Annotated in this window: 208 protein-coding genes and 4 pseudogenes (2 of these 212 cut by a window edge); 121 read left to right on the top strand and 91 right to left on the bottom strand. The window is 55.4% G+C overall.

Annotated elements, in window-relative coordinates:
• The 8 genes from AC2FIC_RS07475 to AC2FIC_RS07440 form a co-directional block, all read left to right on the top strand.
• Positions 1-2,939: the 3' portion of a hypothetical protein gene (locus tag AC2FIC_RS07475; RefSeq protein WP_496691404.1), read on the top strand. 358 nt of this gene lie to the left of the window's left edge; only the last 2,939 of its 3,297 coding nucleotides appear in the window; its start codon lies beyond the left edge, outside the window; its stop codon occupies positions 2,937-2,939.
• Complete coding sequence (locus AC2FIC_RS07470; protein WP_142640300.1) at positions 2,936-3,574, top strand: tail fiber protein; 639 nt, start codon at positions 2,936-2,938, stop codon at positions 3,572-3,574. The genes AC2FIC_RS07475 and AC2FIC_RS07470 overlap by 4 nt, the downstream gene beginning before the upstream one ends.
• 21 nt (positions 3,575-3,595) lie before the next feature.
• Positions 3,596-4,312, top strand: coding sequence for a glycoside hydrolase family 25 protein (locus tag AC2FIC_RS07465; RefSeq protein WP_496691405.1), 717 nt, complete (start codon positions 3,596-3,598; stop codon positions 4,310-4,312).
• Between the two features lie 371 nt (positions 4,313-4,683).
• Complete coding sequence (locus AC2FIC_RS07460; RefSeq protein ID WP_496691406.1) at positions 4,684-5,517, top strand: type IV pili methyl-accepting chemotaxis transducer N-terminal domain-containing protein; 834 nt, start codon at positions 4,684-4,686, stop codon at positions 5,515-5,517.
• Positions 5,518-5,733: 216 nt separating this feature from the next.
• Positions 5,734-7,347 carry a phosphate ABC transporter substrate-binding/OmpA family protein gene (locus AC2FIC_RS07455; protein WP_496697221.1) on the top strand — a complete coding sequence of 538 codons (1,614 nt, stop codon included), beginning with the start codon at positions 5,734-5,736 and terminating at the stop codon, positions 7,345-7,347.
• Positions 7,348-7,429: 82 nt separating this feature from the next.
• A complete protein-coding gene (locus AC2FIC_RS07450) occupies positions 7,430-9,067 on the top strand; it encodes an OmpA family protein (protein ID WP_496691408.1) in 1,638 nt (545 codons plus the stop codon).
• Positions 9,068-9,168: 101 nt separating this feature from the next.
• Complete coding sequence (locus AC2FIC_RS07445; RefSeq protein WP_496870097.1) at positions 9,169-10,989, top strand: serine/threonine protein kinase; 1,821 nt, start codon at positions 9,169-9,171, stop codon at positions 10,987-10,989.
• 175 nt (positions 10,990-11,164) lie between these two features.
• A complete protein-coding gene (locus tag AC2FIC_RS07440; protein ID WP_496691410.1) occupies positions 11,165-11,986 on the top strand; it encodes a PP2C family protein-serine/threonine phosphatase in 822 nt (273 codons plus the stop codon).
• Between the two features lie 100 nt (positions 11,987-12,086).
• On the opposite strand, the gene AC2FIC_RS07435 is transcribed toward AC2FIC_RS07440, so the two are convergent.
• Positions 12,087-12,599: a cold shock domain-containing protein gene (locus AC2FIC_RS07435; protein ID WP_496691411.1), complete on the bottom strand. Its 513-nt coding sequence runs from the start codon at positions 12,597-12,599 to the stop codon at positions 12,087-12,089.
• Positions 12,600-13,046: 447 nt separating this feature from the next.
• Between AC2FIC_RS07435 and AC2FIC_RS07430 the strand changes: the two genes are divergently transcribed.
• Entirely contained in the window at positions 13,047-13,343 is a 297-nt protein-coding gene (locus tag AC2FIC_RS07430) for a hypothetical protein (RefSeq protein WP_496691412.1), read from the top strand.
• A gap of 149 nt (positions 13,344-13,492) precedes the next feature.
• Here the strand turns inward: AC2FIC_RS07430 and AC2FIC_RS07425 are convergent, their stop codons facing one another.
• The 5 genes from AC2FIC_RS07425 to AC2FIC_RS07405 all read right to left on the bottom strand — a co-directional run bounded on the left by AC2FIC_RS07425 (position 13,493) and on the right by AC2FIC_RS07405 (position 19,020).
• A complete protein-coding gene (locus AC2FIC_RS07425) occupies positions 13,493-14,116 on the bottom strand; it encodes a class I SAM-dependent methyltransferase (protein WP_496691413.1) in 624 nt (207 codons plus the stop codon).
• Between the two features lie 9 nt (positions 14,117-14,125).
• A complete protein-coding gene (pssA, locus tag AC2FIC_RS07420) occupies positions 14,126-14,872 on the bottom strand; it encodes a CDP-diacylglycerol--serine O-phosphatidyltransferase (RefSeq protein ID WP_496691414.1) in 747 nt (248 codons plus the stop codon).
• Between the two features lie 12 nt (positions 14,873-14,884).
• Positions 14,885-15,559, bottom strand: a complete 675-nt coding sequence (locus AC2FIC_RS07415; protein ID WP_496691415.1) for a phosphatidylserine decarboxylase — start codon at positions 15,557-15,559, stop codon at positions 14,885-14,887.
• A 347-nt stretch (positions 15,560-15,906) separates the two neighbouring features.
• Positions 15,907-17,340 carry an NCS1 family nucleobase:cation symporter-1 gene (locus tag AC2FIC_RS07410; protein ID WP_496691416.1) on the bottom strand — a complete coding sequence of 478 codons (1,434 nt, stop codon included), beginning with the start codon at positions 17,338-17,340 and terminating at the stop codon, positions 15,907-15,909.
• Between the two features lie 222 nt (positions 17,341-17,562).
• Complete coding sequence (locus tag AC2FIC_RS07405; RefSeq protein WP_496691417.1) at positions 17,563-19,020, bottom strand: NCS1 family nucleobase:cation symporter-1; 1,458 nt, start codon at positions 19,018-19,020, stop codon at positions 17,563-17,565.
• A gap of 109 nt (positions 19,021-19,129) precedes the next feature.
• Between AC2FIC_RS07405 and AC2FIC_RS07400 the strand changes: the two genes are divergently transcribed.
• Entirely contained in the window at positions 19,130-19,696 is a 567-nt protein-coding gene (locus tag AC2FIC_RS07400) for a recombinase family protein (RefSeq protein ID WP_496691418.1), read from the top strand.
• A gap of 46 nt (positions 19,697-19,742) precedes the next feature.
• Here AC2FIC_RS07400 and AC2FIC_RS07395 read toward each other — a convergent pair whose 3' ends face one another.
• Entirely contained in the window at positions 19,743-20,696 is a 954-nt protein-coding gene (locus tag AC2FIC_RS07395; protein WP_496691419.1) for a helix-turn-helix transcriptional regulator, read from the bottom strand.
• A 454-nt stretch (positions 20,697-21,150) separates the two neighbouring features.
• Positions 21,151-21,628: pseudogene (locus AC2FIC_RS07390) on the bottom strand (IS6 family transposase); the annotation flags it as partial.
• Between the two features lie 178 nt (positions 21,629-21,806).
• Between AC2FIC_RS07390 and budA the strand changes: the two are divergent.
• Together budA and AC2FIC_RS07380 are read left to right on the top strand one after the other, a co-directional pair.
• Positions 21,807-22,601, top strand: coding sequence for an acetolactate decarboxylase (gene budA / locus AC2FIC_RS07385; RefSeq protein WP_496691420.1), 795 nt, complete (start codon positions 21,807-21,809; stop codon positions 22,599-22,601).
• A 123-nt stretch (positions 22,602-22,724) separates the two neighbouring features.
• Complete coding sequence (locus tag AC2FIC_RS07380; RefSeq protein WP_496691421.1) at positions 22,725-24,377, top strand: NAD-dependent malic enzyme; 1,653 nt, start codon at positions 22,725-22,727, stop codon at positions 24,375-24,377.
• Between the two features lie 97 nt (positions 24,378-24,474).
• On the opposite strand, the gene AC2FIC_RS07375 is transcribed toward AC2FIC_RS07380, so the two are convergent.
• Positions 24,475-25,662, bottom strand: a complete 1,188-nt coding sequence (locus AC2FIC_RS07375; protein ID WP_496870096.1) for a YbfB/YjiJ family MFS transporter — start codon at positions 25,660-25,662, stop codon at positions 24,475-24,477.
• A 181-nt stretch (positions 25,663-25,843) separates the two neighbouring features.
• On the opposite strand from AC2FIC_RS07375, the pseudogene AC2FIC_RS07370 reads away from it, so the two are divergent.
• A pseudogene (locus tag AC2FIC_RS07370) lies at positions 25,844-26,050 on the top strand (cysteine hydrolase family protein); the annotation flags it as partial.
• Between the two features lie 900 nt (positions 26,051-26,950).
• On the opposite strand, the gene AC2FIC_RS07365 reads toward AC2FIC_RS07370, so the two are convergent.
• On the bottom strand, positions 26,951-28,255 hold the full coding sequence (locus AC2FIC_RS07365; RefSeq protein WP_496691423.1) for a tetratricopeptide repeat protein: 1,305 nt from the start codon (positions 28,253-28,255) through the stop codon (positions 26,951-26,953).
• A 135-nt stretch (positions 28,256-28,390) separates the two neighbouring features.
• Here AC2FIC_RS07365 and AC2FIC_RS07360 point away from each other — a divergent pair, with 135 nt between their 5' ends.
• From AC2FIC_RS07360 to AC2FIC_RS07340, 5 genes are all read left to right on the top strand, one after another.
• On the top strand, positions 28,391-28,669 hold the full coding sequence (locus tag AC2FIC_RS07360) for a hypothetical protein (RefSeq protein WP_142639695.1): 279 nt from the start codon (positions 28,391-28,393) through the stop codon (positions 28,667-28,669).
• 1 nt (position 28,670) lies between these two features.
• Positions 28,671-30,308, top strand: coding sequence for a sulfatase-like hydrolase/transferase (locus AC2FIC_RS07355; RefSeq protein WP_142639693.1), 1,638 nt, complete (start codon positions 28,671-28,673; stop codon positions 30,306-30,308).
• A gap of 102 nt (positions 30,309-30,410) precedes the next feature.
• A complete protein-coding gene (locus AC2FIC_RS07350) occupies positions 30,411-32,078 on the top strand; it encodes a sulfatase-like hydrolase/transferase (RefSeq protein ID WP_496691424.1) in 1,668 nt (555 codons plus the stop codon).
• A 60-nt stretch (positions 32,079-32,138) separates the two neighbouring features.
• Positions 32,139-33,383 carry a DUF3179 domain-containing (seleno)protein gene (locus AC2FIC_RS07345; RefSeq protein WP_496691425.1) on the top strand — a complete coding sequence of 415 codons (1,245 nt, stop codon included), beginning with the start codon at positions 32,139-32,141 and terminating at the stop codon, positions 33,381-33,383.
• A gap of 70 nt (positions 33,384-33,453) precedes the next feature.
• Positions 33,454-34,206 carry an outer membrane protein gene (locus AC2FIC_RS07340; RefSeq protein WP_496870094.1) on the top strand — a complete coding sequence of 251 codons (753 nt, stop codon included), beginning with the start codon at positions 33,454-33,456 and terminating at the stop codon, positions 34,204-34,206.
• 510 nt (positions 34,207-34,716) lie between these two features.
• Here the strand turns inward: AC2FIC_RS07340 and AC2FIC_RS07335 are convergent.
• From AC2FIC_RS07335 to AC2FIC_RS07315, 5 genes are read right to left on the bottom strand one after another with little or no spacing between them, the layout of a single operon-like run.
• A complete protein-coding gene (locus AC2FIC_RS07335; RefSeq protein WP_496691427.1) occupies positions 34,717-35,286 on the bottom strand; it encodes a TetR/AcrR family transcriptional regulator in 570 nt (189 codons plus the stop codon).
• A gap of 3 nt (positions 35,287-35,289) precedes the next feature.
• Complete coding sequence (locus AC2FIC_RS07330) at positions 35,290-36,348, bottom strand: flavin monoamine oxidase family protein (protein WP_496691428.1); 1,059 nt, start codon at positions 36,346-36,348, stop codon at positions 35,290-35,292.
• A 3-nt stretch (positions 36,349-36,351) separates the two neighbouring features.
• Positions 36,352-37,035: an SDR family NAD(P)-dependent oxidoreductase gene (locus AC2FIC_RS07325; protein ID WP_496691429.1), complete on the bottom strand. Its 684-nt coding sequence runs from the start codon at positions 37,033-37,035 to the stop codon at positions 36,352-36,354.
• Complete coding sequence (locus AC2FIC_RS07320; protein WP_496691430.1) at positions 37,035-37,703, bottom strand: cupin domain-containing protein; 669 nt, start codon at positions 37,701-37,703, stop codon at positions 37,035-37,037. The genes AC2FIC_RS07325 and AC2FIC_RS07320 overlap by 1 nt, the downstream gene beginning before the upstream one ends.
• 33 nt (positions 37,704-37,736) lie before the next feature.
• Positions 37,737-38,357 (bottom strand): glutathione S-transferase family protein, encoded by a 621-nt coding sequence (locus AC2FIC_RS07315; RefSeq protein ID WP_085822351.1) that lies wholly within the window; start codon positions 38,355-38,357, stop codon positions 37,737-37,739.
• Between the two features lie 356 nt (positions 38,358-38,713).
• Between AC2FIC_RS07315 and AC2FIC_RS07310 the strand changes: the two genes are divergently transcribed.
• Positions 38,714-39,001 (top strand): DNA polymerase beta superfamily protein, encoded by a 288-nt coding sequence (locus tag AC2FIC_RS07310; RefSeq protein WP_496691431.1) that lies wholly within the window; start codon positions 38,714-38,716, stop codon positions 38,999-39,001.
• 188 nt (positions 39,002-39,189) lie between these two features.
• On the opposite strand, the gene AC2FIC_RS07305 is transcribed toward AC2FIC_RS07310, so the two are convergent.
• The 8 genes from AC2FIC_RS07305 to AC2FIC_RS07270 all read right to left on the bottom strand — a co-directional run bounded on the left by AC2FIC_RS07305 (position 39,190) and on the right by AC2FIC_RS07270 (position 46,931).
• On the bottom strand, positions 39,190-39,633 hold the full coding sequence (locus AC2FIC_RS07305; protein ID WP_496691432.1) for a YqfO family protein: 444 nt from the start codon (positions 39,631-39,633) through the stop codon (positions 39,190-39,192).
• A gap of 80 nt (positions 39,634-39,713) precedes the next feature.
• Positions 39,714-40,418 carry an ArsR/SmtB family transcription factor gene (locus AC2FIC_RS07300; protein WP_496691433.1) on the bottom strand — a complete coding sequence of 235 codons (705 nt, stop codon included), beginning with the start codon at positions 40,416-40,418 and terminating at the stop codon, positions 39,714-39,716.
• Positions 40,419-40,764: 346 nt separating this feature from the next.
• Positions 40,765-41,574 (bottom strand): NAD-dependent epimerase/dehydratase family protein, encoded by an 810-nt coding sequence (locus tag AC2FIC_RS07295; RefSeq protein ID WP_496691434.1) that lies wholly within the window; start codon positions 41,572-41,574, stop codon positions 40,765-40,767.
• Positions 41,562-42,464, bottom strand: a complete 903-nt coding sequence (locus AC2FIC_RS07290; protein WP_496691435.1) for a hypothetical protein — start codon at positions 42,462-42,464, stop codon at positions 41,562-41,564. Before AC2FIC_RS07290 ends, AC2FIC_RS07295 begins: the two co-directional genes overlap by 13 nt.
• A 52-nt stretch (positions 42,465-42,516) precedes the next feature.
• The gene (locus AC2FIC_RS07285) at positions 42,517-43,512 is read right to left on the bottom strand and encodes a substrate-binding domain-containing protein (RefSeq protein ID WP_496691436.1); all 996 of its coding nucleotides are present in this window, start codon (positions 43,510-43,512) and stop codon (positions 42,517-42,519) included.
• Between the two features lie 56 nt (positions 43,513-43,568).
• On the bottom strand, positions 43,569-44,531 hold the full coding sequence (locus AC2FIC_RS07280) for an ABC transporter permease (protein ID WP_496691437.1): 963 nt from the start codon (positions 44,529-44,531) through the stop codon (positions 43,569-43,571).
• Between the two features lie 26 nt (positions 44,532-44,557).
• The gene (locus AC2FIC_RS07275; RefSeq protein ID WP_496691438.1) at positions 44,558-46,123 is read right to left on the bottom strand and encodes a sugar ABC transporter ATP-binding protein; all 1,566 of its coding nucleotides are present in this window, start codon (positions 46,121-46,123) and stop codon (positions 44,558-44,560) included.
• A 136-nt stretch (positions 46,124-46,259) separates the two neighbouring features.
• Positions 46,260-46,931, bottom strand: a complete 672-nt coding sequence (locus tag AC2FIC_RS07270; protein ID WP_496691439.1) for a GntR family transcriptional regulator — start codon at positions 46,929-46,931, stop codon at positions 46,260-46,262.
• Between the two features lie 107 nt (positions 46,932-47,038).
• Here AC2FIC_RS07270 and AC2FIC_RS07265 point away from each other — a divergent pair, with 107 nt between their 5' ends.
• The 13 genes from AC2FIC_RS07265 (at position 47,039) to AC2FIC_RS07205 (ending at position 57,752) form a co-directional block, all read left to right on the top strand.
• On the top strand, positions 47,039-47,908 hold the full coding sequence (locus tag AC2FIC_RS07265; protein WP_496691440.1) for an SMP-30/gluconolactonase/LRE family protein: 870 nt from the start codon (positions 47,039-47,041) through the stop codon (positions 47,906-47,908).
• Between the two features lie 26 nt (positions 47,909-47,934).
• Entirely contained in the window at positions 47,935-48,969 is a 1,035-nt protein-coding gene (locus AC2FIC_RS07260) for a sugar ABC transporter substrate-binding protein (RefSeq protein WP_496691441.1), read from the top strand.
• An 84-nt stretch (positions 48,970-49,053) separates the two neighbouring features.
• Positions 49,054-50,577 (top strand): sugar ABC transporter ATP-binding protein, encoded by a 1,524-nt coding sequence (locus AC2FIC_RS07255; protein ID WP_496691442.1) that lies wholly within the window; start codon positions 49,054-49,056, stop codon positions 50,575-50,577.
• On the top strand, positions 50,574-51,575 hold the full coding sequence (locus tag AC2FIC_RS07250) for an ABC transporter permease (RefSeq protein WP_496691443.1): 1,002 nt from the start codon (positions 50,574-50,576) through the stop codon (positions 51,573-51,575). Before AC2FIC_RS07255 ends, AC2FIC_RS07250 begins: the two co-directional genes overlap by 4 nt.
• Position 51,576: 1 nt before the next feature.
• A complete protein-coding gene (locus AC2FIC_RS07245; RefSeq protein ID WP_496691444.1) occupies positions 51,577-52,365 on the top strand; it encodes an SDR family NAD(P)-dependent oxidoreductase in 789 nt (262 codons plus the stop codon).
• A gap of 22 nt (positions 52,366-52,387) precedes the next feature.
• Complete coding sequence (locus AC2FIC_RS07240; protein ID WP_058276296.1) at positions 52,388-52,882, top strand: lactoylglutathione lyase family protein; 495 nt, start codon at positions 52,388-52,390, stop codon at positions 52,880-52,882.
• A complete protein-coding gene (locus AC2FIC_RS07235; protein ID WP_496691445.1) occupies positions 52,875-53,906 on the top strand; it encodes a C-terminal binding protein in 1,032 nt (343 codons plus the stop codon). Before AC2FIC_RS07240 ends, AC2FIC_RS07235 begins: the two co-directional genes overlap by 8 nt.
• Before the next feature lie 12 nt (positions 53,907-53,918).
• Positions 53,919-54,608, top strand: a complete 690-nt coding sequence (locus AC2FIC_RS07230) for an RraA family protein (RefSeq protein WP_496691446.1) — start codon at positions 53,919-53,921, stop codon at positions 54,606-54,608.
• Positions 54,589-55,509, top strand: a complete 921-nt coding sequence (locus AC2FIC_RS07225) for a 2-dehydro-3-deoxygalactonokinase (RefSeq protein WP_496691447.1) — start codon at positions 54,589-54,591, stop codon at positions 55,507-55,509. Before AC2FIC_RS07230 ends, AC2FIC_RS07225 begins: the two co-directional genes overlap by 20 nt.
• Positions 55,506-56,132, top strand: coding sequence for a 2-dehydro-3-deoxy-6-phosphogalactonate aldolase (locus AC2FIC_RS07220; RefSeq protein ID WP_496691448.1), 627 nt, complete (start codon positions 55,506-55,508; stop codon positions 56,130-56,132). The genes AC2FIC_RS07225 and AC2FIC_RS07220 overlap by 4 nt, the downstream gene beginning before the upstream one ends.
• Complete coding sequence (locus tag AC2FIC_RS07215; RefSeq protein WP_496691449.1) at positions 56,129-56,830, top strand: SDR family NAD(P)-dependent oxidoreductase; 702 nt, start codon at positions 56,129-56,131, stop codon at positions 56,828-56,830. Before AC2FIC_RS07220 ends, AC2FIC_RS07215 begins: the two co-directional genes overlap by 4 nt.
• A gap of 9 nt (positions 56,831-56,839) precedes the next feature.
• On the top strand, positions 56,840-57,358 hold the full coding sequence (locus tag AC2FIC_RS07210) for a 2,4'-dihydroxyacetophenone dioxygenase family protein (RefSeq protein WP_496691450.1): 519 nt from the start codon (positions 56,840-56,842) through the stop codon (positions 57,356-57,358).
• Positions 57,339-57,752 carry a methylglyoxal synthase gene (locus tag AC2FIC_RS07205; protein WP_496691451.1) on the top strand — a complete coding sequence of 138 codons (414 nt, stop codon included), beginning with the start codon at positions 57,339-57,341 and terminating at the stop codon, positions 57,750-57,752. The genes AC2FIC_RS07210 and AC2FIC_RS07205 overlap by 20 nt, the downstream gene beginning before the upstream one ends.
• A 24-nt stretch (positions 57,753-57,776) precedes the next feature.
• Here AC2FIC_RS07205 and AC2FIC_RS07200 read toward each other — a convergent pair whose 3' ends face one another.
• The 4 genes from AC2FIC_RS07200 to AC2FIC_RS07185 all read right to left on the bottom strand — a co-directional run bounded on the left by AC2FIC_RS07200 (position 57,777) and on the right by AC2FIC_RS07185 (position 61,826).
• Positions 57,777-58,922 carry an alpha-hydroxy acid oxidase gene (locus tag AC2FIC_RS07200; RefSeq protein ID WP_496691452.1) on the bottom strand — a complete coding sequence of 382 codons (1,146 nt, stop codon included), beginning with the start codon at positions 58,920-58,922 and terminating at the stop codon, positions 57,777-57,779.
• A gap of 47 nt (positions 58,923-58,969) precedes the next feature.
• On the bottom strand, positions 58,970-60,253 hold the full coding sequence (locus AC2FIC_RS07195; RefSeq protein WP_496691453.1) for a TRAP transporter large permease: 1,284 nt from the start codon (positions 60,251-60,253) through the stop codon (positions 58,970-58,972).
• A gap of 10 nt (positions 60,254-60,263) precedes the next feature.
• Entirely contained in the window at positions 60,264-60,749 is a 486-nt protein-coding gene (locus AC2FIC_RS07190) for a TRAP transporter small permease (protein WP_496691454.1), read from the bottom strand.
• 78 nt (positions 60,750-60,827) lie between these two features.
• A complete protein-coding gene (locus tag AC2FIC_RS07185) occupies positions 60,828-61,826 on the bottom strand; it encodes a TRAP transporter substrate-binding protein (protein WP_496691455.1) in 999 nt (332 codons plus the stop codon).
• 117 nt (positions 61,827-61,943) lie between these two features.
• On the opposite strand from AC2FIC_RS07185, the gene AC2FIC_RS07180 reads away from it, so the two are divergent.
• A complete protein-coding gene (locus tag AC2FIC_RS07180) occupies positions 61,944-62,615 on the top strand; it encodes a GntR family transcriptional regulator (RefSeq protein WP_496691456.1) in 672 nt (223 codons plus the stop codon).
• 1,001 nt (positions 62,616-63,616) lie between these two features.
• On the opposite strand, the gene AC2FIC_RS07175 is transcribed toward AC2FIC_RS07180, so the two are convergent.
• From AC2FIC_RS07175 to napF, 8 genes are read right to left on the bottom strand one after another with little or no spacing between them, the layout of a single operon-like run.
• Positions 63,617-63,874 carry a hypothetical protein gene (locus tag AC2FIC_RS07175; RefSeq protein WP_496691457.1) on the bottom strand — a complete coding sequence of 86 codons (258 nt, stop codon included), beginning with the start codon at positions 63,872-63,874 and terminating at the stop codon, positions 63,617-63,619.
• A gap of 13 nt (positions 63,875-63,887) precedes the next feature.
• On the bottom strand, positions 63,888-64,589 hold the full coding sequence (locus tag AC2FIC_RS07170) for a NapC/NirT family cytochrome c (protein WP_496691458.1): 702 nt from the start codon (positions 64,587-64,589) through the stop codon (positions 63,888-63,890).
• Between the two features lie 29 nt (positions 64,590-64,618).
• Positions 64,619-65,056 carry a nitrate reductase cytochrome c-type subunit gene (locus AC2FIC_RS07165; protein ID WP_200818550.1) on the bottom strand — a complete coding sequence of 146 codons (438 nt, stop codon included), beginning with the start codon at positions 65,054-65,056 and terminating at the stop codon, positions 64,619-64,621.
• Between the two features lie 12 nt (positions 65,057-65,068).
• Positions 65,069-65,986: a quinol dehydrogenase ferredoxin subunit NapH gene (napH, locus tag AC2FIC_RS07160; RefSeq protein WP_281973974.1), complete on the bottom strand. Its 918-nt coding sequence runs from the start codon at positions 65,984-65,986 to the stop codon at positions 65,069-65,071.
• Positions 65,983-66,801 (bottom strand): ferredoxin-type protein NapG, encoded by an 819-nt coding sequence (gene napG / locus AC2FIC_RS07155; RefSeq protein WP_496691459.1) that lies wholly within the window; start codon positions 66,799-66,801, stop codon positions 65,983-65,985. The genes napH and napG overlap by 4 nt, the downstream gene beginning before the upstream one ends.
• A gap of 27 nt (positions 66,802-66,828) precedes the next feature.
• Complete coding sequence (gene napA, locus AC2FIC_RS07150) at positions 66,829-69,321, bottom strand: nitrate reductase catalytic subunit NapA (RefSeq protein ID WP_496691460.1); 2,493 nt, start codon at positions 69,319-69,321, stop codon at positions 66,829-66,831.
• Positions 69,318-69,611 carry a chaperone NapD gene (locus tag AC2FIC_RS07145; protein WP_496691461.1) on the bottom strand — a complete coding sequence of 98 codons (294 nt, stop codon included), beginning with the start codon at positions 69,609-69,611 and terminating at the stop codon, positions 69,318-69,320. Before AC2FIC_RS07145 ends, napA begins: the two co-directional genes overlap by 4 nt.
• Entirely contained in the window at positions 69,608-70,123 is a 516-nt protein-coding gene (gene napF, locus AC2FIC_RS07140) for a ferredoxin-type protein NapF (RefSeq protein ID WP_496691462.1), read from the bottom strand. The genes AC2FIC_RS07145 and napF overlap by 4 nt, the downstream gene beginning before the upstream one ends.
• A 407-nt stretch (positions 70,124-70,530) precedes the next feature.
• Here napF and AC2FIC_RS07135 point away from each other — a divergent pair.
• The 5 genes and pseudogenes from AC2FIC_RS07135 to AC2FIC_RS07115 form a co-directional block, all read left to right on the top strand.
• Positions 70,531-70,791: pseudogene (locus AC2FIC_RS07135) on the top strand (IS110 family transposase); the annotation flags it as partial.
• A gap of 476 nt (positions 70,792-71,267) precedes the next feature.
• Positions 71,268-73,190, top strand: a complete 1,923-nt coding sequence (locus AC2FIC_RS07130; RefSeq protein ID WP_142640387.1) for a DUF3604 domain-containing protein — start codon at positions 71,268-71,270, stop codon at positions 73,188-73,190.
• 160 nt (positions 73,191-73,350) lie between these two features.
• Positions 73,351-74,181 (top strand): peptidyl-prolyl cis-trans isomerase, encoded by an 831-nt coding sequence (locus tag AC2FIC_RS07125; protein ID WP_496691463.1) that lies wholly within the window; start codon positions 73,351-73,353, stop codon positions 74,179-74,181.
• A complete protein-coding gene (locus tag AC2FIC_RS07120) occupies positions 74,178-75,167 on the top strand; it encodes a HupE/UreJ family protein (protein ID WP_496691464.1) in 990 nt (329 codons plus the stop codon). Before AC2FIC_RS07125 ends, AC2FIC_RS07120 begins: the two co-directional genes overlap by 4 nt.
• A gap of 7 nt (positions 75,168-75,174) precedes the next feature.
• A pseudogene (locus tag AC2FIC_RS07115) lies at positions 75,175-75,282 on the top strand (IS6 family transposase); the annotation flags it as partial.
• Positions 75,283-75,401: 119 nt separating this feature from the next.
• Here AC2FIC_RS07115 and AC2FIC_RS07110 read toward each other — a convergent pair.
• A complete protein-coding gene (locus tag AC2FIC_RS07110; protein WP_496691465.1) occupies positions 75,402-78,164 on the bottom strand; it encodes an autotransporter family protein in 2,763 nt (920 codons plus the stop codon).
• Between the two features lie 346 nt (positions 78,165-78,510).
• Between AC2FIC_RS07110 and AC2FIC_RS07105 the strand changes: the two genes are divergently transcribed.
• Positions 78,511-80,610 (top strand): tetratricopeptide repeat-containing sulfotransferase family protein, encoded by a 2,100-nt coding sequence (locus tag AC2FIC_RS07105; protein ID WP_496691466.1) that lies wholly within the window; start codon positions 78,511-78,513, stop codon positions 80,608-80,610.
• Positions 80,611-81,055: 445 nt separating this feature from the next.
• On the opposite strand, the gene AC2FIC_RS07100 is transcribed toward AC2FIC_RS07105, so the two are convergent.
• Positions 81,056-81,790 (bottom strand): TetR/AcrR family transcriptional regulator, encoded by a 735-nt coding sequence (locus tag AC2FIC_RS07100; RefSeq protein WP_496691632.1) that lies wholly within the window; start codon positions 81,788-81,790, stop codon positions 81,056-81,058.
• Here AC2FIC_RS07100 and AC2FIC_RS07095 point away from each other — a divergent pair.
• The 3 genes from AC2FIC_RS07095 to AC2FIC_RS07085 are packed head-to-tail and all read left to right on the top strand — an operon-like array spanning position 81,744 to position 83,252.
• Entirely contained in the window at positions 81,744-82,280 is a 537-nt protein-coding gene (locus AC2FIC_RS07095; protein ID WP_496691467.1) for a redoxin domain-containing protein, read from the top strand. The genes AC2FIC_RS07100 and AC2FIC_RS07095 overlap by 47 nt on opposite strands.
• 55 nt (positions 82,281-82,335) lie before the next feature.
• Complete coding sequence (locus tag AC2FIC_RS07090; protein WP_496691468.1) at positions 82,336-82,803, top strand: YybH family protein; 468 nt, start codon at positions 82,336-82,338, stop codon at positions 82,801-82,803.
• 41 nt (positions 82,804-82,844) lie between these two features.
• Entirely contained in the window at positions 82,845-83,252 is a 408-nt protein-coding gene (locus tag AC2FIC_RS07085) for a hypothetical protein (protein WP_496691469.1), read from the top strand.
• 318 nt (positions 83,253-83,570) lie between these two features.
• On the opposite strand, the gene AC2FIC_RS07080 is transcribed toward AC2FIC_RS07085, so the two are convergent.
• Complete coding sequence (locus tag AC2FIC_RS07080) at positions 83,571-84,197, bottom strand: DUF2306 domain-containing protein (RefSeq protein WP_496691470.1); 627 nt, start codon at positions 84,195-84,197, stop codon at positions 83,571-83,573.
• Positions 84,190-84,900, bottom strand: coding sequence for a hypothetical protein (locus AC2FIC_RS07075; protein ID WP_496691471.1), 711 nt, complete (start codon positions 84,898-84,900; stop codon positions 84,190-84,192). The genes AC2FIC_RS07080 and AC2FIC_RS07075 overlap by 8 nt, the downstream gene beginning before the upstream one ends.
• Before the next feature lie 83 nt (positions 84,901-84,983).
• Between AC2FIC_RS07075 and AC2FIC_RS07070 the strand changes: the two genes are divergently transcribed.
• The 3 genes from AC2FIC_RS07070 to AC2FIC_RS07060 are packed head-to-tail and all read left to right on the top strand — an operon-like array spanning position 84,984 to position 86,291.
• Positions 84,984-85,436, top strand: a complete 453-nt coding sequence (locus tag AC2FIC_RS07070) for a MarR family winged helix-turn-helix transcriptional regulator (RefSeq protein ID WP_496691472.1) — start codon at positions 84,984-84,986, stop codon at positions 85,434-85,436.
• Between the two features lies 1 nt (position 85,437).
• Positions 85,438-85,662 (top strand): hypothetical protein, encoded by a 225-nt coding sequence (locus AC2FIC_RS07065; RefSeq protein WP_496691473.1) that lies wholly within the window; start codon positions 85,438-85,440, stop codon positions 85,660-85,662.
• A 5-nt stretch (positions 85,663-85,667) separates the two neighbouring features.
• On the top strand, positions 85,668-86,291 hold the full coding sequence (locus tag AC2FIC_RS07060) for an SAM-dependent methyltransferase (protein ID WP_496691474.1): 624 nt from the start codon (positions 85,668-85,670) through the stop codon (positions 86,289-86,291).
• A gap of 868 nt (positions 86,292-87,159) precedes the next feature.
• On the opposite strand, the gene AC2FIC_RS07055 is transcribed toward AC2FIC_RS07060, so the two are convergent.
• The 3 genes from AC2FIC_RS07055 to AC2FIC_RS07045 are packed head-to-tail and all read right to left on the bottom strand — an operon-like array spanning position 87,160 to position 89,726.
• On the bottom strand, positions 87,160-88,536 hold the full coding sequence (locus AC2FIC_RS07055; protein WP_496698212.1) for an MATE family efflux transporter: 1,377 nt from the start codon (positions 88,534-88,536) through the stop codon (positions 87,160-87,162).
• Between the two features lie 12 nt (positions 88,537-88,548).
• Positions 88,549-89,136, bottom strand: coding sequence for a helix-turn-helix domain-containing protein (locus AC2FIC_RS07050; protein ID WP_496691476.1), 588 nt, complete (start codon positions 89,134-89,136; stop codon positions 88,549-88,551).
• An 11-nt stretch (positions 89,137-89,147) separates the two neighbouring features.
• The gene (locus tag AC2FIC_RS07045; RefSeq protein ID WP_496691477.1) at positions 89,148-89,726 is read right to left on the bottom strand and encodes a carboxymuconolactone decarboxylase family protein; all 579 of its coding nucleotides are present in this window, start codon (positions 89,724-89,726) and stop codon (positions 89,148-89,150) included.
• A gap of 334 nt (positions 89,727-90,060) precedes the next feature.
• Here AC2FIC_RS07045 and AC2FIC_RS07040 point away from each other — a divergent pair, with 334 nt between their 5' ends.
• The 5 genes from AC2FIC_RS07040 to AC2FIC_RS07020 are packed head-to-tail and all read left to right on the top strand — an operon-like array spanning position 90,061 to position 94,063.
• Positions 90,061-90,789, top strand: coding sequence for an amino acid ABC transporter ATP-binding protein (locus tag AC2FIC_RS07040; RefSeq protein WP_496691478.1), 729 nt, complete (start codon positions 90,061-90,063; stop codon positions 90,787-90,789).
• Between the two features lies 1 nt (position 90,790).
• Complete coding sequence (locus AC2FIC_RS07035) at positions 90,791-91,633, top strand: amino acid ABC transporter permease (protein WP_496691479.1); 843 nt, start codon at positions 90,791-90,793, stop codon at positions 91,631-91,633.
• A gap of 36 nt (positions 91,634-91,669) precedes the next feature.
• Positions 91,670-92,503, top strand: coding sequence for a transporter substrate-binding domain-containing protein (locus AC2FIC_RS07030; RefSeq protein ID WP_496691480.1), 834 nt, complete (start codon positions 91,670-91,672; stop codon positions 92,501-92,503).
• 55 nt (positions 92,504-92,558) lie between these two features.
• A complete protein-coding gene (locus AC2FIC_RS07025; RefSeq protein WP_496691481.1) occupies positions 92,559-93,440 on the top strand; it encodes an amino acid ABC transporter permease in 882 nt (293 codons plus the stop codon).
• Between the two features lie 14 nt (positions 93,441-93,454).
• Positions 93,455-94,063, top strand: a complete 609-nt coding sequence (locus AC2FIC_RS07020) for a glutathione S-transferase family protein (protein ID WP_496691482.1) — start codon at positions 93,455-93,457, stop codon at positions 94,061-94,063.
• 30 nt (positions 94,064-94,093) lie between these two features.
• Here the strand turns inward: AC2FIC_RS07020 and AC2FIC_RS07015 are convergent, their stop codons facing one another.
• The 3 genes from AC2FIC_RS07015 to AC2FIC_RS07005 all read right to left on the bottom strand — a co-directional run bounded on the left by AC2FIC_RS07015 (position 94,094) and on the right by AC2FIC_RS07005 (position 96,613).
• Positions 94,094-94,411 carry a non-heme iron oxygenase ferredoxin subunit gene (locus AC2FIC_RS07015; protein ID WP_496691483.1) on the bottom strand — a complete coding sequence of 106 codons (318 nt, stop codon included), beginning with the start codon at positions 94,409-94,411 and terminating at the stop codon, positions 94,094-94,096.
• Between the two features lie 3 nt (positions 94,412-94,414).
• Positions 94,415-95,371 carry a fatty acid desaturase family protein gene (locus AC2FIC_RS07010; protein ID WP_496691484.1) on the bottom strand — a complete coding sequence of 319 codons (957 nt, stop codon included), beginning with the start codon at positions 95,369-95,371 and terminating at the stop codon, positions 94,415-94,417.
• Between the two features lie 156 nt (positions 95,372-95,527).
• Entirely contained in the window at positions 95,528-96,613 is a 1,086-nt protein-coding gene (locus AC2FIC_RS07005; protein ID WP_496691485.1) for a hypothetical protein, read from the bottom strand.
• 94 nt (positions 96,614-96,707) lie between these two features.
• On the opposite strand from AC2FIC_RS07005, the gene AC2FIC_RS07000 reads away from it, so the two are divergent.
• Positions 96,708-97,637, top strand: a complete 930-nt coding sequence (locus AC2FIC_RS07000) for a LysR substrate-binding domain-containing protein (RefSeq protein WP_496691486.1) — start codon at positions 96,708-96,710, stop codon at positions 97,635-97,637.
• A gap of 96 nt (positions 97,638-97,733) precedes the next feature.
• Positions 97,734-98,783 carry an aromatic ring-hydroxylating dioxygenase subunit alpha gene (locus AC2FIC_RS06995; protein WP_496691487.1) on the top strand — a complete coding sequence of 350 codons (1,050 nt, stop codon included), beginning with the start codon at positions 97,734-97,736 and terminating at the stop codon, positions 98,781-98,783.
• Between the two features lie 43 nt (positions 98,784-98,826).
• On the opposite strand, the gene AC2FIC_RS06990 is transcribed toward AC2FIC_RS06995, so the two are convergent.
• The gene (locus tag AC2FIC_RS06990; protein ID WP_496691488.1) at positions 98,827-99,615 is read right to left on the bottom strand and encodes a phytanoyl-CoA dioxygenase family protein; all 789 of its coding nucleotides are present in this window, start codon (positions 99,613-99,615) and stop codon (positions 98,827-98,829) included.
• Between the two features lie 356 nt (positions 99,616-99,971).
• Here AC2FIC_RS06990 and AC2FIC_RS06985 point away from each other — a divergent pair, with 356 nt between their 5' ends.
• From AC2FIC_RS06985 to AC2FIC_RS06960, 6 genes are all read left to right on the top strand, one after another.
• Positions 99,972-101,222, top strand: a complete 1,251-nt coding sequence (locus AC2FIC_RS06985; protein WP_496691489.1) for an FAD-dependent oxidoreductase — start codon at positions 99,972-99,974, stop codon at positions 101,220-101,222.
• Positions 101,223-101,235: 13 nt separating this feature from the next.
• On the top strand, positions 101,236-101,493 hold the full coding sequence (locus AC2FIC_RS06980; protein WP_496691490.1) for a sarcosine oxidase subunit delta: 258 nt from the start codon (positions 101,236-101,238) through the stop codon (positions 101,491-101,493).
• A complete protein-coding gene (locus AC2FIC_RS06975; RefSeq protein WP_496691491.1) occupies positions 101,480-104,350 on the top strand; it encodes a 2Fe-2S iron-sulfur cluster-binding protein in 2,871 nt (956 codons plus the stop codon). Before AC2FIC_RS06980 ends, AC2FIC_RS06975 begins: the two co-directional genes overlap by 14 nt.
• A 1-nt stretch (position 104,351) precedes the next feature.
• On the top strand, positions 104,352-104,849 hold the full coding sequence (locus AC2FIC_RS06970) for a sarcosine oxidase subunit gamma (RefSeq protein WP_496691492.1): 498 nt from the start codon (positions 104,352-104,354) through the stop codon (positions 104,847-104,849).
• Between the two features lie 13 nt (positions 104,850-104,862).
• Positions 104,863-105,273: a RidA family protein gene (locus AC2FIC_RS06965; RefSeq protein WP_496691493.1), complete on the top strand. Its 411-nt coding sequence runs from the start codon at positions 104,863-104,865 to the stop codon at positions 105,271-105,273.
• Positions 105,274-105,365: 92 nt separating this feature from the next.
• Positions 105,366-106,298 (top strand): AEC family transporter, encoded by a 933-nt coding sequence (locus tag AC2FIC_RS06960; protein WP_496691494.1) that lies wholly within the window; start codon positions 105,366-105,368, stop codon positions 106,296-106,298.
• A 22-nt stretch (positions 106,299-106,320) separates the two neighbouring features.
• Here AC2FIC_RS06960 and AC2FIC_RS06955 read toward each other — a convergent pair whose 3' ends face one another.
• From AC2FIC_RS06955 to AC2FIC_RS06925, 7 genes are read right to left on the bottom strand one after another with little or no spacing between them, the layout of a single operon-like run.
• The gene (locus AC2FIC_RS06955) at positions 106,321-107,619 is read right to left on the bottom strand and encodes an amidase (RefSeq protein ID WP_496691495.1); all 1,299 of its coding nucleotides are present in this window, start codon (positions 107,617-107,619) and stop codon (positions 106,321-106,323) included.
• Positions 107,616-108,833 carry a YlbE family protein gene (locus AC2FIC_RS06950; RefSeq protein WP_496691496.1) on the bottom strand — a complete coding sequence of 406 codons (1,218 nt, stop codon included), beginning with the start codon at positions 108,831-108,833 and terminating at the stop codon, positions 107,616-107,618. The genes AC2FIC_RS06955 and AC2FIC_RS06950 overlap by 4 nt, the downstream gene beginning before the upstream one ends.
• Complete coding sequence (locus tag AC2FIC_RS06945) at positions 108,806-109,432, bottom strand: hypothetical protein (RefSeq protein ID WP_496691497.1); 627 nt, start codon at positions 109,430-109,432, stop codon at positions 108,806-108,808. The genes AC2FIC_RS06950 and AC2FIC_RS06945 overlap by 28 nt, the downstream gene beginning before the upstream one ends.
• Positions 109,432-110,064 (bottom strand): hypothetical protein, encoded by a 633-nt coding sequence (locus AC2FIC_RS06940; RefSeq protein ID WP_496691498.1) that lies wholly within the window; start codon positions 110,062-110,064, stop codon positions 109,432-109,434. The genes AC2FIC_RS06945 and AC2FIC_RS06940 overlap by 1 nt, the downstream gene beginning before the upstream one ends.
• Entirely contained in the window at positions 110,061-111,431 is a 1,371-nt protein-coding gene (locus tag AC2FIC_RS06935) for a Rieske 2Fe-2S domain-containing protein (RefSeq protein ID WP_496691499.1), read from the bottom strand. Before AC2FIC_RS06935 ends, AC2FIC_RS06940 begins: the two co-directional genes overlap by 4 nt.
• Before the next feature lie 31 nt (positions 111,432-111,462).
• Positions 111,463-112,923 carry an aldehyde dehydrogenase family protein gene (locus AC2FIC_RS06930; protein ID WP_496691500.1) on the bottom strand — a complete coding sequence of 487 codons (1,461 nt, stop codon included), beginning with the start codon at positions 112,921-112,923 and terminating at the stop codon, positions 111,463-111,465.
• Positions 112,924-113,946: a succinylglutamate desuccinylase/aspartoacylase family protein gene (locus AC2FIC_RS06925; protein WP_496691501.1), complete on the bottom strand. Its 1,023-nt coding sequence runs from the start codon at positions 113,944-113,946 to the stop codon at positions 112,924-112,926.
• Positions 113,947-114,077: 131 nt separating this feature from the next.
• Between AC2FIC_RS06925 and AC2FIC_RS06920 the strand changes: the two genes are divergently transcribed.
• Genes AC2FIC_RS06920 through AC2FIC_RS06910 form a run of 3 tightly spaced genes read left to right on the top strand, consistent with a single transcriptional unit; the run spans position 114,078 to position 116,289 of the window.
• Positions 114,078-115,172, top strand: a complete 1,095-nt coding sequence (locus tag AC2FIC_RS06920; protein WP_496691502.1) for a pyridoxal phosphate-dependent aminotransferase — start codon at positions 114,078-114,080, stop codon at positions 115,170-115,172.
• On the top strand, positions 115,172-115,720 hold the full coding sequence (locus tag AC2FIC_RS06915; protein WP_496691503.1) for a decarboxylase: 549 nt from the start codon (positions 115,172-115,174) through the stop codon (positions 115,718-115,720). The genes AC2FIC_RS06920 and AC2FIC_RS06915 overlap by 1 nt, the downstream gene beginning before the upstream one ends.
• A complete protein-coding gene (locus tag AC2FIC_RS06910) occupies positions 115,717-116,289 on the top strand; it encodes a thiamine pyrophosphate-dependent enzyme (RefSeq protein WP_496691504.1) in 573 nt (190 codons plus the stop codon). Before AC2FIC_RS06915 ends, AC2FIC_RS06910 begins: the two co-directional genes overlap by 4 nt.
• Here AC2FIC_RS06910 and AC2FIC_RS06905 read toward each other — a convergent pair.
• Complete coding sequence (locus tag AC2FIC_RS06905; protein WP_496691505.1) at positions 116,276-117,166, bottom strand: LysR substrate-binding domain-containing protein; 891 nt, start codon at positions 117,164-117,166, stop codon at positions 116,276-116,278. The two genes, AC2FIC_RS06910 and AC2FIC_RS06905, sit on opposite strands and share 14 nt — an antisense overlap.
• 140 nt (positions 117,167-117,306) lie before the next feature.
• Positions 117,307-117,885 (bottom strand): helix-turn-helix domain-containing protein, encoded by a 579-nt coding sequence (locus AC2FIC_RS06900; protein WP_496691506.1) that lies wholly within the window; start codon positions 117,883-117,885, stop codon positions 117,307-117,309.
• Between the two features lie 421 nt (positions 117,886-118,306).
• Here AC2FIC_RS06900 and AC2FIC_RS06895 point away from each other — a divergent pair, with 421 nt between their 5' ends.
• Entirely contained in the window at positions 118,307-118,579 is a 273-nt protein-coding gene (locus AC2FIC_RS06895; RefSeq protein WP_496691507.1) for a hypothetical protein, read from the top strand.
• A gap of 96 nt (positions 118,580-118,675) precedes the next feature.
• On the opposite strand, the gene AC2FIC_RS06890 is transcribed toward AC2FIC_RS06895, so the two are convergent.
• Positions 118,676-119,677, bottom strand: a complete 1,002-nt coding sequence (locus tag AC2FIC_RS06890; protein WP_496691508.1) for a nuclear transport factor 2 family protein — start codon at positions 119,675-119,677, stop codon at positions 118,676-118,678.
• 158 nt (positions 119,678-119,835) lie between these two features.
• On the opposite strand from AC2FIC_RS06890, the gene AC2FIC_RS06885 reads away from it, so the two are divergent.
• The 15 genes from AC2FIC_RS06885 (at position 119,836) to AC2FIC_RS06815 (ending at position 134,938) form a co-directional block, all read left to right on the top strand.
• A complete protein-coding gene (locus tag AC2FIC_RS06885; protein ID WP_496691509.1) occupies positions 119,836-120,885 on the top strand; it encodes an ABC transporter ATP-binding protein in 1,050 nt (349 codons plus the stop codon).
• An 83-nt stretch (positions 120,886-120,968) separates the two neighbouring features.
• The gene (locus tag AC2FIC_RS06880) at positions 120,969-122,195 is read left to right on the top strand and encodes an ABC transporter substrate-binding protein (protein WP_496691510.1); all 1,227 of its coding nucleotides are present in this window, start codon (positions 120,969-120,971) and stop codon (positions 122,193-122,195) included.
• 65 nt (positions 122,196-122,260) lie between these two features.
• Complete coding sequence (locus tag AC2FIC_RS06875) at positions 122,261-123,289, top strand: carbohydrate ABC transporter permease (RefSeq protein ID WP_496691511.1); 1,029 nt, start codon at positions 122,261-122,263, stop codon at positions 123,287-123,289.
• A 1-nt stretch (position 123,290) separates the two neighbouring features.
• Complete coding sequence (locus AC2FIC_RS06870) at positions 123,291-124,172, top strand: carbohydrate ABC transporter permease (protein WP_496691512.1); 882 nt, start codon at positions 123,291-123,293, stop codon at positions 124,170-124,172.
• A 178-nt stretch (positions 124,173-124,350) separates the two neighbouring features.
• On the top strand, positions 124,351-125,340 hold the full coding sequence (locus AC2FIC_RS06865; protein ID WP_496691513.1) for a nuclear transport factor 2 family protein: 990 nt from the start codon (positions 124,351-124,353) through the stop codon (positions 125,338-125,340).
• 132 nt (positions 125,341-125,472) lie between these two features.
• Positions 125,473-126,003: an ester cyclase gene (locus AC2FIC_RS06860; protein ID WP_142639920.1), complete on the top strand. Its 531-nt coding sequence runs from the start codon at positions 125,473-125,475 to the stop codon at positions 126,001-126,003.
• Between the two features lie 11 nt (positions 126,004-126,014).
• Positions 126,015-127,355 carry a histidinol dehydrogenase gene (gene hisD, locus AC2FIC_RS06855; RefSeq protein ID WP_496691514.1) on the top strand — a complete coding sequence of 447 codons (1,341 nt, stop codon included), beginning with the start codon at positions 126,015-126,017 and terminating at the stop codon, positions 127,353-127,355.
• A gap of 79 nt (positions 127,356-127,434) precedes the next feature.
• Positions 127,435-128,499 (top strand): ester cyclase, encoded by a 1,065-nt coding sequence (locus AC2FIC_RS06850; protein WP_496870081.1) that lies wholly within the window; start codon positions 127,435-127,437, stop codon positions 128,497-128,499.
• A gap of 1 nt (position 128,500) precedes the next feature.
• Complete coding sequence (locus tag AC2FIC_RS06845) at positions 128,501-129,268, top strand: SDR family oxidoreductase (RefSeq protein ID WP_399169394.1); 768 nt, start codon at positions 128,501-128,503, stop codon at positions 129,266-129,268.
• Complete coding sequence (locus AC2FIC_RS06840; protein ID WP_142639914.1) at positions 129,268-130,287, top strand: LacI family DNA-binding transcriptional regulator; 1,020 nt, start codon at positions 129,268-129,270, stop codon at positions 130,285-130,287. Before AC2FIC_RS06845 ends, AC2FIC_RS06840 begins: the two co-directional genes overlap by 1 nt.
• The gene (locus AC2FIC_RS06835; protein ID WP_142639913.1) at positions 130,284-131,258 is read left to right on the top strand and encodes a nuclear transport factor 2 family protein; all 975 of its coding nucleotides are present in this window, start codon (positions 130,284-130,286) and stop codon (positions 131,256-131,258) included. The genes AC2FIC_RS06840 and AC2FIC_RS06835 overlap by 4 nt, the downstream gene beginning before the upstream one ends.
• Before the next feature lie 150 nt (positions 131,259-131,408).
• Positions 131,409-132,371, top strand: coding sequence for a cupin domain-containing protein (locus tag AC2FIC_RS06830; protein WP_496691516.1), 963 nt, complete (start codon positions 131,409-131,411; stop codon positions 132,369-132,371).
• 58 nt (positions 132,372-132,429) lie between these two features.
• Complete coding sequence (locus tag AC2FIC_RS06825) at positions 132,430-133,554, top strand: cobalamin-independent methionine synthase II family protein (RefSeq protein WP_496691517.1); 1,125 nt, start codon at positions 132,430-132,432, stop codon at positions 133,552-133,554.
• Positions 133,551-134,246, top strand: a complete 696-nt coding sequence (locus tag AC2FIC_RS06820; protein WP_496691518.1) for an alpha/beta fold hydrolase — start codon at positions 133,551-133,553, stop codon at positions 134,244-134,246. The genes AC2FIC_RS06825 and AC2FIC_RS06820 overlap by 4 nt, the downstream gene beginning before the upstream one ends.
• Positions 134,243-134,938, top strand: a complete 696-nt coding sequence (locus tag AC2FIC_RS06815; protein WP_496691519.1) for an RraA family protein — start codon at positions 134,243-134,245, stop codon at positions 134,936-134,938. The genes AC2FIC_RS06820 and AC2FIC_RS06815 overlap by 4 nt, the downstream gene beginning before the upstream one ends.
• A 111-nt stretch (positions 134,939-135,049) precedes the next feature.
• Here the strand turns inward: AC2FIC_RS06815 and AC2FIC_RS06810 are convergent, their stop codons facing one another.
• The 5 genes from AC2FIC_RS06810 to ugpB are packed head-to-tail and all read right to left on the bottom strand — an operon-like array spanning position 135,050 to position 140,150.
• Positions 135,050-135,985: a glycerophosphodiester phosphodiesterase family protein gene (locus AC2FIC_RS06810; RefSeq protein WP_496691520.1), complete on the bottom strand. Its 936-nt coding sequence runs from the start codon at positions 135,983-135,985 to the stop codon at positions 135,050-135,052.
• On the bottom strand, positions 135,985-137,040 hold the full coding sequence (gene ugpC / locus AC2FIC_RS06805; protein ID WP_496870077.1) for a sn-glycerol-3-phosphate ABC transporter ATP-binding protein UgpC: 1,056 nt from the start codon (positions 137,038-137,040) through the stop codon (positions 135,985-135,987). Before ugpC ends, AC2FIC_RS06810 begins: the two co-directional genes overlap by 1 nt.
• Before the next feature lie 3 nt (positions 137,041-137,043).
• Positions 137,044-137,880 carry a sn-glycerol-3-phosphate ABC transporter permease UgpE gene (gene ugpE, locus AC2FIC_RS06800; protein WP_271949133.1) on the bottom strand — a complete coding sequence of 279 codons (837 nt, stop codon included), beginning with the start codon at positions 137,878-137,880 and terminating at the stop codon, positions 137,044-137,046.
• 20 nt (positions 137,881-137,900) lie between these two features.
• Entirely contained in the window at positions 137,901-138,782 is an 882-nt protein-coding gene (ugpA, locus tag AC2FIC_RS06795) for a sn-glycerol-3-phosphate ABC transporter permease UgpA (protein ID WP_142639899.1), read from the bottom strand.
• Positions 138,783-138,839: 57 nt separating this feature from the next.
• The gene (gene ugpB, locus AC2FIC_RS06790; RefSeq protein WP_281972851.1) at positions 138,840-140,150 is read right to left on the bottom strand and encodes a sn-glycerol-3-phosphate ABC transporter substrate-binding protein UgpB; all 1,311 of its coding nucleotides are present in this window, start codon (positions 140,148-140,150) and stop codon (positions 138,840-138,842) included.
• A gap of 181 nt (positions 140,151-140,331) precedes the next feature.
• Here ugpB and AC2FIC_RS06785 point away from each other — a divergent pair, with 181 nt between their 5' ends.
• The gene (locus tag AC2FIC_RS06785) at positions 140,332-141,237 is read left to right on the top strand and encodes a LysR substrate-binding domain-containing protein (protein WP_496691522.1); all 906 of its coding nucleotides are present in this window, start codon (positions 140,332-140,334) and stop codon (positions 141,235-141,237) included.
• 239 nt (positions 141,238-141,476) lie between these two features.
• On the top strand, positions 141,477-143,456 hold the full coding sequence (locus AC2FIC_RS06780; RefSeq protein WP_496691523.1) for a bifunctional 2',3'-cyclic-nucleotide 2'-phosphodiesterase/3'-nucleotidase: 1,980 nt from the start codon (positions 141,477-141,479) through the stop codon (positions 143,454-143,456).
• Positions 143,457-143,573: 117 nt separating this feature from the next.
• Here the strand turns inward: AC2FIC_RS06780 and AC2FIC_RS06775 are convergent, their stop codons facing one another.
• The 4 genes from AC2FIC_RS06775 to paaG are packed head-to-tail and all read right to left on the bottom strand — an operon-like array spanning position 143,574 to position 146,722.
• On the bottom strand, positions 143,574-144,170 hold the full coding sequence (locus tag AC2FIC_RS06775; protein ID WP_496691524.1) for a TetR/AcrR family transcriptional regulator: 597 nt from the start codon (positions 144,168-144,170) through the stop codon (positions 143,574-143,576).
• A gap of 3 nt (positions 144,171-144,173) precedes the next feature.
• Positions 144,174-145,484: a phenylacetate--CoA ligase PaaK gene (gene paaK / locus AC2FIC_RS06770; RefSeq protein WP_142639891.1), complete on the bottom strand. Its 1,311-nt coding sequence runs from the start codon at positions 145,482-145,484 to the stop codon at positions 144,174-144,176.
• A gap of 24 nt (positions 145,485-145,508) precedes the next feature.
• Positions 145,509-145,934 (bottom strand): hydroxyphenylacetyl-CoA thioesterase PaaI, encoded by a 426-nt coding sequence (gene paaI, locus AC2FIC_RS06765; RefSeq protein ID WP_496691633.1) that lies wholly within the window; start codon positions 145,932-145,934, stop codon positions 145,509-145,511.
• Positions 145,935-145,936: 2 nt separating this feature from the next.
• Positions 145,937-146,722 (bottom strand): 2-(1,2-epoxy-1,2-dihydrophenyl)acetyl-CoA isomerase PaaG, encoded by a 786-nt coding sequence (gene paaG / locus AC2FIC_RS06760; protein ID WP_496691525.1) that lies wholly within the window; start codon positions 146,720-146,722, stop codon positions 145,937-145,939.
• 103 nt (positions 146,723-146,825) lie between these two features.
• On the opposite strand from paaG, the gene AC2FIC_RS06755 reads away from it, so the two are divergent.
• From AC2FIC_RS06755 to AC2FIC_RS06690, 14 genes are all read left to right on the top strand, one after another.
• Positions 146,826-148,859: an FAD-dependent oxidoreductase gene (locus AC2FIC_RS06755; protein ID WP_496691526.1), complete on the top strand. Its 2,034-nt coding sequence runs from the start codon at positions 146,826-146,828 to the stop codon at positions 148,857-148,859.
• 69 nt (positions 148,860-148,928) lie between these two features.
• Positions 148,929-149,948 carry a TRAP transporter substrate-binding protein gene (locus AC2FIC_RS06750; RefSeq protein ID WP_271949076.1) on the top strand — a complete coding sequence of 340 codons (1,020 nt, stop codon included), beginning with the start codon at positions 148,929-148,931 and terminating at the stop codon, positions 149,946-149,948.
• Between the two features lie 57 nt (positions 149,949-150,005).
• A complete protein-coding gene (locus AC2FIC_RS06745) occupies positions 150,006-150,512 on the top strand; it encodes a TRAP transporter small permease (RefSeq protein WP_496691527.1) in 507 nt (168 codons plus the stop codon).
• On the top strand, positions 150,509-151,861 hold the full coding sequence (locus AC2FIC_RS06740; RefSeq protein ID WP_496691528.1) for a TRAP transporter large permease: 1,353 nt from the start codon (positions 150,509-150,511) through the stop codon (positions 151,859-151,861). Before AC2FIC_RS06745 ends, AC2FIC_RS06740 begins: the two co-directional genes overlap by 4 nt.
• Positions 151,861-153,048 (top strand): cytochrome P450, encoded by a 1,188-nt coding sequence (locus AC2FIC_RS06735; RefSeq protein WP_496691529.1) that lies wholly within the window; start codon positions 151,861-151,863, stop codon positions 153,046-153,048. The genes AC2FIC_RS06740 and AC2FIC_RS06735 overlap by 1 nt, the downstream gene beginning before the upstream one ends.
• Positions 153,049-153,155: 107 nt before the next feature.
• Positions 153,156-155,186, top strand: coding sequence for a phenylacetic acid degradation bifunctional protein PaaZ (gene paaZ / locus AC2FIC_RS06730; RefSeq protein ID WP_496691530.1), 2,031 nt, complete (start codon positions 153,156-153,158; stop codon positions 155,184-155,186).
• 49 nt (positions 155,187-155,235) lie between these two features.
• Positions 155,236-156,051: a PaaX family transcriptional regulator C-terminal domain-containing protein gene (locus tag AC2FIC_RS06725; protein ID WP_496691531.1), complete on the top strand. Its 816-nt coding sequence runs from the start codon at positions 155,236-155,238 to the stop codon at positions 156,049-156,051.
• 202 nt (positions 156,052-156,253) lie between these two features.
• Entirely contained in the window at positions 156,254-157,456 is a 1,203-nt protein-coding gene (pcaF, locus tag AC2FIC_RS06720) for a 3-oxoadipyl-CoA thiolase (RefSeq protein WP_496691532.1), read from the top strand.
• A 15-nt stretch (positions 157,457-157,471) separates the two neighbouring features.
• Entirely contained in the window at positions 157,472-158,449 is a 978-nt protein-coding gene (gene paaA / locus AC2FIC_RS06715) for a 1,2-phenylacetyl-CoA epoxidase subunit PaaA (RefSeq protein WP_496691533.1), read from the top strand.
• Between the two features lie 23 nt (positions 158,450-158,472).
• Positions 158,473-158,757 carry a 1,2-phenylacetyl-CoA epoxidase subunit PaaB gene (gene paaB / locus AC2FIC_RS06710; RefSeq protein WP_142639870.1) on the top strand — a complete coding sequence of 95 codons (285 nt, stop codon included), beginning with the start codon at positions 158,473-158,475 and terminating at the stop codon, positions 158,755-158,757.
• Positions 158,757-159,515, top strand: coding sequence for a 1,2-phenylacetyl-CoA epoxidase subunit PaaC (gene paaC / locus AC2FIC_RS06705; protein WP_496691534.1), 759 nt, complete (start codon positions 158,757-158,759; stop codon positions 159,513-159,515). The genes paaB and paaC overlap by 1 nt, the downstream gene beginning before the upstream one ends.
• A gap of 5 nt (positions 159,516-159,520) precedes the next feature.
• Positions 159,521-159,982, top strand: coding sequence for a 1,2-phenylacetyl-CoA epoxidase subunit PaaD (gene paaD / locus AC2FIC_RS06700; protein ID WP_142639942.1), 462 nt, complete (start codon positions 159,521-159,523; stop codon positions 159,980-159,982).
• Between the two features lie 13 nt (positions 159,983-159,995).
• Complete coding sequence (locus AC2FIC_RS06695) at positions 159,996-161,069, top strand: 2Fe-2S iron-sulfur cluster-binding protein (RefSeq protein WP_496691535.1); 1,074 nt, start codon at positions 159,996-159,998, stop codon at positions 161,067-161,069.
• A 13-nt stretch (positions 161,070-161,082) separates the two neighbouring features.
• On the top strand, positions 161,083-161,844 hold the full coding sequence (locus AC2FIC_RS06690; protein WP_496691536.1) for a Phenylacetic acid catabolic protein: 762 nt from the start codon (positions 161,083-161,085) through the stop codon (positions 161,842-161,844).
• A 33-nt stretch (positions 161,845-161,877) separates the two neighbouring features.
• On the opposite strand, the gene AC2FIC_RS06685 is transcribed toward AC2FIC_RS06690, so the two are convergent.
• From AC2FIC_RS06685 to AC2FIC_RS06670, 4 genes are all read right to left on the bottom strand, one after another.
• Positions 161,878-162,618 carry a maleate cis-trans isomerase family protein gene (locus AC2FIC_RS06685; RefSeq protein ID WP_271949047.1) on the bottom strand — a complete coding sequence of 247 codons (741 nt, stop codon included), beginning with the start codon at positions 162,616-162,618 and terminating at the stop codon, positions 161,878-161,880.
• 8 nt (positions 162,619-162,626) lie between these two features.
• Entirely contained in the window at positions 162,627-163,790 is a 1,164-nt protein-coding gene (locus AC2FIC_RS06680) for a M24 family metallopeptidase (RefSeq protein ID WP_496691537.1), read from the bottom strand.
• Positions 163,787-164,941, bottom strand: a complete 1,155-nt coding sequence (locus AC2FIC_RS06675) for an amidohydrolase (protein ID WP_496691538.1) — start codon at positions 164,939-164,941, stop codon at positions 163,787-163,789. Before AC2FIC_RS06675 ends, AC2FIC_RS06680 begins: the two co-directional genes overlap by 4 nt.
• Positions 164,942-165,046: 105 nt before the next feature.
• Positions 165,047-165,511: an Lrp/AsnC family transcriptional regulator gene (locus AC2FIC_RS06670; RefSeq protein WP_271949042.1), complete on the bottom strand. Its 465-nt coding sequence runs from the start codon at positions 165,509-165,511 to the stop codon at positions 165,047-165,049.
• Positions 165,512-165,636: 125 nt separating this feature from the next.
• Here AC2FIC_RS06670 and AC2FIC_RS06665 point away from each other — a divergent pair, with 125 nt between their 5' ends.
• The 4 genes from AC2FIC_RS06665 (at position 165,637) to AC2FIC_RS06650 (ending at position 169,737) form a co-directional block, all read left to right on the top strand.
• Complete coding sequence (locus AC2FIC_RS06665; RefSeq protein WP_496691539.1) at positions 165,637-166,686, top strand: pyridoxal-phosphate dependent enzyme; 1,050 nt, start codon at positions 165,637-165,639, stop codon at positions 166,684-166,686.
• 23 nt (positions 166,687-166,709) lie between these two features.
• Positions 166,710-167,762 carry a TRAP transporter substrate-binding protein gene (locus AC2FIC_RS06660; protein ID WP_496691540.1) on the top strand — a complete coding sequence of 351 codons (1,053 nt, stop codon included), beginning with the start codon at positions 166,710-166,712 and terminating at the stop codon, positions 167,760-167,762.
• Positions 167,763-167,855: 93 nt separating this feature from the next.
• A complete protein-coding gene (locus AC2FIC_RS06655) occupies positions 167,856-168,392 on the top strand; it encodes a TRAP transporter small permease (RefSeq protein WP_496691541.1) in 537 nt (178 codons plus the stop codon).
• A gap of 61 nt (positions 168,393-168,453) precedes the next feature.
• Positions 168,454-169,737: a TRAP transporter large permease gene (locus AC2FIC_RS06650; RefSeq protein WP_416383921.1), complete on the top strand. Its 1,284-nt coding sequence runs from the start codon at positions 168,454-168,456 to the stop codon at positions 169,735-169,737.
• 59 nt (positions 169,738-169,796) lie between these two features.
• Here the strand turns inward: AC2FIC_RS06650 and AC2FIC_RS06645 are convergent, their stop codons facing one another.
• Positions 169,797-171,101 (bottom strand): UDP-glucose dehydrogenase family protein, encoded by a 1,305-nt coding sequence (locus AC2FIC_RS06645; RefSeq protein ID WP_142639848.1) that lies wholly within the window; start codon positions 171,099-171,101, stop codon positions 169,797-169,799.
• Positions 171,102-171,261: 160 nt separating this feature from the next.
• On the opposite strand from AC2FIC_RS06645, the gene gmd reads away from it, so the two are divergent.
• Both gmd and fcl read left to right on the top strand, forming a co-directional pair.
• Positions 171,262-172,386, top strand: coding sequence for a GDP-mannose 4,6-dehydratase (gene gmd, locus AC2FIC_RS06640; protein ID WP_142639846.1), 1,125 nt, complete (start codon positions 171,262-171,264; stop codon positions 172,384-172,386).
• Positions 172,387-172,396: 10 nt separating this feature from the next.
• The gene (gene fcl / locus AC2FIC_RS06635) at positions 172,397-173,374 is read left to right on the top strand and encodes a GDP-L-fucose synthase (RefSeq protein ID WP_496691542.1); all 978 of its coding nucleotides are present in this window, start codon (positions 172,397-172,399) and stop codon (positions 173,372-173,374) included.
• A 32-nt stretch (positions 173,375-173,406) separates the two neighbouring features.
• Here fcl and AC2FIC_RS06630 read toward each other — a convergent pair whose 3' ends face one another.
• The 8 genes from AC2FIC_RS06630 to AC2FIC_RS06595 form a co-directional block, all read right to left on the bottom strand.
• Positions 173,407-174,483 (bottom strand): DUF2793 domain-containing protein, encoded by a 1,077-nt coding sequence (locus tag AC2FIC_RS06630; protein ID WP_496691543.1) that lies wholly within the window; start codon positions 174,481-174,483, stop codon positions 173,407-173,409.
• 207 nt (positions 174,484-174,690) lie between these two features.
• Complete coding sequence (locus tag AC2FIC_RS06625; RefSeq protein ID WP_496691544.1) at positions 174,691-176,127, bottom strand: mannose-1-phosphate guanylyltransferase/mannose-6-phosphate isomerase; 1,437 nt, start codon at positions 176,125-176,127, stop codon at positions 174,691-174,693.
• Between the two features lie 66 nt (positions 176,128-176,193).
• Positions 176,194-177,087 (bottom strand): UTP--glucose-1-phosphate uridylyltransferase GalU, encoded by an 894-nt coding sequence (gene galU, locus AC2FIC_RS06620; protein ID WP_281995135.1) that lies wholly within the window; start codon positions 177,085-177,087, stop codon positions 176,194-176,196.
• Between the two features lie 311 nt (positions 177,088-177,398).
• The gene (locus AC2FIC_RS06615; protein ID WP_496691545.1) at positions 177,399-179,204 is read right to left on the bottom strand and encodes an ABC transporter ATP-binding protein; all 1,806 of its coding nucleotides are present in this window, start codon (positions 179,202-179,204) and stop codon (positions 177,399-177,401) included.
• 1 nt (position 179,205) lies between these two features.
• Complete coding sequence (locus AC2FIC_RS06610) at positions 179,206-180,135, bottom strand: ABC transporter permease subunit (RefSeq protein WP_142639834.1); 930 nt, start codon at positions 180,133-180,135, stop codon at positions 179,206-179,208.
• Positions 180,136-180,145: 10 nt separating this feature from the next.
• Complete coding sequence (oppB, locus tag AC2FIC_RS06605) at positions 180,146-181,069, bottom strand: oligopeptide ABC transporter permease OppB (RefSeq protein WP_142639832.1); 924 nt, start codon at positions 181,067-181,069, stop codon at positions 180,146-180,148.
• A 65-nt stretch (positions 181,070-181,134) separates the two neighbouring features.
• Positions 181,135-182,763, bottom strand: a complete 1,629-nt coding sequence (locus AC2FIC_RS06600) for a peptide ABC transporter substrate-binding protein (protein ID WP_496676879.1) — start codon at positions 182,761-182,763, stop codon at positions 181,135-181,137.
• Between the two features lie 401 nt (positions 182,764-183,164).
• The gene (locus AC2FIC_RS06595; protein WP_271949017.1) at positions 183,165-184,400 is read right to left on the bottom strand and encodes a lytic murein transglycosylase; all 1,236 of its coding nucleotides are present in this window, start codon (positions 184,398-184,400) and stop codon (positions 183,165-183,167) included.
• Positions 184,401-184,583: 183 nt separating this feature from the next.
• Here AC2FIC_RS06595 and AC2FIC_RS06590 point away from each other — a divergent pair, with 183 nt between their 5' ends.
• Genes AC2FIC_RS06590 through AC2FIC_RS06575 form a run of 4 tightly spaced genes read left to right on the top strand, consistent with a single transcriptional unit; the run spans position 184,584 to position 188,581 of the window.
• Positions 184,584-185,546 carry a cytochrome ubiquinol oxidase subunit II family protein gene (locus tag AC2FIC_RS06590; protein WP_496691546.1) on the top strand — a complete coding sequence of 321 codons (963 nt, stop codon included), beginning with the start codon at positions 184,584-184,586 and terminating at the stop codon, positions 185,544-185,546.
• The gene (locus AC2FIC_RS06585) at positions 185,543-187,633 is read left to right on the top strand and encodes a cbb3-type cytochrome c oxidase subunit I (RefSeq protein ID WP_496691547.1); all 2,091 of its coding nucleotides are present in this window, start codon (positions 185,543-185,545) and stop codon (positions 187,631-187,633) included. The genes AC2FIC_RS06590 and AC2FIC_RS06585 overlap by 4 nt, the downstream gene beginning before the upstream one ends.
• Positions 187,630-188,262 (top strand): cytochrome c oxidase subunit 3, encoded by a 633-nt coding sequence (locus tag AC2FIC_RS06580; protein ID WP_142639822.1) that lies wholly within the window; start codon positions 187,630-187,632, stop codon positions 188,260-188,262. Before AC2FIC_RS06585 ends, AC2FIC_RS06580 begins: the two co-directional genes overlap by 4 nt.
• 10 nt (positions 188,263-188,272) lie before the next feature.
• Positions 188,273-188,581, top strand: coding sequence for a cytochrome o ubiquinol oxidase subunit IV (locus tag AC2FIC_RS06575; RefSeq protein WP_496676890.1), 309 nt, complete (start codon positions 188,273-188,275; stop codon positions 188,579-188,581).
• Between the two features lie 16 nt (positions 188,582-188,597).
• On the opposite strand, the gene AC2FIC_RS06570 is transcribed toward AC2FIC_RS06575, so the two are convergent.
• Both AC2FIC_RS06570 and AC2FIC_RS06565 read right to left on the bottom strand, forming a co-directional pair.
• A complete protein-coding gene (locus tag AC2FIC_RS06570) occupies positions 188,598-188,960 on the bottom strand; it encodes a fluoride efflux transporter FluC (RefSeq protein WP_496691548.1) in 363 nt (120 codons plus the stop codon).
• Positions 188,957-189,454 (bottom strand): fluoride efflux transporter FluC, encoded by a 498-nt coding sequence (locus tag AC2FIC_RS06565; protein WP_496870064.1) that lies wholly within the window; start codon positions 189,452-189,454, stop codon positions 188,957-188,959. Before AC2FIC_RS06565 ends, AC2FIC_RS06570 begins: the two co-directional genes overlap by 4 nt.
• A gap of 87 nt (positions 189,455-189,541) precedes the next feature.
• Between AC2FIC_RS06565 and AC2FIC_RS06560 the strand changes: the two genes are divergently transcribed.
• From AC2FIC_RS06560 to AC2FIC_RS06550, 3 genes are all read left to right on the top strand, one after another.
• A complete protein-coding gene (locus AC2FIC_RS06560) occupies positions 189,542-191,122 on the top strand; it encodes an FMN-binding glutamate synthase family protein (protein ID WP_496870062.1) in 1,581 nt (526 codons plus the stop codon).
• A 61-nt stretch (positions 191,123-191,183) separates the two neighbouring features.
• Complete coding sequence (locus AC2FIC_RS06555; protein ID WP_496691551.1) at positions 191,184-191,723, top strand: RNA polymerase sigma factor; 540 nt, start codon at positions 191,184-191,186, stop codon at positions 191,721-191,723.
• Positions 191,720-193,657: a vWA domain-containing protein gene (locus tag AC2FIC_RS06550; RefSeq protein WP_496691552.1), complete on the top strand. Its 1,938-nt coding sequence runs from the start codon at positions 191,720-191,722 to the stop codon at positions 193,655-193,657. The genes AC2FIC_RS06555 and AC2FIC_RS06550 overlap by 4 nt, the downstream gene beginning before the upstream one ends.
• A gap of 19 nt (positions 193,658-193,676) precedes the next feature.
• Here AC2FIC_RS06550 and AC2FIC_RS06545 read toward each other — a convergent pair whose 3' ends face one another.
• The 4 genes from AC2FIC_RS06545 to AC2FIC_RS06530 are packed head-to-tail and all read right to left on the bottom strand — an operon-like array spanning position 193,677 to position 197,587.
• Positions 193,677-194,327 carry an ABC-type transport auxiliary lipoprotein family protein gene (locus tag AC2FIC_RS06545; protein WP_496676899.1) on the bottom strand — a complete coding sequence of 217 codons (651 nt, stop codon included), beginning with the start codon at positions 194,325-194,327 and terminating at the stop codon, positions 193,677-193,679.
• A complete protein-coding gene (locus tag AC2FIC_RS06540) occupies positions 194,324-195,640 on the bottom strand; it encodes an MlaD family protein (protein ID WP_496691554.1) in 1,317 nt (438 codons plus the stop codon). The genes AC2FIC_RS06545 and AC2FIC_RS06540 overlap by 4 nt, the downstream gene beginning before the upstream one ends.
• Positions 195,641-195,645: 5 nt before the next feature.
• A complete protein-coding gene (locus tag AC2FIC_RS06535) occupies positions 195,646-196,461 on the bottom strand; it encodes an ABC transporter ATP-binding protein (RefSeq protein ID WP_271949003.1) in 816 nt (271 codons plus the stop codon).
• 1 nt (position 196,462) lies between these two features.
• Positions 196,463-197,587 (bottom strand): MlaE family lipid ABC transporter permease subunit, encoded by a 1,125-nt coding sequence (locus AC2FIC_RS06530; protein WP_496691555.1) that lies wholly within the window; start codon positions 197,585-197,587, stop codon positions 196,463-196,465.
• 191 nt (positions 197,588-197,778) lie between these two features.
• Between AC2FIC_RS06530 and AC2FIC_RS06525 the strand changes: the two genes are divergently transcribed.
• From AC2FIC_RS06525 to AC2FIC_RS06495, 7 genes are all read left to right on the top strand, one after another.
• On the top strand, positions 197,779-198,183 hold the full coding sequence (locus AC2FIC_RS06525) for an SxtJ family membrane protein (protein WP_496689252.1): 405 nt from the start codon (positions 197,779-197,781) through the stop codon (positions 198,181-198,183).
• A gap of 16 nt (positions 198,184-198,199) precedes the next feature.
• Entirely contained in the window at positions 198,200-198,349 is a 150-nt protein-coding gene (locus tag AC2FIC_RS06520) for a DUF5989 family protein (protein WP_142636421.1), read from the top strand.
• Between the two features lie 4 nt (positions 198,350-198,353).
• Entirely contained in the window at positions 198,354-200,189 is a 1,836-nt protein-coding gene (locus tag AC2FIC_RS06515; protein ID WP_142636420.1) for a carbamoyltransferase family protein, read from the top strand.
• A gap of 72 nt (positions 200,190-200,261) precedes the next feature.
• Positions 200,262-201,794, top strand: a complete 1,533-nt coding sequence (locus AC2FIC_RS06510; RefSeq protein ID WP_496870059.1) for a sulfatase-like hydrolase/transferase — start codon at positions 200,262-200,264, stop codon at positions 201,792-201,794.
• A gap of 104 nt (positions 201,795-201,898) precedes the next feature.
• Positions 201,899-203,764, top strand: a complete 1,866-nt coding sequence (locus AC2FIC_RS06505; RefSeq protein WP_496691557.1) for a PAS-domain containing protein — start codon at positions 201,899-201,901, stop codon at positions 203,762-203,764.
• Positions 203,764-204,465 (top strand): response regulator transcription factor, encoded by a 702-nt coding sequence (locus AC2FIC_RS06500; RefSeq protein ID WP_142636417.1) that lies wholly within the window; start codon positions 203,764-203,766, stop codon positions 204,463-204,465. Before AC2FIC_RS06505 ends, AC2FIC_RS06500 begins: the two co-directional genes overlap by 1 nt.
• Positions 204,466-204,717: 252 nt before the next feature.
• The gene (locus AC2FIC_RS06495; RefSeq protein WP_496792074.1) at positions 204,718-206,484 is read left to right on the top strand and encodes an ABC transporter ATP-binding protein; all 1,767 of its coding nucleotides are present in this window, start codon (positions 204,718-204,720) and stop codon (positions 206,482-206,484) included.
• A 77-nt stretch (positions 206,485-206,561) separates the two neighbouring features.
• Here AC2FIC_RS06495 and AC2FIC_RS06490 read toward each other — a convergent pair whose 3' ends face one another.
• Genes AC2FIC_RS06490 through AC2FIC_RS06470 form a run of 5 tightly spaced genes read right to left on the bottom strand, consistent with a single transcriptional unit; the run spans position 206,562 to position 216,046 of the window.
• Positions 206,562-207,872, bottom strand: a complete 1,311-nt coding sequence (locus AC2FIC_RS06490; RefSeq protein ID WP_496691559.1) for an HlyD family type I secretion periplasmic adaptor subunit — start codon at positions 207,870-207,872, stop codon at positions 206,562-206,564.
• Complete coding sequence (locus tag AC2FIC_RS06485) at positions 207,856-210,003, bottom strand: type I secretion system permease/ATPase (protein WP_496691560.1); 2,148 nt, start codon at positions 210,001-210,003, stop codon at positions 207,856-207,858. The genes AC2FIC_RS06490 and AC2FIC_RS06485 overlap by 17 nt, the downstream gene beginning before the upstream one ends.
• Positions 210,000-211,322, bottom strand: coding sequence for a TolC family protein (locus AC2FIC_RS06480; protein WP_496691561.1), 1,323 nt, complete (start codon positions 211,320-211,322; stop codon positions 210,000-210,002). The genes AC2FIC_RS06485 and AC2FIC_RS06480 overlap by 4 nt, the downstream gene beginning before the upstream one ends.
• A 38-nt stretch (positions 211,323-211,360) precedes the next feature.
• Positions 211,361-212,155 (bottom strand): SapC family protein, encoded by a 795-nt coding sequence (locus AC2FIC_RS06475; RefSeq protein WP_496691562.1) that lies wholly within the window; start codon positions 212,153-212,155, stop codon positions 211,361-211,363.
• Between the two features lie 60 nt (positions 212,156-212,215).
• Positions 212,216-216,046 carry an Ig-like domain-containing protein gene (locus AC2FIC_RS06470; protein ID WP_496691563.1) on the bottom strand — a complete coding sequence of 1,277 codons (3,831 nt, stop codon included), beginning with the start codon at positions 216,044-216,046 and terminating at the stop codon, positions 212,216-212,218.
• Positions 216,047-216,258: 212 nt separating this feature from the next.
• On the opposite strand from AC2FIC_RS06470, the gene AC2FIC_RS06465 reads away from it, so the two are divergent.
• Positions 216,259-218,310, top strand: a complete 2,052-nt coding sequence (locus AC2FIC_RS06465) for a dockerin type I domain-containing protein (RefSeq protein WP_496691564.1) — start codon at positions 216,259-216,261, stop codon at positions 218,308-218,310.
• A gap of 12 nt (positions 218,311-218,322) precedes the next feature.
• On the opposite strand, the gene AC2FIC_RS06460 is transcribed toward AC2FIC_RS06465, so the two are convergent.
• Positions 218,323-219,639, bottom strand: a complete 1,317-nt coding sequence (locus AC2FIC_RS06460; protein WP_496691565.1) for an HlyD family type I secretion periplasmic adaptor subunit — start codon at positions 219,637-219,639, stop codon at positions 218,323-218,325.
• Positions 219,639-221,378 carry a type I secretion system permease/ATPase gene (locus tag AC2FIC_RS06455; protein WP_496691566.1) on the bottom strand — a complete coding sequence of 580 codons (1,740 nt, stop codon included), beginning with the start codon at positions 221,376-221,378 and terminating at the stop codon, positions 219,639-219,641. The genes AC2FIC_RS06460 and AC2FIC_RS06455 overlap by 1 nt, the downstream gene beginning before the upstream one ends.
• 426 nt (positions 221,379-221,804) lie before the next feature.
• On the opposite strand from AC2FIC_RS06455, the gene AC2FIC_RS06450 reads away from it, so the two are divergent.
• From AC2FIC_RS06450 to AC2FIC_RS06420, 7 genes are all read left to right on the top strand, one after another.
• Positions 221,805-223,211 carry a YfcC family protein gene (locus AC2FIC_RS06450; protein ID WP_282027201.1) on the top strand — a complete coding sequence of 469 codons (1,407 nt, stop codon included), beginning with the start codon at positions 221,805-221,807 and terminating at the stop codon, positions 223,209-223,211.
• A 9-nt stretch (positions 223,212-223,220) separates the two neighbouring features.
• Complete coding sequence (locus AC2FIC_RS06445) at positions 223,221-224,558, top strand: amino acid permease (RefSeq protein WP_496691567.1); 1,338 nt, start codon at positions 223,221-223,223, stop codon at positions 224,556-224,558.
• Positions 224,555-225,784, top strand: coding sequence for an arginine deiminase (locus AC2FIC_RS06440; protein ID WP_496691568.1), 1,230 nt, complete (start codon positions 224,555-224,557; stop codon positions 225,782-225,784). Before AC2FIC_RS06445 ends, AC2FIC_RS06440 begins: the two co-directional genes overlap by 4 nt.
• A gap of 29 nt (positions 225,785-225,813) precedes the next feature.
• Positions 225,814-226,815, top strand: a complete 1,002-nt coding sequence (argF, locus tag AC2FIC_RS06435) for an ornithine carbamoyltransferase (RefSeq protein ID WP_142636395.1) — start codon at positions 225,814-225,816, stop codon at positions 226,813-226,815.
• Between the two features lie 3 nt (positions 226,816-226,818).
• Positions 226,819-227,751, top strand: coding sequence for a carbamate kinase (arcC, locus tag AC2FIC_RS06430; RefSeq protein ID WP_496691569.1), 933 nt, complete (start codon positions 226,819-226,821; stop codon positions 227,749-227,751).
• 171 nt (positions 227,752-227,922) lie between these two features.
• Positions 227,923-228,537: a DUF4178 domain-containing protein gene (locus tag AC2FIC_RS06425; RefSeq protein ID WP_496727765.1), complete on the top strand. Its 615-nt coding sequence runs from the start codon at positions 227,923-227,925 to the stop codon at positions 228,535-228,537.
• Positions 228,534-228,563, top strand: partial view of a DUF4178 domain-containing protein gene (locus AC2FIC_RS06420; protein ID WP_496691571.1) — the beginning only. 1,272 nt of this gene lie beyond the right edge of the window; 30 of the gene's 1,302 nt are visible here — the first part of the coding sequence; it begins with the start codon at positions 228,534-228,536; the stop codon falls past the right edge of the window. The genes AC2FIC_RS06425 and AC2FIC_RS06420 overlap by 4 nt, the downstream gene beginning before the upstream one ends.

Raw genomic sequence — 228,563 nt, 5'->3', positions numbered from 1 at the left:
AGCCAAGCCATGTTCCATCGCCCGATTCCGGGGCAGGGGGTGGGGCCGATGATGGTGGGAACTCTGGCACCGGGCAAAACGGTTCAGGCGGACATGACGGGCATGACCCAGATCAGCCAAGCGACAATCACGCAGGAGATGGCAGTGATCCTTTCAGCGATGATCCAGATTCCGAAGGGCTGAGCCCGATCACCCAAGGGGCCAACCTGCACTGGGATGAGCTGTTCCCCTTCATCTATATGAAACACTGGCCGTCGATAGCGCCGGGCGCGCTGGATGCGGGTTTCATGGAGGTTCCGCAAAAGATCCTGGCGAACAGCGTGTTCCTGCAAAGCCTTGTTTCAAAATCCCGGGACAGGTCAGGGCAGGAGGCTTTGGCGGTTACTTACGTGGATCCAAGCTCGAACACCGACAAAACACCAGGTGGGGATAGTTCGCCCCATCCGGCATCGGATGCGGGGCAATCCGGCAAGGCTCAGCCTGCGGCTGAACCGAACAAACCCAAAGGGTACATCTCCTCGAATGAAACGCTTGGCCCGCCATTCAGTTCTTACCCTGAACTGTGGCCGGCTCTGCGAGAGCTGCCGGAATTGTCGCTGGCCCAGATCACAGATCTGATCAAGGCCCGTCTGGGCGGATGGGCCGCATTCAAGGTTCTGGCAAATGCACCGGATGCGCAAAAGGAACTGGCCCGCATCTGGGAAAGCACTATTGCGCTGAACCTTCTGGCTGGCTGGCAAAAAGACGAACTTGCAGTTCTGATTCAGGTGTTGACTACCCATCACGTTCTGACCCGTGCACTGGCTGCAACCGAAGGAGGGCAGGCCAGTTTGATGACCGATCCGGTCACCGGGCAACAGATCAAAGCTTGGATGCATGCGACGCTGGTTTTGCCTGGCTCCATATTCGAGCCGAAAAAGCCTGCGCCGGTTGCGGCAAAGGATACAGATCATCAGATCCCTTTGAAATTGACAAAGCCCGGCTGGGTGCGCGCCTATTCATACGGGCTTGCCCGTTCGATCCGGTATCAGCCACTTGGGTATGAATTGGGCGACGTGCAGCGTATCGAAAATGTCTTGCGCGGTGAAATGCGCGAGACGCGAAACCGGAGGTTGCAGCGCCGCGAAAGCCATGAGGCACATTCCGATGTGACCACCAAAATTGCACGGCGGGACGAGGATACCTCGGTCTCGGACCTAATCAACCAGGTGCAAAAGACGTTGGCCGACCATGTCTCGACCACGCATGTCAACTCCTACGACACCCAGTACGGAATGCCGACAGATGGCAATAAGATGAGTGTTACCGGGAATTGGTGGGTGCAAGAGCAGCCAGCCGGAGGCTTTGCGAAAAACGACCTGAAATTCGCTCGCGACATCGTCGAGAAAACGGTGCGAAACCTGTCACGCGAAATGCGCCATACGCGCGAGGTATCCGAAGTTGAAGAAACCGAATACTCGGATGTGACTCGCTTTGACAATCGGCGGAACGGCACGGATATCCGCGGCATCTATCGCTGGGTGAACAGAAGCTTCCGCCTGCGCACGAAAAGCCTGGGCGAGGTTCTGATTTTTGAGATCATGGTCCCCAGCCCAGGCGAGAATCTGGTCAGGCACATCCGCCGGTCCTGGCAGCTTGATCTGCGCCCACCGAAATCGCCAGCTGAGTTCGGGATTGCCGGGTTTCAGAATCTGACGGACACGGCAGGCTCGACTGACGATGGCAAGGTTTTTTACCTTGATGCCTTTCAGGAATTCGGGGTGGAGGCGACCCGCATGGCGCCGCCATCCCAGCTTGTGGTGAGCCAAACGGTGCAAAGCCACACGCCAGTGGCAGAAGGCGCCCTGTTGATCCCAGGCGGCTTTGAGCCGATCAGTGCAACAGCCTCGGTGATGAGTGTCGGAACCCCGGCGGAAACCCATGTCATCGTGGGGTCGGTCGCCCTGCAACCTCAGCAAGCGGGGGGCAAAACCGCTCCTTCTGGTGCAAATGGCCATGCGGACAAGTCACCGCAGCCACTGCGCCTGCCTGTCAGCCAAGCCTCGGGCGCGCAGGTGCTGAGCGCCCAGCTGGATAAAGGGTTCGGAACCGGAACCTCTCCGGCGGATGAAGGCCATCCGCTTGGGTTCACCATTCTGTGCAGCCCCAAGCAAACCGCAGCCACACAATCGTCCGAGCCCAACTCTCCGCCGGATATGCCGGTTCCCGATCCTGCACCAATGCATCTGCAATCCGAATTGACCGGTTTCTTTGCGGCAACTCTTGAAGTGACGTGCCAACGGTCGGCGCAGACTTATTCCGATTGGCAATTCGAAACCTATAGGCTGATCAAGGAAGCGTATGCGCGGCAGCTAGAGGGATACCGTCGCAAACTGGAACAACAGGTGGCTGCGATTGAGGCTCAGAACCCTGCGTTCCTGAACAAGGCGGTGACGACGGAAATCCTGTCCGCGGCTCAGGAGCAAATCTTGACCCTCAGCGGGTCCGAGAAAGATGCCGTGGCCCCGGATTATGCCAAGCCGCGTATCCGGCACTATCTGCAACAAACGGTCGGGTGGTCCGACATCGCCACATTCATGGATATCGAGGACGAAGTCAGCGATCTGACAGGCGACCCCGCGGATCTTGCCCTGCGTGAGACCGTACCCGACCTGCGGTTCCGGGATTTTCTGCGCGCTGACCGTGTGCGCATTCTGGCACCGGTCGACAGAAAGCACGCGCGCAGTTTCCTGTATTTCCTGCGCACCGGTCGGATCTGGCCGGATGCAGACCATCTTGCCCCTTGCTTGCCCGAAGACGCCGAGATTGTGGCCCGGATAAAATCGGAACATACACAAGACGATGAAGGCAATGCGCAATCCTGGACGGTTCAGGTGCCCACGCATATGTGCATGCTGAGTGCGGATAGTGATCTGCCAGGTCAGGCGGATTCAGAATGAGACCGCCAGGCTTTCCGACCCCGCCCCGACCAAATGCTCCTGGCGGACCGCTTGAGCCGCAACAAGGCTGGGGTCCGTCTCCGGGCCGGGTATTGGGGATGCCGGTTGGCGCGGTGATCGCTTTTTCCGGGGAGCTTCTGGGACAATCCAAAAAGCTGGCGGGCGGGACCACTGATCTGCAACATTATGGCTGGAAGGTTTGCGACGGCTCACCTCTGTTGATTTCCGCTTATCCGGAATTGTTTGCCGCCATCGGATATCTGTTTGGTAAAGGCAAGGACGGAGAGTTTCGACTGCCTGATTACCAGGGCTATTTTCTGCGCGGCGTCGACCCCGGCGGGAAAGTCGATAAGGATCAGGACCAGAGGTACCGGACCGACAAAAAGAACCAGAAATATGACGGGGTAGGGTCGCTGCAACTGTCTGCGCTCCAGCAACACCAACATGTGCTGGAACAAAGCGACAGCACGGTTTCAAACGGAGTGTTAGGCCCGGAACCGGTTATCGCCCCCACACCCCAATCCAATTCGGGCAACGTCGTTAAAGGGTCGGCCCTGACCAGCGAGACCGAGACCCGCGCAATCAACATCTCGGTCTATTGGCTGATCAAATGTCGGTTGGATGCGGTGTTATGACAGATAGAAAAGGCCGATCTGATGGCATGTAGGCTGGGCAAAATTGTAAGGTCGTTTCGCAAACCATCGGGTCATATTCCCAAAGCGGCGCCAGATAAGGCGCAGGCAAAAGGGATAGATGTCAGTGATCATCAGCGGGATATCAATTGGCCGCAAGTCGCAGCCTCGGGTGTTTCTTTTGCGCTGATAAAGGCGACCGAAAGCGTCAGCATCAAGGATGCGTATTTTCAGCCAAATGTACTGGGCGCGAATGAGGTGGGTATCCTGTGCGGCGCCTATCACCTGCTTCACATCAGCCACCCGGCCAAGCCACAGGTCACGAATTTTGTCGATGCAGTGCAGGCAGTTATTTCGAAAGGCCCGGTTGGAAAATCCGGCCTTCTGCACCTGCCATTTACACTCGATCTTGAAGGCGTCCCGACGGCACAGGGGGCGGCCTATCGAAGCCTCGCGCTGGAATGGCTTACCAGCGTTCAGAGGGCTTTCGGAACGGTTCCGATGGTATATGCCAATCTGAACACCTGGGAGACCGAGCTGACCTCGGGTTTCGGGAACTACCCGGTCTGGCTGGCAGAATACGCAGCCAGACCCGCACCGAATGCTCCGCAATGGGAGTTTTGGCAGCACTCTACGAACGAGCGAGTGTCCGGTATTGCCCCAGAGGTTGATTTGGACGTGTATTGCGGATCGGTTCAGCAACTGAAGGCGCAGTACGGGGTGCAAAGTCGAAACTTATAATTGTCACAGTTCGATTCACCAAAATGTTCAGTTGCTAACTTGGGCAAACCCAAAAAACCGTAGTGCAACTCTGCAAAGGATTTGTGTGATCCCGGTTGGTTAGGATTGTTTTTGACCTGTCGTATGCGTCGAACAAAATGGCCCATCTACCTTATGAATCACCAGTTCTGGCTCGGTTTGGGTGACGTGGCGTAAGTCCCGAAATCAACACAATTTGATCTTGGGCGTTCCACATTGCCACCCGAAAGAAGAGGTCACGTTCGAATGTGGTGGGTTAAATGTGAACAGGGGTAAGGTTAACTGCAATGAGAATGAATCGACGAGTCTTCGTTAACTGCGCATCAGTCGCGACAGTTGCGACATTATTGCCAGTGGGGGGAAATGCACTGGCAATGGCCGCAGGTCAGGTAGCACACCGTATACTGGCCGCGGATAAGCTGAGTTTCCTCACAGAGAAGGTCGCCAAAGCCGTTGTGCTTTTGAGCCTCGGTGAAGAGGTGGAAAAAGATCTTGCAGAGCTGCAACATGCTCATGATGAGTTCGACAACATCCTATTGGGGTTCCGCGAAGGCAAAGGGTCTTCGGGTGTTGATCGCGAAAGGTTTGTATCCGTCAACAATGCTCTGAAAGAGGTAGAGACGCTTTGGGCGCCCTATCGCACAGCGGTTGAAGAAATCATCGCGGCCGGGTCTGTCGATGACGAACATCTTCATATGATTGTCGACAATGACGAGGTTCTGGAAAAGGCCTGTCACCATGTTGTTCGCAAGCTGGAAGAAGCTTACGGGGACGTGGACATTGATCTGGCGCTTGCGATTGCGCTGGACTTTGCGGGTCGCCAACGAATGCTGACGCAGAAAATCTGCAAAGAGATCGCTCTGGCTGCCACAGGCAAAGACACTGTTGAGCACCACGAGAAGTTCAAAAAGAACGCCAAGAAGTTTGGCAAGATCGTGGATGTGCTGATCGAAGGTGGTAGCAGTTCGATAACAATCGCCAAACCGCCAAGCAAAGCTGCGCGTGAAGCATTGACCGAAGTGCAGACGCATTGGGTCAAGTTGCAGCCCGTCGTCGAACAGCTGGACGGTGTTGATGTTCCGAATGTCGCAGATGTAACCCATTTCTGCGCCGAGATGGACGTTCTTGAAATCGAAGCCGAAAGGGCCGCGCTTCTGTACGAAGAGGCAATCAAGCTCGATTCCTGATCACCATCAGGGGCTTGGGTAACGCCTGGGCCTGAGTTCGGGGATATTTGCAATCCATGGCATTGCAATCACCGAGAAACTGTAAATCGCGCGATTTGGCTCATTCACCTCTGCAACGCATATCCACAAACCGCAGTGCAGCCACATTCGCGTCTTTTGATGCACAAAAACATGCATCAAAAAAACACCAAATGAGTGCTAACTCGAGGAGTTAAGATGTTAAATTCGACATTCCAGCGGCTGTTCGCCGCCTCTGTAATCACAGGTTGTATCACCACAGGCTCACTCGCGCAAGAGGTGCGTCTGGTCGGGAAAGACAGCAATATCGATGTTATTGGCAATCTTTTGTCGTCGAAAGACGGGAAATATCTGGTCGAAACCGATATTGGCGAGTTTGTGATCAACCAGGATCTTGTGACCTGTGAGGGCGAAGCCTGTCCGACCGAACAGACATACGTCTATGATCTTGAGATTTCCGCACCGGACGAAATCGCCGAAGTTCTGGTTCCGATTATTGCCGAGGGCTATGCCGCGGTCGCGTTGGAAGCCGAAGCCCAGCTGTATGACGAAAACGGTGAACCGGTTGATACCGAGACTGTCGATGTGGGCGACCACAAGTTTGGCGAAGAACATGACTTTGCCTTGGTGCTGAACGATCTGGAAGGCGACGACGTTGCCACGTTCGGCATTCATACGGCGAATGGTGCGCGCTTGTTCGAGCGGATGGCCAAGAAAGACGCGTCGATCATCTTCTCGGAAACACCGGCCGGTAAAGCGGATCGTTCAATCGTATCCGAAGGCGGTGGTGGAAATCTGCGCGATTTCGATCAGGAACGCGTCATTGCCGTGGACGGATTTGCGATGATCGTGAACCCTTTGAACCAGATCCCTGATCTGAGCGTTAAGCAGGCGCGCGATATCATGTCCGGCGACATTACAAACTGGTCCGAGGTTGGCGGGTCCGATGCACCCATTCACGTGTATTCCTTCGACCCTGACACCGAGGCTTATCACCACATTGAAAAGCTTCTGTTCAAAAAGTCGGACAAATCTCTGACAACTGAATCCAGTATCGTCCATGACAGAACCGAATTGACGACCGCGATCATGGAAGATGTCGCTGGCTTTGGTATCGTGAACTATGCGGCCAAGCGCTCGGCGCGCGCTGTTCCGCTGCGCACAACCTGCGGGATCATTCAGGACCCGAGCACCTTTAACCTCAAGACCGAAGAATACTATCTGCAGGAACGGGTTGTGGTCTACAACCGCGCGGATATCGACGGCTATGCGCGTGAATTGGTTGATTTTCTGGACACTGACGGGCTGGATGGACTGGTTGCAAAGGCTGGATATATCGACCTGTCGATCACAGCGGACAGTCAGGAGCGAGCTTCTGAACGGCTGGCGGCCGAGCTTGAAGAAGGTGAAAATGAATACGAGGCCGAACTGGTCGAGAGCCTTCTGAAAAACATGAATACCCATGATCGTCTTTCGACAACGTTCCGTTTTGCGCCCGGCTCTAAGCGTTTTGACAACAAGGCCGAGCGGGATTTGGCACGGATGATCAAATACCTGGGTGAGAGCAAACCAACCGAGGTCGTTATCGTTGGGTTTACAGATAACAAAGGCCCCTTTGACTCGAACCTGCTGATTTCGCAGGAGCGCGCCGAAGCCGCATTGGATCATCTGATCGAAGTGGCAACGGGTGGCGAGCTTGAAGGCATAACTCTGAAGGCATCCGGATACGGCGAGCTGGAACCCGTGGCCTGCAATGACAGCCCGCGTGGCCGCGCAATCAACCGCCGTGTTGAAGTGTGGATCAAAGAATAATCACATGATTGGAAGCCGCGGCCATTGTGCTGCGGCTTCCGCGTCACGCGTTAAAATTTATCCGGGGTTTTAGACGAGTATGATGAGTTTGTCCAAATACGCAGCTGCAGCAGGCTTTGTGGTCATTGCTTCTTCGGGGCACGCGCAGGATGTCACGCTGACCGCGAAAAACGGGTCCAGGTCGGTGACAGGTGAGCTGGTAGATATCCAGCCAGGGAAATTCATTGTCCGTTCCAATGTTGGTGTGCTTTCTCTGAACGCGTCTGAATTTCTTTGTCAGGGTTCAGGCTGCCCGAAAAGTTTGCCTTCGGATACCGACATGGTGGTTTCTGGCGCAGGAGGTCTGGCGGATATCCTCCTTCCTCTTGTCGTAGATGGGTTTGCCTCCGAACGGGAACTGTTCTCGGACACCTTTGATCTGCAGGGTGTACCATTGGGAGAGCAGCACGGATTTGACACAGATGCCGGCAAGGTTTCGACGATCGAAGGACGAAAGGCCTTTGATATCCTGATCACCGATGACTCGGCTGAACCAGTTCACAATATCCTTGTCAAAGAAGCGACCGGGCAGGACTTGTTCGAGTCTCTCATTGCCGGTCAGAGCGATTTGATTATCAGCGAGGAGCCGGTTTCAGCTGAAATGTACCGAAAGGCCAGGAAGAGTGGTCTTGGCGATCTTACAGCTTTGCAGCAAGAGCATGTGCTGGCGGTTGATGGCTATACGGCTTCGGTCAATCCTGGAAATAGCACGAAGGCTCTGACGGTTGATCAGATTTCGCAGATATTGTCCGGTGAAATTACCAACTGGAAACAGCTCGGCGGCCCGGATCAAAATATCAACGTCTACTCGCTGCCCAAATCCTCTGGGGCGTTTCACCGAATTGAGGGTTTGATCCTGTCTCCATTTGGGCGTGAGTTGTCCCCCGGCGCCGAAATCGTAAATTCTGATCGCGCACTTTCCCGTGCAATCGAATCCGACCTGTATGGCTTTGGTGTCATGCGGTATTCTACGATCCGCGATGCGAGGGCGGTGCCTCTGCTCAGCGAATGTGGCATTGTCCATCTGCCAAACCAGTTTTCGATGAAAACCGAAGAATATGGGCTACAAAATCGGGTGACCGCCTATAACGGTCGCGATTCCGGAAGCTTTACCACAGCCTTGGTGTCCTTTTTGGATAGTCCTGAAATTGACGGGCTGGTTTCAAAGTCCGGGGTCACAAGCCTGTCTGTTGTTGAACAGGAAGAGGACGCAAAGTTCGAACAGCTGAAAGCGAGCATCGAAGCCATGGCGGTTTCAGCAAATTCGGCTGAGATACGGTCCTATGTTGCGGAAAAATTAGCGACCAGGCGCCTTTCAACGACGTTCCGTTTTGCGCCCAGCTCGTCCAGTCTGGACAACAAGGCGAAGCGGGATATCGCCCGAATTGCTGAATATATCCGGGATGTCGAACCCTATAAAATTGTTTTGGCCGGTTTTGCCGATGCCGGCGGCAGCTTTGGCAAGAACCGACAGCTTTCGTTGGCGCGCGCCAAAAAGGTGCTTCAAGAGCTGAACAAAACCATCGAACCAAATGGCACTTTGGTCGAGGTGCGTGGTTACGGGGAAATGGCCCCGGTCGCGTGCAACACCAACTCGATTGGCCGTGCCAAAAACCGCCGTGTCGAAGTTTGGAGCGAACTAGAAGGGCCCGATGCCGAAGTAACCGCATGGGGAGAGTAAAGCATCATCCCCAGGTTCCTGACACCACTTTTGTACAGATTTTGTGAGCAACAATCGGCCGGCACCGGAACCAGCTGACCAAGGTAGGGTAAATATTTCCAATGGTACAACCAGTCCACTCAAACGAACATTTCCCGGACGAACTCGCTCCGGGCACCCGGCTATTGGCCGGCCAATACACGATTATTCGATTTCTCAACAGCGGCGGTTTTGGCATCACCTACTTGGCCAAAGACAGCCTTGAGCGCACGGTCGTGATTAAAGAGTGCTTTCCCGAGGCAATCTGCAGACGGAGTCAAACGGCCGTTCGTCCCCGTTCACAGTCTCATACGTCTTCCTATGAGGCACTTGTCAGGTCGTTCGAAACAGAAGCGCGCAATCAGTCGAAGCTTGTGCATCCGAACATCGCGGGTGTGCACCAGGTGTTCCGGGACAACGAAACCGCCTATATGGCGATCGATTTCATCGAAGGCAAAGACCTTCTGGATACGATCGAAGAGCGCGGCATCCTACCTCCGGAAGAAGTGAAAAACCTGCTGCGCACCACGCTCAAGGCGATTGGATTCATACACAGTAAGGGCATGCTTCACCGGGATATCTCCCCGGATAATATCTTAATCGACAAGGATGGCGAGCCCGTGGTGATCGACTTTGGTGCCGCGCGCGAAAGTGCAGCTAAATCCGACCGGGCCATGTCGATGTTGCGTGTCGTCAAAGAAGGGTATTCACCACAGGAGTTCTATCTGCAGGGCGGTGAGCAGGATCAATCCAGCGATCTTTACGCTTTGGCCGCTACATTTTACCATGTCATCAAAGGGTCCGCTCCGCAGGATAGCCAAACCCGTCTTGCTGCCTTGGCCCAGAACGGAACGGATTGTTACGATCCACTAGAAGGCGCTGTAGAAGGTTATCGCCCCGCTTTCCTTAGGGCGATAGATCGCGCTCTCAGCATCCCGCCCGAAGACAGATTCAAGTCCGTGCAGGAATGGCAGGACGCGATGGAAGAAAAGATGCCGATCGAAGCAAAGCCCGTTTTGGAATCTGCTGTCGAATTCAACGATACGGTCTCAGTCAACAAGAAACCATCGCGTGGTCGGTCGGGTCCCATTGCCCTGGTCGCGCTTATCGCCATCGGACTGGTCGGAGGCGCCGGCTATTATTTCAGTCAGAGTGGAGAATCCGGGCAGGGTGAAACGATGGTTGCTGAAACCAATGTGCCAGTAGTCGCCGAACAGGCCAAAGAAACTGTGGTTGCGACGGCGGTCGAGGCCACGCCTGCCGCTGTCGAGCCCGTGGCAGAAGTTGAAACTCCTGCCCCGGCTTCGCCCGGCGTAAATTGGATCAGTTGGACCGGCCCCGCCGTTGATTTGCCTTTCACGACTGTCACAACTGCGCAGCCAGAGGGCAGCTTTTCCATGGTCACACTTGTGCGCTCTGATCTTGATCAAGCGGCAACGGAATGGCTGAAATCCGGAACAATCATTTATGTGGTAAATGGCAATCTGGTAGTGGATGACGCCTCAATTATTCGTGCGATCCAGTCCAGTCAGACCGCATCGGATAGCGGTCAAATATCTGTGGACTTGCGGATTAGAACCGACGCCGACAGTCCGGTTACCGAACAGACCTTAAACGTCCAGATCGGACATGTGGTCGAACTGGCCAATGGCACTCAGTTCATTACCGTCAGTCAGGGAAATGGGAAGTGGATCACCAAGGTTCTGCGCGCACCATCATCCGTCGTGCCTGTCCGCGTCGGCGACATTGTTGTGTCCGAAGCCGCTTCGCAAATCGCGGTTGAAGGTGAAAACGACATTGCGCGCGTATTTGAGGAACTGACCAAAAATGGTGTGGAACTTGCGCAGCTGACAATTGCCCGAGATGGAGAATTGCAGGCTGTGGATCTGCCGCTCAATCCCTGATGCCTTCATGACCTGTGGTATAGGGTGGCGCCTGAACCGCCAGTAGCGGTCGCACTGGAGCTTTGATTGTCGCCTTTCATGTTTTGGTCCAGATCATTGAGAAGCCCCAGCACTGCAGGAAAGTACAGAATTTATTTGGAAGGGTTTTCTTCTTTCACTTTCGGAGAGATTTCTTATGCAGATTGGAAATGCCTTAAAACATCTGGCACGGGAACGTGCTGTCGAATTGTTTGACGTTGCGATAGCGATCAACCAGGGCGCACGTGACTATCAGGAAGATGCCATTCTGACCGAAATCCCGGCCGGATCCGATTTCGGAATTATTGTTCTGTCCGACGGTATGGGGGGGCACGCAGCAGGTGATGTTGCATCGAACCTCATCGTCCATGCGGTGATGAACTGCTGGAGATCCGCCGGCCTGAGCTGTGAGTCATCGAATGCTGAGGTGACAGATTTCCTTCATCGCGCGACCCAAGAGGCAAATAGCCAAGTTCGCCTCGCCAGCATCAAAGAGCAAAAAACCAAAGGCATGGGGGCGACTTTGGTTGCGCTGGTCTGCATCCAAGATCGTGTGTTTTGGCTTTCGATTGGGGACTCGCCGCTCTATCTCTGGCGTGACCAAAAGCTGATGCAGCTGAATGAGGATCACTCGATGGCGCCTCAGATAGATATGATGGCGAAACTGGGAATGCTGGACCCCGAAGCCGCGCGCTGTCATCCCGACCGGAACACGCTTATATCTGTCGTTTATGGCGGGGATATTGCCAAATTGGATTGCCCCGCTGATCCGCTGATACTTTGTGCCGACGATATTCTGATCGTCGCCTCCGATGGCCTTCAATTTCTACGCAATGATGAAATTTTGGATGTTGTCACGCAAGATTGCGAAAAGCGCAGCGCTGCTATCGCGCAAAACCTGATGGGGGCTTTGACAAAGTTGAACCATCCTGATCAGGACAATGTGGTGTTTTCGGTGGTGAAGTTCGGCGCGCCGTAAGGCTCCGAAGCTTTGGCGATGAAGATGGGTCTGGGCAATTTTCGGGCGCTAAATCCGTGTTTGCGATGCACTTTGGCTGCTGACTATCCTCGGGACTATTTCATGTCCAGGCCTGAACCGAAACCACAACTCTGCCGCCGGGTTCATCGCTCACCTCAACGCCCAATGCCTCTCCGACGCTCACCAATCCAAGACCGGCTTCTGCTAGTGTGTTTGCGTGCAAAAAACAGTCCCTGCCGTCATTGAAAACATTGACGAACCCATAGTTCTTTTCCTGACAAAACCACTTGACCCTAGCCGGCAGAACCGAGGTCGAGGCTATCTGCCGGGAGGCATTGCCATTCTGCTTTGCCGCTGCGGGGGATGCTTCTGACTGAATGCGCAGGATTTCGACAATTTGAAACCCCTTTGGCGCTTCGCGTGTCAGTGCCTCTACCGTGCATCCAGTGGCGATTGAGGTCTGGCCGAAATCGTGCAGCGCACTTTGATGCAGCAAAGCATCCTTGCCGGTCACAGAGCAGGTTAAAAAGCCATAGCCTTTTTTAGCCGAAAACCACTTCAATGTTCCTGTGATGTGCCCCAGTGAAACATCACCTAGTCTTGATCCGTCCATAACCGTTTACCATTAAGCGTCACAACCTTCGCCTGCAAACCTGATCAGTAAATGTGGTATTTATTAGTCATGTTTAAAAATATCTGCCTGACGCAAAGTCAAATTTGCAGTTGCTATTCCCGGGCGCCGAGCCGCGTGTGATCTGAGCGACCGGGTCAGAGCAAGCGTGCAGATATACCGCTCTAATTGGCTCAATCCGATTCCTCGCGGGTTTCAAATGACTCTCTCGCTCCCGGGACACGCAAGGTCATAGAAACTTGCGGCGGTTTCTCTGAAAACCGCTGTGTATTGGTAATTGAGAACGACCCCATTGCTCGGGTTACAACGAAATTCTCCGGCGTCGAGGTGGCGTGAGGGTCTGGATTTCTGAAGGTGTTGTGCAGAACTGGGCGTCACCTCGACGCAAGTAAGCCGATCACCCTCATAGTGGACATCACGGGTCTGAAAATGCGTAGCGGCGACGGTTGGCATGAAGAAAAGCACGGCATCAGGAAAGCCCGCAAAGCCTGGCGCAAGCTGCATATCGGGCTTGATCCGGAAACCGGCGATATCCCCGCAGCGGAGGTGGCCACGGAACATGTGGGCGAGAAACTGCGGCCAGATCTGCTCACCGATGTTGATGCCGATGTGAGCCGGTTTCTGGCGGGTTGTGCCTACGACGGCCATGGAGATCCGAGGACAGTAGCAACCCCTGCATCGAAATTGGCGAAGAAATTGAGCAACAGCAATGAAAACACACCGTAAAAAGCTGAAGACACCGCAAAACGGTTTGGTAGCAAAGCGTTGTGGCTACACGAAGAAGCATCGTAAGCTAAATTTTGTTTAAATATCGAGGAAAGCTGGTGTTTCTCAGTTTCCTGTTTGCAGCCGTACCAAGTTCTTTCACCGAACCGTTACGTGAGAACTGATTTTTTCAGTACCAAAAATGTCATCATCCCCAGGGGTGGAAGGGTTCTTTGCTCCTCTACGGCAAGCGCATCCTCTTGCAGAACTGTTTCAATATCGAAATCAGAATGCCAGCCAATCGTATTTGCGACCGGAGCAATCGCGCGTTCCAAGGATGCGAGCAACCCCCGCTTTCGTTGGAAATGGTTGGTAATCACTACTTTTCCACCCGGTTTACAGACCCGTGCTATTTCCGCCATTACCCTTTCCGGTTCCGGTACGACGGATAGCACGTGCATTGCCGCAACCGTATCGAAATAGTTGTCGGGAAAACCAAGCGTGCGGGCATCCATTTGCCTCAGCTCGACAACATGGTCCAGCGATAGATCTTTTGCTTTGTCGCGCGCCTTTTGCAGCATGTCCTCACTGAAATCGATTCCGGTCACTTGCGTTTCGGGCCCGTAATGTTCCAGCGAAAGTCCGGTGCCGACGCCAACCTCCAGAACTTTGCCTGGACGTCTATTGATAAAATCAACCGCCTGCTGCCGCCCGACATTGGTAACTGCCCCAAACGTCTTGTCGTAGATGGGGGCCCAGCGAGCATAGGAAGTTTGAACGGCTTTGATGTCCATATCGAGTCCTTAACGGTTAGAAGGTATTCCCCTGTCGAGCCACGCCCAGGCGACCGTGCCCACATATCCGAAACAAAGCACAATCAACGTAGCCCAGGCGAAAGTCAGCAATGCGGCCCCCGCAACAGCGACACCGATGAGAAAAAACTTTGCGTTCTCGCGCGAGATTCGCGTCGTCTTGAATGACCAAGTCGGTATTTGGCTGATAAGCAGAAGACCTATGATCACCATATAAAGGCAAATCAATATACTGGGCAGCAAAGGGGCATCGGCGAAGGCGAAGGACAGATACATTGGCAACATGACAAGCAGCGCCCCTGCAGGGGCGGGTACTCCCTCGAAATAGGCCCCATCTTGATCGCAGGTTTCGGATTTGCCGCCCACATTGAACCGGGCAAGTCGCATGACGCAGCACACCGCAAAAAACAAAACCGCAATCCAAGCCGCACTGCGTATATCCTGCAAGGCCCAGAAATAAAGAACGAGCGGTGGGGCGACCCCGAAGTTCAAGAAATCTGCAAGCGAGTCCAGTTCGGCCCCCAGTTTGCTGTCACTGCTGAGAAGGCGCGCAATACGGCCATCCAGCCCATCCAGCACACAGGCGGCAATTATCAACTGGACAGCGAGCACGTAATTGCCCTGAACGCCAAATCTGATTGCTGACAGGCCCGCGCATATGGCCGTTATGGTCAATGCATTCGGCAACAAATGGATCAGCGCAAACTCGGTCTCTTCCTGTTTGGGTGGTTTTTCCACTGATCCAGTTACCTACTTTTCTTCAGGCATGGGCAAACTGGCAAGGACGGTTTCGCCCGCAATCATCGTTTGCCCTACACGCACTTGTAGGACCATGCCATCAGGAAGATAAACATCCAGCCGCGACCCGAAGCGGATCAATCCAAATCGTTCTCCAGTTTGCATAGCTGCGCCTGGCTTCACGAAGCAGACAATCCGTCTGGCCACCAGGCCGGCAATCTGGACAACAGCCAGATTCTGACCGTTTTTCATACGAATGCGCAGGCTGTTGCGCTCATTATCAGCACTGGCCTTGTCCAGGGATGCGTTGAAAAATTTGCCGGGGCGATATGCAACAGCGGTAATCTCACCTTCAATTGGCGTGCGGTTCACATGACAGTTGAAGACACTCATGAACACACTGACACGGGTGAGAGGCGTGTCAGGCATCCCAAGCTCGTTCGGCGGCACCGCCGCTTCGATCAGCGAAACCACCCCGTCCGCTGGGCTGACGATCAACCCTTCTCCTGTGGGTGGCACGCGTTCCGGGTCGCGAAAGAAATAGTAGCACCAGATCGTGAGGCCGACACCAATCCAGCCCAGAATGTTAGACAGGAGAAACAGACCGAACGTAATGGCGGCAAAGATCGCGACAAACCGAATACCTTCCGGGTGCATCGGTTTGATGAACGTATCGCGCATGCGCATTGCAATCTTTCCCCTAGGTCAACTGATTGAACTTCATAAGTGGATTGGTAGGGAAGGCAAGTGGGACTATTACGGTGGGCAACGATTGATGGCGGGGTGTTACAATTTGATGGGTTCTACTGACAGCTTTTTTGATGCCCAGGTATTGGGGGTTGGACCAGGCGCCAGATTTTCGCTGTGGCATTCCGCACCGTTATAGATCCCTGATCCATGCAAAAAGCTCCAAATGCTCCATATTGCGATCTCTTTAGCACTCCATTGCAGGCAGCTTTTGGTCAGAGCCACTGTCAACAACCTCAATACCTGATGGCAGGCGGCGCGCCGCCAGCCATCTATCTTCTGAAAGATTAAGTGTTCTTCTTGGCCATAGCGTTATAGATAACACCGCCAAGTATCGCACCGATGATCCAGGCATATCCTGACAGAATTCCCAGTGCTGGCACCCAAACAGTAGCGACCGAGAATACTGAAGCAAAACCAAAGGCAATTAGTGCCGAGTCATTCCAACCGTTACCATAATGGTAGGCACCGCCTTCCATGTTGTAGAGGTCGTCCACATTCAGCTCTTCCTTCCGAATCTTGTAGTAATCTACGATCATGATCCCAAAGATCGGAGCCAGAGTCGCACCGAGCGTGTTCACGAACCCGGCAATGCCGATATTCGAGATAATGGCCGTCCAAAGACCGCCAATTACCAAGGCAAAGACTGAAGTGGCCAGACCTGCCTGACGGAAGCTGATCTTACCAGGGGCCAGGTTGGCTATGCCATTCACCGCCGGAATGAAGTTCGCGACCAGATTGATGCCAACGGTTGCAGCGAAGAAGGTAATCGCTGCGATGATGGCCAGCAGAACGCTGTCGGTCTTCTCGACGATCTCGGTCGGGTTGATGATTTCTTCACCAAAGACCACGGCGGCACCGCCAGTCGTCAAAAGCGCCAATGCCGAAAAAAGGATCATGTTCAGCGGCAAACCGGCAAGATTACCGGCCTTCATGGATGCCTTGTCGCGGGAATAGCGCGAAAAGTCCGAGAAGTTGATCATCACGGCTGAGAAATAGGCAACCATAGTTCCGAATATGGCGATGAAGCCTTTAACTTCAGATCCAAAGGTTCCTTCTGGGTTGGCGAAGATGGTCGCGGTTGCGCTCAGAAGCTGCCCGTCCGCGCGCTGCCATAGCACGATGACCAAGCCTATCATCACCGCATAGACGAATGGTCCGGCAAAGTTCAGGAATGTCTCGACCCAACCCATGCCGCGCCAGAAAATGACGATATGGAACACCCAAACGAGGAGAAAGGCAAGCCAGTCGATGCCCGTCAACCCTAACATCTCTGCACCACCGCTGATGCCTGTTATCGAACGGATCAACAATGAAAGGGCGGTCGAAGCGAAATAGACCTGAACGCCATACCAGAAGACAGCGACTGTGGCCCGCAATACTGCCGGTAGCTTGGATCCGGTTGTGCCCATACTGGCGCGCGCCAGAACCGGATAGGGGATACCGTATTTTTCTCCGGGCGCGCCGGATAGGTTCACCATCCACATAACGAACAGCCCCGCGAAGATGAGTGCCAGGAAAGCTGTCCAACCCCCAACGCCGTAGGATATAAAGAGCGACGCAACTAGCGAATAGCCAAACAGTGATTGAACATCGTTGGCCCAGATGTTGAAAATTGCAAACGCGCCCCAGGTTTTTTCATTGGGCGTGACCGGATTTAGCGTGTCACCTTCCGGATCTGTAGTACTTGCATTTTTTGCAGTTGTTTCTGCGGTTACCATAATGGTCCTCCCATTTTGCTTTCGGGGGGAAAGCCCCCAAGATTTGCGGCAATAGCCGCCCTTCGATTCAGGGTTTGTGGCCTGAACCGTTTCCGTCGCAGGGTTGCGACGTTCGTTCCCGTGTCGGCTTGTTGTCAGAGACAAATCAATCCAGTCCGATTGCATGTATCTGCAATCGGTTGATTTGCCCGTAGGCATCAAACTGGTGGATGTCTCAGCCTATCAGCGCTTTGCAATTGCCCAGTAGAAAACACCTCCAAATCCTGCGCCAATCACCCATGCAAAGCCTGACAGCGTATTCAGCATGGGAACCCAGACTGTGAGTACCGAAAATGTAGCCGGAAGGATGAACGACACGATCGCGGCCATATTCCATCCGTTACTGTAGAAATAGGGGCCGTCGCGGGCCGCCGAAAAAAGCTGATCAACGTCCAGCTCACCGGATTTCACCAGATAAAAATCTGCGATGATGATCCCATAAACAGGTGCCAGAACGGCGCCTAATGTGTTCACAAACCCCAAGATACCGATCTGGCTGATCGTCGATACCCAAAGCCCGCCAATCACCAGCGCGTAGGCCGAGGTAATTATCCCGGCAACGCGGAAATTGATCCGACTGGGCATAAGGTTCGCCAGATCGTATGCGGGTGGTATGAAGTTGGCGACGAGGTTGATGCCGACCGTGGCGGCCAGAAATGTCGCCGCCGCCAGGAGTGTTAGTGGCAAGGAATCGACCCTTGCAATTATAGCGGTCGGGTTGGTTAACGCCTCGCCCCAGATTGCGACAGTACCTGCCGTTACAATCAAAGCAATCAGGGAAAAGAAGGCGATATTGATCGGTAGACCGATCAGGTTACCCTTTCGCATTTCATCTTCTGACCGTACGAACCTGGAAAAATCGCCGAAATTGATCACCACGGCCGAAAAATAGGCGGTCATTGTGCCCACGACTGCAGTGAATGCGCCAAGTGAGTTGCCCTTGTAGTCGCCGGTTCCGCGGAAAATAGTGCCGACCTCCAGCCAGAGATCGTTGCCGACTTGGACCCAGATCATGATGGCCAGCGCCACCATCACCGCATACACAAATGGGCCAGCAAAATTGAGAAAACCGACAATCGGATCAATACCGTTCCAGAAAAGTGCAATCTGAAAGGCCCAGACAGCCAGAAAGGCACCCCACTCGATGACGCTGAGGCCCAGAAAGATTGCAGGGCCATTTTCCCCGATCAGTGCGACCATGGCCAAGGCAAGTGCAGTCGATGCAAAATATGTTTGTACACCGTACCAGAAGATAGCCACGACAGCCCGGATGAGGGCAGGGAAATTCGCCCCGCGAACGCCCATGCTGGCTCGTGCCATTACAGCAAATGGAATTCCATATTTGACACTGGGTTTGCCGATCAGGTTGACGAGCCCCATGACAATGAATCCCGCCAACACGATACCCGCAAACACCGCCCAGCCATTCAGCCCGTAAGTCAGGAACAGCGACGCCGCCAATGTATACCCAAACAGCGATTGAACATCGTTGGCCCAGACATTGAAGAGCTCAAACCAACCCCAATCGCGCTTCTCGATAGGAACGGGGGCCAGGTCCTCGTTGTAGAGGCTGGAATCCTTTGTAGCTTCTGTAAGAGAATGCTGCATTTCGTCCCGGTCATTCGCTGCGGCGATTGTCATTGCACAGATTCAGCGCTATTGTCGTGCAGAACTGCGTGCAATAAAACGGTCATAAATGCGTGCAAAAGTCAAGAACTACTGTGATCCAATCCTACGAGACTGATTTAAAATGGTAAAAATCGGATATGCGCGGGTATCATCGAAATGGTACCGAAGTGAGGTTCAACTCAGCGAGCTCAAGCGTCAGGGTTGCGACCGCATATGGAGCGATACCGCGCAGGACGGGACCAACCGAGGCGAAACGCTGGAGGAATTTCTGGCGGATGTTTCGGCTGGTGACGTAATCGTCGTGTCTCGTCTGTCTGCGATTGCTGACTCGATCGCAGAGCTATTCAATCTGTTAGAACGGCTTCACGAAAAAGGAGCGGCATTTCGGTCAATGTCTGAACCCTGGATCAATACCGCAGACGGGCGCGCGAGTATGGTCTTGGAAGTACTAGGCGGAGTCATCGACTATGAGCTTGGGTTGGCTGACCTGGAAAGCCGTGCAGTGGAAGATCGGCCCAAATCCTTCGGCCTGAGTAAAGGACGACCGCAAAAACTGAGCGCAACGGAACGCGAAGAGGCGATTTCCCTGCTATCGATGGGCAAGACTGCGGCAGAGATCGGTCGTATGCTGGGTGTGAGCAGATCCACAATCTCTCGGCTCAAGACTGCGCAAGCCGAACCCGGGTAAGAGAAATTATGTGTAATTTGCGCCTCTGCGCTTTTTCAATGCGAATTCAAAGATACCTGACCCACAATCTTTGATCACGGTTATACCCAAGTTCTTCGACCATCTTTTTTGAACTCAAGTTGAACTCTCTTGCGAGGTCTGTGATTTGGGCGGACCGAAAACTATCAGTGTTTCGAGCGAGTCCGCCGTCGTCAAAGGCGATCAACTCATGGGACCTGCCGCCCCAACGGACGATCCCACCACACAGCCGCTGACGTTCTGGATTGACTATTTCTGCCACGGGGTCGGCAAAGAAATCGCTCCATTTGAGGATACCGGTACTGACAGCTCGGGCAACCGCCTGTTCGATCGTCCGACTCTTGAGCTTGGTAGTGATGGAGGCAGTCAGAACATCGATCGTTCTCGAAGCGTGCCCCGTTTTCCTGGCAATGACAGTCGGTTTCAAACCCGACGCGAACATCTTCAACACATCCAGCTCATCCGCAGACAGGGAATCCGATGGAAAGTTGAATACGGTTTCTATGACATCAAGGGCAAGCAGATGCAGGACCTGCGCTTCCTGGCGTAGGGCAGGGAGCTTTTTCGCGGTCAAGGCGCTCCACTCAGGACGAGCCATATTGGACGTGACGGTAAACACGCCGCGCTCGCCAAAAGGGTTGATCACCGGAATGGAAAGACCGTTTTGTCCCACTCCAAACCTTCTGGCCGCTTGAAAAAGCGCTGCATAGTCGGCTTGGTCGTCGAACACTGCCCAGTCGATTGGTGCGATCATTTGGGCGCCGAAACGAATGAGGGGATCGGCCAGAACGAGATTGTTGTCGACGTAATACTTGACCCATTCCTCTGGAAATGTAGTGCAGCCATGAACGACATTATGATGCTTGTCGATGTGGGCGTAGGAGGCGTTTTCAAATCCAAACTTTTGGCAAATTTCCTGAATAAGAGCTTCCCCAGATTGCCAGAGATCCAGTTCAGAATTGCCAATATCTGCAATTTTCATAGATCGTCTTTCTGTCCTGCGTTGCCGTCGGGGCGGAGTAGCAACCTAAAACTGAACTAACTATTCGGGAATTCCCGTAGGCAACCGCACATTTGAATACGGGTCTGTTATGGGGACGGTAACAGAGCGGAAACCCGCTGATGAGACACATGAAATTGACTAGCTGGCAGCGCAAAACTCGTCACGGCAATAACCGTTTTTGTGGTCTTGCGCGGTTCAGTTTCCGTAGGTCGTGGGCATCTTGAGCGTGTGATCTAAGCCCATCCGGCGTCATGTATTTCATCTTGTCAGCAAGCGGCCAGGAACGAAATTCAGCCTTCATTTCGTCGACATCTGCAGCAGGGCAGGGGAGCGCAAAAAGCGCCGCTAGGGCTATGTGTCAGATAGCGATAAAGCCGTGAGCGATCACCGCGCAGCAAAAAGGTTCCTGAGACGGAACGCAGATGGTGAGATCATGTCGATGGTGATCCGCGTGCGGCGCAAGATCGTAGATTGGCCTGAAATAGCTTCTCAACTTATCCGTGATCACGACACGGGGTTTGCCGAACTGCGAGATCAATCGCTTTTAAAACGCCTTGCCGCCTTGGCGTTTCGCTGTGGTTAGACAAGAATATCAAGGGTATTCCCATTCGCATCCACTGCCCGCCAGAGCCAGCATTTCCAACCGTTAATCGGTAAACAACTCCTTGTAAATGCCATTTGTCGGTCGCCTTTGGCCGGTCCCGCTTGATGCAGTCGGCGAAATGACGGCCAAAGCGGTAAACCCATTGCCGGGCAGTTTCCGGGCTGACGATTACACTGCGCTCAGCAAGCAAATACTCGACAGTGGCCGTGCTGTGGGCGAAACGGAGATAAGCCCATACGGCTTAGGCGATGATCTCGCAGGGAAAGTGAAAGCCCTTCCGGCGCGGCATTGTCCGTGGCGTTCTCATGATGATCGGTTATCCCGGCGCAATCCCACGATCATCTTTGTAATGCCCTATGAAGCTGTAAACTATCAAATAATCTCTTGTGTTGCCCGATCTCGAGAGGCACGCGATACTTGAAAGCAAGACAGTTTCGAATGGTCGAAAATGTATAGACGCCAGGCAGATAGATTGGTGAAACAGCATGCGACAAGATAAAGAGCTTACTTTTGCAACGGCTCTGGCTAGTCACTCCAGAGAACTGGGTTTCCAATCGGAAAGACATGCACATGAGTATTATCAGGCTTCGTTGCTGAGCGCAGTCATGCAGGGCGTTTACGACGGGACCGTTTCCATCGAACAGCTGCTGGAACATGGAAACTTCGGCCTGGGTACGTTCAATGCGCTCGACGGAGAAATGATCGTGTTGGATGGCGTTGCCTATCGCCTCGACGGGAATGGCAATGCTTCGGTCGCAAGCGATAAGGCTCTGACACCTTATGCTGCCGTCATCAATTTCGAACCAGCGGTTTATCGATCTTTGGACAGAGAAACACAAAAGGATGCTCTTGAGGCCCAGCTTGATGCTTTGGCAGAGGCAAGAAACCTGTTCTATGCCGTTCGATTTACCGGCAACATTAAACACATAAAATACAGAAACGTCCTACGGCAGGAGAAACCATACAAACCTCTGCTGGAGGTTGTAAATACGCAGGCTGAGTTTGAGCTGAACAACGTCGAGGGGACAATTCTGGGTTTTCGATGCCCGGATTATGCCGTCGGGATCGGCGTCCCGGGCTATCACTTACACTTTATTTCCAGCGATCTGAGCAAAGGAGGACACGTCCTGGATTACACTCTGACCAACGGTCGAATTGAAATTGATCATACGTCTTCTCTGCATCTTGAACTTCCAGAAACCAGATCATTTTCAGACGCTAATCTGTCTGCAGGCGCTTCGGCCGACAGCATCCTAAGTGCAGAGAGTAACAATACTTAGGCACTTCTATGCAAGATGGTTATATGCAACTGTGCTCTAAGTTCGTTGCAATTGTCGTCTTATAATGCTGACTTTACTGGACGTCGCGTGCAAACAGTGCGTGCCGATCCGAAAGCGTAACCTATGGTCGATTCCGGTCCTGTAAATTTACAATATTTGACAAACCCACTCCTGAACAAAGGTACTGCCTTTTCTCTACACGAACGAGAAAAGCTTGGATTGCTAGGTCTTCTTCCGCCACACATCGAAACGCTCGAAACCCAGGGAGATCGTGCCTATGCCGCCTTTGAGCGCGAAGAGACACCGCTGGACAAACATGTCTATCTGCGTGGCCTGCAGGATGACAACGAGGTTCTGTTCTACGCTCTGTTGGTGCGGCATCTGACCGAGATGATGCCGATAATTTACACACCCGTTGTGGGTGACGCCTGCAAGCAGTTCAGTGAAATCTATGATCACCCACGCGGATTTATCATTTCGTACCCTGAGCGTGACCGGATCGATGACATACTTGAGAACGCCATCCTGACCTCTGTCGAAGCCATTGTCGTTACCGACGGAGAGCGGATTTTGGGTTTGGGTGATCAGGGTGCGGGCGGTATGGGAATTCCGATCGGAAAGCTCTCGCTTTATACCGCTGCAGGCGGGATTAGCCCGTCTGTAACGCTCCCGGTGGTATTGGACGTCGGCACCAACAATCAGGAACGGCTGGAAGATCCCCTTTATATCGGCTGGCGTCATGAGCGCATGACCGGGGATGACTATTTCGAGTTCGTCGATCTTTTTGTGCAGGCGGTAATGCGCAAGTGGCCGGATGTGTTGCTGCAATTCGAGGATTTTGCACAGCAACATGCGGCACCCCTGCTTGCGCGGTATCGCGATCAGCTCTGTACATTCAATGATGATATCCAGGGCACGGCTGCGGTAACGGCGGGCACTTTGCTGGCTGCCTCAGATGTCACCGGCATTCCACTAAGGGACGCTACCATCGCGTTCCTCGGCGCCGGGTCAGCGGGAGTGGGTATCGCAGAACAATTAGTTCAACTCATGATCCGGCAAGGACTATCCGAAACCGAGGCGCGTGAGCGCGTCTACATGGTGGATCGGAATGGCCTGTTAACCGATGCGATGACAGATCTTCTGCCGTTCCAGAAGCAGGTTGTCCAACCCTTCAACAAAGTGAGGAACTGGTCCAATGGTGAAATTTCCCTGTTGGATGTGATTAATCAGGCCAAACCCAATATTTTGGTGGGTGTCAGCGGTCAGGCAGGCTTGTTCTCTGAAGAAATCATCCGTGCAATGGCGGCTCAGACTGATCATCCTGTCGTGTTGCCGCTTTCGAACCCGACATCGCGAATTGAGGCCGCGCCCGCAGATATTATCGACTGGTCAGGTGGCCTTGCAATAGTCGCCACCGGAAGCCCGTTTGATCCCGTTGTCTACAACGGCAAGACGCACTATGTCGCGCAATGCAATAATTCCTACATTTTCCCGGGTATGGGCTTGGGTGTGCTGGCGGCAGGAGCGCGCCGAGTCACTGATGGAATGTTCATGGCCGCCGCCGAGGCCTTGGCTGCATTATCGCCTGCGAAGTCCGATCGCACCGCAAGCCTGCTGCCCGATGTGGAGGACATTCGCCAGGTCAGCAAAGCTATTGCATTTGCCGTTGGTCAACAGGCGCAATCGGACGGGGTTGCGCATAAATCCTCAGAAAATGACCTGAAAGCGGCGATAGAGACGAAGTTCTGGATCCCGCACTATGAGGCAATGGCCTGAAGCAGACCCGCGCTGGAGTGACCAGAGCGCTATTCTTCGCGCAGTCAGAACCCACCTAGTCTGTTGTAGTGAATGAGCGCAGTTCGGAACAGGACGGTTACGCCACCGCACGCCCGAGTGGTTTTTGCATCGCAGCACAAAGGGCACCCACCAGCAGGACGGCAGAGGCCACTACAAGGCTATCTCCAATTTCTCCGGTTATGTCTCCGATGACGCCGGCTCCGATCGGTCCGAGTGTTTGTGAGATAGCGAAAACAACTGTAAAAAAGCTTACGGTTGCACCCCAATCCTGCTGATCCAGATTCTGGCGGACAAAGCTGGTGACAGCAGTGGGCGGCATAAAGACCGACAGCCCAAACACGAGCGCCGACATGATCAATCCATATCCGTTTGGAACAAGGATCGGCAGGGCTGAACCACAAGCGACGCCGGCTAAGATCAACGCCAATGGCGTCCCAGAAGCGAAGCGGGCTAATATCCCACGCCAAACAAATGGCGACGCCATAATGCTGAATCCAAGGATCATCCACGTTGCCGTGGTCAACAGGACACTGGAATGCTGCTCCTTCATCCAGACAGCGATGAAAGTTACGTAGACTATGTAACCCAACCCAAACAGCGCGTATCCGCCGAGTTCGCCTAACATCCTGCGCACCGGAGGAATGGAAGGAAGCGCTGCGTCGTGCTCGGCTTTGTTTAGCTTTGTGGACGCCCAAACGGAAAATGGACAAATGATCAGAGCTGCAATCCCAACTCCGATCCACGCCCAGTCCCAGTATTGCGGCCCGAAAACGTCCAGCATAGCCGGAAGGGTTGCACCACATAAGGCGATACCAAACCCACCGCCGCCGCCAAAGTACAAGGCGATAGCCAGTGCATTCCTTCGGGCGCAGTTCTGGAACAGAGATGCCGCCAGAACGCCGCCTGATACAAAGGAAAGAGCGCCGAACAACCCCACCAATGTACGACAAGCGGTTTGAAATACGAGGTCCTCATTTAACCCTGTCATTAACAGACACAGTGCGGTCGCCACAGTGCCGCCAGCAAACAACCGTGACGGCGAAATATGGCGGATCAGGAAAAGTGTTAGGATTGCACCCATTATGTAGCCAATCGAATTGGCGGTGTTTAGCCAACCAGATTGAGTGAGGTTCCAGCCGAGGCTACTTTTCATTGATGGTAGAATTAGGCCGTATGCAAAGCGGCCAAAGGCGTTGGATATGCTGACGCCAAGCGCAAGGCCCAGCAATATGAGCCAAGGGTTAGTAGTTTTTGCCGAAGTCATGAATATTCTTCCAGGTTGAACAACACCGTGCCCCATTGTGGGTGGCTGTGCAATCTCAACAGATCCTAGTCAGCCCCGTGCGGCTTAACCTGAGAAACAGCAGATTGAATATTCTCAACAAGCTGCCGCGCTGCTTTCGTCTACGCTATGTGAGTTCAACTGAGCAACGACCTGCCAGTTTGGATGGCCGGGTGTTGAGCTTGCTTCAGAGGTCGCTCGACTGCGAGACGACATTCTGCTTCGTCGCAATCGTCTGTCGGCTTTTCAGTCGACACCTCCGAGTTACCTGACTCCTGGTGAAACGCTGTACGTTTGTGGCATTTCGACGAGCATATGTGTGTCGTCGACGGCCATTGCGGGCGAATATATCGACAATATCTTACAATAGCACACCGCCATGACCGGGAACCGCTCGAGAAACGCAAACCTTGCGAATGCTGCGATCGGTCGTCAACGACCGCTTTGGGGAAGCTGCACTGCGGCGCTAACCAAGCTCACGAACGCCAGGTATGTGCCCGTCCGGGAATTCTGTTTGAGGTGGGGCAGGGGATAATGCTGCACCGGCTGTGACGGCCGCTCTGAGCCCAACGTCACGAATGCTGCGCTTTGCGCGAGCGTCCGCTTTTCACCGGTTGTCCAAGAAGCAGAACTACAGAAATACAAATCTTCCAACTGGCATCGCGATGTTGGATCGGCTACGGGACGGTTATGTGAGGATTCTCTTCCAAACTCTCTGTGGTGTATTGTGACTGCTTTGACAGTCGCACTCATAGCTGAGGGCTTTGCGCATCGGACAGCTCCCACGTCTACGCCCCCGGAACTCACCGCCTACATCGCAGCAGACGGGCAGTTGAGCGGCATCTGCAGAAATATAGATGGCGACAGCGCACCAGTGACCGTTGATTGCGAAGCTTGCCGCATCAGCAACACGTCCGTTCTGCTTCAAGACAGTTGTCCACGCTTCGTACAGACCACAGCAACGCGAACTTTCGAATTTATCGCCAAACGCGTTGCCGAGCGCAATGATCTCGATCCCGCGCGTTTGACCCGCGCCCTGCCTCACGCCTGATTTCATTACCTTTTATTGAAATCAAAGATGCCCGTATCCCGCTGGATGCGGCGCGATTGTGCTTGGAGGCCGCTAAATGACTATTACCGATACACCTGCGCAGTCCGGGGGCGGCGCAAACAAACTCTACTTCGCGGCATGGCGCTGGCATTTTTACGCTGGTCTTTATGTCATTCCAATCTGAGCAAATTGATTGTGACACATCCTACTGCTTGAGAATCAGGGTCTGATGGTTCCTGACCAACCCGCAGCCTTCATTGCACTGATCAGCTCTTGAACTGGCTGTGGGTCTACAAACACTCGAGCCTTCAGTGCTTCGAGAGGGAAGCTTGGCCAAGTGTCCGAAAATACTTTTGCAAGCCGCTGTGCCTCTGCTTGTTCTCCGTTCCTCCAGTGGGCTGCCATAAGGTAAGCTGCGGAAATTGGTCCGAACGGCCCACCACGCGATATTGTTTCATCAAACGTCCTGATTGCGGCAGCATAGTCTCCCGTATGGAACTGAGCCGCACCCAATGCATTGTCAAATACAAGTCCCCCTCCTTGTGGGGCCAGGACTCTATATCGCGCTGATTGAGACAAAACTCGTTCAAAATCAGATGTATAAAGGGAAATCAAGGCATCGAATTCAGCAACATGTGAATCATCGGGTGCCAAACCTACGGCCCGTTGGGATAATCGAACTGCGCTATCGTAATTGCCCACCCCAAATTCAAACCAGGCTCGCGCTGAAAGCGGCCATGCTGCATCCGGAGCCAATTCCAAAGCATAAGCACTATTCTTGTCGGCCGCGTGCAAAAACTCATCAGAACCTGGATCGCCAGATTTCATGATGGCGAACATGGTTTCGACCTGAGAAGCGCCAGCATACCCCCCGTAATAAAACGGATCTCGTTCAATTGCTGTTTGGAATATCAACAACGCAGGTTGAAGGCGTGCCAAATCTGTAACCGGAAAAATCAGATCCCGGCCAGCGTTGCTTAGGTTCATTGCTTCGACGCGGGCTGGCGACACGTCGTAGATCGCAGTTTTGCCAGTTATTGGAGCAACAGATTTCGAACCGCGGCCGATCAGAACACCGACTAGAATACCGGCTACTAGAAGTGAAAGCGAGATAACGACTGCGTAAGCCTGTCGCCTTCCGCGTAATGGTTGTCTGCTTCGATTGGAGCCCGGCAAAAACTCGGGTGCGTAACTTCCGACAGGCAATGAGATTACCAATTCGTCAGCGATCCCATTACTTTCATAATAAGCTTGGAGTTTTCGCCGAACACGTCCCGCATCCACGCGTACGACGCCTTCGCGTTTCAATAGCTCATCCGCGTCGTATCCATAAACATCCATCGCAATGGTTTTGGCGCGTATCTCGTTGGAACGACCCTCGAGCGATTCCATCACAACATAAGACAGAAAAGATCGCATGCGGGCGGACCCTTTGAATTCATCTGACTTCTGAACCCTATCCAACGCATCGCGCACCTGCTCGGCCGAGAACTGTTGAGTTTCATTCTGTTCCTGATCGTCCATGCTGACGGTCAAAGAACTATCCTTTCGCAATAAGGGTTTGTCGCCATGGTGCTACGGTAGCATGCGGCTTTATACGTTCAATACATATTCTGTTGGATGCATGCTTGGCAAACGAATGCCTGAAGGGCGCTGCCAATGACGGATGATGAGTTCTTTGAATCCCAATTTCCCGAAGCGGGTCGCCTGCTGCAGGACCTGCGGGCAAAAGACCAAGAGTTTGATCGAATTTGCCGCGACTACAAAGAGGTCTTCGCCGAACTGGCGGTGCCGCCAAGGTCGCAGTCTGTTCTTCAGATGCGCTATCTCGCCGATCTGGCAGAAAGCCTTTCGGACCTGCGCAGCAGTATTGACGGACGGTTGCAGGCGCATGGCCTTGATTCGGAATCGGTACGGAACAAAGATTTGGAGGTTTGACATGAGACTTAGATACATTTTGCCTGCGTTGTTGATTGGTGCCGGCTCCGCGCTTGCTCAGGAAACCCCGATTGTTCATGACGGCGAGTTCGAATTCCTTCGCGCGCAGTTTGGTGAGGCATGGGATGCGCAAGACGTTGAAGTCGACGCCAAGCTGACCGAAATTCGTGCGGCCAATGGCGGCAAGCCTCCTAATTTCCTCTACATCTTGATCGATGATGTAAGCTTTGGTCAGATGGGTGACCGCAAGATGAATTACGTCATGGGGATCGAGACACCCAGCATCAATCAGTTGGCTACCGAAGGCATGTCGCTGATGCGCATGTATACCGAACCCTCTTGTACTCCCACACGTACCGCCATGCTGACGGGGCGCCACCCAATACGCGCCGGTGTCGAAGAGGTCAAAGTGGCTTTGGTCGGAGAAGGTCTTCCGACCAGCGAAGTGACACTGCCGGAGATACTGAAACAAGTCGGCTACAATACGGCGCATATCGGCAAATGGCACCAAGGTGACATTGAGCAATCGTACCCACACAATCAGGGATTCGACTGGGCCGCATTTCCACTACACCAGCAAGTGCAGCTGAGCCTCATGATCCCCGAGGCAATGAGGTCCAACGCCATGCTCGGCTACGTGCCCGAGGGGCAGAACAATCAGTTCCTGCTGGATGAGCGCTTCAAGCCATATGGTCTTGTCACCGGTGTCGAGGCCGAAGCCGGTGGGCCCGCCCTGGAAGTAGACATGTCAGCCGGTGAGGTTTGGACGCAGGCCAAATATGAAGAGATGAACGAACGATATCAACGGCAGGCGCTGGAGCAACTCGAACGTGTAGCCTCCGAGGATGCGCCGTTCTTCTTACAATACTGGCCGCTGTACCCGTTGAACTTCGTCTACCCGGATCAGGCAATTTCACGAAATGGCGGGTTTCATGCCGACAAGCTGCAACTGCTTGATGGATGGATTGGAGATCTCTTGGCCAAGCTTGAAGAAACCGGCACGGCAGACAACACAATTGTTGTTCTGATGGCAGATAATGGTCTGATGTATCACTATGAAGGCTCATCCGGCCTGAACCAACTAATCTATCGCGGAGGCAAAACTCAGCATCTTGAAGGCGGAGTAAGAACCGATGCGTTCATTCGCTGGCCCGGTGTGATCGAACCCAACACTGCAGCTGGCGACATCGTTCATGTTTCAGATATCTTCACCACAATGGCGCGAATTGCCGGAGCCACCGCCTTTATCCCAAGGGACCGTGTGATAGACGGCATTGACCAGACGGCGTTACTGTTGAACGGCGAGGGGAACGGTCGGCGTGACTATGTCTATGTCTACGAAGGCCCTGTCTTGCGCTCGGTCGTTAAACAAGAATTCAAGATGCACCTTCCTGCCCCTGGTCAACCCGGCGCGGCTGCTCCAACCTATAACATCTATCGGGACCCTCGTGAGGAACACCCGTTGGTTGGCTACTCGCTTTGGGCCGGTGCATCTTTTCAGGATATGATAAAGCGCCACCAGAAGATGATCGCCAAATATCCACATTCAGAGATCGGCAAAGGTACCCCCTATGAGGGCATCGAAAACCTGCGTCCGGAAACTGAACTGACCCGTGATGTATTCATGAGCTGGCAGTGACGTCGCAAATTTAAATAAATATCTGAATATAACGATGTTACAATTGGTTAACGCATCAAAGATCAAACACCGAAGCTCGGCTTCAAACCTGGGGGAGACGGAATGAAACTACAATGGCTTCTGGTTTTTTGTGCAGGCGTTACGGCACCACCTTTGCAAGCGCAGGAAGACCCAATTCAACACGATGCCGAATTCTATATTCTGCAGGCACAACATGCAGAACAATGGGCACAGGATGATACCGCTGTTGATGATGCTCTGGCCGCTTTTCGTGACGGTAACAATGGGCAGCCCCCAAACATAGTCAGCGTTCTGATCGACGATATGGGCTTCGGCGACATGGGCATCCCCGAGCTAAACGCTGTGCGAGGTTATGAAACGCCGAATATCAACGACTTTTCCGATCAGGCGATGCGAATGGTGCGCATGTATACTGAACCTTCGTGCACGCCGACCCGCGTGGCACAAATGACCGGGCGGTTGCCCGTACGCATGGGTATGGGCGACACAACGGTGGACATTGCCGGGTTTGGCTTACCGGAAAACGAGGTCACCTTGGCCGAAATTCTGAAACAGGCGGGTTATGCGACCAGCCATGTCGGCAAATGGCACATGGGCGATATCGCCGAAAGCTGGGCGATGAATCAGGGTTTTGACTATGCCCAGCACGCCATCCACCAACAGGGCCAGCTGACGATCTTCAATGATGATGCGATCAAAGAACAGGTCTCGGTCGCGATCCGTGACTATGACGACAAATATACGCTGGACGGCTGGTTCCGGCCGGACTCTGCCGCGATGATGACAGTCATCGAAGGGGAAACCGGCGGGCCCATCCGCGAAATTCGCATGGAAACCGGCGAACGCTGGAACGCTGCGAAGTACGATGAGATGAACCAGGGGTTTCAGGACAAGACGATGGAAGAATTGGATCGCCTAGCAAGTGGTGAAGACCCGTTTTTCTTACAATACTGGCCGATGATCCCGCTGGACAACACCCGTGCCGGGCGGTCGGGGCCAGAGAGCGTTAATGGTGGCCTGTATGTGGACAAAATGCAGTTGCTCGATCAGTGGTTGGGCGACTTGTTCGCGCGGCTGGAAGAGTTGGGCTTGACGGAAAACACTGTGGTTGTGGTCATGGGTGACAATGGCCATTTCACCAAATACGCGCCGCAATCCGGGTTCACCCCGCTGATCTATGCTGGCGGCAAAGGTGACACGACTGAAGGCGGTATACGAGTTGACGCCTTCATTCGCTGGCCCGGTATGATCGAGGCTGACGGGTTGCTTAACAGCATCATCCATGTCTCGGACCTCTATACCACTTTGTCGCGCTTTGCCGGAGCAGATCAGTATATTCCGCGGGATCGCCTTGTAGATGGGGTGGACCAGTCGGCCGCCTTGTTGTTCACCGATGAAACCAAATCTCGCCGCGATCACGTCATCGTCTATTCGGTGAACAAGCCCGAGGCGGTCGTGAAAGACCAGCTAAAGCTGAAACTGCCGGGACCAGGCGAAAGCGCCATTCTTGCAAAGTTCTTTGATCTCTATCGGGACACGCGCGAAGAATACTCGGTCTCGACCGAGGTTGGCGCCTGGGGAGGGCAGGAATTCGCTCGGATTCTGGGCCGCCACATGGCCCGCAAAGAGAAATTCCCCGATACCGCGCCCGCCTATGGCGTGCCCTATGAAGGGATCGAGAACATCCGCCCCGAAACCCAACAGGCAGTTGAGGCTTTCATGATCAAGCGCGCGTCACCACAGAAGTAAGCCTAATCCTTCGCAATAAACCTGTGAAGGACTGTGTTAATCAAGGTCGAGGGTCACAGCATGTTTGGTAGCATAATATTCGCACTGGGATTGATTGTGTCTCTCGGCATCGGGTTTGTCTATTTTCGCGATCTGGGCGACGTCTCTCAAATGCTGCTGAAGGTAAAGCGCGAGAATATGGTGCGCTTTATCCGCAATGAATATCGCCTGATCGGTATCGGACTTGGCGGGTTTGCAGCGGCAACACTTGCGCATTTCCTTTTGGGCGGTGGCCCTTTCTGGCTTTGGCTCATAGCGGCTGTGCTTACTCTTCTTCTTTATGGGTTTCCCTACGTTTGGGTGCATTTGGGTCTAAGGAACCAGCTCAATGACGCACAGTACTTTCCAATTGAAGAAGCCCGCAAATATGTCGGACCAACTGCGCCTGTCATAGTCATCGAAAACAACGGCCAAGCGCGCGCGCACCCGGATGCGCAGATTATGCGCCCTCATCTGGCCGGGAATGTAGATGGCTTGGGTGGCGAAGACGTGGTCATGACCTACTGCGCTATGGCCAATCTGGGTCAGGGTTACATTCCGCGAATAGAAGGACGACGGTTGAATCTCGAGGTTTTGGCCCAGCATGGCAATAACCTAATCCTGCGCGATAACGACACGGGCGAGCCGATCCAGCACATCTATGGTTTCCGCGAGGCGGACCGCGACCCTAACTCCGACGGTCCTGCCTGCCCCCTTCGACCCGAAGCGCAAATGGAGCCCTGGCCAACCTTTCGAATGACGTTCCGCGGGTTTCAGAAGGCCTATCCTGACGGTGAGGTATTTCTGAACAAGCCATCCCCGAACCCATTTTTGCGCCTGCTGGATATGATGACCGAGATCACGTTTGGCTGGGGCATCGGACGCCAGCATCAGGAAGACGCGCCTGTGATGGACAACATGGATCGTTCAGACGATCGGTTACCAAATAAAACCTACGTTTGGGGAATTACGATCGGTAAGGATGCGGTTTGCTGGACTGATGATTTCATCGTCGAGAACGAGTGGATCGTGAATGCCAATGTCGGCGGACGAGATGTCGTGGTCAGCCTGGATCCAAAGTATGAAAGCCTAGGCGTTTGGTACAACGACTTTGGTCAACCTGTGAGCCATTGCGATTTTTGGGGCCATTCAGATCAGGGTCAGCTAAAACGTGTCGAAACCCTGCGCGCAGGCGCATTCTGGCATGTCTGGTCCGAGTTCTTCCCGAACACAGATATTAATCGTGTCGGCAGCGTTTCCATGGCAACCGAAGGAGCTGTAGAATGAGGCCCATGGCCAAACAACCACAAACCAAAGACCATTTATTCAAACTTGATTGTTTGACGGGAGGGACAGAATGATTTCGTCAATTTGGGTGAAAAGCTGCGCTTGCGGAGTAGCTTTTTTTGCATCTGTGGCCACAGTGGCTTCGGCTCAACAATCCGATTGGTCATATGAGGCCACAATCTACCTGTTCATGCCGGAAACAGAGACTACATTGGACACACCTTTGGGCACTCTGGACGGTACGCTCAGCTTTTCGGATGCGTTGGAAAACCTCGATTTTGCCTTTATGAGTGCGTTCTCGGCCACCAACGGACGTTGGCTGATACTTGCAGATTACAACTACACAGACTTATCGTTCAGTAACAGCGCTCCTGGACCTGTCGGCTCGGGTCTGGAGACATCATTTACCACACAATACCTGAGTGGCTATGTTGGCTACAGAGTGTATGAAGCGCCAACTATCACCGTTGACGTCGCCGGGGGTTTCCGGTGGTTCAGCACCGAAACGGAATTTACCCTTCTACCCGGCGCGGCACCGGGGCGCACAACAACGGCAGACGATAGCTGGACCGACCCTGTCATCGGCGCCAGAGCACGGGTACAGTTCTCGGACAAGTGGTCGGGCTCCGGTTTTGTCGACTACGGAGGCTTCCGCAGCGACAGTGAAACCTGGCAGATTCTGCTGACGGCAGATTACGCAATCAACGACAGGTGGCTGATCCGCGGTGGCTATCGCTATATCTCATTCGATCATGAAATCGACGGCAACGATTTTACATTTGATCAGTCGGGGCCTGTGCTAGGCGCAACTTATCGGTTCTAAAATTCTTTGTTGGCGAACCCGAGACAAGGTTGTGATGTTACGAACGTCGTTTGATTGGCGCGATTCAATTGTAAAAAGGTTTAGAGAATCAAATTCGCATGTGCCCTCAGATTTGTTTTCGTGCCTGGCCCCAGATCTTGACCTCCGGCATCGATAGCTGGATGGAGTTTGTTGTAGCCTTAGAAAGGCTAGCAATGAATGAGACAAGTCTGAGGTAGCGATGCCACTTTCGACCGCGGAGTGAGAATTCACCTAGGCTAGCTTTCGCAATCGCAGCGAATGTCTGAAATGCGGGTTGTTAACGCAATATTTCAAAGGGCTGATGGATGTCGGCTAAGGGCCGTTCAAATCGATGGCGAGTGGTTCTTGAACCGAAATGCTGCGCTGCACCCAAGGTCTTGAAAGAGCCCAAAACGACCAATGCTGCAGAGCGCAGCAATGTCTGTTTTTGAACGTGCTCAAGTCCTAACGGACAAAAGCCAGCGTCAGGACGAAGGGTTGCGCATTGGTTTATTGAACCAATCGCTTGGACAAAATCTGGACTGCCGCTTCAAACCTTTGCGGGTCCTGTGCCACTCGGGCTGCCAGTTGTGCGCCCTCGAGCAAAGGCATTGTTGCGGCGGCTTCTGCTGCCGGATCGGCAACATGTAGGATCGTTCCATCGCCCTGACCCAGTGAAAATACCCTCGCAAGCCATTCGGTCATCATTGTGCGAAAACGGTTCATCTCGGCAATCGTGTCTGCTGATAGATTTTCTGTACTGGTCGAAAAAGACACGCACAGGCACAAGCTTTGACCACCTTCAAGTGCGCCACGATACCGCTTGATCAAAGCGGCCAAGCGCGTCGCCCCTGTTGCATGGTCTTGATCAATCTCGCCACAGGCGGTTTCCAAATCTGAATAATACCGCTGCATCAGCGCGACGGCCAAAGCTGCCTTGCTGGCGAAATGATGGTGAATGCTGGCCTTTGTGATTCCGACGTCGGCGGCCAGGTCGGCATAGCTGAACCCATCAAAGCCACGCCTGCGCGCGGCCCGTTCAGCCGAATTGAGCAGAGTTGTCTTGGTGTCGGTCGCCATGTGTTATCCAAGATTTTGGGCGTTTAGGCTGTGTAGGACATTCTCTGCCGCTTCCAAAGCACCTTCGATATAGCCGCCGAAAACCGGGGCGACCTCTGTTCCTGCGAAATGCAGCTTTCCGTTCCACAGATTGCTCATCGCCTTCGGTAGACCGTATGTCGGATGGGCATATAGCGGTGCCTTATCCGCCTCAGTTGCAGTGTAGGGATCAATGGCCCAGTCTTTCAAGTAGAGCTTTTGGGGCTCGGCGGCTTCAGGCCCGAACAACCGTGTTAATTGAGCGTGCAGGTGCTGACGCAGCAGTTGTTCGTCCGCGCGACCTTGGGGCGGTACACCGATGAAGCCAAATAGCGCGTATGGTCCGCCCTCAGGGGGGGATGCATCATGGATTTCGACCATCGGTCCTTTCCGGCTCATTGCATCACCGGACAGTCCTTGTTTGCGCCAGAATGGTTTGTCGTACACCGCAACAGCCTTGGCCTGACCGGCCATCCATGTCGCGATGCCTTTCATGGTTTGGGCGGCTTCGACAGACAATGCGGGCGAAAACGCGATTTCGGCCGCAACACGTGGGGGCACAGCGAGGACAGCTTGATCCGCGTGGATCTGTTCGCCCTTTGCCGTTGTTGCAATGAATTGATCGCCGGACATGTCAAGGCTAACAACCGGCGCGTTTAGCTGTTTGCGATGATCCGGTAGGCAGTTGGCCAATGCGTCTGTCAGAGCAGCCAACCCTCCCTTTAGCCGCCATGACCCTTCCATTGATGAAAAACCCTGCCCGCGTTGCACGTTGCCATGTTCATCCTCAAAGGTCTGAGCGCCATCGGCGAATTGGTCGAACTTTGTCAGACCAAACCGATCAATCAGAGCTGCAATACGTGGCTGGCCCGGCCAGAACCAGGCAGGCCCCATGTCAAAGTAGCCTGCCTCCAGATGCTGCGTCATGATTCGCCCGCCAAACCGCGGGCGGGCCTCAATCAGCATATAGTCGCGCCCTTGCGCCTCAAGACGTTCGGCTAAGACAAGCCCTGACAACCCGCCGCCGACAATCAGCGTTTGCATGCGCTAGAACCCTTCGGATGCCGGACGCAGATCAAGCTCGTGCGTCCATGTGGATTTGGGTTGGTGGGCGAGGCCCCAGTAGGCCTCTGCGATGTCCTCGGGCTTCATCATCTTGCCCGGATCTAGGTTGTGCAGGTCCCGAGATCGCGCTGTATCAATGATACCGTCCAGAATCGCGTGGCAGACATGAACACCTGCTGGTTGATACTCCCGTGCAAGCGATTGCGTCAGGCCGCGCAAGGCGAATTTTGCGCTGGCAAAGGCCGAGAATCTTGTACCACCCCGCAAGGACGCTGTGGCGCCAGATACAATGAACGTACCACCGCCAGCGCGGACCATCGGTTGCAGTGTCGATTGGGCAAGCAAAATGGCAGACTGCACCATGGATCCCCACGTGCGTTGATAATCAGCAAGCCGGGTTTCTGCGAAAGGCGCGATGATCAGTTCGCTCGTGTTGTGGATCACAACCTTAGGCGGGCCATGTTCTGCAATAACCTGTGCCAGGATGCTGGGAACGGCACTCTCGTCCGTCAGGTCCATCTCAAAGAACTGGCCAATCACCGTTTCAGGTTGCGTGCGTCCCAAGCCAACGGCAGCAAAGCCATCTTTTGTGAAACGGGACAACAGGGACTTACCAAGGCCAGCCCCCGCGCCGGCCACAAGGACCAAAGGTTTTTCAACACTCATCAGACGGCAGGCGGTTTGGCGTGGGATAAATGACCCGTCTTGATCCACAGCTTTGCCCCATCAGGGCCAGCCGTTGCAGACAGTTGATCGCCTTCCGGCAGTCGCAGCCATGCTCCTTTTTCAAGCGTATCGCTGCCTTCGGTGACGGAACCGGCAATAACCAGCATTTCGATCCCACCCACATCGGTATTTTCCAGTGTCGCGCCTGCATCAAGGTGGCTGTAGGTAACTGTTTCACGCGCATCACGGTGTAGTTCAGCCGTTGCGACACCATCCACAGGATCGGTCAGTTCTTCGGCCATGGTTTTGCGAAACTGATTGCGGTCGGCCATGTCGAACTGCCACAGCTTTACAAAGATCGTGCAGCCCGGCTCTGACCCCGGCGTATGTGCAGTGGTGGGAGGATTGCGCACATATGTCCCTTCGGGGAAGTCGCCATGTTCGTCCTGAAATACACCATCAAGCACGATGAATTCTTCGCCACCTGTATGGGTGTGTTCCGAAAATTTGCTGCCCGGCGCATAGCGCACAATCGTCGTGGCACGGGCAACTTCGCCGCCGATGCGGTCCAGCATACGCCGATCCACACCGGGCATAGGCGAAGCGTTCCACTCAAGCTGTTCAGAGTGAACAACCACGCGTGTTTTAAAGTCTGCGTTCAGTTCCATGTTTTTCCTTTCGGCTTGAGTGGTATCGCGTCTTTAACCTGCGATGCTGGGCCGTGCCGAGACCTTTGCCCGCCATGCCGTCAGATTGGAGAGTGTTTCTGGAATGTCGACCTTGGCAAAGTCCGCAAAGGCAAGACCGGCAAACGCCGTGATATCAGCAACCGAAAACTCAGAACCTGCCAGATATTCATTGTCAGCCAGAACTTCATCCAAGTAAGCCATTGTCTGACCAGCAACTTGCTTTTGCTTGTTACCCCATTCAGCACATTGATAGGTCTCAAGGTCTGGACCAAGACCTGGTGTGGCATGGTGAAAGTAGGTTCCCACAGCATTCAGCAGACCATTTTCTGCACGCAGGTTCATCATCGAAATTTGCGCACGTTGTTTTGGTGTCTCTCCGGTCAGCGACGGGCCTTCGAAATGATTGTCGATATATTCTGTAATCGCATTGCACTGCGAAATATGTGTACCGTCCGCCAGCTCAAGGCAGGGCACAACGGCATCGGGGTTCTTGGCTTTGAAGGCCTCGGTGCGATGTTCGCCACCCATCACGTCAACCGGAACGAATTGGACCTGGTCTGTTGCGCCTTTTTCAGCAAGCGCAATGCGCACACGTGCGGGGTTTGGGAAACCCTCAGTATCATAGATTTTCATGTTGTCTCTCCTTGCGAACAGACATCAACCTACTAGTAGGTAGATATCTTGGGCAAGATGTACTTTGGTCGTCGCGATCACAAGGTTGTTACGATGATAAGTTCAGCAGCGTCTGGGTTTGATGCCAGCTTCCTTCGAGCGGTCATTTGTGTCGTCCTAAAGAATGACAATAAAGTCCCGCTATGTGTGAGTTCGAGCAGCGCCAAAGTTTGCACTTGCAGCGAATGACCGGAATGCGGGCTGCGACCGCAGAATGCCAGCAGGGTGCCGAATGTCTCTTATGGGCCGAACCAAGAGTTTTCTAGGTCTGCTAGAATGCCCCCTGAGACGCATACGAAAAACCTACGGTACCCGATATGTCGCCGCCGATGAACCTGCATGAGCTCATTAAAGATCAGGACCTGGCACCTGACCTCATTGGGCATATTGATAGACTTTTGGTGTTAAAAAGCAAAACCAAGGAAATGGGCCGTGGACAACGCATAGCGATCCTTGACGATTTAATACACGATCAAATGGCGTGGGCAGCCGTGGTGAAAAAGAACGAAGATCGCCTCGACCTCATGGCCGAGGGTAATAACTTGCTGCGGTACATCGTTAGGGAAAATGCCACGGCCAGAATTGCCATTATCGAAGGCATGTGACAGCAGATCGGGCATTCAACGAGAGACCGGTGCATATAACACCCGAACCGCGATGTGCAGGAGCTTTCCGCTATTGCCTTGTTTCCAGGAAATCAAAACCGGACCCTAGTACAGCGTGCGGCGAAGGTTCCAAAGGAGCCCTTCCTACTTATTCGTTGGGGTTCGGAGATTGCTGGGTTCAACCTCACTTACCAGTGCTCTTTTGGCACCCAATCTTCGGTCTCGTTGTTCCAGAACCTGTTAGGATTGTCCTCGTCCATTCCCCGGATATGAAGCGTCCGCATGCACGGTTCTACGAAGATCACCGGCTCTTCGTAGGGGTGTGATGAATAGATGTTTCTTAGAACCTGCACGGTTTTGGCTTCGTTACTGTCCAGAAAGAATGACAGTTCCACACAGGGTACCTCGACAACCTTTGAGGTTGCCATGTTGCGCCCACTCCCAAGGGATCTGAATTGTTGCATTCCCGGCGCGGTCTGATAGGTGACGCAATCGTAGTCGCCATATTTCAGAACGTCATCGACCAGAACCGCGTCAATGATCTTTTGCGCATGTGTATCTGGCACCTGGACAACGATCCGCAGACCGTTTTCGGGAACGAACCTGTCATTTTCGAGTTTGGGCAATGTCATGTTTATCTCCAGCAGCTTCTGCCGAAATAGCTCGTATTGGCGATGCTGTGGAAAATGACGGTTCGTTATCGGCCGAACTGTCAATTGTCGTCCGAGCCGTCCAGAGTCTTTTTGCTCAGGCCAAACCAGCGTTCGAGCGCATCGAACCCGTCGTCGGAAATGGTAAGAGCGCGACTACCGGTCCTGCGCTCCAGCCAGTTCGCTGTCAGTGACTTCTGCATGATCGCTGTGGCCAGCGGGCCGGAAATGTGGTGCCGACGCTCTGTCCAGTCAAGGCAGAGTTTTGCCGGAGGTTTCCCCGATGAAACAGGTGGCGGCTCGATCCCGATATCATCGAGGAAATCCTGATAGCGAGGTCCGGATGTCAAAGCGTCATCTTTGAGATTCAGCACATTAAGGGCAACAAGGCGCTTCGTCATCAGGACGCCGAGCTTACCAGCGATATGATTGTAGCAACTGCGTGCGCGTTGTGTGTCTGTCGCGATCCGGCCGGGCCGAGACAGGTGGTCGGTCGGTGACAGGGTAGCCAATCCTTCCAGCATCTGGGCAACGTCAGCGCTTGCCACCCAGTGATAAACATGCCGACCGCTTCGCAAAGAAGCGGTCAGACCGGCAATTTCGAGTTGCTTCAAATGGGCACTCGCGGTCTGCGGGCTTATCTTGGCCGCACAAGCCAGCTCTTTGTTGGTGAATGCGCGCCCGTCCATCAGTTCGCACAGTATGCGGGATCGGCTGGGATCGGCGAGCGCGGCCCCGATTATATCCAGTCTCGGTTCGATTGCCATGCAAGACAGATTAAAGACAGAAAATGAATGCAGCCAGTAATAACTGTTCGATGGCGAACGAAATGAGCTTTAAAGCGGACGCTGATCATGTGTCTGTGTTTGTCCCGCTAGAGAGCCACTGGCATTAGTCCCACTGAATCGCCACTACTCAACCAGAGATCGCTTCACATAACACCGGTTCAGCGATGTTCGCAGTTTGTTAAAGCGCAGCGATTCAGCCGAAGATTGCGAAATCTGCCGCTCATGACGTGGGGCGTCGACAACCGCAATGCGAACAACGCTTACCTCAAGGCTAGGTTTCGGAAACTGAATGCCCAAAGCAACAACAATGTCTGGGCCTTGTACTCTACCAATCCGGAAATCGTGTGGTGAAATAATTGGGGATACGGACTGAAAACAGGCGCTTCAGCGCAGACCTAAAGGCAATGCCTGTGGTAACTTTTGCCGGGCTCCCATCTTTCGGAGAATAGCCGATCACTTTCTGCGTTTCGGTGATATCCCAACGCATGCCCGGGTTATTCGACATCAAGTTCAGTGCTGCAAAGGAAACGTCTTTTGCATCAATTGCGGCGCGCATGCCGCTTAGGAAATCCCGATCGCTCAACCACATTTCCTGGCCCCATCGGCCCATCGCCATATGCGTGCCGGGTTGGTTGTTGTGGGTCCATTGCGTCCAGCCAATACGCAGGCAAATGACAGACAGTCCGTGATGCTCGGCGAAGTAAGCCCCTGTCTGTTCACAGAACAGTTTTGACATTCCGTAGGCGTTCACCGGGCCAGGTGGTGTCTTACTGTTGAGCGCTACATGCGTGAATCTTTTGTCGCCATGGATCCAATTGGAACTGGCAAGAACCACGCGACTGACACCCATGGCGACCGCATGGTGATAGAGTGTAAGGGTTGCATCCATATTGTGCTTGATCGCTGAGGGCCAAGTGGCGGCCGGCTCTCTGTCACCGGCAAGATGCACGACTACGTCCACGTCCTCGAGCAAGCTGATCCAACTGCTATCATAAGATAGATCCGCAGTGTGAATATTGGGATGATCGGCGGGTCGGATGTCGATGCCGGAAACCGTGTAGTCGGGATCACTTTCGAGCGTGTCGAACAGTTTGCGCCCAAGATGTCCACCAGCGCCTGTGATCAGGACATGCATAACAGGAATTCCTTGTTGCTTGTAAGACCCGCTGGCATTTGTGGCTGGTCCTCGTCCGTCAAGACGCGGAACATCTGCCTAAAACTCAGCGTTTCATTTGGGGCGAGGTTGTGCACGGGGGAGTGCCACTCTGCTTCACAGTAGGCGTAATCGCCTGAATTGAAGACCTCGAATGGATAGTGATGCGCAAATCGGTCACCTTGCCGAGGTTCCGGTACTGAGCACATCAACAAAGGTCCATCCGTTCCGCATTTTATCAGCGTCCGGCTGTTGGGGTTCGGAAGTCCGATCTTGAATTCCTGCAGTCTGCTACAATCCACGACAGTGCTTCTGCTGTGCGTTGCAACCATCTGTTCGGCAGAGCCGAAAACAGGATAAAACGCAGGATGATCCATTTCGGCGCCGATCTTGGTTGGGGTGTTAAGCATCATGACCGACCAAATGCCAGTCAAACGCGAGGAAGTTCCATGATTGGCAACGATATGTTCAATGTCCCAGCTGTTTTCAGAAGTCAGTGTGATGCGACGCGAAACAGATAAGTGAGATATGGGACAGACGGCGCTGGTCATGTCGATGCGAGTGCTGGTTCTAGAAGTGATCTGATAGGAGCCGCTGTCCAGCACGGGAAACGGAGCGCCGTTTTCCCAAGACGAGTCCGGGGCGATCCATGTCTTCTCGCCTCCCCAAAGTGGAAAGCCAAATTGTGGAGAGCGTGTAGGCAAATCGGCGAGCCGGGTGTCGTCGATCTCCACTCCGTCAAGATCTGGGTTTTGAAAGAGGAGTGAGCTCCCTTGAAAACTCACGTCCCACAGACGGCCGCCGATGCCTGGCAGGAGTGTCAGTCGCAGATCACACTGCTGTAGCTGAAGAACACTCCATCTGTCCGGCATGTTTGCTCCCTGACGGTGTTCCGGCGCGACATGGCCGCGCCGGGATGAAAATTTAGACGTGCTTAAACTGTGCGACATTCTCGGACGTGATCGGCATCACCCCGGTTTCGACGCGTTCAGGCAGCGGGTTGATCCCGGCGGCCTTCCAATCCGGCAAGACCTTCAACGCATCTGTATTTTGCCAATGCATCATGTGGAAGGCGAGGAATATCTCCAAATAGGACTTCTGAGCCACAGCACCGTGTATGGTGCCGTCTTCGATGTAGGGCAGCATGTCGTCATTACGATCCATCGCGACGATCTTGATGTCCTTGCGACCCGCCTCGTTGACCGCAATCGCAGCGCCTTTGCCGCTGTCGCCGTCTGTGCCGCCAATGCCAACAATATCGGGGTTTGCCTGAATGGCTTGAAGATAGGCTGTCGGAGCATAGGACGGGTCGGCCTTGTCGTTCACAACATCGACGACTTCGATATCCGGGTATTTCTCAGCGAAGATTTGTTTGTAACCCTCGACCCGTTCCAGCGTGGAAGGAGCGGGAAACGTGCCGAGGATGACCTTCCCCTGGCCGCCAATCGCTTGCGCCAGCATCTCGCCGCCGACACGTCCTGCCTGAACGCCGTTGATGCCAAGGAACGTGGATCGGGGGCTGTCGGGGATGTCACCTATACAGCACGTGATTGGAATCCCGGCCTCGACCGCGCGTTCAACGCCGGGTGCCAAAGTAGCCGGATCACCGGGGAATATGAGGATACCTGCGGGGCGTCTGGCGATCAATTCGTCCAGTTGGCGTGCTTGCGCTGCAGTGTCAAAATCTAGGGGGCCCGTGAACGTGGCCTTGATGCCCATCAACTCCTCAAGATCTTCCATCGCGTTGCGATAATCCACCCAGAACGGCACTTGTGTGACGATGGACAGAAAAACGTATTCCTTGCCAGCGGCTTGCGCCATGGCTTCCGTGGACAGCATGGGCAGTCCGAAAGCGGCGGCCAGTCCCGCAGTCGTGCCCGCTGTCAGCAGCTTGCGCCGATTTACTTTCAATTCGGTCATCGTAGTCTCCCTGTTTTGGATCTTTGGTTGTTGTTGAGTTTTGGAGAGCTTCGGGCCTAACCCCGTTTGCTTCGGATCAGCATGTCCAAGGCGACTGCTGTAACGAGTACACCGCCGATGACGATCATCTGCCAGTAGATCGATACGGCCAGCATCGTCATGGTGTTGTTGATTAACGCGACGAAAACGACGCCAAGGAAAGCTCCAAGGATAGTGCCTTCTCCTCCTCGTAATGATGCGCCGCCGATGACGGCAGCCGCCAGAACTTGCAGTTCGATGCCATTGCCGGCCGTGGGCGTACCGCTCATCAAGCGGGAGGCCAGCAAGACACCCGCCAGAGCAGCCAGAATACCAGTCAGTGCGTACAGAATGATGCGCACGCGTGTGACGTGGATGCCCGATAGCATCGCGGCTTTTTCATTGGCACCAATGAAATAGACCTGACGGAAGAAACGCGTATGGCGGACGGCCAGGTCAAACAGGATCACCAGCAGAATGGTGAACAAGACAATCACCGGAAAGCCGCCGATGTCAGCTTTGCCGATCCAGGCGAAGGACGCCGGCAGGCTGGATACTGAAAACCCCTCGGTCAATACGAGGGCAATACCGCGTGCGATCGACATCGTTCCGAGCGTTGCTATCAACGGATTGATCCCGAGGCCGGTCACCAGCACTCCGTTCACCACGCCCACCATGCCACCTAGAATGAGCCCGCATGCTACGGCGAGCGGGATTGCCATACCGGTCAAAAGCAGCATGGCGACGACGGTGGAAGACAGGGCCATCACCGAACCAACCGACAGATCGAAACCACCGGATGCAAGCAGGATTGCCATGCCGATCACAATGATCGCGGTCGGTGCCATGCCCACGGCCACCGCGCGAAAATTCGAGAAACTCAGGAAGTAGGGGTTGATGTTGGACATCACGATGATGATGGCGGCGATCAGGACGATCAGCGTTAACTCACGAATATCAACAAAGGCTTGCAGGACACGGCGCAACAGGGGTGGTTTCATGGGCAAATTGGCTTGAGCTGTCATAGTCAAGTCGCGACTCCTGATTGATTGGTTTGGGTTGCATCCACCGATGGAACAGAGTTTCCGGCGGCCAATTGAAGGAGCGTGGTCTCGGTTGCGTCAACCGCCGCAACATCGCCCATGAGGCGACCGTCGTGGACCACAAGAATGCGCGTAGAGAGAGAGACAAGTTCAGGGAAATCGGATGACACCACGAGGATGGCCATACCTTCGGCGGCTCGACGTAAAAGCTCTGTGTGAATCTGAAATTTAGCCCCGACATCAACACCTTTTGTGGGCTCCTCGATGATCAGAAGAGCTGGAGAACGTTTGAGCCATTTGGCCAGCATGATCTTTTGCTGGTTGCCCCCTGACAGATCGCCAACAAGTTCGGTAATCCCGCTGGTTTTGACACTGAAGGCGTCAATGGCGGCCTGGCTCGCAGCTTTGATTGTGCTGGCACGTATGAAACCGACAGACGTGTGTTCGGAAAGACTGGCTGCAATCAGGTTGTCGCTGAGCGATTGTTCCAGAAATAGACCTTCGGTCTTGCGTTCCTCGGGGACAAACCCGACACCAGCGCGCATCGCTTGCCGCAAGGACGCAAAGCTGACTGGCTTGCCATGCAATCTGATTTCGCCTGTCGCGCCATGCATCAGTCCAGCGATGGACCGGACAATCTCGCTGCGGCGGGCGCCCATTAGACCGGCCATACCAACGATCTCTCCGGCTTTTATGGAAAACGAAATGTCTTCAAACTCGCCGGGGTGCGTCAGGTTCTTTACATTCAAAACTTCGTTGCCGCCGCCTTGATCCGAACGGGTGACATCACCGGGATGTGCGCCGCCGATCATCTCGGCAACGACCTTTTCCTGTGAGGTTTCTGACACGGGCAATGTGCTGATGCGGTGTCCGTCGCGCAGAACAGTGATGCGGTCTGAAATCTGGAAGATCTCGGCCATGTGGTGACTGACATACACGATGCCAATCCCCTTCTTTGTAAGGGACTTTAAGACGTCGAATAGTGCGTCCACTTCATCGGGTGCCAATGCTGAAGTTGGCTCATCCAAAAGCAGGACGCGGGAGTTCAGTGACAACGCCTTGGCAATTTCTACGATCTGGCGGGAGCTAATCGGAAGGCCGTCAACCGGCATGGAAACATCAATATCCAGACCGAACTCCGCCAACAACGCTTCCGCCCGACGACGCAATTCAGGCCAGTTGACGACACCCAACCGGGTGGGTACGCGGCCTGCGAAGATGTTTTCCGCTACGGAGAGGACACCGGCGAGGCTGAGTTCCTGAAAGACACAGCCAATACCGAGTGATTGCGCATGTGATGGGCTTTCAATCAGCTGCTCGTTGCCATCGCACAGGATTCGCCCGGCTGAAGGCTGGTGAAGTCCATAAAGAAGACCGAGGCAGGTGGATTTCCCAGCACCGTTTTCACCACAAAGCGCGTGAACTTCACCGGGTCTCAACTCGAAGTCGACACCGTCCAAAACAATATTCGTTCCGAAGCTTTTGCCAGCCGCTTCCAGTTGAATCAGTGGCTGTGACCTCAGTGCGCCATGTTCCATTGCAGGTGTCATACAAAGCTCCTCCCGCTTTTTGATTGGCATCTGATATCTCAGATGTCAATCAAAAAGAGATAGCGGTGAAGCGGAACAAGAAAGGGGCGGTGCCGATATGGCCCGCCCCCCTTCAAAAACTCAGCTGTTCTATGCGTCAGGGCGCAGCGGCTCCTTCGAGAACAATTGCAGCGCTCTTGTAGGCCTGCCGCGTGCGATCAATATGTGCCGTAAGAAGAGACTTGATCTTGGCCATGTCCCCTTCGCGCACTGCAATCGCAATCTTCGCATGTTCATCAAAAGAGAGTTCGGTGTGCTGCGGCAGCTTCGCCAGGTGGGTTCGTAGTGCTGCAATCTTACCGATGTATCGGGTATAGCTAGCCGTCAAATAATCGTTCCCGGCATGTTCGAAGATCAACTGATGAAACGTGGTATCTAGTGAAAGGTAGCCTTTCTCGTTGCCTCGCCTGCGTTCTCGCTCCATTTCCGTCACGACGCGTTGCATTTCACTGGCCAGTCCTTCCGGGTCACGCGACAATGCCAGTTCGAAGGCGGCTGTTTCGATCGCTTGTCTAAAGTCGCAGATTTGGGTGACTTCCGGTTCGGACAAAGAAAACACGCGTGCGCCTTTTTGCGGTTCGATACTGACCAACCCTTCGTCACGCAGTTGAGCGAGCGCCTCGCGGACCGGTGACTTAGACACGCCCAGTTCTTCGGAGATTTTTCGCTCCGACAAAACCTGACCCATCTTCAGGGAGCCATCGATAATGCTGTTCCGCAAATGCTCCAGTGCGAGTTCACGCAATGATTTGGGTCTCTCAAGGGCCATCTGGGGATATCTCCAAAAAAGGTGTTGCCAGATGCAAGATATCTGATACACCAGATTAGGCAAGCTGGTATATCAGATATCAGAAAGCGATAGTGGAGGTCAAAAAATTGCGCGCAGAGTTGGTGGTCGACTGCAAGAACCAGCACGGGGAAGGGATTTTCTGGAACCCAACCGATGGGCTTGTCTGGTGGACCGACATCGAAGGCAGCGCGCTTTTCTCATTTGATCCGGTAACTTCGAAATGCACGTCTCATCAGGTGCCAGAGCGCATATGTTGCTTTGCTCCGCGGATCTCTGGAGGGCTGATCGTTGCTTATGCAGATCGTGTCGTTTTGCTCGATCAGGCCATGAAAGAAGAATCCCTCGTCACCCGATTCGAGTCGAATAACCCGGAGACGCGGTTGAATGACGGGCGGACTGATCGTCAGGGGCGGTTGATTGTCGGGGGGATGAACGAAGTCTCGGGTAATGCCGATTCGTCGGTTATTTGCGTCGACACGGATCTGAACGTGCGCACAATTATCGAAGGGGTGTCTTGCGCCAATTCGACCTGCTTCACGGCGGATGGAACTACAATGTTCTTTGCCGATACCCCGGATCGGGAAATCGTGGCGTTCGACTACGACACTGATAGTGGATCTGTTTCGAACCGTCGGATGCATGTTTCTTTCGAGGATGAACCCGGCCTGCCCGATGGGTCCTGCGTGGATGCAGAAGGCGGTGTCTGGAATGCCGAATGGGAAGGTCATCGCGTTGTGCGCGTTGCACCCAACGGCACGATCAATCGCGTAATCGAGGTGCCGGTCTGGAAGCCCACCTGTTGCGCATTCGGCGGTCCAGACCTCGACACGCTTTTCATTACGACATCGCGGTTAATGAGTGACGAAGCCGCTTTAACAAAAGAACCGGATTCCGGCGGTCTCTTCGCCGTGAAACCCGGCATTCGCGGCGTGATCGACACGCCGTTCAACGGATAACCAACGAATTTCTGGAGGAGAAAACAATGTTGAAAACGCTTATGAGCACTACGCTTGCCGCGGGATTCGTCACGCTGGCAACAGTCGTAATGGCCGAGAACTATCCGACACCGGTGCCGTTGCAGGACGGGGCACAGGCTGCGATTGATGCGATTGAACCCAAGAATGACACGTTCCGGATCGCGTATATGCCACCGGCGACCGAGTTCAACTACTACATCGCCATTGGTGAGGGCATCAAAGCGGTCGCTGCGGAGGCCGGGGTCGAAGTCTTCATGCTCGCGCCTCAGTCTGGCGCGGATATCAACGGTCAGATGGGTATGATCCAGGATGTACTGACGCAGGATGTGGATGCGATTATCTTTGGAACGCATGATGAATTTGCTGCGGCGCCGCTACTTAAGCAGGCCGTTGACAAGGGCATGGCTGTTTTGATGATTAACTCGGACATCCCGAACTTTCCGACTCCGATCCACGGTGTGGTCGGGTATTCTCAGCGCAATGGGACTCAAGCCATCGCTGATTGGGCCGTCGAGACCTATGGCGATCAACCATTGAAGGTCGGCATCATCGAAGGGCAGCCAGGGTATCACTCAACCGAGCGGGTCGGTGGCTTTCTCGACGGAATTGAGGGCAACGACAACTTTGAAGTCGTTGTATCCATCGATGGCAAATGGAACGTCGAAGGCGGCAACACAGCTGGCATGGATATCCTGCAGTCGAACCCCGATCTCGACATGATCTTTGCTGCGAATGACTACATGATCATTGGAGCATCCTTTGCTGCGAAAGCACTCGGCCGTAATGACATCGTTCTATTGGGCAATGATGGCGACACGTCCGGCCTTGAAGAGATCGCGGCGGGCAACATCACGGCAACCGTCAACACTTCACCATTCCTGATGGGTAAAGCGGCAATGCACGCCACTATTGATGCGCTTAACGGGTCTTATCCCGGTGGCTGGATCGAAACGCCCACATCGATTGAGGACAAGGATGGCGCGATCAGTGTGCTGCAAGAGCCTGAAAAGCTCTTCCCACAACCGTCCAAAGAATACTGAGCCATCTCCCCGCATCCCGGTGGCGCGCGTGCGTGCTGCCGGGTTGCAAACCAGCCGAATTTCATTTTTGTCGAGGCAATCGCAATGACACCCGCAACGCCCCTTTGGGAGTTTGTCGATATTACCAAGGCCTATCCCGGCGTCTTGGCGAACGACAAGGTCTGCATCCGGCTTATGCCCGGTTCCATTCATGGGCTGCTGGGCGAAAACGGCTGTGGCAAGTCCACGATGATCAAAACCTTGTCCGGCGTACAGCAACCAGATAGCGGCCAAATCCTGTACAATGGAAAGTCTGTCACAATCAGCGACCCGCAGGCGGCGCGCGATTTGGGCATCGCGACAGTTTTTCAGGAATTCTCGATCGTGCCGACCTTATCGGTTGGCGAAAACATCTTCCTTGGCAATATGCCTCGGTCTCGCTTTGGTGTGATCGATTGGGCCAGGGTCTACGATGAAGCCGCCCGCGTGTTGGCGGAAATGGATGTCGATGTTTCACCCGAAACTATCACCGGTACGCTGTCGGTAGGCGAGCAACAGTTGGTCGAGATCGCGAAAGCCATCGCGATGGATGCCCGCATGATCATCCTTGATGAGCCAACTGCGGCATTGGGCGAAGATGAGATTGAGCGCCTGCACCAGCTTTTGCGAAATATGCGCGAACGCGGCACCGCCATCCTCTATGTTTCTCATAGGCTGGATGAGGTTGAGCGGATCGTCGATGAAGTGACGATCTTACGCAACGGATGCGTTGTGCGCGCAAGTGGTGAGACCAAGATCACTGTCTCTGAGATTGTCAGCGCCATGGTTGGTGAAGACATTGGTGAGCATTATCCCAAAGAGCAGAACGCCACCGATGATATTGTGCTGGAGGCGTCCGGTCTGGCCACAAAATCAGGTGTGAAAGATGTTTCGTTTTCACTGTGCCGAGGCGAGGTTTTAGGCTTGGGTGGCGTCTTGGGCAGTGGCCGCACAGAAATTGCGCGCGCGCTGTTCGGGACCGACGAATTGATTGCCGGGCAAGTAACGCTGAACGGCAAACCGGTTCACTTCCGCCGGGAAATCGATGCGATCCGTGCTGGATTGGCCCTCGTTCCGGAAAACCGCAAGTTTGACGGGTTGTTCTTCAACTTTCGCGCAAGCGGGAACGTCACTGCAGCGTCTTTAGGCGAGCTAAGCCGGTTCGGAGTCTTGAACCTTAGGGTGGAAGAGCAAGCTACCCATGATCTGATCCGCGATCTGGAAATCTCGACCCAGGCCGAGGAAAAAACGGTCAATTTCCTGTCTGGTGGCAATCAACAGAAGATCGTGATCGCGCGCTGGCTGTTCTCTGCCTCGGACATCCTGATCCTTGATGAGCCGACACAGGGGATCGATATTGGCGCCAAGATCGCCGTCTACAAGCTGATCAACAGGCTCACCCGTGCGGGAAAATCGATCATCCTGATCAGTTCGGACCATGACGAGTTGCTGGCGATGAGTGACCGGATTGCCGTTGTACAACATGGCACAATCGCGCGCACGGTCGATGCATCTGAGCTTACTCATGACGATCTAGTGCGCGCTTCCGCCGACATTCCCCATTCCAAGCCTGAGGAGGCTTTCGCATGAAGCGGATCTTTGACACTCAATTGATTGGGCCATTTGCAGCCATGGTGATCGTCGCCCTGATTGTCGCCCTTACGACAGAGCGCTTTCTGAACCCAGGCAACCTGTCGAACCTGTCCTTGCAGGTGAGCATTGTGGCGTTGATCGCAATTGGATCTACCATCGTGATTTTCGCGGCGGGCATTGATCTGAGTTCAGGGTCGATGGTGGCCTTGCTAACCATGATCCTTGCGCAGTTGTTGAAATTCATCGGTATTCCGCTGGTTTTGGCGCTGCCACTCATTCTCTTTTTTGGCGGGTTGCTCGGTCTTTTTATCGGATTGATAACCGCCTACGGGCGCATCCCGTCGTTCATCACCACACTGGCGGCATTGATTGCCTTTCGAGGCCTTGCGCTGACCTTCAACAACGGCTCGCCGATCTTTTCGCTGGATCCAGCGCTAGAGCCGATCTTTTACGGTAAGCTGTTCGGCGTTCCGTTGCCGGTCTTCTACCTCGTGTTCTTCTATGCCCTTGCCGCGTTCACGATGAACTTCACAAAACTCGGCCGCGAGATCTATGCCGTGGGTGGCAACCCAGCCGCTGCCGTTCTGACGGGCATCAACGTCCGTAAGGTTCAGACCACGACATTTGTCATCGCGGGTTTCATGACGGCTGTCGGGGCCATCCTGATGTCAGCACGCCTCAACTCGGGTTCGCCCAACTATGGCCAGACGCTGGAACTGCAGGCCATTGCTGCTGCTGTAGTTGGGGGCGCCAGTCTTGCAGGCGGGCGTGGCAACATCCTCGCCACGCTGATGGGAGCGATGACAATCGTTATCGTCCAGAATGGTCTGAACCTGAACGCCGCACCATCTTCTGTTCAGAACATCGTGCTGGGCCTGATCATCTTGATGGCCGTTGGAATAGATATGTGGCGCGCGGAAATCTCTACGTTGATGGGGCGCATGTTCGGCCGCTCGTCATCGCAGCAATCATCAAACGTTAAGAAGGAGGCTTGAGATGGATCTAGGTCTCAAGGATAAGCTGGTCCTGGTGACCGGTTCAGGTTCCGGTATCGGCAAAGCCACTGCCCGGCTTTACCTGGAAGAAGGCGCCCGGGTCATCGTGCATGGCCTAACCGAGGCGGAAGTGTCCGCCTGCGTCGATGACCTGTCATCTCTGGGCGAGGTTGAAGGCATTGCGGCCGACCTAACAAAAACCGCTGATGCGGATACTCTGGCGGATTTCGCGCAAGCGCGCGGTACAGTTGATGTGCTGGTCAACAATGTCGGCATCTTTTCGGTCAAACCGTTTGAGGATCTGACCGATGACGACTGGATGCATTACTTCAACATCAACGTCCTGTCCGCCGTTCGGATGAGCCGGATTTTCCTGCCCGAGATGCTACGCCGGGGGGAAGGGTCCATCATCAATATGGCCAGTGAAGCAGCGGTCAAACCACTGCCTCAGATGGTGCACTATTCTGTCACCAAAACTGCCATGTTAGGTCTGACACGTGGCATGGCAGAGCTCACAAAAGGGACGAAAGTCCGGGTTAACTCGATCCTACCAGGTCCAACCTGGACAGAAGGTGTCGAGGCCTATTTTGACGGCCTCGCCGATCAAAAGGGTGAGCCGCTCGACACGATCGTGGACAATTACTTCAAATCAGATGAACCCACATCGCTCATACAGCGCTTTGTCCAACCAGACGAGGTCGCCCGCATGATCGTCACGATCTCGGCCAGCTCAGCCTCCAACGGTTCCGCGCACCGGATCGAAGGCGGCATCGTTCGTAACATTCTTTAACTGCTAACAAAAGGAGCCTCCCATGGCTGCTCTTACTTTCTCACATATCGGCATCACGGTTCCGGACCTGGAAAAAGCCGTGGAGTTTTATTCCCAAGCATTCGGTCTCTATGTGCTGATGGAACCAACCGAAATCCTGCATGACGAAAGCGCCATTGGTCAGATGTGCGACGATGTGTTTGGGGAAGGTTGGGGAAGCTTCCGCATCGCGCATTTGTCGATGGGAGATGGCGTCGGCATCGAGTTATTCGAATTCCCGAGAACCGTCGAAGAGGAACGTCCGTTTGAATACTGGCGGCGCGGTTTGTTCCATTTCTGCGTGCAGGACGAGGATCTGGAAGGTCGCATCAAGGTCATCGAAGATTTGGGTGGCCGCCAGCGCATGCAACAGGTGCGTAAATATTACCCCGGCGAAAAGCCCTATCGCATGGTCTATATGGAGGACCCGTTTGGCAACATCTTCGAGCTTTACAGTCACTCGTATGAATTGACCTATTCGGCGGGTGCCTATGACTGATCGCGCCAACTTTCCCCCCAGAACGGACAGGCCCAAGGTCGTGATAACCGACTACGATTTTGGCGACGTCGCCGTTGAAACGGAAATCCTGGAAGCCGCGGGTGCCGAAGTGATCGCGCTTCAGGCCAAGCGTCAGGAAGACCTGTTCGATGTCGCGCCGCATTGCGCTGCGATGATGAATCAATACGCTCGGATCGGGAAAGAAACAATCACGCGGATGCAAAAGTGCGAGGTCATCGCGCGATATGGTGTTGGCGTGGATATCGTTGATGTCGGCACGGCGACGGACAAAGGCATTCTGGTCACCAACGTGCAAAACTACTGTACCGAGGAAGTCGCCGATCACGCGATTGCCCTTTGGCTCACCTTGGCTCGCAAGCTGCCGGACTATGATCGGGCCACGCATGCGGGGGTTTGGAAATGGCAAAGTGGGCAGCCTGTTTACCGTCTGCGCGGACGCACGATGGGTGTTGTTTCGCTGGGTAAAATCGGGCAAGCCATCGTCGCGCGGGCGCAATCCTTCGGGGTTACCGTCATTGCATTTGATCCGTTTTTACCCCGAGAAGTAGCCGCGAAGCTTGGGGTCGAGTTGGTGAGCAAACCCGAGTTGCTGGCACGATCTGACTATGTCCTGATGCAGGCACCGATGACGCCGGATACGCATCACTTTCTGTCTGACGCCGAATTCTCCGCCATGAAACCGGGCGCGATCCTTGTGAACACCGGGCGCGGGCCCACAGTTGACAACAAGGCGCTGTTCCGGGCGCTGACAGAGGGTCGTCTGGCCGCAGCGGGGCTCGACGACCCCGAAGAAGAACCCGCCAAGCGTGCAAATTGGACGCCCGATGACAACCCGCTGTTCACATTGCCCAACGTCCTCGTGACGCCGCATTCAGCCTATTATTCCGAGGAATCCATACACGCAGCGCGGGTCACCGCGGCCACGCAAGTGGCCAAGGTTCTGACAGGGCAAAAACCCGACTACACCGTCAATGCTGACGCATTGGCTGTATCTACCGCATAATAGGAGAAGAGAATGCCAGAAGTCAGCACGGACCTTAGGGTTTTCAATGATTTTGAAAGAAGCCCGGAACTGCTCAAGAAATTCGACAAGGTGTTAGAGGCGTACTCTGCCGCAGCCATTTTCGCGGATGTGCAATACCGAACTGGTGTGATGGATAGCGCCATCAAGCCAGCTTTCCGCGCCAAGGTGACAGGCCAGGCCGTGACGGTTCAGCTTTCAAAAGGCGATCTGGTGGACCCTTTGAAGGCGCTTGAAATGGGACAACCCGGGGATGTGATCGTCGTGGACGCGGGTGGTGATCGTCAAACGTCAGTTTGCGGCGGTTTAATGGGCGGTCTCGCCAAGAACCGTGGCATCCGCGGCATGATCGTTGATGGCACCGGGCGCGACACAGACGAACTGGAAGACATCAACTGGCCAATCTGGACGCGTGCGATCACGCCGCGTGGGACGCACACGATGTTCTCAGAACGTAAAGAAGAGCTTTCGATCAATGTGCCAATTGCCTGCGGAGGCGTCGTCGTGAATCCTGGCGATTTCATCGTAGCTGATCTGATGGGTGTCGTCGTGATTCCACAGGAAATCGCCGAAGAAACCGTGCGCCTTGCTCAAGAGCAAGCTGACCGTGAGGAGGAAACCCGTAAATGGGTGGCCCAAGGCAAAACCGTCGAGGATCTGCTGAATGAATTCGGTCGCATCTGAGCCAGTGCTGATCGGCGTCGATTGGGGCACTTCATCGTTCCGTGCTTTTCTCATTGGAGCAGAGGGCGAGGTGATCGACGGGGTCTCGTCGCCTGAAGGCATAATGCAGGTTGCGGGTCAAACCTTTGAGTCGGTTCTTGATCGTCTTATCGGCCCTTGGGTGGCCAAGGCAAACCTGCCTATCCTGGCATCTGGCATGATTACCAGCCGCAATGGCTGGGTTGAAACACGCTATGCCGAAATGCCGCTCGGCGCGGGCGGTCTTGCACGGGCTCTGGTCCCTCATGACGCAACCAGTGGAGCACGCATTCACTTTGTAACGGGTGCTTCGACCGAACATGCCGGAGGTCCGGACGTCATGCGCGGCGAAGAAACCCAGATCATTGGGGCCTCTTCGCTGGGCTTAAGCGAAGGTACGTTTGTGATGCCGGGAACTCACAGCAAATGGGTTCAGGTTGCAGGCGGGAAAATCGTGGATTTTTCGACTTACATGACGGGTGAGATCTTCTCTGCGCTGAAAGGGCACACAATCCTCGGGACATTGATGAAGGACGATACCTTCAGTGAGGAGGCGTTCACAATGGGTGTAAAAGCCGGCCTCGATGGAACGTCGAACTTGCTGCACAGCCTTTTCCATGTCCGGACGCTTCCTCTCATGGGCAAAATTCCAAAGGTTGCAACGGCTGACTACATGTCAGGTTTGTTGATCGGTACCGAAGTAGCTGCTGCAACGGGTGAATTGAACGAAGTTGGGACAATCACTGTTGTAGGACGTAGCGATTTGTCAGACCGCTACGAAATTGCTCTTCGAATAGCCGGTTTCGAAAGTCGTCGCGCGCCAGTTGATATAGTGGCAAAGGGGCATTTCCTGATCGCACGCGCTGCGGGGTTACTCGGATGATTGACCTTACTGCAGCGCTTGCGGCAAATCCGCTGATTGCGATTTTGCGGGGGCTGGCACCAGAAAATGCGCGCCCGGTGTCTGATGTGCTCTTCAATGCCGGGTTTCGGATTATTGAAGTGCCGCTCAACTCACCGGACCCGCTGGACTCGATATCGCAGATCGTTGCGAAACATGGCGCTCAAGCCATAGTCGGCGCTGGCACAGTGTTGACCACGGATCAGGTCGCGGCGGCCGCAGATGCGGGCGGGCGCATCATCGTATCACCCAATATGAATCCGGACGTCGGGCGCGCGGCTGTCGCACGGGGTCTGATTTGGTGTCCGGGCGTCATGACCCCGTCCGAGGCCTTTGCGGCATTGGAAATCGGAGCCTCGGTGCTCAAATTCTTTCCGGCGGAAATGGTGCCCCCCGCTGCCATAGCGGCTATGCGCGCCGTATTGCCTGCAGACGCAGTCGTCGCTGCGGTAGGTGGCATAACGCCGGATACGATGGCGTCGTATCATGCTGCGGGTGCAGATGGATATGGGCTGGGCTCCGCACTGTTCAAACCGAGCTATACATTGGATGATATCGACAGGCGCGCGCGCGCCTTCACCAGTGTATTGGAGGAACTTGGATGAAACAGGCCCTTGTTACGGGCGGTACACGAGGGATCGGTGCGGGTGTCGCGCGATCGCTGGCTGAGGCAGGCTGGTCCGTCATCGCTGCATCTGCGTCCCAATCCGAGTTGGATGCGTTCGTGCCCCAGAACGGGATCAAGGTACAGACCCTGGATGTGACTGATCAGGTCTCCGTCGATACAGTGTTTAGCGATCTTACGCGTCTTGATGCTTTGGTGAACTGCGCAGGTATTCTTATGCGTGAAGAAGAATACAACATCGACGTATTTGCCAAGGTGCTTGATGTGAACTTGACCGGTACGATGCGCTGCTGCCTCGCCGTACATCCTTTGCTGGCGGAAACAGATGGGGCCATCGTCAATACCGCCTCCATGCTCAGCATCTTTGGTGGGCCTTTGGTTCCAGCCTATTCCGCTTCCAAGGGCGGCGTTGCACAATTAACCAAGGCGCTTGCAGGTCGCTGGGCCGAAGACGGCATCCGGGTCAACGCCATCGCGCCGGGGTGGATCGAAACAGAGATGACCCAAGGTCTGCGGGAAGATTCCGCGCGAACAGCCGGAATCATGGCGCGCACGCCGATGAAACGCTGGGGAAAACCCGAAGAGGTCGGCGCGCTTGTGCAATGGCTTTTAAGTGAAAATGCCAGCTTTGTGACCGGATCGATCTATCCGGTCGATGGCGGCTATCTCGCTATGTGAGGAATATCAATGAATGACGACGACACCGCCCGAATGCCTTATCAATTGCCGTTCCCCAAGGATGCGCAAGAAGAGATCGTGATCCCGAACGCGATGAGCGAAGACGACAGGCTATGGGTTCCGCAGGCTGAAAACGTCTGGTTCCGGCCGCTCTGTCTGAACCGCTCGCAAGGCTATTGGATGAACCTTCTCAAAGTGCGCAAAGCTGGTGTTCTTTCACGGCACCGCCATCCGCAACCTGTCCACGGCTTTGTCTTGAAAGGGCGTTGGCATTACCTGGAACACGATTGGGTGGCGGAAGAAGGGGGTTATGTCTTTGAGCCGCCGGGTGAGACGCATACTTTGGTCCTCCCGGACGATGTCGAAGAGATGGTCACATATTTTCAGGTCAATGGCGTGATGTGCTATGTTGATCCGTGGGGCAAGGTTACTGGCTACGAAGATGTCTTTACCAAGATTGATCTGTGCCGAAAACACTTTGCGGAAGTAGGACTTGGAGAAGACTACGTTGAACAATTCATCCGGTGATGCGCCGCGTTTCGCGCTAGTGGCTCATGATGCGCGAAAGGACGAAATCGTTGAATGGGTGGGTCTACAACAGTCTCGCCTGTTCGGCGTGCAAATCTTTTCGACAGGGACAACCGGCGGTCGACTAAAAGAGGCCTTTCCAGAGCTGAATGTGACTTGCCTGAAAAGTGGACCGCTCGGGGGTGATCAACAGATCGGCGCTATGATCTGTGAAGAGAAACTGGATGCATTGATTTTCTTTGTCGACCCTTTGTCACCAATGCCGCACGATGTTGATGTTAAAGCTCTGACCCGCCTGGCGACGGTCTATAACCTGCCGATGGCTTGTTCGCGTTCAACTGCGGATCTGATCGTTAATGGATTGCTTGACGAGGCGACGAGCGGGTGTGTGTGATACGCGGTGCTTAGCGAAGGGTGATTAGCCACTCTTGAGAAGGTGCTCGGCCAAGTTGTCGAGGTTTTCAGCGCCCAACTGACTCATATTGGCCTCAATGTCTGCTTTCAGGATGTGAACGAGATGGTCGACCCCTCGCGCTCCAAACGCTGCGACAGCATATTGAAAGGCGCGTCCGACCATGACGAAATCTGCACCTTTCGCCAGGGCGCGCATTATGTCCAACCCCCAGGCAATGCCGGAATCGTAGATAAGTGGCATGTCTGTACCGACCGCTTCGCGAATACCCGGCAATTGATCAATCACGGCGGGCCCGGCTTCGAATTGCCGCCCAGAGTGGTTGGATACCCAAATGCAGTCCACGCCCTCGGTTACCATTTTTTGAGCATCTTCAGGCCGCAGGACACCCTTGACGATCAAATTGCCTTCCCACTCCTGTCGTAACTCGCGCAGGTACTCCCAATCCGGAATCCCACGGATCAAGGCGCCCGCGTGGGTAAAGCTTTCGCGCCCGCGTGTGGGGACATAATCGTCAAAGAACCGCATACGTGGCATGATGCCCTCGCGCAGATGTGCGAGGCACCATGCGGGACGTGAAGCCATTTCTAACAGAGTGCGTAAGTCAGCTTTTGGAGGCACCGTCAGATTGGCGCGGCGTTGTCGTTCGCGCCGACTCTCTTCTGGAACGTCCACCGTGATAATCAGCGTATGAAATCCCGCTGCCTTAATCCTCGGCAGCATGGCGCGACGCAGATCGCCGGAGTTCACCGGGTAATGCTGAAACCATCCGTTTTTTCCAATGTAAGGTGCCACATCTTCCGGTGAAGCAACCGCCACGCTGGACAACGAAAACGGAATATTGTGAGCAACCGCAGCCTTTGCAAGCATCCGCTCTGCTCCTGCCCACATCAGGCCGGACATACCTACCGGTGCTATCCCGAATGGCAGATCGTAAGTTCTACCCATCAATGTAGTATGTAGGTCGGCCTTTGTTCGGCCGCATAGTACACGCGGCATGAATCCGATGGCATCAAGTGCGTCCCGGTTGACCTTCAACCCCAGCTCCCGGCCGGTCGCGCTGTCGAGGTATTCGAAGGCAAACTTCGGGATGCGCTTTCGCGCGGTTTTCCGAAGGTCTTCTATCGACGGGTGGGATAGGTCCAGATCCATCCGGGTCCTCTGGTTTTGTTGTCTAACGTTTGAAGCGCCGCAGCCGGTCACCAAAGGGATGGCAAGGCTAGGGAAATTGCCGGCACATAGGTGATGAACATCAACAGTATCAGCATGCCGGCAAAGAATGGCAGGATTGCCCGGCTGAGGCTTTCGATGGAAACCTTTGAAATGCTGCTGGCCACGAACAGGTTTACGCCCAAAGGTGGCGTGCAGAATCCGATGGCCAGATTGACCGTCAGAATGACGCCAAAGACGATCGGATCGACACCCAGCGCGGTTGCAACCGGCAACAGGATCGGCGTCATGATGATGATCGACGATATCGTCTCCATGAACATGCCGATCACCAGCAAAAGCAGATTGATCAACAACAGAATAATGATCGGATTGTCGGACAGGCTGGTGATCGTTGTGGCGAGTTCTGTCGGGATTCTTGCAAGCGTGATCAGTCTGCCAAAGGCGGTCGCCATGATCACCAATATCAGAATTGTGCCGCTCGTCTTTGCACTGCCCGCCAAAACCTCTGGCAGGTCCTTCAGGGTGATGTCGCCATAGACGACGATGCCGATGAAGGCGGCATAAACCACGGCCACCGCACCGGCTTCGGTCGGGGTGAAGATACCGCTGTAGATGCCGCCGAGGATGATTACAGGCACCAGAAGTGCCCAGATCGAAGACCGGAAGCTCTGCCAAACACCCGGGCCTGAGAACGTGGTTGTCGATTGCTGAACAACCTCATCCTTTCGCAGCAGGACACGGGCGACCAACATGAACATGAGGGCATAGAGGATGCCGGGAACAACACCCGCAAGGAACAGCTTGCCGATCGAAACCTCAGCAGTAACGCCATAGATGATGAAGGGGATGCTTGGAGGGATCATCACGCCGATCATCCCCGAGGACGCCGTCAATGCGCCGCTGAATTTGCGCGTATAGCCGACCTTTTCCATCTCAGGGATCATGTTTGATCCGATGGCGGCGACGGTTGCAGGAGACGACCCGGATATGGCGGCAAAGAACACACAGGCGAGCACGTTCACATAAGCCAGCCCGCCCCGGATATGACCTATCAGTGCATTGGCGAACCCAACCAGACGGCGCGACATTCCACCGTGCTGCATCAGGTCGCCTGCCAGAATAAATAGAGGAACAGCTATCAGGGGAAACGAGTCCGCGCCTGTCACCACTGATCGTGCCAGCAAAACCATGGGTGGCGTGCCATCCACGAAGACCATTACGGTCATGGTCGCAAGACCTAGGCAAATGCCAATTGGTACGCTGAAGAGCAGAAGAGCGAAAAGCGTCAGGAAAAGCGTTGTTGCAAGCATGCCGGGTTCCTCACGCTTTGGTTCCTGCGATCAGACGCAGGGTTCGGATCAAATGTTGAGTGACGCGGATCGCGGATAAGCCTGCACCGACCGGCGCTGAGGCATACAGGATCGGGATTGGCAGCCCCAAAACAACTGAGGTTTGGCTGGCCACAAAGGGTTGCCGGATCAGCTTGATAGATTCAATTGTCAGAACGATCAGGAATCCAAGGACAAGAAGCGCGATCACAACATCCGCGTATAGCCTTGCCCGCTCGCTCAGGACATCGCGCAGGACTGTAATGCGCACATGATCGCCGGTGTGGAAGGCATAGCTGACGCCAAGCCAGACGAACCAGACAAACAGCCAAAGCGTTAGCTCTTCTCCCCATGAAAGAGAGGCATTCATGATGTAGCGCATGAACACGTTGCCAAAAATCAACACGACAATCGCGGCTAGTAGCGCACTGGCTAGGACCTTTTCCGCGTTCATATCGATCCATTTGATCACCGACATCGTTCACCTCCCCTTGAACGAAAGGGGCGCCCGAACCTGCTCGGCACGGGTGCCCGGATTGGCTGAGTAAACCGTGGGTCAGCTTCCGCTTGCTGCGGACACCGCCGCGACCCAAGCGTCGTAGGCTTCGGCGCCAACTTCGTCGCGATATTGAAGACGAACGCTTTCTGTTTTGTCGGCAAAGGCTTGTCTCTGCTCTGCAGTCAGCTCCAGAATCTCGACACCAGCGGCACGGATCTGTTCCAACTGCTCCGCATCTTCGCTGGCGACCAGTTCAGCCTGATAGTCACGTGCGGCAGCCATCGAGTCCCGGATTAGTTGCTGATGCTCCGCAGGCAGCGAGTCAAAAAATGGCTTGGAGACGACCGGCATGTAGACCGCAAAGACATGGCCCGTGGTCGAAAGGTATTTCTGCACTTCGTAAAAACGCTGCGAAGTAATGATCGCCAGGGGGTTTTCCTGCCCGTCGATCACGCCTTGCTGGAGGGCAGAATAAACCTCGCCAAAGTTCATCGGCGTTGGGTTGGCGCCGAGAGTTTCGAAGGTTGCCACATGTGCTGGAACTTTCATCGTGCGCAGCTTGACACCCTCGAGATCTGCGGGGGTTGCAACTGGGCGGACATTGTTGGTCACATTGCGTACTCCCAATTCAAGCCAGCCAAGACCGACCAATCCCTGGTTTTCGACACGTGCAAGCATGCCTTCACCGGCCTCACCATCAAGAACATCAAAGGCGATGTCTTTGGAAGCATACATGTAGGGAAGTTCGATCACTGCAAAGGCCGGATCCCAACCTGCGAAGAACGAAGACGGGGGAATGGCCATTTCAAGAACACCGGTTTGAACACCTTCGATCATCTCGCGGTCCGGGCCCATCTGCGACGAGGGGAAAATCTGTACGTCGATCTCACCATTCGAGCCAGCTTCGACCAGTTCTTCAAATTTCAGTAGCGCGCGATGCATATGAAACGCTTCTGCTGCGCCGTGCCCAACCTTAATGACTGTTTCAGCGGATGCTGCAAAAGCAAGCCCGGCTGACATGACGACGCCAAGCGCCAATGTTGATTTCTTGAACAAGGTATCCTCCCACGGATTTGGTTATTTTATATCTATTATCTGAGATATCAGATATAATATAGAAATCAAGCGTACATGTGCTATTGTGTTAGAGAGACGAAATAGGACGAAGTGAAAATGACCGAGATTTTGCAGATTAAGCGACCGGATTCGTTGAGTAAAACTGCTGAAGAGCACATCCGAAAAGGCATTATCAATGGCACGTTTCAATTGGGTGAATCGTTGCCGGAAGTGAAGCTGTCAAATGCCATGGGCATCAGCAAAACTCCGATTCGCGAAGCGCTATCGGCTTTGAATCTTCAGGGGCTCGTTCAGATCTTTCCTCATCGAGGAGCTTTTGTATTCTCTCTTTCTCAAGAGGATGTGGTGCAGCTTTGCCAATACAGACTCATCCTCGAAGCTGCTGCTATGGAGCAGGCAGTCAAAGAAAATGGTAACGCTCTGCTTGATGAACTTGCAGATACTGTATCGAAGATGTCTGAAGCGCGGGAAGCAGATGAATTCGAGCAGTACTTGGAACTAGATGCAGAATTTCACCACGCCTTTTTCAGGTACTGCAAAAACAGCTATTTGAGTGATGGTTACCAAAAAGTCGGCGACATCGTCCAAACCATGCGGACTCATCTGTCCAAGCGTTCTGATCGAACGAAGAAGTCGTTCCAGGAGCATCAAGCGATCACGGCGCTTCTGAGCGAGGGTAAAGTAAAAGCTGCAAAGAACATCCTCAAACGACAAATCACTCGCGGCGAGCGTTCCTATTCCGATTTGGTGGGAGTCGATCAAAGATAGGTGCCTCACCTATAGAAGTCGCACTGAAGACTGGTGGAGGCACTCTGACTACTCTGATTTGATGGCAATACTTTGAGTCGTAAATGGTAAAACTTGTGCGTTTCAGAAAATCCAGTTGATTCAAAATCAATAGCTTAGCTGTCGCTGGTGGCAGAACCATGCAATTTTCGGCTCACTTCCTTCATCCAGCACTAAGACCGATTTCATTGATCCTGATTTCCCATTTGGGAAAATCAGGGCTGATTTGCAGATCAGACAACGAAGGCGGCTGTTCCTGCTGATCTGCCAAGTGGCGAACGCGGATGGAGGCGAGGCAATGCTATTCGACAATAGTGGTGCGGCCCGCAGGCGCAGCCGAGGACACGGTGTTGTCTAATAGGGTTGCCCGAGGGGAAAGGCAGCGTCTCACCCCAGATGGCCAGAGGCGTTTGGCTTGTCCAAATCCTGCTGGCCCTAAAACAAGTGCGGCGGTGCGGGCTGCGCTGTTACTTTTTGCGCCAGAACAGGTTGTTTTTTTGCGCAGTACAAAATGGTGGGAGTAGTACAAGCAGAGCCCGGATCTTGCCAGGCCAATCATGGTTCCTAGGATTACGCGCTTGGGGGCGCCATTGTGCGCAATAAGATATGGAATCAATCTGCAGTGGACTCATTGAGGCCTACTTGCCTGAATCAATTTGGCTGAAACACTATCTTTAAGGGTTTGATATGATATCTATTTTATTGCAGCTAGATGTCGTAATACCGGTCCATTGCAAGGCGTGGTCGAATACTCCAGTGGCGCGTGGGCTGCAACTGACAATCTACACCAACGTGAGCAATGGTCCCTCGGCACGGATTGCTCGATAGTTCTGACGGCTTCCATCTCCAAATCCTATCAGATGAGAGATCAGGGGATGTCCATTCCATCAGAGCCCTTCTGCACCTAGTCGCTATCTAACCCAGAGCATCGGGTAAAGGACCAATCCTAAGCCGCCATTGTCCAGCACGCTCCGGTCTTTCTGTTAGACCGTTGCCCCTTTGATACGGATCGCAGAACCCAGTGTCCCGGCACACAGACCCACAACAATGGCAATCAAAAGTTCGGTCGTTGCAACATTGGCAAAGTCCCAATGGGCAAACAGCAGCGTCCCAACAATGCCGATCAAACCGCCCATCATGGCCCCCAGCCAGAGGCGGCGCGTCATCATGCCAAGCGCAATGCCCAGAATGCCTGGAAGGCCGATGATGTTGCCTCCGATTGTTCCCAGAAGTTCCAGCATGACTTACCCCTTTTCAGTCCGACTGTGTGGTCAGGTATGACCGGATTTCTGTGCTGCCGTCAGCAACCTGTTGTTGCAAGTTACCTGCAGATTTATTAGCCAGCGCATCGGTGATTTTTTGGTATTCTTCCTGATAACCCTGCGGCAGGCTGTGTGCGATGCCTTGGTGGCAGTCGATGCAGGTCATGTTGTTGTCAATTGCCCGCTGATGTTCCGATGCAGCGCGTGTTTCTTGGATGGTGAAATCCATATAGTCAAAGTTATGGCAGTTGCGGCACTCGCGGCTGTCAGAGGCCTTCATCTTTTTCCAGACCGCCGAAGCCATACTTAGCCGATGCGCTTCGTATTTCTCAGGCGTGCTGATGGTTCCGGCAAGCTCGTGATAGACATCTTTAACAGCCATGATCTTGGCCTTGATCTTGTGGTTCCATTCATGTGGCACGTGGCAGTCAGAACAGATCGCGCGGACACCGGAATGGTTGTTATAGTGGATCGTCTCGCGGTATTCGCCCAGATTGGTTTCCATCGTGTGGCACGAGGTACAGAATTCCTCGGTATTGGTCAGTTCCAATGTCCAGTGGAACCCACCCCAGAACAGAATACCGGCCAGAAACCCGGCGAGGATCAGAAAGCCCGAGCTGAACATAACAGCCGGGGTCCAGATCGCGTTCCAGAGGCGGTGGATCCAACCGCGGTTTTCGGGGGAGTCTGCCATCTTGGTGCTCCTTTCAGACATGCGTTGGATTAGTTGCCGGACGAGGGTTCAAACACGTTGTCGACCAACGCAGGCGCATCTGCCTGAGGCACGTGGCACTGGTTGCAGAAATAACGGGTCCCGGCGATGTGATCCAACTCATTGCCGTCACGATCCAGATAATGGGTCATCGACAGGGTCGGCGCATTGCGTTCCCCGGCTTTGGTCCAGTCATGGCAGGACAGGCATTGATTGGTGCGCACGTCAATCTGGTATTGCTCGATCGAGTGGGGGACAAGCGGTGGTTGCTGGCGATAGTTGCGCTGCATCCGTCCTTCCACGTTCTTGTGAATCTGGTCCAACGGAATGGGTTCATCCACCTCGGCGCCACGCAGGGTTTGCACCGGCGCAGATTGCGCAAGGACGAACCCACTCAGGAATATAACGGGGATCAGGGCGACGACACCTGTCAGGATTGGCTTGTTCATCTCGGCACTCCCTTAAATAGGTCTGGCTACGCGCGGTTCAGGCGCGGGAACTGGGTCGGAAGGTGCGGCGACTTGGTCGTCGAACCGGTGAGTAAATTTGAAGACATCAACTGCACAGACATCGATACAGCGACCGCAGTTTGAGCAGTCGGTTGATAGGATCAGCGGCGTGGCACCCGGCTTGCCCTTCAACGCGGGCGAAATGATGTGGTTTTCGGGGCAGACGGCATAGCAATCCATGCAATCGTCACAGGCCGAGCGGTTAACCGCGCTGACCCGTAACAGGCTTTTGGTGCCGATCAGGCCATAAAACGCACCGACCGGGCATATGTGGCCGCACCAGCCGTGACGGGCGACAAGCACATCAAAGACAAAGATCGCAACGACCATGGCCCAGACAAAACCGGCCCCAAAGATCAGTCCGCGATGCAGCATGGTAATTGGGTTGATAATCTCCCATGCGATCACGCCGGTGAGGCCCGAGACGATCAGCGCGGTTGCCAATATCCACAACCGCGTGCGCCGTTTAGGTTGCCAACCTTTCGGCAAATCCAACCGCCTGTGCAACCAGTTGGCGGCGTCGGTCACCGGGTTGATCGGACAGACCCACGAACAATAGACGCGGCCCCCGACCAGCGCATAGGCCACCACGACGATCAAGCCGCCAATAAAAGCGGTCATCGCCGGCCAATGCCCGGCGATGATGCTTTGCAATAGTATGAATGGGTCCGTCAGCGGCAGTACACCCAGGGTCTGCGATCCTGCCAAGGTACCTTTTACGACCCAGATGCCGAACCAGGGTCCCAACAGGAACAGGACCAGAAAGAACAGCTGACTGATACGGCGCAGTATCAGGTATTTATGCGCGCCGACCCAGCCTTTGACCGCCACGGCTTCTTGGCCTATGGGCATATGTGTGCGGGTGGTCATTGTCCCACCCCTGGAAGATCATAGCCGGGCTCAAAACCACCCGGTGCGATCAGGTTGTCGACCCCCGGGCCGGGCAGGCGGTCGGGCAGGTCGATTATGCCTTCAACAACCGGCGCGCCCTTGGCATCTTTTTCTTCCCAACCTTTGCGGTAATGATCCGCGCTGCTGCCCCGCGCTAGACGTGCCGGCAATACCTTGATTGCGGCTTCTGGCAGAACACAGCTTTTTTCGCACATGCCACAGCCGGTGCAGCGGTCGGCATGTAAGGTTGGGATAAACATCGCATGGTGGCCCGAGCGGGCGTTATGCGCTGTTTCCAGCGTGATCGCTTCGTCTATCACGGGGCAGACACGGTAACAAACGTCACACCGCAATCCCAGGAAGTTCAGGCAGTTTTCCTGATCGACCAAAACCGCGACGCCCATTTTGGCATCGTCAATGTTATCCAACTTGGGATCTAGCGCACCGGTCGGGCAGGCGGCAACACAAGGGATATCGTCGCACATTTCACAAGGCACATCGCGAGCGGTAAAATATGGCGTGCCCGTCGCCCCGGCATCCGACCCAAGCTCGGCCAGTTTCAAGGTATCATAGGGGCAGTCTCGCACACACAGCCCGCAGCGAATGCAGGCCGACAAGAACTCCCGTTCTGGCAGCGCGCCGGGGGGCCGCAAAGCTTCGGCCGACAATGCACGGGCGTCGCGGGTCAGCCAGGCCAGCAGTGACCCGCCGACCACACAGCCGCCTGCCGCCCGCGCCGTATCCTGAAGGAAGCGGCGACGTTTCGGCGAAAGAGGTTTCTCGGCGAGGGGCATGGGGATAACCTTTGCGATCCGTGCCGATTACGCGCGCTCGACCTTACAGGCGCATTTCTTGTAGTCGGTTTCCTTCGACAGCGGACAGGTTGCATCCAGCGTCAGCTTGTTGGTCAACTGGTGTTCATCAAACCACGGCATAAAGACCAAGCCGCGCGGCACCTTGTTGCGCCCGCGTGTCTCAACCCGACTGGTGACCTCGCCACGGCGGGTCGACAACACGATTTCCTGCCCGCGGCGCAGGCCGCGATCCTTGGCGTCTTGTGGATGCATATAGACAACTGCCGACGGGAACGCCCGGTGCAGTTCCGGCACCCTGCGTGTCATCGAGCCTGAATGCCAATGTTCCAGCACGCGACCAGTAGACAGCCACAGGTCATATTCTTCGTCCGGCTCTTCTGCGGCGGGTTCGTAGGGGGCAAAGATGATTTTTGCCTTGCCGTCCTTGTGACCGTAGAATTTAACATCCGCGCCTTCGGGCACATACGGATCGTACCCTTCGCGGAAGCGGTAAAGGGTTTCTTGCCCGTCCACGACCGGCCAGCGCAACCCGCGCGCCTGATGGTAGGTTTCGAACGGTGCAAGGTCATGTGCGTGGCCACGGCCAAATTCGGCATATTCCTCAAACAGGCCTTTCTGAACGTAGAACCCAAAATGCTCGGATTCGTCGTTGTCAAAGCCTTCCGCAGTTTCGGCTAGGGGGTACTTATCCACCGATCCGTTGGCGTAAAGCACATCATACATCGTCTTGCCGCGGTGTTCGGGCATCTTGGCCAGCAGCTCTTCATCCCAAACCTCTTCAACGGTGAAGCGCTTCGAAAACTCCATCAATTGCCACAGGTCCGATTTTGCTTCACCTGGCGCTTTCACCTGCTGACGCCAGAACTGCGTACGGCGTTCCGCATTGCCATAGGCGCCTTCCTTTTCGACCCACATGGCGGTGGGCAGGATCAAATCGGCAGAGACAGCCGTGACCGTTGGATAAGGGTCAGAGACTGCGATGAAGTTTTCCGGGTTGCGATAGCCCGGGTAACCTTCCTCGTTGATATTGGGTGCCGCTTGCATGTTGTTGTTGCACTGCACCCAATAGGCATTCAGTTCACCATCCTTCAGCTTCCGGTGCTGCAAGACAGCATGGAACCCGGGCTTAGGTGGAATAGTACCTGCCGGGATATTCCAGGCGGTTTCGCAAATCTGACGGTGTTCGTCATTTGCCACCACCATGTCAGCAGGCAGGCGGTGGGCGAACGTGCCCACCTCACGCGCGGTTCCACAGGCCGAGGGCTGACCGGTCAGCGAGAAAGGCGAGTTGCCGGGTTCTGAGATCTTACCAACCAGCAGGTGTACATTATACATCAGCGAATTCACCCACGATCCGCGGGTGTGCTGGTTGAAGCCCATGGTCCACAAGCTCATCACTTTGCGGTTCGGGTCTGCATATTGTTGCGCCAGCTTCTCAAGTTTATCGGCGGGCACGCCAGACAGTTCGGCTGTGTATTCCAACGTATAAGGCGCGACCGCCTCGGCGTATTCTTCTAAGCTGATCGTCTCGAGCTTGCCCGAGTTTGGGTTCTCTGCCTCTTGCTGCAGCGTGTTTGTATCGCGCAGACCATAACCGATATCGGTGGCGGTCTTGGTGATGTTGACGTGTTTGTTGACAAACTCTTCGTTCACCGCGCCGTTCTGAATGATGTAATTGGCGATGTAATTCAGGATCGCCAGATCGGTCTGCGGGTTAAACACTAGGCCATTATCGGCAAGCTCGAACGAGCGATGTTCGAATGTCGATAGAACATGCACTTCGCATCCCGGCTTGGTCAGGCGCGTGTCGGTCAGGCGCGACCACAGGATCGGGTGCATTTCGGCCATGTTCGATCCCCACAGCACGAAAGTATCCGCGTGTTCCAGGTCGTCATAGCAACCCATCGGCTCGTCAATTCCGAAGGTACGCATAAAGCCCACGACCGCGGACGCCATACAGTGCCGCGCGTTGGGGTCGATATTGTTGGACCGGAACCCGGCTTTCATCAATTTCGAAGCAGCATAGCCTTCCCAAACCGTCCACTGGCCTGACCCGAACATGCCGACACTGGTCGGGCCCTTCTTGGCCAGCGCCTCTTTCCATTTGGCAGCCATGACGTCAAAGGCTTCGTCCCAACTGACCGGCTCAAACTCACCGTTCTTGTCATATTCGCCGTTGGTCTTGCGCAGCAATGGGGTGGTCAGGCGATCCTTGCCATACATGATCTTGGACAGGAAATAGCCCTTGATGCAGTTCAGCCCGCGATTGACCGGCGCGTCAGGGTCACCCTGAGTGGCGACAACACGCCCGTCCTTGGTACCTACCAGCACAGAACAGCCGGTGCCACAGAACCGGCAGGCGGCCTTGTCCCAGCGAATGTCAGGAGTGCCCACCTGCGCGGCGGCCTGACCAGTGGCCAGAGGAATACCTGCGGCAGAAGCCGTCGCTGCGGCCGCTGAGGCCTTGAGGAATGTCCGACGAGTTTCTGATATGGTCATAGCGTGGGCCTCCGGCTGGTGGTTTGGCTTGGGGCATCGAGATGCGGATGGCTGTCCGCAGTGTCCTCGAAATGGTGGTACGTTAACGTCAGAGAAATCACCCCGGGGATCTGGTGCAGGTCCATGATGATCTCGGACGCAAGGCGTGTCGGCGTGTCTTCGACAACAATTACGAAACGGCCGTCTTCGGCCTCGGCGTGAATTTCGACACCGACCGTGCCTTTCATTGCCTCGGACGCCGCCAGTGCCTGCGCTGGTGCGATATGTAAAAGGCATCCGCAGATATTCATTGGCTGACTTCCGTTTGAGATATGGTTTTGCGTTTCAATGTGACGGCATCGACCGGGCATGACACCATACACGACCCACAGCCAGTGCAGGCGTCGAGGTCTAAAGATGGATCCGCGCGGCCACCCATTTGCAGCCTGAAGCTGATGGCGTTCTGATCGCAATTATCCTGACACACTCGGCAGCTGACACCGTTGACAGACAGGCAGGACGCAGCTTCGACCGACGCGCGCCACGGCCAATCTTGCAGGCGTTCTATGTCCAGGGCATCCGTGGGACAGGATTGAGCGCAACTCCCACAAAAAGTGCAGGGACCCTCGGTGGGTTGAAACACCGGATACCCATCCTGACCAATGGCAATCACACTTTCGGGGCAAGCTTCGACACAGTCGCCACATTTACTGCATTGATCTGCAAAACCAGGCACAACCGAACCCGGAGGTCGAACAAGATTACTGTCCTCCTGGAATGCGGTGACGCCCAAAAACGCGCGTCGGCTGGTCAGTTGGCTCATATCGCTTTGACCTGGTTACCTCTGATTCCTTTTCTGAGTTTACTGCATAATCGTTCTGAGGCTGGTACATTTTGATCCAGATCATTATTTGAGCGCATCGTTCTTAAACGTTTTGAGCTATTTGACGTCTGGAATGCCACCATCCGTACTGCTTGAAACCAGATGAGCGATGACACAACAAAGTCAAACCGCCATCTGTCTCAAACCATCTGATGACGTATAGCCGTCCATTGCCAACCGTTGCCGCGTCGACATGAGATTGGGCCGTAGATCATGTCGTCGCGCAACTTCATTGACCTCACACTCAGGACCGACGACTTGGCCACAACACGACCCTTGAACGGTTCTGAAGGTGTAGACGCCCCGGCTGGCCTCGGTGTGCCATTGTGGGTTTGAAAACAAACTGAATGGAGGCGTCACTGGAAGAGATTGGCCTGAATTTGGCGAAGAATGTGTTCCAGGTGCACGGAGCGGCTAGAACAGGTCACCCGGTTCTTCAGAAGAAACTTCGCATGGGCAAGGTCCTCGAGTACTTTGCCAAATTCCCGCGTAGCGTGGTTGCAATGGGGGCCTGCGCCAGTGCGCATTATTGGGGGCGCGAGATCGGCCGTTTGGGTCACGAAGTCAGGCTGTTCCATCCGGCCCTTGTTTCAGGCTGGGCGAAGCGCGCGAATGGCGGGTAAGTTTGGTGTTTCCATGACTGATCCTCCGAACCGCCATTCCATCCCACTTCGACAGCCCGACGTTGACCGGTGCAGCATATCACTGGATGCTGCATCGCATCCGACGTCGAGTTTGAGCCCAAAATGATCCATGCCGCGATAGCCAAGAATGTCATCTAAGCGCAGCTATGCCGACTTTGCAAAAGTGCATACATGGCTCACGATGGACATTCGCCAATTCAATCCGCAATTTCTCCAAAGCTTCCGTTCTCAATGTTGAGCCCAACAATCGAGGCTATGACTTATCGAGGCATTTTCAGACCAACTTCGGCAGCCACACTCCTACTTGCATCATCGTGACAAAGCCGAGAGCTGAGTATTCCCACAAATGGAAATTTGATGTTATATAGAGAAATAGGAATATTAATTCTTGAGATGTAAGTCACCGGCACCACCGGGCGATCTTGAGTTGGGAGGTCAATATGCTTCGAGCTTTTGTTTATTCTATCTCACTGGGGCTGGCATCATCGACGGTCTTTGCCGACGCTGTTCCTAGCGAAGAAGCGGCGGAAGGCTTGTTCTCAAAGCAGCCTTATTCTCCATATGCGAACCGGACTTTCCCTGAGCGCCCGCTGTGGGGAGACTCGCATCTTCACACCGGACTTTCGCTGGATGCAGGTGCTTTCGGGAACACACTGTTACCTGATGAAGCTTGGCGCTTTGCAAAAGGTGAGCAGGTCATTTCATCCACGGGTCAACCAGTAAGACTGGCCCGGCCTCTCGACTGGATGGTTCTCACGGATCACACTGACCTGATGGGATTTGCCCCGGACCTTCAGGCTGGTAAGCCGGGCGTCCTTGCGGATCCAAAAGGATTGGAATGGTACGAAGGTTACAAGGCAGGTGGCGAAGAGGCCGGCAAAGCGGCGTTCGACATCATCACCAACTTTTCGCAAATGACCCTGCCAGAAGTTCTTCTGGAATCTTACAGCCCGGGTGCTGACGCTTTTGCTTTTACTTGGGAGCAAATCGTTCTGGCTGCGGAAGAACATAACGACCCCGGCAATTTCACGGCGTTCATCGGATTCGAATGGACCTCTGTACCCAAGGGTTTCAATCTGCATCGAAACGTCATGCTGCGTGATGGGCCGATCAGGGCGCTTCAGATGGTGCCGCCGGTCACGCAACCACCCTTTGGTGATACCGACCCAAAGGCGCTATATGCATGGCTGGAAGACTATCAAGAAAAAACGGGCGGTCGGGCGGTAGCTTTCGCCCATAACGGCAACCTTTCGAACGGGTGGATGTTCCCGACCGAAGACACCTATCACGGTGGCAAGGTCGACGAGGAATATGTGGCCGCCCGCGCGAAATGGGAACCCCACTACGAAGTCACTCAGATCAAAGGCGACGGCGAAGCGCACCCCTTCCTGAGCCCGGATGATGAATTCGCGGATTACGAAAACTGGGACGTCGGCAACCTCGACATAACCGAGCTGAAAACCGATGACATGCTGGCTGGAGAATACGCCCGAGAAGCTTTGAAGCGCGGTTTGTTGTTAGAAGAAAAGTTCGGCGTTAACCCATATAAGTTTGGCATGGGCGGCGCGACGGACAGCCATACGTCTCTGGCAACTGCCGAAGAAGACAACTTCTTTGGAAAATCCGTCAGTGTTGAACCTTCGGCCACGAGAATAAAGCATCCTTTCATCGCCAATGACCTTGGCGAAATTCCTGGCGACCTTCTTGTCGCATCGGGATACACGGCAGTTTGGGCGACCGATAATACTCGCGCTGCAATCTTCGATGCGTTCAAGCGACGCGAAACCTATGCAACCACAGGACCTCGGATCGGCCTGCGGTTCTTTGGCGGTTGGGGTTTCAGTGACGCGGATGTTGAAACACGCTTCCTTGCAGATGTGGGCTACACCAAAGGTGTTCCGATGGGCTCGGATCTGCGACCTCGCGAAGGTGAAGGTGCGCCCGCATTCCTGATCGCTGCACTACGCGACCCGGTTGGTGCCAATCTGGATCGCGTGCAGGTGGTAAAGGGTTGGCTGGATTCTGAAGGGGCCTTGCAGGAAAAGGTTTACGATGTGGCGTGGTCGGACAACCGTGTTGCTGACCAAAACGGCAAGATCCCTGCGGTTGGAAACACAGTTGATGTTGAAACCGCCAGTTGGACCAACACGATTGGAACTGCCGAACTTGTAACCGTTTGGTCTGATCCTGAATTCGATCCAAATGCACGCGCATTTTATTACGTACGTGCGATCGAAATTCCAACACCGCGTTGGATTCTTTACGATAAGCTGAGATTTGGCGCCGAATTGCCCGAAGACGCGGTGCTCACACATCAGGAACGCGCTTACTCTTCCCCGATTTGGTATACACCGGCAGAGTAACACTGCCGATCACGGCGTTGGCAACCGAGGTAGAAGCCTTTACCTCGGCCCATTCACCAGACGATTGATTTGTGCGTCGCGTTGATTTTCTTGCAATGCTCAATCGACTGATGTCAGCATCGATACGTAAAACCGGAGCGCGTTTCATGCAGGAGCCTTCATGCGAATATTGAAAGAACCCCTGTTCCATTTCTTCCTGATTGGAGCAGCTATTTTCATTTGGTTCCAAATGGTTGCGCCGGAAAACGAGACTGTCGAAGATTTTGGGACAATAACAATCGACGAAAACGATATCGCGCTTTTGTCTGATCAGTTTGAAGCACGGTGGAAACGGCGCCCAAGCGGTGCCGAGCTGCAAGCTTTGACCGATGCAACAATTCGCGAAGAGGTACTGGTCAGAGAAGCAAGAAAGCTTGGCCTTGATCGCGGAGACTCTGTGATCCGGTCTCGTCTCAGTCAAAAAATGGATTTCCTGACCGAAGCGATTGCCACGTCTGTTGTTCCGGAAGACGAAGATTTAGAGGCCTTTTTGCAAAACAACTCGGAACGCTATGCGACGCCCAGCAAGCTGGCCTTCATTCAGGTCTTTATTGGTGAGGAGCCAAACAAAGCTGAAGTCGAGAGGGTATTGGCCACCCTCCGCGAGGGAGATGAGGTTTCCGACCTGGGCGCCTCGACACTGCTGCCCGCATCTATGCCCTTGACTGCGACCAGAGTGATAGACTCGGTCTTTGGATCTGGCTTTTCCAAGGGTCTTACAACATTGGATAAAGGTCAGTGGGCTGGCCCGATCCAGTCGGGTTACGGAGTCCATCTGGTTCAGGTGCAAGACATCGAACCTAGTCAAATACCCCCATTATCAGAAATTCACGATGCCGTGCTGCGGGATTGGCGTCGCGTGATGAGCGAAGATCTGGCGCAAGCGCAATATGAGATTCTTGCTGCCAACTATGAGATCATAGTGCCCGCTCTCTCAGGTCAAACCAAATGAAAGCTGTATTTGGCCTACTGATTGCGTTGCTGATTGCGTGGGTCGCAGGAAATGCCTCGGCGCATGCGCTTGATCCGGGGTACTTGGAAATTCGCCAAATCACATCGGACACCTGGAGCGTTCATTGGCGAAAACCCGATGTGAATGGTCAACCCATGGCGATCGATGTCATGGCGCCGGATGGTTGCACCCCGGCGCGCGGCCCTACCCCAATTTCCGATGGCAGAGCATGGGTTTCTTTCTGGGTTATCGAGTGCCGCGGGGATATTGCGGGCCAACCCATCCAGATAGAAGGTTTGGAGGTTCAAAAGAACGACGTATTGGTCCGTGTGCAGCCCCTGCAGGCTGAGCCCACGACGCTTCGGTTCACACCAGAGACGGCCGTTCAGAACATACCTTCTGAACAGACCACATGGTCTGTTTTCACCGCGTATTTCCAGTTGGGTTTTGAACACATCCTGGAAGGCTGGGATCATCTGCTGTTTGTCTTCGCGTTGTTTATTTTGGTCCGTGATCCGTGGAAACTGGTGGGAGCAGTCACAGCATTCACACTGGCGCATTCAATAACACTGGCATTGGCAACGCTAGGTTTTCTGAATGTCCCCGGTCCGCCGGTCGAGGCCATCATAGCGCTTTCTATTGTTTTTCTGGCGATGGAAATTGTTAAGGGTGGCGACGGGCGTTTCCGACTTTCAAAGCAGAAGCCCTGGATCGTTTGTTTCGGGTTTGGGCTTTTGCATGGCCTTGGTTTTGCAGGCGCTTTGGCCGATATCGGACTACCCTCAAACGATATTCCTGCGGCCTTGCTTGCCTTCAACCTGGGCGTCGAGGCCGGCCAGTTGAGTTTTGTCGGGGCCTTGGCACTTCTTGTCGCGATCTGGCGGTTGATGGCACGTCCAGTTAGCCAAAGGGCGACTGTGATTACAGCCTATGGCATCGGGTCGGTATCGATGTACTGGCTCATAGAACGCATAAGTGGATTCTGAAGCGCTTTCAGCATCAGCAACTCCAGCTGGAATCGAAACTGCGCACATGATCAGGAAAGGTCAACTCACGCCAGGAGTCTGTCCATTCAAACAATGCGCCGAACTAGCCGGTTAACACCGATGCGATCGCTCAATCAACTCACCATGCTCAAAAGTTTGCAACAGAGCCCGACATAGTTCAGCTTGGAGCCGATTTCTGCGGCACCGCTCTGGGTGCCGCAGTGCTCTTTAGATCTAGAACGACCAGCGAAGTCCGGCGCGCAGGAATGGCCCCTGAGCGTCGCTGCCGATTTCCTGTTCCGCCGTCAGTTCAAGCCGCATGTCCTGAATGAGATCTTGCTCGTATCCGACCACGACACTGGCGCCGGTAAAGTCGGTTGACGCAAAGGCCAGAGACTCGGTCTGAGAGAAGACGGTTACGTCGCCCTCGGAACTGCCTAGGTCGCGCCGCAACACGCCGCCAAGCTGACCGCTGAGAACACCGCCGTTTTCAAGGTCCTTTGATGCCTCAACCCCCAAACGGGCCTCGACAACTTCGGTGGTGATATCGCCGACGGTGGCATTCGCAGATGACCCCGTCTCGGTATAGCCGTCATCCTTTTGGTTGGTGTAACGGGCGCTGGCAAAACCAAGCAAACCGAAATCCTCACTGACATCGAATGCACGCTCGACCCCGATATTCGCGGTCAATAGCCTGCTGTTGTAATCAGCCTTGGCGTCAGAACTGCCCGCGATCGACCGGCTACGATCGGTCGTGAGCCAACCAATGCCAAACCCGGCATCCAGCGTGTAGGCACCAAACTGACGACCCACTGCGGCATCAAGATAGAAGCCATTTGTGTCAAAGTCGGTGGTGCTGTTGTCACCATCCGAAGTGAACACGCCCATGGCAACAGCCAGAGACACTCCGTTGTCCATCTGCCCCGTATACCCGGCGCTTCCGCTGAACATCGTCACGTCCGTGTCATCGTTCGAGCCGCTCTCGAACTCTCGATACTGGGCGTCGATCATTGCGAAGGGCCGGAAACCAGCGAAAGTTGCGCCCTGCGCGACCTGCGGTCCCTGACCATAGCTAAGCGCATTGCCACTGCCGCCGACAATGCTGCCGAAGAAGGCCGCGACATCGCCCGATGGTGCAATGTCATTGCCGTCGACCACAGAATAGATCGGGGCCGCGCCGCCCTTGTCCTGCACGAACCAAGCGGATTGCCCGTCAGACACGGTGGTCTTGAAGGTACCCGTACCCGGCGCGGCATCTTCGAACGCAAACACGCCACTGCCGCCTTTGGCGTCTAGGTTCACGTCATGGTCCTGAACGCGGATCAGACCCTCAACGTCGTCCATTGTATCGACATTCAGCGTCCCCGTGCCGGTTCCAAGGTAGACAGCGTAGACCTCATCATTCCCCGAAACCCTGATGGTCCCCAGATCATGAATCGTTCCGTCGAAATTGTCGAACTGAATACCGGCTGCACGGGTGCCGGAACTGCCGGTCGCGTGCACGGTAATCGGGCCCGTGTTCGAGAACGTTCCCTGCATGTCGCCGGCGTACACGCCGAATGCCTCGGATGCGTTTGGCGGTGGCCCACCATTCTGTTGCGCACCATTGGCGGTGACGGTGATGCTTCCGGTGTTCTTGATGTCACCGGTTACGATTTCATCAACATAAATCCCATAGGCCTCGGCAGAGGTGTCATGCGAAATCGCAGTCGCTGTAATCTCACCCGAGTTTGCCAGAGAGCCGCTTAGGTCATCGGTAAGATAAAACCCCGAGGCTTCTGCAGAATCTTCGGCAGCTTCTGCGAAAAGCGTCATAGTGCCCGAGTTACGAATTGCACCGGAAACGTCATCCCCGGCATAAATGCCCGTCGCGGTCGCCTCGTCCGCGGTGTTGAGAGACAAAGCAGTGGCCGTAATCGTGCCCGAGTTTACCACGATCCCGTCAACAAGGTCCTCAAGGTAAAGCCCGCCCGCATATGCTACGTCATCGGTATCCGCGCTGGCAAAGGCCTCAATTGTACCGCTGTTATGTACGGACGCGCCGGACAATACGTCATCATCGACGTAAATGCCGAAAGCAGAAGCGTCGGATTCAACACCGATTGCGGTTACCTCGATGGTACCGCTGTTATCGATCTGACCGGACAGGTCACGATCGACCAAAATTCCATAGGCAATCGCCTCATAGGTCGACGGGGCAGAGGCCAGAACCTCCAATGTGCCGGTATTGCGGATCACACCGTGCGCATTGCCATTGACTTCGATCCCATAGGCAGACGCGGTACTGTCACTGGTCGATATGGCAACCGATTTGATTGTTCCCGAGTTCACGATCTGACCGGTTTCTTCCAGGTCACTTTGCACGTAAATGCCCCAGGCATAGGCATAATCATCGGCGAATGATCTGGCGCGGACATCAATCGTGCCGCTGTTTCTGATCACACCCGCGACGTCGCGGTCGACCGCAATACCGTAGATTGATGCGGTGCTTCCGTCGGTGATCAGCCCATCAACCTTGATCGTCCCGGTGTTGACGATCTTACCTGTTTCAGAAACGTCACCGTCAACGTAGATACCCCAGGCCTCGATATCGCCATCCGTGGACAACACGTCGACATCAATCGTTCCGGTGTTTTGGATTACCCCGTCGGCGTCACCGTTCACCAGCAAGCCATAGATATCCTGAGGATCAGACCCGGTGACATCTACAGAAATGGTGCCATTGTTCACCAAAGCACCGGATTGCTGCAAATTTCCGTCCAGCAAAAGTGCCGTCGCAGTATCGGTATCCGTTGCCGTGACCGAGATTGTCCCATTATTCGTGAACGTGCTTGAGTAATCGGTCGTGATCGTCAAAGCTGCAGCGGTGGAAGAAGTTATCTCGATCGCGCCGCTTGCCGTTACTTTGTGATCCGCATCGGTCGAGAAAACCTGAGGTGTCGTCACCACATTCGAGATCGTATCCGCATGTACGTCCCCGGCCATCAGGGCAACCATTGATACTTGCGCCAGCAAGGCAGCTGGAGCCGCGCTGACAATTTGGCCTTTCCACTTGAAAATACGCCCCCCACGGAGCTTGGGGGCGTTCGCCCTCGACCCATTATTAGACATTTACTATCCCGTTAGATTATCTTGTTTTTTTCTCGAAACTCGTCGCGTTTTTGCAATCGGCTCCGCTTACGAACCGTTAATAAATCGTTAACATGTATGCAATCTACCAATTTTCCATTGCATAGGATGACCTATTGCTGTTGGAAATTCGTAGGAAAACTGCAACACAATGTGGCGACTTGACGGCGCTTGAGATCAGGCTGTTGTCATGCGCCAGCCCGGAGCTACTTGAATGCCTAAAAACCAGACATTATCCATCGGTGAGGCTTACAACCAAGGAGTTCAGGCCTACGATACAGGGCATTTGAATAAAGCTGTCAATGTTCTGAACCAAGTGCTCAAAGCTGCGCCCGAATACGCGCCAGCGCATCAACTGCTTGGCGTAATTGCGTTTCAAACCGGTCAAAGCGGGCCAGCTGAAAATGCTATGCGCGAAGCGATCCGATTGCAGCCGGACAATGCTGGGTTCCTGTCGAATTTCACCGAGGTGTTACGCACGAACGGAAAACCTGAAGAAGCAATCAGGGTTGGCAAACGTGCAGTCCAGCTTGCCCCGGGGGTTGCAAATGCGCATTCAAACCTTGGGCTTGCCTATTACGATATAGGTGATTTATCCGAAGCCGAGGCATCTCAGAAGAGAGCGCTGGCCCTTAATCCAGATCTGATTGCTGCGCTGAATAATCTTGGATCAATCGCGCGCGACAACGAGGACAGTGAAGGGGCAATCTCGTTCTATCGTAGGGTGCTAGATTTGCGCCCGGACTATCTCGAGAGTGTCAACAATCTCATTTCTGTAATGATAGAAGCTGAGGAGCTAGAAGAAGCTAGAGATTTTGCAGATGACTGTCTTGGCAAGGGGTATATTTCCGCAGAGTTGCACCGCAATCGGGGACGGTTACACGTTTTGCAGAGCGAATGGGACGAAGCCGAATGCTGTTTTCGAAATGCGATTTCGCTAGATGAAAAAAAGCCCGAAGCTTATGTCGGGCTTGCGCAGGTCCTGATCGAGAAAAACCTGCATGAACTTGCCCTTGTCGAGGCAGAAAAAGCGCAGCACTTAGACCCCGGCCACGCGCCTGCATATCACTATATAGCCGTTTGCAAATCGCACCTTGGCGACCTCGAGGCCGGTTTTGCCAACTACGAGAAGACCCTTGAGCTAAAACCGGATTTCTCGGCCACAATGATCGCCTTGGGCCATCTGGAGATGGAGCAGGGCAATTTTGACGCTGCCCGCAGCTGGTTCAACAAGGCCGCAGAAAGTGACAAGGCGCGTTTGAATGCGCAGATCGCGTTGGTTAAGTTGGATAAAGTTACCGAAGACAACCTTGATTTTCAGGGTCTTGTGGCTGCGTTGCCTAACGCCGACAAGATGCTTCCTGAACAATCGGTATCGTATCACTACGCATTGGGAAAATGTTATGAGGACCTCAAGCGCTACGACAGCGCTTTTGAACATTTTGCAAAAGGGGCTGCAGTAAAGCGCAGCATTATCGATTTTGATGCCGACCAAATCGAGGAAACGGCAGACGACCTGATCGCGGCCTTTACACCGGAACTGGTCGAAAAACTTCACCAGAGCTCGGTGGACAGCAGCCAACCAATTTTTGTTGTTGGTATGCCGCGGTCTGGAACGACGCTGACGGAGTCGATCCTCGCCAGCCATTCAGACGTATTCGGAGCCGGAGAGCTTAACTATTTGCACAAACTTTTCACCGATCAACTGCGCGGTGGAAACAAGAAAACTGGAAGTCTGATTGCGGCTCTCTCGGATCAGGAGCTTTCAAAACGCGCCCAACGATATGTCCAGCGGCTCGATGCGCACGCTCCTGGTAAACCTTATATCGTTGATAAGATGCCTGCAAACTTTCTGATGGTTGGCCTGATTCATGCGATCATGCCCAATGCGCGGATCGTGCATGTCGCGCGCAATCCGCTAGATACGTGTCTGTCCTGCTTCACCCGAGTGTTTCAGCGCAGTCAGCTCCACAGCTACGACCAGATCGAATTGGGTCGATACTTTAATGCCTATGTGCGCGTTATGCAGCATTGGAAGGAAGTTCTCCCCGCCGGCAGCTTTCACACCATTCACTATGAGAGCCTTATCGATGATATCGAGTTCGAAGCGCGACGCTTGATAGCATATTGTGGCCTCGAGTGGGATAATCGTTGTCTCGAGTTTTACAAAGGGGCACGACGTGTCCGCACTGCAAGTGTTCAGCAAGTGCGCCAGCCATTATACAGCTCGTCAAAGGAGAAATGGCGAAACTACGAATCTCACTTAGCACCGCTTATCGAGACAATCGGAGAAGCAAGGATTCCGTTTCGATAATCTTTGGATTGATATTGGTCCTAAAAGGTGTCGGAACTACTAAGGCGTGCTGTTATTGAGGCAAATTCCTTTGAGCCGCACATGAATTTGAGTGCAAGCAATCGAACTTTGATCATCCAGCCACAAGCGACGGAGAGCCAGCAAACCTAGCTTCTAACACCAAATTTTTGGCCGCATCTTTTCTCTTGGTTAGAAAAAGCATTCATTCGAGTCAAAATCATCAAGGTCAGCAAAGTCCCGCAGACTGTGAGTTACCGTTCTACAGGATTTTGCACGCGCGACGAACGGCAGCTAAGCGGGCTGGACTGCAGCATCGAGACAAGCCGATAGATGTCGGCTAAGGGCCGACTTTAAAGACTGAAACTTGGTTTGTGCCAAGGTTGCTGCGCTGTCTCCTAGGTCCACTCTGAGCCCAGAGTTACCGATGCTGCGCTTTGCACCAAAGTCAGCTTTCGGAATTCGCTAGAACAGAGTTCACGTACTTATCTATGTCGCCCGCCAGGTCGTCATCTGAGAATCCGGCACGTGCCCGGAACACCATGCCCTGCCGTAGGTCGAACATCATTTTGGCACGATCAACGCTCGGAAAACGCTGCGGCAACTTACCGTTAATCACTTCCTGATCAAAGCGGGCCGTGATGCGCTTATCTGTCGATATGATCGCGTCTCGTAGCAATTCGGCGGTGCCGTCCACGTGCCCAGCACTTGTCGCGACGCAAGAAACAAGAAAGCACCCCTTTGCCCCACTGTCATGGTGCGTTGAGTAGTCAATCACAGCCTCAAAGAAGGCGCGAACAGCCTGCCGAATATCGGGCACGGTCTCCAATGCGACCAAGGGCGCACAGGCATCATTCGTCGCATAGCTGTTGATTGCTTCCAAGTAAAGGCCGTGCTTGTCACCGAACTCTGCATAAAGGCTGGGACTGTTGATCCCCATTTCATCTGTCAACAGCTTCATCGATGCGCCTTCATAACCTTGTTTCCAGAACACGCCGATGGCCTTGGTGAGGGCTTCGTCCCGGTCGAAGGTTTTGGGCCGCCCAACTTTTTTTGTGACAATCATTACAAAATTCCTTGACGTTTCGCTTTTGGTATTTTTATAACGATCATCACAAAACGCAAGGACAAGAAAAATGTCATCACGAAAAACACCTGCTGGATCACAGTTTCCCGCAATCACAGTGCCCAAATTAGGCGGGGGTGACCTTATTCTCGGTGCTCCGCATGGAGGGCATGATTGGCAAATGGTCGTCGTTTATCGAGGTAAGCATTGCCCGATGTGCACAAGCTATTTGAAGGAGTTGGAAGTCCTGCTGACAGAATTTCACGCTCTTGGCGTAGATGTTGTCGCGGTCTCCGCCGACCCTGAATCCAAGGCGACCGACCAGATCGCACTGATGCAGTCAAGCTATCCGGTTGGGTATGATCTGAGCCTCAACCAAATGCACGAACTTGGGCTTTATGTGTCTGATCCTCGGTCGGCAGCGGAAACGGATCAACCCTTCGCAGAACCCGGCATCTTTATCGTGAACGCAGATGGTCAGGTGCAGGTCACGGATATCTCCAACGCGCCATTCGCTCGGCCAGACTTGAAAACCTTGCTTGGCGGTCTGCGCTTTATCCGCAACCCTGAGAATAACTACCCAATCCGGGGGACGCGCGCCGCATAAGGCAAGCTCCCTCTAACTCCCTAAAATCAATACACTAAACCGAAAGGACAAGCTTATGCGCTTGACATCCGCTCTCTTCACTATTGCCCTCGTTGCCTCTCTGGCAGTGCCCGCATTCGCCGAAACCGCTGCACAAAGCGCAGCACGGGAAAGCCTGATCGCCTTCAATGATCGTTTCAATGAATTGGCGGCAACCCATGACGCAGCCGGGCTCATTGCCCTCTATGACGAAGATGCGTTCTGGATCGCGCCAGCGACACCTCCAGCGCAAGGCCGCGACGGTGTTCCGCGTCAGACCATCACTTTCATGAGCGAGAACGAAGGCGAGCTGTCGCACACGATCGAAGACCTGTTCATCTCTGACGACGGCACGCAGGCGGTCATGAAAGGCATAACCCGCGCCGCCGTCGAAAGTCAGGGCTTCCAGCTTGAAGGATCATACATCTACGTCCTGGAGCGCGAAAGCGAAGACGATAACTGGCAGATCGTGCTGGATATGTTCAGCAACTACGCGACCGATTGATCGCTCGCGCCAAACCACCTTTTCCCAAAAGGACCATTTCAATGGCTATGACCGAAAACCACTCCAACGCCTCCGCTGTCGAAGAGACACTGGACGGGCTGATCCACGGCGTCTCAGGGCATTCGTTCGAAGTGCTCGACAACCTCTATCACCGCGACATGCAGACCTATCTTCTGCTGAACGATGGCACCCTGATGCGCAACGACAAACCCGGATTCATGGAGTTCATCAAACACAACATGGGCGCACTGAAAGACGACAACCCTTGGGTGAAGTATCACCTGGTCGAAGCTGACGACACGCATGGCCACATCGTCGTCAGCCGAAAGAACGATGCAACCGGTCGCTATCAGCTCATCTCACTCAGCATCGACTTCGTGCTTGAGGATGGCCGCTGGCAGATCACCCGCGAGATCATCATGACCCGCAGTGAGGCAGCGGACGCCTAAGCTCAGGTTCACTTGATCGGACCCAATCTAGTGAAGCGGCCATTCGAGGAATACCTCGACATGACCGCTTCGTCCGCAAACAGTGAGCATAATGGCCTTCTGGCTTTGCACTCGCGGCGAAGGGCAGTAATGCGGGCTGCGACCGCAGCATGTAAGTTGGCTGAGGGATGTCGGCTCTGGGCCGTCAACGTCGGCACGGGCGTCTTCCTCCGAAGCGGTGATCTGCACTGCCGCATGATCGCAAAGAGCCCATTCTGACAAACGCTGCGCTTCCGACGCATATCGGCTCCTTGGCAAAATACAAAACCTCGCGTTCGGTCAATTTGTTGACGCTCTGCCTCTCTTGCGCGTTCTTCGAATCCATACTTCTGCAAGTAGGAGGTTGGGGACCCAACTCATCGCTACAGCGATGAAATATGCCGTGCCTGTTTCCTGACTGTCGCCTGCCAGGACCGGCACCCAGAAGCTGAATGTCACGAAGAAAAACGCCAGGAAATAACTTCGCAACATCCATTCACGGTGGAGAGAAATATTGCGTTTCCGGATCATCTTGTATGCGAAAATCGTGGACAGAAGCCAAAAGAATCCCAGCAGGAAAAACGACAATCTCGCGGCCCAGCTCACATCGAAGAATGCAGCATTGAGTACCGCCGCGATGCTCGCCAGACATGCGCTGTAGACGTAGATGCGGCCACCCCAGCGATGCGCGCGAATGAAACGGGTTCGTATCGCAGGGTTGAACTGCATTATCCCGGCGATCAATGCGATTCCGCCAGCCAGAGCATGGATTTGAAATGGCAACGGCAGCGCGCGCATCTTGTCAGTTTCAGCAAGGCCAATACTTGCTGCGATAGCGAAAACCCCATACGCCACGCCGGTAGCCGCAAGGATGCACCATGCGCCCCACATTTTCCAACGCCATCGCATGAAATGATCTTTAATCATGGCCATCTCCGTGCGCGCCTATCATCGACTTGCCCGCACCGGCAGTGAGCATTGACGCAGCATCCAGTTCCAGAATTTCGCAGGACCCTGGCCCCCGCACGTGGTCGTCACCGGACACCAGACCAGCGGCAATCGACCCTGCGTAACCAAGCGACACAATTGCAACCGCCGCCCATACGCACCTTGACCGAAACTGCAGGCCGATCAATACGGCGAGAGTGAGCCCCAAGCCGATCTCGATCACCATGAAAACCCGACCGTAGTATCGAGGTTCCCAATAGGAAACTGGTGAGCGGAAGATCCAGTTCGTGAAAGGCATCCATTGCGCGCGCGCATCGTCATGGTGCAGCAGAAAATCAACCCCCACATGAAGCAGTGCGGAGCTGGCGAACACGATCACGATCAGCGCGATCCTACGTGGCCAAACGGCAGGCAGGATCAGACCGGTGAGGCCCAGGGCGATAAGGGCGAGATACAAGGGGATCGAGTTCAGCAGCATCTGAAGCGTTGTCCACGGCTGCTCCCAGTACCGATAATGAAACACTTCGCACCCGCTGGCCCCTTGCTGCCGCTCGACTATGAACATCGCCCAGACATCGGTATCAGGCACTAACGCGCCCATCAGACCAGCCAGAGCAACTGTAGTACGTCCCGGCCTCGCGAAGATTGCGGCTCCGATCAGTAGATGGGTTTGCGTGAACATGAGCAGCATCACCATATTGACAATTAAGTTGTCATAATTCATAGTGACACCTAAGTTGTCAAATAGAATCCCGGAGCCCCCGCGTGACGCAGCAAAACAAAGAACTCACCGCACTGATCAGAGAAATAAGGACAGCGTTCAACCGGCTCAAATCCGTTGCCGAAGCTCTGCACGCCGATCTGGATATCAATCCGTCGATGCGGGCGGTCCTGCAGGCATTGATCTTCAAGGCGCCACAAACGGTGCCCGATATCGCCAAAGCCAAAGGTGTCTCGCGTCAGCATGTGCAGAAAAACATGAATACCCTGTTGGAGAAGGGTCTTGCCCACGCGCAGGACAATCCCGATCACAAGAGATCAGTACTTTATTTGCCCACCCCAACCGGCATTGATCTTTTTGCCGAGATGCAGGACCGGGAAGACGCACCGATGGCCGCGTTGGCCGAGGCCACGGCAGCGCATGATGTCGCAGCTTCGGCGCAGCTGTTGGCCAGTCTCAACGACGCGCTTGAAATCATGATGGAGAAGGGGAGCTAACATGATTCAGCACTCGAAACGCCACAGCAAGACCCTCGGCATCGTCATTGTCGCACTATTTATATGGGGTGTCGCCGCCCTGTGGTCGTGGAATACCTTTGCGGTGGACCTTCTGGGGTTTCCCGAGATGGCGTATCGCCATGCGCTTGCCCTCGGCGTTCTCGTTCTTTCGATTGGCGGGTTGCTGGCGATGCCCCTGTGGATGTCTCGCGCGGGTAACGCGTAGTGTCGATGAAACCGAAGATCGTCGCACAGTTTCGGCATCCATCGGGCCTGTTGGGTGCGTTGGCGGGACGGATCATGGCAGCGCGGCAATCGAACCGTTTCCGAAATGACAGAACAGTCGATTTGATGGCTCTGTCGCCCGATAGCCGCGTGCTTGAGATCGGCTGCGGCCCGGGTCTGGCCCTCGCAAAATGTGCCTCTGTTGTAACGTCAGGGCGGGTGGTCGGTCTTGACCATTCCGAGGTGATGATCCGGCAGGCTCGCAATCGGCTAAGAGAACAGTGTGCCGCAGACAGAGTCACGTTGATCGAGGGCGGGATCGACCGCCTTGCTAACTGGCCGGGCGCATTTGACCGCATCTTCTCGCTGAACGTCATACAGTTTCAGAGCGACAAACACGGGTTTTTTGGTGCAGTATATGAAGCATTGGCTACTGGCGGGCTTTGCCTGACCACCTATCAACCACGGCTGGACGCGGATGGCCCGGGTGCTGCGCGACGCATGATCGCCAGCATCGAGGAAGCGCTCCACGCTGTTGGTTTCGAGAACGTGACCGAAATCGAGATCTTTGGCGGGGCCACTCCGGCGATTTGTGTCATCGGCCAGAAGAACGATCCTTACCGAAACTAACCAAAGGAGATCTAACACTGCACAAATTTATGGAATTGGAGGATCTTTCTTCAGATCTGATGATCCGGCTAGACTAGCAGAATGGTATGGGACCCATCTATCAATCCCCTCAACTCCGGCTTCGCCCACCATGCAATCCTGGATCAGCGAGCGCAGCGTGACAATCTTTTCGACGTTCCCGAAAGACAGCGACTACTATCCCGGAGACCGGGGCTTCATCCTGAACATTCTACGTCGCGGACTTTGATGCGATGTTCAAAGAGCTGAATGTTGCCAGAATCGAAAGCGGCGCCGAAGTCGAGATGGGGGATTGGAAGGTTTGCTCGCATTCACGATCCGGAATTAGATCCAATCGATCTGTGGGAACCCATTCTGAGGTGTTGTCACATTAACCGTTGTTTGGTTACTCATGCTTGGAATTGGTCGTAGGTGGCATCGATGAATCCATCGTCCATCACCTACAAGCGTCGCCGATTTCCTCCTCGGATCATTACCCAGGCTGGGTGGCCTTATGTTCGAGCTTGCGTGAAGTTGACGCGAGGCTTCTGCAGCGCGGGGTCGATATTTCTTACGCGACCCTCCGCCGCTGGGTCATCAAGTTCAGACCGCTGACCGTAACACTGCGCGCAGAATTTTAACCTGAGCAGTACTGAGCGCAAAACGATGGTAAATCCAGGCGGCTTAGGCGATGATCTCTCGCGGAAAAACGATAGCCCTTCAGGCGCGGCATTTTGAACGGCATCTTTATGCGTGAGCGGTAACCAGTTCAGAACGCGCAAACAAGTTGGCACTATCCATTTGATGCCTGGAATGTCGCCTCCCAAGCAGCTTGAAATCTGAGCACGGGCACTTCTTTGTGGACTGGATGTTAACGTGACAACACCCAAAACCCCCCTATCTCGCGCTGTGCTACATGTGTGGTCACGATAAGAGCGATCGCCCATCCTGTCACAACGGCAGCCGCGGTGCCAAACCAAACACCGGTTTCGTTAAAGCCCAGCAGCCAAACAAAAACCCAGACAAAAAAGGCTACCCCAAACCCCTGCCGATACAGGCTGATCCACACCGTCCAGATCGGTCTTTTCAAAGCCTGCAAAAGAGAGTTGATCGAAAAAAGCATCATATAGAAAGGCAGTATCAGGCTGTCGACGCGCAAGTAACTCACTCCAACGCGGATGACTTCGGGGTCATCAGTAAACTGCCGCAGCAAGGGTCTTCCAAATATCCATAGAGTAGGCGCTGCGATAGCTGTCATGATGAAGCCAACTTTCCAGCAATAAAATACTGCTTCCCTTACTCTCGCGTATTCATGGGCTCCAAAATTTTGGGACGCAATTGGTAGCAGCGCCCCGGTTACACCAAGCACCGGCAAAAGTAGAATCTGTTCAAGTCGAATTGCCACTCCATGGCCCGCGATTGCGTGTTCCCCAAAGATTTTCAGGGCGAACTGCATGACAAAACCTGACAGCAACATCACCATGAAGGATGTGGCTGTTGGTAGAACCTGGACAGATATTTCGGCAAACTTTTCCAAACGTGGGGCAAAGTTTCGGAATCGTATGCGCCTCATCCTTCGCCGTCCGAGTACTTGCCGGACCATGAAGACCATGACGCCGGTCTGACTGATGACGGTCGAGACAGCCAAACCATCGAAGCCTATGCCGGGAACCAGACCTGGAATGCCATAGATCAACAGCGGGTTTAGACCGATATTGACAAAAAATGCGACCACGAGTGCGCGCTGCATCGAAACCGCATCGCCGTGCGCCTGTAGGATACCGTTGCACCCAAACGCCAGCAAGAACCCAGGCAGAGCCAAAAGCAACCAATAGAAGTAACGCAGCCCCGCATCACGATATGCGCCCGGCTCAGACACCAGCCGGATCAGAGCTGGACCATACCAGTGCCCAGCCAATGCCAATAGGCCGGACGCTATGAGTCCATAGCTCATTCCTTGCGCTGCCAGCCGACGGGCTTTGCGATGATCGCCGGCTCCCAGAGCGTTTCCAACAAGAGCGCTCATCGCGGCCCCAAGCCCAACGCCGACCGATATGGCAATAAAAAACGCCTGAAACCCCAGTGCCAACCCGGCCTGTGCGCTGGTGGACAAAAGCCCAGCAAAGAACATGTCCACGACGTTGTAGAGGGTGTTGAACAGCATTCCGACTGCGGCAGGAATTGCCAGTGTTCGAAAATGCGCCGAGATCGGTCCGCGTGTCAGATCAAGTTCGGCTGGAATGGCCATATCAGCAGGTCATTACGGGCGCTCGGCCTGCACGGTCAAAAAGACAAATTCGGGTGTCAAAACTTCTTCAAACCCATGGTTCAGTTCGGCATCCACGCTGATACTGTCCCCCGCCGACAAAGTGAACCGGGCCTCACCATAACGATAAACCGCTTGCCCCTCTATCGCCTGAACAAAGACAACGCCGTGACCCACGTAGGTTGGTGGATGGCCCTCGTCACGCAGCAGGGTTACACGGCGTGCCTGAAACCTCAGATCTTTCCGGGAATGTAGCGCGAGATTGACATACTCATGGGAATGACCGCTGGCCAGCCGGGTGGATTTCAATCCCTGCCCGTGACGAACGAGGGTATAGTCGGTGTGATCCGTTCTTGCTTCGCGAAACAACGAGACGATGGGCACTTCAAGCGCCTCGGCCAATGCGGCCAATGTGTCGATCGAGGGCGAAACCAATCCATTCTCTATGCGGCTGACCATCGCCGCAGATATGCCAGACTGTTCGGCAAGTCGGCGGGCTGATTGCTTCCGGCTTTGGCGCAGCTCTTTTAGCGACGCGCCGATGGCGCGATCAATTTGTCTTCCCGGAGTGTCACCTTGCATGATACATCCTGTCACTCGTCGGCGTAGTAACCCACGACGTCCCCATCCGTGGTGACGCCGAGACCGTTTAGTAAACGGTTGGCATAGTTGAAATAGCTCACAATCTGGTTGATTTCGAGGATCTCGCCGTCCTCCCAACCTTCATCTTTCAGTGTGGTTGCATCCGTCTCAACCATCGTTCCGGGTGCTAGGGTAAGTTTCTCGGCATAGATCAATGCAGCAAGGTGTGCCCCTTCAAAAGCATCCTGCGGTTGGTGGGCTTTTAGCGCAGCTTCAATTTCATCGGCGCGCGCATTGTTATCAATCAGGTGCCGAGCGTTTGCCCAGTGGTTGGCATAGGAGTAGGGGCAGTTGTTCAGGGTCGACACGTAAGAGCTGATGACTTCCTGAAACCACATCGGTATGGAGTTTGCGTGATCGTGCAGGCACGCTCGGTACAAAATAACATGCCCTTTCATTGTGTTGGGCCGCAGGGAATGCACGCGCATGACATTATCCACCGTCCCGTGCGGCGTGCGTGCCATATCCAATGTGGCCTTTAGCTGATCGTCGGCTTCTTCGTCAGAAATCATCCGAATCCAGGCAGACATTTATGTTTCCTCCCTTGGTCGTCAGCTCAATTTTTAGGCAGTCAAAACCTGCCCGTTGAGTTTTTTATTGACGAATATTGCATATTAAGCAACCATATTAATTAGCGTGCAACAGATTTGAGGATTCTATGGCCTTGCCCGATTGCTCCACTCAATCGCATCGCCAAGCCAACGGCTGCTATCTGGGCAATCCCCGGATCGAGCCACGGCAACAGAATTTCCCGACGGTTTTTCGGGGCGGTAGCTTTCTCACCTCTGCTTCCATCCACTCACGAGGACACCCGAAAGTGTGGTCTCCCGAAACGACAGGCCCGTCATGAACCAACCTTCTCCCATGATTGAGGTAACCAACCTGGATAAATTCTATGGCTCATTTCATGCGCTTAAGAACATTGATCTGAGTGTTCATCAGGGTGAAAAGGTGGTGATCTGCGGCCCGTCCGGTTCGGGGAAATCTACGTTGATCCGCTGTTTCAATGGTTTGGAGTGGCACAATTCCGGGCGTCTCGTGATCGATGGGATCGAAGTATATGAAGGCATAAAGGAAATCCGCGAATTACGGCAAGAGGTTGGGATGGTCTTCCAACAGTTCAATCTGTTTCCGCATCTGACGGTTCTTGAAAACCTGATGATCGGACCGATGAAGGTGCGCAAGGTATCAAAATCTCAAGCCGAAGAGACTGCGCGCAATTATCTGGACCGGGTCCACATTCCTGAACAAGCAGATAAATACCCGGCTCAACTATCTGGTGGACAACAACAGCGGGTGGCCATTGCACGATCCCTGTGCATGGAAACCCGGATCATGCTTTTCGATGAGCCGACCTCTGCCCTTGATCCCGAAATGATCAACGAAGTGCTGGATGTGATGGTTGAACTTGCTGAGACCGGTATGACCATGGTCGTCGTCACCCATGAGATGGGATTTGCCCGTAAGGTCGCTGATACGATGGTTTTTATGGAAGCGGGGCAAATTGTCGAAGTTTCGCCGCCGGAACAGTTCTTTACCAACCCCTCAAGCGAACGCTGTCGCTTGTTCCTAAACCAAATTCTGGAACACTGATATGAGCGATCTGGGCATATCGGGACCTACAGGTCAGGCGCTGCCGAAACCGCCGGTCATTAAGAGGTTTTTTGGCTCAGTACCCGTATCGATCGCTATCTATACAATCATCGTAGGTTTGATTGCCTATGGCTCTTATGCTGGTGCTCAGGGCATGGGGTATAATTGGCAGTGGTACCGCGTACCACAGTTCCTGTACCGCAATACCGAGGTTGGGTTCGAGTGGGGCGAAATTCCGATTGGTCTGGTCGCCACTATTCAACTATCCGTCACGGCCTTTTTGCTGGCAACCGTTCTGGGATTGTTGTTGGCGCTATTGCGGCTGTCCGGATTGGTCGTAGGTTCAGCGGTTGCGGTTGGCTATCTTGAGCTTATCCGGAACATCCCGCTCTTGGTTCTGCTTTATCTCTTTTACTATGTGCTGGGTCCGATCTTCGGGTTTAATCGTTATACCGCGAGTATCTTGACCCTGGCGGTGTTTCATTCTGCGTTGATATCTGAGATTTTGCGGGCGGGGATCAACGCCATCCCCACGGGCCAGTGGGAAGCGGCCAAATCCATCGGGATGAGCCCCTTTCAGATCTATCGTTACATCATCCTGCCGCAATCGGTGCGGTTCATGCTCCCGCCGATGACCGGCGAGGTCGTTCATCTGATCAAATCATCAGCAATTGTCAGCGTGATTGCGGTGGCCGAACTGACCACTTTCGGACGTAACATCATTTCTGACACCTACATGAGTTTCGAAATCTGGTTCACCATCGCATTGGTCTATCTGGTGGTGACCCTGATCCTGTCGATCGGCGTGAGCTATCTGGAGAAGAAATATGCCGTCGACCAATAAACCTGAACAAATTGTCGGACAACAAGGAGAACCAATATGAAGCTTTCTCGCAGAATGCTCGGGGTAGCCCTGGGTGCGGTCGTGGCGACTGGACTGGCGACCTCAAGCTGGGCGCAAAGCGCGACCCAGGAACTGTCCAGTGAAAGTGTGATTGAAACCATCAAGCAGGACGGGGTGATCCGGATTGGTCTTTCACTGTTCGTGCCGTGGTCGATGCGTGACAATAATGGTGAGCTGATCGGATTCGAACTGGATGTTGGGCGCAAATTGGCCGAAGACATGGGGGTCGAGGTCGAATTCGTTCCAACCGCCTGGGATGGCATCATCCCTGCGTTGGTGTCGTCCAATTTCGACGTGATTATCTCAGGTATGTCGATGACCGCGCAGCGAAACCTGACCATCAACTTTACCGATCCTTACGCCTATTCAGGTCTGGCCATCCTTGCCAACAAATCGATGACCGAAGGCATGACACTGGAAGATTTCAATAAACCAGAGATCACTTTTGCCGCCCGCCGCGGTGCGACCCCGGCTGCGGTGATCGCACAGAACTTCCCTGATGCGACCTTGCTTTTGTTCGATGAGGACGGGGCCTCGACCCAGGAAGTTCTAAACGGCAACGCGCATGCATCAATGGCTGCGCAACCGACTCCAAACCGCGAAGCGGGGCGCAATCCTGAAACGTTGTCCGTTCCGTTCGAAAATCTCTATGACCCGCGCGGTGAGGCCTTTGGGGTGCGCAAAGGTGATCCGGATGCCATGAATTTTTTCAACAACTGGATTGCACAGCAATGGCGGTCCGGTTGGCTGGAAGAGCGTCACAACTATTGGTTCGCCACCGAAGAGTGGGCTGATCAGGTTGCGCAGTAACTAAACTAACCGGGGGCGGGTGCACCGCCCCCGAGATTGACGCGGAGCGCGCCCGGTGCAGAATTTCATCAAGAAGCTCAGATGGCCCGACTACCTGATCATGGCGATTTTGATTGCCTTTTTCGGGTATATCTGGCTGTCGATCGAAGGCACGCTCAATTACAAATGGCGCTGGGAGCTTATTCCTGGATATATCGTCGGCTGGCATTCAAGTCGTGAAGAGTACTTTGCCAACCTGCTTTTGCAGGGGCTAGCTGCCACCGTCCGCATCAGTATCTATTCCGGCATTCTGGCCCTTCTGTTGGGCACTATTTTGGGCGTTGCCCGGTGTTCAGCTAATTTGACAATCCGGATGCTGGCCCGAACCTACCTCGAGTTTTTGCGCAACGTGCCACCGGTTGTTGTCGTCTTTATCTTCTTCTTTTTCCTGTCCCAACAACTGATTGACGCCCTGAATCTCGAACGCTGGGCGCGTGGGATCGCGCGACAAGAGAACAACCAGGTCTGGACTTTCTTTTTTGGCGAAATGCGGCGTTTCCCTTCGCTGGTTTCCGGAGTCATCGTTCTGGCGTTGTTTGAAAGCGCCTTTGTCGGGGAAATTATCCGGGCGGGTATTCAGTCAATTCCGAAAGGCCAGCGCGAAGCCGCGCGTTCGATCGGGATGAGTCAACTACAGGAACTTCGCTATGTAGTCCTGCCTCAAGCGTTGAAGAAAGTGGTCCCGCCGCTGGCAAACCAATTTATTTCGTTGATTAAGGACAGCTCGATCTTGTCACTGATCTCAGTACAGGAACTGACATACAAGACCGTCGAACTTGTTGCGTCCTCACGTATGATCTTTGAGGCCTGGATCACGACAGCAGCTTTCTATTTTATCGTCTGTTTCGGCCTCAGCCGTATCTTTGCCCGCCTCGAAAAACGATCGGATAAACGATAGGTCGGACGACCCGAATGATACGTCTTTATGATTTCAAGTTATCTGGTAGCTGCCACAAAGTCCGATTGTTGTTGTCGCTGCTGAAGCTTGAATATCAGCTCATCGATATTGATCTGCTGAACTGTGACCAGACACAGGAAGAGTTTCTGCGGATAAACCCGCTGCACAAGGTTCCTGTTTTCGATGATGACGGATTTGTTCTGCGCGACAGTACGGCAATCATGTTGTACCTGGCACAGAAATACGATGCTGAGAATTGGGGACCCAGAACACCGGAAGAACACGGCGAGATTCAGCAGTGGCTCTCATTCTCGGTCAATGAGATATTTCACGGCATGGCAACAGCCAGAGCGATTGTTTTATTTGAACGGGATATTGATCTGATCGGACCGCAATCACTGGGCGAGGCGTCGCTGGAGATCATGGAGCGGCAATTGTCAGACAGCCCTTGGCTGACGTGTGGCAGGCTGACCCTGGCGGATCTGGCCTGTTACCCGTACACAGCGTTAGCTTATCAGGGCAACATTCCATTGTCCCCGTACCCGTCGGTTCAAAATTGGATCCGACGGGTTGAAGCATTACACGGATATGTGGCTATTCCCGGAATACCGGCGCTTGCCTAGCGCACATGGCTGACAGGTATGTGGACACATTCATAGCCTGACCTGAACCATTCCATTTTCGACCCGAGTGTCAAAAATGCGCATTGCTCGCGTTGCGGGTGCTGACACGGGTTTGCCGTCTCGTACATCGAACGCGCCCTGATGCAACGGACATTCAATCACGTGTCCATCGAAGTAGCCGTCACATAAATCAGCGCCGCCATGGTTACACAGCGCCAGCGAGGCAAAAACACCGCTTGGCGTATCATAAACGGCAATTAGCCGTGGTCCGATCTCAACGCGCGTGACCCAGTTCTTTTCCAGCTTCGCAACATCGATCAGGTCGCGCCATGGTTTCTCATTTCCCATCGCTCAAACCTCTGCCGATTGCTCGGGTTCACGCTGCAAAATTTGCCGCAGAATGTCACGATGCGCTGCCAAGTAGCCGCCTCTTTCGACAAAAATGTGATCCTTCAGCTTTTCATGCAAACGCGGCAGCGAATGGAATGGAACCGATGCAACGTAATGATGTTCCGCGTGATAGTTCATGTTCCAGCACAGAAAGGCCATCGGTGTTGATACCAGATTGGTGCGGGTGTTTTCCGACATCTGGGCAACCGTTGGTCGCCCCACATGCTCGGTCATTCGCACAAATCGCATAACTGGTTCCCCCAGAAACAGTGGAATGATCCAATACCAGATCAGGCCCCACCAGCCGGTCAGAGCCATGGCTAGAAAAATGGCGGTGTAAATGGCAAGCATCCGGCGCGCGTCCCGAAAAACCGCTTTGTGCTCGACCTTGGGGATAAAGCGCAGCTCTGTCTCGTTCAGCCGTCCGCGGGCATGTCGGAACACTTCGGTGAACTTACCGCGCCAATAGGGCAGGGCTGAAAGGTAAAGAAGATACTGTCCAATCGTCTTGGGCATAGGGATAAGTTCAGGATCTTCGCCGGTGAGTTGGGTATAGGTATGATGGTCGCAATGCTCGTACCGGAAAAACCGGTGCGGCAGAATGATGATCAGCCCACAGATCTGACCAACCAAATCATTCAGCCAGCGTGTCCGAAACACTGTGTAATGCACACATTCGTGCTGCAGCGAAAAATGATGCACCAGGACAACGCCTTGAAGGAACATTGCCAGCCAGATCAGCCAGCTGTTCCAGGCAAGTGTTATCAGCGTCGTGGTAAACGCAAGCAACAGGATCCAAAGCGCCAGATGGCGCAATCCCGGTCCGTTTGAACGTTGCATGAATCCTTTGAGTTCTTCGCGCGTGAGTTTTCCTTCGGCCAAGGCCTGAGTCAGCGGCGTAACGATAGCTTTTGACATATGGGTTCCATAATTTTGCCGGTGCGGGGGACTTTGCCCTCTTCGTACATGCCGGCACCGGAGACGGGAGTGCTCCGCACCATAAGACCAACGTGATCGGGTCCTATTAACAATAGATCATCCTATCTGGACGCGATTCGATCAAGTTAGGAATGATCAGATAACCGCACGCAATCCGATATTCGGATCAGGATCAGCAAACAATGCCGCCGCGCAGGAATGGCGATCGAGAATTGACGGTCCAGCAGGCAGCCGTTCAGCGTGAAAAACACCATTGTCCCAGTAAGTCTCGCCGTCGATCACAATGGTCGGATCGATTACGTTCCAGCTGATTTCACCGGGGGCATAAGCTCCACAAGTGTGGAAATGCAGAATACGCGGATTGCCAAAAGCAGACCCGCCCCATCTTTCGTAATTTTCTCGCATATCCCAGGGATATCCGCAGCCTGGGTGAATCCCAGCATGCCACGAATGTACGAAATTACGATCTATGTCGAACTGCCCGGCAACCCGGTCATAGTGGGCCTCAGCCCTTGCAACATTAGCAAGCTCGCCGTCGAACCGCGTTAGCCGGCCATTTTCCATGATTGCAAAAACCGGTTCGTCGAATTCGACAGTATAATTGTCATAATACCTCGACCCGGTCCCGGTAAGAAAACTGACGGCCACCCTGCCAGAAAAACTATGTGCTGGAACCGGTGTAAAGACGGACACCGGAAAGCGCAGGATCGAGGTATCCCCAGTGGGCTTCAGATCCATAATCGGGTGTCCACGTACATCAGTTCCCAACGGGCAGGTGATCCGGACTTCGTCTGCCGCATCAAGCACTGCATTGACGTCTGACTTGAGTTCCAGAAACGCATCGTGGTGGCCGTTCGAAAACCCCGAGCCCAGCAGTTCTTTGTTCACCGCAAAACTGACAATGATCCTTTTGCCCTGCGGCATGTCCGAAAACCGCAACTGATCGCCCAGGCGCGCCAAGAACAGGATGATGTCTGCAGCTCGAAATCGGACAAGAAGGTCGGGCGAGAGATGGGGGTTGTCAGGGTTGAAACCCACATCAACCGCATCAACAATTAGCCCTAGGTGCTGTGCCGCCTGGCTGACGATGTCTACACAATTTGAGTCGAAATACCCGAACTGCGGAGGCTCGTAGGCGATCAGCAACCGGTCGCCCGCTGTTGCATGGGCACAGTTCACCAGAAGGTTTAGCGCTCCTCGCCCGGGCGTTGTGTCGGACATCAGTACCCCCAAAGATTTGATCTTAGAAATCTAGAGCCCTGTATCGACTCTAATCCATTTGAAAGAAGTAATGCCTGACATTAGGATAGCTAATATGATCCTGAATTTGCCATACTCGGCGCTTCGCGCTTTTGAGGCGGTCGTCCGCCATTCCGGCTTTTCGCCAGCAGCCGAAGAGCTGGGTGTAAGTCAAAGTGCGGTAAGCCAGCATGTAAGGTCGCTGGAGGAATGGCTTGGCAGAGAATTGCTGGTGCGCGGTGCGCGGCAGTCACGTCCCACACGCGAGGGCGAACAGCTGGCTCTGGCTATATCCGATGGATTGGGGCGTATTTCTGACGTCTGCGCTCAGTTGCGGGATAAAACTCGCAGCGACCGAACAATAGTCATTTCATGTCTGCCGGGCTTTGCGTTTAACTGGTTGTTTCCGCGGCTTATTCACTTTGATTTGGCGCATCCCGACTTGTCGATTTCGATCGCTACAGATACCGGGCAGCACCCCTTTTCTGGTGCCGATGCGGATATCGGCATTCGGTATGGGCTGGGTGAGTACCCAGGGTTGCAGGCCGATCTGTTGATGGAAGAACGGCTTTTTCCTGTCTGTGCTCCAGCTCTGTTACCCGATCTTCATGGCATCAAAGATTTGTCTCGTCACACACTGCTTGTGGATGAAAACCTACGTCATGGTGCGGCTAACCCGACGTGGGAATTCTGGGCCCGGCAATGTGATCTTAACTTGCCGACAGTGCTGCGTACACGTCGGTTGGGGCAGTCGAATATGGTTGTACAAGCTGCAATCGAAGGGCTCGGCGTGGCGCTCGGTCGTGAGCCGCTCGTGATCGACGCGCTCTGTGATGGCCGATTGGTGCGACCGTTCCCACATTTGACGCAATCGCCTTTGTCCTACTGGCTGGTGCGGCGGCATGAGACGAAGGATAGCCAAAAGGTCAGCGAATTCCTGAACTGGATTCATGCCGAAGCCAAAGCGCAACCCGACATCCCGCTGCTCGCAAACGAGTCAAATTAGTAGACCTTATATGTCCCATTACCAATCCAGCATGGCGAAGTGCGGGGAAATTACCCCATATTGGCGCAAGCTAGATATTGAACGGAGAGCGGGATCATGTATCTGAAAAACTGCTGGTATGTTGCCGCATGGAGCAAAGATATTGGTCGCGATTTGAAGGCCGAGACCTTTCTGGGCGAAAACGTCGTGCTTTATCGCCAGCAGGATGGCGCGCCGGTTGCCCTGGAGGATGCGTGCCCGCATCGCAAGCTGCCTTTGTCAAAGGGCAATCTGATAGGCGATCTGGTCGAGTGCGGCTATCACGGTTTGACTTTCGACTGCTCGGGCAAGTGCATAGACAGCCCCACCCAGCGTGGGATGACCCCACGCCGTGCGGTTGTCAAATCTTATCCGGTGGTTGACCGCTATCGATTGCTCTGGATCTGGATGGGGGATCCGGCACTGGCAAATCCTGATCAGATTTTCCCCGTAGAGAATTTCGATAACACAACCTGGGGCATGACGGATGGTGGCGTGATGGATATCGATTGCCACTACCTTTGGGTCTGTGACAACCTGCTTGATCCCAGCCATGTGGCTTGGGTGCACGTGAGTTCGTTTGCGGGGGCAGGGACGGACGAAGAACCATTGAACGTGGAAAAGACAGATCGCGGTGTAATCGTGTCGCGCTGGATTGAGAACAAACCGCCTTCACCTTACTATTCCAAGCTTGTGGCGTTCGGGGGCGAATGCGACCGCTTGCAACATTATGAGATGTGCATGCCTGCCATCGGGTTGAACAAGTCCATTTACACGCCGGTTGGAACCGGTGGGTATGACAAGAGTCCGGTTGCTGAAACCTTCATCAATATCTCATATAATTTCATGACCCCGATTGATGAGGATCGGACGAGGTATTTCTGGTTCCAGCATCGTAATTCTCTTGCCGACGATGCCGAAGTGTCAACCTACATGAATGACGGTGCGCGTAAGGCATTTCTAGAGGATAAGGATGTGCTGGAGGCAGTCCACAAAGGTATGAAGAACGCCACTACATCGAATATTGATTTGGGCCTCGATGCGGGCGCCAAACAATTCCGACGCGTTCTTGACCGTGCTATCGAGGCCGAGAATACGTCACAGGAGGCCGTCGCGCGGAAGGCCTGAGATCTTGGCAGAGGGCTGGGAAATCCAGCCCTCTGCCGCAGATTTACGCAGTTTCGTAGATGACGGGGAACCGTCCACCGGCAAACGGCGCGCCCGGTTTAAGACTGTCATCATGCAGCCATTCGGTGACGGAATCGCGTGGCTCATAAGTTGCTCCGTCAACGGCAAAACGGATTGCATACCCTCGCCTGCGACGGGTGGTGGTTCTGTTACCCATAGCAGAATGAACGGTCATCCCGTCAAAGGCCAATGCATCACCGGGCTGCATATTCTCAAAATGGAAGATGTCGTAGTCGTCGCGGTTTGCCTCAAAATCTGGCATATCGATATAGTCGGGATTGTCCTGTTCCAGATGGTGTAGAAAACCACCGAGTTGATCGGTTTTGAACGGACGGTACTTGGCCCCCCACGCATGTGAACCACGTACAAATTCCAGCGCTCCATTGTCCGGGTCTACAGGGTCAAGCGCGATCCACATTGTCATGATCGGGCCGGAGACCGGCCAATAAGGCTGATCTGTATGCCATCCGGTTTGAGTCTGCGTTCCCGGCTCCTTCACGAATATTTGGTCATAGATCAGCGATGTCCATGGGCTGCCAGCTACCTGAGACACGCGCTGGCCGATATCCGACTTCAGGCAATAGTCCTGAAACACACCCGGCGTTTCACGCATATTCTTGTAGGCGAAATAGCGGTCGCCCTTTTTGATTTCGGTATCTACAGCGTGTCGCAGTTTGGTCAGCCATTCGTCAGATAGGATATCCCTTAGCAGCACGACACCGTCGCGTGCATAGGTATCCTGAACCGTCATAATTTCAGTTGATTTTGTCATTGCTTTTCCATCCATAAATTCTACCCGAGATTCAGGGCAGTAAAAAAACAGGCGCTATGCGCCTAAGTTCTCATGGAGTTAGGATGTTGGAGAGCTGCGACAGTTTATGATGAAACAGGGCCATTTCGACCGGGTTGACCATTTTCCGGCTAGGTTTCGGTGAAACTGTTTGATGCGAACATGCATGACGCACCCTACCCGAAATAACCTGACCAAACCAGCAAATACCACAACAAGTCATGCACGCGATGTGCGCGATGACTCGTTCAAATGCAGCGGCGCGCCAAAACGGGGATTGCATTCAGGTAAATTTATTTATTGACGAAGGTTGCTTATTAGTAAATATAATTACCAATATGCAAAAATACTCTGTGTTCTCACTCGCTCGAAACGCGCTCTCTGGCCATCGCAACTGGCCCTTGGCCTGGCGAAGCCCACCCCTGAAAGACCAGTATGAAGTTGTCGTGATTGGGGCAGGGGGTCACGGTCTGGCCACTGCCTACTATTTGGCCAAGGAATTTGGCATTACCGATGTCGCCGTGCTGGAGCGAGGCTGGCTGGGCGGCGGTAACATCGCGCGCAATACGGTGACAATCCGTTCAAACTACATGCGGGACGAGTCGATCCCGTTCTATGTCAAATCAGTCGCAATGTACGAAGGGCTTACACACGAGCTGAACTTCAATATGATGCACTCAAAGCGCACCATGGTAGATGTCGTACAGACCTGGCCCAAGCTGCGAGAGCTTCGGCGACGGCAATTGGTCATGGACATCTACGGCTCAACTTACGAGCAGATCAATACAGACGAATTACGCCGTCGCATTCCCGCGCTGACTGGCGGAGGACCTGATGCTCGGCTGCCAATCATTTGCGGCATGGTACATACCGATGCGGGTGTGAACCGGCATGATGCAGTGGCCTGGGGATATGCCCGCGCGGCGGACGCGATGGGGGTCGAGATCCACCAGCAGACCGCAGTGCAATCGCTGATCCGAGGTGCAGACGGCGCGATCGACGGTGTCGAAACCAATCGCGGAACCATTCGAGCCAAGAAAGTTGTCGTAGCGGTGTCTGGACATACCACAACGTTGACGGAAACCGCCGGGCTGAAGCTGCCGTTGCGAACTATGAACCTGACAGCTTTTGTTTCCGAGCCAGTCCGGCCGTTGGTCGATGTGATCGTGAATTGCCCCGACAGCGGGTTCTATTTCAGTCAATCTGACAAGGGTGAAATGGTAATTGGCGGCGCGCCTGACATGGGCCAGAGCTTTCGCCGGGACATCAAGCAAAACGTGTTCGAAGATACTGTGACGACGATGTTGTCGTTGTTCCCGTCATTCAAAAAGCTCAAGCTGATGCGACAATGGGGCGGGCATCTGGATATCGCGCATGACGCCTCGCCTATCATGGATCAGACCGAAGTGCCGGGGCTGTTCATCACGGCGGGTTGGTGGGGTGGCTACAAGGCGATCCCGGCAGGCGGTCTGACCCTAGCCCATCTGGTTGCTAAGGGTCAGCCTCATCCGCTGATGTCTTCATTTACCCTCGACCGATTCCGTCATCTGGATTTTGTGATGGAAGCCGGCACCACAACCGCCCGATAGAGAGGACAGGACCATGTTGCTTATCCCCTGCCCATTCTGCGGTAAGCGTAACGAAAGTGAATTTATCTTTGGCGGCCCTGTCGGTGCCGATCGGCCTGATCCAAATGCCGTGAGCGACGCGGAATGGGTTGAGTACCTGACTGTAGCACCGAACCCGTTAGGACCGGTGCAGGAAAAATGGTGGCACGGGCGAGGTTGCGGTGAATGGCTGACGATCTGGCGCGATACCCGAACCCATGACATTGTGGAGGCACCCGATGGCTCAGAGTAATCGTCGTGCCTCGGGTGGGCGTATAGATCGCACCTGCCCAATGACGTTCCGGTTTAACGGGAAAACCTATGAAGGTTACAAAGGAGATACTCTGGCCTCGGCCTTGCTGGCCAATGGGGTCCGTATCACAGCCCGCAGTTTCAAATATCATCGCCCGCGTGGCATCGTTGGTCATGGACCTGAGGAACCGGCGACTTTAGTCGAGCTGGACGGTGAAGATTCATCGGGTAACCGTCCGGCAACAACTGTGCCGCTGCGCGATGGGCTGAGCGCCCGCTCAGTCAACTGCTGGCCTTCGCCCGAGTTTGATCTTGGTGGCGTTAATCAGCTGTTAGGACGTTTCATTCCAGCGGGCTTCTACTACAAGACATTCAAGTGGCCCAACTGGCATCTGTTCGAACCATCTATCCGCAAAGCTGCGGGGCTGGCTGCAGCACCCGCGCAACCTCCTACTTCGGGCCACTTCGAAGCGCGTCATGCCCATGCCGATGTGTTGATCGCTGGTGCGGGACCTGCCGGATTGCAGACCGCGCTGGAGGCGGGCAGGTCTGGCAAACGTGTGTTCATTGCTGATGAGGGAACAGAGGCAGGTGGCAGCCTGTTAAACCGGGATCTAAAAATCAACGGGCGATCCGCTTTGGACTGGGTGGCTGAAACTGTTGAAGAATTGCGTGGGATGGGCAACGTTATCCATCTGCAAAATGCAACAGTCTGGGCCTATCGCGAACATAATCTTTTGATCGCGAATGAACGGGAACCCTTAGAAGGCAATATTCTGGAGCGGAGCTGGCGGGTGCGTGCAGACGAGGTGGTTGTCGCCACCGGGTCCACCGAACGCGCCATGGTTTTTGCAGACAATGATCGGCCGGGCGTCATGCTGGCTTCGTCAGTACAGGCTTATGTCAATCGTTGGGGTGTCACTCCGGGACAACGAGTTGTTCTTTTTACCAACAACAACAGCGTTTACGCAGTTGCAGCTGACCTAATGGCAGCAGGTGTGTTGGTCGTCGCAATCCTAGACAGTCGCGATACAGTGCCGCAAGCCGCACTGGATATGGCACAGGGCGTCACCGTTCATACAGGCACCGTCGCCGCAGGTGTGCGAGGTCACAAGCGGGTGCGCGCGGTACGTGCGGTATCCGTCAGTAGTGGGGCGGAGACCTGGATCGATTGTGACCTGCTGGGCCATTCCGGCGGTTGGAACCCAACCGTGCATCTGTGGTCTCAATCCAGAAGTACTCTGCGGTTTGATGAGGAGTTATCCGCTTTCGTACCCGATCAGGCCGCCCAAGCTTGCCGCGCTGTCGGAGCTGCCGCAGGAGAGTTGACGCTTGACGGGATTATCGAAGGAGGTTCGGACCTGCCCTATGCCATCGAGCCGCTATGGCGCGTAGACGTCGCGGGGCAACGTGGAAAGGCATTTCTGGATCTGCAGAACGATGTGGCGGTTAGCGATGTACACTTGGCCCTGCGTGAAGGCTATGACAATGTCGAGCACGTCAAGCGATATACCACCGGCGGCATGGGCATCGACCAGGGAAAAATCGGTAATATCAACATTATCGGTACTGTTGCGATGCAAAAGGGTGTGCCCTTGCAGGATGTTGGAACGACAACCTTTCGCTCTCCCTACACACCAGTTTCTTTTGGCGCGATCGGAGGCTTGCGCGAGGAAACAGTGTTGTTCCCCTACCGCCACACGCCGGTCACGCAGTGGAACAAGGACAATGGTGCGGTGATGTACGAAGCTGGTGCCCGTTGGCAGCGTCCTGGATACTTCCCCAAACCTGGAGAAGGGTTGCAGGAGGCTGTGAACCGCGAATGTCGTACGGTGCGTGACGGTGTAGGCGTCTATGACGGCTCCCCCCTCGGCACATTCGAGCTGAAAGGGAGTGATGTCCCGCACTTTCTCGATTTTCTTTACTCAAATGTCATGTCCAGCCTGAAACTCGGTGATGGGCGTTATGGTCTCATGCTGTCTGATGACGGGTTGATCCTGGACGACGGGGTGGTCTTTCGACTGGACGAGCACCGTTGGATGATCTCAACGTCGACGGGTCATGCAGACGCGGTTAACCAGCACATGGAAAAGCTTCTTCAGACTGAGTTTCCCGACTGGCAGGTCATGATCACTACTGTGACCAGCCAGTGGAACAACGCTACCATATGCGGCCCCCACGCACGCCATGTCATGCAGGCGTTGGGAACAGATATTGACCTGTCGTCTGAGGCCTTTCCTTTCATGTCTTTCCGCGACGGCAGCGTGGCTGGGATCCCGGCCCGCGTCGTGCGTGTCAGTTTCACTGGCGAGCTGTCATTTGAGGTCAACGTCGCGCCGCGCCACATGGCTGCACTGTGGAACAAAGTGATCGAGGCGGGCGCGCCCTTTGGCATTCTGCCAGTGGGTTCGGAATCCAGCCACGTTCTGCGGGTCGAAAAGGGCTTTCTGTCACTGGGGCATGAGGTGGACGGCACTGTAGATGCCTACGATCTGGGTATGGGATGGGTCATGTCGAAGAAGAAGCCTGACTATTTGGGTAAGCGTTCGATTGGGCTGCGTCGTGAAGGTGGCGGCACCCGGCGAGAACTGGTTGGCATTCTTCCTGAAGACCCCAATCGACAAGTGCCCGAAGGTGCACCGCTCACCCCCGGAGGCCGAAAAGAAGCCACCGAGGGACTCGTCACCGCCTGTGTCTGGAGTGTGGTGAACGACCGTTGGGTCGGTTTGGCGTTGCTGGAAAACGGGCACGCGCGGCATGGGGAATCCGCCCATGTGCGCCTGAAAGATGGGGTGATCCCGGTCACCATTACCAAGCCGGTGTTCCACGACCCCGACGGCAAATTACTGAGGTCCTGAGATGAGCTATGACGTACAGATCACACGCCAGAGTCTGAACGCACTGTTCGATCTCAAAGGGGCATTGGCAGCGATTGAAAACTGGGTGGGGGACGCTTTGCCCCGTTTGTCCGATAAGCCTAATAGACGAACAGAGAAAGATGCGATTGAGCTGTATCACATCGGGCGAGACCACTGGATCGCCCGTGCTTCGCTGGATTTGGAACAAACGTTGAGAGCACAGCTCAAGCCTACCGATTGTCCCGCCAATATCAGTATTGTGCAGATTTCGGATACTCTGGCCTTTTTCAAAGTAGTGGGTCCGCAGGCGGGCGAAGTGATGGCCATTGCCTGCCCGTTGGATCTGCATGACACTGCATTCGGCAAAGACGCTGTCACCTATACTGAACTGTTTGGCCTCAAGGCATTGGTGATGCGATGCAAGGATGGTTTCGAATTCGCTGTCGAACAGAGCTTTAGTGACATGGTAGAGGACTATCTGGCTCGCGCCGTCACCTGAAGAAAGGGATGCCATGACCCGCACACATATCCACAAGTACCAGACCCGCTATCACGCGCAGGCGACCTATTCCAAAGCGATCCGGGCCCGAGGTGATTTTGTGTTCATGCAGGGACAGGTTGGTACTCTGCTGGACGGAACATTGATTGGTGAAGGCGATCCGGGCGTACAGGCAGATCAGGCCTGCCGCAACATCCAGCGCTGGATGGAAGAAGCCGGGGGCAGTTTGGCGGATGTCTGCAAACTTACCGTCTATGTCACCGACATCTCCTATCGCCCCGCCGTTTACGAGGTGATCAATCGCTGGTTTGACGGCGTGCACCACTGTTCGACCGGTGTTGTCGTGCAGGGATTGGCTGATCCATCGTTATTGGTCGAAATCGATGCAATGGGCGTCATCGACGACGAGTCCGAAGCATCCTGATGACCGAGGTACAATTTCGGCGTCGAATGACATTGATCTTCACTCTTTGAAAGTGTCGGGTTGGGTGTGTTCATTTTTGCCCACGGATCGCCATGCTGACGACACTGACTTCCATCCTGCCGATCTTTCTGATCATCGCTTTGGGCTTGGCTCTTCGAAAGGGCGGCATCCCCAGCACCGATTTCTGGAACCTGAACGACAAGCTTGTCTATTGGGTACTGATGCCTTGTCTGCTGTTTACCAAAATCTCGCTGTCGCCACTCGATAAATCCGCGCTTGGCCTTTACTCGGTTACCATTCTGGGCGGGTTTGTTGCGGCGCTGATCTTTGCCTTCATAAGTGCGCGCCTTTTTGGGTTCGCGGCACCGCAAGGTACATCGATACTACAGGGAAGCGCTCGGCATAACTCATTCATCGGGCTGGCGCTGGCGGCAAATCTTTTTGGTCCCACAGGATTAGATATCGCTATTCTTGCGACTGCGATACTGGTGCCGACCACCAATATCGTAATGGTGGTCATGCTGGTCGGTGCACTGCAACGCGACAATGCCACCAGTTTGCCTGTTGCAATCCTGCGCGAGCTTGCCCGCAATCCTTATGTTATTTCGATATTGCTTGCGTTCGGCGCCAACCAGCTGATCGGTGACCGGATCCCGGTTTTACATGATGTAGCAGACGTTTTAGGGGCCGGGGCTTTACCGATTACCCTGTTGGCCGTAGGCGCAAATTTGAGAGTGCGCGCTATGGCCGCCAGTGTGCTACCGCTTATCCTTGCGTTCTTAGGCAAGATGGTGGTCTTCCCCATAGCGGTACTGGTGGTCGGGTTGGCGGTTGGATTGCCCCGGGATGTGCTGCAAATTGCTGTCGTTTATTCTGTGGTTCCAACTGGTGCATCCTCGTACACGCTGTCAAAGCAACTGGGTGGCGATGCCCCTTTGATGGCAGCGATTGTCACATTGCAAACCCTGATCGCCGCAGTGAGCATCCCTCTGTCTTTGGCAATACTGCTGCCGCTGGTCGGTTGATACAGCATCCAGAGAGCGGGATTTATGCTGCTCGGCAGGATACCTGCAGAATCCCGTGCACCCATTGGGCGATGTCCAGCAATCGCTTATCTGCTCCGCACGGGCCGATCAGTTGTATACCTAGCGGTAGACCAGAGTGATCCGTACCAAAGGGCAGGGCGATTGAGGGCACCTGAAGCAGAGTCCACATCCGCGAGAACACCGGGTCACCTGTCGCGCCAAGCCCTGCCGGTGCCGGACCAGGAGCTGAGGGAACCAACAACGCATCCACGTCGCGGAACATTTGATCCAGCATGGTTGATGCACGGTTACGGGTCTCAACCGCAGTAAGATATTCGTCTTCTGTAACCAGCAGCCCATCGGCTATCAAATCGTGGAATTGCTGGCTGATACCGGGGACGCCAATTTGGTACTCTGTTTTGCGAAGGCGGGCTGCCTCGTACCCCATGACGGTTATTTGCGCCTGTGTAAGCTGGGAAAATATCGGCGGGTGCGTGATTTCACCTGTTTCCGCACCGGTCGCGGCAATGGCTGCCAGCGCACGTGTGCAGGTGTCGCGCATCTCTATCGATCCGTCCGCCCAATGGGGACCACGCATCAGGCTGACCCGGGGCAACGCAACGTCGTATTCAGGTGGCGGTGTCAGTTTTGTTCCACGCAAAACGGCATCTGCCAACACCAGATCACGCGGATCTCTTGCCAGAACTCCCAGCGTGTCAAGGCTGCCTGACAAGCCCATAACCCCGCTCAGATCATAGTTACCCGTGGTCGGTTTGAGGCCGCAGATACCGCAATAAGCGGCCGGCCGGATCAAAGAGGCAGCTGTCTGCGAGCCAAATGCGAGCGGTGCCATGAAGTCGGCGACCGCAGCGGCAGACCCGGAGGAAGAGCCGCCGGGGGTATGTCCAAGACTTGCCGGATTTGCAGTATTGCCCGGTCGAAAATAGGCAAACTCGGTTGTGACCGTCTTGCCAACTGGGATCGCCCCTGCGTTCAGAAAAGTCTGGACGCATGTCGCGTTTTTGTCTGGTTGTCGATCGGAATAAAGATCGCTGCCCCAACCTGTTGGCAAAGCTTCAGTGTCGATAATGTCTTTGATAACAAAAGGTACGCCATGGAGCGGCCCACCGATTGGAAGTGTATCGGCAGCGTGAGCAAGCTCCATGGCGTGATCCGCATCGAGGTACTGAAACGCCCCGATCGCAGGCTCCCGTTGCGAAATTCGGTCCAGATGTGCCGCCATCACCTGAGACGGTTTGACTTCACCCTCGCGGATCAACCGGGCCAATTCATGCGCGCTGAACCTGTTTAACTCCGTCATTTCTCCAACGTTTCCATGGCCACAGCGAAGGGGGTGACCGGCATGTCATAAATACCCCCTCCCAGCCGGCCAGCTTCGCCAAGCTTGTCGAGGATACCCAGACCAATTACCGGCCCCGACCCTTCGGCCACCGCGCCACGTGCCGTGCTGCCTAGTTGAATATCTAGTGTTCGAAAATAAGGATGTGTCCCTACGGATAGGCCGGAACTGCGTGCTTGAGCGTTGTCGGGGAGAAAGGCACCCAGACCCTTTTTCTGATCTGGGCTCAATTCGATGGCCATGGCGCCGAGTCCGAAAGCCTCAATTACGGCGCTGTCACCGATTGCTCCTAATGCCCTGTCCTGGGGCACATCGACTTCGAATTTCCCTTTTGGTGGATCGGCTTGAATTGTAAACCATTGGCCGGGCAAGCCCGAAATCTGGATGCCAACCTCGTGCCCGTTGCCACCGGCAGCAGTGACAAAACTTGAACCTTCGACACCTTCGGCCAACTTCATCATGCATTTTGTGGCTGCCATCCAAAGATTGAGGAACAGCGACGGCGAGCTAGCCATGAAGGCCAGCGCTTCTTCGTCTTTGATCCCGCCAATGGTACGATCTTTCAGTTCGGCGACAAGCGCGTCTGTTGCAACGGGTGTTCGTCCATGGCAGTCGTCCCCCCCTACCAGGCCAGTCACGGCCAGCGGCACAAGTGCGATACCTTCGGCGAGCCCATTGTCCAACACATCCACAAATCGGGTGTTGAGCCAGCGGATGTGCTCCAACACTGCCATGGATCGTTGACCCAGCCGCATCGCTGGACGGCTGCCCGCATTGATCGGTGTGAACACACGTTGCTGCCCGCGCCAGGCATCATAAATTGTGTGTAGCGGCATGTCTGCCGAGACAACAGCGGCCAGAGGAGTGACAAGATCGTGATCCTGAGCGGGTTTCAACTCGATTTCACCATTTAGGATCATCGCCTCGGCCTGGTCGAAATCCCGAGCAAGCCCCTGCCAGACTGCTGCGACGCAAGCTGAATTAAGGATCGGGGCCGTGATTAGATTGGGATCGGCAAAGGCCGGCCCTGCATGAAGCAGTGTGTTTTCCGCAAGCCCCAACGCGTCGGCGGCCGTGTTGAACCGGTTCCAGACCGGCTGTGTTACCATTGCCCTGTCAAATGCGAGTTGATCCGCAGGATGCAGCATCACGGATTCTCCGGCGGGATGATCCATGTCTCCGAGAAATATAGGAACGCGGTGGTCGTATCGTAGCCGGCCTGTACCCTTGTTCCCAGCTTACCTGGCAGCCATTTGCCATTGACAATAATCTGTGCCGAATGCGCCGGCACGAGTAGCGAAAACATGTTCTGTTCGCCCGAGGCAACCTCATGTGGCGACAGTTCCAGCGCCCGTGGCGGTTGGAGCCCCTCCCAGACGAGTTCGACGGTCAGGCTCTCACCTACTATTGTCTCGGTATAGCGGTGGCTCATCGGATCGCCGGAGGTTCGCACAGCTTGTGCGCCGATTTCAGGCATGGTGGCAAATGCTGGTGCATCGGCAAATGCAGCCAGTTTGCTGATGAAGTTCTTTTTCAGGAATGTGGTTAGATCTGGATTGTCGCTGAGGATCACATTTGGAGCCTCTGGCGGTCCTTCAACCTGATCAGGTGTCCCATAAAGCAGCAATACCTGACCCTGTCCGACAGGCGACCAGGCAACGCGAAAGAACAAAGCCATCGCTGTGAAATCGCCATTGTCGTCTTTTAGCAGAATGCCCGGGTTTTCACCTGTCCAATCTACGGTGCCCGGTGTGACTGGCTCGGTCAATGGCATCACAGATCCTCCTGTGGCGTTACCCAGGTTTCCGAAAAGGCTAGAAAAGCCGTGCTCATGGTTCGGCCAAAGAACTGCCGATCGGCAACGATGCCAGGCAGGGGCGTACCGTTGATCACGACCTGTGCGGATTTTGCTTCCAGAAACACCGAATACATTTCATGCTCTTTGGTGGCCGAGTTTTCCTTGGTCACTTCGACCGGCAAAGGTGCACCCATGTCGTGCCAGATCATTTCGACCGTGACGCCTGATCCACGTAATGTTTCTGAGTAACGTGCCTTCAAATTGCCAGGACGCTTTTCGACACTGTCGCAGTCGAGCCAGGTCATCGCCTCTAGACCCGCTTTGCCGACGAAGGTCGGCATTTTGGTCACCCAGCCATCCACGATCCAACGCATCAAACGCTGGTTGTCGGTCATGATCAGATTTGGAACATGTGGCCAACCTTGCGCCCGATCCGGTGCACCTAAGATGATTGCCGCGTGACCGCGACCATAAGGCGAGAGCACAACGCGGAAAAACAGTGCCAGAGTATCATACTGTTCCTGATCAGCGTTCTGCTTGAGGTAAATGCCCGGGTTTTCACCTGACCAGTCAACCCGGCCAGGGTTGTGAGGGATACGCGTGGTCATGACCAACTTGCCTCGTATGTTTTTAGTGCCTCAATGATGAAGGCTTTGCGATCATCGCCCTGCAAGTGATCGCCGGACATGTAAATCTCGGCCACCTGATGCGAGATCTCCTTGAGAACTGCACCATCGTCGCGCCCCTCCTGCACGGGTATTCTCAGCATCGTATCACCGGCGTAGGTTGGGATGATCTGTCCGGAGAAATTGTCAGACGGTTGTGCCGGACGTTCTCCGTTTTGCAGCGCGCGGATGGCATTTCGCAGCAGCCGGCGCGCCTTGGCCACCCCCCGGTCGGAAAAGCTGAGATTTTCGCGCGAATGGATATTTTTGGGCCCCTGACTGACCCAGGCATCATAGTCGCCAGGGTCGCGTTGCCGCATTTCATATGGGCGATCGGGATCCTGCCCATAGAAGTCGGTCTTGCCAAAGCCCACTTTGCTTTTGTCAGTCAGGCCCTTCGGGTCATCGTTGGCATCATCGTTGCGGAAATGACGCCAGGCAATGACCATGGTGTTCGTGTCGTCAATGGGTGTGATCCAGCGCGACAACCCGCAACGCCCAAAGTAACGCGACCCGTTGGGCACCGGGAAATGCCCACCGTTCTGGGTAAATGACGGCAGCATATGATCATGAATACGGATCCAGACGATGTCATCTACACGCCGCACATTGGTGTAAAAATCACCAGTGGCACTGGCATGAAACTCAATCATCGGCATTTCGGCGAAGGCGTCGATGAATTGGCTGCGCACGGCCAGCGTATGAAGATAGACCACATGAAACGGATCCCAGGCGTTCTCCATGACCTGAAGCCAGTTGCAAGGGGATTTGATCAGGTAGGGCACCAGCTCGTCACCCTCATCATCGAAAGTGTCCATTACAGGGAAAGAAGGTTGGGCTTCGGGTGGACCCATATAGGCAAAGGCGAGTCCTTTGTATTCGATCACAGGATACGCCCCCAAACAGGCCTTTTTCTTGACTTGTGATGCGGGCGGTTCGCAGGGGGTCTCCAGAATGGTGCCGTCCAGCCCGTATTTCCAACCGTGATAAGAGCAGCGAATGCCGCCTTCCTCCACGATCCCGAACTCAAGGCTCATGTTGCGGTGGCAGCAATGCAAGTGAGTCAGCCCCAGCTTGCCTTCTTTCTTCTCGCGAAACAGTACAAGGTCTTCGCCCAGAATGCGTAAACGATAGGGCAGATCACCAACCTGATCTGTCATTGCCACCGGCATCCAGAACCGGCGCAGATATTCCCCGCATGGGGTGCCAGGGCCAACCTCAGTCAGTTCCGGGTCAGGTTTCTGAGCCCAAACTGACTGCTTGTCATGGCCTCTAAAATCGCCTTTGGGGGCGTCGAAATGGTCATTCATGGCGTCCTCCGTACGTATTGGTGCTGACAGATCAGGGAAACGGATCCGGGACCGGCGCTGCGCCGGTCCAGACGGATTTGATCTGACAGAAATCCTTGATGGCGTCCGGGCCAAGTTCTCGCCCATATCCGGACAGCTTGACCCCGCCAATAGGGCTGGCGGGATCGACGCTGCGATAATGATTGATGTAAACGGTGCCTGCTACGATAGCCTCGGCCACTCGCTCGCCTTTGGCGGGATCCGCGGTCCAGACACCGGCCGCCAACCCATAGTCGCTATCGTTGGACAGCGCGATGGCCTCGGCTTCTGTATCAAATGAGGTAACCGCCAGCACCGGTCCGAACGCCTCTTCGCGCCAGAGCTGCATGTCGGGCGTCACATTGTCGAAAATGGTTGGGCCAACAAAAAATCCGTCTCGCCCAGCGGCAGTTTCAAGCCCGTCCAACAGGCAAACAGCCCCATCCGCCTTTGCCCGTGCAATCATTTCGGTCACTTTGCGCAGGTGCGGTTCATTGGCCAGCGGAGCAATCTGGGTCTCAAGCTCCATCGGATCACCAAGACGAAAGTCGCGCGCCCGTGACAGCAGTTTTGCCAACAAGTTTTCTTTCATGCTGGCTTCGACGATTAGACGTGACCCGGCGACACAGGTCTGTCCATTAGACAGAAAAATACCAGAGAGAATGCCGTTGACGGTGTTGTCCAGATCACAGTCAGCAAACACAACCTGCGGTGATTTTCCTCCTAACTCCAGCACTGTCGGGACCACACCCGCCGCCGCTGCTTCGGCGACTTTACATCCTCCGAGATCTGACCCGGTAAAGGTCACCTTGCGGGTCAATGGATGGCGAACGAGCGACTCGCCAACCTCATAGCCGAGCCCAGTCACTACATTCAGGACGCCAGGCGGTAACCCAGCCTCATGTACAAGCCGAGCAAATTCCAGCGTTGAAGCTGACGCCATTTCCGATGGTTTGACAACAACCGTGTTGCCCGCCGCCAGTGCCGGAGCCAGCTTCCACGCAAGGATCATCAAAGGAGAATTCCAAGGTGTTATTGCCACAACCACGCCATATGGGATGTAGTGGCCTACGCTGCTCACACCGAGGACTGTATTTGCCTGTTGTTCGGGCTGCATTTTGCGAGCTTGTGCTGCGAAATGCCGAAACCAGCTATGCAATCCGGCAAATTGCCCCCGTACTTCGGAGATCCGCTTGCCATTGTCGCGGATCTCGGGCTCGACCAGTTCCTGCCAGCGGGTCTCCAAAGTATCGGCAAGCTGATCAATAACATAGGCCCTGTCATTTGGGCTGGTGTTGGCCCATGGGCCTTCCCGAAAGGCGCGGTCGGCATTTCGTATGGCTTGATCGGCTGTTTCAGCGCCACATCGTGCGATCTTGCTCCATTCAGTGCCGGTGGCCGGGTTAACACTCGGAAGTGTTTCAGCGGCCCAGGGTAGAAATGACCCGTTGATGAATGGCGTATAGGTCCGCATCTATGGCCCCTCGGGCAGAGGTTGCGCCACCAAGGTCAGCAAATCGCCCCGGCGCACCACACCGCGATTGCCATGGGCAAGAACAAGACCCGAAGCTGGAAACCTCAGATCCAACGGTGTGCGATCCGGTTCGGCTGGAAAAAAGAGCGTGCCAGCAGATGCTCCGGCCTCGACATATTGTCCGGCGGAGCAGCGTCGATCAAACAGGCCATCGGCAGGGGCGTAGAGACTGTGCGTTGGGTCCGCGATTTCTACGCAGTGCGTCGGGACAGATTCCGAGGATCTGCTGGGTAGAACACCCAGATGACGCAGGCAACGCATCAGGCCAGCCTCAGCAAGATCGGTCACATCAGGGTCGACACCGCCGCCACCGCTCAGTTCCGCCGCGATCATAGGGATCTTGGCCCGAGCCGCGGCGGAGTTAACTGATCGGTTGTCGTTGTTCGCACCGAGTACCCAGATCAACGGCAACCCAAAGGCCCGAGCCAATTCCATATTGGCTGCAGTGAGCTGCGCATCGTCTGTGCGTGCAGCCAACGCGCAGGGTTCGAACACTGATGCCTTGCCTCCGGAATGCAGATCAATCACGGCATCTGCCCGCGGGATCATTTCAGTTTCAATAAAATGGGCAAGCATGGCGGTTGGGCCGCCGTCTGCATTTCCGGGGAATGCGCGGTTCAGGTTTTGACCATCTAGCGGCGAAACACGCGAAGAGGCGTGAACCGCCGGGGCGTTCAGAGCTGGGATCAGGATGACCTGTCCGGTCAATTTTAACGGATCAAGTTGCGCTGCAAGCCGAAGGATAGCTGCTGGACCTTCGAATTCATCACCATGAGTTCCCCCAAGCATCAACACGACAGGCCCCGGCTGTCCGCGGATGCTGATGACCGGAACGGGGTAATACCCAAGGGGCACAGCATTGTCGGACCATTTCAACATCAGATCACCGGTATTCCGTCCCGGTAAGTCAAGATCCGTTGTGAGATGAAGCCTGCTGTTCGAGGTCGCGTGGGGATCAGTCATGTGAGTCCTTAGGGTGGTATTCTGCACATCAATATCATAACATTTAAGAAAGTGAATTGCTAAAAATGACTAGTTATGTGATATGAAGGAAAATCACAACCCACCCCGCCTATTGGTGCAGGAGGACATGAATGACCGTTGCCCTCGCGAAAGCGGGAATTGACAGGATCAAACCCCATATGGTGAGCGAGGCGGCCAATATCGCGCCGCCCTCCGCAGTCCTGCTCAATTCAAACGAAAGTGCGTTTGGTCCCAGTCCGATTGCCCGAGACGCGGCACGGGCTGCCGCCAGCTCGATTGAACGTTATCTGGAAAATCCGGATCACATTCTTGCCCCGGCAATCGCGAGCCATTTCGGACTGGATGCCGCGCGCATCACAACAGGGCAGGGGTCCGACGACTTGCTGGCGCGGCTGGCGCGGGCATATCTTGGACCCGGTACCGAATTGATCCGCAGTGCAAACGGTTATCTGAAGGTCCCGAACTACGCCTATGCCAACGATGCCGAGGTTGTGTCGGTTGCAGATGATCATTTCAAACCATCCGCTGACCGTATGATCAATGCGTTGACTGATCGGACGCGGGTGGTTTATCTGGCCAACCCCGAAAACCCGGCAGGTACTTACCTGAGCGGAACTGAAGTTCGCCGCCTGCATGCTGCACTGCCGGACAACGTCTTGTTGATCATCGATGCAGCTTATGAAGAATACGTCGACGCGCCGGATTATGAACCCGCCCATATTCTGGTCGAACAGGCGGAAAATGTCGTCATCTGCAGGACGTTCTCCAAGATTTACGGATTGGCCGGCGCGCGCGTGGGTTGGATGTACGGGCCCGATGACATCATCGATGCTGTTCGTCGAGTCGGTTTGACATTTCCAGTGGCGTCGTCCTCTGCTGCAGCTGCGATTGCGGCATTGGAAGATGAGGCGCACACACGCTATGTCCACGATGCGAACCGTAGGGGCCGGGACTGGATCAGCGCCGAGATGCAGGCACTTGGGTTGGGCGTAATACCCAGTCAGGCGAATTTTGTTCTGGTTCATTTTCCCAATATGCAAAAATCCGCAGAAGCGGCCACAAGCGCGCTTTTGCAGGAAGGGGTCGCGGTGCGGCGGTTCGCCTCGTCCGCATACGGGGACTATTTGCGCATAACTGTCGGACATATGCGCGATCTGAGGATTGCGCGGGACGGTATTGCAAGATTTCTGGGCGGAGGCGCGTGATGGTCGCTTCGTCTAGGGTGGCGGCGGATGTGCCAAAGGTGGCGCATCCTTCTGGTGCAGCAATTCTGGCACAAATTAAGGCAGCGCAGGTGCGTGAAATCGTGGCCCTGCCTGATATTGTTACCAGTGATGGGTTGCTATGGCCAATTTCTCGGGATCCGGAATTTCGTCTGACCCGCATCTGCAAGGAAGATGAAGGTGTCAGTATCTGTGGGGCTATGTCATATAACGGAACCCGTGCGCTTTTGATGATGCAGCAAACAGGATTGATGGATTCTCTCAATGCAATCCGGGCTATCGGGGTGGATTACGAATTACCGGTCGTGATGATGGTGGGTCTGCAAGGAAAAGAACCGCACATACACCCAGATTACTCGGCCTCTTACGGGGTCAGGATCATCCGTCCGGTGCTGGATGCAATGGAACTGTCGCATTCGCTGATCGAAGAACCCGGAGATGAGGCGCATATCTGCCAGGCCGTTGAGGCCGCCTATACATCGTCAAAACCTCATATTTTCCTGATCGGGCGCCCCCCGGAGACACCATGACAATGCACCGAGATGCGGCGCTCGAGGCGCTGATCCCTCATGTTCGCGACGACGATATTGTGGTCGCAGTCTATCAAAGCTGTTTCGACTGGCTGGCGCTGAACCCACGTGAACTGAACTATGTCGCAGTCGGGGCGATGGGGCAGGCCTCATCTCACGGATTGGGGCTGGCATTGGCCAATCCAGATCGGCGCGTGATTGTTCTGGATGGTGATGGCAGTCTGTTGATGAACCTCGGGGCATTGGTCACAATTGCCAGTGCCGGGGCAAGAAACCTGTATCACTTTCTATCTTTCAACAGGGTGTACGAAGTGAACGGAGCGCATCCTCTGCCTGGGGCGGACATGGTTGATTTCGCTGCTATGGCCTGGGCTGCAGGGTACGCGGGTGTGCAACGTTTCACGGATATCGACCGGTTTTCCGAAGCGGCACCACAGGTTTTATCTTTGTCCGGCCCGCAGTTCATTTCGATGGAAGTAAAGGCAGGCGCGTCCTATCCCCGCGACTATGCCTATATCCACAGCGCTCAGGCGCGTTCGACTTTTCGGGCGGCTCTCAATCGGCGTTGAGATCTGATTGGACGATGTTCAGAAAAGACTTTCCAACGGCAGACAGGGTCTTGTTCTTTGACCAAAATAGAACAGCCCGGAAGTTTAACGGCGCGGCAAATGGTATAGCCACGCAACCTGGAATGGTCTTGAGGTAGTCCAGACTGGCGCCGACGACAGAAACTCCCAAACCACGTGAAACCAGCCTGCAGATAGAGTCGGTTGTGCGCGTCTCATACTGCATGCGCCGTGCAATCCCTTTTGCTTCGAAAAATTGGTCGATTTCATAGCGAAAGCGAGAGGAAGGCATATAGGAAATAAAACTTTCATCTGCCAGATCCCTCGCCTGGGCAAGAGCATTGTCGGCCAAGGCGTGATCCACCGAAACCACGCAGCACACATCACTGTCTTTGATCACAAGGCTTTCAAATGACGGATTTGCCGGTTGGGTTGTCGTGATGCCAAAGTCATAATTCTGGGACACCATCCATTCGACTGCGTCATCGCTGGGGGCAATTTCCATTCGGGCCATCGCATGTGGGCAAGTGGCAGCAAATTTCCCTATCAGGTCCGGCGCGAGTTGCGAAGAAACGCCCGGCGTAATCACAAGATTGAGGCGCGCGTGGCCAAACTTCCCAATAGCTGTGGCAGAATCCTTAATATGTTCCATACCGCTAACGGCTTGGCGCACTTCTTCAACCAGTAATCTGGCCTCGTCTGTGGGTATCAGCACACGGCCGACACGCTGAAAAAGTGGAAACCCAACTTCTTCTTCGAAATCAGAGATCAGCCGGCTGACTGCAGGTTGAGAAATACCCAACATCGCTGCGGCCTCGGTCACAGTCCCGGTCGAGACCACCGTTCGAAACGCGTCAACTTGTCGGAATGTGATGTTCATTTGGCCTCAGTGGTTTTGCCTTTTCATGTAGGGTGTCAGATTCGACCCATAAGATATAGTTATTCGAATTTCAAAAATCTGGCCAGCATGCGATATCACTTAGTTGGCGCCAAATTGGGTTGTGTATCTGGATTTCCCTGCTATTGCTGACGAGTAGAGACGGCTATGAATTCGATCTTTTGCGAGTGGATTTTACGGAAACCATGTGGAAGCTTGGCATCAAAACTCAACGTATCTCCCGCTGACATATCAAAGTCTTCGCTGCCGCAACGATAGATTGCCTGGCCTTCGATTATGTATATGAAGACATAGCCTTCATGCTGATAGCCGGGCAAATTGTCTGATTGTTCTTTTGAAATACTGATCCGTGCCGACTGGAACGTCCCTTGGGGTGCGCTGTGCTTACCCAACAGAAGGTAGTTATGCGTGTGCCCCTGAGTGATACGCCGCGCCTGGAGACCATCCCCGGCACGCGCGTGATGCACATCTGCTGCCGCGTCTGAGCGTGCAAACAATGCCACCAATGGCACATCAAGGGCATCCGCCAGTGATTGCAGCATCGCAAGCGAAGGTGAGACATTACCATTCTCTATACGACTGATCATCGCAGTGGACACCTGTGCCCGAGTAGCCAGGTCACCCAACTTAAGTTCACGCTCTTGGCGTAACCGTTGCAGTGTCTGACCTATTTCACTTTCTGTGCAGTTTTTCTTTTCCACTATTTTTGCTGCCGATCATGGAATTCAGGATATGGATACAGCGCATCCGGGATGTCAACATCAGTGCCCTAATTCGAAAATGCGTCAAGGCTCGAGTATTCAGAACACTTTTTGGATTTCCGATACCAGCAGATTGGACAGCCGACTGGTCACTGTATTTGGGACTTGGTCAGGTTGTTGATCGGAAAATGTTGCAATCTTTTGACCATCAACGCATTCGGAATTAGCGCGTGAATGGCTGCTGGTCATATCAAGTCGAAAGCCGGTTCATGATTTCCTTTAAAGGCGCGCAATATCCAAAGGATGTATTCCTGATCTCAGCGTTCTTTCCCTCCGCTAAGGTGTTTCCTATCGTGATCATGAAGAAATCTCGACCGTCACTATCATCTGCACAAATCAGCCTGCATTGTTGGCGGACGCGGTGACACGTCAGGTGGAGCAACCCGAACTTCAGCGGTTTGAAATTTCGGCGGCGCAGCTAGCAGCCAACTATAACCAAGCTTTGGAACAGGGGATTGAGGTTGACCCCGACCAATGGGACGCCCTGAACGCCGCCGCTTGGCCCATTCTCGTTGCGCGGGGCCCATGTGAGGCTTGGGATATGAGCCAGCGCTTGCTCCGTTTGCAAACAAGAAATGCCGCCCCGATTGGGGCGGCGTCGGACCGGAACTCGTTCAGCATGTATTCCAGGTGAATCGGCGCTGGGTCGCCAAAGAACCTTTTGACCCTACGCGCCATGGGCCAGGGGTAGTGCACAGAGCCAAGGTCTGATGTGCGTCAATCCTGCCGGTTATGTTCGCGGTAGCTCGGACATTCTGGCAAGGATGTCCACGCCCTGCTGTTTCCAGAAATGTAAAAGGTCGATGAATATCCAGTTCTCGGCCAGCTTATCCCCGTCTCGCCGATAGATATCTATTACCCGAAATTCACCGGCTTTGTCAGTCGCAGGCATTCCCATGAACCCGCCAGTTGGACGGGCTGTGAAGTTCGGCCAGCCAAAAAAACCGCCATAATGACCCTCTGCCAGTCGGCATATGTGTTTGGTTTTCGACCGGTCAGTGAAACCAGCACGGAAAGGGCCTGCATGCTGTTGGGCGTAGCGTTCGATCGTGTAGGTCGCCCCGATCCCGGATGGCCCCCACCAGATCATGTCTTCGGACCATGTGCGCCGTAGCTCGTCCTCAAGGCTGAGGCCGCTGTTCCATTGGCCCAGATCGGAGATCATAGAGTTGATGGCCGCCAGAGTCCGCTCTCCTTCCGCCTCAGGTTGCGGACCGACCATCAGGCCGTCATGGGTCATGGGCCCCGGCTGCACGAGCTGCGCGGCTGTCTGAGGCGGGAACGGCTGCAATCCGGCCTGCATCATGAAATGAGGTATGTCGAAATACATCGCGGTTTCAGTGATTTTCCCGTTTTCGACCTTGTTGAATTCGCAATAGTGCAGAAATGTCATTTTGCCGTTTGGCGAGATACCTAGCCAATCTTTGTCGAACAGCCCCATGAGATGGCCCATTGATACAACCCAGACCGAGGTGAAACCGTCCATCTCGTTTTCTCCGGCCATGAATATGTCCATGCGGCGCTGCATTCGGGTCAGGCTTTGTTTCAGCGGAAGCCAGAACTGGGCACCTACGTCACTGGGGCCATGCAGTTCGTCAAAGGGATGGAATCCGCGCCACAGATAGTCATCGGCGCAATATTTCGAGATCACGTCAGGGACCGCTGATTCTTCAGCTCGGCTCAGAGCTTCATAAAGATCCAGAACAATATTTTTCTCGGCTTCGTAAGGCATATTCTTTTCTTTCAGTGCTTTACCAGGAATTGAGCACAGGTTTTCAGTATAGTGAAACGTAGATTTGCAAACGCATGCAAAAAAAGCTTGCCTGATGTTCCATCAGATGTCTATGCTCTTGCAAACGTATGCACGACAAGTGCACATGGGAGGACAGAATGGCCGAAATTCAACTTCGCAGTGTTGGGAAACGTTGGGGATCGTTTGTGGGGGTCGATAATTTCGACCTGACTATTGCCGATAAAGAGTTTCTGGTTCTTCTTGGCCCATCAGGCTGTGGCAAGACGACGACCATGCGCATGATTGCGGGTTTGGAGGACGCCAGCGAGGGCGACATTCTGATAGATGGCGAGCGTGTCAATGACATGGAGCCCAAGGACCGCGATGTCGCCATGGTGTTTCAGTCCTACGCGCTCTATCCGAACATGAATGTTTATGAGAATATCCGGTTCCCGCTGAAGGTGCGCGGCATCGACCCTTCCACGCATGACGAAAAAGTGCGCCGCGCTTCGGCCATGGTCGAACTGGATGACTTTCTGCATCGCAAACCGGCAGAGTTGTCGGGCGGCCAGCGTCAGCGCGTCGCTTTGGCCCGCGCCATTGTTCGCGAGCCAAATGTCTTTCTGATGGACGAACCGCTGTCAAACCTTGACGCCAAGCTGCGTGTTTCGACGCGCGCGCAGATCAAGAACCTCAGCCACGAGCTTGCCGTGACCACAATCTACGTGACTCATGACCAGATCGAAGCGATGACCCTTGCCGATCGTGTGGTGATCATGAAGCAGGGTATCGTGCAGCAGGTTGGCTCTCCGACCGATATTTACGATGCACCCGCAAACACTTTTGTGGCCAGCTTTATTGGCAACCCTGCAATGAACCTTATCGATGGTCAGGTTCAGAATGGGGTGTTTAGGGCTCAGAACACTGAGGTGCATGGGCTGAATGCGTCGGACGGCCCGATTACGCTGGGCTTTCGCGCCGAGGACGCCAATGTCGTGGAAAGCGGCGGCGAGATTAACGGGCCCATCTACACGCAGGAGCTTTTGGGCGACAGCACGATGGTCTCGGTTCGGATCGGTGGCGCGCTGGTTTCGGTCAAAGCCGACAAAACCTATCGCGCTGAAATCGATGATCAGGTTTCAATCCATATCCACACCGATCACTGCCACTTGTTTGATGCGCAAACCGGAACGCGTTTGGAGCGCTGAACAGAAAATCCAAACCCGCATTGCCGGGTTTAATGCAGGTGCAGACTTCGAAGATGCACCCATCTACCTAGGGAGGAATACAAATGTTTCTGAAGAAAATAGCATTGGCTGGGTCCTTGGCCGCCTTTGCCGCCAGCGCAGGTTATGCCTGTGAAATTAACGGGCGCGTGAATATCGTTGGTAACGAATTTGCGGCCATTCAGGCCGTCGCAACCGGCGCGAAAGAATGCACAGGCGCATCGGTCGATTCAAACCTGACCTCCGAGCACCAGACCATCAACGTGGCTGGTCTGTCCGGAAACCCGTCTGAATACACCAGTGCCATCATCGCCAACAGCTCGATCGTGGCGTTGATGAACGAAGATGTTATTCGGCCGCTCAACGATCTGGTGGAACAGCATGGTCAGGACCTGCAGCCAGGTCAGTTGATCAAGATTGGTGATGACATTATGGCCGTGGCGTTCATGGCGAATGCTCAGCACCTGATGTATCGCAAGGACGTGTTGGAACAGGCCGGTGTCGAAGTGCCAACGACCTATGAAGAATTGCTCGAAGCTGCCAAAGCCATTCGCGAGCAGGGCATCATGCAAAACCCGGTTGGCGGCGCCTATGCGTCGGGTTGGAATCTGGCACAGGAATTCAACAACATTTTTCTTGGCTATGGCGGCAGCCACTTCAAAGCCGGAACAGCCGAGCCCAACGTGAATTCTGAGGCTGGTGTAAATGCGCTGAACATGATGAAGGCTTTGTCGGAATACATGAACCCCGACTTCCTGACCCACGATTCCAATGCCACTAATGCCGAATACCGTGCTGGTAACGTTGCAATCATGAATATGTGGGGTTCACGCGCATCGCAGCAAACCACGACCGAAGGCGTGCTTCAGGAAGTGATCGACGGTCATGCGATCGGCGCACCACTGACAGTCGGCGGCGGGTCGACGCCGGCATCGACCCTGTGGTGGGACGGCTGGACCGTCGGCAAGAACATCTCGGATGAAGAAGCCGAGGCTACGTTCATCGCGATGAAACACGGTATCCGTCCTGACATGCTGAACGATGAAACCACGCCGCTGGCGGTATGGTTGATCGAAGGCTACGAGCCTGGTGCGGACGCCGAAGGCGTGTTTGAGGCGGCCAAAATGGGCACACCGCCTTATCCGATGTTGCCTTACATGGGCCTGATGCACAGCGCGCTAGGCAATGAACTTTCAGACTTCATGCAAGGCAAGGAAAGCGCTGAGCAGGCGCTGGCCGATGTCGAAGCCGCATATCGCGCCGCTGCCATCGAACAAGGTTTCCTCCAGTAGGGCCTGACTCGTGCGGGCGTCTGTAATGGCCGCCCGCACAAACCAATTCACGTGGGGATTGCGACATGCGCCATAAGACCTTCCTGTGGTTCTTCCTGCCCACCGGGCTTGCGATGCTGCTGTTCATCGCGATGCCGATAGTCTCGGTGGTGACCCAATCCATTTTCGCGCCTCATCCGGCCGTTTTGTTAGAGGTCGAAAGCTGCACCCCCCTGATTGGCTGCACGACAGAGACCACGATTGATCAAGAGGCAACAGCCGCCCTTCGCGCCGAGAAACCACTGGGCCGATTTGTCGGATTGGACATTTACCTGGACCGTGGCCACCTGGCGATCCAGGAAATTGGCCAAATCTGGGCTGTGAATGAAACCTGGGGCGGTTTCTTCTCAAAGATCGGTAATTTGCCCTTTTACAGGGCAATGGCTTTTACGCTGACCTTCACGTTTGTTGTTACGCCTCTCACAATCATTTTGGGGCTGGTGATTGCGCTGGCAATCAACTCCCTGCACCGAAGTCTCAAAGGGCTGCTGATCTTCTTTTCGCTTCTGCCGATGATCGTCACTCCGTTGATTGGCTCGCTTATCCTGTTCTGGATGATTGACAGCCGCGGGGTCATTGGCAACGCCCTAGTATATCTGGCCGGGGATCCGGATTTTAGCCTGAAGGCCTCAACCGGGCTGATGTGGGTGGCGCTGATGGTTTATGGAGTTTGGCACGCCGCTCCATTTGCATTTGTCGTGTTCTATGCGGGGCTGCAAACATTGCCCCAGGATCAAATCGAGGCCGCCCAGATAGACGGGGCAACCCGCTGGCAACAGGTTAAGTTCGTGGTCGTTCCTCATCTCATGCCACTGGTCACATTTGTTGCGTTGATTCAGTTGATGGACAACTTCAAGGTGTTTGAACCGATAATCGGGTTCAGCGCAGGTGCGCACGCACAATCCCTTAGTACATTCATCTTCAACGACTTAGGCGGTGAAACCCGGCAGCTTTCTTCCGCGGCCGCGACCTCTGTGATCACGATAATCGGAGTCGCCATTCTGCTGTCACCCGTGCTTGTCCGCACCTGGCGCGACTTCAAAGGAGCAAGATAAAATGGCCAGCCGCGCACAAAGAATGCCTAGAAGTCTCCGGATCGCCTCATCCTTATTTGTGATCCTATGGTTCGTTCTGGCCGCTTTCCCGTTCCTCTGGACGGTCTGGGGTTCGTTCAAAGTAGAGTTGGATTTCTTTTCGATCGCCGACTGGACCAATGCCATCACCGGAGCACGGACCGAAGCCGTCTATGGCTCGCCTTTCACAACCACAGGGTACGAGGGCGCCTGGATACAGGAAGAATTCTGGCGGAATGTTCTCAACACAGGGATCGTCTGTTTCTTTGTTGTCGCCATCTCGCTCACAATCGGAACGCTGGGGGGCTATGCTCTGTCCCGGTCGACCTACAACTATACGTTCTGGCTATTGATCACGGCACTTATCTTCCGGGCTATGCCACCGATTACGCTGGTCTCGGGATATTTGCTGCCTTTCTTCGAATGGAACATCTGGGGGATCCTTCCAACCACGATCATCGTGCTTGTGGCGATCAACCAGCCGTTCACTCTGTGGATGCTGCATTCTTTCTTTAAGAACATCCCAAGCGAGCTGGATGAAAGTGCCAAGGTCGACGGATGCAACCAGTTCCAGGCATTTCGTCGCGTGATCATTCCGGTGATGTGGCCAGGGGTGATCACCACCGGGCTGTTCTCGTTCCTGCTGGCCTATAACGATTTTGCCGTCGGGGCGATGCTGCTGTCCGAAAGCAACCGCACGATGGTGCCTGCCATTGCCGCGTTTCTTGGTACAACGCAGACTGAAGGTAACGTGATGTTCGCGGTTGCGGCTGTGGTTTCAGCCACAGTTCCACTGTTCATTCTGGTCATGTTCTTCCAGCGACAGATTGTGGGCGGTCTGACGGCCGGCGCTGTGAAAGGCTAACTCTGATGGGACGCACTCATCCTCAGTCCGTATCTGCCCATGCGCATACAGCCAGACTGAATGTGGCTGCGCGCAGGACCCAGCGGCCGGGACGAATTCCATTTGCTTTGATGCGCGCGGGACCTTGCGGGGCGCTTCTCCGAACACGCCCCGAACAGACCCCATTGAGACAGAGAAGATGAAAAACCTCGACCGCAAACCCTTTCTGAAATTCACCGAAGCACAACGCCATCCTGGCAACTTCCGGCCAGCATTTGACGCTTTCTTCGCCCCCGGTGCACATGTCAACGTGGTGCATCCCTTCAATGAGGTCGCGGGCGGCCTCGGGCTGCACGATCACGTCATCGCCCCGCTCGCCGCTGCCTTCGACGGGCTTTTTCGGCGCGATGACATCGTCATGGCCGGCGAATTTGACGGGCAGGACTGGATCAGCGCCACCGGCTATTTCGTTGGTCGGTTCTCGCGCGACTGGCTCGGCATCCGGGCCACAGGCGAGCTTGCCTATTTGCGCTTCGGCGAGTTCCACCGGATGCAGGACGGCAAGGCGGTGGAAAGCTATATCTTCCTCGATATTCCAGAGCTGATGCTGGCCGCTGGACAATGGCCGGTCCTTGACAGCCCGGGCAAGACCCGCGGCTTCACCGGCATGATTCAGGGCCCTGCCAGCCATGATGGCATCTTGACCACTCCGCAGGATCCTGCCGAGGGTGCCAAGAGCTATCATATGGTCACAGAAATGCTGGCCGGGCTTGCTACCGAGAACGAGGCTTGGCGCCCCTACTGGCATGACAACATGGTCTGGTACGGCCCCGGCGCCTTCGGTTCTTTCGTCGGGATCGAGAGTTTTGCCAGCTTCCAGGTGCCTTTCGAAGCCACCTTTGAAGGCTGGTCTGGCGGCACTGCGGGCAACGGCATGACGGCGCATTTCACCCGCTATGGCGAAGGTAATTACGTATGCTCGGGCGGTTGGCCCTCGTTAACTGGCGTTCAGGTGAAACCTTTCCTCGGCCAGTCCGCAAGTGGCAAACGCGTCTTCATGCGGGTCTGTGACTGGTGGCGCCGCGAGGACGATCTGCTGGTCGAAAACTGGGTTTTCGTCGATGTCCCGCATGTGCTGTTGCAACTGGGCTATGACCTCTTTGCTGAAATCGCCGAGCAGGCTGCATGAGCTGCTCTGCCAGACATAACGCCGTTGCGCGCCATCCGGCGCTCAACCGGATGCCAAGGGATTTTCTGACGGCGGATTAATCCTCGCCCTCCACACAGAAGATCCCTTGGTAACCATAAAAGGAAGAGAAACATGAAGGGCTCCCGCCCCGAACAAGCCGTGCTGACACGTGACACGGACATGAGCAAAACCGACGAGACCCGCGCCGTGATCGAGGGGATGGTCGATGGTTTGAACGACCACCGTATCGAAGACATCGGCGAATTCTTCGCCGAAGGGTTCCGCTGGCTTGGCAACCAGGGTTGCGGCACCAAGACGGGCCTGAAGGAATTCCAGGAAAACTGGCAACGCCCGTTCCAGGCTGCGTTTTCCGACAAAACCTGCATCGACGAGGCCCGGCTTTATATGGGCGAGTGGGCTGCAGCTTTTGGCCGCCAGGAAGCAACCCATTCTGGCGAATTTCTGGGGATTGCGCCCACCGGCAAGCGCGTCGAGATCCGTTACATGGATTTCTGGAAAGTTGTCGACGGCAAGATCGTCGACAACTGGGTGAATGTCGATTTTGCCCATGTCGCCTCGCAGCTTGGCGTCGATCTGTTCCAGGGCAAAGGGTGGGAAACATTTGACCGGGGAGAAGAAATTCCGCCTCGGCCCGAAAATTGAGGATTAGGACAATGGCTATCGAATATCTGAAAAGCGGCAAACCCGAGGCCGACCGGGCCGAAGATGACGCCAAAACCCGCGCTGTCGTTGAAGCGACGCTGAAAGACATCGAAACCCGCGGTGATGCGGCAGTGCGTGATCTGTCGGAAAAGTTTGACAATTACTCGCCGGAAAGCTTCCGCCTGAGCCAGAAACAGATCGACGAGCTGATCGCCTCATTGACCGAACGCGAGCTGGCCGACATCAAGTTCGCTCAGAAACAGGTGATAAACTTCGCCCAGGCGCAGCGCGACTCAATGCTGGATATCGAGGTTGAAACCTTGCCGGGCGTCATCCTCGGCCACAAGAACATCCCAGTGCAGTCTGTTGGCTGTTATGTTCCTGGCGGTAAATTCCCGATGGTTGCGTCGGCGCATATGTCGGTTGCGACCGCTAAAGTCGCGGGTGTGCCTCGCATCATCGCCTGCACGCCGCCGTTTCAGGGCAAGCCCAATGCGGCCGTGATCGCTGCCATGTATCTGGGTGGGGCGCATGAGATCTATGTCATGGGTGGTATCCAAGCGATTGGTGCCATGGCGATCGGTACGGAAACCATTGATCCGGTCCACATGCTGGTCGGCCCCGGGAACGCCTTTGTCGCAGAAGCCAAACGGCAGCTCTTTGGTCGCGTTGGCATCGACCTTTTTGCGGGCCCGACCGAGACCATGGTCATTGCCGACGAAACCGCTGCCGATGCCGAACTTTGTGCGACCGACTTGTTGGGGCAGGCCGAGCATGGCTACAACAGCCCCTGTGTTCTGGTCACCAACTCGCGCAGGCTGGCCGAAGAAACGCTGAGCGAGATCGACCGTATCCTCGGCATCCTGCCTACCGCCGGAACCGCAAAAGTCAGCTGGGATGAGTATGGGGAAGTCATTGTCTGCGACACTTATGACGAAATGCTGCAAGTTGCCGATGATATCGCTTCTGAGCATGTGCAGGTGATGACCGACCGTGACGACTGGTTCCTGGAAAACATGACCAGCTATGGAGCGCTGTTTCTTGGGGCGCGGACCAATGTTGCAAACGGTGACAAGGTGATCGGCACGAACCACACGCTGCCGACCAAAAAGGCCGGACGTTATACCGGCGGCTTGTGGGTCGGCAAATTCATGAAAACTCATAGCTACCAGAAGGTTGTTACCGACGAGGCCGCGGCAATGATCGGCGAATACGGCTCACGCCTGTGTATGCTGGAAGGCTTTGTCGGCCATGCCGAGCAATGCAATATTCGCGTCCGGCGTTATGGGGGTATCAACGTACCTTACGGCGAAGGTGCGGCTTATCGCGAGGCTGCAGACGCGTCCTCATAAGAGTGAGGTAATTGCTGCAGAACTTGCGCTTGGGGTTTGCCCGGGCGTCATGGGTTTTGAAAGAAAAGCAGAGAACACAATGCGAGATTTCGCAATGGACACACATTCTACCCATAAGGCCCTGATCGCGCCATTGCGCGAAGCCATGTATAACTTTGACGAAACCGGCGTCCGAGCTGCACTGCAGGCGGTGATTGCGCCCGATGCCGTCATCCACATGCCCCATCCATTCGGCGACCTGACCGGGCCGCAGGAACTCTATGATGCCTGCTACACACCGCTTTTGAAATCCATGCCCGATCTGGAACGCCGGGATTGGATTGTGATGGGCGGGCCGACGCAACATGGTGATGATTGGGTCTGCTGTGGCGGCCACTACGTAGGCACCTTCGTCGCCCCTTGGTTGGACATCCCGCCGACCGGGCATCTGACCCATATGCGGTTCCACGAATTCTACCGCTTCGAAAATCGCAAAGTTGTCGAAATCCAGGCACTCTGGGACATTCCCGAAGTGATGATGCAGGCGAAGGCCTGGCCGATGGCCCCGTCTTTGGGGCAGGAGTTCTGTATTCCCGGCCCGGCGACGCTGGACGGTATCGTGCGGGGCCCCTGGGATGAGGCAAAATCGAAGGCCTCCTGCGACCATATCGTTTCCATGCTTGAGCATCTGGAAAAGCATCCCAGTCAGGGTGGCCCCGATGTGATGGAGATGGAAAGGTTCTGGCATCCGCGCATGAACTGGTACGGGCCCGCCGGGATCGGCACCGGGCGCGGCATTGCAGGGTTTCGCAACTGGCACCAGATCCCTTTCCTGGGTGGCATGCCGGACCGAGGCAAATACGCCGACGAGATCACCTTTCATTTCTTTGGTGACGGTGATTATGCAGCTGTTACCGGCTGGCCGGACATGATCCAGACCATCACTCATGACGGCTGGATGGGTATCGCCCCTTCTGGCCAGCGCATCACTATGAGATCGTTGGATTTCTGGCGATTGGAAGATGGCCTGATCCGGGAGAACTGGGTGTTGGTCGACCTGCTGGACGTGTACCGGCAACTGGGCGTAGATGTCTTTGCCCGCCTGCGCGAATTCAACAAAGCGCGTGTCGCAGGTGAAATTCCATACCCAGTCGGCGAGGTCTGATATGCTCAATTTTCCCAGCACCCCCAGTTTCAGTCTAGGCGGCAAACGTGCGCTAGTCGCCGGGGCATCGTCGGGCATAGGTCTGGCCTGCGCCGTAGCGCTGGCAGAGCATGGGGCCGAGGTCACATTGGCGGCGCGCCGCGCAAGTGCGTTACAAGAGATAGCCGATCAGATGACTACCAAGGGATGGTCTGCCAAGGTGCTTGAGATGGATGTCACCGATGTCGCAGGAACTGCCGCGGCTGTCGCCGAAAACGGACCGTTTGACATCCTTTTGAACTCGGCAGGGTTTGCACGTCATAGCAAGGCGGTCGAAACGGTGCCCGAAGATTTTGACTCGGTCATGAACGTCAATGTCCGGGGGGCCTATTTCCTAACCCAAGCCGTTGCCAAAGGGTTGCTTGAGGCCGGGCGTCCCGGATCGCTGATAAATATCTCAAGCCAGATGGGCCATGTCGGCGGGCAGGAACGCGCGGTCTATTGCGCCTCCAAGTTTGCGGTCGAGGGCTTTACCAAGGCGATGGCGCTGGAATTCGGGCCCGCAAAGATCCGTGTCAACACGATTTGCCCGACTTTCATCCTGACGGATTTGTCCCGGCCTACATTCGAGGACCCGACCAAACGGGCCTGGATTTTGGACAAGATCAAGCTGGGCCGCCCGGGAGAGATTGAGGATATTATGGGCGCGGTAGTGTACCTGGCATCAGAGGCGTCGGCTTTGGTTACAGGAACAGCAATGTTGGTGGACGGAGGCTGGACGGCAGACTGATGGTTACTCAGAAGGTTACATCGTTGGACGTTGCCCGGCTGGCCGGGGTCAGCCAATCCGCCGTTAGCCGGGTCTTTACGCCTGGTGCATCTGCCTCGCAAAAAACGGTCGCGAAAGTGCGCAAGGCAGCGGATGAACTGGGATATCGGCCAAATTTTCTGGCCCGTGCGGTGGTCTCGGGCAAAAGCCGGATCATTGGACTTGTGGTCGCCTATCTGAACAATCAGTTCTATCCTGAAGCGTTGGAAAAGCTGACAAACAAGTTGCAGGAGCGCGGCTACCACGTGCTGGTCTTCATGGCGTCGCATCAGGCCGGCAACATAGACAACGTGATCGAAGAAATACTGGATTTTCAGGTTGATGGGATTATCGCGGCTTCGGTGGCTTTGTCGTCGGATCTGTCGGATCGTTGTCTGGCTGCCGGTGTGCCGATGGTGCTGTTTAACCGGGTTCAGGACGACCCGGCCATGTCGGCGGTCACCTCGGACAATATCGCGGGTGGGCGCAAGGCTGCCGAATTCCTTTTGGCCGGGGGGCATAAAAAGATCGGGTACATCGCCGGGTGGGAAGGCGCGTCGACCCAGCGCGACCGCGAAGCAGGTTTCAGGGCCGCCTTGCATGATGCGGGGGCGGAACTGCATGCGCGCGGCGTTGGGAACTTCACCAGCGAACAGTCGCGGGCGGCAACGCTGGAGATGTTTGCCTCGGACCCGCCCGACGCCGTTTTTGTGGCCAATGACCACATGGCTATTGCAGTGATGGACACCCTCAGATTCGAGTTGGGCCTAAGGATTCCCGAAGATGTTTCGGTTGTCGGATATGACGATGTGGCCGTTGCGGCATGGCCAACCTATAGCCTGACCACTGTACGACAGCCTGCAAACCGTATGGTTGCCGAAACCGTGGACATTTTGCTGAGCAAAATCGAAGGGCCCGATGTTGGTCCGCACCGATTGGAAATAGATGGACCGCTGATTGTTCGCGGTTCTGCACGTATACCTGAAGGATGGAAGACATGAAGGGATTTGACCCGAAATTCAAAGATTTTCCTGACTATATTATTGGGATCACAAAAGAAATCTGGGAAGATCGGGGCATTGCCACGCTGCACCATTACTATGCGCCCGATATCGTAGTTCGATCCCCGGGGTCAGTTGTCGTTGGCAATCAGGGCGTCATTGCCGCTACCATGGCAACGCTTGCCGAGTTCCCCGACCGCACATTGCTGGGTGAGGATGTGATTTGGTCCGGCACACCGGAAGAGGGCATGCTGTCCTCGCACAGGCTTTTGTCGACTGCGACCCATCTGGGAGACGGTGCCTATGGGAAGGCTACCGGGAAAAAGCTGGTCTACCGTATCCTTGCTGACTGTCACGCCATCAACAACCAGATCAACGATGAATGGCTGATCCGCGACCAGGGTGCGATTGTCCAACAGATGGGTTGGGACCCAAAAGAATATGCCCGCGATCTGATCGCCCGCGAAGGCGGCCCAGAGGCTTGCGCCCAGCCTTACACGCCGGCGAATGATCAGCCTGGACCTTACAAAGGGCGTGGTAATGACAATGAATGGGGTCAGAAATACGCCGACATTCTGAACCGGGTCATGTCTGCAGACCTGAGCGTGATCAGTGCCGAGTATGACCGCGCCGTGCAATCGGAATATCCGCGCGGCACGACTGGTCACAGCTGGGCTCCGGTCGATCGCTTTTGGATGGGGCTTCGCGCCTCTTTCCCGAATGCCGAGTTCAAAATTCAACATCAGATCGGTCGCGATGACCCAATGATGCCGCCCCGCGCCGCGATCCGCTGGTCGCTGCATGGCAAGCATGATGGATGGGGTGTGTTCGGCACGCCGACGGGGGCCGAGGTCTTTGTGCTGGGTATTAGCCACGCCGAATTCGGCCCCTGGGGCCTGCGCCGTGAGTACACTCTGTTTGATGAAACGTCGGTCTGGAAACAGATCCTTTTGAAAACCGGTGATCTGTAAATGTCGCATCGTCTCTCAAATCTGGAGGCTGGGCAGGCCCTGCGGCGTTTTCACGCCCACCGGGCCAGCCTGCGTGCCCGGCGACTGAACAACCGCCCGCCTGGTTTCGGAGTTTGACCGCAGCGAACTCCAACCAAAAGGAAGACAGAAATGAGTACCATCCAAAGCCGCATCGTCCGTTATGGCGAATTGAAACCCTGTAAAACCGCGTTCATCGACGCCCATACCCCGGGGTCAGATCAAAAGGAAAACTTCACCATCATCGGCGGGGGCGTATCTGAAAGCCCCGACCAGCATGTCCACATCACCGACAAGATCGGTTTCAACATCGGTGCCGCAGGCCAACCGCCGAGATGCCGGAACTCTCTGCATAGCCACACCACGGCCGAAGTGTTCTTTGTCGCCAAAGGCCGTTGGCGGTTCTTCTGGGGCAGATACGGATCGGCTGGTGAGTTCATTGCCGAAGAAGGAGACATCTTCAACATCCCGACCGGTATCTTCCGCGGGTTTGAAAATGTGGGGCAGGACTATGGGATGATCATGGCAGTCCTTGGCGGCGACGATGCCGGGGGCGGGGTCACTTGGGCGCCACAGGTTATTCAGGATGCGCAGGCCCATGGCTTGATGCTTGGAAACAATGGGGTTCTTTACGACAGCAAAAAAGGGGAAACGCTGCCGCATGACGTACAGCCCATGCCCTTGCTGACTGAAGAGCAGTTGAAAGCCTATCCCGAGGTCCCCGTCGAAAATGTGATTGGCAATTACGTGGCCCGCTATTGGGATTTGATGGCGCTGTCATCAAACAAGCCTGCCGTTGTGATCGGTGAAAACGGCCTGATCAAGGACAAGCCGGGTTTCGAGGTTGATTTCCTTGGTCGCGGCTCGTGCGTGTCTGATCCGGTCAAAGCCGAAAAGCCGGTGGTCTTGATGCCGGCCAGTGGCCACTGGCGGATTACGATTGAGGATGTCGAAACAACCCTGACAAATGGGGATACTGCACTGGTTCTGCCCGGCGAAAGCTATGGCGTCACGCCTTCGATGACCGGTGACGCGGGGCTCTATCGCGTTACCGCAACCGAAGATCCGGCCGGTACAACTTGGACAGGTGCATGAAACAAACTGCGCTGCCTTCCGGGCGGCGCAGATCAGACTTGCAGAGGGAGAAGAAGGAATGACCCGCATTTCAACCACACATGTAGGGAGCCTTCCGCGTAGTCAGGAGGTCGTGGATTTCATCTTTGCGCGCGAGCGTGCAGAGCCATTTGACGCGGATGCGTTTGATGCCTGCATGACCTCGGCAGTGTCCGAGACAGTGCGCAAACAGGTCGAAGCCGGGGTCGATATCGTATCGGATGGCGAGACGTCGAAGATCTCATACGCCACCTATGTCAAAGATCGCTATACTGGTTTTGACGGGGACAGCCCGCGCAACGCGCCAGCAGATCTGAAGATGTTTCCCGGCTTCCTGAAACGCCTGGCTGATGATGGCGGTACGCCACAATATGCGCGCCCAATGTGTGTGGGTGAGGTGCGGTCAAAAGGGCAAGGTGAACTGCAAAAAGACATCGACAACCTCAAGGCCGCCATGGCCGCGCATGGTGTCGAGCGTGGTTTTATGAACGCGGCCAGCCCGGGTGTCATCTCGCTGTTTCTGCAAAATGATTTCTACCCCACACGTGAAGCCTATCTGGCTGCACTCGCCGATGCGATGAAGCAAGAGTACGAAACCATTGTGGGGGCCGGTCTGGACCTACAGCTGGATTGCCCCGACCTGGCCTTGTCTCGCCATATGCTGTTCTCTGACCTTTCGGACGAAGAATTTGTCAAAGTCGCCAATTTGCATGTTGAGGCCCTGAACCACGCATTGCAGGACGTTCCCGCTGACAAGGTGCGCGTCCATATTTGCTGGGGCAATTACGAAGGACCGCATTGTTGCGACATTGGAATGGACAAAGTGTTCGGCACGCTGATGTCGACCAAATCCCGCTATGTCCTGTTCGAAACCTCGAACCCCCGTCATGCGCATGAATGGACGGTGTTCCGTGACCGCAAAGCCGAAATACCAGCGGACAAAGTGCTTGTACCTGGCGTTGTCGACACCACGACAAATTTTGTCGAACATCCGGAACTGGTCGCCCAACGTATTGAACGATTTTCGAATATTGTCGGCCGCGAAAGAGTGATCGCGGGCTCGGATTGCGGATTTGGCACTTTTGCCGGATTTGGTGCGGTTGATCCCGATATCGCCTTTGCAAAGCTTGGATCTCTGGCCGACGGGGCTGCATTGTTCACATGAAACCACTTGTAATGTTGCCCGGCATGATGTGCGATGCCCGGCTTTTTGCCCCGCAGATCACGGCACTTTCGAGCAGCAATCCTGTCCTCTACGCGCCTATTGGGGGGCATGACACGGTGCAGGCTTTGGCCGCCGAAGTGTTGTCTTATGCGCCCCCGCGCTTTGTCCTTGCGGGTCTGTCCATGGGTGGCATCGTTGCGATGGAAATAATCCGGCAGCAACCGCAGCGCGTCGTCAGCGTGGCGCTGATGGATACCAACCACTTGGCCGAACGGGATGACGTCAAAGCCAGGCGTGGTCCACAAATCGCCTCTGTGTCCAGTGGGGGCTTGGGCCGGGTCATGGCCGAGGAGATGAAACCAAACTACCTGACCGATGGCCCGAACCGCGAGGCAATTCTGAACCTGTGCATGGATATGGCCTTGGGTCTTGGACCGGATGTTTTTATCAACCAGTCCAAAGCATTGCGAGATCGCCCCGACCAAAGCGATACCTTGCGCGGTTATACCGGGCAGGCCCTGATCCTGTGCGGGAAAGATGATGCTCTGTGCCCGGTTTCGCGACACGCCTTGATGCATGAACTTCTCACGAATAGCCGTTTTGAGGTCATCGAGCAGGCGGGGCATTTGCCTACGCTTGAACAACCTGAACTGACGACAGCGGCTCTGAGCCGTTGGCTGGAGGCACAATGAAAAAACCCTTGCTGGATCTTTTGAAATCCGTCGATACCCCCACCGTTTGCAATGCGATCGAAGTGGCGCAAGGCAAGCGTGGGTTCGACAATTTCACGCGGGGCACAATGCTGTGCTCGGATCCCGATGCGGGGGCAATGGTCGGTTATGCCAGAACGGCAAAGATAGCGGCGGTGAACCCTCCCGAAGACCCTCCCGAAGTGATCCGTCAGCGCCGGATGGATTACTACCGGCACATGGCAACGGGCACAGGCCCGGCTGTCACGGTTGTCGAAGATTTGGATTTTCCGGACTGCATCGGTGCTTATTGGGGTGAGATCAATACCACGGTCCACAAAGGGTTTGGCATCAGCGGTGCGTTGACCAACGGCGTGATGCGGGATCTGGGCGATTTGCCGGATGGGTTTCCGGTTGTGGCGGGCTCGGTCGGTCCAAGCCACGGGTTCGTGCATGTCAAAGAGGTGGGCACCCCGGTGACCATCTTCAGCCTCTCGATCAAGGACGGGGACCTGGTGCATGCGGACCGGCACGGCGCTTTGGTGATCCCACCCGAAGTGGTGGACAGCCTGGAACAGGCGATCCGCAAATTGCTTGAAACCGAAAAGCTTATTCTTGGCCCAGCACGCGCGTCAGAGTTCGATTTTGAGACCTTTGAACAAGCATGGGCGGCGTTCGAAGCCTCGCGCACGTAAATGCGGCAACAACCGCGCGGCCCAGCCATAGACTAACCCGACAGCGAGCCGATGTGATCCTGAATAGACCCGTCACTAGCGATGGCGATCGTGTCAGAAATCGCGGCGGGGTCACACCCATCTCATGCCCAAATCCGACAGATGCCTTTGAACCCGTCCAGGATAGTCCGAGACGATGGCATCAACGCCCAGATCAATCATCCTGCTGATATCCGCCGGTTCATTGACCGTCCATACGGCTACGCAAAGCCCAAGTTCTTTGGCAAGCGCGACGTGCTCAGATATCACATCTGCGAAATACGGACACCAAAGCGCGCCGCCCGCTTGCTTGACCATTTGCGGGATTTTTTCGCTTTGGCCTCGAAAGTCCGGACAAACGGCCTTGGAGGAATCCTCGCCAACGTCATCGGCATTTTCGGGAAGCTGCGTCAGGTAAGATGACGGCATGTCAGGTGCCTGCCGCTGACAGACTTCCAACAGGGTCCAGTCAAAGCTGTGTAGCAACACGCGATCGGATAGGCCAGCGGCCCGAACCTGCTGTACCACGCGTTCGACAAAGCGGTCCAGATAGGCCGTGTCATGGGCCAGATCCGGATCAGATTTCAGTTCGAGCATCAGATTGGCTTCGCCGTATTCCGGCCGATTGATCAGATCCAGCAGGTCCTGCAGCTTTGGCACGCGAACGCCGTCCAGTTGGGCCTGATCGGGGAACCGTCGACCATAATCCGAGTGTCCGTCCAAGCGCCCGATTTCGAACTGTTGAATCTGGTCGAAGGACAGGGACGAGACTTTGGGTTCTTTTCCGGTCAAAAACTGACCGCTGGCATCCCGAAAGGTCGGCGCATGCAGCCGATGGTTATGGGTTATGACGGGCACATCATCCGCCGTCAGCACCACGTCAAACTCAAGAAGCGGAACCCCGATGGACAGCGTAAAATCGAAGCCGATCATGCTGTTTTCGGGCAGGACGCCGCGTGCCCCCCGGTGCCCTACTACGCGGATCAGGTTTTTACCGCCGCGAAACGCCTCGACCTGAGGGAATGGCATCAGCCCTCGAGCCTTATGCCAGAGGCCGGGTCAAACAGATGCATATGCTCTGGCGCAACAGAAAAACGCATATTGGGATGACGGCCTTCGATCGGATGAACACCCGGAAGGCTGATCGTGATTGCCGCGCCAGAGCCTGACACCTGACCGTGCAACAAAGTATTCGCCCCCAGCGGTTCGGCTATCTGAACTATGACATCAAAGGGCCCGTTTTCATCAAGGAACAGATGCTCTGGTCGTATGCCCAATTTGAACGGGCCATTGGGCCCGTCCGAGGGGCCAATCTCGGTATCGTTGATCCTGATCTTTCCGCCCTGGCGCTCTGCATCAAAGGTATTCATCGCCGGGCTGCCGATGAATTGCGCAGCGAACAGCGTCCGGGGCGTCTCATAGACCTCAAGCGGGGTGCCGATCTGTTCTGCAACACCACCGTTCATCACGATCATCCTGTCGGCCATGGTCATGGCCTCTACCTGATCATGGGTCACGTATAGCGAAGTGATACCCAGCTTTTCTTGCAGTTCGCGGATTTCCAGGCGCATCTGGACACGCAGCTTTGCATCCAGGTTTGAGAGCGGCTCATCAAACAGGAACACGGCAGGTTCACGGACAATAGCGCGGCCCATGGCAACCCTTTGGCGTTGACCGCCTGAAAGCTGACGGGGCTTGCGATCAAGCAGCGGCTCAAGCTGCAACAGCTTAGCGGCCTCGGTCACCTTCTGGTCAATCTGAGCCTTGTGCAATCCGGCGATTTTCAGACCATAGCCCATGTTCTGGCGTACCGACATATGGGGGTACAGAGCATAGTTCTGGAACACCATCGCAATGTCCCGGTCCATCGGCTCCTTGTCATTGGCGCGCTCTTCGCCAATCCGGATTTCGCCGGATGTCACAGTCTCAAGCCCGGCCACCATCCGCAGCAAAGTGGATTTGCCGCAGCCGGAGGGGCCCACGATCACGATAAACTCGCCATCCGCGATATCGACGTCGATGCCATGAATGACGTCCGTCGGGCCAAAGCTCTTTTTGACGTTCTCAAGGGATACTGTTGCCATTTCTTATTTCTCGCTATCGACAAGGCCGCGGACAAAAAGCTTTTGCATCGACACCACCACAAGGACCGGTGGGATCATTGCCAGGATCGAGGTCGCCATGATCGTCGGCCAATGGGCAAAATCATCGCCCGAGGGGAACATCTGTTTGATGCCCATCACGATGGTGTTCATCTCAGGATCGGTGGTGATCAGCAGCGGCCAGAGATATTGATTCCACCCATAGATGAACAGGATCACGAACAGGGCCGCGATGTTGGTTCGGCTCATCGGGATCACGATATCAACGAAGAACCGCATCGGGCGGGCGCCATCCACCCGCGCGGCCTCGGCCAGTTCGTCCGGGATGGTCAGAAAGAACTGGCGGAACAGGAACGTGGCAGTGGCCGAGGCGATCAGCGGAAAGATCAGCCCCGAATAGCTGTTGAGCATACCAAACCCGGCCACCACCTCGAAGGTAGGGACAATCCGCACCTCAACCGGCAGCATCAGGGTCAGGAAGATCAGCCAGAAAAACGTGTTCCGCCCGGGAAAGCGGAAGTAGACGATGGCAAAGGCTGACAGGAGCGAGATGACGATCTTGCCCACGGCAATGCCAATCGCCATCACCAGGCTGTTGAACAGCATCGTTGCGACCGGGACGTTCACGCCTGAGAACAGGGCCGCCTTGTAATTCACCCAGAACTGATCACCTGGCACAACCGGCATCGGGGGCGAGATTATGTCGGCCTGAGTAACGGTCGAGGCCACAAAGGCCAGCCAGATCGGGAAGAAGATGACCAGAACGCCAAGGATCATAAACGCATGGGTCAGCCACAGGCCCGCACCACGTTTCTCGACCATTCCATGTTGTTGGGCCGCCATCAGTAATGCACCCTCTTCTCAACATATTTGAACTGGATCACTGTCAGCAGGCCGACAACCACCAGCAGGATGACCGACTGGGCCGAAGACGACCCCAGATCTTGGCCCACAAACCCATCGGAAAAGACTTTGTAGACCAGGATGGTTGTGGCTTGTTGCGGACCCCCTCCGGTGATCGTGTGGATCACGCCGAAAGTTTCAAAGAAGGCATAGACAATGTTCACGACCAGCAGGAAGAACGCGGTCGGCGACAAAAGCGGCAGTACGATGGTAAAGAACCGGCGCCAAAAATGGGCCCCATCAATCGCCGCCGCTTCGATGACCGAGCGGGGCACGGATTGCAGCGCCGCAAAGAAGAACAGAAAGTTATAGCTGATGCGCCCCCAGGCCGAGGCGACAACGACCAGCCCCATGGCCTCGGCATCGTTCAGGACGTGGTTCCAGTCATAGCCGAGCTGGCCCAGATACCATGCGACCACACCAACGCGGGTGTTGAACATGAACAGCCACAGCACACCCGCCACCGCGGGGGCAACCGCATAGGGCCAGATCAACAAGGTCCGATACACGCCCGAGCCCTTGATCAGTCGATCTGCGATGACTGCCAGGAACAAGGCCGGGATCATCGAGCACAGGGTCACAAGCGTAGAAAACACCGCCGTCGTCACGAATGAGGCGCGGTAGTATTTATCGCTCAGCAGGAATTCGAAATTGCCCAAGCCCACGAACTGAGAAGACAACCCGAACGGGTCGGGAATGAACAACGATTGCCAAACGGCCTGACCAGCAGGATAGAAAAAGAAGACGGCGGAAATGATGACCTGCGGGGCGATCAGCGCAAGCGGCAGCAGCCAGCCGCGAAAAATGACGCGTTTTTCCATTCTATTGGCCCACCAGAGTAGAATGCGGGCCCAACGAGGCCCGCATCAGATTACGACTTATTGATTGGCGGATTCGAACCGGCGCAGCAGCGCGTCGCCGCGTTCCTTCGCACTGTCCATCGCCTCTTGGGCGGTCTTTTCACCGGCCCAGATGGCCTCAAGCTCTTCGTCGATGATGCCACGGATCTGGTCGAATGATCCCAGACGCAGACCTTTCGAGTTTGCCGTCGGCTCTTTCGCGGTCATCTGGATGACGGCGATGTCGGTGCCTGGGTTTTCGTCATAGAAACCAGACGCTCGGGTCGCTTCGCCCGCCTCGGTGGTGATGGGCAGATAGCCGGTGTTCTGGTGCCAGGCTGCCTGAACGTCAGACGAGGACAGGAAGCTGAGGAATTCGCCGACGCCTTTGTATTCATCGGCCTCATGACCTTCCATGACCCACAGTGAGGCACCACCGATGATGGTGTTCTGCGGCTCGGCCGTGACAGCTTCCCAATAGGGCAGCGGACGCACGTCGAAATCAAACTCGGCTTCGGCTTTGATCCCAGCGTATCCTGCCGAGCTTTCGGTGAACAGGGCGCATTCGCCGGACCGGAAGTTCGCGCCACCTTCGTTGCGGCGGCCCGTGTAGATGAATTTGCCGTCCTTGGCCCAGTCACCCATCGCGGTCAGGTGCGCAACCTGGGCCGGGCCGTTCAGCATCAGCTCGGTATCCAGACCGGCAAAGCCGTTATCCTGCGATGCGAAGGGGACGTCGTGATAGGCTGACAGGTTCTCAAGATGAATCCAGCTTTGCCATGCAGTGACCAACGGGCAATCTTCACCACCGGCCTTAAGCTGATCCAGCGTGTCCCCGACCTTTTCCCAGGTCGACAGATCGGTGTCGGGATCAACGCCCGCCGCTTCGAAGGCGTTGCGGTTGACCCATAGAACCGGCGTGGACGAGTTGAAGGGCAGAGATAGCATGTCGCCATCCGTGGTCGTATAATACCCTTTGACAGAACCGATATAAGCGTCCGGATCAAATGACGCACCGCTTTCGGCCATTACCTCATAGACCGGTTTGATCGCGCCCTGGGCCGACATCATAGTTGCGGTGCCAACTTCGAATACCATCAGGATCTGCGGTTGTTCACCGGCGCGGAAGGCGGCGATGCCTGCATTCAGGGTTTCCGAATAGTTGCCCTTGTGGCTTTCAACCACGACATATTCATCCTGGCTGGCGTTGAATTCTTCAACCTGAGCTTTCACAAGCTCACCCAGGCGGCCGGTAAAGGCATGCCAGAACTGAACTTCGGTTTGCGCCATTGCCGCGATCGGCGACAAGGCTGTTGATACGGCAAGAGCGCCAAGCAATTTCGTTTTCATGATTCCTCCCATGCATCAAAGGCGATGCTTCGTTGAATACCGAGCGCTACGCGTAATCGGCACACATGACGATTTCACGACGTTAACGTTACAGAAATATAATTCAAGCCTGATTTTCTGGCAAAAAATATAATACGATGTTATGAACTGACCGAGGTTTGCAGCAAAAACAGGACGCTCCATGAGCCAAACCCTGAGAATTAGGCAGCTTGAGGCACTTATGGCGGTGACCGTTAATGGCTCGGTCACGGCTGCCGCATCCGATCTGGGGGTCAGCCAGCCTGCGGTCAGCAGGTTGCTTTCAGACTTGGAAAAATCGCTTGGGTTTCAACTGTTCGACCGCCGCGAAGGTCGATTGGTCCCAACGCAGGAAGTTCGCTATCTGCAACCCAGCGTAGAGCGCGTGCTGGAACTGATGCGGCAGATTTCGGATGTCAGTCAGGACATCACGCAACGCAAAGCCGGGCATATTCGCGTCGCCTGCCTTCCTGGCTTCGCCACCAGTCACTTACCAGATGTTGTTGCCGGATTTCTGAGCGACCGGCCTGGCGTCACCATGACGATAGAGCCGGATAGGCCCGAGCGCATCCTGGAGTGGATGATCGGCGAGCAATATGATTTCGGAATCACAGATGGGTTTAATGGCCACCCGGCTGTCGAAAGCACCCATATTGATATCCGCACAGTTTGCGTCTTTCCCGCAGGCCATGCGCTGGAAGACCTTTCGACCGTGACACCGGCAGATATTGCCGATCAGAAGATCATCCACACCCGGCGCGACAGCGACTTTTTCGCGCGCCTGTCGCGTGCATTTCAAAACTCGAATGTCGAACTGAACTCGCATATCGAGGTTCGGCAATTCACGGCCGCTTGCGAATTGGTGGTGAAGGGCGTTGGGGTGTCTGTTGTTAGCGAACTGGACGCAGTACAATATCAGAACAGGGGGTTGAGCTATCGGCCTTTCAGGCCATTTCTGCCTCATACGCTGTCGCTGGTGCGACCGGTTTTGAAGCAACCATCGCTGGTCACGCTGGAATTCATAGAACAGTTCAGCGACAGCCTTGGACCTTTCATCGCCGATCCTTAGCTGGATACAGCCGAAAGCGTTGCCCGATTGATTGCCTGAACGCGGCTTTGGGCATTGGCAAGATTTTACAAAAATCGAATTGAGACCCCGGGATTGCTTTACGCGCCCTGAAACTTGTGGGCAAACTGACTTGGTTCATGCCCAGTTCGACGCGTGGCAGGACCTGCCAGCCAGTGTCACACCACTGTTTCGCAGGGCCTGCACAAGTCGCGTCGACAAACGAAAATGAAAGGTGTCACATGCCATTTTCCAACCCCAGCTTGATGTCCCGCCGTCAGTTCCTTGCGACCACTACCGCCAGCGCCGCGGCCATTACACTTCATCCTTTTTCTGCGGCGGCTGCCAATAATCAGGCGCATTTACGGATAATGGAGACGACGGACATTCATGTGCATGTCTTCCCTTACGATTATTACGCCGACAAGCCTCGCGACACGGTAGGCCTGTCCCGCACCGCTTCGATCATCAACGGCATCCGGTCCGAGGCGACGAATTCTCTGCTGGTCGATAACGGAGACTTTCTGCAGGGCAACCCAATGGGCGATTACATCGCCTATGAGCGGGGGATGAAAGAGGGCGACAGCCACCCGATTATCACCGCCTTCAACACAGTCGGTTATGACGCCGCCACATTGGGCAATCACGAATTCAACTACGGTTTGGACTTTTTGGAAAAGGCGCTTGCTGGCGCGGATTTCCCGGTTGTTCTGGCCAACGTCGCAAAGGAACAGGGGGCAAACCCGCGTGAGGATAAAACGCTGGTCAAACCCTATGCGATTCTCGACCGCGAGATTGAAATGGGCGATGGCAGCAAACACCCGATCAAGGTCGGCGTCATTGGGTTTACGCCGCCGCAAGTCATGAACTGGGACCGCAAGCATCTCGAAGGCAACGTGCAGGCCCGCGACATTGTCGAGACAGCGCAAGCCTATGTGCCTGAGATGAAAGAGCAGGGTTGCGACTTGATCATCGCGCTTTCGCATTCGGGGATTGGCGATGCCGACCATTCCGACGGTATGGAAAACGCCTCGGTCGTGCTGGCCGGTGTTGACGGGATTGACGCGCTGGTGACCGGTCACAACCACCTTGTTTTCCCGTCCGAGACATTTGCCGACCGTCCCGGTATTGACGTTGTAAAAGGGACGTTGATGGGCAAACCCGCCGTCATGGGCGGGTTCTGGGGATCACATCTTGGCCTTCTGGACCTGCTGCTGGAGCGCGATGGGAACGAGTGGCGTGTGGTGACCACAACGTCTGAGGCGCGCCCGATTTCGGTTCGCAACGAAGATCGCTCGATCACGGCGCTGGTCGAGGACGATCAGGCCGTGCTGGCCTCGGTCGCGAAAGACCATGACGAAACCCTGGCCTATGTGCGCCGAGCGGTCGGCAAGACGTCGGCCCCGCTGCACAGCTATTTCGCGCTGGTAGCGGATGATCCATCTGTACAGATCGTGTCGATAGCGCAGAAATGGTACGTCGAAGAAATGATGAAGGGCACGGAACACGAAGGCCTGCCCATTCTGTCAGCCGCGGCACCATTCAAGGCCGGCGGTCGTGGTGGCCCGGAATATTACACCGATGTCCCGGTGGGTGACGTTGCCATCAAGAACGTGGCCGACCTTTACCTTTATCCCAACACCGTGCGCGCCGTACGGGTGAACGGAGCGCAGGTCCGAGGTTGGCTGGAGCGGTCTGCCGGGATGTTCAATCAGGTCGAACCGGGCGCAAGCGACGCGGTCCTGCTGAACCCAGAGTTTCCGTCTTATAATTTCGACGTGATGGACGGCGTCACCTATCAGATCGACCTGTCCCAGCCATCGCGGTTTGGACCCAAGGGTGAAGAGGTCAACCCTGGCGCGGCCCGGATCGTGGACCTTGCCTTCAATGGTTCTCCGGTCACGGATGACATGGAGTTCATTATCGCCACCAACAATTACCGAGCGTCCGGTGGCGGATCTTTCCCCGGCGCGATGGGCGACACGGTTGTGTTCGAGGCGCCGGACACCAACCGCGACGTGATTGTCCGCTATATCGTCGAACAGGGCACGATTGACCCCAAAGCAGATGCCAACTGGTCGTTTGCGCCGCTGGACGGCACCACGGTCCTGTTCGAAACAGGCCCGAAGGCGCGTGACTATATGAGTGACGTCAAAGGTGTTTCGATCGAGGATGTCGGTGAGGGCGCAGATGGTTTTGCGGCCTTCCGCATCCAGCTGTAACAGATTGAAAGCAGGCTTATCCCCCTAATTTCTGACCCAATGGTATGGATCGGAGTTGGGGGGTGAGCCTAAATTATTCTGTCAGGCAACTGTCCTGCGAAGCGGCCCGTCCTGGGTCTAGAGTTTGCGTATTCCGTGGAGCGTTAGGGTGCTGACCAAATCAGCGTAATCCTCACGTGCTTTGGTGCCCGCGCCGGAGTTCCACATGTAATACCAGTTCAGCATGCCAAAAACTGACATCGTGGCGCCGCGCAGCTTGTCCTTGTCATCGCCGAACGACTCCGGGGACAGGTCTTTCAATATGTCCCGCACGACATTCACCAGATCCAACTGATACCCGCGCAACAGCTTTTGCTGATCGTCGCTCAGGGCGTTCATGCCGCTGATCTGCACCCGATGTTCATCATCCGCGCCCTGATAGGCGAACAGGATTTCACGCACGGTCTTTCGCAGCCTTTCTTCGGGCGTCAGGCCCGTCAGATCAACCTCGCAGATGCGATCGCGCAGCTCACGCAGATAGGTTTCGAGGATGTCATACAGGATGGCATCCTTGCTGTCGTAATAGTGGTAGATGTTCGCCTTGGAGATTCCGCACTCATTGGCCAAAAGGGTCATCGAAGCGCGATCAAACCCCTGGTCGGCAAACACTTTGGCTGCCGTTTTCAGGATTTGTTCCCGCTTTTGGTCGTGGTCTTTTGCGATTGTCCGGGCCAAGGCTTAATCCTTATCGCGGTTGTCGATGACGCGCTTCGCCTTGCCCTGAGAGCGTTCGACGTCGCCCGGCTCACCTACAACAATTTCTGTTGAAACTCCAACGATGTCCTTGATGCGTTTGGTCAGCATCCGGGCGGCCGCCGTCTTGGACATTTCATCGGTAGATCCCGGAGAGGCTTCGACAAAGACCCGCATGGCATCCATCCGGCCGGATTTATACAGCTCGACCTGGTAATAAGGCGCAAGGCCTCCGGTCGCCATGACCTGTTCCTCGATTTGGCTGGGAAAGACATTGACGCCGCGCAGGATCATCATGTCGTCGCTGCGGCCGGTGATCTTGGCCATGCGACGCATGGAACGGGCCGTTCCGGGCAGCAGGCAGGTCAGATCGCGCGTGCGATAGCGGATCATCGGCAGCCCTTCTTTGGTCAGGGTGGTAAAGACCAGCTCACCAGTTTCACCGTCGGGCAGTACTTCGCCGGTGGCGGGGTCGATGATTTCTGGCAGAAAGTGATCTTCCCAGATCACAGGGCCATCCTTGGTTTCGACGCATTCGCTGGCAACGCCGGGCCCCATGATTTCCGACAGGCCATAGATGTCGACCGCGTGCATGTCGAATGCAGCCTCGATTTCCGAGCGCATCGCGTCGGTCCAGGGCTCCGCGCCGAAGATACCAACCTTCAGAGAGCTTTCGCGCGGATCAAGGCCCACCTTATGGAATTGTTCGAGGATGTTGAGCATGTAGGATGGGGTCACCATGATCCCATCGGGTTGAAAATCTGTGATCAAACCAACCTGTTTTTCGGTTTGCCCGCCACCCATCGGAACCACGGTCGCCTCCAGACGTTCGATGCCGTAATGCGCGCCCAGACCCCCGGTGAACAGGCCATAGCCATAAGCGTTATGCACGATATCGCCCTTGCGCAGACCTGCGGCCCGCAGCGACCGGGCACCCAGATCGGCCCAGTTGTCGATATCGCCTTTGGTATAGCCCACAACGGTTGGCTTGCCGGTTGTCCCGGATGAGGCATGCAGCCGAACCAGTTGGCTGCGCGGCACGGCGAACATGCCGAACGGGTAGTTGTCACGCAGGTCGTTCTTGTAGGTGAATGGAAATTTCGAAAGGTCAGATAACTGTTGCAGGTCATCTGGATGCACGCCGGCATCGTCGAAGCGCTGGGTGTATATCGGCACGTTTTCGTAAGCGTGACGCAGGGACCATTTCAGACGCTCCAACTGGGTGGCGCGGATTTCGTCAACCGAGGCGATCTCGATCGGGTCCAGGTCAGCTTTGTTAGGGGACAGGTCCTCCATCGCGTTACTCCTTCGATCGCGAAGCTATTCTTGAAAATTCGTGCCACCAATCGCGCGGGACATGCCGCGGAATTCGGCGACCACGTTGCTGTCTTGATTGGTGACGCGCACGTCATAGATGCCGCTGCGGCCCGTAACCGAGACCTCGGTCGCGGTGGCCGTCAGGCGATCCCCCAGCTTGCCGGGGGCGAGATAGCTCATCATCGTGTGCTGGCCAACGGTCGCGTGATTACGGCTGTTGCAGGCAAAGGCGAAGGCGCTGTCGGCCAGGGCATGGGTCACGCCGCCATGGCACATGCCGTGCCCATTACAGTGATGCGCAACGACGGTCAGCGCCAGAACTGCGCAGCCTTCGTCCACCTCGACAAGCTCCATGCCAAACCATTTGCTGGCTTCGTCACTCGCCCACATCGCAGCGGCTGATTTGTTGGCACGTTCCTTTGGTGTCATCGTCATTTACCCTGAAAATTGGGCGCGCGCTTTTCAAGAAAGCTGGACACGCCCTCGGCATAATCCGCGCTTTCGCCGCAGATTTTCATCGCATCAGCCTCGAACTCCAGATGATCGGACAAAGAGGTCGTCGCCGCTGCTTGGATACAGTGTTTGGTCTTGCCCAACCCAAGGGTCGGGCCATTGGCCAGTTGATCAGCCAGCGTACGAGCCTCTGCCAATAGCTGATCGTCGGGTATGGCTTTCCAGATCAGGCCCCAGTCTTCGGCCTGTTTGGCGGGCAGCGGCCGTGCGGTAAAGGCCAGCCCTTTGGCGCGCGCCTCGCCCAAAAGGCGGGGCAGGTGCCAGCTGCCGCCAGTGTCTGGGATCAGGCCGACCTTGGAAAAGCTCTGGATGAATTTCGCGCTTTCCGCTGCCAGAACCATGTCGCAGGCCAGTGCCAGATTGGCCCCGGCGCCGGCAGCGACACCATTCACCGCGCAGATGACAGGGAAGTTCAGCGACCGGATCAGCCGCACTAGGGGGGCATAGAAACTGCGGACGGTCTTGCCCAGATCCGGCGGCCCGTCCATATTTGACGGATTGCGGTCGCCAAGGTCCTGGCCGGCACAAAAGCCTCGCCCGGCGCCCGTCAGCAGCACTGCCCGCGCGCCTGTATCGCGCGCGGAATTCAAGGCAGTCTGAAGCGCATGATGCATGTCTTCGTTGAACGAATTCAGCTTGTCTGGACGGTTCAACGTAATCTCGACCCAGTTCCCGTGATTTTCTACAAGAATCGTATCGCTCATCACTGCCTCTGCCGGTATCGTTTCAACTTTATGATTGCATTAACCGAACGGTTGGTCAATATATAAACGCAAGCCGAATCTGAGCAAATCAAAGGGATGGGTTATGGCAAAATCGCCGGTGGTGAGCGTTGAGCGGAAGGGTGACGTTGCCTGGGTAACGATCAACAATCCGCCAGTGAACGCGACATCCGCTGCGGTGCGTCAGGGGTTGGCCGACGCGGTAGGTGCCATCAAAGGCGCGCGCGTGGCTGTCCTGCGATGTGCGGGTAAAACCTTTGTTGCCGGTGGCGATATGTCAGAGTTCGACGCCCCACCGGTTGAGCCACATCTGCCTGACGTAGTACAGATGATCGAAGACAGCGAGGTCCCCTTTATCGCCTGCATGCACGGCACCGTTCTGGGCGGCGGGTTCGAGGTTGCGATGGGCTGCGCTTGGCGCATTGCCGCGCCGGGTACCAGATTTGGTCTGCCAGAGGTCAATGTCGGCCTGATCCCCGGGGCAGGGGGCACGCAACGCATTCCCCGTCTGGTCGGGATGGAGGCCGCGATTGACTTGGCCTGCCGGGGCAAGATCCTGTCTGCAGAAACATTACAGGGGCTGGGTGGCCTTGATCTTGTCGCTGAACAGCCTGAGGCTGCCGTTCAGGCCTTTGCGGCCAACCTGCCGCAGCGACCAGTGCCAGTCAGTCAGCGTAGCCTCACCAGCTTTGCACCGGACCTGATAGAGGTTTCGCGCGCGGAACTTTTGAAACGGTCAAAGGGTCAGCAGTCTCCGCTGGAAAATCTGACGGCATTGGGGTGGGCAACCGAACCCTTTGCCGATGCCTTGCCAAAAGAGCGCGTCCGCCATTTGGCCCTGCGCCAAGGTGCCGAAAGCCGAGCCCTTCGCCATGCTTTCTTTGCCGAACGGAGCGTGTCCAAACCTTCTTTGATCAGAGGCGTAACCCCGCGCGACATCAGCCGTATCGCGGTGGTCGGCGGCGGTCTGATGGGTGCCGGGATTGCAACCGCCGCCCTGAATGGGGGGTTTTCTGTCACGTTGATTGAGCAGAACGCCGAAGCCGCCGCGGCGGCCTTGGGGCGTGTTAAGGGCCTGCTCGAAGGCGCTGCCAAACGGGGAAAGCTGACTGAGGCGCAGATGCAGAGCCGCCTGAGCGCCTTTCGCGCCGTTGACAGCTATGCCGACGCACGGGGTGCGCAACTGGCCATTGAGGCGGTGTTCGAGGACATATCTGTCAAACAGCAGGTTTTCGCGGAACTCGCCCGGCATATGGACACAAACGCAATTCTTGCCACCAACACATCTTATCTGGATCCAAACCAGATTTTCGCCGGTATCGACAGTCCGGCCCGCTGTATAGGTCTACATTTCTTCAGCCCGGCCCATGTCATGAAACTGCTTGAAATAGTACATACCGGGCATTCGGACCCAGAGGTCATCGCCACCGGATTTGCGTTTGGCAAAAAGCTGGGCAAAGTAGCGGTCCTATCGGGCATTTGCGATGGCTTTATCGGCAATCGCATGCTGGCCGCCTATCGGCGCGAGGCTGATTATCTTCTGGCAGATGGTGCGCTGCCTTATCAAGTGGATCAGGCCATGCGCGACTTTGGTATGCCCATGGGTCCGTACGAATTGCAGGATCTGACCGGTCTTCAGATCTCATGGGCCAATCGCAAGCGCAATGCCGCAACACGCCCACCGGATGAGCGCTATGTCTCTGTGGCCGACCAGCTTTGCGAGATGGAGCGTTTCGGGCAGCGGTCCGGAAAAGGCTGGTATCGTTATGATGACGGCGACCGTACGCCGATCCGTGATACACAGGTCGAGGCTTTGATCGAAGCCAACTCGGCTGAACATGGCATCACCCGGCGCGCGTTTACGAGCACCGAGATTTCGTCCCGTTTGATGGCGGTACTTGCGAATGAGGGCGCATTGATCATCGAAGAGGGTATCGCCGAAAACGCGATGGCCGTGGATATGGTCCAGATCCATGGCTACGGATTCCCGCGCTGGCGCGGGGGGCCGATGAACTATCGGGATGAAATTGGGGCGCAGCTGTCGCGGGGAATAATGGAGACCGTCGCCTCTGAAAGCCCCGGGTCTTGGAGGATTGCGGGGCAGACCACATCACCATGACTATTGATGGTTACAAAACGGACTATTAACGCAGATTCAATGTATGTTTCAGAGGGAGGAGACAAAACCATGAAATTCAACAGTTTGAGCACGCTATTGGCCTCAGCCGCCTTGGCCGTTTCGGGCACCGTGGCGCTGGCCGCAGATTATACGCTGACCATATCCAGCTGGGCGCCGCCGACCCACGGTATCAACGCGAAGATGTGGCCAAAATTCGTGGAAATGGTTGAAGAGGCCACAGACGGTCAGGTCACCGCCGAACTGAAGTTGGGCATCGCGCCGCCACCAGCACAGATGGATCTGATCATGGATGGCGCGGCGGATGCCTCGATCATTTTCCACGGCTACCAGCCGGGGCGCTTTGTCACCACAAAGATGATAGAACTGCCCGGATATGAAGGCTCGGCAGAGGCCGCATCGGTCGCCTATTGGCGCACCTATGACGCACATCTCAAGGCCGCGGACGAGCATCGCGGCGTGAAAGTGATCGCCCTGCATACGCATGGTCCGGCGCAGCTGCACTCCAGCAGCGCGGTGACCACGCTGGATGAAGTGTCGGGCCTCAAGGTCCGTATCCCGGGTGGGGTTGGCGGTGACGTCGGCACAGCGCTTGGCGCGACCGGCATCCAGGTGCCTGCACCGAAGGTCTATGAAACCCTTGCTTCGAAAGCAGCCGATGGCGTTGTCATGCCGTTTGAATCCCGCAAGGGTTTTAAGCTGACCGAGGTTGCCCAGAACGTTTACGAGGTTCCGGGCGGTCTGTATCGCGGGTCGTTCGCCTTTATCATGAACGAAGAAACGTTTGCCGACCTGCCCCCTGAGCTGCAGCAGGCGCTGGAGGAGAATGTGTTTGGTGAACCGCTGAGCCGCGAAATCGGCAAGATCTGGGACGAGATCGACGGGATCGGCCGCGAGGCGACCGAAGCCACAGAGGGCAACGCAATCAACGCGGCCTCGGCGGAAGATCTGGAAAAGTTCAACGCGATCGCCGTTGATGTCCGCGCCAAGGTGATTGACGAGGTCAACGGCACCGGTGTTGACGCACAGGCGGCCTATGACATGATCGTAAATGAAATGGCTGCCCAGTAACGCAGTCCGGCTGGCGGGGTCTCTTCGCCAGCCAAATTCACCAGCCGGGACCCAATCATGCAATCTCTCGTGACTTTTGCGCGTCGCGTCAGCATCGCTCCGACGCTGCTGGCCTGTATCGCGCTGTTCATCCTGATGGTGATGACCTTTTTTGACGTCATCCTGCGGTCTGTCTTCAACGCCCCGATTGAGGCGGCGACAGAGCTGACACGTATTCTCATGGCGATCATGGTGTTTTCGGTTCTGCCGATGATCTCAGCCGGAAAGGGTCAGATCGCCGTCGACCTGACGGACGGAGTTTTTTCCCGCTTGCGGCTGAGCCGAGCGCGTGACGCTGTTGTATATATTGTGTCGGGCGTGATGCTCATCTGGCCGATCAAACGCGTCTGGATTCTTGCCGAGCGCGCACGGGACTATGGCGATGTGACTGAATACCTGTCGATCCCGGTATTTTATGTCGGCTGGTTCATCGCCGGGTTCACTGCGATCACGGCCATGGCGATGATTGTCACGGGCCTGATTACTATCTTCTCCCCCCAATCCTTGTCGGAGACCTCTCAATGACCGCCGCACTTATCGGTTTTGCCCTTGTTCTGGTGCTTGTACTGGTGCGTCTGCCTATCGTCTTCGCGATGGGTCTGGTTGGTACGCTTGGGTTCGCCTACGAACGTGGCGGCAGCATCTTTTCGGAGCGCGGCTTGAAGGCGGCGATGTCGATGGTGGGTCGCCAGATCACCGATACGGCACAGGATTACGGATTGTCGGTGGTGCCTCTGTTCATCCTGATGGGCCTGTTCGTGAACAAAGGCGGGCTCGCGCGCGAGCTTTATGCGGTATCCAATGCATTTCTCGGCCATTTCCGGGGCGGCATCGCCATGGCGACTGTCGCGGCCTGCGGCGGGTTCTCGGCAATTTGCGGGTCGTCTCTGGCGACAGCGGCCACCATGTCCAAGGTCGCGATGCCGGAAATGCGCCGGTATGGTTATGCGGATGAGCTTTCGACTGCGTCGATTGCAGCGGGTGGCACGCTTGGCATCCTGATCCCGCCCTCGGTGATCCTGGTCATATATGGCCTGCTGACGGAAACCTCGATTGGCAAACTGTTTGTTGCGGGCATTATCCCCGGTGTGCTTGGCATTCTGTTTTATCTTTTCGCGGTGCGCTGGACCGTCTGGCGCAAACCAGAGGCGGGACCGGCAGGCGAACGCCACGGTTGGGTCGAGCGCCTGAGGGCCTTGCGCTCGGTCTGGGCCGTGTTGCTGCTGTTCTTTCTGGTCATTGGCGGGCTTTATGGTGCCTTCGATTTTCAACCGCTGAACCTGACCTTCAGCCCGACCGAGGCGGCGGGGATGGGGGCCATGGGCGCCTTTTTGATTGCCTTGTCGCGCGGCGGGCTTAGCCTGGGTTCAACATTCGAGGTTTTGAAGGAAACCACGGCGACCTCTGCGGCCCTGTTCTCGGTCCTGATCGGGGCGCAGATATTTTCGAACTTCATCAACCTCGCCGGTTTGCCCGAAGCGCTGATCGCCATGGTCACAGCGTATGACGTTGCGCCCTTTGTGGTGATCCTGATGATCCTGGGCATCTACATCATTTTGGGGTGTGTTTTTGAATCCCTGTCGATGCTGCTGCTGACCGTGCCGATCTTTTTTCCTCTGGTCACATCGCTGGGATATGACCCGATCTGGTTCGGCATTGTAGTGGTCGTCGTCACCGAAATCAGCCTGATCACCCCGCCCGTGGGGCTGAACGTGTTCATTCTGAAGGGTGTGGTCGGGGATGTGTCGACCGGGACGATCTTCAGAGGCGTCACGCCGTTTTGGATCGCCGATATCTTCCGGCTGGCCCTGATCGTTCTGGTGCCCTGGCTTGTGCTGGTTCTGCCGGAACAGATGGGTGCGATGGGCCACTGATGTTTGCGCTGACCAAGCTGCCTGACGGGTTCCACGATGATCCCTATCCTACCTATAGGGCGCTGCGTGAAGATACGCCCGTCTGCCTGCAACCCGATGGGTCGGTGATCCTGTCACGACATCAGGATCTGGACATCATCTATCGGGACACAACGCGGTTCATTTCGGACAAGAAGGCCGTGTTTGGCCCCAAATACGGGGTGGATAGCCCATTGTTTGAACATCACACCACCAGTCTTGTGTTCAATGATCCGCCCCTGCACTCGCGTGTCCGCAAGGTGATGGTGGGCGCGATGAACCCGCGCGCTTTGGCGCAGATGGAGCCGGGTCTGATCGAACTTGTCGACGGGCTGTTGGATCAAATGCAGGCCAAGGGCACAGTTGAGTTGATCGAGGATTTTGCCGGGGCGATCCCGATCGAGATCATCGGCAACCTGCTGGGAATCCCTCGGTCCGAGCGTGAGCCGTTGCGTGAGTGGTCCTTGGCCATTCTCGGGGCGTTGGAACCGCAGCTGACGCCCGAGCAGGAAGATTGGGGCAACCGCGCAGTCCGCGAGTTCAAAGCCTTTCTGCGCGATATCATCGACGACCGCAGGGCCAACCCGGGCAACCCGGAGACCGATGTTTTGACCCGGTTGATACAGGATGACACCGAAGGCGGCCTGACCGAAGTTGAACTGTACCAGAACTGCATCTTCATTCTGAATGCCGGGCATGAGACCACAACAAACCTGATTGGCAACGCTTTGGATCTGTTGGACCGCCACAGGGATAAGCGGACCGAGCTGTTGGTTAATCCAGACCTGATTTTCACCGCAGTTGACGAGTTTCTGCGTCTGGAAAGCCCGAACCAGTTCGGCAATCGCCTGACCACTGAAGAGGTGGAATTTCACGGACATGTCATTCCAGCAGGAACCGATCTGCATCTTTGCATCGGCGCGGCCAACCGCGATCCGCGACAGTTTGATTGCCCCGACGACATGATGTTGGATCGCCGTCCCAACAAGCACCACGCGTTTGCGGGCGGACCGCATACTTGTGTTGGTCTGACCTTGGCCCGGATGGAAGGACGGGTTGCCATTAGCCGGTTTTTGAACCGGTTCCCTGATTACCAGATCACGGAAAGTGCTCAGCGTGGGGGGCGTATCCGGTTTCGGGGGTTCGCCCACCTGCCCGCGCAGGTTTGAACTAGCCGCGCTGCTTGTTCTGAAATTTATTGACCGACCGTACGGTTAATAATAAGATATCGCAAACGCCCCCGCGCGCTAGCCCTGCCGCGAGTAAGGAGAGACCTATGACGATCCAACAGATTTCAAGTTTTGCTGCGGGCGAGTGGATAGCGCCGGGGGCAGGTGCTCGCAACATCGCAAGCGCGGTGACGGGAGAGGTGATCGCAACAGCCGGAAACAACGCCTTGGACGTTCAGGGAATGCTGGATCATGCGCGCAATGTTGGTGGTCCTGCGCTGCGCAAGATGACGTTTCACCAGCGGGCCAAGATGCTCAAGGCGCTGTCTGTTCATCTGGGCAAGCACAAGCAGGCGATGTACGATCTGTCCTTCAATACCGGCGCAACCCAGGCGGATCATCTGATCGACATTGACGGCGGTATTGGCACGATGTTCGTCTTTGCCTCAAAAGGGCGGCGCGAGATGCCGGACGGGCATGTCTATCTGGATGGTGAGGTCGAGCAGCTTTCGCGCAATGGCACCTTTCTGGGGCAGCACATTTGTACACCCCTGCAAGGCGTGGCCGTCCATATCAACGCTTTCAACTTTCCGGTTTGGGGCATGCTGGAAAAGCTGGCGCCGACCCTGCTGGCGGGGGTTCCGGCCATCGTCAAACCGGCCACGAATTCCTGTTACGTGACCGAGCTGTGTGTTCGCCTGATGCTGGACTCGGGCATCTTGCCCAGCGGGGCGTTGCAGCTGGTGTCAGGCGGTTTGGGCGACATGCTGGATCACCTGACCCTGCAAGACGTGGTCAGCTTTACCGGCTCGGCGGATACGGCGCTGAAGCTGCGTGCGAACCCCGTAATCCTGGAAAATTCGGTCCGGTTCGTGGCGGAACAGGACAGCTTGAACTGCTCGGTCCTGGGCCCTGATGCCGCGCCGGGAACGCCCGAATTCGATCTGTTCGTCAAAGAGGTTCAGCGCGAGATGACCACTAAGGCGGGTCAGAAATGCACTGCCATCCGCAGGATCATCGCGCCCGAGCCGCATGTGCAGGCCGTTATTGAGGCGCTGTCCGCGCGTTTGGCAAAGACCACCATTGGGGATCCGAAACTGGAAACCACCCGAATGGGTGCGCTGGTCTCGGCCAGTCAGAAGCGCGATGTTTTGGAGAAGGCCGCGATTATAGGGCACGAGGCCGAGTGCGTCTTTGGCAATCCGGACGACTTCGTGGTCGATGGGGCCGATGCGGATAAGGGCGCCTTTCTGCCACCGATGCTGTTCCATTGCAGCGATCCCGATGCCGCGCAACGTGTGCATGATACCGAAGCCTTTGGGCCCGTCAGTACAATCATGGGCTATCGCGATACCGACCACGCGATTGAGCTGGCGAACCGAGGGCAGGGGTCTCTGGTGGCCTCAGTCATCACACATGATGCTGATGTTGCCCGCAAATTTGTTATGGGGGCAGGGGCCTATCATGGGCGGCTCTATTTCAACAACCGAGACTCGATGAAAGAATCCACAGGCCATGGCTCTCCTTTGCCGCATATGGTCCATGGCGGTCCCGGCCGTGCTGGCGGTGGCGAGGAAATGGGCGGTGTGCGCGGTGTGATGCATTATATGCAACGTACGGCGATTCAAGGATCGCCGGACATATTGACAGCTATTGGCGAGAGATGGGTGCCGGGTGCAGCCGAGGTCAATGCGCCAGCCCATCCATTTACACGCCGCTATCACGATCTGGCCATTGGTGAGACGATCCACACCGCACCGCGGACCGTGACCATGGAAGACATTGAACATTTCGCCGAATTCACCGGCGACATCTTCTATGCCCATATGGATCAGGCCGCAGCTGAGCGTAACCCGTTCTTTCCGGGCCGGGTCGCGCATGGATATCTTTTGCTGTCTTTCGCGGCGGGTCTTTTTGTGGAACCGAACGAGGGGCCGGTCCTGGCCAATACTGGGCTCGATAACCTGCGCTTTATGAAACCGGTAGAGGCAGGCGACAGCATCAAGGTGCGCCTGACGGTCAAAAAGAAAACCCGCCGCAATGATGAATATGGCGAGGTGCGCTGGCATGTCACCCTGACCCAACAAGATGATGAGCCTGTGGCCGAATATGAGCTGCTGACCATGGTGGCCTACTAAGATTCTTGGGCCGGATGGTAATTCGATCTGGCCCGATTATACTTGCCGTATGAAAGATTCAGCCCCTGATTGGTTTGAAACCTGCGTTAGCCATCTGACCTCTGAGGGTACGCAACGGGTGTGGTCCGTGCTGGTGACGATATTCGGTGATCTGGCGCAGGAAGAAACAGATCAAATAAGTGGTGCGGTGATCACCGCACTGACCAGCCTTGCCGGGATCAAGGCCGAAGCCACGCGTGTAGCCCTGCATCGGCTGCGCAAGGATGGCTGGATTGAAAGCACCCGCAAAGGGCGCAGCAGCTTTCACCGCCTGACCGCGTTTGGCCGTCATCAGAGTGTGACCGCCGCACCGCGTATCTATGCCAGGGAAACGCCGGAACCCGGCCTCTGGCATGTACTTATCGCCAGCAATTCGGACTCATCGCGCAAGGAATTGGCTGACCTGATGCTGACTGGGGACTACATCTCTCTCAATCCCGCAACGTCGATGGCTCCGGGTCAGGTTCCGGCGGGTCTTGAAGAGCTGATGGGCGTGGAAAGCAGCGCTATCTCTGTTCCTGGCTGGCTTCGGGATCTCTGCGGGCCAGAGGCGTTGAAAACCGCCTATGATCAGTTCTTGAGATCGACACAGATCATCGACCAAGAGATGCCGCCCGAGGGGGCGGGCGACCCGATGAAGACGGCCATTCTGCGTGTCCTGATCGTGCATAATTGGCGTCGTATTGTTCTGCGCCATCCCGCCTTTCCTGCAGCGTTTCTGCCCGCTGACTGGAAAGGCGCTACATGCCGGGCGGCTGTATCTCAGTTGTTGGAAAAACTGCCGCGCCCGGATTTAACATCCTTGGAAGCCGAGCTGGACAGCTAGGTTTTCTTTAGCGTCACCTATCTGATCCGCCCGATGCTGGTCATTCGGCGATCATTGCGGCGTTTCTCTCGCGCCAAATGTTACAGAAAAACTAAAAAAGAAAAAGAACTCGTAACATAAAGCTTGCCTCGAATCGATGGACGCCCTAAAAACCGACCATGCGGTCAATGATACGGATCAGCACCTACAGGAGAACTAAGTGATGGACGCATTCATTTGCGACGCGACGCGCACTCCGATTGGGCGATATGGGGGGGCTTTGTCGTCAGTCAGGACAGATGATCTGGCCGCGATTCCATTGGCCGCCCTGAAAGAGCGCAACCCGCAGGTTGATTGGGCCAGCGTTGATGATGTGATCTATGGCGATGCCAATCAGGCGGGTGAAAGCAACCGCAATGTGGCACGGATGGCGGCCTTGTTGGCTGGATTGCCGGTTGATGTGCCCGGAACAACAGTGAACCGATTGTGCGCCAGCGGAATGGATGCGGTCGGGATGGCGGCGCGGGGCATCAAGGCGGGCGATTATGATCTGGCTGTGGCCGGCGGCGTCGAAAGCATGTCGCGGGCGCCCTTTGTGATGCCCAAGGCGACCTCGGCCTTTACCCGCAGCAATGCGGTCTATGATACGACGATCGGCTGGCGCTTTGTGAACCCGAAGATGAAACAGGCCTATGGCATCGACTCGATGCCGCAAACGGCCGACAATGTGGCCGAAGACTTTGGTATCAGCCGCGATGACCAAGATGCTTTTGCGGCGCGCAGTCAGGCCCGATGGGCCGCCGCGCACGAGGCAGGTCTGTTCCGGGATGAAATCACCCCGGTCACGATCCCGCAACGCAAGGGCGATCCGATCATTGTCGATACGGATGAACATCCGCGCTCGGATGTGACCGTGGACAAACTGTCTGGTCTCAAAGGTGTCAACGGGTCGGACAAGACGGTGACCGCTGGCAACGCCTCGGGCGTCAATGATGGCGCTGCAGCCATTTTGATGGCCAATGAGGCGGCAGCGTCAAAGAACGGCCTGACCCCGATGGCCCGGGTCGTGGGCATGTCTGTCGCCGGGGTTGAGCCGCGTGTCATGGGCATTGGCCCGGTTCCGGCCAGTCGCAAAGTTTTGGCCCGCGCCGGGCTGAGCATCGAGCAAATGGACGTGATAGAGTTGAATGAGGCCTTCGCGTCCCAGGGTCTGGCGACACTGCGCGAACTGGGCCTGTCAGACGACGCGCCACAGGTGAACCCGAATGGGGGCGCGATTGCCATTGGCCACCCGTTGGGCATGTCCGGCGCAAGGTTGGTTATGACCGCGGCCTATCAGTTGCGGCGTACGGGCGGGCGATACGCGCTGTGCACCATGTGTGTCGGCGTCGGTCAGGGCGCAGCGCTTATTCTTGAACGCGTATAGGGGAGATGACGGGACATGTATGCTCAGATGGTTAAGTCCGAGGCGACACAGGAAGATCCTGCAAAGCTTGCTGCCTTTCAGGCGCGCATAGACGCTGACGAAAAGATCGAACCCAAGGATTGGATGCCCGAAGGCTATCGCAAGACGCTGATCCGCCAGATCGGCCAGCACGCCCATTCCGAAATCGTTGGGCAGCTGCCCGAGGCGAACTGGATCACGCGGGCGCCCACGCTGGAACGCAAGGCGATCCTGTTGGCCAAGGTTCAGGATGAGGCCGGGCATGGTCTGTACCTTTACTGCGCCGCCGAAACACTGGGTGTCAGCCGGGATGAGATCACCGAAATGCTGCTGGACGGGCGCATGAAATACTCGTCCATCTTCAACTATCCCACCCTGAACTGGGCTGATGTTGGTGCCGTTGGCTGGCTGGTGGATGGCGCCGCGATCATGAACCAGGTGCCGTTGCAGCGTACGTCCTACGGTCCGTATTCACGCGCCATGATCCGCATCTGCAAAGAAGAGAGCTTTCATCAGCGTCAGGGCTATGACGCCATCCGCAAGATGGCCGAAGGCACGCCGGAACAGAAACGAATGGCGCAGGACGCTTTGAACCGCTTTTGGTACCCATCGCTGATGATGTTTGGACCGTCCGACAAGGACTCGGTGCATTCGACGCAGTCGATGAAATGGAAGATCAAGATGAACACCAATGACGAGCTGCGTCAGAAATTCGTCGATCAGACTGTGCCACAGGCCGAGTATCTGGGCCTGACCATCCCTGACCCAAAGCTGAATTGGAACGACAATCGCGGCCATTATGATTTCTCAGAACCTGACTGGTCCGAGTTCTTCGATGTCATCAGTGGCAATGGCCCCTGCAACACCGACCGGCTGGCCGCCCGAAACCAAGCCTGGGACGACGGCAAATGGGTGCGCGACGGGCTGATGGCCCATGCCGAAAAGAAACGCTCTGGCACAGTGGCTGCCGAATAAGTCGACCCTGAGGAGGAAACCCGATGAAAAACGAATGGCCCCTGTGGGAAGTCTTTATCCGCGGTCAGCATGGTATGAGTCACCGTCACGTCGGCTCGTTGCATGCCCCTGACGCGGAGATGGCCATCAAGAACGCGCGCGATGTCTATACCCGCCGCAATGAAGGTGTGTCGATCTGGGTGGTCGAGGCGAATAATATCTCGGCCTCCTCGCCCAGCGACAAGGGCCCATTATACGAGCCCAGCGAAAGCAAGGTCTATCGTCACCCGACCTTTTTCGACATCCCCGATGAAGTGGGGGCCATGTGATGGACCGGGACGCGGCATTTGTGCAATTCCTTCTGCGGATGGGCGACAACGATCTGATCCTTGGCCATCGCGTCAGTGAATGGTGCGGCCATGCGCCGGTGCTGGAAGAGGATATCGCGCTGGCCAACACGGCCCTAGACCTGATCGGGCAAACCCAGATGTGGTTGGGTCTGGCGGGCGAGATCCAAGGCGGCAAAACTGCCGACGATCTGGCCTTTCTGCGCGACGCCTGGGATTTCCGGAACGTGCTGCTGGTTGAGGTTCCCAACGGGGATTTCGGTCGCACATTGATGCGACAGTTCCTGTTCGATGCATGGCATTCCATCATGCTGGGACGCTTGCTCAACTCTACGGATGACCGTGTCGCGGCCATTGCCGCGAAAACCAGCAAAGAGGTGGCATATCACCTGGAACGCTCGGGCGACACGGTGGTTGGTCTGGGGGACGGAACAGCGGAAAGCCACGCCCGGATGCAGTCGGCTCTGGACTACCTGTGGCCGTATGTCGGTGAGATGTTCACCAGCGACGAAGTTGACGCCGAGATGGTCGCGGCGGGCATTGCGCCGAACCCCGCGGATCTGCGCGCGGAGTTTGACGCTTTGGTGCAGCGGATCCTGTCCGAGGCGACCTTGACGATCCCGGAAGGCGCGTTTGCCCATAAAGGTGGGCGTGACGGGCGGATGCATACGGAACATCTGGGTCTTCTGTTGACACAGATGCAGTGGCTGCAACGCGCCTATCCCGAAGCAAGCTGGTAACGCCGATGGATCGGGCATCGACCAAACAAATCTGGGAATGGCTGGATGCTGTTCCTGACCCTGAAATTCCGGTGATTTCAGTGGTCGATCTTGGCATTGTGCGCGACGTGCAGTGGCAGGACGAGACGTTGAAGGTGACGGTCACTCCAACCTATTCCGGCTGTCCGGCAACATCCATTATCAGCCTGGATATCGAAACCGCCTTGCACGATCGCGGGATCAGTGACGTGCAGATTGAAACCAGCATCGCCCCGGCCTGGACCACCGACTGGCTCAGCGAAAAGGGCCGGGCACGGCTGGAAGACTATGGCATTGCCCCACCACAACCGGCGGGCGGCCCGGATCGCTGTCCACGCTGCGGCAGCAAAGCGGTCGAGAAGGTCAGCCAGTTCGGTTCGACCCCTTGCAAGGCGCATTGGCGATGCACCGACTGCCTGGAACCATTTGACTATTTCAAGTGCATCTGAGGAGGACCACCGGATGGCACGTTTCCACGACCTGAAAGTCACAGATATCCACAAAACCATTCGCGATGCGGTGGTGGTGACACTGGAACCTGTAAACGGCGCTGCGGATCAGTTCGATTTCACCGCCGGTCAGTACCTGACATTCCGCCGCAACTTTGACGGAGAAGAGCTGCGCCGGTCCTACTCGATCTGCGCGGGCAAGGACGAAGGCGTGCTGCAGGTTGGCATCAAACGGGTTGAGGGCGGCGCTTTTTCCGGCTGGGCGAATACTGAACTGAATATCGGCGATGTTGTCGAGGCCATGCCGCCGATGGGCAGCTTTCATACGCCGATGGATGCGGCTGCGCAAAAGCAATATCTGGGCTTTGCAGGGGGCTCGGGGATTACTCCGGTGCTGTCGATCCTCAAGACGACCCTCGCGCGGGAACCGCAATCGCGCTTTACCCTGATCTATGCCAATAAGGGTATCAACACGATCATGTTCCGCGAGGATCTCGAAGACCTCAAGAACCTCTATATGGGCCGCCTCAACGTGATCCACATTCTTGAGACAGACTCTCAAGAGATCGAGCTGTTCACAGGTCTGGTGACCCAGGAAAAATGCGCGCAGCTGTTCAAACATTGGGTCGATATCGACCATGTTGACACGGCGTTCATCTGCGGCCCGGAACCGATGATGCTGGGCATTGCTGCGGCGCTGCGCGAGCACGGTCTGGATGACGGCCAGATCAAGTTCGAGCTGTTCGCCAGCGCCCAGCCCGGGCGGGCCAGGGCCAAGCCGGTCTCGGCGGACGCAGCCACGCAAGGCAACCAAAGCAGCGCGTCGATCACGCTGGACGGATCCACCCAGACCGTGACCATACCCAAGGACCAGTCCATTCTTGAGGCCGCCCTGGCAAACGCTATGGATGCCCCGTTTGCCTGCAAGGCGGGTGTCTGTTCGACCTGCCGCTGCAAGGTGCTTGAGGGTGAGGTCGAGATGCTCGCCAATCACGCGCTGGAAGATTACGAAGTGGAAAAAGGCTATGTGCTAAGCTGCCAGGCCTATCCGGTAACAGACCGCGTGGTCGTCGATTACGACCGGTAGAAAGGGGGCAGATATGTCCGATTCAATGACACTCGACAGCTATCTGGCCGCAGGCGGTGTTCTGACCAACCCATCGAATGTGCCGCCTCGCTATCGGGCCGAGCTGATGAAGCTGATGGCGACATTTGTCGACAGTGAACTGGCCGGGGCTGCCGGGTTTGCCGACATCATCAATCAGGGGCCGGGGATCAAAGAACGGATCGCCGCCGCAAAGATCGTGCTGGAAAAGTCAGATCACGCAAATTGTGTTCTCAGCATAATGGGCGAATTTGGCGCAGATACCGAACGCTATGCCAATCACCATCCTTGGACCATGCGCTTGTCGCGGGATGCGGATATCGGGGCCACCCGGTCCGAGCATGACATGCGTCTGGCGGTGTTCAACTATCCGCTGTCCGGCTGGACAGACGCTGTGGTCATGAATCTGCTGATGAGCCGCGCGGTGGCCGAACAACTGGCCGAGAATTCCACCATCTCGTATCAGCCTCTGGCCGAAGCCTTCCGAACCATCGCCCCGGTCGAGGCGCATCATGGCGAGCTGGCGTTGGAAGGGGCGGTCAAACTGATCGAGAACGGTGCGGCGGACGACATGCAGCACTCGGTCACTTACTGGTGGCCTCGGGTTGCGGTGTCCTTCGGCGGCGATGACCCGAAACGGTTCGAGCTGTTGAAATCAATGGGCCTGCGTCGCAACACAAACAGCGCATTGCAGGACCGTTGGGGCCAGACAATGGCTGCAACTCTGGCAACGCTTGGCCTCAAATCGCCTGCTTGAACGAAAGCGCCCTAGGCGGACACCCTTCTCGCTCTATCCAAAGAGCCGTCCGAACTGAGGGTTGAGGTCCTCAATGCCGGCCAATCGAAGCATATGCCAGGCAAGCGCCTGATTACTGGAAATGACTGGAATCCCGATCTTTTCTTCTGCCTGAACAATGACGTCAAGGCATCGCAGGTTCGTGCAAGAGACAATGACAGCATCGCAGGGCGCTTGAGCCGCGACCTTTTCAATAGCGTCAAGGATCGACCCTTCTGTGATCCGCGCAACAACGCGATCATTTCCTTCCTCGAACGACCCGAAACCTGCGATTTCGAAACCGGCCTGTTCCAGCTTTGTGCGCATCCCAGCGGAAACTTCGGGAATATAGGGGGTGACGAAGCCCAATCGTCGGGCTCCTAAATGCTGACCGGCAGCGATGATTGCCGCCAACGGATCTGTCACACGTGCATCCGGGCAGACCGTCTTTATCACCTTGGCCACATTCTCGGACCCGATCACGGTCGAGGCCGAGGTACAGCCAAATCCGATTGCATCAAAGCTGAGCGATGGTGGCAAAAGCCGTGCCGTCGCAGGTAAGTCCTGTTCCATCCGCGCCAGTGTGTCGGGTCGGATTTCGGGCACCATCGGAATCCGGCTGTGATAGAGCGCGACACCAGCTAGGCGCATGATCCGAGAGAATTCGTTCTCTAACGTCTCGTCAGTCTCAAGAACAATCACACCTAGATTGGCGCGGGTGCCAATGCCTTCGTCTGTTTCGAAATCAAGCTTCATGATTGGCCTCAGATGATTGGTAGTTCGGGCGCGGCGCGTTTGGTCAAAAGCTCTGCCCCACTTGCACGTATGACGATGTTCTCTTCGTGCACCATGACCCGACCGTCGCCATAGCCAAGCGATGGTTCAAGGGTCAGTACCATATTTTCGGTGATCTCAGTTGTATCCCAACTGGTGTGCGAGGGCCATTCGGTCAGCTGCATGCCAAGCCCATGACCCAGCCTGCCGACGTCACCACCCTGATCGTCGAGCTCAGCGATCACCTTCTGCATCGCTTGAAACAATTCTCGGCAAGTCGCTCCGGGGCGAGCTGCGGCGATCCCGGCCTCAGTCGCGCGCCAAAGAACATCATATGCACGGCGTGAGGCGTCATCGGCGCGGCCAATGGCCCAATTACGATCGAAGTCGCAAAAATACCCGTCCCAGTTGGCCCCCGTGTCGAGCATCAGCACATCGCCGCGCGCCAGCGGGCGGCGCGACGGGGGCGAGATGACGTCGTGATAGCCACCCGTATCCGCACCGCCGACCAAATACGGAACATCATCGGCACCCTGCGCCAGCCCTTCGCGCCGAAAGGAGCGGAAAACATCCTCAAGCGGCTGCCCTTCGCGGGCGATTTCGGGCACCCGCTCAAATGTGCGCGACCCGATGGCGCAGATATAGGTGAGTTTTTCGATCTCGGCATCGGATTTCACCATTCGCAAGCCTCGGACGATCTCGGTCGCGTCAGTGATCTTTAGCCCATTCAGGCCCGAGATCAGCCGCTCATAATCGCCAAGGGGCATCCGTAAATGGGTTTCGTGGCCCTTCATCAGGCCAACAGTCTCGCCGCGGCTGGCAAGCGGCGCCAGCAGATCGGTCAACAGCCCAATACCGTCATCCTTTGGTGCAGGTGCGCCCCAGGTGCGGATATCTGTGACCCAGGTTCGCCGCATAAGGTCTGCGCCGATCTCAGGGATGATTGCGATGGGCTTGCCGGATGCCGGGATGAACAGGAACCATGGGCGGGTCGGGCTTTGCCAAAACAGTGTGTGGAACCCGCTGAAATAGCGCACATCCGGTTCAGTTGTCAGCAATATGCCCGCCATACCGGTTTCGGCCATCTTTGTCTGCGCCGCTGCGGTACGCGTTGCGAATTCTTGTTGGTCAAAACCACGTCGTGGGGCGTTCATGACTTTTGATCCTTTCGCAGGGGCAACCGGTCCTGAACCAATCGGACCCAGAATTCAGCTCCGATCGGCAGCAGTTCATCATTGAAATCATAGTCAGAAGCATGAAGCGGTTGGCCATGTGGCCCGGTCTCGCCATTGCCCAGCAAAAGGAAACATCCTGGCACGGCGGCCGAAAACTGGGCGAAATCCTCTGAAAAACTCATCGGCTGCCGATCCTTGATCAGGTCACAACCGGCGGCTTCGGCGGCGCGATATACCGCAAGGGCCGGGGTGGGGGCGTTGATGGTCTCGACGAACTGCGTATCAAAGCTGACCGATGCTTGAATGCCATGTGCTGCCGCAATCCCTTCGGTGATCTGGCGCATGAAACTTTCGATGGCGTTGCGGTCTTCGGGCGATCTGGCGCGAAAATCTCCTTTGAGAGTGGCGTTGCCCGGCAAGACGTTTCGCTGGCCGTCCGTCAGGAATTCGGTCACGGACACTACCGCGCCAGAGGCGGGCGCAAGCTTTCGTGCCACCACGGTCTGCAATGCCACCACAATCTCGGACCCTACGGTAATTGCATCAACGCCGGTTTGTGGCATCGAGGCATGACCGCCCTGGCCTTTAACCGTGATCTCGAACAGGGTTTCACTGTTACAGATAATACCGGCGCGGGTCGAAATCTGACCGGTTGGAGCGCCTGGCAAATTGTGGATTGCATAGATTTCTTCGACCGGAAATTGCTCTAGCACACCGTCGTCGATCATCGCGCGCGCGCCCAGGCCGTGCTCTTCGTTTGGCTGGAATAGAAAAACAACCGTACCGTCAAAGGTAGGATCTTTCGCCAGACGCTCTGCCGCCCCAAGCAGCATGGTTGTATGACCATCGTGGCCACAAGCATGCATCACACCGGGTGAGGTCGAGACATAGTCATGGGACGAGGTTTCGGTGATTGGAAGCGCATCCATGTCTGCACGCAGGCCAATGGCTTTGTTGCCACCGCCGGATCGAAGCACACCGACAACGCCAGCGCCTTCGTGCACTTCGATCCCAAGGGCGCACAGCCGTTCAGCGACAACCGACTTGGTCCGCGTCTCTTGAAAGCCCAGTTCCGGGTGCCTGTGCAAATCCCGCCGAAGCGCGATCATACGGTTTTCTAAATCGCTCATTTCTTCATCCGCGTGTGAGTTGCATCGGTTCTACAGGATAGGGCTGCGTGTTTCGCATCAAATTTCCGACCCTAAAGCAGAAAAAATTGCACAAAAGCGCCAAGTTCAGATCGGAAGTTCCAGACCAATCTTTGTACGGTCCATCGCGACGGATGTGCGAAATCTGCGGACATTCGAGTTGTCGAAAAACAAGCGATGGGTCAGGTCCTCGAAATCCTCCATGTCCTGCGCGACGCAGATAAGAACAAAGTCGGCATCACCGGTCACATAATAGCATTGCTGAACTTGCGGCTCGTTCCTGGCGCGTTTTCGGAACAGATCGAGTTGCTGAAGCGATTCCCGGTCAAGTTCGACCAGAACAATGAAGGTCATCTTATAGTCAAAGCGCGACGGGTTGAGCACCGCGACCTCTTTCAGGATCAGCCCGGAATCTCGCAACCGCTTGAGCCGCCGCTGCACCGAGGGAACTGAAAGACTGCATTCTTGCGCCAGCTGTTCCAGCCCGATTCGACAATCCCTTTGTAGGGTTCTGAGGATTATCGTGTCTGCATCATCAAGTTGTTGGTTCATGAAAAATCCTCGCGATGGAAGAGGCAGGTTTGAAACATATTATCGAGATTAGGGTCAAATACGATAAATAGAAATAGGTCGGTCATGCACAATCTCTGCACATGGAAAAAGCGGATGAAAAATACATGACAGCGACCGACGACCTAAGCTTCGCCCCGGATTTCGTCCGTGCGCAGGAGTTTTTTCAGGGGCAAGAGACCTATGCTGTATCGCCGCTGATTGAAATCACGGGGCCGGATGGTCAGAGCATTCTGGCCAAGAACGAGACAGAGCGTATGGGGCTTGGCGCCTTCAAAGCTTTGGGGGCACCCTATGCGGTTGCACGCCTTCTCGAGGATGCATGGCACGAGAATACCGGTGAAACGCTCTCCTTCACGCGGATGAAGGATGCCGATTTTCGAGAATTCGCATCTGGCCACACATTCGTCTGCGCAAGTGCAGGCAACCACGGAATGGGCGTTGCGGCTGGGGCACGGGCGATGGGCGCAAAGGCGCGAATTCATCTGGCGCAGACCGTACCGCAAGGGTTCGGCGACCGTCTTAGAACCTTCGGTGCCGAGGTTGTCCGTTCGGGCGATGTTTATGACGAAAGCGTCGCCGCCGCTATTGCTGACGCCAAAACCACCGGTGCCACGCTTTTGGCCGACGGAACCTGGCCTGGTTACACCGAGATTCCGAAACTGGTGATGGAGGGCTATTGCGTCATCGCCGAAGAGTTGCGCGCGCGGTTCGAGGCCTCGGGGCAGTGGCCTACGCATGTCTATCTGCAGGCCGGTGTCGGTGGGTTGGCCGCCGCAATGTCGCATATGATCCGTCTGAACTGGGCGGAACAGCCTGAACTGATCGTTGTCGAACCCGGCGCTGCGTCCTGTTTGCGGGCCAGTCACTTGGCCGGACGGGCCACCCGCAGCGATGGGCCGGATTCGAATATGGGTCGGCTTGACTGCAAGGCACCGTCGATCGTGGCCTGGGATGTGCTCGAGCGCTGCGGCGTGAGCTACGAAACCCTTTCCGAAGAAGAAGGCCAGGCAGCCGCAGAAGCTGTCACAGCACTTGGAATCGCGACCACGCCGTCAGGCGCGGCCGGTTACGGCGCCCTGTGCAAGAGAACCAACCAACAGGCGAGGACGCAGGAAATACGTCCTCTTGTCATCATCTCAGAAGGGCTCGCATGAGCGGGCAAGAAAGGACTAACAGAATGACATCCATCTTTAGCAAGCTGATTACCTCGGCGGTTTTCGCGGCAGGTCTGTCGACTGCTGCCTTTGCGGACACCTGGAAATTCGCCTCGGAAGAGGACAAAGGCGACGTACAGGATATCTTTGCACAGGCCTTCGCCGAAAGTGTCAAAGAGCAGTCCAATGGCGACATCAAAGTGCGCATCTACTACTATGGTCAGTTGGGTACCGAGAACGATATTGTCGAGCTGACATCTAAGGGTACGGTCCAGTTCGTATCTGTTGGCACCGGTCATCTTGGATCTTATGTGCCCGAGGTACAGGTTCTTGATCTGCCCTATGTTCTGGGCGGTGATATCGACGTGATCCGCGAGGTTCTGACCACCAGCCCGACCATCTATGAAGACCTCAGCGAGAAATTCGAGAAGGTGAACCTCAAGCTGCTCACTATGATCTCGGAAGGCGACATGGCCTGGGGCGCCAACAAGGCGATCCGCAGCCCGGCGGATTTTGAAGGCCAGAAAATCCGTACCTTCACCTCGACCATTCCGGTGGAAACCTTCAAGGCGTTTGGCGCTAACCCGACTCCTTTGTCCTGGGGCGAGGTCTATGGCGCGCTGCAGTTGAAGACCGTCGATGGCATGGTGAACCCGATCTATTTCATCTACAACGCCAAGTGGCATGAGGTTCAGGATTACCTGATCTTCCCGGGCCAGCTTCCTTACGTCGGCACCGTTTCCACCAACAGTGAATGGTTCAACGGTCTGCCCGCGGATCAGCAAGAGATGGTCAAGAACGCCATCGCCGAGGGCGAGCAGGCTGCGCATGATTATCAGATCAAGATCAATCTGGAAAACATGGACAAGATCAAGGCAGAGCGCCCCGATCTGCAGGTCATTGTCCTGACCGAGGATGAGCGCGCCGTCTTTGAAGCCCAAAGTGCCACATTGCATGAAACCTTCTTTGATGTGGTCGAAAACGCCTATGACGACGCCGAGAAACCTGCGGCGCGCGAACAGGCCCAGAAAATCCTGGCCGGTCTGCTCAACGAGGTGAGCAATGCGTCGCAATAAACGCTGACACTACTGAAGGGCGCGGCGTCTGATCCAGGCGTCGCGCCTTTCATTTACGGCACGCTGAGGGGGCGGGCCGAGGGAGGGAAAGTCATGAAAAGCGCATTGGTCGCCCTGAACAAGGGCACCGAATTCATCGAGAAATTCGTCATCATTCTGGCCATTCTGCTGATGATGATAAATTCAACCGCAAACGCCATTGGCCGCTATGCCTTTGGAAAAAGCCTGTTCTTTTCCGAAGAGCTGAACCAGTTTCTGATTGTCAGCGTGACCTTCTTTGGATTTGCCTATGCGGTTCGCAAAGGTCGGAACATTCGCATGACGGCGGTTTATGACACGCTGTCCCGCCGGTCCAAAAAGGTGATCCTCACGCTGATCTCGATCACTACCAGCATGCTGCTGGCCTTTTTGGCCTATAAGTCCGTGTTCTACGTTCTTGAGATCAAAGAGCTGAACCGTCTGAGCCCGGCGCTGCAGTTTCCGGTCTATATCATCTACTCGGTGATCCCGGTCGGCCTGTTTATGGCCAGCCTGCAATATCTGATCGCATTCATCATGAATGTCACTCATGTCGGCATCTGGCACTCGTACGAGGTCGAGGACAATGACGCAGTGGATGTAGGAGTCTGAGATGCCCGGATTCCTTGATTTCCTTGGCGATGTCATAGCTGGTGAGCTGGATATCTATGTCATCACCTTTGCTCTGGTCGTGGCGATGGTGGTTCTGCTGTTCCTCAGCTACCCGATGGTTGTTCCGCTAGCGGTTGCCACGCTGATTGGCCTTGTTCATTTCTCGCAAAGCGATACTGGCGTCATCATCCAGCAGATGGTCACTGGCATTTCGCCAAACGCGCTGATCGCTGTGCCGATGTTCATATTCGCCGCCGATATCATGGCGAGAGGTCATACGGCCAACAATCTGCTGGGGTTGATCGAAGCCTTTGTCGGTCACCGCCGGGCCGGATTGCCGATCACGGCCTGCATCAGTTGCACATTGTTCGGCTCGGTTTCGGGTTCGACTCAGGCGACCGTGGTTTCGATTGGTCAGATCATGCGGCCAAAGCTGCTGAAGGCCGGTTACAAGGACAGTTTTGTCATGGCGTTGATCATCAATGCCAGCGACATCGCCTTCCTTATCCCTCCAAGCATCGGGATGATCCTATATGGCACGCTGGCCAATACCAGCGTGGGCGAGCTGTTCATTGCAGGAATTGGTCCGGGCGTTGTTCTGGCGCTGATGTTTTCGGTCTATTGCTATTTCTACAGCGTCCTGCAGGGCGATCTGATCGCGCGGGTGCCAAAGAAATCCGGGGCCGAGCGGCGCGCAGCGTTTCGCAAGGCCATACTGCCGCTTGGTTTCCCGGTCCTGATCGTCGGCGGTATCTACACCGGCGCAGTGACCCCGACCGAAGCAGCCTCGTTTTCGGTGCTTTATGCGCTGATCGTCGAATGCGTGATTTATCGGGAACTGAAACTCAACGACGTTTTGGATTCTGCTCTCAGTACAGGATTGATTACGGCGGTTGTGTTCATCCTTGTCGGGATCGGTCAGGCGTTCTCCTGGTATATTTCCTTCGAACAGATCCCACAGGGCCTGTTAGAGCCGCTGAACCTGGAAGGCGCGTCGCAGGAATACATCCTGTTCATCATAGCGCTGTGCTTCTTCGTAGGATGTATGTTCGTCGACTCGCTGGTCGTGCTTGTCATCCTTACGCCAATCTTCGTTCCGATCGTGGATGCCTCGGGGATTGATCCGGTTCTTGTCGGGGTTATGGTGACGCTGCAGATGGCCATCGGATCAGCAACACCGCCGTTTGGCTGCGATATCTTCACCGCAATCGCGATTTTCAACAGACCTTATCTTGAGGTGATCCGGGGCACTTTGCCGTTCTTCGCGATCCTGGCGCTGATGACGGCTATGCTGATCTACTTCCCGGGTATCGCGCTGTTCCTCAGGGATCTGGCGGCGTTTTGACAAAATGAATGACGGATGGCCGGTTGTTTTGAATCGGCCATCCAAACTTGATCCGAAGATCAGCGCCCAATACCGACGTAACTATCGAAGCCGGATTTCTTGACGGCGGGTTCGGAATAGATATTGCGCAGATCGACCATTCGGGGGGATTTCATCGTGCCAGCTAGTTCGCTCAGATTGAGCGCACGGAACTCGTTCCATTCGGTCAACAGCACAACGACATCCGCATCAGCAGCAGCAGCATAGGGGTCTTCGCACCATTCGACGCCGGGCAGCAGGGCCTCACCTTCGGAACGCCCCTGAGGGTCGACAACCCGCACCGTTGCCCCACCACCGATCAGTGCAGGCACGATAGTTAACGAGGGCGCATCACGCATATCGTCGGTATTGGGTTTGAAGGTCACGCCCAGAACAGCGATCGTTTTTCCATTGAAACTGTCGTCGCAGACATCTCGGATTTTCTGGATCATCCGTTTCTTGACCTCGTCATTCACCCGGATGACGGTTTCGGTGATCTGCATCGGGTGGGCATGTTCCTGACCGATCCGGGCCAGAGCGGCGGTGTCTTTTGGAAAGCACGATCCGCCATATCCCGGACCTGCATGTAGGAATTTATTGCCAATGCGTCCATCCAGACCGATGCCTCGGGCGACCTCTTTCACGTCGCCGCCAACACGTTCGCACAGGCCTGCGATCTCATTTATAAAGGTGATCTTGGTCGCAAGAAACGCGTTAGCGGCGTATTTGATCATCTCTGCGCTTTCCAGATCGGTGGTCAGGATCGGGAAGTCCCGCAGGTAAAGCGGGCGGTATATTTCCGCCATGACATCGGCGGCGCGGTCTGATTCAACGCCGACAACCACACGATCCGGGCGCATGAAATCATCAATGGCGGCCCCTTCGCGCAAGAATTCAGGGTTCGAGGCGACGTCGAATTCGGCCTTCGGGTTGGCGGCAGAAATGACCTGATGCACCTTGCGATTGGTGCCAACTGGAACGGTCGATTTGGTTACCACCACAGTGTAGCCCGTAATCGCATGCGCAATTTCTTCTGCGGCGGCCATCACATAAGTCAGATCGGCGTGACCGTCCCCGCGACGTGTGGGCGTGCCCACGGCAATAAAAACAGCATCCGCTCCATCCACTGCTGCGGCCAGGTCCGTGGAAAAGCTGAGCCGACCAGCGGCTACGTTTTTGGCCATCAGGACGTCAAGCCCGGGCTCATATATCGGGACTTCGCCAGCCTGCAGCATCTCAATTTTCTGTTCGGCCTTGTCGACGCAAATGACATCATGGCCGAAATCGGAAAAACATACCCCGGACACCAAACCTACATAGCCGGTTCCGATCATCGCAATACGCATACTAAAATACCCTTCTTAACAAATACCGCCTTTGGCGCGCACACATTCGAAGAAAGTTCCGCCGGTTTCAATGCCTGTCAGCGTGCTTGGGTTGCATTCCGGGGATTCTTGCTGTTTTTGGGTCGGCAATCATACACATTTGTTTTCGTAGGGCGGAACTATGACAAAAACGGCATTAATCACCGGGATTACCGGACAAGACGGATCGTATCTGGCCGAGTTTTTGTTGGAAAAAGGTTATGAAGTTCACGGCATTAAGCGTAGGGCGTCCTCATTCAACACGCAACGCATCGATCACATCTATCAGGATCCACACGTTCCCAATCCCAAACTGCACCTGCACTATGGAGATCTGAGCGATACGTCTAACCTGACGCGAATCATTCGCGAAGTGCAGCCGGACGAGGTCTATAACCTAGGCGCACAGTCCCATGTGGCCGTCAGTTTTGAATCCCCGGAATACACTGCGGATGTGGATGCCATTGGTACTTTGCGTTTGCTGGAAGCGATACGTTTTCTCGGGCTCGAGAAAAAGACACGCTTCTATCAGGCCTCGACCTCGGAACTCTACGGTCTGGTGCAAGAGACCCCGCAACGCGAAACCACCCCGTTCCACCCACGGTCACCTTATGCGGTTGCCAAACTTTATTCTTACTGGATCACGGTCAATTACCGTGAGGCCTATGGCATGTATGCCTGTAACGGGATCCTGTTTAACCACGAAAGCCCGCGCCGGGGCGAAACTTTTGTTACCCGCAAGATCACACGCGGTTTGGCAAATATTGCGCAAGGGCTGGAAAGCTGCCTGTACATGGGCAATATCGACAGTCTGCGGGATTGGGGCCACGCGAAGGACTATGTGCGGATGCAATGGCTGATGCTGCAGCAGGACAATCCTGAGGATTTCGTGATTGCGACCGGGGTTCAGTATTCGGTACGTCAGTTCATTGAATGGTCGGCAGCCGAGCTTGGCGTTTCACTGGAATTCACCGGGTCAGGCGTTGACGAAACCGCGACTGTCGTCTCGATCGAGGGGGACAAAGCCCCGGGATTGAAACCCGGTGACGTCGTGATGCGGATAGACCCGCAATATTTTCGCCCGGCCGAGGTCGAGACCCTTCTGGGCGATCCCTCAAACGCCAAGAACAAACTGGGTTGGGTACCAGAACTGACCGTGCAGGAAATGTGCGCTGAGATGGTGACCGAAGACCTGAAGACGGCCAAACGTCACGCGCTTTTGAAAGAGCACGGGTTTGAGCTGCCAATGAGCCTGGAAAACGGCTGAGGAGGCCCTCATGCGTAAGATCTATGTTGCCGGGCATCGTGGTATGGTTGGCGGCGCAATCCTGCGCCGTTTGCAAAACCGCAAGGACGAAGGCGAAGCGCTGGAGTTGATCACGCGCAGGCATTCCGAACTGGATCTGACCGACCAACCCGCCGTGCGTGATTTTATGCAGACTGAGCGTCCGGATATGGTGATCCTAGCCGCGGCCAAGGTTGGTGGGATTCACGCAAATAACACCTACCCCGCAGATTTCATTTACGAAAACCTGATGATTGAATGCAACGTGATCCATCAGGCTTTTGCAGCGGGGGTAAAGCATTTGCTGCAGTTGGGCAGTTCGTGCATTTACCCACGGGCTGTCCCTCAGCCCATGCGTGAAGACGCTTTGCTGACCGGCGTGCTGGAACATACCAACGAACCCTATGCGGTTGCGAAGATCGCCGGGATCAAGCTGTGCGAAAGCTATAATCGCCAACATGGTGTCGATTACCGGTCAGTCATGCCAACCAATCTTTACGGACCCGGAGACAATTTTCACCCCGAAAACAGCCATGTCCTGCCGGCCCTGATCCGCAGATTCCACGAGGCACAGCGCGATGGGCTGGAAGAGGTGGTGATCTGGGGCACAGGAAAACCGCGACGCGAGTTTTTGCATGTCGATGATATGGCCGAGGCGTCCTTGTTTGTGCTCGACTTACCGCGCGATATCTACGACGCGAATACCCAGCCGATGCTGAGCCATATCAATGTGGGATGCGGCGAAGATATCTCAATCGCTGAGCTGGCGGCCCTGGTGGCCAGGACAACCGGATTCACGGGTAAGATCACCCAGGATGTCAGCAAGCCTGACGGGACACTGCGCAAGTTGATGGATGTGTCCCGACTGGCCGATATGGGGTGGCGCGCACGCGTCGGACTCGAAGATGGTATCCGCGAGACCTATGCGTGGTTTCTGGAGCAGGCAGACACCGATTTGCGCGCCAAATGACCGCCTGGGCATAGCTCCGGACGGTCTAAAGCTCAGAACCAGCGACCGGTTGCGATTACCGTTGGGGACAGGCTGCTTGTGTCCGAGGATGCCGATAGAACCTTAAAGGGCACTTCTGTTTCAGTGGCCGCGCCCAAACCTATAAACCGGCTTGTCGCGCCGCCACTGCCACCGACCGAGGGTGAGGTTCCGGACGCAAAGGCTGCGGGAAAGCTCCAGGTGGTCTCGGCGCTGGAATACAGCGATCCTTCGGCGTTCACGCAATCGGTGGCCGTCAGAACGCCCGTGCAGATTTGTGTACCATCCGCAAACCGAACGTATTCGCCATTGGCGGTTGATCCGCGTTCAACGACCGCGCCGGTTGGCACCCCGGCGGTTTCTGACACAGAGCCCAGCAGGTTTCCGGGGCAGTAGCCATAGTCGGCCCGCATCAGGCGACCTGCGGTGATGTCTTCGGCATCGTTTTGAATGGCAGAGCCAAAGGCTGTTCCGGTGGCGGGGTCAAAGCTCAGCGCCTCGGTCCAGGATCCGCCATCAGCCGAGACTTTGATGGAAAAACCGGTATTGCCAGACAATCCCATTTCCGCATGGCCAACCCAGTTTGACTGGAACAAAAGCGACGCGGTATCCCCTGACGCCGCCTTGTTGATCTTCAACTGGTGACCAGCCCCGTCATGGCTGAGCAACGTCGCAGGCGACCGGATCGAAAGCCGATTGGTGCTATCATACCCGGTTGCGATACCCAACCCGTCCAGGTTTTGGGTCGCGACCTGAGGTTCGGACCAGTCTGCGCCGTCCCAGATCTTCAACCGGTTGGCCTGTTCATCCCAGGCCCGCCAGCCGATTCCCGGGGTCACAAAGTGCCAGGCGTCATCCAACCAGGCCGCAAGGGCGCCCGGCTGCGCGGCCCAATCCCCGGTAGGGTTGGCACCAAGCGCGTGAATCTCGCCCTGTTCCGGCACCGCAGGCGGCACCGAGGCGTTTGTCGACGCTACGCTCAGCTGGACAATCAGGTCCAGAGCACGCAGCGCCTCGTTATGGGTGACGTGTTTCTGGGCCTGCGAAGGTTGCAGGAAAGGTAAATCCAATCTGGGTGAGTTTTGTGACACGGGTGGCGTCCTCCTGTAGCTGTCGGTCCGACTATTGCATTGCGCGCCACATTGCCGTGCCCAGGATGAATCCGGTCTGATCTGACCGAACGTTCGAATAATCATTTGCTAACGTTTGGAGGATTCCATGGGGCGTAGCCAAAGGTCAGGATTCAACGAAAAAGGGCAGCCGAAGCTGCCCTTAAGTTTACCAATCACCGCTAAAGGTTAGCTGCGGGCGTACACATCCTCGTACCGGATGATGTCGTCCTCACCCAGATAAGACCCGGTCTGGACCTCGATCAGAACCATCGGCACCTTGCCCGGATTCTCCATCCGATGAACGGCGCCGAGCGGGATGTAGACAGATTGGTTTTCAGAGATCAGGCGCACATCTTCGTCGATCGTAACTTTTGCCGTGCCCTGAACAACGATCCAGTGTTCAGACCGGTGGTGATGGGATTGCAGGCTTAGTGAGGCGCCGGGGTGAACGTGTATGCGTTTGACCTGGAACCGATCCCCGATGACCAGGCTTTCGAACCAGCCCCAAGGGCGATGATCGACCGGCAGCGATTCCGCTTGTTTGGCGCCTTTGGCCTTCAGGGCCGCAACCGCCTGTTTGACGTCCTGAGCCTTGTCCATGCTGGCCACCAAAACCGCATCGGGCATGGCGACCGCAATCATGTTTTCCAGACCCATCGCAACAACTTCTTGCGTGGGGGTTTCTGAACGCACCAATACGTTCCGGCAGTCAATGGTGGTAACCTGGCCCGTAGTGGCAACGCCATCGGCGTCTGGATTGCTCAGCTCTTGAACTGCCGACCAGCTGCCGACATCCGACCAGCCCGACGCATAGGGTACGACGCTCAGATTGCGGGCTTTCTCCATGACCGCGTAGTCGATCGAGATATCCTCGACCGTGCCCCAGGCTTGGGGGTCGAGGCGCAGAAACCCGAGGTCGGCCTTTGCCTCACGGACGGCCTTGCCGACCGGGTCCAGCAGTGCGGACGCATGTTCTTTGAATGCAGCGATTATGTCTTTGACCGCGAAAAGAAATATCCCCGAATTCCAAAGATAGCTGCCATCGGCGATCATGGCTTGGGCATTCTGCAGATCAGGCTTTTCGACAAAACGGTCCAGCGCAATGGCGGTGTTGCCCGTATCTGGGGCATGGCTGAGCTTGAGATATCCATAGCCGGTTTCCGGCCGGTCCGGAGTGATCCCGAAAGTGACGAGATCCCCACTATCCGAAATCGCGCGCGCGCCTTCGGTAACTGCCTGATGAAAAGCAGCTTTGTCCGGGATGACATGGTCCGATGGGGCGACAAGCATGATCGCATCCGGGTTGCTGGCGGCCAGATACAACGCGGCGGCCAGAACCGCTGGTGCTGTGTTGCGCCCTTCGGGTTCGATCAGAATGGGGCCCGGATCTATGCCAATCGCGCCCAGTTGTTCCGGAACCACAAAACGGAATGCATCATTGGTAAGGATCAGCGGCTTGGCATAAGGCGCGTCCTTGGGTCCCTGCATTCGTTCAGCACAATCCTGAAGCAGGCTTGAATCACCGATCAGAGGGACGAACTGCTTGGGGTAACTTTTGCGCGACAGGGGCCACAGTCGGGTGCCGGACCCTCCGCAGAGTATGATGGGATGGATGGTGGTCATTGCGGCTTGCCTCGAAGGTTCTTGGACTTTGTCACTTTAGAAACGACATGCTGAAGGTTGCGGGCGCTATTGAGCGGCCTTCCCGGCGGCGACTATCTCGTTCAGATATTGGCTCAGGTCATCACGCAGATCGCTACGGGCCAGCGCAAAGGCAACAGTTGCCTGGAGGAACCCGGCTTTCGAGCCGCAATCAAATCGCTGGCCGTCGAATTTATAGCCAAACACGGGCACACCGTTACAGATGTCTTCTGCGATAGCATCGGTCAGCTGAATCTCACCGCCACTGCCCGTTTTCTTTTGGTTGAGATTGTACAGCACTGACGGCCCCAGAATATACCGACCGATAACGGCTAGGTTCGAGGGGGCTTCTTCCGGCTTGGGCTTTTCAACCATTCCTCTGGCGCGAACCACTGAGCCGACGTTTTCGCCTACATCGAGAACGCCATAGGAACTGGTTTTTTCGTTTGGCACTTCCATCGTTGCGACCATATTGCCGCCGGTTTCCTCATAGGCTTCGACCATCTGCTGCAGACAGGGTTTATCAGCAGCAATGACGTCATCAGGCAACATTACTGCAAATGGCTCGTCGCCGATCAGACGGCGGGCACACCAGACTGCGTGGCCCAGACCAAGCGCCTTGTGCTGGCGGATATAGGCGATGGCGCCGCTTTCCATATTCGTTGCATTCAGCGCTTCAAGCAGGTCATCCTTGCCCTTGGCCTTGAGCTCCTGTTCCAGAACGAGGTTGTGATCAAAGTAATCTTCCAGCGCAGATTTGCCACGCGAAGTTACAAAGATGAATTCGGTAATACCTGCGGCGCGGGCTTCGTCGATTGCGTATTGAACCAAAGGACGGTCAACCAGTGTCATGATCTCTTTGGGGACGGATTTTGTCGCTGGGAGAAAACGCGTGCCCAATCCCGCAACGGGGAAAATCGCCTTGGTGACCTTGCGTACCATGTTACCTCTCAAATTCAATTCTTGCCCGACCGCGTAGGGCAGGCCGGGGTTTCCTATTAGGCTGCGCAGTCAGAACAATCAATGACATCGCGGCCGCAGTCTAAAATCTGACAGGAAGGTGCCATCGGGGGTAGGGGAAGTCAAAACGAACCGCCGTTTGATGCCTTTGAAACCCGTCATTTACCGGTGTTTTGTTGTACAATCCGGCCCTTCGCCCATTCATTGGCAAGAATACGCCAAGAATCGTCATGAAGTCGTGCAAAGCCGAACCTGTCCCCGAGGCTGTTCATGCGGCCTCGGGGACAGGGGATTTAAGTGTTCGCCAGGATTGTCTCAAGCGGATCATGCTCGGCCACGAAATGGTTCGGTGCGACCTCGTTGAGCTGTGGAACATAATCGTTCTGACCGGCCGATAGCCGGCTGGGCAAAAACCTGAGCGCCGCTTTCGGGTCCATCGGCGAAGGCAGCTCTCCCGGCAATTTGAGGCGCTGGCGTTGCCGTTCCACATCCGGATCGGGGATCGGGACCGCCGAGATCAGCGATTTGGTATAGGGGTGCAGAGGCTGCGAACAGATCACCTCTCCATCTCCCAATTCGACGATGCGCCCCAGATACAGTACCATGATCCGGTTTGACACTGTCCGTACCACGGACAGGTCGTGGCTGATGAAAATCATCGACAGCCCGAATTCCTGCTGCAGCTCTTTCAAAAGCTCTACGATCTGGGCCTGGATCGACACGTCCAGAGCCGAGACCGCCTCGTCACAAATGATCAGCTTGGGCTTGTTGATCATCGCCCGCGCGATCCCGACACGCTGGTTCTGCCCACCGGACAGCTCGTGCGGATAGCGGTTGATCATGTTGGCCTGCAGGCCGACCCGCTCCATCATTTCGCCGACCATTTTCTTGCGCTCACGCTCTGTCAGATCCGGGCGATAGGTTTTCAGCGGTTCAGCGATAGAGGCCGAGATAGTCATCCGCGGATCGAGGCTGGCCAGCGGATCCTGGAACACAATCTGCAGGTCCTTGCGGTACTTGTTCAGCTCGGCCCGCTTTAGCCCGACAATCGGATGGCCCAGCCAGCTGACATTGCCACCGCTGGGTTCGATCAGCTGCAGAACCGCCCGCGCCAGTGTGGATTTGCCACAGCCGGATTCACCCACAACGCCCAGCGTCTCGCCCTTACGGATGTCAAAGCTGACGCCGTCCACGGCCTTCAGCGGTACCTTGCGCCCGAACAACCCGCCCGACACGTGGATCGGGAAATGCACTTTCACGTCATCGACCCTAAGCAAAGGTGCGTCGGTTTCTTCCAGAGCTTTTGGCGCGTCACCGGCATCAATGCGCGGCATCGCTTCAAGCAGGGTGCGGGTGTATTCATGCTGCGGCGCGCGGAAGATCTCGCGTGTGTCCCCGGCCTCAACAAACTGACCCAGACGCATGACCTGAATGCGGTCACACATCCGTGCCACCACGCCCATGTCATGCGTGATCAGCGCAATGGCAGTGCCTTCGTCTTTTTGCAGGTGCACCATCAAGTCCAGGATGTCGGCCTGGACCGTCACATCCAGCGCCGTGGTCGGTTCATCGGCGATCAGCAGCTTTGGGTTGCACAACATTGACATGGCGATCATGACACGCTGGCGCATGCCCCCCGACAATTCGTGCGGGTATTGATCCAGACGACGGTTCGCCTCGGGGATGCGGACCCGGTCCAACCACTCCAGACAGCGCGCCCGAGCGGCCGCACCCTGCAACCCTTCGTGAACCTGCAGAACCTCACGCATTTGTTGCCCGACCCTCAGATGCGGGGTCAGGGCTGTCAGCGGATCCTGAAAGATCATGCCGACGTCATCGCCCCGGATCTGGTTCAGCTTGTTGATAGGCAGATTCAGGATTTCCTTGCCGTTCAGCGTGGCCGAACCGATTGCACGACCCGCTGAAGGCAACAGCCCCATTGCGGCCATGAAAGTCTGGCTTTTACCGGACCCGCTTTCGCCCACAATACCAAGGCATTCGCCCGGATTAATGTCAAAGCTGATGCCTTTGACGGCCTCGACCACACCATCGGGGGTGTCGAACTGGACGCTTAGGTCCTTAACAGAGAACAAGCTCATATCAGCGATCCTTTGGGTCCAGAGCGTCACGCAGCCCATCGCCGATGAAGAACATCGTGATGATAATGGCGACATAGAATGTCAGAGGGAACATCAGCTGCCAGAGGGTTCCGTACCCCATTGTGCCTGCCCCTTCAGCGATCAGACGGCCTAGCGAGGTATAGGGCTCCGAGATGCCAAGTCCGAGGAACGAGATAAAGCTTTCGGTCAGGATCATCTCGGGCACCAGAAGCGAAGCATAGACGATTACCACGCCCAGCAGGTTGGGCAGGATATGGCGATACATGATGGTGAATTCGCTGACACCGGCGGCACGCGCGGCCTCGATGAATTCGCGGTTTTTCAGGGCCAGAGTCTGCCCTCTGACGATCCGTGACATGGTCAACCAACCAACCGCGCCCAACGCGATGAACAGGGTAAAGAACGACCGACCGGCCACCACAAGCAACAGAATGATGATCAGAGTCGTCGGAATGGCCAGAAGGATATCGACGAACCGCATCATCGCGCCGTCAAGGCGCCCGCCAATATACCCGGCGGCGATGCCATAGCAGGTGCCAACAATCAACGCGGTGGCCGCCCCGACGAGCCCCACCAACAACGATGTTGTTGTGGCCTGAATGACCCGGCTGTAAAGGTCGCGCCCCAGATCGTCGACGCCAAAGAAGTGCCCGGTCTCGATCGACGGCATTCCCATGCCACGGATGTCACCCATAACGTTCCAATCGATTTCCTCATTGCTCCAAACGGCGAAATAGGGGCCGAAGATTGTGAACAGAACGATCATCAGCAATATGAATACGCTCGCCATTGCGGCTTTGTTGCGGACAAACCGCATCCGCGCATCCTGCCAAAGGGAACGCCCCTGAACGGCCGTGAAATCGGTGATGTCCTCGGCCAGATGGGCGGCTTTTTGTGATTTTCCTAGCATTTTGTGCCCCTCAGTACCGGATTTTCGGATCGAACCAGGCATATGCCAGGTCGGTCAGCAGGTTCACGATCACTGTCAGCGTGCCGTACAGGATCGTGACCCCCAGCAGCACCGCATAGTCACGCGACAGGGCCGAGCCGACATAAGCCTGCCCCAGACCACCGGTCGAGAAATAGATGTCGACGAAAACCGACCCGGTCAGAACATAGACAAAGACCGGCCCCAAATAGGACACCACCGGCAGCAGCGTGGGCTTCAACGCATGGCGCCAGATTACGGTCCTGGTAGGCAAACCCTTGGCCCGGGCCGTGCGGATGAAGTTCGAGTTCAGAACTTCCAGCATCGACGAACGGGTAATCCGCGCGATCGACCCCATATAGGAGGTGGCCAATGCGATGACAGGCATGATCAGGTATTGCCACTGACCGCCGTTCCAGCCACCACCCGGCAACCATCCCAGCCACAAAGTGAAGGTCAGGATCAGGATCGGGCCCATGATGAAGTTCGGCAGAGCCTGCGCAGCGATACCCAGACCTACGGCAAAATAGTCGATCCAGCTGTTGTGTCGGATGGCTGCGGCGATCCCAAGGCCAATACCTACGACACTTGCCAGCAGGAATGACAATGACCCGTAAGTCAGCGAGATCGGGAAGCCTTGCGAAATGATATCATTGACGTCCCGGTCCTTGAACTTGAAGGACGGGCCGAAATCGAAATGCACGACAATGTTGTACAGATAGTCCCAAAGCTGTTTCCACAGCGGCTGGTCCAGACCATAGCGCGCCTCGATATTGGCCAGTACCTGCGGCGGCAATGGCCGTTCCGAGGTAAACGGCCCGCCGGGCGCGTAGTGCATCAGAAAGAAACAGGCAACGATCAGCAACAGGATCGTTGGAACGGCGATCAGCAATCGCCGGATGATATAGGCAAGCATTTCATGCCCCCATTATTGGCTTTGCCCCGGGGTGATCCTCGGGGCAAAGCGTGGTCTAAGGAAGGTTATTCGGCGATCTTGTAGAGGTTCTTGGAGTACCAGTTCTGCTCTACGTTCTTGACCGGCCAGTTGCCGACATCGCTGTCCATCATGTAGACGCCAGCATAGTGATAGATCGGGATAACCGGAGTCTCTTGTGCAATGATCCGCTCAACCTCGGTATACAGTGGTGCTGCGTCATCTGCTGTCTTGGCCTGGGTCAGCAAATCGTCAACCTTGGAGTTGTTGTACTTGCCGTCGTTATAGCCGGAATCCGATTGCAACAGGTCCAGGAAGGTCGAGGCTTCGTTATAGTCGCCACACCAGGCGCCACGGGCCAGATCGAAGTTCTGGTTGCCGCGCTCTTCCAGGAACACTTTCCATTCCATATTGGCCAACTCGACCTGTACGCCCAGTTTCTGTTTCCACATCTGGCTCAGTGCCACTGCGACTTTCTTATGGGCCTCTGATGTGTTGTAGACCATGTCAAAGCTCAGCGGGTTGTCGGGGCCAAATCCGGCCTCGGCCAGCAGCTCCTTGGCCAGCTCGTCACGCTCGGCTTGCGTCATTGAAGCCATTTCGACTTCAGGGACGGTGAACCCGGCGGTTGCTTCGGGTGCGAACGTATATGCGGGCGGCTCACCACCGGCTTTGACGTTCTTGGTGATGATGTCGCGGTCAACTGCAAGAGACAGGGCTTGACGTACATTTGGGTTCTTGAATTCTTCCGGTCCGCTGTCAGACAGGTTGAATGTATAGTAATAGTTGCACAGGCGCGGGAAGCTGATGGCCTCTTCGGGGTGCTCTTTCTGTAGGCGCGGGAACTGACCAGCAGGTACTTCGGTTCGGTCCAGCTCGCCTGCGAGGTAACGGGTCAGGGCTACGTTTTCGTCGTTGATGACAAGGGCCACGACTTTTTCGACAATCGTATTGTCGTTATCCCAATACATCTCGTTGCGCTCACGGACCGAGCGTTCCTGTGGCAGGTGTTCGGTCAGAACATAGGCGCCATTCGAGACGATGTTTTCCGGCTTAGTCCAGGCGTCGCCGAACTCTTCGATCACCTTCTGCGGGGCAGGGAAGGTGGTGGAATGGGTGGTCATTTGCGCGAAATAAGGCAGTGCTGCGCTCAGCTTGACCTCAAGTGTGTGGTCGTCGATGGCGGTTACGCCCAGTTCGTCCACCGGCTTCTCACCAGCAATGATTTCGGCCGCATTTTCGATCGACATCAGTTCCATGAACCACGCATAGGGCGAGGACAGAGCGGGATCGACGGCACGTTTCCATGCAAAGACGAAATCGCCTGCCGTGACCGGATCACCATTGGACCATTTGGCGTTATCACGCAGTGTAAATGTGTAAACGTCCTTGGTATCGTTTGTGGTATAGCCGGTTGCGACGCCGGGCACCAAATTGCCGTCTTCGTCCTGGTTCATCAGGCCTTCGAACAGGTCGCGGACAATTTCCGCACCGGTAACGTCTTCAACAACCTGCGGGTCAACCGAACTGTGCTCATCCAGAACGCGATAGGTGAAGGTTTGATCATCCGCCAGCGCCTCGCCGGTTTCGGGATGGGTGCCGGCGGCAAATGCAGCGCCGGTGATCATGGTCGAGGTCAGTAGCCCCGCCAGAGATGTCCGAATGTATTTGTTCATATCTTTCTACTCCCATTTGTGTGGTGGCAAGGTACGCACATCCGTTCAGGATGGTCGCTGACCACCATGATTGTCCGACTCAGATAGACCGGGACTTGTTCGAATTTTGCTTTTTCAGATCGCAATGAACACCGCGTCGCAGTCTTTCGGTTTGCTGTCGGAAACGTAGTTGCGAAAGTCGCCTTTCACTGATGCAGAACGTGGCACTATTTCAAAAAAGGTTAAAGCCTTTGCGTGCAAAATGGCCAGGTGCGGCCGAAATCTAAAAAATTCCATGGGAGAATGGAAATATTATAATGATACGCGATGGTTTCTTGACATTTTTGTGAAGCTCTTGAGTAAGCGGTTGAGCGTTGACGCAAGGTCCGCTTTTGCGGCTTTCCAAAAATTGGCGCGAATCGCTATTGGGTCAGTGCTCGGACCATATGGGTCTGAGGAAAGCATGTGGCGGACTGATTGGTGGCCTCTTGCCAGCGCCCGATAGAACGGCGTGTTCGAAAGCCCGGCAGGCCGTCAGCGCCGCCGACGTCATGGCCCATCTGTTCCAATGCGCGCTGCATGGCTGCTATATCCGATCGGTAAAGACCGCCGACTTTGTCCCACCGGCCGCGGAAATCCTGGACGCCATATTCTATCCTATCCCCAACATGGCCGACGAACAGGGCGTAGAGATCGCTTTTGTTGTATTCTTTCAGGACATAAAAATTGGGGGTGACAATGAAGGCCGGGCCATTGCGCCCGGCGGGCATCATCAAAAACCCTTGCCCCTGCATTTCTTGTTTTGGAAACGGCTTGCCAGATACACGGGTGATCCCTAACCCGGCCCAGTCGCGAATAGGACGGCCCTGATCCGGCCCTTCAAGGGTGCAGGAAACCGAAGACGGGACAGTTACTTCGAACCCCCAATCACGACCCGAGACCCAGCCATGTTGGTCGAGGTAGTTTCCGATCGATGAAATTGTGTCCTCGGCCGAGGTCCAGATATCCGCGCGCCCGTCGCCATTTCCATCGGCCGCATAAGTCAGGTAGTTCGATGGCATGAACTGCGGTTGCCCAAGCGCACCGGCCCAACTGCTTTTCATTTGATCCGGCGGTATGTGGCCAGCCTCGGCAATCTTGAGCGCGGCGATAAGCTCTGACGTGAAATATTCTGAGCGGGTGCTCATGAAACCTTTGGTGCCCAGAACCTGAAACGCATTATGCCGGATAGCCACCTGCCCATATCCGCTTTCGCGGCCCCAGATCGCCAGAATGACGCGCGCTGGTACACCGGTATCGGATTCTACCTGTTTCAGTGTCGTGTGATAGCGCCGGGCCATCTTGCGTCCGACAGAAGTGGCCCCCTGAACCGAACCAGCGTTGAAATAGCGCCCGGGTGATCCGAACTCGGCCTGCTTTTGTTCCTTGGGAACCGCTGTTGCCGTACCCGGAGGAACCAGGTCTGGCAGTTTCCAGTTCAGCGTGACGCCGTTGAAGGCCCCGTTCATCGTGCGCTTTGAAACGCCCTCGGATTTCGCCCGCGCCCAGACCGTGTGTTTCAGCCATGACTGAAACTGAGCCTCGATCGCCGCACGATCCTGTGCTGTCGCACTTGTCGACAGGTAGCAAAGTCCAAGAGTAAGGATTAACCAACGCATTATCCTATGATCTCACCTGCGATCTGCTTTAAGTCAACCTACCAGAATGGCGTTTCTGCCGCTGTGATCGGGGTGGCAAGATCAAATCTCGGGAAACTGGCAGAGCTGCGTAAAAATCCTTGTGAATTTTCAGGACTCTGCCGATAGTTGTCCCAATCAATTTTGAAATGAGGATGAACAGGCGTGACATATTCCAGACCGTCTTTTGCATCCTTGGTTGTCTTGTCTGCCGCTATCGCAGGTCTTGGCTTTGTGCCGGTTGCCGAAGCCAGCAACAATTTCTTGGACCCTCAGGGACCCGTCGCCGCCCTTCAGAAAAGCCACCTTTTACGGGCAACTGTTCTGATACTGGTCGCAGTTGTTCCGGTTCTGATCCTGGTGCCTTTGATTGCCATACGGTATCGAAGGCGAAAGGAGGGGCAGGCAGACTATCGACCGGAATGGGATTTTTCCGCCCGGTTGGAATTTCTCATGTGGGGTATCCCGGTTGTTATTGTGGCCATCCTTTCATTCTATTTGTGGAAAGCCACCCACCGGCTGGACCCTTACGAGACCTCATTCGGAGAAGAACCGGCGCTGAAAGTGCAGGTTGTTGGTCTCGACTGGAAGTGGCTGTTCATCTACCCCGATCTTGGCATCGCCAGCGTCGGTGAGATGGGGCTCCCGGTCAACCAACAGGTGGCTGTCACACTGACAACAGATACGGTGATGCAGTCCTTTATGATCCCGGCACTGGCCGGGCAAATCTATGCCATGCCGGGGATGACGACCAAACTGCACCTTGTCGCCGATAGGCCCGAAACTATGCAGGGCGAGAACACGCAATATAACGGGCGTGGCTTTACCAAGCAGAAATTCAAAGCCATTGCCATGGCGCCTCAGGAGTTCAATGAATGGGCCGAGAATGTCCAGGCAAACGGGGTTCCGTTGAGCGCTGAAACATACCGAACGCTTGCCATGCGAACGGACCGGGACGAGGTGCAGGCCATGTTGGGCACTGATCAGATGCCGACTGATGCGCTGTATTTCACGCTAGCCGATGGTGATCTGTTTCAGTCGATCCTGCACCGCTATCACGGGGCAACACCCTTGCCTGCCGATCAGCAACCGGGCACTGCCGAATATGGTCAGGAGAAAACACAATGACCGATGTCGAGACTGGTTTTTTCGGCCGTCTAAACTGGGATGCTTTTCCGATCACCGGGTTGATCCAGTCGCCCAACGCGAATGAGATCGTGGCAAATGCCGCGGCTGGGATTGTGATTGTAGGTGTCATTGCCGTTGTGGGGCTGCTGACATGGTTTCGTCTGTGGGGGCCGCTGTGGCGTGACTGGCTGACCAGCGCCGACCACAAGAAGATCGGCATCATGTATATCGTCTTTGCCATCGTGATGCTGGCGCGGGGGGTTCTGGAAGGCGTTGTCATGCGCGCCCAGCAAGCCGCTGGCCCGGGCGAAGGCTTTCTGGAAGCCGAGCATTTCGCCGAGCTTTTCAGTACCCATGGCACGATCATGATCTTCTTTGTGGCCGTTCCGTTTGTGTTCGGCGCCGCCAATTTCCTGATCCCGCTGATGATCGGCGCCCGCGACGTGGCATTCCCGGTGATGAACCAGATCAGCCTCGGCCTGACCGTGTCCTCGGGCATGATGCTGATGGTTTCCCTGGTGGTCGGAGAGTTCTCGACCGGGGGCTGGACGGCCTACCCTCCCTTTACCGGTGCAGCCTTCAATCCCGGCGTTGGGCCGGATTATTGGATTTGGGCCATCGTCGTTTCGGGAATCGGCACGACGCTGACCGGGATCAACTTTGCCGTTACGATCTACAAGATGCGCGCGCCGGGGATGCAGTTCATGCGCTTGCCGATGTATTGCTGGACGATCATCTGCAGCTCGATCCTGATTGTCTTTGCCATGCCGCCGCTGGGTGTTGCGGCGCTGATGCTGGCCGCAGACCGGTACCTGGATTTCCACTTTTTCACCAATGACCTAGGCGGCAACATGATGAACTATGCCAACCTGTTTTGGCTGTTCGGTCACCCCGAGGTCTATCTGTTGGTCCTGCCCGCCTATGGTATCTATTCCGAGGTGTTTGCGACTTTCTCGGCCAAGCGCCTGTACGGGTATAATTCTCTGGTCATTGCCACGATGTCGATTGCGGTGCTGTCCTTCACGGTCTGGCTGCACCACTTTTTCACTATGGGCCAAAGCGCGCTGATCAATGCGGTGTTTGGGATTGCCACGATGCTGATCGCCATACCGACTGGCGTGAAAGTCTATGATTGGATGGCCACGCTGTTTCGCGGGCGTATCCGGTTCTCGGTCCCGATGCTCTATGGGTTGTCTTTCCTGATGCTGTTCGTGATCGGAGGGTTGTCGGGCGTCATCCTGGCCAATCCGACCATCGACTATCAGGTGCATAACACCCTGTTCCTGGTCGCGCATTTTCACAATGTGCTGTTGCCTGGCGTCCTGTTTGGCCTGCTTGCGGGATACAACTATTGGTTCCCCAAAGCCTTTGGTTTCCGCCTGAATGAAGGCTGGGGACGGATATCTGTCGCGTTGTGGACCGTTGGGTTTATGTTGACCTTCCTGCCGCTTTATTTTGTCGGCCTGATGGGGATGCCGCGTCGATCTTACAGTTGGGAAGATCCCAGCTTTCACCCCTATATGATCGTCGCCGTGCTTGGGTCTCTGGTCATTCTCGCAGCGCTTCTGTCGATCATTGTCCAGCTGTGGGTCAGCATTCGAGACCGGGAAAAAACCCGCGTGCCGGTTGGCGACCCTTGGGATGGGCGCACGCTGGAATGGTCGATACCGGCACCGCCTCCGCCGTATAACTTTGCAATCATTCCTGACGTGACCGACCGGGATGATTTTGCCGCCGCGAAAGAGCGCGGCAACGCCTATCCGTCCCCCGAGGCCTACGAAGACATCCTCTTGCCGCGCAATACGGCGATTGGGTTCGGTCTGTGTGTGCTCAGCGGTATCTGGATGTTCGCGCTGGTCTGGTGGATTTGGTGGCTGGCTATCGCGACGACTGCAGCGATGTTGGCAGCCTTCATAGCCTGGACGTTCAGAACCGACACTGAAGAGGTCATCCCGGCAGAGCAGGTCCGCAAAGAGCACGAAGCCTGGCTTGATCTTGTGCGCACATCGGTTGCGGTGAACCGGGATCATGAATGCGCGCCCGAGAACCGCGGCCTGGCTCGTCCCGATCTGGAGGCCACTACATGAAACGCGCGCCGACACACAGCTATCCGGGCCTAAACTTGGGCCGACGGCATCCGGGTGCCGACAAGGCCAGCGAAGTGGTCACTTTTGGGTTCTGGGTCTTTCTGATGAGCGATCTGGTCTATTTCGGCCTGATGTTCGCGATCTATATCACCATGATCGACGCGCAGGCGGGTGGGCCCGGTCCGCATGAGCTGTTCGACCTGACCAGCATTTTTGCCCAGACCCTGATCCTGTTGACCAGCAGCCTTACGGTGGGCCTTGCGATGCTGGCGTTGAAATACAACCTGCCACGGCCCCGTATCGTGCTTTGGTTCGCGGTAACTCTGGTTCTGGGCCTCAGCTTTCTGGTACTTGAGATACGTGACTTTCTGGCTATGGCGGAAAAGGGTGGCATTCCACAGCGCAGCGGGTTTCTGTCAGCGTTTTACGGGCTAGTGCCGCTGCACGGGCTGCATGTTGCTGCGGGGTGCCTTTGGTTGATCGTTCTGGGTATTCAGCTGCGTGTGTTTGGTCTAACCGACGTTCTGATGTCACGGGTGGTTCGTCTGGCCCTGTTCTGGCATTTTCTCGACCTCATCTGGATCGGCATAATCACGATCGTCTATTTCGGAGGGCTGACCTATGGATAGGCGCAGCGAAATGCACCGACGTGAACGCCGCCGATATGTGATTGGTTATGGCGGATCGCTGCTGCTGACACTGGCGGTCTTTACCATTGCCTATACGTTCGGGATCGAGACCAAGGGTGTTTATTTGTCGATCGGTTTGTTGGGGCTTGCGCAGCTGATTGTTCAACTGGTGTATTTCCTGCATATCGACCGTCGACGCAGCAGCCGCGAGGACCTGGACCTAGTCCTGTTTTCCACGATGGTTCTATTGATCATCATTGTTGGGACGGTCTGGATAATGGGGAATCTGGCGGTGCGGATGCATACTTATCCGATGTAGGTTCGGCTGCACCGGATCAGCGCATCGCCATCAGCCCAAGCCACAGCGCGCCCCAACACAGCAAGAGGCTCAGCACGATATTGCCCGCCGCCGTAGCGATTGTGCGTTCGCGCCGCAGTTCCAGGGACTGGTAGGCAAAGCTGGAGAAAGTGGTGAAGCCGCCACAAAAGCCGAACACCAGGCGCTGTTCCTCCAGGCTGACGCCCGTCGGTCCGCCCAGATACCCGACCCAAAGCCCAAGCAACAGACTGCCAAAGACGTTCACGATCAGCGTTGCAACGGGCAGGTCATGGCGAATTCGAATGGCGATCCAGTGCCGCAGAACCGCGCCCAGACCGCCGCCTAAACCAAACATTGCATGCAGATAGAGATCGCTCACTCTGACCACCTCCGCGGGGAAAAGCGACGCCCGGCGGTTTCACCCAAAATCGCCGCAAAAAGACCCGCCACAATTTCCAAACCCGCTGCGGTTAGGGCAAGCCCGAAACTGACCTCTGCCAGACGTTCCAATTCCGCAACAAATGAGGAAAACGTAGATAACCCGCCACAAAACCCAACCGCGCCCAGATGCAGGACGTGCGCATGTACCCGGTGTCGGATGGCGTATAACCAGCCAAGCACAAAGCATGCGGCTATATTGATGCCAAAGGTCTCGGTCAGGATCGGCAGGCCCGAGATCCCGAGCGACAACGCTTCTCTGACCAGTGACCCAGTCGCGCCACCCGTGAAAACGGCGCAGAACATGAGAGCCGTGGCCCATGCTGTTTGCGATTTTTTCACAGCCAATGATCCTGCCCGCGTTGCCCTGCCATCCGGGATACCGATTGGCGCGGCCGGGATCAACTGCGCATGGCGGATCACAAGTTTCACCATTTACGTGATTTCGGGCGTAAAGGCTTGCGTATAATCGCGAATTTGTTTCACGTTGACACAGGGTACCGCCATATTGGGAGAGCACGAATGATTGTACGCAGACTCTATTACGTATTGAGCCTTGTGTGTCTGCCATTGACAGTTTTGGCTGGGTTTTTCTGGCCACCGGCTCATTGGTTTCTTATTGTTCTAATCCCATACGCGGTGACCGGTCTCTATGATCTACTGACCACCAGACATAACGTACTGAATAACTACCCGGTTCTGGGACATTTCCGGTATATGCTGGAATTCGTCAGCCCAGAGATACGGCAATATTTTGTTGAAACCAACGAAAACGGCCGTCCCTATAACCGCATCATTCGCAGTCTGGTTTATTCCCGTGCCAAAGGGCAGGTTGATACCCAGGCATTTGGAACCCAATACGACATCCAAACCGTTGGATACCACAGGGCCAATCACTCGCTTGCGCCCAAACATGTGCCGGAAAGCGAAGAACGGGTGATGTTGGGCGGGCCGCAATGTTCCCAACCCTATAGTGCCTCGCGCCTGAACGTTTCAGCGATGAGCTTTGGTGCCCTCAGCGCCAATGCAATCCGAGCGTTGAATGGTGGGGCAAAGGATGGAGGTTTTGCGCATAATACGGGTGAGGGTGGTCTGTCGCCGCACCATCTGGCCGAAGGTGGGGATATCATCTGGCAGATTGGCACTGGGTATTTCGGATGCCGCGCACCGGATGGCGGGTTCGACAAAGACAAATTCACCGAAAGAGCCAGGAACGAGGTCGTCAAGGCGATTGAAATCAAGCTGTCGCAAGGGGCCAAGCCCTCGCACGGGGGGGTGTTGCCTGCGGCCAAGGTGGATGAAGAGATTGCGCAGATACGCGGTGTTCCCCTGCATCAGGACGTGATCTCTCCGCCAATTCATTCCGCATTTGACGGACCTACCGGCTTGATGAATTTCGTTCAAAATCTGCGCGAGATGTCGGGTGGCAAACCTATTGGGTTTAAGTTGTGCATTGGTCGTCCGTCCGAGTTCTTAGCGATATGCAAAGCCATGCTGGAAACAGACATCCTGCCTGATTTTATCACCATTGATGGTGCCGAAGGCGGCACGGGCGCGGCCCCTGTAGAATTCACCAACCGGTTGGGCATGCCTTTGAACGAGGCGTTGATTTTCGTGAATAACTGTCTGCGCGGTGTGGATTTGCGCGATAAGATCCGCATAATTTGCTCGGGCAAAGTCGCCACAGGCTATGACATCATCGAGAAATGCGCGCTCGGGGCCGATATGTGTAATGCGGCAAGGGCAATGATGTTTGCAGTGGGATGCATTCAGGCGCTTCACTGCAACACAAACCGATGCCCGTCCGGCGTGGCCACACAGGATCCGGTCCGAGGCCGCGCTGTGAATGTTCCGCAAAAAAGACAACGGGTACATCGCTATCACGACGCGACTTTAGAGAGCTTTCGCGAGCTGCTGGGCGCCATGGGCAAGGAAAAGGTCTCCGAACTTCACCCTTCGGACATCCTTCGGCGTACTGCAGATGAAAGAGATCGCTCTTATGCTGAACTCTATTTGCATCTTGAAGAAGGCGCTTTGCTGAAGGCTCCGCTTCCGGATGAATATGCAGAGGACTGGAATCGCGCATCGGCGGATCATTTCTGATTTTTTTGTGTGCATTGCCAAGGATTGATGTTTTTGGTTCGTCTTACCCATTGTGATGCGCATGAAAACATCGGATGAGAATCTGGCAAAGGCCGCTGCTGCAGGGGACGCTGATGCGTTTGCCACGCTATTGGCACGCCACTACGACAGGGTCTTTCGGTTGGCTTTTCGACTGACAGGACGCGCGGATCAGGCCGAAGATCTGACGCAGGATATATGCGCCGCCTTGCCGTCAAAGATCGTAGGTTTTCGTGCCGAAGCCCGGTTTACGACATGGTTGTACCGTGTTGTTGTCAATGCAGCCGAGGATGCACGCCGTCGCGCGACCCGTCACACAAAGGCGGCCCACGGCTGGGGGGATGTAGAGCAGATGCGCCGGGCCGAGGTGCAGGAAACGGCCGAGGCTGTCGATTGGTTGCAACGGGCCATGCGGTCCCTGCCACAGGACTTGCAAGACACTCTGGCCCTGACCCTCGAGGATGAGATGACTCATGCAGAAGCTGCAGAGGTGCTGGGTGTTTCCGAAGGGACAGTGTCCTGGAGGATGTCAGATATCCGCAAACGGCTGCGAGCCTTGCGGCAAGAGGAATTGGCACAATGACCGATGAACTAGACAAGCTGAAGATGCTGATGGACGCCGCCACGCCGACCCCGGATGCGTCGCGACGGATTGAAAATCTGAGCCAGGCGCAAAAAAAATTCGATAATATCCAAGGATCGACCTCTGCGCGACGTCCCACTGTCAAGCGCGGCCTCATAGCCCGCCTGACAGAAGGAGCGAAAGCCATGTTGAATGCCCTCTCTTATCGCGGTGTCCTGACCGCTACCACCGCAGTTGCTGCTGTGGCTCTGATTGTGATCTTGCCGCAGACGCGCGACGAGGTTGTTGCGCCACTGCCCTGGTCCGAGGACCGCGCCGACGCACGGCAGGAGTCTGACCTATTGGTGGCGGATATGCCCGAGGCCAATCTCGAAGAACCAGTTGTTGAGGCGCCTGTTGTGATTGAAGAAACAATCGAACCTTCCGCCAAGAGGCAGGGGGCCGTTGCGCAGCTGGGGGCTGCGGACCTTTTACAGCGCGCGCCGGCATCGGCGGTCGGGAAATTTGACCTTCAACATGAGACTGTTCCCGCGCCGGAACAGAATACCGAAACTTTCGCCAACGCGGACAGCAACTCGCTGAAGATCACGACGGACGAACCGGTTTCGACTTTTTCGATTGATGTAGATACCGCCTCTTACGCCATTGTTCGGTCGTCTTTGATGAATGGCCATCTGCCGCCCAAGGATGCGGTGCGGGTTGAAGAGATGGTGAACTATTTCCCCTATTCCTACCCGGCGCCTGATGGGGCGGAACCGTTCCGTTCTACGATCACCGTGACACCGACGCCTTGGAATGAGGGGACGCAGCTTGTTCATGTCGGCATCCAAGGGGTCATGCCCCAGATCGAAGACCGTCCTCCATTGAACCTGGTTTTCCTGATCGACACATCGGGCTCAATGCAGGATGCTAACAAATTGCCGCTGCTGAAACAGTCTTTCAGGTTGATGCTGTCTGAACTCAGTCCGGAAGATCAGGTTTCGATCGTCACCTATGCGGGAAGTGCCGGGCAGGTTTTGCCACCGACCGCGGCAGCCGAAAAGACGACCATTCTCTCAGCCCTCGACAGGCTCGAAGCCGGTGGCTCGACAGCGGGGCAGGCCGGGTTGCAGCAAGCCTATCAAGTGGCAGAAGGTATGGCTGCGGACGGTGAGGTGACCCGCGTAATTCTGGCCACCGATGGCGATTTCAATGTGGGTCTGTCAGACCCTGATGCCCTGAAGGATTTTATCGCCCGCAAGCGCGACAGTGGTACATTCCTAAGCGTTCTGGGTTTTGGCCGAGGCAATCTGGACGATACCAGCATGCAGGCTCTGGCCCAGAACGGAAACGGGCAGGCGGCATATATCGATACGCTGGTTGAGGCGCAAAAGGTATTGGTCGATCAACTTACCGGGGCGCTTTTCCCCATCGCCAACGACGTCAAAATCCAGGTCGAATTCAACCCGTCACAGATCGCTGAATACCGACTGATCGGTTATGAAACCCGATCCCTGCAGCGCGAGGACTTTTCAAATGACAAAGTGGATGCTGGTGATATTGGAGCAGGTCACACCGTAACGGCAATCTACGAGGTCACGCCAGTTGGTTCCGATGCGATCAGAAACGGCCCGTTGCGGTATGCTGAACAATCCATATCGGATGATTCAGCGGAAATTGGTTTCTTCAAAATGCGTTACAAGCTTCCTGGTGAAGATCAAAGCAATCTGATGGAGCAGCCTATCTTACCCGGACAAGGGACAGTCACGGATGACATCCGCTTTTCCTATGCGATTGCAGGATTTGGTCAGTTGCTCCGGGGCGGAGAATATCTTGGCGGCTGGTCCTATGCGGATGCCATTGATCTGGCCACGCTGTCCCGAGGTGAGGATTCTTTCGGATATCGGGCTGAAGCTGTCACCTTGATGCGTCTGGCCCAGACGCTGGCTGAGTAAGGTCCGGGCTTGGGAGAAACTAGAATGACCTAGGGTTGTTGGCTGTATGGGCACTAATTCTACGAATGCTCCATTCGACAGCATCCCGCATGGTTTTACCCAGAGCAACGTCAAAGGCAGTAACCAGATCTTCGGTCTGGTTGCTTTTGGCAATTATGTTCTCTTGGAACGAATTCGAAGCGATGATTTTGTCGTCGAACTCGTCCACGATCTTGATATTCATGCGAACTTCGACGCGTACGGTCGAGCTTTCACCATCCTGGTTAACGACAATGCCCTGAAACTCGCGTAGATCGGGAACAATCACATAATCCGGACGAAGCCCCACGGTCGAACGACCCACGGCGGATACCCGTCCACTGTTTTCATAGCTTTCGACCAAAAGCGCCTGGACGATCAGCGGCGCACGATCCACCCATCTGGCACGCGGCAGATATTGAACCTGCAAAGGTGTCGGCTGAACTGCAATTTGATCGGTGTTTACCGCGGCAGTCGCGGTTGGCTCTTGGACCACGATCTGTTTCTGGATGCGTGGCAGCGAAGAAGAAAACGTGCTTTTGGGTGTCAGCAGATAGAGATCATTGGGTTCTGAGGCCTGCCGCAGCGTTTCCAGTCCAGTACACGCCCCCAAAGACGCCAAAACTGCGGTCATAATCAAATGCCTGATCATTGACGATACTCCGATGCTTGGGTCCCAAGAAGGAAACGGGCGGGGTCGCGTTCAACTTTGTCCACCAGTCGATCGAGGCTGATCACCAGTCGTTGGGATTCTTCTATGAAACGCGTGAATTGTGGCAGGCCAACCCGCATGAAATCGGACAGTTGACGGCGATTGTCCTGAACGATGCCGTCGATCGTTCCCAAAAGTTCCGAGGCCGATTTGGACGCGCTGAGGATATCGGCTGAAATATCATCAAGCCTGTCTGTCACTTTCGTCACCGTGGACGCCACTTGGTTGGCGGCATTGCGGACATCATCCATGACGACGCCGATATCTTTGTTGATCACCTCATTGGCCGAGTCAAATGCGCGTTCAGCTGAGGTCAAAGTGCCCTTTGCTGTTTCCATCGCACCAGTGACGGAGCCAAGCGTTTTGTTTGCGTTCACGAAAGTCTCGGAAACCGTGGCCAGCGCGACGCGCCCATCTTCGGTCAGGACCGTAAGGTGGTCTGCCAGGGTCGAGGCCCGTTCGATGAAGGGATGCAGATCCTGCTGCATGATGCGATCTGCTGCGTCAAAAGTATCTTTTGCGCTGTCTAGGGCCGATACAGCCGTGTCGGATGCGGTTTTCAGGCTATTTAATGTATTTGTTCCGGCTTCCAGCGTTGTTTCTGCGGTGTCTGCCAATTTTTCGAGGCGTTTTGAGAAGGCTGAAATTTCTTTAGCTGCGCCACCCAAATCTGAGGACAAGTTTTCGAAATCTGCAAGGGTTTTGTCCAACCTTCCGGTGGCCGAAGATACGTTCTCCAGAATCTGAGATACCTGCTGGCGGTTCTTGTCATCCACCACCTTGTCGATATCCTCGATCAGCGTAATCGCCTTTTCCAACAGTTTAGGGGCACCTTCGAACAAGGACTGGATGGTGCTGCGTTTGCTTTTGATAAGGCTGTCCTGCTCTAGTCGTTTGGCCGATGCCGAACCTCCGGTCAGTTCCACATAGCTGACCCCGGTGACCCCAAGCGATTGTAACTGGGCGACGGTATCCTCGGTCACCGGGATACTTGCGTCTACTTCAATGCGGACGCGCACTTTGGATGGGTGCTCGTCATCCAAGTTAAGGGAGATTACCTGCCCGACTGGCAGTCCGTTGTAACTGACGCCACCTGCCGCAGACAGGCCGGAAACATTGTCGAACAGTACATTGTAATAGGCGTATTGCCGGGAAACCTCGAATTTGGCCAGCCATAGAAAAAAGCCAAACGCACCCAGTATTCCAGCCAGGGTGAATGCACCGATCAGGATATAATTTGCTCGGGTTTCCATGGGTGTTACCTGTCCTGACCCTTTTTTTGTGCTGCGCGCGCCCGGGGGCCGGTGAAATATTCTTGGACCCAAGGATGATCGACTTTGGTCATCTCTTCAATCGGACCATCAACCAGAACACGTTTTTCTGCAAGAACTGCGATCCTGTTGCAAATCGCATAAAGGCTATCCAGATCGTGCGTGACCATAAACACAGTCAGACCCAGCGCTTGCTGGAGCTCGCCAATCAGGTCGTCATAAGCAGCGGCGCCGATGGGATCCAAACCGGCCGTTGGTTCATCAAGAAATACGATCTCAGGGTCCAGCGCCAGCGCGCGCGCCAAAGCGGCACGTTTGCGCATCCCGCCCGACAGTTCGGACGGGAATTTGCCACAGCTCAGCTGCGGCAGTCCGACCAAGCTGATTTTCAAACCGCCAAGCGCCGACATAAGGCTTTCACTAATTCCTGTATGCTCGCGCAGGGGGGCTACGACATTCTGCAACACGGTGAGCGACGAGAAAAGCGCGCCGTCCTGAAAGGCGACGCCCCAGCGGCGTTCGATGCGCCGCCTCTCTTGTTCGGGGCCGTTCAGGACGTCGACGCCCAGAACTTCGATGCTTCCCGCAGCCGGCTTGTTCAGGCCGACGATGGTGCGGAGCAAGACGGATTTGCCCGTGCCCGAGCCGCCGACAATGCCCAGTACTTCGCCCCGCCAGACATCCAAATTCAGATCCTGGTGCACGATCTGCGGTCCGAACCGGTTGGTCAGATTGCGGACCCGTATCACCGCCTCGCGCTGGGTGTCGCCAATCGGCATCTGTTCGCGGGTTACACCGTCCATTTCAGACCCCCAGTACCGAGAAAAAGATCGAGAACATGGCATCCAGTGCGATCACCAAGAAGATCGCCTGGACCACGGACGCGGTGGTTCTTTGCCCAACACTTTGTGCCGATCCTTTAACCTGTAAGGCCTGCCAACAGGCGATGATACCGATGACCAGCGCAAAGAAAGGTGCCTTGATCATACCGATGGCAAATTGCCAGATGCCGGTGTTTTCCTTGAGGCGGGTCACGAACATTCCGGGGCTGACTCCAAGGTCGATCCAGCTCATAAGTCCGCCGCCAATCAAGGCGGCGATATCGGCGATGAACCCTAGGATTGGCAGCATGATCAGCAACGCCACAACGCGTGGAATGACCAGAACCTCGATCGGATCCAGGCCCAGCGTCCGCATGGCATCTATTTCTTCTTGCACCTTCATCGAGCCGATGGAAGCTGTAAAGGCAGATCCCGAGCGACCCGCAACAATGATTGCCGTCAACAAAATGCCCAGCTCACGGAGCACAGAGATCGAGATCAATTCGACCACGAATATCTCGGCCCCGAACTGTTTGAGCTGCGTGGCCCCCTGAAATGCTAGTACAACGCCGATCAGAAAACCCATAAGGGCAACGATCGGAATCGCTTTCAAACCGGTTTCTTCCATCTGCGATACCAGCGCAGCCCGCCGCAGACGCCGCGGCATCAAGATTGTGCGGACCAGCCGATGTAGCGTCAGGCCCAGAAACTCAAGCAACGACAAGCTGTCTTTCCAGCCACCAACTGTACGCTCGCCGACACGTGCCACCCAATCCAGAAAATCTGGCTTTCCGGGATCAGGGGCGGATTCGTCCGGCATGTTGCGGGAAACCGTTTCGATCAGCGCGGAATGCGCGGCGGTTGCACCGTGCAGCTCGACCTGCCCGCCGCTGGACTTCACCTTGCGGACAAGGCTGGCAATCAGCCAAGCCCCGCCAGTGTCGAGTGCCTTAACGCCTGTCAAATCAACTATGACCGTTCCGCCGTTGGGATGGAAATTCGCGAATTCACGCTCAACCATATCCAGCGATTGGGTGTGAAGATCACCCGATATCTGCAGGTGAACCTGATCCGTATCCAGGTCAGTTGTGAATGTAGGCGGGGTCATGGGGGTATCTGATGTGAATCTGCATGGTGCTGCAACGGGTTTTTGTCACGCTTCAAGTATTTAGCCATCAGGCGATGCAAGATGGCATTCATCGCAAGAATGATGGTGTGAGCTTGCAAAAGGCTTGTTTCGGCAACCAGTAGTGTTATTCTTTGCGCAGGTTTTTTGTTTGGTTATTTTGGTTGTGTTCAATGTCTGATCATCACGCGAAGGTAGAAGTCGAAATCGGGTCCGAACGGGGCTTTGGTTACGTCTTCACCGCTGTCTTCTTAATTATCGCTCTTTGGCCTTTGTGGGGCGGAGGGTCGGTGCGCCTGATCCCAATGGTTATCGCTGGGGTTATTCTGGCTTTGACAGTTTTTGCACCCGCTACTCTGAAGGTGCCGAACCGGCTTTGGTTCAAACTCGGCATGCTTTTGGGTGCGATTGTGGCCCCAATCGTTATGTTTTTGGTGTTTATCACTACGTTTGTCCCGTTTGGGCTGGTTACGCGCCTGTTGGGAAAAGACCTGCTGTCACAGAAACTGGACAGTTCATCAGATAGCTACTGGATTGTTCGTGAAGAGCAGCCCGGCAGCATGAAACAGCAATTTTAACAAGGGAGTACCAGGCGTGACATTCGTATCCGAGCTCTGGTCATTTATGAAAGTCAGAAAGAAATTCTGGCTGTTGCCCATTCTGATCGTTTTGGGTGTGTTTGGTGGATTGATCGTGTTGAGCCAAGGCTCGGCGATTGCACCTTTCGTCTACACGTTGTTCTGATCACATGGCATACATTTTAGGTATTTCGGCGCTGTATCACGACAGCGCAGCGGCGTTGCTTTGCGACGGCAAGATCGTTGCGGCCGCGCAGGAAGAGCGTTTTACACGGCGCAAACACGACCCCGGATTTCCGGTAGAAGCCATCAATTACGTGCTGGCCGAATCGGGGGTTGCGCTTGAAGACGTCGACAATGTGGTTTTCTACGACAAACCGTTTCTAAAATTCGAACGGTTGATCGAGACTTACATTGCGGTGGCGCCACGCGGGTTCAATTCCTTCCGCATGGCAATGCCGGTCTGGCTGCGAGAGAAGCTGTTTCTCAAGGATCTGCTTGCAAAGCAGCTTCGCAAAATCGACCCGGAATTCGATCTCGAAAAACTGCTGTTCGCCGAGCACCACATCAGTCACGCGGCCAGTGCGTTCTATCCTTCGCCCTTCGAAGACGCGGTCGTGCTGACTGTCGATGGAGTCGGAGAATGGGCAACCACCACCGTGGGTATTGGTCGCGGTAACGAGCTGACCATGGTGAAAGAGCTGCATTTCCCGCATTCGCTGGGTCTGCTGTATTCTGCATTCACCTATTACACCGGGTTCAAGGTGAATTCTGGTGAATACAAGGTCATGGGCTTGGCGCCCTATGGCGACCCCAAATACAAGGATCTGATCCTTGAGCATCTTGTCGACCTGAAAGAGGACGGTTCGTTCCGCCTGAACCAGAAGTATTTCAATTATACAGCTGGTCTGACCATGACGAGCAAAGCGATGGAAGAGCTGTTCGACCAACCGGTTCGAAAAGCCGAAACCGACCAGCTGACGCAGTTCCACATGGATATTGCCGCCTCGGTTCAGGCCGTGACCGAAGAGATCATGCTGCGGATCACTCGGGACCTGGCGAAAGAGCATGGTATACGCAACCTCTGCATGGCCGGAGGCGTTGCTCTGAACTGTGTCGCGAATGGCAAAATTCTTCGCGATGGCGCCTTCGACAATGTTTGGGTGCAGCCCGCAGCGGGTGATGCGGGCGGGGCGCTGGGTGCTGCCTATGCGGCCTGGCATCAAGAGCTAGCGCAGCCGCGGCAAGTGACCTCGGGTGATCAGATGCTGGGGGCCTATCTTGGTCCGCGTTATGAAGATGACGACATAGCGCAAGAACTGGCGGCGGCCGGTGCGAAGTTTTCCACCTATGAAAATGGTGAGTTGATTGACCAGACGGCGCAGGCGCTGGCTGACGGTAAGGCCGTTGGTTGGTTCCAGGGGCGGATGGAATTCGGGCCGCGCGCGTTGGGTGCCCGCTCCATTCTGGGCGATCCACGGTCAGCTTCGATGCAGAAAACGCTGAACCTGAAGGTCAAGTATCGCGAAAGCTTCCGCCCATTTGCCCCATCCGTTCTGCGCGAAGACGTAGCCGATTGGTTCGAACTGGATGGCGATAGCCCTTACATGTTGATCGTGGCGGATGTGCAGGAAAAAATCCGGCGCAAGATGACCGAGGAAGAAGACGCTCTGTTCGGGATTGAAAAACTGAACGTCAAACGATCTGACATCCCTGCTGTGACCCATGTTGATTATTCTGCCCGTATCCAGACAGTCCACCAAGAGACCAACCCAGCCTATCACGCGCTGATTTCAAAGTTCAAAGAACTGACCGGATGCTCTTTGGTGGTGAACACTTCATTCAATGTGCGCGGCGAACCGATTGTGTGCACGCCCACCGATGCGTTCCGCTGTTTCATGGGAACGGATATCGAGGTCCTGTCCATCGGGAACTGCCTGTTGCGTAAGGAAGATCAGGATCCCGCGCTTAGGGAGAATTACGAGACAAAATACGAGCTGGACTAATCTGTTGCGCAAGCGGCGGAACCGCGACACAGTCTGCCCCTGAGACCTATTTGGTGGAATCGGGGGCAGGGAATGCGGCAGCGCGGAAATGTCTTGTTTGTCGTGATTGACCAGCTTCGGGCAGATTGTCTGACCGGCGCGCTGGCCGAGCATGTCAATTTGCCTAATTTGCGCGCTTTTATGGACGAGGCCGTAACGTTTCAGCGCCATTTCTCGGTTACTAACCCTTGTGGCCCGTCGCGTGCGTCCATCCTGACCGGGCAATATGCGATGAATCATAGATCGGTTCGCAATGGAACGCCTTTGCGGCACGACACGCCAAACATCGCAACCGAGATGCGTAAGGCGGGATATCTGCCCTTGCTCTACGGGTATACCGACACCTCGGCTGACCCACGGGTTTACGATGCCAATGACCCGATCCTGAAATCTTACGAACGTCCCATGGAGGGGTTTGAAGAGGTCGTGGAAATGCGGCTTGAAGAATCTTATCCCTGGCGCGCTGACTTGCTGAAAAAAGGTTACAGGTTCGACTCATACTGGGATCTGCACAAACCTGTTTCAACCTCAGGTGAGCCATCCAAATTGAACGACCCGGCGGTGTACCGCGCCGAAGACAGCGACACCGCCTTTTTGACCAACGCTTTTCTGGACAGTATCGCGGCCTTCGGCGACCAAAGCTGGTTTGCGCATCTGACCTATATCCGGCCTCATCCTCCTTTGGTCGCACCCGCTCCCTATAACGATATGTACGATCCCGTCGCGTTGCCGCGGCCGGTTGGTCATGTCAGCCCAGAAGATGAACTGGCAATACACCCGTTTTTTGGACCAACGATGGCTCGGTATTCGGCTTCGGATTTCGTTTTGGGTTTTGATGAGGTGCAACCCTCCACGGCCAATATTCAGGCGCTGCGCTCTGTTTATCTGGGCCTTGCAACAGAGGTCGATTATCATATCGGCCGCGTTGTCCAGTTTCTCAAGGACAGCAATCAATATGATGAGTCATTGATCGTAATCACAGCTGACCACGGTGAAATGCTGGGTGATCGACATAGCTGGGGTAAGATGACCGTCTATGACGCAGCTTATCACACGCCTTTACTGGTCCGGATGCCAGGCAATCAGGCGCAGGCCGGAGCCGTGGTGACGGCACCGACCGAGTCGATTGACATCACGCCAACCATTTTGGATTGGGTGGGCCAGAGTATCCCGAATTCTATGGATGGGCGGTCTTTGATGCCGTTTCTGCAGAGGCAGGGACCCAAGGATTGGCGAAGCTTTTCTTTCAGCGAGCTTGACTTTGCCGAGCCGGAAAATCCAACCCTTTGGCAACAGGAATTGGGAACGGGCAGTAGCGATTCATGCCTGTCCATCTTGCGTGACGAACGTTTTACGCTGGTCGAGTTTGCGGCAAACCTGCCACCGCTTTTGTTTGACCACCTGCGTCGCGGCGAAATGGAAAACGTGGCGAGCAACCCGGAATACGCAACAGACCTGGCCAGGTTGGGGCGCGAGATGCTGCGGCACCGTATGCGAAATATGGACCATACGCTTTCCCTGCATTCCATCACCAAAGAGGGGCCAAAATCCAAGCTCAGGCATTAGTCGGGAATGTTGCCCTGTCTCTGCTACACCTGCGATCAATCTGATGTTACGCATAGCTTCAGAGAGGGGGCAGATTGAACATCACAGATAACCAGATAAAGGCAATGACGACAGCTGGGCTGAATCTGATCGGTCAGGCGTTGTCGATCTACGACAGTCAGTTGCGGCTGGTGCTTTGCAACCGGCCTTTTCAGGTGATGTTCGACCTTCCGGATGATCTGGTCCGGCCGGGTGCGTTGTTCCGTGACACAATACATTTTCTGGCGAGCATCGGCGAGTATGGCCATGATGAGGATGTCGAGGACATCGTCGCACATAGGGTCAGTCAAGCCCTCACATTTGAACCGCACTATATTGAGCGCGTCAGGGCGAATGGGCAGGTGATCTCGGTCGAGGGTGCACCGCTGCCCAACGGCGGATGGGTAACGGTCTATACCGACATCACGGATACCAAACAGGCCGAAGCGCTATTGCGGGCGCGTTCCGAAGAATTGTCGGACGAATTGTTGACCCGGGCCGAGGAATTGGCAGCGACCAACAGAAAGCTAGCGTCGACCATTTCGGCTTTGGAAGAGGCAAAACGTCAGTTAACCGAAATCGAAGCCCGTACCCGGATGACAACCGAAATGATGCCAGCGCATATTGCGCATCTGGATGCCGATGGGCGGTACGATTATTCCAATCGCAAGCTCAGTTCGGTTTTGCCCGGCCGTCCCTCTGAGATTCTTGGGATGCATATTTCTGACGCTTTGGGACCGGCCGCATTTGCGCGGATCGAACAGAACCTGAACCGTGCCTACGACGGGGAAGCCACGGTATTTGAATTCACAGAGGGTCAGGATTCACGTCGAATCCGTGTTTCGTTCACGCCCGACAGCGAAGGCGGTGTCTATGTGATGTCAGTCGACATCACTGAAGAAACGCAAGCCCGTGTGGCCCTGCAACAAACACGCCGCCGGGAAATGGCGGCGCAAATGACAAGCGGTCTTGCGCATGATTTCTCAAACTTGCTGACAATTATACTGGGGATGCAGGCCAAGCTTGATAAAATGGACCTGCCGGAAGGCGCACAAAAGCTGGTGGCCGCCACGCGCCAGACTGCTAAACGCGGCGGGCAGTTGCTGAACCGCATAGCAGGCATGACCGGCAATCGAACACCGCATCCCAAAGCCACGGATATGCGTGCCCTGCTCGAGGATTTGCGTATTCTCGCCACGCCGTCACTGCCGCGTGGCATGGGGCTTTCGGTCGTGAATACATTGCCGGATGTGGCACTTATGCTGGATCAGGGGATGATGCAGGACGCCATCCTGAATCTGGTGCTGAATGCGCGAGATGCCTGCGGAGAAACAGGTCAGATCACGATCAGCGCGCATACGATTGGTGGAACCTGGGTCGAGATTTCGGTCTCGGACACAGGGCCGGGCTTTTCGGAAGAAGCGCTTGGCAAGGCACTCAATCCTTTCTTCACCACAAAGGGTGACAAGGGATCGGGTTTGGGTTTGCCCATGGTTTACGATACGGTCAAACTGACCGGTGGAAATCTGAGCCTGCGCAATACACCAAGCGGTGCCATGGTGGTTCTTCGGTTACCATATCGCGCCGCGCCGCCGGCGCTGGAAGGGCTGGTTCTGTTGGTTGAAGACAGCAGCCAACTTCGTCGGAATTTCCGTGACATGCTTGTGGAGATGGGGTTCACCGTGATTGAGGCGACTTCAACCGATGAGGCGCTTTCATTGGTGAACCAGATCGAAGACATTGCATTGATATTGTCCGACATTCGGCTGGAAGGACCAGAGACGGGGCTTGACCTTTTGCAGAAACTGGACCCATCTTTGCCGTGTATTCTAATGACATCGCTGCCTTATTCTGACCCGCTGCATCGTCAGGCACTGGCCTTGGCACCAGTTCTGCGCAAACCGTTCACACAAGCGCAGCTTACTGCCTTAATCCGAAATGAGGCCGCATGATGAACCAACCGCTGGTAACCATCTTAGATGATGAGCCTGAGATACGTCGTATCCTGACCGACACACTGGAAGAGGCGGGGTTCCGCACTCAAAGTTTTTCCCGTGCTCGTGAATTTGAAGCATCGTTGAAAAGAGTGGTGCCCGATGTGTGTCTGGTCGACCTGTCTTTGCCGGACACAGACGGCTTGGCACTTGTTCATCGCCTGGCTTTGGAACAAGGTGCCGCAGTCATCATTATTTCGGGGCGGGCACAGGTACAGGATCGTGTCACCGGATTGGAGCTTGGCGCGGATGACTACATCACCAAACCCTTTGATCCAGCCGAAGTGGTCGCTCGTATCCGGGCGCGGCTTCGATCATCGCGGGCACCAGCGCCTCAGTCAGAGATCGCAGAATTCAACGGCTGGACCGCGTATTTCGACCGCTATGTTCTTGAAGATGGTTCCGGATCAGAAACGCCGTTCAGCCACGCCGAGGCCGAGGTGTTACGTCTGTTTCTAGATAGTCCTAAACGATTGATCAGCCGGTCGCAGATGCAAGAAGCGCTCGGGGGAGGCGCGGGCGACAGCTTTGACCGGGCCATGGACGTGCGAATATCCCGATTGCGAACAAAACTGGGCGAGGACCCCAAGAACCCGCGATTGATTAAAACCATCTATGGGGCAGGGTACATCTTTTTGGGCGACGTCGCCTGGCGATGATGATGACGAAGCTGGGTGCATCTGGCGTTCGGTGTGAAACGGGCTCATAAGCTGTCGGAACGTAGGGGCGTTAAAGTAGATATTGCGGTCGCCACCCCGTTATTGTCGGTCGCGTGTTGATAATCTGTCGGCAGGCACTGGATTCTCGGCACAGTCAGGCATAACTAACACAACCGCGCGGTTCTTTGGCTAAGGCTAACTTGGGTTGAAACGTGATCAGATATCGAATTCGAAAAGGTTTTGGAGCGTAAAATGATCAAAGAGACCTTAGCGAACTGGAGATCCAGCCATCTCGGTCGACTTTTGAGTGAAAGTCTCCGGAAGCAGGGTTGGTTGTACGGTGTTGCCATGGTGGCAATGATTTTCGTCGCAGCGACAACGGCCGGAACCGCTTGGATGATGGAGAACATCGTCAATGCGATGACCACGCCTGAGATGAAATCGAAAGTCTACCTGATTGCCGCCGCGGTGGTGGGTTTGTTTTTGGGTAAGGCGGTCGCCTCTTATATCCAGTCGATCTTTCTGGCGCGTGCAGGCAATCGGATCATCGCTGTGCAACAGGAAAAGTTGTACAATAAACTGCTGAAACGCGGTGTTGGTTTCTTTGCGGAAACAGAATCGTCCAACCTTCTTATGCGTGTGACCCATGGGGCTCAGGCCGCGCGGCGGCTTATCGACGTTATGGTGACCAGTTTCGTGCGCGATGCTCTGACTCTGGTTGGGCTGGTTTTCGTGATGATTTACCAAGAGCCTATGCTGTCTATTCTGTTCTTCTTTGTGGGTCCCGTTGCGCTTTTGAGCGTGCGTTACATTCTCAAAGGTGTACGGTCGATCATGCAGTCAGAAATGAAGGCGTTGTCCGAAATCATCAAGGTTCTTCAGGAAACATCCGCTGGCATACGGGTCATCAAGGTCTTTGCTTTGGAAGACAACATGACCGATCGTATGAACGCAGCGATCAGGTCGGTTGAAAAGCGGGCAAACTCGATTTCCAGATTGCAGTCGATTGCCAGCCCATTGATGGAGCTTCTGGCCGGTGTCGCGATTGCCGGTATTCTTATCATCAGCACCCTTGATGTTACCGGCAGCGAGCCGACTTCGGCGGGCCAGCTGATGTCATTTATCACAGCCCTTCTGATGGCTTATGAACCGGCCAAACGTTTGTCAAAAACGCGTGTCGTGATTGAAACTGCCCTGGTGCCTGTGGGGATGATGTTCGAACTGCTTGATCAGGAAGATCCGATGGTCGAAAGCTTGAACCCCGAGAAGCTGAAATCCGGCCCGGGTGAAATACGCCTGAACAACGTGACCTTTGGCTATCAAGGCGAGCAAAAAGTAATCAAGGATATGAACCTGACTTTCGAGGCGGGCAAGACCACAGCTTTGGTTGGTCAATCCGGGGGGGGCAAGTCCACGATATTCGGATTGATCATGCGGTTTTATGATCCCGACCAGGGCAAGGTGGAAATTGATGGCCAAAACCTTGTCGATGTGAGTTTTGCGTCTTTGCGTCGCAAGATTTCCTATGTGGGCCAGGACACATTCCTGTTCTCGACAACTGTGATGGAAAACCTTCGCTATGCACGACCTGGTGCCACCGATGAAGAGGTGATTGAGGCTGCAAAAGCTGCCCATGCCGATGTGTTTATCTCACAGTTGTCAAATGGGTACGATACGCAGGTAGGCGAAAACGGCGCGTTTCTTTCTGGAGGTCAAAAACAGCGTCTGGCGATCGCGCGGGCAATTCTGCGCAATGCCGAGATTTTGCTTTTGGATGAAGCCACCAGTGCTTTGGATGCGGAATCTGAGGCGCTTGTTAAGGCTGCGCTGGATAAGTTGACCGAGAATGTAACAACCATTGTAATTGCACACCGGCTTTCGACTGTGCTTCAGGCAGATACCATTATGGTTGTTCAAGACGGTGAAGTAATCGAACAAGGCAACCTTGATGCGCTAATCGAACATAACGGGACGTTCCGCCAACTGTTTGACCAGCAATTCAAGCTTCCGGGATCCTAAGCTCAGTCCGAATGGGCGGGGTCCCACATAGATTCTGAACGGCATCGAGAAGTAATGGGCGTTGGCCCGGTCAATTACTACTCACGAAGGGCCTGATCTTTGATTTTGACAATCGGCTGCAGCAGGTAGTCCAAAACGGTTTTCTTGCCCGCAAGAATATCCACCTCGGCAATCATGCCGGGAATAATTTCAACCGCTACGCCGTTCCCATCCAACATCGAGTGGTTGGTCCGGATTTCCACGACAAAAACTTCTTCATCGTCCCGCTCAGATCGCGTCACGGTATCAGCCCCGATACGGATAATTTGCCCGTCCAAGGCCCCGTATCGAGCAAAATCATAGGCAGTAATCTTGATCCGAACCAACTGTTCAGGGTGCAGAAATGCGATGTCTTCGGGGCGGACATAGGCTTCGACCAACAAAGACTCATCCAGCGGTACAATTTCGATCAGTTCCTCACCGCTCCGTGCCATACCGCCTATGGTCGTGCGGTGAATGCGATTTACGATGCCGCGTACCGGCGACCTGATCTGCGCCTGTTCCGCTCTGTTTCGTAAGGCTGGCAGCGATGGTTCCAGAGTAGCCAGTTCCGCAGTTGCCAATGCAAGTTCGGTCAAAGCCGCGCTTCGAAACCTGCTTTGTGTCGCCCGAACCCGATCATCAATTTCCTCCAATCCTGTCTTCAGACGGTTGGTAGCGGCTTCAGCCCTGGTCCGGCGGCCTTGCCACTCAGCCTCGCTGCGTCGCAAAGACAATAGTGTCGTGGCGGGTTCCATCTGCTGTTCTACTAGGGGGGTAATGATTGCCCGTTCCTCGGCCAGAACTTTCAAAGTCTCGGACGCGGTCACCGTATCGACAAGCCCTTCTTCGTATTCTCTTAACCGCTGTTCCCGTTGGCTCATCAGAATTGAGATTTCTGCCTGCAACTCTGATCGCCGGCCTTGAAACAGAGCTGTCTCAGACTGAACAACAGTCGGCGCACCTTGGACCAGGATCGTATCAAATGTCAGCTCGGTCCCGTCTATCTCAGCTTGCAGGCGCTGGGATCGGGCTCTCAAGCCATATGCACGCTGTTCCTCTTGGCTGAGCTTGCTGTCGATTTGGGTGGTATCGAACTCCATCAGCAACTTCCCCTTTTCAACAACCTCGCCTTCTCGGACATTCAATGACTGCAGAATGCCGGACTCCGTAGCTTCAATCATCTGAACATCCGCCGACGGCACGATGCGGCCTTCTACACGGGTGACATCATCAAGTTCAGTGAAATGGGCCCAAAACGCTGCTGTCGCCAGGAAAGTCAGGATTACCAAGAGAAGCAATGAACTCCTGACCGGTGACCCGCCTCGCATTTCCCGGGCAAGCGAGGCTAGGTCATGATGCTGCGACATTCAGATGCCTCCGTTGCTTTCCGGAATGCTGTGACAGTATGCTTTTTGGTCCATCTACCCGTACTTTGCCGCCCTCTATGACGATAACCCTATCGACAAGTTCCAATAGGCTGGTTCGATGGGTTACGATCAGCATAGTTGTGTCGGGGGTCGCCTTTTTGAGCCGCTGTATGACCTCAGCTTCGGTTTTGACGTCCATGGCACTTGTTGGCTCGTCCAGAAGAAGAACCGGAGGTTTACCAATCAAGGCTCTGGCCAAGGCGATGGCCTGCCGTTGTCCCCCTGACAATCCCTCACCGCGCTCTGCCAGATTTTGGTCATAGCCTCCGGGATGGCGAGAGACAAAATCCTCGACCCCAGCGACTTGCCCCGCCCAAATCAGGTCCTCATCCCTTGGCCTGATTGCGCCGCTTTTGATATTGTCGCGGATTGACCCGGAAAACAGCCAAATATCTTGCAGAACAGAGCCGATATTGCGCCGCAAATCACCTGGATCAATTTGTCTGATATCGACCCCATCCAATTGAACAGACCCGGCGTCTGGATCGTACAAGCCAAGCATTAGCCGCGCGACCGTGCTTTTCCCCGAGCCGATCGGACCAAGGATTGCAACCTTCTCTCCGGGCGAGATGGTGAATGAAACACCGGACAAGACGTTGTCGTGTTTTTCGGGATAAGCAAACTGGATATTTTCGAAGGTTAATCTCCCTTCAAAGCGATCGCGACTGATCCAGCTCCGCCCTTCGGGGCGTTCACTGTCGGCCTGCATTAAGGCATTAAGGTTTTGATAGGCATTTCGGGCCTGATTAACCCGTGTCAGGGTCTGTGCCAGTTGCCCAAGAGGCGCAAGAGCCCGCCCGGTCAACATGACCGAAGCAACAAGCGCGCCCATGCTTGCCTGACCATCCATCACAAGAAAAACACCGTAGAAAACGATAAGGACCTGGGCGGCCTGTTGGGTAAATCCGGTCAGATTCAAGGCAAATTGAGTCACTGCCCTGCTGCGCGCGCCATGTGATGACTGAAGCTGTATGGCAGCCTCCCACCGCGACCTCATGAGCCGGGCCGCCGCTGTCGTTTTTATGGTCTCCAACCCGGATACAGTTTCGACCAGAACCGATTGCTTGGATTGACCATCGATGAAGCTTTTCTCGGCAAGGCGAGAAAGTATAGGTTGCACGATGATGCCTGCTAGCAAAACGACAGGCACAGCCAGAGCTGGAACAAGTGCAAGTGGGCCACCGACCAAGTAAATGACAAAGACAAACAATGCTATGAAGGGTAGATCCACGACTGCCACCAAGGTGGCGGATGTGAAAAACTCACGGAGTGTCTCAAATTCACGAATGGTGCTGGCCATGGCCCCTGTCGAACCTGTGCGCGCCTTCATGCGAATGTTGAGGACCTGGTCAAAGACTCTACGGCCCATCGAAATATCTGCTTTCTGGCCAGCCCGATCTATGAATCCTGCCCGCAGGAGTTTGAGCACGAAATCAAAAAGCAGCGCGATCCCAACACCTGCTGTCAAAGCAATCAGAGATTCTGTGGCTTCGTTTGGCAAAACACGGTCATAGACGACCATGATAAAGACCGAGGTAGATAGACCAAGCAGATTTGCCAACGCCGCCGCAAGCGCAACCTGAGTGTAAGACCAACGATTTGCCGCCATAGCGGACCAAAACCAGTGGCCCGAAGCAGAACTGGACCCCGTGGCTAAATCCTCACGGTGATTGCGCCGCAGCAGGATCGCAAACCCTGTATAGACTTCTGATAGATCGGTTTGCTGAATTTGACCTATTTCCGTGCCAACCTCCGGATCATAGATCAGAACCCGACCATTTGAGGTTCGGCCATGAAACACAACGGATTTTCCCCCTTCAAGAATCAACAACGCAGGAACCAAAGTGTTGTCAAAAGCTGACAAAGCCCTTCTTCCGTATCCCGCCTGGACCCCAACACGCCGTGCCAGTTCCAATGAATCGCGGATTGTAAGCTCTCCGTTCGAGCCTGTTTGGGCCGCGAGGATCCCGGCAAAAGTGATTGGACAGTCAAGATGGGCCGCAGCGTGCATCAGGCATTTTTCAAAGCACGATAACTCGGCCGTTGCGAAGGCAGGTGTTAATTGTTTCATTGGGAACCCTCAACGGAACTGATTGAAATGCCAAGGAGATCCAGGATGTCACCAGTCAAACTAAGGATTGCGTAGTCTGTCAGGAAATAGTTCTGTTCGGCTAGGATAAGTCTTTCCTGCGCATTCACATAGTCGCGCTGTGCGTCAAGGATTTCGATCAGACTGCGTCGTCCGATTGTGAATTGCGCGCGCGCCGCCGCAACACTGTCAGCATTCGCCTGCGCAGCAATTCGCGCCTCTCTAAGCCGTTGTGCTCCAGCAATTTGGTCAGTGCGAATTGTGTCCAGCTCTCTTTGTATTTCTCGCGTTAGGGATTGATGAACGAATTCCGCTTCGCGGACTTTGGCTTCAGCCGCGGTGATGGCGGCACGGCGCTGTCCAGTAGAGTCCAGCTCATAATTGAAGGACAGGTCGACCCCGATATTTGCGTCATTGCTATCATCCCGATCCGCAAATGCCGAAACCTTCACGCCGGGTTGACGGCGTGCCAAAGCGGCAGCACGTTCTGCCTTGGCGGCAAGCAGGGCCGCTTCTGAGCGTCGAATCTGCAGGCTTCCCGTTACGATACTATGATCCGATTGTGAGATCGTCGGCGCTTTGACTGGGGGTTGCAGATCAACTGACGGGCTGCCAAAAACTTCACGAAAACGGGCATCGGCGAGGTCCACTCTGGCTTTTGCATCCGCCAGTCGCGTCCGTGCATCGGCCATCCGCGACCGCGCTGTCAATACATCGGCGTTCGAACCAGCGCCTAATGCAGCCCTCTCGGAAATTTGTTGAACGAGCTGTTGGTGGACTTCCACATTTTTCACCGAAATATCCAGGATTTTCCGTAAATCCAAGACCACTATATAGGCCTCAATCGCAGCCAGAGCGGTTGCCGAGGCTGTTGATAACTGGCCGCCGCGACTTTCAAAAACCCGTGCTTTTGCAGCAGTCAAATCACCGGATGCGGCCCCCCCGTCATAAACGAGCTGTGAGATCCGCAGATAAGGGGTCACGTCGGCTGTGTCCGAGTCTACCCGCTCGGATCTGGCGTTGATTCCAAGTGATACCTGCGGAAGAAAGGCCCCTTTTGCCGCGTCGTGATTGGCTACGGCCACATCCAGCGCGGACATAGATCGCGCCAGGTTGGGGCTGGTCTCGACGGCGTGCCGTACGCGCTTGCCAAAAGAGCTTGTGGTCAGTTTCTGAGACGGTTCCTGCGCGCGGAAACCCACGGCCCCGGTCGAAAAAGAAGCCTCGACCCCGGCAATGTCAGGTGGCTGGGTACAGGCCGATACTATGCTGAAAGAGAGAGCAGAAATCAGAAAACTCAAAAAGCGACCGCATGTGGGCATTTGTCATTCACACTTCATTAGGACCAGATTACGTCATCGGTTTGGGCTTGGGCGAATGCATTCATGAAACCGGTAAGTTCTGAATTTTCGGTGTATTTTACAGATGCACCGGCCTGGGAAATCTGCTTTTGCGCCTGAAAAAGCCATCTGAGATTGGATAATGAAGCCTGATGGCCATAGATCAGGCGTAAGCCTTTTGTTTCGACCAGTTCCAATTTGCAGTTTGCCGGTAGCTGTTCCAGGCGTGCAGAGTTGATTTGCAACCAGTTATGTGCAGAGCCTAATTCCAAATTGTCGCTCAAGGGCTCAAACAGCCCAAATGCGTCTATCATCTTGCAAATTTCGGTTGTTCTAATCTGAGAGGTTGCGCGCGCTTTCAGGAAGTTTTGAACTTCTTTCAATTCAGTGCCGAGCGTATCCGGAGCTGAAAAAAAGGGATTGTCAGAGCACTCTTCGGTCAACAGGCCTGAACCTTCATCTACCACCAGCTGAAAGGTGCTGCTGTTATCCAATCGGCGGCACGAAAATGGGTGGCTGCGCAGTTCGGACGGAATATAGCTGGCCAGCCAACGCCCTTCTGTTGAAACAAATGGCGAGGGTTCACCAGCAAGAAGTGAATATACAGCAATCGGCTCAATTTCTGGGCCGGTCCTGCGAAACACGATCGGAAAAGTGGCTGCAATCTGGAGCACCTCTTCTTCCACCATCACGCTCTCGGTGCGTTCAGCTGCAAAGTCATAAGATGTAAAACGCTTCCAATACCGATGACTGTGACGGTTGAAATTGATCGGAACTAGGCCATTCTGTGCCATTGCTACCTCTTGAAAATCGAGAGTACTGCCACCCGCGCAGGGTGGCAGCGTAGTCGAGCGTCAGGCACTGGCCCCGGTTGGATCGGTATGCAGAATATTGTCAGCAGTAAGCCCGCTGAGCTCATCCAATCCGGTGAAATGGGCCACCGTTTCGACTGTCGCCGCATCGGATGCGGAATAGTCGACCTTGACCAGCACACTGTCAGTTCCATCCGTAGCCAAGACATAGATCTCGTCACCTGCTTCGGCGCCGGTAAGGCTTTCAACAGCGGTCTCGATGGTTTGAGCCGTCAGATCGCTCAGCTCTGTCGTCAAACCAACCACTCCGGTGTCCGTACCCAGTGCATCCCCGACAGAAAGCGTTTCCACACCGGTTCCGTCTCCGCGTAGGCTGTCGACATCCAATCCACTGAACATGATCGCATCAGCGGTGTCAGTCGCGGGCCCGGTCGTGAAACCAGTGACCGTATCAACGCCATTTGCTATTGGGTCCGCCTCGAACACGACAATGTCCCGACCAGCACCTGAGACATCCACTGTGTCATCTCCGTCCTGGCCACGAATGACGTTGTCGATGTCGGTTGCAATCAATGTGTCGTCGCCTGACGTCCCGATCTGCAGCACCGAAGGACCACCATCTGGAGTCGTCAACGTCAGAACAATCGGTTCAGAGGCATCTAGAACTGTCATCGTGAATGTGACGATGGGTTGGGACAGGTCGGAAAAGGTGGTCGCCGCGCCAGCAAAACTGACGGCTGATCCACTCACCGGGTTCGTCAGGAACAAATCGAATGCCCCATTCTCGACATCTGATCCGGTGTCAAACGTCACCACTGAGGGATCGAAACCCAGTTCGGCTGTGATCGCCAGGCCGCTGGACAGATCCGTATCAGGATCTGCGTAGATTTCAAATATAACCGTTGATCCACTTTGTCCGGCTTCAGTGATCACATAGGCTGCAGGTTCATGGGCCGTGTTTTCATCCGTAACTGGCAAAGGGTCGGGTCCACCTGCCACAGATACCGCTGCGCCAAAGTCCAGATCATCTCCCGCCTCGACCGATGCAAAGGTGGCCGCACTTACCGCCAGTGTCCAGGTTCCGTCGGCTCCGACCGTAGCGGTTCCGACTGACACGGAATTCAACGTCACATCTACAGCCTCGCCTGCGGCAAGGCCTATTGACGTGCCAGAGACAACCACTCCTGAATTTTGGACGTCATCCAATGAAACAGCACCGTTTGTTCCAGCGTCATTGATTGTCAGGACAGGCCGGAAATCCGTGGTTAACGGGGTGGTGGCGAGGGTAGAGATGTTGCCGGCGGAATCCGTAACCGTCGCTGAAACCTGGAAGGTTGTGCTGTCTGCCAACGCTCCCAAGTCACCGGACGGAACGGTTGCTGACCAGGTGCCACTTGAGGCGGTGCCTGTATAGGACTGCCCGTTCAGTGTGACTCTAACCATTTCCCCGTCGGCGGCATCCGTTGTCCCGGTGATCGTCAGGTCACTATCTTTTTCGGACACATCCAGCTCGGACCCGACCGAAAGAGGGTCGATGGTGACCGCTGGTGCTGTATAGTCTGTGTCAAAACTGGTTGATGTAGCTGTTGTGTTCCCAGCCGCATCCGAAGCAGATGCCTCGACATCGTAGGTTTCGCTATCCTGAAGTCCGGCCAAATCCGCGGCTGAGGCGGTATAGGTCCAGGACCCGCCCATTACGGTCGCCGTGCCGGTGACGTCAACTGTGCCATCCTGCCGAACGATTTCTACGGTCACAACCGTGCCGTCTGCCGCATCGGAAGTTCCGGACACCGTAAGGTCGGTTCCTTGTTCTGCTGCGTTCATGACAGCACCATCCGACAACCCGGTGATGGAAACCGCCGGTGCTGTGAAATCCGTTGTGAAACTGCCGCTGGCCTGCAGGGCCGGATTGCCAGCCGCGTCAGAGACATCTGCGGTAACATTGACGGTTGCTGCATCGGACAGGGCAGCAAGATCTATCGCCGGGACGGTCGCCGACCAGGTACCGCCAGAGGCGGTTGCGGTGTAGTCCTGCCCATTCATGGAAACGGTTACGGTTTGACCATTCTCAGCATTCGTCGTGCCAGAGATCGTCAGATCAGTGCCCTGTTCGGCTGCATTCATGACAGCGCCATCAGAGAAGATGTCGATGCTGACTGTTGGCGCACTGGCATCCTTAGACAGGGGCACACTTGCCTGCGGCGCTGACAGGCCGTCTGTGTCAAGCACATCCGCCGTGATCGTGAAATCGCCCCCATCTGCCAGCGATGCAAGATCGCTTGCAGGGACGGTGACGCTCCAACTGCCGCCGCTGACTGTACCGGTGTAGGTTTGTCCATCCAGGGTGACTGTCACCATCTGGCCGTCCTGAACGTTTCCTGTCGTGCCAGAGATTGTCAGATCAGACCCGGTTTCGGCAGCGTTGATGACCGCGCCAACTGACAATGGCGCGATATTCACCGAGGGTCCCGTCAGATCGACCGGAACCGAGGCGGTGACCGGTACCGATGGGTTTCCTGCCACATCATCTACGGCAACACTTACCGTGGCCGGATTTCCGGTGGAAAGCGAGCCGAGGTCGCTGCTGGGTATGGTGACACTCCAAGTACCGCCTGACACGGTGCCGGTATATGTTTGGCCATCGAAGGTCACGGTGACTGTCTGCCCGTCTGCGGCGGATGTCGACCCGGTGACAATCAGGTCAGAGCCGATGTCCCCCAGGCCAATCGAACCGCCAGAGACCGGATCAAGCGTGATCGTTGGAGCGCTAAAGTCTGTGTCAAAGCTTGCGCTTGTCTGCATCGCCGGATTTCCTGCGCGGTCGTCGACATCGGCAGTCACTGAAACGGTCACCCCGTCAGGCAGGGCGGCCAGGTCTGTGGCTGGCACGGTAACACTCCAGTGGCCGCCGCCATTCACTGTCCCAGTATAAGTCTGCCCGTTTACAGATACCGTTACTGTTTGACCTCTCTCGGCGTCAGAAGTGCCAGAGATTGTAAGATCAGTCGCCTGCTCGGCGGCATTCAGAATGGCCCCGTCCGAAAAGCCCGTAATGCTGACCGTCGGTGGAAGAGTATCCACATCGAATCTTACCGTTTCGACCGATACTTCCTCACCCGCTCCATCCAGGTTGCGAACGGTGACTGTTGTCACACCTTGAGGAAGGCTAGCTGCCTCAACCGCCGTAAGGGAAATACTCCAACTGCCATCTGGATTGGGCGTTGCCGTCTTGTTCAGTGACCCGATTGTCACCTCGACCGTTGTGGTTCCGGTCGGTGCCATCAGGTTTGCGCTGGCGCTGTTCAATGCGTTCGCTTGCAGACCAGCAAGGTTCAGGCTTTGGAAATCCGGCGCAGGCGACGGAGCCTCGTCATTTCCACCGCCGCCGCCACCTCCTCCTCCTGCTGCGGCTGCACCCGCCAGACCAAGGCCCCCCAAAACAGCACCGGCGCCGCTAACGCCGCCAGCGGCTGCTGCGGCTCCCCCGGCTTCGGCGGCCAGTGCGAATTGCGCGATTTCCGCCGCCGCATCTTCGGCAATCATGATGGAGCCGCCATCCAGGATATGAACATTCTCTGCCGAGACCAAAACCGTGCGCCCATCTTCCAATTTGAGGAGAACATCGCCATTTGCCAGTAGCTTTGCGCTGTTAACGCCGGGAATCGCATCAGCGAATTGGAAGGTGTCCAGTTCTTCGGTCGTGGCCTGTGCCAACGCAGGAAGGGCAAGCAAGGCCGAACTTAGGCTGCCTGCGATACCGCGCCCGACCCAGCGGCGCATTTTGTTGTCGATCCACTTGCGTATCTGTTGCCGCTGACCCGCATCGGGCCGGGTACTTGCAGGATTGCGTGTCATATCAGGTGTTTTGGTCATCTTGCCCTCACATGCTGTTTCCGCGCTGAAATCATGGGCAGCGACGTTTTGTTCATGTGTGTTGCCCATCGGATGTTCATGCGGTCGGACCAGAAAAAATTGTGTTAAACTGAAACCGAACTCCTCGTTTTCACCACAATCCCGCTTTGGTATTGGACCGGGCATCAGATCATCCTGTTCAAGAGCCAGATTTTGGCGTGGGGTGATTTGGTATGATGCTTCAGTTCGGCGGAGTAGTTGCAACAGGGAGCGCAGCGCTCGATTCAGGTATCGGCGATACGGCTTTAGAAACGTTTAACGGGGAAACGTATCTGTACAGCCTGACCGGACAGGGAGGGGGCATTGTCGTATGGCACCTCGTCGAAGGCGCGGTTCCCCAGCAGCAAGACATAGAATATTTCAGTGGTGCAATCTCGGGCACCGTTGGACGTTCCGGGGTAACGGTTTCTCTGTTGGGGGGCGATCACATCGTTCTGGATGTCAGGTCCGCAGCCGGCCTTGTCAGCTACGAAATCCTTCCAGACGGATCTATCGGAGAATTACAGGAAACCGGGACCCTGAGCGGTGGGGGTGGCTATTCGGCCTTAGTGCAGGTTTCCTTTGGATCGGTCGACATTCTGGCCGTGGCGCAAGAGGGCAGCGGGTTGATTTCGACCTATACGGTCGGCTCAGACGGCTCACTGACCTTTGCGGGGGCCGTTGCAGGTCAGGCCGACTCGATCCAGACCGCTTACTCCGGGTCGGATCATTTTGTCGTCCTAACCGACGCTACCAGCAATTCGATAACGACCTATTTGGTGGACAGCAGCGCGGGAACCTTGAGCCTCGCAGATTCTGGCGATGGGGTCTCGACTTTGGGCATTGGCGCCCCAACGGCCGTCGAAATTGTGCGGGCGCATGGCCATTCCTGGGTCATCGTTGCTGGCAGCGAAAGCAACACGATCAGCGTCATGGAGCTGTCTGGTGATGGCCGGTTGATACCCACCGATCATGTGCTGGATACACTGAATACCCGCTTTGAATCGGTTCAGGACCTGGCCGTGGTCGAAGTGAATGGTCAGGTGTTTGTCGTGGCCGGGGGAGGCGATGATGGGGTGACACTGTTTACCCTGACACCGGATGGTCAACTGGTCTATCTGGACAGTTTTGCCGATACGTTGAGCACCGGGCTGCAAAATGTCGAATCGCTCAGCGTGGCCCATATCGGGGACGAAATTCAGATCTTTGCGGCCTCACAAGAAGAGGCTGGGTTGACGCAGCTTACTTTTTCGGTCGCTGACTTGGGTATCGTCGCGGACGGTTATGGGACAGTCACTGGCACCGCGCAGAACGATATGCTCAGTGGCAGCATCCTTGATGCCTCTCTACTTGGCGGCGGCGGCGATGACATCCTGATAGCGGGGATTGGGGCCACTACGATGACCGGCGGTTCCGGGTCTGATATCTTTGTGATGCAGACCGGAACCGCGATGACAACGATTACAGATTTTGAAGTCGGATCGGACAGGCTGGATCTGTTTGACTATCCATTTCTGCGCTCACCTGGACAGCTCACTTTTACGTCCACCGTGCAAGGTGCGCAGATCGAGTATCTGGATAATGTGGTTCAGGTGTTTTCGGCGTCAGGTGCTCCGCTGACCAGTTCAGATGTCTTTGGCGCCGGATTTGGCGGACCAGACCATATTCCGGTGGATTTGAACGGTTTGGGCGGGCTCGACCCGGACAGTTCGGCAGGCATTCAAGGGGATATTACCATTGATTCACAAGCTGCAAATCCCGGCCTGTCAAACGCTGAAATACGTTTCAACCCGGAAGGGGGCGGCGCGGTTAGTGTCCAAGCCGACGATGAAGGGAGGTTCGATCTGGATCTGCCTTCGGGCACATTTATCGGTGAACTGGATATCATAAAGTCCTATTCGGCTGGGACCGGCGAGATCACCGCTCTGGACGCATTGCAGGTCTTGCGACTTTCCGTGGGACTGGACCCGACATGGGGGCAGGCAGCACCGGAAAACCTGATTGCGGCCGATATAAATCAAGATGGCCTCATCAACGCTCTGGATGCGCTGGCTATCTTGCAGATCGCCGTCGGATTGCCCACAGCGCATGAGGCAGAGTGGGTGTTTCTGGACGCAGATGCCGATTTGTCGGGGATCACAAGTTCAAACGTGACCTACGAAACCGGTGTCGATGTCGTCGCGGTAGACGGAGTGATCACGACTGACATGACTTCGATCCTGTTGGGCAATCTCGAAGCGGTTTAAAGACGACGGAATCTATTCCCGGAAGGCCCTGTTAAAGTAATCGGCCATCGGTTTTATCAGATATGAAAACGGGGATCGCTCGTCCGTCTTGATCATCGCTTCGACTGGCATGCCGGGTACAAGGCGTTGCCCGTTCAGGCGCTCGATCTGGTTGGCATCAGGTAACATTTCAGCGCGATAAAATGTGTGTCCGGTGTTCTCATCAGTGAACGTATCGGCAGAAATCGTGACAACATGCCCTTCGATTTCGGGGGTTTCGCGTTGGTTGAAGGCGGGAAATCGCAGGAGGGCGGGCTGCCCAATATACACTTGGTCCACATGAATCGCATCTACGCGAGCGGCAATCAGCAGAGGAATTTCCTGTGGTACGACATACATCATCGGTTCTGCCGGTTGTACAACCGAATGCAGTGCAAACACCTGGCTTCCATAGACAGTACCGGAAACCGGCGCCCTAATATCCAGCCGCGATAGACGAACAGCAAGCGAGAGCCTGCGTTCAGACAGTTCGGCGATTTTCGATTGCGCATCGCGTAAGGCGGTGATTGCTTCTTCGCGGCGTGTCGCCTGCAGTTCTACAATCTTGATCTCGGTTGCCGCGATTTGGCCTTTGAGCCGCGCGGCAGCCGCTTCGAGCCTGCCTATTTCACCTGTCAGGCTGGCTTCTTCGCGTTGCAAGGCGGAGACCCGACTGGCTTGTGTCAGACCGCGTTGAAGCAGGCTTTGCTGGTCCTGCAGCTCCTCTTGTATCAGATCGACCTGACGGCGCAGCGAGACCAGTTGCGCCAAGGTGCCCTCGATCTCGCTTTCTATCTGAATGCGTTGCTTGCTCAACTGCTGAGTCTGCTGATTTAGGGTATTCAGACGTGCCTCGAACAGGCGTTGCTGGCCGGCGATCAGCTCAGGGTCAATGTCTTCTTGTTTCTGTACGTCGTTCAGCGCGGATGTCAAAACAATCAGATCAGTGCCATCGCGTTCGGCCTGAAGCCGCGCCTTTCGGACGAGTAATTCAAACAGCTGCGCCTCAACGATGGTCTTTTCCGAGGTCAGAAACGTGTCATCCAGACGTAACAGAATGTCGCCGCCGGTGACGGAGTCACCGTCGCGCACAAAAATCTCGCCGACCACGCCACCGTCTGGATGCTCGACTACCTGGCGGTTGCTTTGAACTTCGATGACGCCCTGCGATACAATGGCGCCTGCCAGCCTGGTCTGCACCGCCCAAAAGCCCAACCCGCCGACTAAAATAGCCAGTGCGAGAAACCCGACCAGAGCAGGAAATGTAATGCGCCAAACAGGGCGCGTGTCATTATGATTGGGCTTTTGCATTACTCACCCACCCGTGCCAGACCTTTTTTGATCGCATTTGCGTTCTGAACCATGGCGCTTAGCACCTCATCGCGGCTGCCGGATTTCACGACCTGGCCATTTTCAACAACAGCAAGATCGTCGCATTCCGAAATGGCCTGTGGTCGGTGCGTCATGATGATGGCTGATTTACCCGCGGCCTTCAGTTCTCGGATCGCGGTGTTCAATGCCTCAGTGCCATCAGCATCCAGAGCCGAGTTCGGCTCGTCCAGGATCAGTAGGACAGGATCTCCATACAAAGCGCGCGCCAGAGCAATACGTTGCTTTTGACCACCCGACAGTTGACTGTCATTGCCTTCCAGAAACGTGTCGTACCCCTTTTCCAACGTCAGGATCAGGTCATGTGCCTTGGCTTTTTTGGCTGCAGCGATGACCGCTTCCGAATCCGGGTTTTGGGACATCCGGGCGATGTTTTCGGTCACTGTTCCGTTGAACAAAGTGACTTCCTGCGGCAGATAGCCGATGTGTTGGCCCAAATCATCAGTGCCGTATTGATCCAGCGTAGCGCCTCCAAGCCTGATTTCGCCAACGGCCGGTTTCCACAATCCTAACAGGGCCTTGGCAAGCGTGGATTTTCCTGACCCGCTTTTGCCGATCACGCCCAAAGCTTTGCCCGGTTCTAGTTTCAGTGAAACGTTCCTGAGTGTCGGTAAATCGGCGCCGGGTGGTACAACGGTCAGTCCTTTGGCGGTCAGGTGCGCATCTGGTACAGGCAATTTGGTCCGGTCCGGCTCGGGCGGGGTGGTGTCCAGGAATCGGTTCAGTGAAATCCACGCAGATCGCGCACGCTCCACCAATGCCCATTGGCCCACCGCCTGCTCGACCGGGGCCAATGCGCGCCCAAGCAGGATGGACCCTGCAATCATTGCCCCAGGGGACAGTTCGTTTCTTAAAACCAGCAACGCTCCCAATGCCAGCATGGCAGATTGCAAGAACAGCCGCATCGACTTGGTTAATGAGGTAAAGCTTCCGGTCCAGTCGCTTGCCGAGATGGTCTGTCTCAGCGCATCGGTCCTCTGGGTCAGCCAGCGTTGCGAGATGTCATGCTGCATTCCTTGCGAGCGGACAACTTCAGCGGCTTGTCTGGCATGTTCCGAGAATGAGCCTGCCCGCGCCGAGGCCTGCTGCGCAGCGGCCACCTTTCTATGAGTGAGTGCCTGATTAAGCAGAGCGATAACAATCAGGATCGCACCACCCGCAACGGCAAGCCATCCAAGCATCGGGTGGAATAGGAAGATTGCTGCCAGAAAAACCGGTGTCCAGGGGATATCCATTACGGCCAGCAAAACAGGTGAGGAACACAGGTTCTGGATTGCCTCAAGGTCGCGCAAGGCAGTGGCTGGGGCTGCACGGGCCTGCGGAACAAGAGATTTTCGCAGCGTTGCCTCGAACACCCGCTCGTCCAGTTGCGACTGGAACCTCGCTCCGAACCGCGCAACAATACGTCCTCGCGCAAAATCCAGCATGGCCATAAGGCTATATAATAGAGCGACAATCAGAAACAGCGCCGTGAGGGTTTCAACCGCCCGAGAGGCAAGGACCCGGTCATAAACCTGCAGCATGAATAAAGGCCCCGTCAGCATCAGCAGGTTGACAAAGATGCTGAACAGGAAGGCCAGTGCCAGAAATGACAGCCCCTTGTTGCGCACCTTGTGCAACTCATGTCTGGCAGGCAGGGACCTGGGAATTTCAGAGCTCACGTTGTTAGCCTTGGGTTACTGTTCGATACGGGCATTTGCGCCTTAATTTCTTGCACATTAGCCTTTGGTAAGCCTAATGCAAATGTGCGACTACCCGGTTCAGGGAAATGGGCTGATATGTCAACATGATCACCACAGTCTCAAGCGGGTTTCTGCCAGACTGGGGCGATGGATCGCAAGGTGCTAAACGCTGCGCTCAAATGAGCTACTTACGATCTGTAGGAAAGCAAAAACTGACCAACCTGAATCCGGCGTCAGCCTGAATTCTATTGATGCAGGTCAATGCGCAGCGCCAGCGAATGGCGTTCATGTAGAACCGTTCAGGTCGCCTCGGGGTCATTCATCCTTTGAAATCTCATATTGAGACTGTATGAAGGGACCGGAAGTTTCGAAACCCAATCTCAGCTCTTTTAGGAGTTTGATGACATGAAGCTCAAGTTTCCAACTGCATATACAATTCTGTTTGCGTTGATAGCACTGGTCGCCATTGCAACATGGTTTGTTCCCGCTGGCCAATATGACCGCGTCGCTAACGAAGCCCTGGGACGCGATGTTCCGGTACCGGGCAGCTATCAGGTTGTCGAGCCCAATCCGCAGGGGTTCTATGATGTCGTACTGGCCCCTATCGGGGGGTTTTATGACCCTGTCAGTTATGAAGCGCGGGCGATTGATGTTGCACTTTTTGTGCTGGTGATTGGCGGTTTTTTGGGAGTTGTAACGCGAACCGGGGCGATTGACGCCGGGATTGCGCGCGCAATGGTGCGTCTAAAGGGGCGCGAGAAATGGATGATCCCCATCTTGATGGCCTTCTTTGCTGCGGGGGGCACAATCTATGGCATGGCCGAAGAGTCACTGGCTTTTTACGCGCTGATCATCCCAGTGATGATTGCCGCGCGCTATGACGCGGTAGTGGGTGTGGCCATCATCATGCTGGGGGCGGGGGTTGGCACGCTGGGATCGACGATTAACCCGTTTGCCACAGTCATCGCCTCGGATGCGGCGGGGGTGCCCTTCACCAATGGCATAATGCTGCGCTTTGCGCTGTTGCTGGCATGCTGGTTGGCCTGTGTGGTCTTTGTCATGCGATATGCAGCCAAGGTCAAAGCCGATCCGGATCTGTCCATCGTTGCCGACAAGCGCGAAAGCAATGAGGCGCATTTCCTCAAAGGTGGCCGCACGGGCGGTGAAGCTCCGACCTTTACGAGTATGCATGGGCTGATCCTTTTGATCTTTGCGGCCAGCTTTGGCGTGATGATCTGGGGTGTCGCGGCAGGAGGCTGGTGGATGGCCGAGATGTCCGGCCTGTTCATTGTGTCCTCGATAGTCGTGGGATTGATCGCACGGATCGGGGAAGAGGAATTCACCTCGACCTTCGTTGACGGTGCCCGGGATTTGCTGGGCGTTGCGCTGGTGATCGGGATCGCACGCGGGATCGTAGTGGTCATGGACGCAGGAAACATCACCGATACCATTTTGTATTGGGCAGAAGGTGCCGTGGATGGTTTAGGCAAAGTGGCCTTTATCAATGCGATGTTCGCCTTGCAGGGGCTGTTGTCCTTCCTCGTCCCGTCATCTTCGGGCTTGGCGGTTCTGACGATGCCGATCATGGCGCCGCTAGCAGACTTTTCCGGCGTAGAACGGTCCTTGGTCGTGACGGCCTATCAGTCAGCCAGCGGGTTGGTGAACCTGATTAACCCCACCTTTGCGGTGGTCATGGGCGGGCTTGCCCTGGGGCGTGTGCCCTATGAACGCTGGCTCAGGTTCATGTGGCCGCTTTTACTGATCCTGATCATCATCATCATGGCCGGGCTCAGCCTTTCCGCGTTGGCATGAGGTCGCATTATGCCCACCGACACCCGATCTAAACCCAAAGGAACCCTTGGGTTCTGGATGTGCACCGCGCTGGTGGTGGGCAATATGATCGGGTCCGGTATTTTCCTGCTGCCGTCTTCTCTGGCCGCGTTCGGGCCAATCTCGATGGCGGGATGGGTTCTGACCGCAGGAGGCGCGATTGTTCTGGCGTTAATCTTCGGGCGACTGGCGCGATTGTCTTCAAATACCGGTGGGCCATACGCTTATGCGCGCGAGGGCTTTGGTGATTTCGCGGGCTTCCTGATTGCTTGGGGCTATTGGATCGCGCTGTGGTCTGGGAATGCCGCCGTTGCCGTCGCCTTTGCTGGCTATCTCAGCTTTATGGTACCCGCCATCGGGGAAACTGCGCTGGCGGGGTTGGCGGTTTCTCTGGGAGCGATCTGGCTGCTCACCTGGGTCAATCTGCGCGGCGTGCGGCAGGCCGGGATTGTGCAGGTGGTGACCACGGTGATGAAACTGGCCCCGCTGCTGGTGCTGATCATGCTGGGACTGTCCCATGTCCAACCGGCCAACTTCCGGCCGGCCAACCTTAGTGGAATGTCGAACATTTCGGCTATCTCGGCCTGCGCGGCGCTGACGCTTTGGGCCTTTGTGGGGCTCGAATCCGCAACGGTTCCGGCGGACGATGTCAGGAACCCTACCAAAACGATCCCTCTTGCGACGATTGTCGGAACCTGTGTTGCCGCATTGGTCTATATCGCCACGACCTATGTGGCGCTTGGGGTAGTGCCATCCGGCACGCTGTCCGGAAGCAACGCACCGCTGGCGGATGTTGCGCATGTGATGTGGGGGTTTGGCGGTGCGGTATTCATCGCGGTCGGGGCCTGCGTTTCGACCTTCGGCACGCTCAACGGATTTGTGCTGCTTACCGGGCAAGTGCCACTGGGCGCTGCCCGCGACGGGTTGTTCCCGGCCGGTTTTGCCCGGGTGTCACGGACCGGTACGCCGGCATTTGGCCTGATCTCCTCAAGCCTGCTAGCCAGCGCTCTGATCGCTATGAACTATACCCGATCCCTGGCTGAACAGTTTGAATTCATCATTCTGTTGGCCACCCTATCCACGCTGGTTCCCTACCTGCTGTGCGCAGGTGCCGAGATTATGATCCGCGCAAAACGCAAAGAACGCACCCGCCTGCCACCGCAGGCCTTTGTGCTGGCGGGTCTCGGTTTTGTCTATTCATTCTGGGCGATTTTCGGCGCTGGAAAAGACGTCGTTTTCTGGGGCGTCCTGTTGCTGTTGGCTGGGTTGCCCATCCATGTCTGGCTGCGTTGGCAGTCCGGCGCGATTACATCAAAGGAGATATCATGACTGGATTTGGCACACATTCCGAGATTGGGAAACTTCGAAAGGTGATGGTCTGCGAACCGGGTCTGGCCCATTCCCGCCTGACCCCTGGCAATGCGGCTGAGTTGCTATATGACGATGTCCTTTGGGTGCACAAAGCCCGCTCTGACCATGCCGATTTCCGCATGAAGATGGAGGATCGCGGGGTTCAGGTTTTAGAATTCCAGACGCTGCTTGCAGAAACGCTGAAGGACAAGGGAGCCCGTAATTGGGTTCTGGACCGCCGCATTACCGAAAATCAGGTGGGCGTCGGTATGCTGAATGAGCTGCGCGGCTGGTTGGATGAGATGGCGGCCAAGGATCTGGCCAGATATCTGATCGGCGGCATCGCGGTCGAAGATATGCCGTTCAAACCCTCAGGTATGTTCGGCAGCTATCTGGGGCCATTGGGCTTTGTGATTCCACCGATTCCAAATACGCAGTTCACTCGTGACAACAGTTGCTGGATCTATGGCGGCGTGACGGTCAACCCGATGTACTGGCCGGCGCGGCGCCCCGAAACCCTGTTGGTGACCGCGATCTACAAGTTCCACCCCGAGTTCCGCGACGCGGATTTTGAGATCTGGTGGGGCGACCCCGACAAGGATCACGGTGCTGCCACGGTCGAAGGCGGCGATGTCATGCCCTGGGGCAATGGCAGCGTGCTGATCGGCATGGGTGAACGGACCAGCCCGCAGGCCGTGGGTCAGGTCGCCCGCGCTCTGTTCGCCAAAGGCGCGGCGGAACGGGTCGTGGCTTGTCAAATGCCCCGTAGCCGCGCGGCTATGCATTTGGATACGGTGTTCAGCCATTGCGACCGCGAGACCGCGACTGCCTATGTTGATGTCTGTAACGATATCCAATGCATCAGCCTGCGCCCCGGAAACAAAGAGGACACGATCGACTTCCGGCGCGATGACAAACATCTATTTGATGTGGCCGCCGAATGCCTGGGGATCAAGTCTCTGAACATCGTTCAGACAGGCGGAGACGCATTTAATCAGGAACGCGAGCAATGGGACGACGGCAACAACGTGGTGGCGTTAGAGCCCGGCGTGGTCGTTGCCTATGACCGCAACACCTATACCAACACGCTGCTGCGGAAGGCGGGGGTCGAAGTGATCACGATCTCGGGCTCGGAACTGGGGCGCGGACGCGGCGGCGGGCATTGCATGACCTGCCCGATCTGGCGTGACCCCGTTGATTATTGAACCGGATTACTGAAAAAGGAGATTGACCAATGGCATTTAATATCAAGGGCCGCAGCTTTCTGAAACTGCTCGATTTTGATCAGCGTGAGCTGCGTTATCTGCTGGACCTGTCGCGCGATCTGAAGCGCGCAAAATATGCGGGGTCTGAAATCCAGCATCTAAAAGGCAAGAACATCTGCCTGATCTTCGAAAAATCCTCGACCCGGACCATGTGCGCCTTTGAAGTGGCCGCGATGGATCAGGGTGCCGGTGTCACCTATCTTGGGCCCTCGGGGTCACAGATCGGGCATAAGGAAAGCATGAAGGACACTGCCCGCGTGCTGGGCCGCATGTTCGACGGCATTGAATATCGCGGTTTTGGGCAGGAACTGGCGGAAACACTGGCCGCCAATGCGGGCGTGCCGGTCTATAACGGGCTGACCGATGAGTTCCACCCGACCCAGATGCTGGCCGATCTGCTGACCATGCAGGAATATGGAGAAAAGCCCCTGCATGACATCAAATACGCCTATGTGGGCGACGGGCGGTCCAATATGGGCCATTCGCTGATGATCGCGGGCTGCATGATGGGGATGGACGTCCGCATCGCCGCCCCACGTGATCTGTGGCCGTCCGACGAATTCCGCGGTCCGGCGGAAGAAGCCGCCGCGCGTTACGGCGCGACGCTGACCATCACCGATGATCCTGCGGCCGCCGTGGATGGCGTGGATTTCATCCACACCGATGTCTGGGTCTCGATGGGCGAAGCACCCGAGGTCTGGGACAGCCGGATCAAGCAGCTGACCCCCTATCAGGTCAACAGCGCGTTAATGGCAGCGGCAAACAATCCAAACGTCAAATTCATGCATTGCCTGCCCGCCTTCCACAATACCGAGACTAAAGTGGGCGAAGACATCCACGAGAAATTCGGCATCACCGAAATGGAGGTCACCGAAGAGGTATTCGAAAGCCCCGCCGGTATTCAGTTTGAACAGGCTGAAAACCGGATGCACACGATCAAGGCGGTTCTGGTCGCCACATTGGGGGCCTGAGCTATGCGGATCGTCGTCGCCCTTGGGGGCAATGCGCTGCTGCGGCGCGGTCAGGCCCTGACCGCCGAGAACCAGCGTGAAAACACGGCCATCGCCGCTCAGGCGCTGGCCACCATTGCCGAGGGGAACGAGTTGATTGTGACCCACGGGAATGGCCCTCAGGTGGGATTACTGGCCCTACAGGGCAACGCCTATAAACCGGATGAGGCCTATCCGCTGGACGTGCTTGGGGCGGAAACCGAGGGCATGATCGGGTACATGATCGAGCAGGAGCTGGGCAACCGTCTGCCGCCCGAGACGCCTCTGGCCACGCTGCTGACCATGATTGAGGTCGATGCCAAGGATCCCGCCTTTGACGACCCGACCAAATTCATCGGTCCGGTATATGACAAATCCGAGGCTGAACGTTTGGCCGCCGACAAGGGCTGGCAAATTCGTGCGGATGGCGACAAATGGCGACGGGTTGTTGCCTCTCCGCTGCCGAAACGGATTTTTCAGATCAGGCCGATTAAATGGCTGCTGGAACGGCAAACCGTGGTGATCTGTGCCGGTGGCGGGGGCATTCCTACGGCCTATACTTCTCCGGGTTATCTGGAGGGGATAGAAGCGGTGATCGACAAGGATCTGGCCTCAGAGCTGCTGGCCCGAGAGGTCGGCGCCGATCTGTTCATTTCGGCAACGGATGCTGATTGTGCCTATCTGGACTGGGGTACCGATACTCAGCGTGGCATAAAAGCCGCCTCACCAGATGCCATGGCCAAGTTCAATTTCGCCGCCGGTTCGATGGGCCCAAAGGTCGAGGCCGCCGCCCAGTTTGCGCGGCTTACCGGCAAATCCGCAGCCATCGGCGCACTGGCCGATCTGGCGGATATCGTTGCGGGCAGGAAGGGCACAACCATAAGCAAAGACGCAGCTGATACCCTATTTCACGACTAACTCAGATGATTGCTGGGGCTGACGGCACCTCTAACAGAACCGCCAGCATGTTCAGTTCCACCTAAGTGGTTCTGTTTGAATTCTGGCAACAAGGGCGAGGCGGCACCGGACGTGTATTCTCCAGAACCAATAACGGCTTGAACTTTCATTTTCTTTGCGCGACTTGAAAGCATGAAGACTTTGAACTGTCCAAACTGCGGTGCGCAAACCCCGATTGCGCTGAAAGGGATAAAGGTTGCCACCTGTGCGTCCTGCGGTACGACGTTGATGATCAATGATGTCCAGGTTCAATCGGCGGGCCAGCAGGGTGAGATGCACGATGCACCGCTTTTGTTCGGGATAGGCGATCAAGTGCAACTGGGTCGAACGTCGACATTGATTCTTGGTCATGCGCGCTATTCCTACGGGCGGGGGTTCTGGGATGAGTTCTGCGGTGTCGATGGTGATGGCCGCACCTGCTGGATATCGCTCGATGAGGGAGATGTCGTTCGGCAGAAACGCTTGACCGAAAAGGACACGCCGAAATTCATGCCTCCGTTCAAGCTGGGCGAAACGCTGGATTTCGACGCGGCCACATTCACGGTTACCGAAGTTGAACATGCCGAATGCATCGCCCTGCGCGGACAATTCGATGAGGTGCTAAAGGTCGGGGAAAGCCATGAATTCGTGAACGCTTCCGCCGGAGACGAGGCACTGTTGTCCGGTGAATTCTGGCCGGGTCATGCGATCTGGTTCTACGGTCGGTGGTACGACGCGTTTGATGTGAAGGTTCAGCGGCAGTCATGACCCGAAATCCAAGTCTTCTTTCGATC

This window comes from Ruegeria sp. CDSC079, assembly GCF_059610505.1.
Note: the sequence above shows the minus strand (reverse complement) of the source record. Positions and strands in the feature narration are given on the sequence as shown.

What these genes read in the sequence shown, in the direction of transcription:
- AC2FIC_RS06920 (WP_496691502.1), top strand. Translation starts at nt 114,078, where the DNA reads ATGACCGTTGCCCTCGCGAAAGCGGGAATTGACAGGATCAAACCCCAT.
- AC2FIC_RS06580 (WP_142639822.1), top strand. Translation starts at nt 187,630, where the DNA reads ATGAAACGCGCGCCGACACACAGCTATCCGGGCCTAAACTTGGGCCGA.
- AC2FIC_RS06685 (WP_271949047.1), bottom strand. Translation starts at nt 162,618, where the DNA reads ATGAAGCTTGATTTCGAAACAGACGAAGGCATTGGCACCCGCGCCAAT.
- AC2FIC_RS07050 (WP_496691476.1), bottom strand. Translation starts at nt 89,136, where the DNA reads ATGCAAGGTGACACTCCGGGAAGACAAATTGATCGCGCCATCGGCGCG.
- AC2FIC_RS06445 (WP_496691567.1), top strand. Translation starts at nt 223,221, where the DNA reads ATGCCCACCGACACCCGATCTAAACCCAAAGGAACCCTTGGGTTCTGG.
- AC2FIC_RS07335 (WP_496691427.1), bottom strand. Translation starts at nt 35,286, where the DNA reads ATGGCGACCGACACCAAGACAACTCTGCTCAATTCGGCTGAACGGGCC.
- AC2FIC_RS07210 (WP_496691450.1), top strand. Translation starts at nt 56,840, where the DNA reads ATGAATGACGACGACACCGCCCGAATGCCTTATCAATTGCCGTTCCCC.
- AC2FIC_RS06755 (WP_496691526.1), top strand. Translation starts at nt 146,826, where the DNA reads ATGGCAAAATCGCCGGTGGTGAGCGTTGAGCGGAAGGGTGACGTTGCC.
- AC2FIC_RS07400 (WP_496691418.1), top strand. Translation starts at nt 19,130, where the DNA reads ATGGTAAAAATCGGATATGCGCGGGTATCATCGAAATGGTACCGAAGT.
- AC2FIC_RS06470 (WP_496691563.1), bottom strand. Translation starts at nt 216,046, where the DNA reads ATGACCAAAACACCTGATATGACACGCAATCCTGCAAGTACCCGGCCC.
- AC2FIC_RS06505 (WP_496691557.1), top strand. Translation starts at nt 201,899, where the DNA reads ATGACGACAGCTGGGCTGAATCTGATCGGTCAGGCGTTGTCGATCTAC.
- AC2FIC_RS07305 (WP_496691432.1), bottom strand. Translation starts at nt 39,633, where the DNA reads ATGACATTGCCCAAACTCGAAAATGACAGGTTCGTTCCCGAAAACGGT.
- AC2FIC_RS06965 (WP_496691493.1), top strand. Translation starts at nt 104,863, where the DNA reads ATGACCCGCACACATATCCACAAGTACCAGACCCGCTATCACGCGCAG.
- AC2FIC_RS06980 (WP_496691490.1), top strand. Translation starts at nt 101,236, where the DNA reads ATGTTGCTTATCCCCTGCCCATTCTGCGGTAAGCGTAACGAAAGTGAA.
- AC2FIC_RS07315 (WP_085822351.1), bottom strand. Translation starts at nt 38,357, where the DNA reads ATGAAAATCTATGATACTGAGGGTTTCCCAAACCCCGCACGTGTGCGC.
- AC2FIC_RS06820 (WP_496691518.1), top strand. Translation starts at nt 133,551, where the DNA reads ATGAAACCACTTGTAATGTTGCCCGGCATGATGTGCGATGCCCGGCTT.
- AC2FIC_RS06860 (WP_142639920.1), top strand. Translation starts at nt 125,473, where the DNA reads ATGAAGGGCTCCCGCCCCGAACAAGCCGTGCTGACACGTGACACGGAC.
- AC2FIC_RS06845 (WP_399169394.1), top strand. Translation starts at nt 128,501, where the DNA reads ATGCTCAATTTTCCCAGCACCCCCAGTTTCAGTCTAGGCGGCAAACGT.
- AC2FIC_RS07060 (WP_496691474.1), top strand. Translation starts at nt 85,668, where the DNA reads ATGAAACCGAAGATCGTCGCACAGTTTCGGCATCCATCGGGCCTGTTG.
- AC2FIC_RS07120 (WP_496691464.1), top strand. Translation starts at nt 74,178, where the DNA reads ATGAAAGCTGTATTTGGCCTACTGATTGCGTTGCTGATTGCGTGGGTC.
- AC2FIC_RS07035 (WP_496691479.1), top strand. Translation starts at nt 90,791, where the DNA reads ATGAGCGATCTGGGCATATCGGGACCTACAGGTCAGGCGCTGCCGAAA.
- oppB (WP_142639832.1), bottom strand. Translation starts at nt 181,069, where the DNA reads ATGCTTGCCTATATCATCCGGCGATTGCTGATCGCCGTTCCAACGATC.
- AC2FIC_RS07295 (WP_496691434.1), bottom strand. Translation starts at nt 41,574, where the DNA reads ATGCATGTCCTGATCACAGGCGCTGGTGGACATCTTGGGCGCAAACTG.
- AC2FIC_RS07380 (WP_496691421.1), top strand. Translation starts at nt 22,725, where the DNA reads ATGGTCGATTCCGGTCCTGTAAATTTACAATATTTGACAAACCCACTC.
- napG (WP_496691459.1), bottom strand. Translation starts at nt 66,801, where the DNA reads ATGCCCCTCGCCGAGAAACCTCTTTCGCCGAAACGTCGCCGCTTCCTT.
- AC2FIC_RS06460 (WP_496691565.1), bottom strand. Translation starts at nt 219,639, where the DNA reads ATGCAAAAGCCCAATCATAATGACACGCGCCCTGTTTGGCGCATTACA.
- AC2FIC_RS07405 (WP_496691417.1), bottom strand. Translation starts at nt 19,020, where the DNA reads ATGACAATCGCCGCAGCGAATGACCGGGACGAAATGCAGCATTCTCTT.
- AC2FIC_RS06675 (WP_496691538.1), bottom strand. Translation starts at nt 164,941, where the DNA reads ATGAGCGATTTAGAAAACCGTATGATCGCGCTTCGGCGGGATTTGCAC.
- AC2FIC_RS06575 (WP_496676890.1), top strand. Translation starts at nt 188,273, where the DNA reads ATGCACCGACGTGAACGCCGCCGATATGTGATTGGTTATGGCGGATCG.
- AC2FIC_RS07415 (WP_496691415.1), bottom strand. Translation starts at nt 15,559, where the DNA reads ATGCGCATGCGCGATACGTTCATCAAACCGATGCACCCGGAAGGTATT.
- AC2FIC_RS06825 (WP_496691517.1), top strand. Translation starts at nt 132,430, where the DNA reads ATGACCCGCATTTCAACCACACATGTAGGGAGCCTTCCGCGTAGTCAG.
- AC2FIC_RS06745 (WP_496691527.1), top strand. Translation starts at nt 150,006, where the DNA reads ATGCAATCTCTCGTGACTTTTGCGCGTCGCGTCAGCATCGCTCCGACG.
- paaA (WP_496691533.1), top strand. Translation starts at nt 157,472, where the DNA reads ATGTATGCTCAGATGGTTAAGTCCGAGGCGACACAGGAAGATCCTGCA.
- ugpA (WP_142639899.1), bottom strand. Translation starts at nt 138,782, where the DNA reads ATGGAAAAACGCGTCATTTTTCGCGGCTGGCTGCTGCCGCTTGCGCTG.
- AC2FIC_RS06910 (WP_496691504.1), top strand. Translation starts at nt 115,717, where the DNA reads ATGACAATGCACCGAGATGCGGCGCTCGAGGCGCTGATCCCTCATGTT.
- paaI (WP_496691633.1), bottom strand. Translation starts at nt 145,934, where the DNA reads ATGACACCAAAGGAACGTGCCAACAAATCAGCCGCTGCGATGTGGGCG.
- AC2FIC_RS07195 (WP_496691453.1), bottom strand. Translation starts at nt 60,253, where the DNA reads ATGCTTGCAACAACGCTTTTCCTGACGCTTTTCGCTCTTCTGCTCTTC.
- AC2FIC_RS07145 (WP_496691461.1), bottom strand. Translation starts at nt 69,611, where the DNA reads ATGAATATCTGCGGATGCCTTTTACATATCGCACCAGCGCAGGCACTG.
- budA (WP_496691420.1), top strand. Translation starts at nt 21,807, where the DNA reads ATGCGACAAGATAAAGAGCTTACTTTTGCAACGGCTCTGGCTAGTCAC.
- AC2FIC_RS06785 (WP_496691522.1), top strand. Translation starts at nt 140,332, where the DNA reads ATGAGCCAAACCCTGAGAATTAGGCAGCTTGAGGCACTTATGGCGGTG.
- AC2FIC_RS06615 (WP_496691545.1), bottom strand. Translation starts at nt 179,204, where the DNA reads ATGAGCTTGTTCTCTGTTAAGGACCTAAGCGTCCAGTTCGACACCCCC.
- AC2FIC_RS06530 (WP_496691555.1), bottom strand. Translation starts at nt 197,587, where the DNA reads ATGACCCCGCCTACATTCACAACTGACCTGGATACGGATCAGGTTCAC.
- AC2FIC_RS07005 (WP_496691485.1), bottom strand. Translation starts at nt 96,613, where the DNA reads ATGTCCGACACAACGCCCGGGCGAGGAGCGCTAAACCTTCTGGTGAAC.
- AC2FIC_RS07430 (WP_496691412.1), top strand. Translation starts at nt 13,047, where the DNA reads ATGCGTAGCGGCGACGGTTGGCATGAAGAAAAGCACGGCATCAGGAAA.
- AC2FIC_RS06545 (WP_496676899.1), bottom strand. Translation starts at nt 194,327, where the DNA reads ATGATCAGGCATTTGATTATGACCGCAGTTTTGGCGTCTTTGGGGGCG.
- AC2FIC_RS07105 (WP_496691466.1), top strand. Translation starts at nt 78,511, where the DNA reads ATGCCTAAAAACCAGACATTATCCATCGGTGAGGCTTACAACCAAGGA.
- AC2FIC_RS06465 (WP_496691564.1), top strand. Translation starts at nt 216,259, where the DNA reads ATGATGCTTCAGTTCGGCGGAGTAGTTGCAACAGGGAGCGCAGCGCTC.
- AC2FIC_RS06840 (WP_142639914.1), top strand. Translation starts at nt 129,268, where the DNA reads ATGGTTACTCAGAAGGTTACATCGTTGGACGTTGCCCGGCTGGCCGGG.
- AC2FIC_RS07225 (WP_496691447.1), top strand. Translation starts at nt 54,589, where the DNA reads ATGAATTCGGTCGCATCTGAGCCAGTGCTGATCGGCGTCGATTGGGGC.
- AC2FIC_RS07130 (WP_142640387.1), top strand. Translation starts at nt 71,268, where the DNA reads ATGCTTCGAGCTTTTGTTTATTCTATCTCACTGGGGCTGGCATCATCG.
- pcaF (WP_496691532.1), top strand. Translation starts at nt 156,254, where the DNA reads ATGGACGCATTCATTTGCGACGCGACGCGCACTCCGATTGGGCGATAT.
- AC2FIC_RS06510 (WP_496870059.1), top strand. Translation starts at nt 200,262, where the DNA reads ATGCGGCAGCGCGGAAATGTCTTGTTTGTCGTGATTGACCAGCTTCGG.
- AC2FIC_RS07190 (WP_496691454.1), bottom strand. Translation starts at nt 60,749, where the DNA reads ATGTCGGTGATCAAATGGATCGATATGAACGCGGAAAAGGTCCTAGCC.
- AC2FIC_RS07290 (WP_496691435.1), bottom strand. Translation starts at nt 42,464, where the DNA reads ATGCCGGACAGATGGAGTGTTCTTCAGCTACAGCAGTGTGATCTGCGA.
- AC2FIC_RS06815 (WP_496691519.1), top strand. Translation starts at nt 134,243, where the DNA reads ATGAAAAAACCCTTGCTGGATCTTTTGAAATCCGTCGATACCCCCACC.
- AC2FIC_RS07465 (WP_496691405.1), top strand. Translation starts at nt 3,596, where the DNA reads ATGGCATGTAGGCTGGGCAAAATTGTAAGGTCGTTTCGCAAACCATCG.
- AC2FIC_RS06695 (WP_496691535.1), top strand. Translation starts at nt 159,996, where the DNA reads ATGGCACGTTTCCACGACCTGAAAGTCACAGATATCCACAAAACCATT.
- AC2FIC_RS06690 (WP_496691536.1), top strand. Translation starts at nt 161,083, where the DNA reads ATGTCCGATTCAATGACACTCGACAGCTATCTGGCCGCAGGCGGTGTT.
- AC2FIC_RS07270 (WP_496691439.1), bottom strand. Translation starts at nt 46,931, where the DNA reads ATGGCCCTTGAGAGACCCAAATCATTGCGTGAACTCGCACTGGAGCAT.
- AC2FIC_RS06490 (WP_496691559.1), bottom strand. Translation starts at nt 207,872, where the DNA reads ATGTCGCAGCATCATGACCTAGCCTCGCTTGCCCGGGAAATGCGAGGC.
- AC2FIC_RS07350 (WP_496691424.1), top strand. Translation starts at nt 30,411, where the DNA reads ATGAAACTACAATGGCTTCTGGTTTTTTGTGCAGGCGTTACGGCACCA.
- AC2FIC_RS07395 (WP_496691419.1), bottom strand. Translation starts at nt 20,696, where the DNA reads ATGAAAATTGCAGATATTGGCAATTCTGAACTGGATCTCTGGCAATCT.
- AC2FIC_RS07330 (WP_496691428.1), bottom strand. Translation starts at nt 36,348, where the DNA reads ATGCAAACGCTGATTGTCGGCGGCGGGTTGTCAGGGCTTGTCTTAGCC.
- AC2FIC_RS07170 (WP_496691458.1), bottom strand. Translation starts at nt 64,589, where the DNA reads ATGGCAGACTCCCCCGAAAACCGCGGTTGGATCCACCGCCTCTGGAAC.
- AC2FIC_RS06975 (WP_496691491.1), top strand. Translation starts at nt 101,480, where the DNA reads ATGGCTCAGAGTAATCGTCGTGCCTCGGGTGGGCGTATAGATCGCACC.
- AC2FIC_RS06595 (WP_271949017.1), bottom strand. Translation starts at nt 184,400, where the DNA reads ATGCGTTGGTTAATCCTTACTCTTGGACTTTGCTACCTGTCGACAAGT.
- argF (WP_142636395.1), top strand. Translation starts at nt 225,814, where the DNA reads ATGGCATTTAATATCAAGGGCCGCAGCTTTCTGAAACTGCTCGATTTT.
- AC2FIC_RS06645 (WP_142639848.1), bottom strand. Translation starts at nt 171,101, where the DNA reads ATGCGTATTGCGATGATCGGAACCGGCTATGTAGGTTTGGTGTCCGGG.
- AC2FIC_RS07345 (WP_496691425.1), top strand. Translation starts at nt 32,139, where the DNA reads ATGTTTGGTAGCATAATATTCGCACTGGGATTGATTGTGTCTCTCGGC.
- AC2FIC_RS06535 (WP_271949003.1), bottom strand. Translation starts at nt 196,461, where the DNA reads ATGGACGGTGTAACCCGCGAACAGATGCCGATTGGCGACACCCAGCGC.
- AC2FIC_RS07285 (WP_496691436.1), bottom strand. Translation starts at nt 43,512, where the DNA reads ATGACCGAATTGAAAGTAAATCGGCGCAAGCTGCTGACAGCGGGCACG.
- AC2FIC_RS06585 (WP_496691547.1), top strand. Translation starts at nt 185,543, where the DNA reads ATGACCGATGTCGAGACTGGTTTTTTCGGCCGTCTAAACTGGGATGCT.
- AC2FIC_RS06540 (WP_496691554.1), bottom strand. Translation starts at nt 195,640, where the DNA reads ATGGAAACCCGAGCAAATTATATCCTGATCGGTGCATTCACCCTGGCT.
- hisD (WP_496691514.1), top strand. Translation starts at nt 126,015, where the DNA reads ATGGCTATCGAATATCTGAAAAGCGGCAAACCCGAGGCCGACCGGGCC.
- AC2FIC_RS06780 (WP_496691523.1), top strand. Translation starts at nt 141,477, where the DNA reads ATGCCATTTTCCAACCCCAGCTTGATGTCCCGCCGTCAGTTCCTTGCG.
- AC2FIC_RS07240 (WP_058276296.1), top strand. Translation starts at nt 52,388, where the DNA reads ATGGCTGCTCTTACTTTCTCACATATCGGCATCACGGTTCCGGACCTG.
- AC2FIC_RS07320 (WP_496691430.1), bottom strand. Translation starts at nt 37,703, where the DNA reads ATGGAACTGAACGCAGACTTTAAAACACGCGTGGTTGTTCACTCTGAA.
- AC2FIC_RS07045 (WP_496691477.1), bottom strand. Translation starts at nt 89,726, where the DNA reads ATGTCTGCCTGGATTCGGATGATTTCTGACGAAGAAGCCGACGATCAG.
- AC2FIC_RS06525 (WP_496689252.1), top strand. Translation starts at nt 197,779, where the DNA reads ATGTCTGATCATCACGCGAAGGTAGAAGTCGAAATCGGGTCCGAACGG.
- AC2FIC_RS06555 (WP_496691551.1), top strand. Translation starts at nt 191,184, where the DNA reads ATGAAAACATCGGATGAGAATCTGGCAAAGGCCGCTGCTGCAGGGGAC.
- AC2FIC_RS06750 (WP_271949076.1), top strand. Translation starts at nt 148,929, where the DNA reads ATGAAATTCAACAGTTTGAGCACGCTATTGGCCTCAGCCGCCTTGGCC.
- AC2FIC_RS06970 (WP_496691492.1), top strand. Translation starts at nt 104,352, where the DNA reads ATGAGCTATGACGTACAGATCACACGCCAGAGTCTGAACGCACTGTTC.
- paaG (WP_496691525.1), bottom strand. Translation starts at nt 146,722, where the DNA reads ATGAGCGATACGATTCTTGTAGAAAATCACGGGAACTGGGTCGAGATT.
- AC2FIC_RS06865 (WP_496691513.1), top strand. Translation starts at nt 124,351, where the DNA reads ATGAAAAACCTCGACCGCAAACCCTTTCTGAAATTCACCGAAGCACAA.
- AC2FIC_RS06955 (WP_496691495.1), bottom strand. Translation starts at nt 107,619, where the DNA reads ATGACGGAGTTAAACAGGTTCAGCGCGCATGAATTGGCCCGGTTGATC.
- AC2FIC_RS07095 (WP_496691467.1), top strand. Translation starts at nt 81,744, where the DNA reads ATGTCATCACGAAAAACACCTGCTGGATCACAGTTTCCCGCAATCACA.
- AC2FIC_RS06560 (WP_496870062.1), top strand. Translation starts at nt 189,542, where the DNA reads ATGATTGTACGCAGACTCTATTACGTATTGAGCCTTGTGTGTCTGCCA.
- AC2FIC_RS07340 (WP_496870094.1), top strand. Translation starts at nt 33,454, where the DNA reads ATGATTTCGTCAATTTGGGTGAAAAGCTGCGCTTGCGGAGTAGCTTTT.
- AC2FIC_RS06830 (WP_496691516.1), top strand. Translation starts at nt 131,409, where the DNA reads ATGAGTACCATCCAAAGCCGCATCGTCCGTTATGGCGAATTGAAACCC.
- AC2FIC_RS07125 (WP_496691463.1), top strand. Translation starts at nt 73,351, where the DNA reads ATGCGAATATTGAAAGAACCCCTGTTCCATTTCTTCCTGATTGGAGCA.
- AC2FIC_RS06960 (WP_496691494.1), top strand. Translation starts at nt 105,366, where the DNA reads ATGCTGACGACACTGACTTCCATCCTGCCGATCTTTCTGATCATCGCT.
- AC2FIC_RS07180 (WP_496691456.1), top strand. Translation starts at nt 61,944, where the DNA reads ATGACCGAGATTTTGCAGATTAAGCGACCGGATTCGTTGAGTAAAACT.
- AC2FIC_RS06990 (WP_496691488.1), bottom strand. Translation starts at nt 99,615, where the DNA reads ATGACAAAATCAACTGAAATTATGACGGTTCAGGATACCTATGCACGC.
- AC2FIC_RS07015 (WP_496691483.1), bottom strand. Translation starts at nt 94,411, where the DNA reads ATGGGAAATGAGAAACCATGGCGCGACCTGATCGATGTTGCGAAGCTG.
- AC2FIC_RS06870 (WP_496691512.1), top strand. Translation starts at nt 123,291, where the DNA reads ATGGCCAGCCGCGCACAAAGAATGCCTAGAAGTCTCCGGATCGCCTCA.
- AC2FIC_RS07020 (WP_496691482.1), top strand. Translation starts at nt 93,455, where the DNA reads ATGATACGTCTTTATGATTTCAAGTTATCTGGTAGCTGCCACAAAGTC.
- paaD (WP_142639942.1), top strand. Translation starts at nt 159,521, where the DNA reads ATGGATCGGGCATCGACCAAACAAATCTGGGAATGGCTGGATGCTGTT.
- AC2FIC_RS07255 (WP_496691442.1), top strand. Translation starts at nt 49,054, where the DNA reads ATGACACCCGCAACGCCCCTTTGGGAGTTTGTCGATATTACCAAGGCC.
- AC2FIC_RS06610 (WP_142639834.1), bottom strand. Translation starts at nt 180,135, where the DNA reads ATGCTAGGAAAATCACAAAAAGCCGCCCATCTGGCCGAGGACATCACC.
- AC2FIC_RS07300 (WP_496691433.1), bottom strand. Translation starts at nt 40,418, where the DNA reads ATGGCAATCGAACCGAGACTGGATATAATCGGGGCCGCGCTCGCCGAT.
- galU (WP_281995135.1), bottom strand. Translation starts at nt 177,087, where the DNA reads ATGGTACGCAAGGTCACCAAGGCGATTTTCCCCGTTGCGGGATTGGGC.
- ugpC (WP_496870077.1), bottom strand. Translation starts at nt 137,040, where the DNA reads ATGGCAACAGTATCCCTTGAGAACGTCAAAAAGAGCTTTGGCCCGACG.
- AC2FIC_RS06885 (WP_496691509.1), top strand. Translation starts at nt 119,836, where the DNA reads ATGGCCGAAATTCAACTTCGCAGTGTTGGGAAACGTTGGGGATCGTTT.
- paaZ (WP_496691530.1), top strand. Translation starts at nt 153,156, where the DNA reads ATGACGATCCAACAGATTTCAAGTTTTGCTGCGGGCGAGTGGATAGCG.
- AC2FIC_RS06875 (WP_496691511.1), top strand. Translation starts at nt 122,261, where the DNA reads ATGCGCCATAAGACCTTCCTGTGGTTCTTCCTGCCCACCGGGCTTGCG.
- AC2FIC_RS06925 (WP_496691501.1), bottom strand. Translation starts at nt 113,946, where the DNA reads ATGACTGATCCCCACGCGACCTCGAACAGCAGGCTTCATCTCACAACG.
- AC2FIC_RS07450 (WP_496691408.1), top strand. Translation starts at nt 7,430, where the DNA reads ATGAGTTTGTCCAAATACGCAGCTGCAGCAGGCTTTGTGGTCATTGCT.
- arcC (WP_496691569.1), top strand. Translation starts at nt 226,819, where the DNA reads ATGCGGATCGTCGTCGCCCTTGGGGGCAATGCGCTGCTGCGGCGCGGT.
- AC2FIC_RS06930 (WP_496691500.1), bottom strand. Translation starts at nt 112,923, where the DNA reads ATGCGGACCTATACGCCATTCATCAACGGGTCATTTCTACCCTGGGCC.
- AC2FIC_RS07325 (WP_496691429.1), bottom strand. Translation starts at nt 37,035, where the DNA reads ATGAGTGTTGAAAAACCTTTGGTCCTTGTGGCCGGCGCGGGGGCTGGC.
- napH (WP_281973974.1), bottom strand. Translation starts at nt 65,986, where the DNA reads ATGACCACCCGCACACATATGCCCATAGGCCAAGAAGCCGTGGCGGTC.
- AC2FIC_RS06625 (WP_496691544.1), bottom strand. Translation starts at nt 176,127, where the DNA reads ATGACCACCATCCATCCCATCATACTCTGCGGAGGGTCCGGCACCCGA.
- AC2FIC_RS06655 (WP_496691541.1), top strand. Translation starts at nt 167,856, where the DNA reads ATGAAAAGCGCATTGGTCGCCCTGAACAAGGGCACCGAATTCATCGAG.
- gmd (WP_142639846.1), top strand. Translation starts at nt 171,262, where the DNA reads ATGACAAAAACGGCATTAATCACCGGGATTACCGGACAAGACGGATCG.
- AC2FIC_RS07365 (WP_496691423.1), bottom strand. Translation starts at nt 28,255, where the DNA reads ATGGACGATCAGGAACAGAATGAAACTCAACAGTTCTCGGCCGAGCAG.
- AC2FIC_RS06725 (WP_496691531.1), top strand. Translation starts at nt 155,236, where the DNA reads ATGAAAGATTCAGCCCCTGATTGGTTTGAAACCTGCGTTAGCCATCTG.
- AC2FIC_RS06905 (WP_496691505.1), bottom strand. Translation starts at nt 117,166, where the DNA reads ATGAACATCACATTCCGACAAGTTGACGCGTTTCGAACGGTGGTCTCG.
- AC2FIC_RS06670 (WP_271949042.1), bottom strand. Translation starts at nt 165,511, where the DNA reads ATGAACCAACAACTTGATGATGCAGACACGATAATCCTCAGAACCCTA.
- AC2FIC_RS07075 (WP_496691471.1), bottom strand. Translation starts at nt 84,900, where the DNA reads ATGTTCACGCAAACCCATCTACTGATCGGAGCCGCAATCTTCGCGAGG.
- paaB (WP_142639870.1), top strand. Translation starts at nt 158,473, where the DNA reads ATGAAAAACGAATGGCCCCTGTGGGAAGTCTTTATCCGCGGTCAGCAT.
- AC2FIC_RS06985 (WP_496691489.1), top strand. Translation starts at nt 99,972, where the DNA reads ATGCAAAAATACTCTGTGTTCTCACTCGCTCGAAACGCGCTCTCTGGC.
- AC2FIC_RS06660 (WP_496691540.1), top strand. Translation starts at nt 166,710, where the DNA reads ATGACATCCATCTTTAGCAAGCTGATTACCTCGGCGGTTTTCGCGGCA.
- AC2FIC_RS06425 (WP_496727765.1), top strand. Translation starts at nt 227,923, where the DNA reads ATGAAGACTTTGAACTGTCCAAACTGCGGTGCGCAAACCCCGATTGCG.
- AC2FIC_RS07065 (WP_496691473.1), top strand. Translation starts at nt 85,438, where the DNA reads ATGATTCAGCACTCGAAACGCCACAGCAAGACCCTCGGCATCGTCATT.
- AC2FIC_RS06810 (WP_496691520.1), bottom strand. Translation starts at nt 135,985, where the DNA reads ATGCCATTCCCTCAGGTCGAGGCGTTTCGCGGCGGTAAAAACCTGATC.
- AC2FIC_RS07455 (WP_496697221.1), top strand. Translation starts at nt 5,734, where the DNA reads ATGTTAAATTCGACATTCCAGCGGCTGTTCGCCGCCTCTGTAATCACA.
- AC2FIC_RS06485 (WP_496691560.1), bottom strand. Translation starts at nt 210,003, where the DNA reads ATGAAACAATTAACACCTGCCTTCGCAACGGCCGAGTTATCGTGCTTT.
- AC2FIC_RS07055 (WP_496698212.1), bottom strand. Translation starts at nt 88,536, where the DNA reads ATGGCCATTCCAGCCGAACTTGATCTGACACGCGGACCGATCTCGGCG.
- AC2FIC_RS06515 (WP_142636420.1), top strand. Translation starts at nt 198,354, where the DNA reads ATGGCATACATTTTAGGTATTTCGGCGCTGTATCACGACAGCGCAGCG.
- AC2FIC_RS07090 (WP_496691468.1), top strand. Translation starts at nt 82,336, where the DNA reads ATGCGCTTGACATCCGCTCTCTTCACTATTGCCCTCGTTGCCTCTCTG.
- AC2FIC_RS07250 (WP_496691443.1), top strand. Translation starts at nt 50,574, where the DNA reads ATGAAGCGGATCTTTGACACTCAATTGATTGGGCCATTTGCAGCCATG.
- AC2FIC_RS07215 (WP_496691449.1), top strand. Translation starts at nt 56,129, where the DNA reads ATGAAACAGGCCCTTGTTACGGGCGGTACACGAGGGATCGGTGCGGGT.
- AC2FIC_RS06450 (WP_282027201.1), top strand. Translation starts at nt 221,805, where the DNA reads ATGAAGCTCAAGTTTCCAACTGCATATACAATTCTGTTTGCGTTGATA.
- AC2FIC_RS06665 (WP_496691539.1), top strand. Translation starts at nt 165,637, where the DNA reads ATGACAGCGACCGACGACCTAAGCTTCGCCCCGGATTTCGTCCGTGCG.
- AC2FIC_RS06945 (WP_496691497.1), bottom strand. Translation starts at nt 109,432, where the DNA reads ATGCCATTGACCGAGCCAGTCACACCGGGCACCGTAGATTGGACAGGT.
- AC2FIC_RS07235 (WP_496691445.1), top strand. Translation starts at nt 52,875, where the DNA reads ATGACTGATCGCGCCAACTTTCCCCCCAGAACGGACAGGCCCAAGGTC.
- AC2FIC_RS07275 (WP_496691438.1), bottom strand. Translation starts at nt 46,123, where the DNA reads ATGACACCTGCAATGGAACATGGCGCACTGAGGTCACAGCCACTGATT.
- napF (WP_496691462.1), bottom strand. Translation starts at nt 70,123, where the DNA reads ATGAGCCAACTGACCAGCCGACGCGCGTTTTTGGGCGTCACCGCATTC.
- AC2FIC_RS07425 (WP_496691413.1), bottom strand. Translation starts at nt 14,116, where the DNA reads ATGGACATCAAAGCCGTTCAAACTTCCTATGCTCGCTGGGCCCCCATC.
- AC2FIC_RS06890 (WP_496691508.1), bottom strand. Translation starts at nt 119,677, where the DNA reads ATGCCTTACGAAGCCGAGAAAAATATTGTTCTGGATCTTTATGAAGCT.
- AC2FIC_RS06440 (WP_496691568.1), top strand. Translation starts at nt 224,555, where the DNA reads ATGACTGGATTTGGCACACATTCCGAGATTGGGAAACTTCGAAAGGTG.
- AC2FIC_RS07260 (WP_496691441.1), top strand. Translation starts at nt 47,935, where the DNA reads ATGTTGAAAACGCTTATGAGCACTACGCTTGCCGCGGGATTCGTCACG.
- AC2FIC_RS07310 (WP_496691431.1), top strand. Translation starts at nt 38,714, where the DNA reads ATGTCGCCGCCGATGAACCTGCATGAGCTCATTAAAGATCAGGACCTG.
- AC2FIC_RS06935 (WP_496691499.1), bottom strand. Translation starts at nt 111,431, where the DNA reads ATGAATGACCATTTCGACGCCCCCAAAGGCGATTTTAGAGGCCATGAC.
- AC2FIC_RS07040 (WP_496691478.1), top strand. Translation starts at nt 90,061, where the DNA reads ATGATTGAGGTAACCAACCTGGATAAATTCTATGGCTCATTTCATGCG.
- AC2FIC_RS06680 (WP_496691537.1), bottom strand. Translation starts at nt 163,790, where the DNA reads ATGAACGCCCCACGACGTGGTTTTGACCAACAAGAATTCGCAACGCGT.
- AC2FIC_RS07080 (WP_496691470.1), bottom strand. Translation starts at nt 84,197, where the DNA reads ATGATTAAAGATCATTTCATGCGATGGCGTTGGAAAATGTGGGGCGCA.
- AC2FIC_RS06500 (WP_142636417.1), top strand. Translation starts at nt 203,764, where the DNA reads ATGAACCAACCGCTGGTAACCATCTTAGATGATGAGCCTGAGATACGT.
- AC2FIC_RS06600 (WP_496676879.1), bottom strand. Translation starts at nt 182,763, where the DNA reads ATGAACAAATACATTCGGACATCTCTGGCGGGGCTACTGACCTCGACC.
- AC2FIC_RS06740 (WP_496691528.1), top strand. Translation starts at nt 150,509, where the DNA reads ATGACCGCCGCACTTATCGGTTTTGCCCTTGTTCTGGTGCTTGTACTG.
- AC2FIC_RS07010 (WP_496691484.1), bottom strand. Translation starts at nt 95,371, where the DNA reads ATGTCAAAAGCTATCGTTACGCCGCTGACTCAGGCCTTGGCCGAAGGA.
- AC2FIC_RS07445 (WP_496870097.1), top strand. Translation starts at nt 9,169, where the DNA reads ATGGTACAACCAGTCCACTCAAACGAACATTTCCCGGACGAACTCGCT.
- AC2FIC_RS06850 (WP_496870081.1), top strand. Translation starts at nt 127,435, where the DNA reads ATGCGAGATTTCGCAATGGACACACATTCTACCCATAAGGCCCTGATC.
- AC2FIC_RS07245 (WP_496691444.1), top strand. Translation starts at nt 51,577, where the DNA reads ATGGATCTAGGTCTCAAGGATAAGCTGGTCCTGGTGACCGGTTCAGGT.
- AC2FIC_RS06835 (WP_142639913.1), top strand. Translation starts at nt 130,284, where the DNA reads ATGAAGGGATTTGACCCGAAATTCAAAGATTTTCCTGACTATATTATT.
- ugpE (WP_271949133.1), bottom strand. Translation starts at nt 137,880, where the DNA reads ATGGTCGAGAAACGTGGTGCGGGCCTGTGGCTGACCCATGCGTTTATG.
- ugpB (WP_281972851.1), bottom strand. Translation starts at nt 140,150, where the DNA reads ATGAAAACGAAATTGCTTGGCGCTCTTGCCGTATCAACAGCCTTGTCG.
- AC2FIC_RS07360 (WP_142639695.1), top strand. Translation starts at nt 28,391, where the DNA reads ATGACGGATGATGAGTTCTTTGAATCCCAATTTCCCGAAGCGGGTCGC.
- AC2FIC_RS07200 (WP_496691452.1), bottom strand. Translation starts at nt 58,922, where the DNA reads ATGGATCTGGACCTATCCCACCCGTCGATAGAAGACCTTCGGAAAACC.
- AC2FIC_RS07110 (WP_496691465.1), bottom strand. Translation starts at nt 78,164, where the DNA reads ATGGTTGCCCTGATGGCCGGGGACGTACATGCGGATACGATCTCGAAT.
- AC2FIC_RS06880 (WP_496691510.1), top strand. Translation starts at nt 120,969, where the DNA reads ATGTTTCTGAAGAAAATAGCATTGGCTGGGTCCTTGGCCGCCTTTGCC.
- AC2FIC_RS07085 (WP_496691469.1), top strand. Translation starts at nt 82,845, where the DNA reads ATGGCTATGACCGAAAACCACTCCAACGCCTCCGCTGTCGAAGAGACA.
- AC2FIC_RS06565 (WP_496870064.1), bottom strand. Translation starts at nt 189,454, where the DNA reads ATGGTGAAACTTGTGATCCGCCATGCGCAGTTGATCCCGGCCGCGCCA.
- AC2FIC_RS06475 (WP_496691562.1), bottom strand. Translation starts at nt 212,155, where the DNA reads ATGGCACAGAATGGCCTAGTTCCGATCAATTTCAACCGTCACAGTCAT.
- AC2FIC_RS07030 (WP_496691480.1), top strand. Translation starts at nt 91,670, where the DNA reads ATGAAGCTTTCTCGCAGAATGCTCGGGGTAGCCCTGGGTGCGGTCGTG.
- AC2FIC_RS07355 (WP_142639693.1), top strand. Translation starts at nt 28,671, where the DNA reads ATGAGACTTAGATACATTTTGCCTGCGTTGTTGATTGGTGCCGGCTCC.
- AC2FIC_RS07435 (WP_496691411.1), bottom strand. Translation starts at nt 12,599, where the DNA reads ATGGACGGATCAAGACTAGGTGATGTTTCACTGGGGCACATCACAGGA.
- paaC (WP_496691534.1), top strand. Translation starts at nt 158,757, where the DNA reads ATGGACCGGGACGCGGCATTTGTGCAATTCCTTCTGCGGATGGGCGAC.
- paaK (WP_142639891.1), bottom strand. Translation starts at nt 145,484, where the DNA reads ATGGAGGACCTGTCCCCTAACAAAGCTGACCTGGACCCGATCGAGATC.
- AC2FIC_RS07165 (WP_200818550.1), bottom strand. Translation starts at nt 65,056, where the DNA reads ATGAACAAGCCAATCCTGACAGGTGTCGTCGCCCTGATCCCCGTTATA.
- AC2FIC_RS06915 (WP_496691503.1), top strand. Translation starts at nt 115,172, where the DNA reads ATGGTCGCTTCGTCTAGGGTGGCGGCGGATGTGCCAAAGGTGGCGCAT.
- AC2FIC_RS07410 (WP_496691416.1), bottom strand. Translation starts at nt 17,340, where the DNA reads ATGGTAACCGCAGAAACAACTGCAAAAAATGCAAGTACTACAGATCCG.
- AC2FIC_RS06995 (WP_496691487.1), top strand. Translation starts at nt 97,734, where the DNA reads ATGTATCTGAAAAACTGCTGGTATGTTGCCGCATGGAGCAAAGATATT.
- AC2FIC_RS07440 (WP_496691410.1), top strand. Translation starts at nt 11,165, where the DNA reads ATGCAGATTGGAAATGCCTTAAAACATCTGGCACGGGAACGTGCTGTC.
- AC2FIC_RS06950 (WP_496691496.1), bottom strand. Translation starts at nt 108,833, where the DNA reads ATGGATCATCCCGCCGGAGAATCCGTGATGCTGCATCCTGCGGATCAA.
- AC2FIC_RS07175 (WP_496691457.1), bottom strand. Translation starts at nt 63,874, where the DNA reads ATGCTGGAACTTCTGGGAACAATCGGAGGCAACATCATCGGCCTTCCA.
- AC2FIC_RS07280 (WP_496691437.1), bottom strand. Translation starts at nt 44,531, where the DNA reads ATGAAACCACCCCTGTTGCGCCGTGTCCTGCAAGCCTTTGTTGATATT.
- AC2FIC_RS07220 (WP_496691448.1), top strand. Translation starts at nt 55,506, where the DNA reads ATGATTGACCTTACTGCAGCGCTTGCGGCAAATCCGCTGATTGCGATT.
- fcl (WP_496691542.1), top strand. Translation starts at nt 172,397, where the DNA reads ATGCGTAAGATCTATGTTGCCGGGCATCGTGGTATGGTTGGCGGCGCA.
- AC2FIC_RS07000 (WP_496691486.1), top strand. Translation starts at nt 96,708, where the DNA reads ATGATCCTGAATTTGCCATACTCGGCGCTTCGCGCTTTTGAGGCGGTC.
- AC2FIC_RS06940 (WP_496691498.1), bottom strand. Translation starts at nt 110,064, where the DNA reads ATGACCACGCGTATCCCTCACAACCCTGGCCGGGTTGACTGGTCAGGT.
- AC2FIC_RS07230 (WP_496691446.1), top strand. Translation starts at nt 53,919, where the DNA reads ATGCCAGAAGTCAGCACGGACCTTAGGGTTTTCAATGATTTTGAAAGA.
- AC2FIC_RS06495 (WP_496792074.1), top strand. Translation starts at nt 204,718, where the DNA reads ATGATCAAAGAGACCTTAGCGAACTGGAGATCCAGCCATCTCGGTCGA.
- AC2FIC_RS06735 (WP_496691529.1), top strand. Translation starts at nt 151,861, where the DNA reads ATGTTTGCGCTGACCAAGCTGCCTGACGGGTTCCACGATGATCCCTAT.
- AC2FIC_RS07375 (WP_496870096.1), bottom strand. Translation starts at nt 25,662, where the DNA reads ATGACTTCGGCAAAAACTACTAACCCTTGGCTCATATTGCTGGGCCTT.
- napA (WP_496691460.1), bottom strand. Translation starts at nt 69,321, where the DNA reads ATGACCATATCAGAAACTCGTCGGACATTCCTCAAGGCCTCAGCGGCC.
- AC2FIC_RS07470 (WP_142640300.1), top strand. Translation starts at nt 2,936, where the DNA reads ATGAGACCGCCAGGCTTTCCGACCCCGCCCCGACCAAATGCTCCTGGC.
- AC2FIC_RS06550 (WP_496691552.1), top strand. Translation starts at nt 191,720, where the DNA reads ATGACCGATGAACTAGACAAGCTGAAGATGCTGATGGACGCCGCCACG.